Genomic DNA, 222589 nt, shown 5'->3' with positions numbered 1-222589 from the left:
ACCGATGTGGCGATCCATGCCACATCGGATGGCGGCCAGTCGTGGTCATTGTTAACGGGGGAATGGGCAGGGATTCAAGACATCAACGGTATTTCGGCGGAGGGCGACACGATCGTTGGTTTGCCTAATCAACCGGGAGAGTTTGTTGTGCTGTCCCGCTTCAGGCCGGGCGACAAAAAGACAGAAGAATTCAAGACCACTATCCGTACCGACGCTTGGAATCCTCGCTACGACGCGCGGATTCTGAACTTCGGAGCGGGCTACCTGGTGCGCCTGAATGCCGTAGATGGTTCAATTCCCCCGAGAAATTTCGGACTATTTTTTGTATCCTCCCTTGGCGATGCCACGCCGGCTAAATTGATCTGGCAATCGAACGGCGTGTCGATCGGAGCGCTTCAAACTTCGCAGACCGTTATCGCTATTCAGACCTGGGATCCCAAATCCAGGATTGTTCATGGAAATTTCGCGGAGCAAATCCATTACAGCCTGGACGCTGGGAAGACTTGGAAGGTGCAGGATGTCCCGCTGGAACTTCGGGGTGCACTGATGCGCTTGGGGGAGCGAAAAGTATGGCTGTTTACGCCGACTGCCGTGAAGTATCTAGACCTGAACTAGCGGCTCGCCGACGCTGGTCCGGCCCTGACCGCTTGAGTTTGTTGTGTGGTAAAGTTGGCAAGATTGTGATGGCGCCGTTTGAATTCAACGGCAACCTTAATCCGTTTTAGTCCCCTTGCGCGGCCGTGCATGGCCGGCCGCGCGGCAAAATCAGGAGAGTTACTATGCAGCGTCTTTTGAGCAGCACCGTAGTGGCCGTAAGTCTGCTTCTATCCGGTTCCGTGCTGGCAGCCGAGGTACATGCGCCCGTCGGTGCGCCGGATGTGGCGGTCGGCGACAGCTGGACTTACCAGTACATCGACGTCTGGAAAAAGCAGCCGGGCAATCTGAATCGCATGGAAGTGACGGCCGTCGATGACAGCGGTATCCAGGTGGACATCAAGCGTGCCGCCAGCGGTGCCTTGGTCTCGCAACAGCGCTTCAGCCGCGACATGAATCCTGTCGACCGCGGCAAGATGCACTTCGCCCCGGCATTCGTGCGCTACGCTTTCCCGCTTGAACCGGGCAAGGAGTGGAGCAGCGAGGCGACCGGCGATAATCCTACGGTGGGCAAGCGCTGGCGCTACCAGGTTAAAGGCAAGGCCGTGGGCTGGGAAAAGATCAAAGTGCAGGCCGGCGAGTTTGATGCGATGAAGATTGTTGTGACCGCGTACTATCAAGGGCGGGAAGTCGGTACCACGAGCGGCAGCGGAAAGCTGACCGAGACGCTGTGGTATGTCCCCGCCGTCAACAATTTCGTCAAGCTGGAATATCAGGACACTGATTGGATGGGCCGCACCTTTAACCGCGACGAATGGGAGCTGGCGGCGTACACCAATAAAATGGGTGCGACGAATTGAAGGGAATCATCGGTATGCTGGCGCTAACCAGCACCTGCAAGACCAGATATTGACGGCGGGGGCGCGGCAGCGGGTATACTGCACTGGTATCAGGTCGGAATTATCAGGAGCCCAGCCTTTTGGTTGGGCTTTGTGCTTTACGTGGGAGAATGACATGGCAAAAAAGAAAGAAGAACTCGATCCGGAAACCCTGGAACTGATTCAGTGGTGCATCGAGGTGGAAGGCTTCCTTGTGAAGGGCGGCGCTACGGTGGAACAGGCGCAGGACCATATCGAAGAACAGGTCGAATGGTTCACGGACCTGTTCTATGACGGCTTGACGCCGGAAGAAGCGGCCAAGGAAGCGCTGGCCTAAGGCGGTTTCGCGTCGTCCCGGCGCGGTTTCGTCGCAAAATATTTGCATGGCAGGCGCCCGTAGGGCGAAAATGCTTGCCATGCAAACAATCCCTCGTCATTCCCAGTTCTCCCTGCGCCACCTTGCCGTCGACGGCATGTATGTCGCGGCTTTCAACGTCCTGTGCGCAGTCCTGATCACCTATGTGTTCGGCGGCGGGCGCCAGTTCGGGCGCAATCTCCTGACTTCGATGTGCATCGGCACTGCCACCTGGCTGCTGATCGATGTTGCGAGGTTCATGTTCCGGCGGCAGAAAAATTTCAATTGGCTTTTTTTCTTGCCGGTGATGGCGGTCGGCGTGTTCTCCGGCGTATTTCTCGGTTCGCAATTGGCGGCATGGCTGTTGGGCATCGAAACCGACATCCTGCGCTATTTTGGCGGGGAGCGCGGCATCAGCGCCTTGCTGTTCACCGTGTTTGCCACCGGCGCTGCGACCTTATTCTTCGCCAGCCGCGAAAGGCTGTCGAAGGCGCGTGCCGAGGCCGCCATGGAAAAGGCGCGTGCCGAGGCAGTCGAACGGCAGGCGCTGCAAGCGCAATTGCAATTGCTGCAGGCGCAGATCGAGCCGCATATGCTATTCAACACGCTGGCCAATCTACAGGGCCTGATTGCGCTGGATCCTAGCCGTGCGCAAACCATGCTGGACCAGCTGATCATCTACCTACGCGCCACGTTGAGCGCGGCACGCGCCGAGCGCACAACCCTTGGGCAGGAATTTGCGCTGCTGGAGGCCTATCTCGGCCTGATGTCGGTACGCATGGGCGCGCGGCTGAGCTTTGCATTGGAGCTGCCGGATGCGCTGCGCAACACCGAATTGCCGCCCATGCTCCTGCAGCCGCTGGTTGAGAATGCGATCGCCCACGGCGTGGAGCCGAATGTGAATGGCGGCCATATCCAGGTGGCTGCGCGTGCGCTGGATGGCGGCCTGGAATTGCTGGTCTCCGATTCCGGGCGCGGACTCGACGCCGGTCCGGGCAAACCGGGCACTGGCCTGGGCCTGGCCAATGTCCGCGAGCGCATTGCCGCCCTGTACGGCGAACACGCCTCCCTCTCCCTTGAAGCGGCGCCGCAGGGCGCTACCGCACGCATTTATTTGCCATGATTACTGCACTGATTGCCGAAGACGAACCAATCCTGGCCGCGACCCTGACGGCGGCATTGCGCCGCCAATGGCCTGAACTTTCCATCGTGGCGACTTGCGCCAACGGCATCGAGGCCTTGGCGCAGGCTGCCGCCTTGCAGCCGCAGGTGCTGTTCCTCGACATCAAAATGCCCGGCAAGTCGGGGCTGGATGTCGCCGAAGAACTGGTTGATGCGTGGGCCGGACCGGCGCCGTTCCCGCAGGTCGTTTTTGTGACCGCGTACGACGAATACGCGGTGCAGGCATTCGAGCGGGAGGCGGCGGACTATGTGCTGAAGCCGGTGAGCGACGAGCGCCTGGCGCGCACCGTGGCGCGCCTGCGCCAGCGTTTGCAGGATCAGCCGGCCGCTGGCGGGCTGGAAGGCCTGGCGGCGCAGCTGCGGGCGCTCGGCGTGCCGATGGCCGCGCAGCGCTTAAGCGTGATCCGCGCCGCGGTCGGCAACCAGGTGCGCATGGTGCCGGTGGCGGACGTGGTGTATTTCGAAGCCGCCGACAAGTATGTGAATGTGGTGACGGCCGAAAGCGAAGTGCTGATCCGCATGAGCCTCAAGGAGCTGATGCCGCAGCTCGACGCGCAGCAGTTCTGGCAGGTGCATCGCGGCACCATCGTCAATTCTTCCTGTGTGCTGAGCGCCTTGCGCGAAGAGGGCGGCAAGATGTCGCTATCCTTGCGCGGACGTCCCGAGAGGCTGCGTGTTTCGCCACTGTATGCGCACCTGTTCCGCCAGATGTGATTCAGAACCCGCGCTGGAGGCTGGCCAGGGCGACGTTGCGGGCATAGCGGCCGGCCGGCCCGGCAAAATGGCGATAGCTGGCGCTGAGCACCCAGGGGCCGGTTTTCCAGCTGCCCGATAGGGTGCCAATCCGGCTGCCTGCCTGGGGCTGCCACAGCATGTCGGCCGATACTTCCACATCGTCGAAATACTGCGAGGCGCGCAGCAGCTGGTTGCCTTGCTGCCTGGGCGGGGCGCTGCGGTCGGTCCACGCTTCGCCCAGCACGGAGAACTTGCTTTCCGTGGTCCAGGTGAAGCCCGCCAATGCCTTGCCGCCATGCTGCGGATGCTGCTGCCACAGCAGTGACGCGTGCAGTTCGAGAGCGTCGCTGGCGACCTGCGAGAATGAGAGGCCGGCCTCGATGCCGTTGCGCCGGGAGAGGCGCAGTACGCCGTATTCGTCGCGCGCCCCGCGCTGCCTGTATTGGCGGACAGCGATGGCCTCGTCGTGGCGCTGATCGCTGGCGCTGGCGGCGCTTCCCCGGCCCGGGTTGGCCCAGACGACGGTGGTGGCGCTGTCGGCGTTAAAGTGTTCCCACGCCAGCATGGGGATGCCGTCCAGTGCCAGCGGATTCAATGCGCGCCGGTCTTCGCGTTGGACCACGTCGAGCGGGCGGAAGGCGTAGCCGACGTCCCAGCTCATGACTTTTTTGCCCGCGCTCAGGAAGCCGCCCGCCAGCGGGCTGTCGTAGGAAAGTTCGTTGAGGCGCAGGCGCACGTTGCCGCCATCAACGCGCGTTGCCGTCAGCACGGCGCGCAGCGGGCCATCTTGCCAGCGCAGCTCCCCCGCCTGCAGCGATTGGCTGCCGAGCTGGGCGCGGATATTGGCGACCAGGTCGCCCGCCAAGGCCACGCCGGGTGCCGCCGCGATGCCGGCCAGGATCGCGGCGCCAAGCAGCTTAAGGCGCAGCATCCGAGCGGTCCAGGTACATCGGGTTGAACAACTCGTCGCCGAACTGGCGCGGCTTGCTGGCGAGCGTGGTCACCACCGTTTCGCGCCCGGTATTGATCTCGTCCACCAGCACCATGCGGCCAGGCGCGAAGCGCGCCTGTTTGAGGCGTTTGTTGGAGCTGGCATACAGGTCGGCATGCACCGGGTGATGGTCGGATTTGGCAAGCTGCAGTACCACGCGCTGGTAGCTGAGCGTTTTGCGGGTGGCGGCAAGTTCCAGCTCGATGCAGGCCACGCCGTCCACTTCCACTTCGCGCGACACGCTGCCTTTGTAGTCGCCCGACCAGGTCATTGTCGCGATGTCGCCGGTCGAGGCGTCGCCGAGCAGTTTTTGCAGCGGCGTGATGCGGATGGGACGTGCGCTGCCGGGCAGCTGCATCCAGAAATCGTCGCCGGACATCAGCACCTTCTGGCCCGCTTCGCCGGGAGAGCGGAACAGGATCAGGGCCTTGCCGCCCGGGCGGACCAGCACCTGGTAGCGCTTTTCCTTATCCTGCTTGCCGTCCTTGAAGGTCTGCACCAGCGTGTCCACCTGCGAGGAGGCGTCGCGCAGGCGGAAAGAATCGGCCTTGCGCAGGATTGCATCGATGTCCTGCGCCGCGGCGCCGCCGCATGCCACCGCTAGGGCGGCGGAGATCAAGGTTTTAAACATGGGCGAGTGCCTCCACAACAGATTGATTGGCGGCCTTGCGGCTGACGAACAGCGAGGCCAGGGCTGCGAGCAATGTGACGGCCAGTGCGGCGCAGGCGTACATGGCGGGCGAGACTTCGACGACCAGCGGGTAGCCGCTGGTGCGTCCGGGCGGCGGCGGCATCTGGATGCCAAGTACCAGCAAGGCCATCGCCACGCCGGCTGCAACGGCCATGCCGAGCAGGGCGCCGCCGCCGCCCAGTACCAGGCCTTCCAGCGTGAACAGACGGGCGACTTCGCCCGGCGAGGTGCCCATGGCGCGCAGGGTGCCGATTTCGCGGGTGCGCTCCAGCACTGCCATCGAGAGGGTGTTGGTGATGGCGAACAGGATGATCACCAGCACGATCACACCGAGGAAGCCGAAGATGCGGTTGTACAGGCCTTTGACGCTTTGGTAGAACAGGGCCTGTTCGAGCCAGGTGCGCACTTCGAGCCTGCCGGCGTATTGCTTGCGCCAGGCCGCGCCCAGCGCCTCGCTCTGATCGAGGTCGTCAAGGTAGACGCTTAGGTAGCTGACCTTGTCGGAGACCAGCAGCTCCTGCGCAGTCGCCAGGTCGACCATGGCGAGGCGTTTATCGATGTCGGCGATGCCGCTGCTGACGACACCCGTCACGGTGACGTCGATGGCATTCAGGCTGCCGGCGGTGGTAGTGGACATCAGGGTGAGCGAGCTGCCGGGTTTGGCGTTGAGGATATGGGCCAGCCCTTTGCCGATGACGATGCCGGGGCGGTGCGGCACCGCGGCGCCGCCGTCGGCCTCCAGCAGCGTTCCTTCCTCCACTTTCATGAAGGGGCCTTTGACCAGGAATTCCTGGCGCGCGTCGACGCCGGTGCCGAGAAAGATTTCGCTCTTGTCGCCGTTGCTCACCAGACCGGAGAACTGCAGCCGCGGCAGCACGCGGTTGACTTGCGGATGCGCCAGCAGTGCGCGGGTCAGTTCGGCGCGGCCCGACAGGCCGTGTTCCAGTGGCATATTGTCGTTGCCCTCGAACTGGCCTGGTGCGGCCAGCACGAGGTGGCCGGTGTCGCGCGCGCTGGCCTGGGCCAGCGATGCATAGGTGTGCAGGGCGAAACCGCCGCCCAGCAGTGCCGCCGCCGTTCCGGTGGCGGCGATCGCCACGGTGACCAGCGAACGGCGGCGGTTGCGCATGGTGTTGCGGCAGGCCAGGGACAGCCATTTGAAATCAATGCGCATGGCAAGCTCCTTTCAATACGCCGTCGTCCAGCATCAGCGCGCGGTCGCAATGCGGCAGCACGCGCTCGTCATGGGTGGCGACGAGGAACGTGGTGCCGTCGTCGTGCGCCAGGGCGCGCATTAGGGCGATGATCTGGGCCGCGGTCTGCGCATCCAGGTTGGCGGTGGGTTCGTCGGCGATCACCAGGCGCGGGCGCTTGACGATGGCGCGGGCGATGGCGACACGTTGGCGCTGGCCGCCGGACAGCTGGTCCGGCCTGTGGGCGCCCAGTTCGGCCAGGCCGACGCGTGCCAGGGCTTCCGTCACCCGCTGGCGGCGTTCGGCGGCCGGAATGCCGAGCAGGTAGAGCGGGTAGTCGATATTGTCGTGCGCCGTCATCACCGGTACCAGGTTGAAGCCCTGGAAGACGAAGCCGATAGCCTGGCGTCGCAAGCTGGTACGGCGCGCTTCGTCGCCGCGCGGCAGCGGCTCGCCGTCGAACAGCAGTTCTCCCTCATCGGCCGTGTCCAGCAAGCCGCACAGATTGAGCAGGGTGCTTTTGCCGCTGCCAGACGGGCCGGTGACGGCGGGGATCTCGCCGCGCACCAGCGCCAGGTCGACCGCTTGCAGGGCGCGGATCACGTTGCTTCCCAGCGTGTAGGATTTGCTGGCGCCCTGCAGGGACAGGAGGGGTTCGGCGGCTCTCATTGGCCCAGCTCCTTCAGGCGGGCCGCTGCCTTGGCAACCGGCGGCGTCGCCGCCTGTGTGGCGACCACCTGGCGCAGGTAGCCGATTTCGTCGGCGCCGCGTTTTTCCTCGGCTGCCACGCGCGCGGCGGCGGAAAACACGCTCGCGCGCAGTGGGGCTGGCGCCTGCGCCAGCGCTTGCGAATCCAGCGCCCCTTGCAGTGCGCGTTTGCCCATGGCGCGGCGGTGCATGAAGTCGGGCAGGGCGAGCAGGGTGTTGGCGGCCACCATGCGGGTGACAATGCTGGCCGGTTCGCCATTTACCAGCAGAGTGTCATGTTCCGGCGCCAGCAGCGATACGGCTTTCTCCACCATGTCTGCCCCTTTTTCGGCGAACTTCATTTTCTCCCAGGGCATGCTGGCGTCGCGGCCGCGCATGGCGATGCCGGCGCCCTGGTAAGCCAGGTAGACCGGGTTGCCTGGCTGGCTGCCGGCCAGCTTTTCGAACGCGTCGATCGATGCATCGCGCGCCGAGGCATCGCCGGCGGAACCGCTGATGAATTGCTGGCGCGCGGCGGCGTAGCTTGCGCCGTCGTTGCCGGGGGCGGGGGCGGCGTAGGCGCTGCCGCAGGCAAAGGCGAAGGCAGAGGCGAAGGAAAAGGAGAGGATGGAAGGTTTCATGGTGTGCTCCGTAGTCGTTGTTGATGCTGCGAGACTACGGAGCCGGCGCCGTGGGCGCCACCGCGATGCGACGAAACCCGGTTCCGGCGGCGCGAAACCGGGTGGGGAACTCTAAGCCACGTGATAGACCATTGACGCGCCGCCGACCGCCGTGCCCTGTTCATTCAGCTGCGCCACGTTGATCTGGTATTGCGCCGCCGCCTGCGCATCGGCCGGAATGCGGGTCTGCAGGGCCAGCGGATACATCATGGCCGGCGCTTTCTCCATGGTGACCCTGACCACCGATTGCCGGATCTCGACGTAGCGCTTGCCGTTGCGCAGGACGACGTCGCCGCCTTCCACCTTGACATCGCCGAGGCTGCGCTGTGGCGGACAGTCGAAGTGCGAGCCCTTGGCCAGCGTCAGGATGCCGCAGCAGCAGCCAAAGCGGGTCTTGACGCGGGTGTCGTCCAGGAAGACCAGGCCGCAGTCTTTGCCCATGTCGTCGCCGCCTTGCGTCGGGCCGGGCATCGGGTCAACCTGGTGTTCAAAATCGATGGCCGGGAAGGCGGAGCCCTCCTCGTCCAGCGACAGGGTGAGCGGCATCGTGGCCGGCAGGTGGCTGCGGTCGATCAACAGCGTCATGCGGGTCTCGCGGTTGTAGCGGCTGCCCGCCACGAACGGGAAGGCGGCGCTGGCGTTGGGCAGGACATCGATCACCGACAGGTTGCGCTGTGCCAGGTTGTTGAGGCGCGCGCTGATCGGATCGCTTGTCAAGGGCGCCGTGGCGAAGGCGTAATCGTTGTCCGAATTGACCACGGCCAGCAGGCAGGGGTGCCAGGGATGGTTGGCCACCCAGCCGTACAGGTCTTCCGTCTGCGACGCTTCGATGCGGAACTTGGCCAGCACCGTGCCGCCGGCCGGCACGCTGGCAAAACTGGTGGTGATGCCGGTTGGGCTGACGTGCATGGCGTCCACCTGGTTCCAGTCGGGCGGGTAGACGAACTGCAGCCCGACGTAGGGCGTGATGCGGGTGCTGACCGTGACGTTGCGCGCGTCGCGCGCGCCCTTGTTGGTGACGCGCACGTAAATATAGTTGGCCTGGCCGCGCTCCACGTTCTTCGATTGCAAGGGGTCGCTGGGCACGAAGACGTTGTCGTCGTTGATGCGCACCACGATGTCCGAGAAGTCCCAGAAATTGCCGCCGGTGAAAGGCTCGGCGCCGTTGTCGGCGGGGGCATCCTTGATCATCACGTCCGCTTCGTCCAGTGCGCGGAACACGTTGATGCGGCCGTAGCCCATTTCCTGGTTCCAGCTGCCGTTGGCCTTGCCTGCGGTATCGGCATAGGCGACCGCGCCGACCTTTTGCGCCGTGCGCTCGATATGGGCGCGCACCTGCAGGTTGTCCAGCGTTGGATAGACGCTGCGGATCAGGCCCGCCAGGCCGGCCACGTGCGGCGTGGCGGAGGACGTGCCATTGAAGACCAGGTCGTAATCGCCGGAGTTGTAGCCGTCGCCACCATGGATGTCGGTGGTGGGGATATGCACGCCTGGCGAGACCACGGAGATCTGCGGCCCGAAGTTCGAGCCCCAGGGTTCGCCGTCCGGGCTCATCGGCGTCTTGCGGTTGTCGATTTCGTCGGAGGCGCCGACCGCGATCACCAGCGCGTTGGTGGCCGGGTAGGTGATCGGGCCGTTGTAATTGTGGGTGGCCACGCACATCACCAGGTCGTTGTTGAAGGCCGCCTGGATGGCCGGATCGATGATGGCCGTACTCCAGCCATTCCAGCCGAAGCTCATGCTGATCACGCTGGCGCCGTTGGCGGAGGCGTAGTTGATGCCGTTGGCCACTTCGACATCGGTCCAGGCGTCGAAGGCCACCGGCAGGATGCGCGCGTCGCCCGCCACGCCGGTGACGCCGGTGCCATTGTTATAGGTGGCGGCCACGATGCCGGCGCAGGCCGTGCCATGGTTGCCGGTGGGCGAGCCGTCGCCGCTCATGGTGCCAAGGTTGATGCCGGGCGCCGAGAAGCGCAGGTCGGGGTGGCTCAGGTCGCAGCCTTCATCGAGTACGCAGATGACCGTGGTGGCAGCACCGGTCGTGATGTCCCAGCCGGTGGTGCCGGCGCCGCCCGCTTCGATACGCGTCATATCCCATTGCTGCGGGAACAGGGTATCGTTGGGCGCGATCGACGTCGGTGTCAGCAGGGGCATGGTCTCGAACTGGAAATCGGCGATGGGGGCGTTGGGCATCTGGCGCAGGCGCTCGCGCAGCTGGTAGGCGTTGATGTCCTTGACATTCGAAATCTGGAAGTAGCGGTGGCCGTTCAGGTAGCGCGATTTCTCCAGCACTTCCTGGATCACCGGCTCGGCCGCCCCCTTGCTGCCCAGGCCCTCCGGCAGTTGGGCGGCCGTGTCGCGTGGCTGGCGCAGCTTGATCACGGCCACATGGGGCAGGGGCGACATCAGGGCGCGGCGGCCGCGCTGGCCAGCCTGGCGGTAGACCGGCCCAATCCAGTCCAATCCGAGCGGGGCGCCGGCTTCCTCGATCCTGGCCAAGGCGCCGTCGTCCAGCGGGCGGCGCGAGCGCACGAAGTAGCGCGTCCTGGTGTGGTTGACGCGCTCACCGGGCACCATGCCTTCGTCCACCTCGTCTTCCAGGTACAGCTCCAGGCTATGCAGGAATTGTTCGACAACGCTGCGTTCTTTCGGCTGTTTCAGCGCAATGAGCAGGCGGGTGTTATCCAGCGCCAGTGCGGCGCCGGAAGCATGGCTCATTTCTTGCGGAAAGTTCTTCATCATGAGGTCTCCTAGGGTTCGGAAATCCCCTTTTGTTGCGGGGATCAGGCCAGTCTAGGAGGCTTTATTGATCGGGCTTTGACCTGCATCTATCATGTGGCATAAACCAACCGGAGCCAGCCATGAAAATCTGCACCGCCGTCGTCGCCGCGTCCGCTTTTTTTGCTGCCCAGCCTGCCGTTGCGCTGGACCAGTCCGCTTCCGTCAAAGTCACCAGGCTGCTGCAAGCGAGCAGCAGCTGGAATGGGGCTGCGCTGGCCTATCCGGGCGGGCAGGCGGAGATCACGTCCTTGCTGATCGAGATCGCGCCCGGCGGCGAAACGGGCTGGCACCTGCACCCGGTGGCATCGTTCGGCTACATCCTGGAGGGCGAACTGGAAGTGAGCCTGAAGGACGGCTCGGTCAAGCGCCTCGCGGCGGGCCAGGCGCTGGCGGAGGTGGTGAATACCCTGCATAACGGCCGCAATGTGGGCAAGGGACCGCTCAAGCTGGTGGTGTTTTACGCAGGCGCGACTGGTAGCACACTGACGGTCAAGGAATAGTGGCGCAATCTTATAGTGGGTATATAATGCGCGCTATTTTGCGGCGCCAGACCGCAACCAGTGGGGAGAATAGGGGACATCCATCAAACCGCCCACAAGGAAATATAATGATGAAGTTGTCGAAGATGCACGTGCTGGTAAGCCTGGCCATTGTGCAAATGACTGCCATGGCCCAGGAGGCCGCCCAGGCCCCAGCCGGCCAGATGGAAGTCGTGACCGTTACCGCCCAGCGCCGCGCTGAAAACATCCGCGACGTGCCGGTGTCCGTGTCCGCGATCAAGGCTGAAAAACTGGACATCCTGCTGTCCGGCGGCCAGGATATCCGCGTGCTGGCGGGCAAGACCCCGTCGCTGAACGTGGAGTCGTCGACCGGCCGCGTCTTCCCGCGCTTCTACATCCGTGGCTACGGCAATGCCGACTTCGCCGTGTTCGCTTCGCAGCCAGTTTCCCTGATTTACGACGACGTGGTGCAGGAGAACCCGATCCTGAAGGGTTACCCGATGTTCGACCTGGCCAATGTGGAAGTGCTGCGCGGCCCGCAAGGCACCCTGTTCGGCCGTAACACCCCGGCCGGCGTGGTCAAGTTCGAATCGGCCAAGCCAAGCCTGCGCGGTGTGGAAGGCTTCTACAACGTCTCCTACGCAACGAATAACACGGTCAACCTGGAAGCCGCCGCCAACGTGCCGCTGTCGAAAGAGTGGGCCCTGCGCGTGTCGACCCTGCGCCAGCACCGCGACGACTACGTCGATAACACCTTCACCGGTCAAAAAGACGCGATGGAAGGCTACAACGAGCACGCCGAGCGCGTGCAAGTGCTGTACCAGCCGAACGGCACGTTCAACACCCTGTTCAATGTGCACCAGCGTAAGACAACCGGCAGCTCGCGCCTGTTCCGCGCCAACATCATCAAGAAGGGCACCAACACCTTCGTTGACGGCTTCGATCCGGAGAAAATCGCGATCAACGGCCAGGAAGGCCAGGAGCTGAAGACCCAGGGCGCCAACATGCGCATGAGCTGGGATCTGGGCGCGCACAAGCTGTACTCGATCACCGGTTACGAAACCGTGGCCAAGTACAACTCGCGCGGCGACATCGACGGCGGCAACCCGGCCGACTTCCCGGCCGTGCCATTCCAGGTTGAAACCGCAGCCTTCGTGCCGGACATCAAGCAGTACTCGCAGGAGTTCCGCGTCGAATCCAAATACACCGGCCCGATGAACTGGCAGGCCGGCGTCTACTACTTCGACGAGAAGGCAGTGGCCGGCCAGGATAACTTCAATGTTGCCGGCACCCGCACCACGCGTGTGAAATCGCAGCAGAAGAACGAGGCCTGGGCCCTGTTCGGCTCCGTGAACTACGCCGTGAGCGACGCCTTCACCCTGCGCGGCGGCCTGCGCTACACCGAAGACAAGAAGGACTTCGACACCCTGGAAACCATCGGCACCACCCTGGTGGGTCCGAAGTCGGTCTCCGAGTCCAAGGACAAGGTCAACTGGGACCTGAGCGGCACCTATAAGCTGAGCAACGATGTCAGCGCCTATGCCCGCTACGCCACCGGCTTCCGCGCGCCATCGATCGCCGCCGCCTCGACTTCGGTGCCGATCACCGTGGCCGACGCTGAAACCATCACCTCGATCGAAGCCGGCGTGAAGGCCGACCTGTGGAACCGCCGCGCACGCGCCACCCTGAGCGTGTACGACTACGATGTGAAGAACCAGCAGCTGACCGTGGTCGGCGGCAATTCCAACGTCACCAAGCTGGTCAACGCTGCCAAGACCAAGGGCCGCGGTATCGAAGGCGAAATCGAAGGCTTCATCACCAACGACTTCAAGGTATCGGCCAGCGCGTCGTACAACTTCACCGAGATCCGCGATCCTTCGCTGTCCGTGAACAAGTGCGCCCAGTGCACCGTGCAGGATCCGATCAACGCCTCCGGCCGCGTGGTCATCGACGGCAACGCACTGCCGCAGGCGCCGAAATGGATCGTCAACTTGAACGCCCGCTACAACTACCCGCTGGCGGAAGGCAACCTGTTCGTGGTGACCGACTGGTCCTACCGCTCGAAAGTCAACTTCTTCCTGTACGAAGCAGTTGAATTCACCGGCGCGCCGATGACCGAAGGCGGCCTGCGCGTGGGCTACAACTGGTCCGGCGGCAAATACGAAGTCGCAGCCTTCGCACGCAATATCACCGACCAGCGCCGCATCACCGGCGCCATCGACTTCAACAACCTGACCGGTTTCGTCAACGAGCCGCGCCAGTTTGGCGTGCAGTTCAAGGGCTCGTTCTGATCCCGGGCTGAAGCCGGCGCGCCAGCGCGCGGCTTCACCATCCAAAGCGGCCTGCGGGCCGCTTTTTTCATTTTTGGTGACAATTGAATATATTTCCTTATGGAAAATTCGGGATAATGGCCGGTTTGCTTTTGTAGAGAGTTTCAAATGCGTTCCCTGATCCGCCTGTTATCCATCGCCATCTTGGGCTTTACTGGCTTTGCCGGCACTGCCTACAGCGCTGCCCCAGCCATACGAGAGACTGTGCTGCCGCCTGTACTGAAGGGGCGGCCATGCTGGAATCTGAAGGTTAGCAAGGACTGCCCGATGGGTGCCATCATGGTCACACTCGGCCTTTCGCTCGAAGATATGTGGTACGAAAAACGTTTCAAAGACCTTGACGAGGTAATGCGGGCATTGTGTTCGCGCGATACGCGTTTGCCGGATGGTCAACCGGAAATGTTGGTGTTCGAATCCACTTTTAGCCGTTTGACCAGTGAGAAGCGGGACTGGCGCAAGATTGGCGCGAAGCTGATCGAATGGCGCAGTCAATCCCGTGATTCGGCCGCGCAGGCATTCGCCGAAATTATGTATTGGCGGTCATATGCATGGCATGGCCGCGGTGGTAACTATGCCAACAAGGTGCCGCCGGAAGCGTGGGAGTTGTTCCATGAGCGCATGGGCAAGGCTTTCGAACGGCTGGAAGAAAGCAAAGCATTGGCGGGAAACTGTCCGTTGTGGCATAGCTTGAAGCTGAAAACCCTGATCGAAGCGGGCGCGCCGCGTGCCAAAGTCGAATCTGTCTATGCCGAAGCGGTGAAGGCATTCCCGGCGTCACAGCAGATCCATTTTGCGATGTCGTTCTCGATGGACCGCAAGTGGGGGGGCAAACCAGGTGATTTCGATCGATTTGCGCGCCGTGCACTTAACCTGTCAAAGGGAAGCGAAGGCAACACAATCTATGCACGGCTGTTCTGGTATGACGACTGCGATTGTGACGAAGCGATTACCTTTGGCCGGGCTGGAGACCCTGACTGGAAATTGATGAAGGCCGGCTTTGAAGATCTCCTGCAGCGCTATCCGGACCAGGTGTATAACCGTAACAAGTTCGCATCGTTTGCATGCCGTGCCAACGACCCTGCGACTTACATCAAATTGCGGCAGGAACTGGGCGACAATATCGTTGACCACTTGTGGCAAAGCTCTTGGAATGTCGATGTCTGCGACCGCCGGATGGGGAAGAAATCCTGATTCGCTACCAACCCGGCAAAAAACTATTTGCAGGGACTAGGCAAACTTCAAATAGGCCGATATAATGCGGCCTCTTTTCCCTGGTAGCTCAGTCGGTAGAGCGACGGACTGTTAATCCGCAGGTCCCTGGTTCGAGTCCAGGTCGGGGAGCCAGAATAAAGAAAAGCCCAGCCTTCACGGTTGGGCTTTTCGCATTGGAGGGCAGCACATATGGAAAACAAAGACCAGCGGTATCTGGTTCAGCAGAATAAGATCAACGATCCGTCCAAACCACCAGTTTTCGCCAGGGTCATGCGCAGCAAAGAGGGCGCCTTTGAGGGCGTCTCCTTTATCAAGAACAAGGACAAAGCGACCGTCATGACAATTGCCGAGGCGCAGGAGGCGGTTGCATGGGCCACAAAGAAGAAGTCGGCGGCCCATGAGTATGCGACCAAGATTATCTGCCTAGGCCAATAGTGGTGCCAAGGGAGCGCCGACGATGCCAAAGCCTCATTTTTGTGAGGCTTTGAGCGGCACTCCTTAGTTCGCCACGTGTTCCTGCGTCCAGCTTGCGCCGCCGTCCTTGCTCACGTAAATGCGATTGATGATGTCGACATAGAGAATAAACTGTTTGGTGGCCAGCATTTGGCTGGCCATCACAGGCGTTTCCTTGACGACGGTTTGCCAGCTTGCGCCGCCGTCGCTACTCTTCTTAAGGTTGGTCGAGCCTGCCATCATGCCGTTCGCAGCGCAAAGCATATAGCCATCCTGCGGGTTGATGAAGTCAATCGAAACGACACGGGAGTACAGTCCGGCGCAGCTGCCTGGCACTTCCTTCCAGGTTGAGCCGAAATCAGTCGATGTAAATGGCGTGATCCGATGGCCGCCACTTGCCAGCAAGATCTGATTGTCGACCGCTTTGACATCGCGATACCACCCGCCGGTCACAACGGTTTGCCAGGTTCGCGCGCTCAAATCGAGGATCTGCAATGCCTGATCGGGGACGACAACAATGTACTTGTTCCCATGGATCGTAGCCACGTTTTGAACGCTGGCGTGGACGGTAAATAATTGCGGGTTATTCACTGCAAAGCGCTTCAATTCGGCCCATGATCCGGATGCCGGGTCGCGGGTGCTTCTCAGGACAAATTCGTTTTTCTCCAGGCTCAGCACCAGCAACTCCCCAAGGTGCTCCTGAATATTCAGAATCAGACTGGCGCGGATCGGAAACGGCATGCGTTGCCAGCTTGTGCCGCCATCAGCGGTCATGTAGAGCTGACCTTCCTCGCCACCGACAAAGATGTTCTTTCGGTCGCGTGCATGTACGGCCGTTAGTTCGCGTGCATCGCCAACGTTAATGTGCAGCCACTTGCCGGAGGGCTCACGCAGAAGCAATTGCCCGAGGTTGCTGGCGGCAATGAGTTCTCCACCGGGAAGCTCTCGGACGCTGTTTAAAGCATAGGTGCTGGCTTTGGCCAGATTGAGTCGCGCAACAGGATCGCTGGTCGTTTTCCATGTGTCGAGCGCTTGCGTCGCCGAGAGGTTATCGGCAATCGCCTGCATGATGCCGGTCGTTGCGCTGCCCACGCCGCTTACCAGGGGCGAATTGCTGGCCACATGCAATGATGTGCTGCCAAGGGCATTCTCCTTGCCGAGTGCGGATCCTTCGAAAGAGATCTGATTAGTTTGGCTTTCCTTGCTCAACAAGGGGAATTCCTCGGCAAGCATCGACGTCAGCCCATCGTCTTTGCCGCTCCGTATCACGGCATAGCCATTGTTGCCGGTCGATTGGTAAATGATGCTGCCGAGGTTTGTGACCTGGCCTGCTTTCACTTGGAACGCAAGACCCTGTCGCCCAAGGTCTGCACGTTTGATGGCAAAGAACAGTTCTTCTAGCTCATATTTTCCTTCCGGCAGGAAGCCGCTGAAGACCTGGGTGCTGCGGCGCCCCTCAGACGCCGACAATAGCAACTGGAATTGGGTTCCGTTTGAATCGCGGACATATAGGTTGGCCCATTGGTTTGCAAGGCCTAGTTGGGAACTGATCGTCGGCGTGTTGGTAACGACGCGAACAAGCGCCAGGCCATTGTTCGCGGGGAAATTCGAGGTGCGCGGGTCGACGACCTGGCCTGGGCCAGCGCAAGCGGTAAGCGTAAGGGCAACCGCTGAGAGCAATACTCTAAAAAATATCTGGCGCATGGACTTATTAATTTTTTGACAGGGTTTGCATTATTCGTCTGGAGTGTGATTCCGTCAACTAAATTGCCGCGCCGCGCCGCACTGCGGTGACTTCTTCCAGTACACAAGCTTGTTATGAAATTGTTATAAGATTCGGGCTTTTGCGCATGCCTATGCCGTCCCTTCTTTGCCGTGCCCATAATGCGCGCAGTCTGCTCGCGACCCTGCTTTTCAGCAGCTGCGTTGCCTCCGCTTTGGCGCAGGCGCCAGTCTCTCCACTCGAGCAATCGCTCCTTGATAAGCGATACAGCGACTTCCAGCCGGAAGCCGCGCGCGCTGCCGCTGGCGGCGATGCTGAAGCCCTATTCCTGCTTGGTAAATCGTATGCCCAAGGCCTGGGCGTGGAAAAAGACCAGGAACTGGCGCGCAGCTATTACAGAAAGGCGGAGGCGCGCGGTTCGGTACGCGCCACGCATAATTTGGGTGTGCTGGCTCTGGATGCCGGCGACCGCAAAGCAGCCATCGAACAGTTCCAGAAGGCCCTCGATAAGGGTTTGAAAATGCCCACTCTTTACAACCTGGGGCGGGCCTACGAACCGGCCGATCCGGACAAAAGCGAGGAGGTCGCCGAACGCGTGATCCAAGCCCGCAAATCCGGCGACTACTACGCCAAAGCATTTGAAGTTGCGGGCAAGGCGAGCGATGTCGACGCCGCCAGCAGGCAGTATTTGCGAGCCTATGCCTGGCAAACAGGGATCCCGACCGACTCCGACTCCGACTCCGACTCCGACTCGGATGAAAAGGGCGATCCTCTGATCACGCATGAGCTGGTGCTGACCTGGTTGAACAAAGCCAAGGAGCAGGATACGCCAGCGGCGTGGAGCAATTACGGTGCGCTGATGTACATCGACGGCAATTACGACGAGGCGCGGCCCGCATTTGAAAAGGCAGCGAAACGGGATATCCCCGCGGCGCACCGCTATCTCGGAAAAATGGATGAACGCGAGTCCGGCATGGAGCAGGAGCGCGCCGCGTCAGCCCTGGCGCATTATGAGCGGGCGCTGGAGCTCGGCCTGACGGCGGCGCGCGGTGATGTGTACCGGATGTTGATGGAGCAAATGAACAGCGAGTGGAATGCCGATGTACTGGAACGCGGCACCAAGCGCTTGCAGGAGTTGTATCAGGATGGAGTGAATGATCGGGGGCGCCTCGACCGCCTCCTGAACCACTACAAGTGGCGCCGTTTCGTGGCACAGCAAGCGAAACGCACCCGTCCCGTGCCCAAGCTGCCCATCTATCTGAACGCATGCCAGCTCGATCCGCGCACTGCCGATGGCGAGCGATACAAGCTACCCAATGGCGCCCAATGGAGTCTGGAGCTTCACGATGCCGAGTTTTGGCATGATATGCAGGCCGACGTGGACATCGACGCATCTGGTTGCGCGAAACTGTCCGAGCCTTTTTCGCCCAAACTACGCTCAGCGCTCGAGCGGGGAGAGGTGGTCAGCCTGACCTTCAAGTCGCATAAAATTCCGCTGGACTGGCGCGTCGAGAAAACGCGCATCGTCCTGGTGCCGTATCCAGGCAACTTGCAGTTCGACTGAATTCGCGTAGCCGCCCGTTTTGGCTCTACAATTCCACTACCCTTCATCCTATGGACGTGGACCAATGCGCGGCTTTCTTTGCGGTGTGTTGCTTGCTTCGCTTGCCGCCAGTGCCGCAGCGCAGGGTACGGCGCTGGTGTATGGCCGGATCAACCTGGTGTTGGCCGGGCATGCCGGTTATGGGCCGGAGCATGGCCACAGCGCCACAGAGAACAGCCTGTCGAGCAAGCTTGGCATCAAGGGCCGCGAGGCGTTGACGGATACGCTGGCGGCCACGTATGTGATCGAGACCGGTATTGGGGCCGACACGGGCGGCGGCAGCCTGGGCAACCGTGAAACCAGCGTCGGGCTGGCCGGCAACTGGGGCCAGTTGCGGATTGGTTACATGCTGGCGCCGTTCGATGACTTCCATAATATCGCCGGCCCTGGCTATTTCAACAATCTTTCCAACGACAATATCAACGGCTTCTGGGCCAACGGCTACAGCAATCTGCTGGGGGCGGGCAGCAAGCCCTGCGACGGGGCGGTGCCGGGCACCGACGACAACAATAACTTCTCGTTCGACGGCCGGCTGGCCAACTCGCTGCGCTATGACGGTCCGGTCCTGCGCGGCTGGCAGTTTTCGACGCATATGGCGCTGGGCGAGTCGGGGTGCGGTACGCGCGTCTGGTCGAGCAAGCTGCATTACACCGCCAATGGATGGAATGGCGGCCTGGCCTTCCAGACGCACCGCAACTTGCGCGGGCCGGGGCTGTCCGATCATGCCGTTCTGCTGACCGCATCCTACCGCTTCAATCCGAATTATTACCTGGCCGGCTACCTGCAGCACCTGCGCTATGCGAACCCGGGGCGGGTGAGCCTCAGGCAGGAGGCGGCGGGTATTCTGGGCCGCTACCTGAGCGGGCCGCACATCATGGAGCTGGCGATGTATCGGGCAGGCGGCGGGCGCGGAATGCAGACCCCCACTTTCTCCGGCATCTTTGTCGGCAGCGATGCGCGCGCTTACCTCTACTCGTTGACTTACCACTATGGCCTGTCAGTGCGTACCGATCTGTGGGCGCAAGTCGAGCAATTGCGCAATGGCGCGCAGTCGGGATATGACTTCGGCAATACCGGCAAGGCGGGCGCTGAGGGCACCATGGGGCGCCATCCAATCGCTTTCCTGCTAGGATTGCGGCATGATTTTTAGCTTGCTATTCATGGCCCTGGTGGCGGTGGGGCCCATAGCCGCGGAAGCGGCTGGGCCGCCACTGCAGATCGTCTATCCGCGCCCCGAGTCCGAGCATGACAGCCGTTACCAGTACGACTGGGAGGTGCTGCGCACCGCCCTGGAGAAGACGCGTCCCACTTTCGGGCCATACGAGCTGCGCCAGGCTAGCCAGTACATGTCGCCGGCGCGAGTCACGGCCGAAGCGGCGGCGGCAGGCCCCATCAATCTATTTGTGCGCGCCACCTCGGTACAGCTGGAGCAGCAGTTTCGCCCGATACGGATTCCCGTCGACCGCGGCCTGATCGGCTATCGCCTGCTTCTGGTGCGCCAGGACGAGGTGCCCCTGTTTGCCGAGGTCAGTACCCTCGACCAGTTGCGCCATTTCAGCATAGGGCAGGGTAAGGGCTGGGTCGACGTCGGCATCCTGCAGTCTGCCGGCTTCAAGGTAGTGGAAGGGAATAACTACGATGGCCTGTTCTCGATGCTGGCAGTCAGGCGTTTCGACGCGTTTTCGCGTTCGGTGGATGAAGCCTTGCGCGAGTACGATGAGCGGCACCAGCAATTCAGTATCGAAGTCGAGCCGGGTATCGCGCTCTACTACCCCTTGGCGCGCTATTTTTTTACGCGCCGCGATGTGGATGGAGAAATGCTGGCGCGCCGCTTGGAGGCCGGCTTGGAAACCATGGTGCATGACGGCTCGCTGCAAGCGCTCTTCATGGAATACAAAGGGCCGCTGATCAAGCGTTCCGGTCTTGCGCAGCGCCGCCTGTTCCGCATTCCCAACCCAGCCTTGCCGCCGCAAACGCCGCTGGCGCGCAGCGAATTGTGGTATCGGCCGCAGGAGCCGGCCGGCAAAAAATAGAATGCGCGAATCGGCGCAGTTGCATCAGCAATGCTGATCGAGCCATTGGCCCACCAGCGGCCACAATATCTTTTCCTGATGCGATTTGAAGAATCCGAAGTGGCCGATGCGCTCTTGGTTGAAGGCTTGTGGGCTCAGCACGCGATAGTCGACCTTGGCGCCCGTGTAGGCGTCATGCAGCAGGCGGGAGCCGGATTCGAGCAGGAGTTCATCGTCCGTGAAGGTGAGGCCGAGCACCGGGAAAGTGGCGCTGGCATAGGCTGCGCGCGCACCGGGTTCGCCCGACAGCAGGTAGTCCGGCGTAAGGCACCAGCGGCGCCATTGCAGCATGGCGCCGCGCGGGATGTCCCCTAGGATGCCGAGGCGCTCGCCCGGGAAGTAGCCGAGAAGTTTGCAGGTCAATGGTGTCAGCACATGCCACAGCAGCGGCGCCATGCGCTGGATGCGCGGCTGGTTGTGGCGCGTGGCGCCGCTGCCGACAGCGACATTGATCAAGCCTGCCACCTTGCTGAACGACGGCAGCAGCGGGGCGGTCTGGCCGCCCATGCTATGGCCAAGCAGGAACAGGGGCAGGCCGGGGGACTGTGCGGTGGCATGCTGCACGACGGCTTCGAAGTCGAGCGTAATCCAGACGGTGATGTCGGCCTCGCAGCGGCGCAGTGAGCCTTGGCGCGACTCGCCCATGCCGCGATAGTCGAAGGTCCAGACCCGGTAACCCAGTCCCGCCAGGAAAGCTGCAAAAGCCCGGTAGAAGCCCTGGGGGATCGCCATGCCGGGAGCGATGACCACCTGGGCGCGCGGATCGCTCGACGGCTCGTGGCGGTAGGCGACCAGCTGCTGGCCGTCCTTCGTTTGCAGTGTAAGGCGGGTGCTGCTCATTCTTTTGCTCCTGCGTGTTGCACGCCGGTGTGGTTCGGATTGGTGGCGAGCGTGCGCCAGGCGGCGCTGCTCAATTCATCGATGACGCTGAGCGGGTCGAAGGAGAGCCTTCCGCTCAGCCAGTTGCGCGCCAGTTCCTGCGATGGGCCAAGCAGCAGCGGGCCGTAAAGCTCGGTCGGCATGCGGCGTAGTACTCCCTGCTTGAACCAGGGTTTCAGCTTTTCGAATACGTCCTTGAAATGCGCGCCGGTGCGCTGGCGGATGGCGTCGTTATGCTCGGCGCTCACAGCCTGGCGGCGCGCGAACAGGAAGCGCGCCATATCGGGTTGCTCGACGATCCAGTGCAGGTGGGTGCTGACGATGGAGTGCACGGCAAATTCGGCGTTGCCGGCCTGCGCCAGGTTGGCCTTGATGCGGGCCCAGTAATCATCCAGCCCCTGCTCGAAAAGGGCGGCGGCGATCCCTTCCTTGTTGCCGAAGTGGTGGTAAATGCTGCCCACCGACGCCTGGCAGCGCTGGCGGATGTCGTCGATCGACGCGGCTTCGATGCCTTTTTCGGAGAAAACGGCGAGGGCGGCGGACAGGATGGCGGATTTACGGTCAACTTGGCTCATGACTAGAATATTGTTCTAGAATTTTATTCTAGTCAAGCAGTCCTGGAACGCTGCCCTGATCAGGGCCTCATGAGCGCGGGGACGAGCAATCCGGTCAGCAGTTTTTCGCTGAAAGGTTGGGCATCGCGCACCTGGACGGCTGGAATGATTTGCTTGCCAGCCCACCGCCCGCCATCGAGATAGAGCTGGCCGAGCTTCATCAAATCCACGCTGCGTAGCTGCAGCCCGCCGCCCGTCATGGCCGTGCCCTTGGTCTGGAACTGCCATTTCATCAGGTACATGCGGTCTTCGTTGCCGCGCAAAAGCTGGTTCTCGTCATCGCATTCGAGCAGGGAACTCATGGTCAAAAAATCTTCGACCGTTGATCTTGTTCTTGTGCGGGTCGGCATATGCCGTCGGTTGCAGGTCGGGAAAGCAGGGGAGCACTGGCGTATCGGCGCGCAGGAGATTCCGCTCGACGGCGAGGCCAGCCAGCATGCCGGTGATCGTCTTGCTGACCGAGCGCGTGTTGCGCAGGCCATCGGCACCGTCTTTGTCGACGTAGTGTTCGTAAACGAGCTTGCCATGCTGGGCCGCGACGACGCTCGTGACTTGCTTGAACTCTCCCGCATTGATGGCGGTGGTGACGGCATCCAGTTCACTTGCGTGGACGGTGCTGCAGAGGGGCAGAAGAAGAGGCGTATATCGCGAGACGCGTGCACTTCTGTTTCGCTGGCTTTTATGTCTTCTCCCATGCAATTCGATGCTGGAAGATCTGAGCAAATCGCCATAGCGGAGTTACACTGGCGTACAAGGAGGAGGCGCCATGAAAGCTTGGATTCTGGCCGTGACCGCGGCTATCACCTTGGCAGGATGCAGCACACCGCAACAACCCCAACATCCCCCACAAGCGCACCAGCAACAGCCTTTCATCTGCCGGACGGTGGAATCGGGCCTGGGCCAGCCGCTGCCCGACAACGACAAGGGAATCGGGCATCCGGTACGCGACGATGCCGGCAAGTTGGTGGGCTATAGCAGCCAATGTGCGATCAAGCCGCGCATCCAGCTCTTCTACTTCACCGGCACCGGCTTCAAGCCCTTCGATCCCGAGAGCGGCTACAAGCTGCCGCCGCCAGACATGAAAATGACCTTGGTGAATGGGGCGACGATTCCCTTCGTGGTGCGGGTGGAGGTGGGCACCATCAACCGCTTCGTCTATACGATTGCGATGCTGGAGCTGGCGCCCTGGAACCATAAGCTGGTCTACTGGATGCGCGGCGGCGTCGGCATCGGCCATCAGCAGGGGCTTGCCATGTGGTTCAACGATGCGCTGAACGGCTCTGAAAAATTGCTGATGCCGAAGCTGCTGGCGGAAGGCTATGCCATTGCCAGTTCATCCGGCAACGAGAGCGGGGTGCACTACAATATGCGCCTGGCGGAGGAAACCGCGGCGCAGACCAAGGCGTACTTCACCGCGACCTACGGCAAGCCCGTTTATACGATAGGCATCGGCGGCTCGGGCGGCGCGGTGCAGCAATATATGTTTGCGCAAAACCGTCCCGGCCTGTTTGACGCCGGCATTCCGGTGCAGTCTTATCCGGACATGATCACGCAGTCGATCCCGATTGCCGATTGCCCCTTGCTGGGGCAGTACTTCCGCGAGGAGGTGGAGCGCGACCCGGCTTCGCCGTGGGCGACCTGGAGCCGGCAGTCGCTGGTGCAAGGCATGAATGCCAGCGATACCGCGAAAAATCCGATTACCGGAAAAACCGGTTCGACAGAGTGCATCAACGGCTGGCGCTTTGCCATGCCGACGACCCTGAATCCTTACTTCCGCGATAGCAAATTTGATAAGGCGATTGCGTTCTACGGCTATGCGCCGGAGATTTTCGCCAAGGTGAAATGGACGCACTGGAATGACCTGGAGGATATTTACGGTACCGATGCCGAAGGCTACGCGCCCATTCCGATCGATAATGTGGGCGTGCAGTACGGGCTCTCAGCGCTGGCGGCGGGCAAGCTCGACGCCGACGAATTCCTGCGCTTGAACGCCTGCGCGGGAAGCTGGAAGGAGCAGCGCGAGTTCGTGCCGTATAAGCCGGACAGCGATCCTTTCGATTCGGCCAATATGCACCGCAGCGCCACCTGCCGCGATCCGGCGGGCACGCCCGCGCCGCGGCGCGAAGGCGAGCAGCGCGCCATTCGGGCGGCCTGGGATTCGGGCCACGTCTTCAGCGGCAAGCAGCTTGGCATTCCGATGATCGACCTGCGGCCCTATCGTGAGGCGGAACTGGACATGCACAATGCGCGGCAGGCGTTCTCGGTGCGTGCGCGTCTGTTGGCCGCCAATCCGGGCGAAGCGAAGCGGCAGGTGATCTGGTTCGCACGGCCGGATACGGATTTGCCGGGGCAGGTGATGAAGGCGCTGTGGGTGCTGGACAAATACCTGTCCAGCGGCAGCGCTCCGCCCGAATTCGCCGATCGTTGCGTGGACAGCGCTGGCACGGTGATCGGCTCCGGCCCGGAGGTGTGGGCCGGTGTGCTCGACGGCGGCAAGCCGGGCGCCTGCACCCTGGCTTTCCCGATCCATAGCAGCCCGCGCATGGTGGCCGGGGAGTCGATCCGGGGCGATACCTTCAAATGCAGGCTGAAACCGGTGAGCGCCGCAATTGCGGATGGTACGTACGGGCCGTCAGTGCGCTTCAGCGATGCACAAAAAGCATGGCTCGCACGAATCTTCCCGCAGGGCGTCTGCGATTACAATAACGGCTTATGAAGATCCCGCCACTGAAATATCTCGTTCCCGGCACATTAGCTGGGCTGCTGCTCGCCTACACCGGCATCGGCTTCCTGGCCGTGCCGGCGATCGTGAAGTCGCAGGCGGCCAAGCAAGCCGCGGAAAAACTGCATCGCCAGCTGAGCATCGAAGACGTCTCGTTCAATCCATTCACGCTCGCCGCTTCGGTGCAGGGCCTGAAAATCATGGAGCCGGACGGCAGTACGGCTTTCGCCAGTTTCGACCGGCTGGGGCTGGACCTGTCCTGGCAATCGCTTACGCGCATGGCGCCGGTGGTGCAGGAAGTGCGCCTGACCAAGCCGTATGTGCACTTGGTGCGCAACGCCGATAACCGCTACAACATCGACGACATCCTGCAGCTGGCCGCGAGCCAGCCGCCTTCGCCCGAGCCGGCGCGCTTTTCGGTCAATAACATCCAGCTGGAGGGCGGCAGCCTGTCGTTCGAGGACAAGCCGGCCGGCGTGACGCACAAAGTGCAGGAGTTGAAACTGGGCCTGCCGTTCGTCTCTTCGCTGCCGGCGGATGTGACGATTTTCGTGGAGCCGCTATTCAGCGCCAACATCAATGGCGCGCCACTGCTCCTGAAGGGCAAGGCGCGGCCATTTGCGGAGCCGAAGGATTATGCGCTGGACCTGAAACTCGATAAAGTCGACGTGACCAATTACCTGGGCTACCTGCCGTTCAAGCCGGGCTTCAAGCTGCCGTCGGCGCACCTGGAGGCCCAGCTCAAGCTGACCGTGGTGCAGCCGAAAGACAAGCCGGCTTCGCTGGTGCTGGGCGGCGAGGCAAGTCTGTCCGGCGTGCAGCTGCAGCAGATGGATGGCAAGCAGGTCGCCAAGCTCGATGCCTTGAAGGTGAAGCTGGGCAAACTGGACTTGCTGGGGCGCCGCTACGAGATCGCGCGGGTGGCCGTTGACGGCCTGGTGCTGGACATCAGCCGCAGCAAGGACGGGGTGCTGAACCTGGACCAGTTGGTGCCGGCCGCCGCGCCTGACGCTGCGGCCCCGGCCAAGCCGGCTGCACCATCCATAGGCCCGGTCGTGCTGCTGAAGGAGCTCGCGGTCAACGACGCGTCCCTGCGCTATGCCGACGAGACTCCGCACGGCAACCTGCGCGCGGACCTGGCGAAATTTAGCGTACAAGTACAGGACATTGCCTTTGATGGCGGCAAGCGTACGCTGGAAATTGCGTCCGTGACTTCCGGCAGTGCCGAGATCGACGTCCATCAGGGCAAGATTACCCCAGCCGCACCGGCTGCCAAGCCGGGGGCCAAACCATCGGACGAGACGCCGATGCAGATCAAGGTGGGCAAGCTGGAAATCAGCGAATGGGCAGCTCGCCTACAGGAGGACTTCCGCGCCGAGCCGACCATCTTCAAGCTGTCGCCGCTGGCGTTGACCGTGGAAGGGTACTCCAACGAGCCCGGTGCGAGTGCCAGGGTAGCCCTGAAAACCGCCGTCAATAAAGGCGAGCTGGAAATCAAGGGCCAGTTGGCCCCGTCGCCGTTGAAGGCCGACCTGGCGCTCGATGTCAAGAACTTCGACCTGCTGCCGTTGCAGCCCTATGTGACCGATTATGTGAACTTGCGCCTGTTGCAGGCGGCCATTTCGAGCAAGGCGCAACTGCGCCTTGAAACGGGCAAGGACGGCGCCGTTGCGGGTGGCTTCAAAGGCGATGTCAGTGTGGATCACCTGTCCACAGTCGACAAATCCAGCGCGAACGATTTCCTGAGCTGGAAGTCGCTGGCCTTTGGCGGCGTGGACGTGAATTTCAAGCCGTTCACGCTGAATATCGACAAGGTGGCGCTGGACGATTTCTTCGCCCGCGTCATTCTCGACCCGAACGGCCGCCTCAACGTGCAGGACGTGATGCGCAGCAAAGGCGAGGAGGGCAAGAGCCTGACCGAAGCCGGGGCGCGCGCGCAGGCAGTCAAGGATGCCAGGGCGAATGCAAAAGAAATGGCGCAGGCGGCGCCGCCTGCAGCCGCCGCGCCGGCGCCGGCGCCGGCAGCCAAAGCTGCGGCCGAACCGCTGCCGCCGATCCGCATCGGCAAGGTGCTGCTGTCCGGTGGACGTGTGCGATTCACCGATAACTTCATCAAGCCAAACTATACGGCCAACCTGAAGGAGCTGGGCGGCGCGGTCAACGGCCTGTCGTCCGACCCGGCGCGCAGCGCGACCGTGGACTTGCGCGGCAATGTCAACAGCGCCCCGCTGCTGATTGCCGGCCGCGTGCATCCTTTGAAGCAGGAGCTTTCGCTCGACCTGCGCTCCGAGGTGCGCGGGATGGAGCTGTCGCAGCTCTCGGCATACTCGGATAAGTATGTGGGCTACGGCATCGAAAAGGGCAAGATGACCTTTGAGGTGGCCTACCAGCTGGAAAACCGCCAGCTGAAGGCCGAGAACCGTCTGGTGCTGGACCAGCTGACCTTCGGCAAGGAGAGCACCAACCCCGATGCGACCAAATTGCCGGTGAACCTGGCGGTGGCCTTGCTCAGCGACCGTAACGGCGTGATCGACATCAATGTGCCGATCGGCGGTTCGCTCGACGACCCGGAATTCTCCCTGGGCGGCGTGATTCTCAAGGTGATCGGCAACGCCATTGCCAAGACCGTTACCGCTCCCTTCGCGCTGATCGGTTCCCTGTTCGGCGGCGGCGAGGAATTGTCGATGCTGGAGTTCGATACGGGCCGCGCGGCCTTGCTGCCTGCATCCGAGGGCAAGCTGAAATCGCTGGCCAAGGCGTTGACCGAACGTCCCGGTCTGAAGCTGGACATCACGGGCCGCTTCGACGAGGCAGCGGAACTGGAGGCGCTCAAGCATGCCGCCCTGGAGCGCAAGCTGCGCCAGATCAAAACGCGCGACCTGCAAGCGCACGGTGCAGCGTTGCCGCAAGGCGGCGTGGTGGTGGCGCAAGAGGAGCGCGCCGGCCTGCTGGAGCGGGCTTACAAGGATGAAACCTTCCCCAAGCCGCGCAATGCGCTGGGCTTTAACAAGTCGCTGCCGGCGGAGGAAATGGAAAAGCTCATGCTGGCCAACATCACAATGGACCAGGACGACTTCATCACCCTCGGCAATCGCCGCGCACAAGCGGTCAAGGATTGGCTGGTGGGCCAGGGACAAATACCGGCGGAGCGCATCTTCCTGGTAGCGCCGATGGCGGGCGCTTCCGGCCGCGTCGAATTCGCCTTGCACTAGGAGCGGTACATGCCGATGCTGGAATTGGGTAGTGCGCAGCTGAACTACGAATTGATCGAAGGCGATTCCAGCAAACCGCTGCTGGTGTTCCTGCATGAAGGCCTGGGCAGCATCGCCATGTGGAAGGGCTTTCCGCAGCGGCTGTGCGCGGCCACCGGCTGCGCGGGGCTGGCGTATGACCGCCAGGGCTACGGCTTGTCGTCGCCGCACGCCAGTACGCGCACGATCCATTATCTGCACCAGGCTGCGCTGGTCGAATTGGCGACCGTCATGCAGTGCCTGGCGCCGGGCCGCGAGCATATCGTGGTGGGGCATTCGGACGGCGGCAGCATTGCCCTGATCTACGCCGCCGGAAGGCCACAGGGCTTGCGCGGCGTGGTCAGCGCCGCCGCCCACGTATTCGTGGAGGATATGACGATCGAAGGGATCCACGCCGTGCTGGCGGCCCACAGCCCGGCCAAGTTGCGCGCCTTGTCGCGCTATCACGGCGGGAAGGCGGAACTGGCGTTTTCCTCATGGGCCGATACCTGGCTGGCGCCTTGGTTCCGCCAGTGGAATATCGAATACCTGCTGCCGGCGATCGAGTGCCCGGTGCTGGCCATGCAGGGCAGCGATGATCAATACGGTTCCGGCGCGCAGCTCGATGCGATTGAGCGCGGCGCGCCGGCTGCGCACCAGTTGCTGCTGCGTGCTTGCGGCCACAGTCCCCATATCGAACAGCCGGATGCCACAGTGCAGGCAATGGCTGCGTTCATCATTCCTTTGGCTGGGTAGGCGAAGGCTTCTGCGGATTCGCATGCTTGAGCATCGCGGCGAGCAGGGTGACATCGTCATCGTTTTCCACCGCGGCGGGGGCATGCTGTCCCCGTGGCGCAACGGCCGGTTTGGCCATACGGGGCCGCGATGTTCTCGGCGCAGGCAGGGCGGCAGGCCCGATGCGGCTTGACGTCGAAGGATTCGCTGCCACCGGCGCGGCTGGCGTCGCTGCGGCATTCACAATCGTTGCAGCTTGCTGCGGCGCGACTTCCGTGAACGCCGGAGGCGCAGCCGTTGCTGGCATTTTCGGCGGTGCGGGCGTTGCGACACGGTCGTCCTGCAAGCAAATCCAGACCACGGCGACCGTGGCCAATAAAGCGCCGGCGGCGGCAGCGTGGGATCGTTGCAAATTGCGCCACGCGGGCCATTGCCGGCCTGGCACGGGGATAGCGCCGCCGTTCGCCAGCCTCGCAAGGATTCGATGGCTGTCATCTCTCGGCACGGAGCCGGCAAACAAGTCTGGCCGCATCAGTCCTCCCAAAGCTTGATTTCGCTCGACCCAGCCGATTCCCGGCCGGCATACGATGCAAGTGTCGCGCGCCGCATGCGCATTCGTATTGATGGAACGCACCATGCTGCCATTTATCGTAGCGAGCGTCTTCGTGGCCGCCAGTGGCGCCGGGTGGCTGTTGCTATTTCCGCCTAAGCGCAAGCCCAACCCGCGCCAGCGCAGAATGCTGCTGGCTGCCGCCGCGACGGGGCTGCTGGCAGCCGCTCCGCCTTTGCTGGTGCGCCTGTTGCGGCCACGCCAGATGGTCCCCGCCTTCGACGACAAGGTTCACATCGAGGACCCGCAGATCGCGGCTTTGCTGCAAGGCGAGCAACTCGCTCCCCCGCCGCCCTTGCCGCCGCTGGCTTTCTCCGCAGCGGAAGTGGAGCTGCAGCGGCCGATGCTGGCACAGGCAGACCGCGATTGGCAGCGGCTGGACAAGGACTTCGCGCAGCGCCTGCTGGCCGTTTTCAATGTGATGCGCGAACGCCACGGTTACGAGATGGCGCTGCTGGAGGGCTATCGCAGTCCGGAGCGGCAAGACCGGCTGGCCGCAGCCGGCAGCCATGTGAGCAATGCGCGCGCTTTCCAAAGCTTCCACCAGTATGGGCTGGCCGCCGACTGTGCATTCATCCGCGACGGGAAGCTGGTGATCAGCGAGCGCGATCCCTGGGCCATGCGCGGCTACCAGCTGTATGGCGAAGCCGCCGAATCGGTGGGCATGGTGTGGGGCGGACGATGGAGCATGATGGACTTCGGGCACACGGAATTGCGTGCGCGCGACACCAGGGCTTGAGGCGGCTCAAGGGACGCCGCACGGCTTGGTGGCAACATCGGCCAACCTGCCTTCCTTTTCAGGCCCATCATGCTGCAAAAAATCTGGCAACTTCTCAGCGACAGGCGCATCCTGAATATACTGGCCTTCGTCCTTCTTGCCGGCCTGTTCTTCCTCGGCGCAGAGCTGCTTCAACTCGCCCTGATCTGGGCGCTGGCCGGCATCGCGGCGCTTGCACTGCTGGCGTTGGCGGCATGGTGTGTTCGCCGCTACCTTGCGCACCGGCGCCTGTCCGAACCTGCGCCGCCGGAGGATGCGCGGGCGCAGGCGGACCTGGATGCGGTTCGCGGCGCGCTGCTGGACGCTATCGGCACCATCAGGAACTCGCGCATTGGGCGCGCCACCGGGACCCGCGCAATTTACGAGTTGCCCTGGTATATGGTGATCGGCAATCCAGCGGCAGGAAAGAGCAGCGCCATCACCCAGTCCGGACTGCAGTTCCCGTTCGCCGATCCCAAGGCGATCCACGGCGTAGGCGGCACGCGTCATTGCGACTGGTTCTTTGCGGCGGAAGGTATCCTGCTCGATACCGCCGGCCGCTACGCAGTGCAAGCCGCCGACCGCGAAGAATGGCAGGGCTTTCTTGGCCTGTTGAAGAAGCATCGGCCGCGAGCCCCCATCAACGGGATCATCATCGCAGTCAGTGTCGCGGAGCTGGGCGGCGGCGATACGGAAGCGGTGCTGCAACTGGCGCGCAGCCTGCGCCAGCGCGTGCAGGACCTGATCGAAAAGCTGGAAGTCTTCGCGCCGGTATATGTGATGTTTACCAAGGCCGACCTGGTGGCCGGCTTTTCCGAGTTTTTCGCCGATGCGGAGGCGGCCGAGCGGGAGCGGCCGTGGGGCGCGACCATGCCGTTCAGGCAGAAGGCCGGTTGCCGCGACATGCTGGCATTTTTCGAGCAAAGCTTCGATGAACTGTGCGAAGGCTTGCGCGCAATGGCCGTTTCCAGCATGACCTTGCGCCGCCGGGAGCTGGTTGCCGCCGCACTGCAGACGTTCCCATCGGAGTTTGCCGCCCTGCGAGCACCGCTGAAGGCTTTCCTCTCCACGCTGTTCGAGGACAATCCCTTCCAGTTCCGCCCTGTCTTCCGGGGCTACTACTTCACCAGCGCGCTGCAGGAAGGGCAGCCGGTATGCGCCCAGTCGCTGCGGGTTGCGCAGCGCTTTGGCCTGGCGCGGCCGGTTGAACCAACGCCGTGTGCCAAACTGCAGGGAGGATACTTCCTGCCCCGGCTTTTCCGCGAGGTGATTTTTGCCGATAAAGACCTGGTCTCCCAATATGCCACGCGCCGGCAGCGCTTGTTGCGCAATGGCGGCTTTGCCGTCGCGGTCCTGTTTTTCGGCGCCGTGCTGGGCGCCTGGACCTGGTCTTATTCCGGCAACGCGCAGCTGGTTGCGAATGCCACGGCGGACCTGGACAAGGCGGTCAAGTTGCAGGCCCAAAGGCCGGATCTCCAATCGCGCCTGGAAGCGCTGCAGCTGCTGCAGGAGCGCATCGAGCAACTCGACAAGCTTCAGCGCGACCTGTCCTGGTTGCTGGGCCTGGGCCTGTACCAGGGGGACGCGCTGGGCCGCAAGCTGCGCAGCGAGTATTTCAAGGGCATGGCCGAAATCCTGCTCAAACCGGTTTCGGCCAGCATCGAGACCCAACTGTTCGCGCTGGGTCGGAATGAGGCCGGCAATGTCGAGGACTCCTACAACGCGTTGAAGGCCTACCTGATGCTGGCCGACAAATCGCATGCGGAGACCGGCCACCTGGGCGACCAGCTGACGCGCCATTGGCGCGGCTGGCTGGAAACCAACCGCGGCGCCATGCCGCGCGAGGAATTGCTGCGCAGTGCGGAAGGCCTGCTGGCGTTCCATCTCTCGCAAGTGAATGATCCGGGCTGGCCGCGCATCGAAGCGAAGCTCGCCCTGGTCGATGCTGCGCGCGAGCGGCTGCGGCAGGTGGTGCGCGGCATGAGCGCGCGCGAACGTGTCTACGCCGAGATCAAGGCGCGCGCCAGCACCCGTTACTCGGTGATCACGGTGGCGCGCATCGTCGGAGAGCAGGACAAGGCGCTGGTACAAGGCAGCCATGCCGTTTCAGGCGCGTTCACACGGGAAGCGTGGGAGGGTTACGTCCGACCGGCCATTCGTGACGCAGCCAATAGCGCGCTGCAATCGAGCGACTGGGTGCTGAAAACGGCGGAACGCACCGACCTGACGCTGGAAGGCAGTCCTGAGCAGGTGCAGAAGGCGCTGACCGACAGCTACAAGACGGAATACAGCAAGGAATGGCAAGCCTTCCTGCAGGGCGTGGCAATTGCGGGCATGCCGGACTTTCCGCGTACCGTCGACGCGATGAACCGGCTCGGCGACCCGGCGGTGTCGCCCTTGCTTAAGGTCTGGAGCGAGGTGGCGGCGCAGACAGCCTGGGATAATCCTGGTTTGCCAGAGGGCGGCCTGCAGCAGGCGGCGCCAGGCGTGGCGCAATGGTTCAAGGCCAGGCTGTTTGAACGGGCTCCGGCGGCGACGGCGGTAGCGGCGTCGCTGCCGCAGGCCGGCGTGTTGGGGCGCGATTTCGCCCCGCTGGCGAGCCTGCTGGCGAACCGGGACAAGGACGGATCGCTGATGCGGACCTATCTTGAACACCTGTCCAGGCTGCGGGCGCGGCTCAATGGCATCCGGAACCAGGGCGACCCCGGCCCGGGGGCGAAGCAGCTGATGCAGCAAACGCTGGAGGGCGCAGGTTCGGAGCTTTCCGATGCGCTGCGCTACGTGGACGAACAGATGATGGCGGGGCTGGGCGACGGGCAGAAGCTGGCCGTCCGGCCCTTGCTTGTCAGGCCCTTGATTCAGGTCTTTGCCGGGCTGATTGCGCCGACCGAAGTGGAAATCAACAAGACCTGGCAGGCGCAGGTCCATGAGCCGTTCACCCGTACGCTGGCGGCCAAGTTCCCCTTCGCACCGGCCGGCAGCGCGGAAGCCAGCCAGGCCGAAATCGGCCAGGTGTTCGGGCCGGAAGGCGCTATCGCAAAGTTTGTCGCAGGCTCGCTCGGTGCTCTGGTGGTGCGGCGCGGCGATGCGCTGGCGCCGCGCACCTGGGCCGACATGGGCATCGGCATTGCGCCGCAAACCCTGCAGCGCTTCCCTGCCTGGATGGCGCCTGTGGCGGCGGGCGGCGTTGCGGCGGCGACGCAGACGGTATTCCAGCTGCTGCCGCATGCCGCTAGCGGCCTGGCGGAGTATTCACTGGAAGTCGATGGCCAGTTGCTGCGCTTCCGCAACGGGGTAGCACAATGGACGAATATGGTTTACCCGGGACCGCAGGGCAGCAGCGGGGTGCGCATCAGCGGCGTCACGCCGGACGGGAAGGCGGTGGAGCTGTTCAGCGAAAGCGGCGCGGCGGGATTGCGCCGCATGATCGATTCGGCGGCCAGGACGCGCAAGGAGGAGGGCGTGCACGAGCTGCGCTGGAGCGGCGGCGGCGTATCTGTCACGGTGGACCTGCGCATCACCAGTGCGCCCGGCAGTGCGGCGGGAGACGGCGGCTTTCGCGGCATGCGCCTGCCGGAAACGGTGGCCGGCAAAGGAGGCCTGCCATGACCGCTTCATCGCAGCGTATCGCCTATTTCGGCAAGCTGCCAGATTGGGGTGATTTCGTGCGCTCGCCGGGCGACCAGGTGCTGGTGGAGCTGATGGACCAGTGGCTGGCCGGCGTGATGCAGCGCTTGTCGGGCAATCCGCGCTGGCGCCAGCATTACGATGCGTGTCCGCCGCTCGACTTCGCCTTTGCGGGAACGCGCTCGCGCCAGGTGGTGAGCGGTCACCTGCTCGCCAGCCGCGACCAGTCGGCGCGCCGCTTTCCGTTCGCCTGCATGGCGGTGCACCAGGTGGCGAAGCCGCGCGATTTCCTGCCGTTCAGCCCTTTGGCGCTGGCCCCCGCATGGTCGGCACTGGCGCAGACGGCTGCAGCCGCCGCGCGGGTCCCGGACGAAGGCATGCTTCCTGCGCCAGCGCCCGATATGGAGCTGGCGCAGGAAGCATTGGAAGCATTCCTCTCCGGTGCCTGCCTGGCGAGCCTGGAAGCCTGCCTGGCGCCGCGTCCAGGCGAAATGCCGATGCGGCGCCTGATGCTGGCACTGGGCCTGCTGTTGTCGCCGCTGCGCCTACGCGGCGCTCCCGTGCCGTCGCGCTGCCTGGCCTTGCCGCTTCCGCTGGAGGCGTCGATGCGGCCGCAGGTGGCCGCGTTCTGGATGACGCTTGCCGCACCGCTGCTGGCGCAGCAGGATCTCGAAATCGCCATGTTCCTGGCGCCGCTGGCGGGGCAGCCGGCGCTGGTGCTTGGGCTCGACGGCGCCAACCCGGCCAGCCTGCACGGTGTCATCGACCCCGAGGCGGGACAAGAAGGGATGGTGATGCTGGGCGACTGTGCATGGGTGGAAGGTGCGCTGCAGGGCGCCGCGCCGCTGCTGCGCCTGGCCGCCTGCCTCGAACAGGGGCAATTGGGTCTGCCCACAGCCATACAACTGTTCCAGGAAACCTTCTCCTGAAAGGAGCCTTCCATGCGCCTGTTCGCCCTGTGCATTGCATTCGCCTGCGCGTACGCCGCGGCGCAGCCCTTGCCGGTGACCATCTCCGGCACCGTTCCCGATGAAGCCACCAGGGCGGCGATCCTGCAGCGCGCCCGCGCACTATACGGTCCTGCGCGGGTGGTCGACCAACTGGCGGTCGGCAACGTCGTAGCGCCACCCAACTGGAGCGCGCATATGCAAAAGCTCCTCTCGGAGCCGTTAAAGCAGGTCACCCAGGGCCAGTTGACCGTGGAGGGCAACCGTGTCGGCATCCGCGGCGACGTCGCCAACGAAGCCTTGCGCCAGGAGGTGGCCAGCGAGCTGGCCAACAGCCTTAACCCGACCTACACGGTCAGCAACGGCCTGCGCGTCAACGCCCCGGCGCAAAAACTGCTCGATACTGCGCTGGCGCGCCGCATCATCGAATTCGAGAGCGGGCAGGCGGTGATACGGCCGTCGGGACTGCAGATTCTCGATGAAATGGCGGCCGCCATGGTGCAGATCGGCGGGCGCAAGGTGGAAGTGATCGGCCACACGGACAACACCGGTTCGCGCGAAGCAAACCTGGCGCTAAGCCTGGCGCGCGCAGGCGCGGTGCGCAGCTACCTGTCGGCCAAGGGCATTGCGGCGGCCAGCATCTCCGTGGCGGGCGCCGGCCCGGACCAGCCGTTGGCGGACAATGCAAGCCCGGAAGGGCGGGCCCGCAACCGGCGCATCGAGTTCCGCGTCGCCGACTGACGCGGATCAAGGCAAGGTAACGTTCAGCGATGCAGGACGCGGCGGCTGTTTGACAATGTCCTGGTAGACTGCCAGCGTCGCGGCGGTGGAACTGCCCAAGGTGAAACGCATGGCGCCGAACGATATCAGCGCCGCCAGGGCGAACACGCCGCCGGCAATCCATAACGGCGCGTCGCTTTGCAGCTTGTGGCTGATGTTGTCCGGTCGCGCCGCGCGGGGCGCGAAGCCCTTGTCCTTGCCGCGCAGGTGCGCAATCTCGTCGCCCAGCCGCGCCGCCAGGTAGGACAGACGGTCGGCGCCATCCAGCGCGTAGCGGCCTTTGAAACCAAGCAGCAGGCACATATGGAAAACCTGCAGCGACTGCAGTCGTTCGCCGCCCTTCAGCCGCAGCTGTTCGAGTTTGTCGAAGAAATGCTCGCCGGCCAGTTGGTCGCCGAACAGGAGCAGCTGCAGCGGCCTGCGTTCCCAGGCGTCACGCAGCGGGAACTGGGAGGCCAGTATGGTTTCGTCCAGCGCGGCGCAAAAGGCGTATTTCGCCGCCTCGATGTCTTCGGCCGCGATGCGCAAGCCATGCGCCTCGGCGCTGAAGCCGTCGAGGAAAGTGCGGATGGCGGCGGCGAATTCCGCCTCAGCGGGCGGTGCGCAGCCGTGGCGCAGCAGGGACAGCATATGGAAGCCCTCGTGCATCAGGTCCACCAGAGCCGGGACGCGTTGTGGCGGTGGCGCCGCCCGCCGTTCGACGAAATGGCTCATGCTGTCACCACCAGGAGTTCCAGCCGCAATTCCTTGATCCCTGCCGGCACATAGATCGAAATGGACTGCGCCTTGAGCATCTGTTCGTACAGGACGCCGCGATTTTCCAGTGCGAAGTAGCAGGTGCCCGGCCGCACCGGAATGGCGGACGGCACCTGGGCTGCGTGCACCAGTTTCACACCCGGCATGGCGGACAGTACGCATTGCTCGACGTCGTCGGGAGCGCCGGCCTTGACGCGCAGCGGAACCGCGTCAACCAGTTCCAGCGCCGGCATGGCGGCCGCCAAGGCGAGATAGAGCGTGGCGCCGGCGCCGATTTTGCCGGAATCGAGCTTGCCGATATGGTAGCCGGGCTTTTCCTCGCGCAGCGCGACGGCAAAGTAGCGCGCCGAGATGACCGTATCGAGCAGCTCCCGGATCAGGCCATCGAGCTGCAGGAAGGCGGGGCCGGGCGCGGCATGCTCGTAGGCCGGCAGGCTGCCCAGATGGACCGTGCGCGAATACGTCATCAGGCCTCCCGCCAGCGCGAGCATGGCCTGGTACAGGCGTTCCGGATGGAGCGCGGGATGGCGCAGGAAGTGCAGCAAGGCCGCTGCCGAAGTGGATACGGTATGCAGCAGCCAGAATGAGGACACGTCGCCGCCGCGAAATTCGATGACGTTGCGGCTTGGCTCCCGCATATGCCCTTGCAGCGCGTTGACCTTGGCCTGCAGCGCGTCCATCAACTGGTCCAGCAGAAGCTTCAGGCGCGGCGTCGCGCCGATCGACAGCGATGGCGGCATGAAAGCGGGATCGAATTCGAATTGGCCCGACACTGTGCGCCGCAGGCGCAGCAAGGGGAAGCTGTCGTAGGCGCCGCGCGGCTCCAGGTCGGAGACCAGGCGCACCTGCCTGCGCAGGTAAGTCAGGCCGGCCGGCAGGGCGTCGCTGAACAGGTCCGCCGTTTCGCGTTCCGCGTGCTGGAAGCGGTCGCACTCCTGCGCCGGGAGCGCGGCGTGATAGGTCAACTCCTGCACCTCGGCCGGCAACGCTCCGAGTTCGATTGCCTGTGGCAGCGGGTCGCTGGCCGGCGCATCGAATAATTCCCCTCCGGGGAAGATGGCGCGCAAGCCAAGCAGGCGCAGTTTTCCGTTCGCCAGCGCCGCCGTATCCCATTCGGCCGACTGCACGCCCCACAGCATCGGCTGCGCAGCCAGTACGGTCGCGTGCATTCGTGCTTCGTGATAGCGGTCCTGCTGCTGGAAGTGCTGCGGGCGCAGGAACAGACCTTCGCTCCAGAGGATCTTCGCGGGTAATGTCATGCCGGCCTCCTTGGTTGAAGACTCCATTAAAACTGGCGCGGTGCGGCCTGCGTTTGCGCGCGCTCAAACAGCGGCGCTGCGATATCGGCGTGCTTTGAGACAACGCAATGGCGCGCCGGCGCTTCGATCCAATAATGGCCTTCACTTTGCGGAAGGAGGCAATGATGCGCAGATCCCTGACTGCGGTAATGCTTGGCGCTGCCATGCTGGCCGGCTGCGCCATTGACGAGCCGTCGCAACGCGGCGACAGGGCCGGCATGCAATCGCTGGAAAACATGCTGGCCGATGCCGACCGGGCCGCGGCCGCAGGGCAGCATGAAAAATCCCATGCGGCGCTGAAAGCTGCGGCGGCGAGCTACCCGGCAGAAAAGGCGCCCTGGCTGCAAATGGCGCAGATGCGCTTCGACCGCGGTCATTACAGCGAGGCCATTGTGCAGGCGCAGGAAGCGCTGCAGCGCGACCCGGCCGACAAGCAGGCGCTCAGCATCATCGCGGTCGGCGGCTTGCGCTTGTCGACCCGTTCGCTGGCCGAGTTGAACCAGCAAAGCAGCCTTGGCGGGTCGGTGCGCAGCGAAGCGCAGGAACTGGCGCGCATGCTGCGCAACACCCTCGGCGAGGACGTGCTGGTGCCGGCAGCGGGCGCGTCCCGCCAGGCCAGGAAGTCCGCGCCTCCGATCCGCCTGCCGGCGCCGCGCAGCGCCCCCAGTTCCTCAACCGCCGCCGATCCATTTGGGGCACTCAAATAAGGAGCAAAGCAATGGCTAACCGTGACAGCGTGCAGAAACGCCTGAGCAAGGTTCGTCCGCCGCGGGTGCAGATGACCTATGACGTCGAAGTCGGTGACGATATGGAAAACAAGGAGTTGCCGTTTGTGGTGGGCGTGCTGGGCGATTTTGGCGGCAACCCGGCCGTGCCGCAGAAGCGTTTGAAGGAGCGCAGTTTCGTCAACATCGACAGCAGCAACTTCGACGAGGTGCTCGCCGGCGTGGATCCCGTCCTGAATTTCCAGGTGCCCAACCGCTTGGGCGGCGAGGGCGAATTCCCGGTCGAACTGCGGTTCCAGTCGATGCAGGACTTTCGCCCGGAAGCCATCGTGCGCCAGGTCGAGCCGCTTGGAAAGCTGTTGGAAGCGCGCGGCAAGCTGGCAGACCTGCGCAACAAGCTGGCCGGTAATGACCGGCTGGAGGACCTGTTGACGGACGTGCTGACAAACACCGAGCAGCTGGCGGCCATTGCGCCCAAGGAGAATTGATATGAGCGCGCAACTGAAAACGGCCGCCGCGGTTGTCGAGGACGAGTGCGACCTGCTGGACCGCATTGTCGAACAAAGCAAGGTCGCCAAGTCAGGCAGCGAGCATGCGCGGGCCCGCGACATTATCGGCGAACTGGCGCGCCAGGTGATGGAGGGAACGGTGCACATGTCGCACAATCTTTCGGCAACCATCGACGCGCGGGTGGCGCAGCTGGACCGGATGATCTCGGAGCAGCTCAGCGCCATCATGCATACGCCAGCGTTCCAGAAGCTGGAGCGAAGCTGGACCGGACTGCACTACCTGGTGCGCAGCACGGCCACAGGCCCTGCGCTGAAGATCCGCATGCTGAATGGGTCCAAGCGAGAACTGGTGCGCGATTTCCAAAGCGCGCTGGAATTCGACCAGAGCAGCATATTCAAGAAAGTCTACGAAGAGGAGTTCGGCACTTTCGGCGGTTCACCCTATGCGGCGCTGCTGGGAGACTTCGAGATTTCGCGCCAGCCGGAGGATATCTATTTCGTCGAGCAGATGTCGCACCTGGCCGCGGCGGCGCACGCCCCGTTCATCGCCGCGGCGTCGCCGGAGCTGTTCGGGCTGGAGGACTACGGCGACCTGGGCAAACCGCGCGACCTGGCCAAGGTGTTCGACACCGTGGAATATGCCAAATGGAAGGCCTTCCGTGAATCGGAGGATGCGCGCTATGTCGGCCTGACATTGCCGCGTTTTCTCGGACGTCTGCCCTTCAACCCGGTGGACGGCAGCACGGTGGATGGATTCAACTTCGTGGAAGACGTGGATGGCCGCGACCACCATAAATACCTGTGGTGCAATGCCGCCTATGCCTTCGGCGCACGCCTGACCAAGGCGCACGAGGAATTCGGCTGGTGCGCCGCGATTCGCGGTGTGGAGGGCGGCGGCCTGGTGGACGACCTGCCGACCCATACCTTCAAGACCGACGAAGGCGAGGTGGCGCTGAAATGCCCGACCGAGGTAGCGATCACCGACCGCCGCGAGAAGGAGTTGAGCGATCTGGGATTCATCTCCCTGGTGCATTGCAAGAACACGGCCTATGCCGCGTTCTTTGGTGCGCAGTCGGCGCAAAAGACCGCGCGCTACAGCTCCGATGCGGCGAACGCCAATGCCGTGCTGTCGTCGCAGTTGCAGTACATCTTCGCCGTCTCGCGCATTGCGCACTATATGAAGGCCATGATGCGCGACAAGATCGGCAGCTTTGCCGCCGCCTCCAACGTCGAGGATTTCCTGAACCGCTGGCTGATGAAGTATGTTCTGCTGGACGATAACGCCAGCCAGGAGCAGAAAGCGCAGTTCCCGCTGCGCGAAGCCTCGGTGCAGGTGAGCGAGGTGCCCGGGCGTCCCGGCGTGTTCCGTGCCGTCAGCTTCCTGCGGCCCCACTTCCAGCTCGACGAGCTCACAGTTTCCCTCCGCCTCGTGGCGGAGCTGCCGCAAACCACCAACTGAAAAGGAGTATTGCGATGGCAATTGACGTCTACCTGCATATCGATGGCATCAAGGGTGAGTCGGCCGACGACCGCCACAAAGACTGGATCGAATGCAAATCGGTCAGCTGGTCGGTGGAACAGCCGCGCTCCGCCACGTCCTCCACCGGCGGCGGCCATACGGCTGAACGGTGCGAACACCGCGACGTGGTGATCACCAAGCTGGCCGACCTGGCCTCGCCGATCCTGCTGCAAACCTGCGCGGCCGGACGCACTATTCCCAAGGCCCGGCTCGAATTCATGCGCGCCGATGCGCAGGGCGAGCGGGTCAAGTACTTCGAAATCGAACTGGATAATGTGTTGATCGGGTCGGTATCCCCGTCGGTGCGCGAGGGCGACATCCTGACCGAGGAGGTCGGAATCAAGTTCTCGAAAGTGCGCTGGAAGTACACGCAGCAGCGCGTTGCGGGCGGAATCGGCGGCAACACGTCCGGCGGATGGGACCTGGCCACCAACCGCATCGCCTGATTTTGGAGGGAGTTGCGGCTGCGGTGCGCAAGCGCTGCAGCCGTTTTTTTCGGAGGCGAGGCATGGACGGATGCAGGCCGGGGTTGCTGGACCGCCTGCTGGGAAACCACCCCGGCGGACGATTCCTGTCGCAGGAGCAGCTGAAGGACGGCGTGGCGCGCGACCTTGAACTCCTGCTCAATACGCGCACGGCGATTCCAGCGCTGCATCTGCAGGCCTACCCCGAGTGCGCGCGCTCCATTCTCAATTTCGGACTGGCCGACTTTGCTGGCCTGTCGCACAGCAGCGGCGACGACCGCTTGCGCATATGCAGCAGCGTGCGCCTGGCGGTCGAGCGGCATGAACCGCGGCTGTGCAATGTGCAGGTGACGCTGGCCGAGCGCGGCGGCGCCGTCAATCGCATCGATATCGTCATCACCGGCATGCTGAGGGGAGCGGATGAAGCGGTGAGCTTCAGCGCCGCCTTGCAGCCTTCATCGCTGCACTATTCCATCAAGCGCGGAGCCATCGCATGAGTATTCAACTGAAAACCCTGATTGGAAAATTGAACGGCGTTTGCCGAAGCGCCGTCACCCGGGCCGCCAATATTGCCATCGGCATGGGGCATGGCGAAGTCGATGCGGAGCATGTGCTGCTTGCTTTGCTGGAGCAGCCGGAATGCGACCTGCTGGCGATCGCGCGGCGCTGCGAGGTCAGTGCGACCGCGCTGGAGGCCGACTTGCGGCGCGAACTGGCCGGGGTCCGCATCGCGTCCACGCGCGTTCCGGTCTTTTCCCGGCGCATGCAACTGATGCTCGAACAGGCATGGCTGATTGCCTCGCTGGCCTTGCCGCAACCGGACCAGGTACGCAGCTGCCATCTGCTGCTTGCGCTCCTGACCGAGCCGGAGCTGGCGCAGCAGGCCGCCCGCATTTCCGGCCTGTTCGCCCGTTTTCCGCTGGATGGCTTGAAACACCGCATGGAAAAGTATGTCGCCGGCTCGATCGAAGCGGCTGTCCCGGCGCCGCTCGGCAACGCGGCTTCCGCGCCGGCCGGCCAGGACCCTGCGCCAGCGCTGGCGCAGTACACCGTCAATCTTTGCAAGCTGGCGCGGGAGGGCAAGCTCGATCCCGTGATCGGCCGCACTGCGGAAGTCCGGCAGCTGATGGACGTCCTGCTGCGCCGCCGCCAGAATAATCCGATCCTGACGGGCGAGGCTGGCGTCGGCAAGACCGCCGTGGTGGAGGGGCTGGCCCTGCGCATTGCAGCCGGCGAGGTGCCGCCGCCGCTGAAGAATGTGGCTCTGCACGCGCTGGATCTGGCGCTGCTGCAAGCCGGCGCCAGCGTACGGGGCGAGTTCGAAGCGCGCCTGAAAAACGTGATCGACGAGGTGCGTCGCAGCCCGCATCCGGTCGTGCTCTTCATCGACGAGGCCCACACGATGATCGGCGCGGGCGGCGCAGCCGGGCAGGGCGACGCCGCGAACCTGCTCAAGCCGGCGCTGGCGCGCGGCGAGCTGCGCACCATTGCCGCCACCACCTGGAGCGAATACAAGCGCTATTTTGAGAAGGACGCGGCCCTGGCGCGCCGTTTCCAGGTGGTCAAGATCGAAGAGCCGGATGAAGATACCGCGGCGTCCATGCTGCGCGCCATGGTGCCGCTGATGGAAGCGCATTTCGGCGTGCGTATCCGCGACGACGCCGTGACGGCTGCGGTGCAGTTCTCGCATCGCTACGTCAACAGCCGCCAGCTGCCGGACAAGGCGGTGGGCGTGCTCGATACCGCCTGCGCCCGCGTGGCGCTGGGACAGTGCGCTTTGCCGGCGCTGCTGGAGGATGCCGCCTGCCAGATCGAACGGCTCTCGGCGCGGATCGCGGCATTGGAGCGCGACGCGGCCACTGGCGAAGGCCTGCCGGGCAGCGGCCCATCGCCATTGCCGGCCTTGCGCGACGAGCGCGGCAGCCTGCAGGCCTGGCATGCGGAATTGGCGGCGCGCCATGAGCGCGAGCGCGATCTTTGCCAGCGCGTTGTGGCGCTGCGGCAGGAGGGCGAAGCCGCGGCCGCAGCCTCGGCCCAGGCGCAATTGCATGCCTTGCAGCGCGAATCGCCCATGGTGCCGCTGGAGGTTGACCGGCACGCCGTCGCAGGCGTGGTGGCGGGATGGACCGGCATTCCGGTCGGCCGCATGCTGCGCGACGAGATCCGCACCGTGCAGCAGCTCAAGCCCGCGCTTGAGTCGCGCGTGCTGGGGCAGGGGCACGCGGTCGACGCCATTGTGCAGCGCATGCGCACCGCCCGTGCCGGCCTGGATGAACCGCGCAAGCCAAAGGGCGTCTTCCTGCTTAGCGGGCCTTCCGGCGTGGGCAAGACGGAAACCGCGCTGGCCCTGGCCGACCTGCTGTATGGCGGCGAGCGCAAGCTGGTGACCATCAATATGAGCGAATACCAGGAGCCGCACAGCGTGGCGGGGCTGAAAGGATCGCCGCCCGGCTACGTGGGGTATGGCGAGGGCGGCGTGTTGACCGAAGCGGTGCGGCGCTGCCCCTATTGCGTGGTGCTGCTCGACGAGGCCGACAAAGCCCACCCGGACGTGCTGGAACTGTTCTACCAGGTGTTCGACCGCGGCGTCCTGGAGGATGCGGAAGGGCAGCCGGTGGACTTCAGCAACACGGTCATTATCCTGACGTCGAATCTGGGCTCGGGCGCCATCATGCAGGCTTGCCTGAACCGCGGCGACGCCCCTTTGCCCGCGCCGGAGGAACTCGACGCCTTGGTGCGGCCGCAGCTGTCCCGGCACTTCAAGCCCGCCTTCCTCGGGCGCCTGCACGTGGTGCCGTACTACCCGCTGTCGGACGATGCGCTGCGCCAGGTCATCGCGTTGAAACTGGGGCGCATCGGGCAGCGCGTCAGCGAAAACCACCACGCGGAATTCTGCTGGGACGACGGCTTGGTGCAGGCCGTCCTGGCGCGCTGCACCGAGACCGACTCGGGGGCGCGCAATATCGACGCCATCCTGCACGGCCGCCTGCTGCCGGGCGTCGCCGACCTGCTGCTGGCGCGCATGGCGGAAGGCATGCCGGTGGCGCGGGTCAAAGTGGGCGTCACGCGCCAGGGCCAGTTCCGGATCAGTACCCGATAGGAGGGCTTATGTTCACCAATGAAGACCTGCTGGTGCCGCTCGGCGCCAGCCAGCCGTGCGGGGAAGACGTCTCCTTCGACGCCTGCATGGACGCCATTGCCGCCGCGCGGCGTCAGGACGATCCGACCCTGGCGCAGGGCGAATGGGCCACGCCGCTGCATAGCGCGGACTGGACCCTGGTGGCCAACCGCTGCGCCGAATTGCTGCGCACCCGCAGCAAGGACTTGCGCCTGGCAGTTTGGCTGGCGGAGGCGCGGGCGCATACGCATCGCCTGCGCGGACTGGGCGATGGCTTCCTGCTGCTGGCGGGCTTGTGCGAGCGCTATTGGGAACATGTGCATCCCTTGCCGGAGGGCGGCGAGCATGAGCTTCGCAGCGGCAACCTGGCATGGCTCCTGGGCCGCACACCGGCGCTGGTGAAAGAGTTCCCTGCCGAGGGCGACGCGCAAGCCCGCCTGCAGGACGCGCGGCATTGCCTGGCCGCGCTGCTGCAGCTGCAGTCCGCGGTGGATGCCCGGCTCGGGGCCGATGGCCCGGCATTCGGCGCTGCGCGCGAAGCTGTGCAAGGGGCGGTGCACGCCGCCGCGCAAGACGCCGCGCAAGACGCGCCCGAAGCGGGCGCCGTTACGGAGGCCTGCGACGCGCCCATTCCTGCTGTCCGGCCGGGGATGCCGCAGTCGCGCGAGCACGCGCTGGCGCAACTGCGCCTGGTCGCGGAATTTTTCCGCCGCAGCGAGCCGCACAGTCCGGTCGCCTACCTGGCGGAAAAAGCCGCCAAGTGGGGCGAATTGCCGCTTCACGAATGGCTGCGCGCCGTGGTCAAGGATACTGCGCTCATCGCCCAGCTGGAAGAATTGCTGGACGCGCCGCCGCGGGGCTAGGCTTGGTGTATGATCCGCGGCATGAACCCCATGCCGCGGCGCCAGATGTGCGCCACCTGCCTGCGCCCGGCCGCCACATGCATCTGCCGTTGGGCGGCGCCGGTGGCGAGCCCGGTCGACATCCTGATCCTGCAGCATCCGATGGAAGTGGCGAATGCCAAGGGCAGCGCGCGCCTGCTGCATCTATGCCTTCCGGGCAGCCGCATGGCAGTCGGCGAGCGCTTCGAGGAAGGGGCGCTGGACGCGCTGCTCGGCGCGCACGGCCGGCAGCCGCTGCTGCTCTATCCCGACACGCCGGGCGACCGCTCGCTCGGCATCGCGCCGCCACCGGCCTGCGGCGACACGCTGGCGCCGGCCCGGTTGCAGCTGGTCGTGCTGGATGCGACCTGGCGCAAGAGCCGCAAGATGCTGTACCTGAATCCGGCGCTGCAAGCCTTGCCGCGCCTGCCCCTGCGCGGCACGCCGCCGTCGCACTACCTGATCCGCAAGGCGCACGCGCCGGACCAGCTCTCGACGCTGGAGGCGACCTGCTACGCGCTGGCGCAGCTGGAAGGCGACGCCCAGCGCTACGACCGCGTGCTCGCCGCCTTCGACGGCTTCGTCGCGCAGCAGCAAGGGCAGGCCGCGCGCGGCGGCGCCGCTAGCTGAGCAGCTTCAAGCCCGGCGGCAGGGCGTCGCCCAGCATGCGCTGCGCGCTGGCCTGGTCGAGCTGGACCACCTCGCGCACCATGGCGGGCCAGCTTGGCGGGGCGCCGGCGGCTTCCAGGCGGCGCACGACTTCGGCGCGCAAGGCATCGTCGATATCGCGCGAACGGTCGCCCGTCAAGCGCGCCAGGTGGGCAGCGGCGAAGCCCGCCGGTTCGACTTTTTTCCAGTCCAGCAGCATCACCGCCTGCAGCCATTGCTGCACCGTTTCGACCGGCGCCACATCATGCGCGCTGCCGTGGAAGGGACGGCGCGCGCCGACCCGGCCCAGCGCCCACAGGTAGCGGGTTTGCGCCGCCAGGTGTTTCGCCTTCGGCAGTTCGCCCACCATCCAGTTGCCGATTTCCGCCTTGTAGGCCGAGGGAATGCGCTCCAGCGATGCGCCCAGGCGCAGCATGTCTTCCTCGCTGCCGTTGACCAGGGTGACGGGACGGCGTCCCCGCTCGCTGGCATCGGCCTGCAGGTTGAAGGCGAAATCGTCCAGCAGCCGCAGTTGCGCCTGCGGCGGCAGGCCGCCCGAGACGCGGCGCCACAATGTCCACCATTCAACGCGGGCCTGGCTGTCCTGATGGTGCTGTAAGCCGCTCTCGAACATCGCCCACAACTGCGCGATGCGCCATTCGTCGAGCGCATGGCCGAAGCCCGGGCGCAGGCAGTAGCCGGCCAGGTTCAACCAGGCGCGCTCGTGTTCCGGCGAGCGCCGGCGGCCCTTGGCGCGCTCGAGCAGGGCGTCGAACAGGCGGCGCAGCAGCGGCGTGGCCCAGCGTTCACGGCTGCCCAGCAGGTGCTCGAGCTGGCTGCGCAGCTGGCGCACTTCCTTGACGTCCACCTGCAGGGCGCGGCTGCCGAAGATGCGGTCGATCTTCTCCAGCGCGTCCGGCAGGCGCGCCGGCAACGGCGCTTCGGCGGCGTTGTCGTCGTCGCTGTCGGCCTCCCCGTGTTCGCGCAGCTGGAATTCCAGCTGCCAGCGCTGGCTGCCCGACATGCAATGCACCTCGAGCGTGCCCACTTCGGTCAGCGCGGCGGCCAACTGCACCGTGATCTCCTTGCGCGCGCCGGCATCGCCGCTGTCGCGCAGCACGGTGGCGATGGCCGGCAGCGCCGTCAGTTCCTCCGGCGCGAGGTCGGCGATATCGCCCGCCTGCGGCGGCACCGCGTCGGCCAGGGTGGTGGCGATGTGAAAGCGCACCGGCCGCCCCAGGCGAAGGGCGAAGCTGCGTTCCTCGAGGCGCACTTCGTGGCCGCTGGCGGCGCCGCGCGGCAGCAGGCAGACGGCGCGGCGCGTCACCCCGGGGGCGCTGGCGTGATCGAGCAGCAGCCAGTAGCTGCGCGGCGAACCGCCAGCGATGGCCGGCGCCAGCCCTTGCCGGCCCAGCGCATAGGCGACGCCGCCGCGCGCCACCGCGACATCGGGATCGTCGTTATGCAGGACGCGCACCGGCTGGCCGCGCCAGGTGGACAGCGTCTCGGCCAGGCGCTCGGCCAGCCTGGCGGCGCGGAACACGCCGCCGTTCAGCAGCAGGGTGTCGGGGACGGGCAGGCGGCCGTCATCCGCCTGCCCAAGTGCCGCCCGCGCCGCCGCCGCGTGCTGGCGCAGGAAGCTGGCCAGGTGGCGCGTGACGGCGGGATCGCTGGCGTAGGGCAGGCCGAATTCGACGATGCCGCCGCGCCGCGACTGCGCGTCCTGCTGCGCTTCGTTGCGCGGGAAAAAGCCGTCCAGCACGATGCGTTCGACATCGTCCCGCTGCAGGGCGATGGAACGGGTGGCGCCCACCAGGCGCGAGCCGGCGCCGAGCAGGGTCACCGGGACCTGCTCTGGCGCGTCGGCCGCCAGCAAGGCCTCCTTCGCGGCGCGGCAGCGTTCTGTCAGCTGCGCCAGGCGCACCGCCGACAGGCGCTGCGCAGGCTGGGTGTCGCCGGCGCCCAGGCGCTGCTCGGCCAGGTGGGCCAGCGCCAGGTCCATATTGTCGCCGCCGAGAATCAGGTGATTGCCGACGCCGATACGCGTCAGCAGCGGTTCGCCGTCGACCATCTCCACCTTGACCAGGGTGAAGTCGGTGGTGCCGCCGCCGACGTCGGCAACCAGCACCAGGCGCGCCTCGCCCAGCTCCTGCGCCAGCGACGCGCGGTGGCGGTACAGCCAGTCGTACAGCGCGGCCTGCGGCTCTTCCAGCAGGCGCAGGCTGGGCAGGCCCGCCATGCGCGCCGCCTCCAGCGTCAGGGCGCGCGCGCCTTCGTCGAAGGAGGCGGGAATGGTCAGTACGACTTGCTGCCGCTCCAGCGGCGCCGAAGGAAAGCGGGTATTCCAGGCCGCCCGCAGATGCGCGAGATAGCTGGCGCTGGCGGCAACGGGCGACACGCGCGGCACCTCGTCCGCAGCGCCCCACGGCAGCACCGGCGCCATGCGATCGACGCCGGTATGCGAAAGCCAGCTCTTGGCGCTGGCCACCAGGCGTCCCGGCACCTGGCCGCCCAGCTTGCGCGCAAGGCGGCCGATGACGGCGCCCGGCGGCGCGTCGGCCAGCGCCGGTTCCGGCCAGGGCAGCTGCAATTCGCCGTCGGCAAATTCGCCGGCGGCGGGGTGATAGCGGGACGAGGGCAGCAGCGCGGCGCTGCCGATCTCGCCGGGCGCGGTGAGCTGCTCGACATCGAACAGCCGCACCTCGCCGTCCGGGGCCGCATAAGCGAGCACCGAATTGGTGGTGCCCAGGTCGATGCTGACCAGGTATTGCGTCATTGGCCCTCGCCGGAACCGCGCACGTCGAATTCGACCTGCCAGCGCTGGCCATCCTGTGCCACCGCCAGCAGTTCCAGCGTGCCCGCTTCGCTGGCATAGGCGTGCAGACGCACCTGCACCACCTGGCCCACGGCACGGCCGTCCGGCGACAGCGTGGCCTGGATTTCATTGAGCTCCACCAGTTCGTCCGGCCCCCAGAAATCCAGCACGGCGCCGATCGGGTCCTGGCGGCGCACGGAAGAACCGAAGAAGCGGAAGTGCACCGGTTCGCCCACCACCAGGCCGAATTCCTGGCCCGGCAATTCGAGCTCGCTGCCTTCCTCCATGCCGAATGGCGCCACGCACAGGGCCTGGATCGGCGGCTCCATGCCGGGGATGGCCGGCATCGACGACTCCACCGCCACGTAATAGGAACGGGCCGTGCCGCCGCGAATGCGCACGCCGGCGCCGCGGCGCACATAGCTGTAGTAGGCCGCGCCGCGGGCCACGGCCAGGTCCAGGTCGGCGCCGCCCAGCATGCGGGCCGGTTCGGCGCCTTCCATGGCCAGCCAGTCGTTGATGGTCTCCATCACGCGGCCGGCCAGGAGCTCGGACTTGAACACGCCGCCATTGAACAGCACAGCGCTTGGATGCAGGAAGGTATGCGCCGGATCGGCCGTAAAGCCTGCCAGTTCCGCCGTGGCCCCGACCTGGCGCGCCAGGAAGGCCGCCAGGTGCCTGGTGATCGCCGCGTCCTGGGCGTAGGGCAGGCCAAGCTGGGTCAGGCCGGCGCGGGCGCGCACGGCCGGACGCGCGGCCGCATCGACTTTCGGGAAGAAGCCGTCGGTGATGAAGGCCGACACTTCGGCGCGGGTCAGTTCGGTGCGGATGGAACCGCCGATCAGCTTCGAGCCGCGGCTGGGCACCACGATCGGCCAGGTCTCGGCCTGCGCATTGGCCAGCAGGGCTTCCTTGGCGGCGCGGCAGCCATAAGTCAGCGCGCGCATTTGCCAGGCGTCGAGCTGGGTGCCGCTGGCGGCCAGCTTGCGCGCCACCAGGTGGGCCAGCGCCAGGTCCATATTGTCGCCGCCCAGCAGGATATGGTCGCCCACGGCCACGCGGTGCGGTTCCAGCTTGCCGTCGCGCTCGAGGATGGCGATCAGCGAAAAGTCGCTGGTGCCGCCGCCCACGTCAACCACCAGGATGATGTCGCCGGGCTTGACTTCCTTGCGCCAGCGGCCGTCGCTGTTCTGGATCCAGCTGTACAGGGCAGCTTGCGGTTCCTCCAGCAACGTCATGGCGTCGTAGCCGGCCGCGCGCGCCGCTTCGGCCGTCAGTTCGCGCGCCGCCGGGTCGAACGAGGCGGGGATCGTGACGGTCACGGCTTGCTGTGCGAACGGCGCTTCCGGATGGGCGTGGTCCCATGCCGCGCGCAGGTGTTTCAGGTAGCGGGTCGACGCTTCCAGCGGCGAGACGCGCGACACTTCTTCCGGCGCCTCATGCGGCAGGATGGCGGCGCGGCGGTCCACGCCGGGGTGGCACAGCCAGCTCTTGGCGCTGGACACCAGGCGGATCGGCGTGGTGGCGCCGCGGCTGCGCGCCATTTCGCCCGTCACGGCGGGCTGGCCTTCCGCGGCGGCCCAGGGCAGGGCCAGTTCGCCGGCCGCCAGCTCGTCCGGGTGCGGCAGGTAGAGGAAGCTTGGCAGCAGCGGCAGTTCTTCCACCGTGCCCGGCGCGGTCAGCTGGGGCACGCCGAGCACGCCGTGCGCGGTCTTCTCGCCGTCGCTGCCGGCCAGTTCGACATAGGACAGTGCGCTGTGGGTGGTGCCAAGGTCGATACCGATGGCGTAACGGGGATCGCTCACAGTTCCACCTCGGCCGGAGCCAGCACCGTGGCGTCATGCGCTTCCGCCAGCTTCGGCAGGCGCACGCTGGCGGCGCGCCAGCCGCGATGGCTCAAGGTGCCGGTGAACGGCGCCTTGCCGACCACATTGCCGGTCAGGCGCACGGCGGCGGCGTCGAAGCCTTCCGGCAGCGTGACGCGGCTGCCTTCGGCTTCCGCGCGGATGGCGTCGACGGTGAAGTGCTCGCGCAGCACCTTGGCGCAGCCTTCGTGCACCACGCGGGCGGCGGCGCCGATGTCGGCGTCCGAATAAGCGGACAGGTTTTCCTGGGTGAAGTCGATCAGGCGGGCTTCGCGCTGGAACAGCGAAAGCAGCTGCAAGGCCGCATCCGGCGTGGCTTCGCGCAGGGGCGCGGGGGCCGGGGCCGGGGCTGGCGTAGGCATCGCAGCGGCAACCGGTGCCGCTGCAACGGGGCCGAGGCCGTCGTCGCGCACGCGCGCAGCGAATTCCGCATCGCCCAGGGTTTTGAAAAAGGCGCCAATGGCGAGGGAAATCCTGCTCCCAAAGGAGGGCAGATTCGTAGATTTGCTCATGTTATTGCTCTTTGAATGTCGGGGGGGATCCCGGAGAAGTGCGCATGATACCAGCTTGGCTTGCAGGGCTGGCGCAGGGGGTTTAGAATACTGTATAAATACACAGTGTTTTAGATCGGGGCGCAGCATGCAGGAGCATGAACCAGAGGGGCAGGTGATGCTGCCGCCGCCATCGCTGAAGGCGAAAAAAGGCCGCGGCGCAGTATCAAACATGCAAGGAAGGTATGAGGTGCAGGCGCGCGAAGCGTTTGACGACGGCTGGGCGCCCGATCCGGACGATGCGGCGGCGGAGCTGCGTCCTCCGCGCACCATTGTCACGGAGGAAACGGCCAAAACCATCCTGACGCGCAACCAGTCGCCCGACATTCCGTTCAGCGTTTCGCTGAACCCGTACCGGGGATGCGAGCATGGCTGCATCTATTGCTTTGCGCGCCCGTCGCACAGCTATCTTGGCCTGTCGCCGGGACTGGATTTCGAAACCCGGCTGTTCGCCAAGGTGAATGCGGCCGAGCTGCTGCGCGCTGAATTGTCCAAGCCCGGCTATCAGGTCGAATCGCTGGCGCTGGGCGTGAATACGGACGCCTACCAGCCCTGCGAACGCGAATACCAGCTGACGCGGCGCGTGCTGGAAGTGCTGGCCGAGTGCAATCACCCGGTCGGCCTGATCACCAAGTCCTCGCTGATCGAACGCGATATCGACCTCCTGGCGCCAATGGCCGAACGCAATCTGGCCGCCGCCTCGGTCACCATCACGACCTTGGACAGCAAGATTGCCCGCACCCTGGAACCGCGCGCTGCCGCGCCAGCGCGCCGCCTGCGCACGATCGAAACGCTGGCCAGGGCCGGCATCCCGGTGGGCGTCAGCATTGCGCCCATCATTCCCTTTGTTACCGAACCGGATATCGAGAAAGTCATGGCCGCTGCGCGCGATGCGGGCGCCGTGATGGCGACCTATGTGGTGCTGCGCCTGCCGTGGGAAGTCAGCCCCTTGTTCAAGGAGTGGCTGGAAGCGCATTTCCCCGACCGCGCGGCGCGCGTGATGAACCGCGTGCGCGATATGCGGGGCGGCAAGGAATATGACGCCGAGTTCGGCTCGCGCATGCGCGGGGAGGGCGTGTGGGCCGATCTGATCCAGCAGCGCATTGAAAAAGGCATTACCCGCTTCGGCTTCCACGGCCGCCATAGCAAGTTCCGCTCACTCGACTGCACCCAGTTCAAGCGGCCTGACTACCTTCCTCCCTCCGGCGCCCGTGCCCGTGCTGCGGCGAAAGCGGGGCAGATGGATTTGTTTTAGGGGAGGATTGGGCACCATGGTGCTCCTTCCTGGCCCCTCGGAGAGAAGTGCTGAAATGGGCATTTCGAGGTGCTGAAAACTGCTGAAATCGGGCGATTTTGAACGTTTTGTGCAGACACAGCAGGGGATTTCAGCATGTGCACTAGTATGTCCGTGGCGATTCCTGTGAGCACTTTGCGTAACTTGCTTGAGTATCTGACCGAGCAAGGCAGTGAGCTTGACCCTGCCGACGTGGCCGACCGTGCGATCCGCGAATGGCTGGAACGCCAGCGTGGGCCGGCAAAGCGCCGGGCGCCCTTGGGATATTGGTGGAAAACTGTGTTTCTGCCTGATGGTTCCCGCCTGCGAATTTCCAGTCGATATTGTGTGCATTTTGCGACGGTCGTTGGCGACGAAATCATCTATAACAGCTTAAGCGTATCGCCAAACCAGTTTGCTACGGCAAGTCTTGGGACCGTGCGCAATGCATGGGAAGCCATTTATGTTCAGCTTCCAGGAGAAAGGGATTGGAAACCGGCGGTCAGGCTTCGCTACGCGGCGGCCGCGCAGGCGCAACGCCTGGACAATCGTGAGGCCGAAGCCAGGGCTCGAGAAACCGCTGAAACGAGGTGCTGAAAAGCGTCTTTTTGGGTGCTGAAATCTGCTGAATTTGGACGATTTTGAGGGTTTTCTGCGAACACAACAGGAGATTTCAGCACCTCCCTCCGAGCGACTGGGAAGGCACGCATGATTGGCCGTATAGCGTCGCTGATAATCCCCTCAAATCCGCTTAAGGTGGGCCTCGATAGCGTGCACATGCTCGTCGTGGTGGCCCATCTCGCGCAAGGCGGCGGCCAGGCGCAGCAGGTACTCGCGGTTGGGACCACTGGGCCCGCAGGCCGACGCGATGTGGCGGGCGATTTCCTCGACCGGCGCTTCGCCCAGCCAGGCCGCGTTGTCCGCAGCGGCAATATAGATCAAGCCCTCTTCGACGCCGCCCGCATCGAAATGGATGTCGATGGCCACGCGCAGGTAGCCATTCTTTTCGCGATGATCCAGGTGTGCAAATTCCTCCGGCGTGACGAGGTAGGCCATGCCATGGCACACCGCGCCCGCCGAGGGAATCAGGGTGGCGACCCGGCCCGGCGCCTCTGGCGTGCCGCGATGGTCGTGCGACCCTTGCCAGAAGCGGCGCGACCAGCCGTGGATATGCGCGGGCCTGCGCTCGATGAATGGAAAGTCCGCCTTGTAAATCAGCGAGCCATAGCCGAACAGCCACACCTGGTGGTGGCCGTCGAACTTGTCCATTGCCTGGTTGGCTTCAATCGTATTGTGCGACATGCCGCAAATTATAGGGAATACTCGCCCAGCACGCTGATGAAGCGCTCGGCGGCGGGCGAGGGCGTGCGCGAAGTCTTGGTGTAGATGAAGAATTTGCGCTTTAGCTCCGGCTCGACCAGCGGACGCATTTCCAGGCCATACAAGCGCACCATCGGCTCGGCATACGGCAGGCAGGCCGTGATGCCCAGTCCCGCCGCCACCATGGCCAGCGCCGTTGTCATGAAGGTCACCTCGTTGTACGGCGCCAGCGTGGTCATATCGCGCAGCAGGCGTTCGGTGAACTGGCCCTGCAAAGCGATGAAGGGATGCCGGTTGACTTCCGCCCACGCCACCTTGCGGCGCGCGGCCAGCGCATGCCCGGCCGGGAAGACCACAACAAAAGGCATTTCGAACAGCAGCTGCGCATCCACCTCCGGCGTCAGGTCGCGCTCCGGCCCGATGCCGACATCGACTTCGCCGCTCACGACGCGCGCCGCCACATTATCGACCGGGCAGTCGACCAGTTGCACCTGCACGTCCGGATAGGAAGCGCGGAAGGCGCCGATCACCTGCGGCAGCAGGGTGCACGCCATCATCTGCGGCGCCGCCACGCGCACAATGCCTTTTTTCAGGGCTTTGCGGCTGGCGATATCGGCCATCGCACCGTCCAGATCCTGCAGCATCTTGTCGAACAAGGGGTACAGCTCGCGTCCCACCTCGGACAGCTGCACGCGGCGCGTATTGCGTTCGACCACTTTCACGCCCAGCAATTGCTCCAGTTCCTTGATCTGCCCCGACAAGGCGGACTGGGTGACATGCAGCAGTTCGGCGGCGGCGGTAAAGCTGCCGCTGCGGGCCACGGCGACCAGGGCGCGCATCTGGCGGACAGTTGGACTCATCAGGAAAACTAATAAATTGACGTGAAAATATCGTTTGTATGATAGCTGAAACAAGAGTTTAATGGCGGGATACATAGGAGCCCGCCATGAAAATCAAGCAAATCCACCACGTTGCCTACCGCTGCAAGGACGCCAAGGAGACCGTCGAGTGGTACGTCAAGCACCTGAACATGAACTTCGTGCTGGCCATCGCGGAGGATGAAGTGCCTTCGACCAAGGCCCCAGACCCGTACATGCACGTCTTCCTGGACGCCGGCCAGGGCAATATCCTGGCCTTCTTCGAGCTGCCGACGCAAAAGGAGATGGGGCGCGATGAAAACACCCCGGCCTGGGTACAGCACCTGGCGCTGGAAGTGGCCTCGATGGACGAACTGCTGGCCGCCAAGGAGCGCCTGGCCGCCGCCGGCATCGAGGTGCTGGGCCCCGTCAACCACACCATCTTCAAGTCGATCTACTTCTTCGACCCGAACGGCCACCGCCTGGAACTGGCGGCCAACACCGGCACCCCGGAAATGATGCAGAAGCTGGACGACGTGAAGTGGGACATGCTGGAAGAATGGTCTAAAACGAAAAAAGCGCCCAAGCACGCAGCCTGGATGCACGCGCCGCAGAATTAAGCTCCAAGATTAAGGAAACACATGAAACTCGCCACCTTGAAAGACGGCAGCCGCGATGGCCGCCTGGTCGTCGTTAGCCGCGACCTGAAATCCTGCCAGCCGGTTCCCGCCATCGCCGCCACCTTGCAGGACGCGCTGGACAACTGGGACGTCGCCGCACCGCAGATGAAACAGATCTACGCCCTGCTGAACCAGGGCAGCGCGTCCGGCGCCCAGCCGTTCGACGAAAGCCTGTGCCACTCGCCGCTGCCGCGCGCCTACCAGTGGGCCGACGGCTCCGCCTACATCAATCACGTGGAGCTGGTGCGCAAGGCGCGCAATGCCGAAGTGCCGGCATCGTTCTACACCGACCCGCTGATGTACCAGGGCGGTTCGGACAGCTTCGTCGGCCCGCGCGACGCCATTTACGCGCTGGACGAAGCTTGGGGCATCGACTTGGAAGCGGAAGTGGCCGTCATCACCGGCGATGTGAAGATGGGTGCCAGCGAAGACGAGGCGGCCAAGGCGATCCGCCTGGTCATGCTGGTCAACGATGTTTCGCTGCGCAACCTGATCCCGAACGAGCTGGCAAAGGGCTTCGGCTTCTTCAACTCCAAGCCGGCCAGCGCCTTCTCGCCGGTGGCCGTCACGCCGGAAGAACTGGGCAAGGCCTGGGAAGACAGCAAGCTGCACCTGCCGTTGCTGGTGCAGATCAACCGCCAGCCGTTCGGCAAGCCCAATGCCGGCGAAGACATGACCTTCAACTTCGGCCAGCTGGTGGCCCATGCCGCCAGGACGCGCGAACTGTGCGCCGGCACCATCATCGGTTCGGGCACCGTGTCGAACAAGCAGGGCAGCCTGCACGGCTCGAGCATCGCCAACGGCGGCGTGGGCTACTGCTGCCTGGCCGAAGTGCGCATGTATGAAACCATCGAAAGCGGCAAGCCGCAGACCGGCTTCCTGCAATTCGGCGACACCGTGCGCATCGAGATGCATGACGCGCAAGGCAAGACCATCTTCGGCGCCATCGACCAGACCGTACGCAACTACGAGGAACGGGCATGAAGCTCTACACCTATTTCCGCAGTTCGGCCGCCTACCGCGTCCGCATTGCGCTGAACCTCAAAGGCCTGGCCTATGAGGCGGTGCCGGTGCACCTGCTGCGCGACGGCGGCGAGCAGCTGGCGCCCGCCTACCGCGAGGTCAACCCGGCCGCCCTGCTGCCGGCGCTGGAAGACGACGGCATCGTGCTGACGCAGTCGCTGGCCATTATCGAGTACCTGGAAGAAGCGCATCCGATGGCGCCGCTGCTGCCGCAGGACGCGGTGGGCCGCGCCCGGGTGCGCGCGCTGGCGCAGACCATCGCCTGCGACACCCATCCGCTGATGAATTTGCGCGTGCTCAAGTACCTGAAAGGCCCGATGGGCCTGAGCGAAGAGCAGAAGATGGCGTGGTACCACCACTGGATGGGCGAGGGCATGAAGGCGCTGGAAGCGCACCTGGAGCGCGACGGCGACGCCGGCCGCTTCTGCTACGGCGACACCCCGACCATCGCCGACTGCTGCCTGGTGCCGCAGGTATACAACGCGCAGCGTTTCGACATCGACCTGGCGCCGTACCCGAACGTTGCGCGCATCGCCGCCAACTGCGCCGACCTCCCGGCATTCAAGGCAGCGCACCCTGCGTCCCAGCCGGATACGGAATAGATCCGTCCCGCGGCTGCCGCACACCGGGGTCCGACCCTTGGGTCGTACCCCGCCTTACCGGTTTAAAACTGCACCACCCGGTTGCGGCCCTCCTTCTTGGCCCGGTACAGCGCCTTGTCCGAGCGCACCAGCAAAGAAGAGGGCGTATCGGGCGCGCCGTAAGGATCGGCCGCCGCCACGCCGATGCTGATGGTCAGCGCCACCTCGTCCCCCAGCTCCGTCCTGACCCGCAACTGGGCCGCCTGTTCGCGCAAGCGCTCCGCCACATAGGCCGCAACAGCGACCGGCGTCTCCGGCAGCAGCAGCACGAACTCCTCCCCGCCGAAACGCGCCACCGAATCCACCGCGCGCAAATTGGCCGTCAGCAGCGTCGCGGTCTGGACAATCGCCTGGTCGCCCACCTCGTGGCCGTGGCTATCGTTGATGCGCTTGAAGTGGTCGATATCGATCATCAGCAGCGACAGGGGATGACGGAAGCGGCGCGCGCGCTCGAGCTCTTGCGCGATCTGCTCCGTCATCTTGCGCCGGTTGGCGATGCCGGTCAGCGGATCGGTGCTGGCCTGCTCCTGCAGCTTGCGGTTGGCCTGCAGCAGCTCCAGCGTGCGCTGCAGCACGCGGTCTTCCAGGCCATTGCGTTCGGACGCCAGGTCCGCCATGGCGCGCCGGCGCGCGCGCAGCGACAGCACCAGCGCCGTAATCAGCGCCCCTTCGAGCAAAATCAGGGCGCCCACGGAAATGATTTGCCAGCGGTACAGTTCCCACACATTGTGCGGACGGTTCAGCATCACCGCATCGTGCGGGATATTGCGCAGGCCGGCCTGGCGCGCCGTCGGGTAGTCGAAGTAATAGCCTTGCAGCTGGCCGGCCAGGGCCGGCTGGCCAAGCAGCAGGCGCGCCATCACGCGTCCGACGGCCTCGCCGCTGACCACATAGCCGCCCACCACGCCCGGTATGACCAGCGATTCGGAATGGGTAAACAGCGGCGCCCTGGTGGCGCTGGCAATCTGCCGTGCGAGATCTTGCGGCTGGATGCGCGTCCAGCCTTCGCCGCGTATGGAGGACAGCATGAAAATGGCGCTGCCCTGGTCCAGCACTGCCGCGCGCTGGCGCAGCTCGGTCACGCTGCCGTCGTCCCAGATCTCGAAGCGGATCCCGGGAAAACGCGGGGTGATCTTGCGGATGCGCTCGAGCCACATCTGCCCGCGCATCGTCTGGTCGCCGATGACGACGATATGGCGGACGTCCGGGTCGACCAGCGGAATCACGCCGATGGCACGCTCGAAGTCCGAGCTCACTTCGTATCCCATGCCATCGCGCGGCATCCATTGGTCGCGGCCATGGTTCACATAGTGGCGCGGAACGCCCGGGAACAGCTCGGGATGGCTGGAAAGGAAACGCGCCGCCACGAAATTCTCGGTCACGATGGCGTCGAACTTGACGTCGGCGTACTTGGTCTCGAGGTAGGGCGCCATGCCCTCCTGCAGCTTCTCTTCGCCGACCCGGTTGGCGTCGAAACGCTCTTCGAAGATCGCCGGCGTCGTCCCCTGGCTGCTGCGCTCAAGTTCGTCGTACATGCCCTTGTGCACCAGTCTTTGCCAGGCCGAGGAGGAGTCCGCCCCGAGGGAGTACAGCACCAGGACGCGCCGCTCGTCCGCCGCGGCATGGCCGAAGGCGCACACGAGCCATAAGGCAAGGGCCAGGCGCGGGAATGTTCGGCGGTGCAGGATGGGCGGCATAGGGGTGCAAAGTGTAGCACGCCTCTGCGCAATATTATTTACCAGAGGGAAACTTTCGTGGTGTTCTTGCAACGGCGTCAGGCGGCGCGCAGGGCATCGACGATGGTCAGGCGCGCGGCCCGGAAGGCGGGCAGGAAGCCGCCGACCAGGCCCATGGCCAGGGCGAACAGCAGGGTCTTGACGGCGATCGCGGGGCTCAGTTTGAAGCCGAATGCCAGTTCCGAGAACGACTGGAAGTTGGTGGTGGAAAACGACAGGAACTGCATGAAGGCGGCGCAGCCCAGGCCCGCCACGCCGCCCACCAGCGCCAGCAGCATCGCCTCGGCCAGGAAGGCTGCCAGGATAGCGCTGCGCTGGAAGCCCAGCGCGCGCAGCGTGCCGATTTCGCCGACGCGGTTGGCGACCGAGGCGTACATGGTGATGGCGGCGCCAATGGTGGCCCCCAGCGAGAAGACGATCGACAGGATCAGGCCCAGGTAGCTGATGAAGTTGGACAGGGCCTTGGACTGGTCGGCATAGAACTGCCGTTCGCGCTTGGCCTGCACCGTCAGGCGCTGGTCTGCCTCCAGGTCCCCGCGCAGGCGCTCGAAGCTGCCGGCGTCGGCCAGGCGCACGATCAGCGAGGAATAGGCGCCGCGCCGGAACGCCTGCATCAGCTGCTCGGCGTCGCCCCAGATTTCCGAGTCGAAGCCGCTGCCGCCGGCGTCGAACAGGCCCACCACGGTCCACTCGCGCTGGCCGAAACGCAGCGTTTCGCCGATGCCTGCGCCCGCGAAGCGGCGCGCGATGCTGGCGCCGGCAATGATTTCCGAGGCGCCGGGGCGGAACATGCGGCCGGCCGCCAGCTTCACCTGCGGGCGCATGGCCAGTCCGGTCGGCGTGATGCCGCGGATGACCACATTGGACGGCTTGTCCGAGCCGCGCTTGTGCAGGGAAATCAGCACCACGGTCTCCTTCGACACCAGCGGATTGCCGTCGCTCCCCATCGCGATGGCGGGATGGCTGCCGATGATGGCCGCCTGGCGCCGGTCGACGCCGCTTTGCACCTCGGTCTCGGCCGAGCGCCTGATGATGACGGCGTTATCCTGCTCGCCGGTGCTGACCAGCGTGGTGCGCAAGCCTTCGTCGAGCATCAGCACGGTGGCGAACACGAACACCACCAGGGCCAGGCCGCCGGCCGTCAGCACCGTGGTCAGGCGGCGCGTCCATAGATTGCGGAAGATGTAGGAAAGCGGAATGGTCATGCGTTTAGCCGATGCTGCGCAGGCCCTCCACGATATTGACGCGGGTCGCGCGCAGTGTGGGCGCGATCGCCGCCACCAGGCCGACCGCTAGCGCCGCCAGCACCTGTTGCAGCACCGTCAGCGGTGCAACCTGGAACACGGGGAACATGGTGCCCATGGCCTTGGCGAAGCCCGCCGCCAGCGGGAACAGCAGCAGCACGCCCAGCACGCAGCCGGCCGCCGCCAGCAGCAGCGATTCGCCGAAAATCAGCGCCGCCAGAAAACCGGGGCCGAAGCCGAGCACTTTCAGCGTGGCGTATTCCGCCAGCCGTTCGCGCGCGGCCATGGCCATGGTGTTGGCCATCACCGCCATGATGATGACGATGACCACGAAGGAGACGATGCGCACCGCCACCACGATCGCCTCCGACATCGACACAAAGCCCAGCTGGAAGGCTTTTTCCGTCTCGGTCAGGGTCTCGGCCAGCGAATTGCGGAACTGGCTGTCGATCTGGCCCGAGACCAGGGCCGCGTTCTCGGGCTGCTTGATCTGCACCACGTACACGCCGACCTGGTTGGCGCGGCGCGGCGCGATCTTCTTGATGCTCTCGTTCACATAGTCCCAGTGGAAGAACATGGTGGCGGTGTTGGTGGTCTCCTTCCTGCCGTCGTAGATGGCGCGCACCACGAATTCCCATTGGCCGGGATAGATGGTGCCCTTGATCGGGATGATGTCGCCCACCTTGAAGCCGTACTGGTCGGCCAGTTTGCGGCCGATGAGCGCGCCCTTGCGGTCGCGCAGGAAGGCGGCGCGGTCGGCCTCGGGCATGAGGTAGTCGCTGTAGATATCCAGGTAGCTGGCGCCGGAGATGGCGAACTGCGCGAAGAAATTCTTGGGGTCCTGGTAGACGCCGCCGAACCAGTTGGCGTAAGCCACCCGCTGCACGCCCTCCGTGGCGCGGATGCGCGCTTCGTAGGACAGGGGCAGGGGAAACACCAGCGAGGTGGCGTTGCGCGTCACCAGCGAGGTATTGGCCGCCCCTTCGGCGCCGGCGTACCAGGCATCGACCACCGTCTGCAGGAAGCCGAACGAGATGGTGGCGACCATCAGCCCCAGCACGGTCAGGATGGAGCGCAGTCTGTGGCGCCGGGCGTTGCGGCTGATCAGGCGCAGCAGGACCATGTCAGGCGGGCGCGCCGAGCAGCTCGCCTTTTTCCAGGTGCACCAGCCTGCGCGCCTGCTGTGCGGCGTGGGCGTCGTGGGTCACCATGATGATGGTTTTGCCCAGTTCGCGGTTCAGCTGGTTCAGCAACTCCAGCACATCGGCGGCCGATTGCTTGTCCAGGTCCCCGGTCGGCTCGTCGGCCACGATCAGGCGCGGGTCGGTGACGATGGCGCGGGCGATCGCCACGCGCTGCTGCTGGCCGCCCGACAGTTCGCTGGGCAGGTGGTCCATGCGGTCGGCCAGGCCCACCATGGACAGCGTCAGCGCCACCCGCTCGCGCCGTTCGCGGCGGCCCAGGGAGGTCAGCATCAGCGGCAATTCCACGTTCTCGAAGGCGCTCAGCACCGGCATCAGGTTATAGAACTGGAAGATGAAGCCCACATTGCCGGCGCGCCAGCCGGCCAGCGCCGCTTCCGACATGGCGGCGATATCGAGGCCGTCGACGCGCAGCACGCCGCGATCGGGCTTGTCGATGCCGGCGATCAGGTTGAGCAGGGTGCTCTTGCCGGAACCGGATGGCCCCATCAGCGCGAGGAAGTCGCCGGCCGCGATGTCCAGCGTGATCCCGCTCAGCACCGGCACCCGCTGGCCGCCGCGCCGGTAGGATTTGCTCAGGCCCTCGATGCGGACCAGCGGGCTCATTTCGCCGCCACGGCCACCGCGCCGCCGTCTTTCAGCTTGTCCGAGGGCTGCAGCACCAGCTGCTCGCCCGGCTTGACGCCCTGGATTTCCACCAGCTCGCCCAGCTTGCGGCCGGTGCGCACCGGCTGCAGCCTGGCATGGCCGCCGGCGACCACGAACACCACCGTTTTGCCGCCGCGCTGCACGATGGCGCCCGGCTGCACCGCGGTCACCGCCTTGCGCTGCGCTTCCGGCACGGCCTTGGACAGGAACGCCACTTTCGCGCTCATATCGGGCAGCACGCGCGGGTCGCGTTCGTGGAAGCGCACCTTGACCAGCAGGGTGGCCTTGCTGCGGTCCAGCGTCGGCACCATGCGCGACACCGTGCCGGCCAGGCGCAGGCCGGGGAAGGCGTCGAGCTGGATTTCCACCGGCTGCTCGTTGTGGATGCTGGCCAGGCTGGACTCGGAAACGTCGGCTTCCACTTCCAGCGTGTCCATGTCGGCGATGGTCACCACCGCGCCCTTGCTGTCGGCGGCGGAAGAGAAGGGCGTGATATTGTCGCCCACATTGGCATTTCTGGTCAGGATCACGCCGTCGAAGGGGGCGCGGATGTCGGTCTGGTCGACCGCCACGCGGGCGGCCCGGGCGCCGGCTTCGGCGGCGCCGATGGCGGCGCGCTGCGCCGACACGGCCGCCGTGGCCTTGTTCAGGCGCGCCTGCGCCGCGTCGACGCTGGCGGCGGCGATGAACTGCTGCGCCAGCAATTCCTGCGCGCGCGTCAAGGCCTGCCGGGCGTCGGCCTGCTCGGCCAGCCCCTGCTCCAGGTTGGCGCGCGCCACCTTGACATTGGCCTCGGCCTGGCCGAGCGTGGCGCTGACATCGCGGCTTTCCAGCCGCGCCACCGTCTGGCCGGCCTTGACGCGGCTGCCTTCCAGCACGCCGAGCCATTCGAGGCGGCCGGTGGCTTTGGACGACAGCGCGGCCTTGCGCTGGGCCACCACATAGCCGGTGGCATTCAACAGGGTGTATTCCTGGGAGGGCCAGGCCTGCGCCACGGTGACGGTTTCCACGGGCGTGTTGCCGGCGCCGCGGCTGGCGAACAGGCCGGCGGCGGCCAGCGCCGCGGCCCCCGCCGCCAGCCATGTCCCGCGCCTGGGACGGCGCAGCGGCGCCGTCGCGCCGCGTTCAATCTTCAGCTTGGAGAGGTCGGGAGCGCTCATGCGGCCAGTCTACACCCGCTAATCGACCAGCAGCGAGTAGAGCTGGGCCGGCGTGATCGGCTTGACCAGGTGGGCGGCGAATCCGGCGGCGCGCGAGCGGGCCTGGTCGGCCTGCTGGCCGTAGCCGCTCAAGGCCACCAGGCGCGTGTTGCCGAAGCCCGGCTTGCGCCGCAATTCGATGGCCAGCTCATAGCCGTCCATGCCGGGCAGGCCGATGTCGAGGATGGCCAGGTCGGGCACAAAGCTGGCGCTGGCGCGCAGCGCGCTGGCCGGATCGGCCACGGCGTGCACTTCATGGCCGCTGACTTCCAGCAGGGCGCGCAGGCCTTGCAGCACGTCCTGGTTGTCGTCCACCAGCAGCACGCGGCGCCGCGCGACAGCCGACAGGTGGCCCGGCGCCGCACCCGGCGCGGGCGCGGCGGCCTCCGGCTGCCCGGCCAGCGGCACGCGAACGGTGAATTCGCTGCCGCTGCCGGGACCGGCGCTGAATGCTGCGATCTCGCCGCCATGCAGCTGCACCAGGCTGCGTGCGATCGACAGGCCCAGCCCCAGTCCGCCGCGCGAGCGGTCCAGCGATTGCGGGGCCTGCACGAATTTGTCGAACAGGTGCGGCAGCATGTCGGCGCCGATGCCGATGCCGCTATCGCGCACGCTGATGACGGCCTGGCCGTTGTCGCTTGCCGCACGCACGACGATCTCGCCGCCCGGGTTGGAGTATTTGGCGGCATTGGTCAGCAGGTTGACCAGTATCTGCACGAAGCGCATCGGGTCGGCATGCAGCGCCATCCCGCTCGCTGGCACCGCGAGCTGCAGGCTTTGCCGGCGCTCCTCCAGCAGGCCGCCCACTGTCTCCAGCGCTTGCGCAAACAGCTGCTCCAGTTCGATCCGCTCCAGCCGCAGGGCGATCTTGCCCTGGGCGATGCGCGCCACATCCAGCAGGTCGTCCACCAGCCGCACCAGGTGGTGGGCCTGGCGCTCGATGGCGGCATGCTCGCGCGCCAGCCCGCCCAGTCCCTTGAGGCGCATCAGCTCGAGCGCGATCAGGATTGGCGACAGCGGATTGCGCAGCTCATGGCCCACCATGGCCAGGAAATCGTCCTTGGTGCGGTTGGCCAGCTCCGCGTCGCGCCGCGCGCGCACCAGTTCCGTCACCTCGAAGGCCACAATGGCGACACGGTCCACTGCCCCGCGCGCGTTGCGCACCGGCTGGTGCACGTAATCGAAATAGCACTCCTGCAGGCCGCCTTCGCGCTTCAGCATGACGCGGCGCGCCTTGCCGGTCACCGGCTCGCCGCTGGCCAGGGCGTGCTCCATTTCTTCCACCATGCCCTGGCCTTCCAGTTCGGGAAAGGCGCGCCGCATCGGCAGGCCGATCAGCTGGCGTTGCCAGCTCAGCTCCATGAAGCGGTCGTTGGCCACCTCGAAACTCAGGTCCGGCCCGCGCACGATGGCGATCGCGGCTGGCGCCTGCTGGAAGGTGTCGGCCATGCGCGCCATATGGGCGCGTTCGGCCTGGCGGATGCGCGAGCGCATCAGCTGCGAGTCGACCCGCGTCAGCAGCTCGCGCGAGGAGAACGGCTTGACCAGATAGTCGTCGGCGCCGGCGTTGACGCCTTCGATGCGCGCCTCCTCGCCGGCGCGGGCCGACAGCAGCAGGACCGGCACGTCGTGCATGACGTGATCGGCGCGCATGGCGGCGATCAGGCCGAAACCGTCCAGCTCGGGCATCATCACGTCCGAGACCACCAGGTCCGGCAGCGCATGCGCCATGGCCGCCAGCGCTTCGCGCCCGTTGGCGGCGGTGGCGACCTGCCAGCGCTGGCGCAGCAGGCGCGCCAGGTAGTCGCGCATGTCGGCATTGTCGTCGACCACCAGCACGTGCGCACCGAGGGTCAGGATACTGTCGTCAGGAGCCAGGTCGAGGAAGGGCTCCGCGTCGCTCTCTTCCGGCAGCCAGCGCTGGGCTTCCTGCAGGAAGGCTGCGCGCACTTCGGCGCTGCCGCCCCGGGACGCGATGCTCAACTGCTCGTCGCGCAGGTGGCCATGGCCGAGCGGCAGCGTGAGGGTGAAGGTGCTGCCGGCGCCCAAGGTGCTCTCGACCCAGATGCGGCCGTGCAGCAGCTCCACCAGGTCGCGCACCAGCGCCAGGCCGATGCCGGAGCCTTCATGGGTGCGCGAGCGCGCGCCTTCCACGCGGCGGAAGCGCTCGAAGATATGCTGCTGCTGGTCGCCCGAAATGCCGACGCCCGTGTCGGCCACCGACAGCACAGCCGCCGCGCCCTGCTGGCGCAGCGTCACCGTGATGCCGCCCTCAAAAGTGAATTTGAAGGCGTTGGACAGCAGGTTCAGGACGATCTTTTCAAACAAAGCGATATCAACCCAGGCGCTGGCATCGAGTTCGCTGCAATCGACGCGCAACTCCAGTCCCGCGCCTTCGACGACGGAGCGGAAGCCGCTGGCCAGGTCGCGGGTGAGGGCGGCCAGGTCGACCCGGGTATAGCTGGCGTGCATGCGGCCCGCCTGCACGCGGGAAAAGTCGAGCAGGGTGTTGACCAGCTTTTGCAGGCGCAGCGCGTTGCGCTGGGCCAGCTGCAGGCGCGCATGGTGTACGCCGGGCAGGCGGTTGCCGCTGTCGCCCAGCGCTTCCTCGATCGGGCCGAGCAGCAGCGTGAGCGGGGTGCGGAATTCGTGGCTCACATTGCTGAAGAAAGCGGTCTTGGCGCGGTCCAGCTCCGCCAGCGCCTCGGCGCGCTGGCGCTGTTCGGCGGCGGCGCTGGCGTTTTGCACGGCGGCGGAAAGCTGGCCGGCCAACAGTTCGCAAAAGGTGCGGTATTCGGTATCGAGCTGGCGCGCCGGGCTGATGCCCAGCACCAGTACGCCGTCGGTAATGGGCAGGGCCAGCGCCACGCGCACCGTCTGCCCGGCCAGTCCTAACGGCAGGCCGGGTATGCCCGCCGTGGCGATCGCCACCGGCTCGGCGCTGGCCAGCACTTGCGCCACCGGCCAGAGCGCGAGATCGCAGGCCGCGTCTTCCACGTGCGCCGTCTGCTGCAGGTGCACCGTATCGCCGATGCGCTTGAACAGCAGGGCGAAGGGAATGTCGTCCCGGTTGGCGCCAATGGTGTGCATGGCGGTGGCGCAGGCGCTGGCCACGTCCTGTTCGCGCAAGGCGCTGGCCGACAGCTCCGACAGCGCCGCCAGCCGGCGCGCGTTCAAGCGCGTGGCGGTGGTGTCGGTGGAAGGGCAGAACAGGCCGCCCACGTCGCCCGCTTCGTCGAAGATCGGGCTATAGGAAAAGGAATACCAGACTTCCTCCACCCAGTCGCCGCGGTTCATGAACAGCTGCACCGCGTCCACAAAGCTCGGCTCGGCGCGCTGGAAGACCTTGTCCGCCAAGGGGCCGCAGAATTGCCAGATCTCGTTCCAGACTTCCGCTGCGGGACGGCCCAGCGCCCACGGGTGCTTGGCCGCGCCCAGCACGTCGATATAAGCGTCGTTATAGAGGAAGGTGGCTTGCGGACCCCAGCCTATCCAAATCGGGTGGCTGGAATTGAGCATCAAGTTGACCGTGGTGCGCAGGCTTTGCGGCCACGCGTCAAGCCGCCCGAGCGGTGTGGCGGACCAGTCGAAGGTTGCGATCTGCCGGCCCAGGGCGCCAGGGGAAGCGAGGAATTGCAGGCTTTCCTGTTTGATAGTCACTTGGGTCTCTATCTAGTATTTTGAGCAATTTAGCACTGTACGAAACTTGTACGTCGCACACAAGGGCGGCGGCCGGCCGCCGCGTTTGACAGCAAGTTGCAAGCAACGGATACTGGAATGATGACGACGCCGCCTTTCCCTATCCGCAAGGAATGCCCGCCGGGCGCCTGCGATTGCAAGCGCGAGTTACTCCTGGACGACCCGCAGGCGGACTTGCGTGTGCTGCGCCTGACCAAGGAAGAGGAGAAGCGCCTGCTGGAACGTATCGAAGCCATCGCCAGCTATGTTGAATTGATGCGGGTCAGCGCGCGTCTGCAGGAACAGCTTGGCGTCGCGGTGCGGATCCAGCCCGGCCCGCATGAAGTACGCACGGTGCGCGGCTTCCAGATCGAGCTGGGCAACCGGCCCGGCCTGTGCCGCAAGACGCGCCAGGCGGTGCCGGCGGCGATCCGCAAATGCCTGGACCGCCACCCCGACATTGCTTTTGCGATCTTGAATGCCCACGATTTGTTTGCCGAGCAGTAAAATACTTTACTACCTATCAAATCGAAAGCTTTAGATGCACCGCATTTTCCTGCGCATGCTTGGCACAACCATCCTGACTGTCGGCCTGTTCCAGGCGCCGGCCTTGGCGCAGGAGGCATCGCCGCGCGCACGCCTTGGGCAACTGTGGGAAAACTCTTATCTTGCCGCCAACGCCACGCTGGCGGAATTGCAGAAACTTAAACCGCAGGTCGCGAAATGGCCGCCGCACGAGCAGGCCGTCTATTTTTCTCTGCTGAGCAAAGTGACGCGGGAGACCGACGGCGCCGCCGCCATGAAAGCGGTCGACGAAGAAGAGCGTATCGGCAAGGAACTGGGCGACGACTCGGTCATTGCCAACAGCCTGCTCGATCGCGCCTTTGTGCACACCTCGCAAGGCGAAGAAGAGGAGGCGACCCGGAAGCTGGAGCAGGCGCGCCAGCTCGCCGAGCAGACCACCGATCCCGCCATCCAGGCCAAGGTCACCATCGCCGTCGGCAACGATGAAATCCGCCATGGGAATGGCCGGAAAGGACTGGAGTATATCGACCGCGCCGTGGCGTTGGCGGATACCTCCGGGCAGGTCGTGATCCAGTTCATGGCCTTGCGCGCCCGGGCGTATGCACTGAGCGGCCTGGCCGGCGAAGGCCAGCGCGCATTGAAGGCGGTCGAGCAGTTGAAGGCCAAGGCCGCCGCCATTCCGTTGGAAGGCGCGCTGACCCGCGCCCGCTATGCCGAATGGCAGATTGCCGAGGAAGCGGGGCAGATCGCGCGCTCGCGCGAAGCCTTGATCGAAGTGGTCGCCTGGCTGCAGAAGCACCACATGGACGAGATGGTGCCGGAGATGCAGGTGGTCCTGGCCGATATGAGCCTGAAGAGCCACGATTACCAGGAAGCCTTGGCGCTCAGCCGGGAATCGAAGAAGGCCGGCGTGGCCGCGGGCAATGCCGAAATCGCGGAAATTTCCCAGTTCAACGAGGGGATCGCCCTGCTTTACCTGGGCCAGCTCGATGCCGGGCGGGACGCGATCGAGGCGGTCAATATCGAGATGATGGATGCCGATGCCTTGCTCGAATATGCGCGGGCGCTGGAATACGTGGGCCTGAAGGAGCTGGCCCTGCAGGTCTACGCGCGCGCGACGCGCAAATCGCTGGATGCCAGCAATGCCAAGGCCCAGCTTCAGAAAAAACGCCGCGAGGACGAGGAGCGTTTGCGCGAAAAGGACGAAAGCGCCAAGGAACAGCGCTTCCTGGGGAAACTGCGGGTTGCCTGGTCGCTGGTCGCCGTGCTGGCCGCGGTCGCCCTGGCCGCAGTGGTGTTCCTGATCCGCCGTTTGCGCGCCGCCAACATCCGGCTGAAGAATTCCGATACCGCCGCTGGCTAGCATGTTAAATCTGCCTCTCGGAATAATCCATCCACCGGGAGGCAGCGATGCGCAACAGCGGATACGCCGCCGGCCGGCGACGGGCCGGATTTCGTCAAATCGCTGAATATCGACCACGCGCTGGACGGCGAGGTAATGCTGGCCTTGCGGCCGGCTATATGCGCAACGTCGTGGAAACCACCCCGCGTCACGGCGGCTTGAGGGGGAAAGCCATGAAGACCTTTGCCATCTTACTGCTGTTGGCCGGCGCGGCCGGAGTGGCCGAAATCACGCTGCCGGATGAAACGGCGGCCTATAAACCCACGCTCTGCCAGAGCCACCAGCTGGTGCTGAACAACTGCCTGCTTTGCCATTTGGCGCAGTACGCCCAAGTGCAGCCCCGGTCTTCCCCGCGCAGCTATTGGGAAGCCACGGTGAAGAAGATGAAAAAACCTTTCGGCGCCCAGTTTGCCGACGAGGATATCCCGGCCATGGTGGCTTACCTGGCCAAGGTCTACGGCGCGGAAAAGCCCAAGCCGTAGACCGCGGCCGCCGGCGGCGATACAATCTCGCCTTTGCCCAACGCCGACAGCCGCCATGACAATCCCCAGCCCCATCCTGCAAGCGCTCGACCGTGCCCACCCGTCGTGGCAGCCGGTGCTGGAGCGGGGGCTGCAAGCCATCGCGGCGGCCAACCCTGCCTACCTGGCCGAACTGGCTGCCGACAGCTATCTGCCGACCGAGCTGCGCTTGTTTGCCGCCTTCCAGCAGCCTCTCGACCAGGTGCGCTATGTGCTGGTGGGCGAGGGCCCGTATCCGCGCGCGGAGAGCGCAACCGGCGTCTGTTTCATGGACGGCGCCGTGCAAGGGCTGTGGTCGGAAGAAGAGGGCGGCGGCCTGTCGAAGCCTGTCAACAAGGCCACTTCACTGCGTAATTTCATGAAAATGCTGCTGGTGGCGGATGGCCAGCTGGCGCAAGGCAATACCGCTGGCGAGGCGCTGGCAGCCTGCTCGACCCGTGCCAAGGCCGGCGCTGCCATCCAGACCCTGGCGGAAATGCAGGAACGCCTGCACGGCCATGGCTTCCTGCTGCTGAATGCGTCCCTGGTGTTCCGCGCGCACGTTGCTCCCGTGAAAGATGCCAAGGCCTGGCTGCCCTTCTTCGATACGGTGATGCAGGCGCTGGCCGCGCGCCAGCCAAAACTCATTCTTTGGGGGAAAATTGCCGAACAGCTCAACAAGCTGGCCAGCGTGCAGGCGCTGCCGCAAATCGTGGCGGAGCATCCTTACAACCTGTCCTTTATTGACAATAAGGAAATGCAGGCCCTGTTCGGCCCGATGGCGTTGCTGAAGAGGTAAGCCGGGAGCGCAAGCTCCCTCGGGCGCTTTGGGGCGCGTCCGGCAAGGTCTGCGCAAGTCTGTTATACTTGACTAAATCGTTCAAGTAATCAGGAATGCATCTGTGAGAACAGAACGATATTTTAACTGAGTTGAACCGAGGTTGTGATGCGTCTGACTACCAAAGGCCGTTTTGCAGTGACTGCGATGATTGACCTGGCCATGCGCCAAGGCAAGGGTCCTGTGACGCTGTCCGGGATCAGCCAGCGCCAGTCGATTTCCCTGTCCTATCTCGAACAATTGTTCGGCAAGCTGCGCCGCCACGAAATCGTGGAATCGATCCGCGGCCCTGGCGGCGGCTACAGCCTGGCCCGCAAGGCGGACAAGGTCACGGTCGCCGACATCATTATTGCTGTCGATGAACCACTCGATGCAACCCAGTGCGGCGGCAAGGAGAATTGCCACGGCGCGGATCACGCGAACGGCACCCGCTGCATGACCCACGAATTGTGGGCCACCCTGAATGAAAAGATGGTCGATTACCTGGATTCCGTATCGCTGCAGGACCTGGTGGACCAGCAAAAAGCCAAAGCCGCGGCAGAGCAGCCAGTCCATGTGCACCGCAACAGCAACCAAGCAGCCCTCGGTTAACCGAATTGGAGTAATTTAGATGAACGCCCCCGAAAAGAACGTCGCCCAGGTAGCACCGGTAGAATTCAAGACCGCACCGCACTTCCCGATCTATATGGACTATTCGGCCACCACGCCGATCGATCCACGCGTTGCGGACAAGATGATCCCATACCTGCGCGAACAGTTCGGCAACCCGGCATCGCGCAGCCATATGTACGGCTGGACCGCGGAAGCAGCGGTGGAAGAAGCGCGCGGCCACGTGGCCGCCCTGGTCAATGCCGACTCGCGCGAAATCATCTGGACCTCCGGCGCCACCGAATCGAACAACCTGGCCCTGAAAGGCGCGGCCAACTTCTACAAGTCCAAGGGCAAGCACATCATCACGGTCAAGACCGAGCACAAATCCGTGCTGGACACCGTGCGCGAGCTGGAGCGCCAAGGCTTCGACGCCACCTACCTGGATACCCAGGACAATGGCCTGATCACCATCGAACAGCTGGAAGCGGCCGTGCGCCCGGACACGATCCTGATCTCGGTCATGATGGTGAATAACGAAATCGGCGTGATCCAGCCGATCAAGGAAATCGCCGCCTTCTGCCGCAAGAAGGGCATCATCTTCCACTGCGATGCCGCGCAAGCGACCGGCAAGGTGGCGATCGACCTGCAGGACCTGAAGGTCGACCTGATGACCTTCACCGCGCATAAGACCTACGGCCCGAAAGGCGTGGGCGCCCTGTACGTCTGCCGCAAGCCGCGCGTGCGCATCGAAGCGCAGATGCACGGCGGCGGCCATGAGCGCGGCCTGCGCTCGGGCACCTTGCCGACCCACCAGATCGTGGCGATGGGCGAAGCCTTCCGCCTGGCGAAAGTGGAAATGGAGTCCGAAATCGCCCGCATCCGCGCGCTGCGCGACCGTCTGGCCAAGGGCCTGCAGGAAATCGAGGAAACCTACGTCAACGGCGACATGGACCACCGCGTGCCGCACAACCTGAACGTGAGCTTCAACTTCGTCGAAGGCGAGTCCCTGATCATGGCGGTGAAAGACCTGGCCGTGTCATCCGGTTCCGCCTGCACCTCGGCTTCGCTGGAGCCGTCCTATGTGCTGCGCGCCCTGGGCCGCAGCGACGAACTGGCGCACAGCTCGATCCGTTTCACCATCGGCCGCTTCACCACCGAGAAAGACGTCGATTTCGCGATCGAACTGCTGAAAGGCAAAGTGGGCAAGCTGCGCGAACTGTCCCCGCTGTGGGAAATGTACAAGGATGGCGTGGACCTCTCCACCATCCAGTGGGCGGCGCACTAAGCGCACAGCAGAATTCTTAGATTACAGGAGCATCAAAATGGCATACTCGGAAAAAGTCCTCGACCACTACGAAAACCCGCGCAACGTCGGTTCCTTTGAAAAGGGCGACGAGACCGTCGGTACCGGCATGGTCGGCGCGCCGGCCTGCGGCGACGTGATGAAGCTGCAGATCAAGGTCGGCGCGGACGGCAAGATCGAAGACGCGAAATTCAAGACCTACGGCTGCGGTTCGGCAATCGCCTCTAGCTCGCTGGTGACCGAATGGGTGAAGGGCAAGTCGCTCGACGAAGCGCTGGCCATCAAGAACACCCAGATCGCGGAAGAACTGGCACTGCCGCCAGTGAAGATCCACTGCTCGATCCTGGCGGAAGACGCCATCAAGGCAGCTGTGAACGACTACAAGGCAAAACACGGCGCCTAATCAGCGCTCGGAGGAAGTATGGCAATCACCCTGACCGAAAAAGCAGCCAAGCATATCAACCGCTACATCGAGCGTCGCGGCAAGGGCATTGGCCTGCGCTTTGGCGTACGCACGACCGGCTGCTCCGGTCTGGCCTACAAGCTGGAATACGTGGACGAAGTGACTCCGGAAGATTCCGTATTCGAATCGCACGGCGTGAAGGTCTTCGTTGATCCGAAAAGCCTACCCTACATCGACGGCACGGAACTGGACTTCGCCCGCGAAGGTCTGAACGAAGGCTTCAAGTTCAACAATCCGAACGAGAAGGATGCATGCGGCTGCGGCGAAAGCTTCCGCATTTGATATCGTGCAGAACCACTTCGAACTTTTCCAGCTTCCCCAGCAGTACGCCGTTGATGCAGGCGCCCTGGACAGCGCGTACCGCGAAGTCCAGAGCCGCGTCCATCCCGACAAATTCGTCAACGCCACCGATGCCGAAAAGCGCGTGGCCATGCAATGGTCGACGCGCTCCAACGAGGCCTACCAGACCCTGAAGAATCCGCAGAAGCGCGCGCAGTACCTGTGCGAGCTCAATGGCGTCGATTTGAAGATGGAATCCAACACGGCCATGCCGATGGAGTTCCTGATGCAGCAGATGGAGTGGCGCGAAGAGCTGTCCGAAGCGCGCGCCGGCAAGGATGCCGAGCTGCTGGACAAGCTGGACGGCCAACTGCGCGCCGCGCGCAAGGGCCAGCTGGCGGAGATCGAACAGCATTGCAACGCCGCTGACTATCACGCCGTCGCGCAGGGTGTGCGCGCGCTGATGTTCATCGAAAAATTTGGCGAAGAAGTGCGCTTCGCTTACGACGCCATCGAGGCGTAAAAGAATAAGACAGGTTTCACCATGGCTCTTTTGCAGATTTCCGAACCGGGCATGTCGACCGCCCCGCACCAGCACCGTCTGGCAGTGGGTATCGACCTCGGCACCACCAATTCGCTGGTAGCGACCGTCCGCAGCAGCATTCCAGAAGTGCTGAACGACGAAGAAGGCCACCCGCTGCTGCCCTCCGTGGTGCGATACCTGCCAAACGGCCATGCCAATATCGGCTACAAGGCGCAAGCCCACCAGACCACCGATCCGAAGAACACCATCGTCTCGGTCAAGCGTTTCATGGGCCGCGGCCTGAAAGACATCGCTTACGCCGAGAACCTGCCTTACGATTTCGTCGATGCGCCCGGCATGGTGCAGCTGAAGACCGTGGCCGGCGTGAAGTCTCCGGTGGAAGTATCGGCGCAGATCCTGGCGACGCTGCGCCAGCGCGCCGAAGACTCCCTGGGCGACGACCTGGTCGGCGCCGTGATCACCGTGCCAGCTTACTTTGACGAAGCGCAGCGCCAGGCCACCAAGGATGCCGCGCAACTGGCCGGCATCAATGTGCTGCGCCTGCTCTCCGAGCCGACCGCCGCGGCCATCGCCTACGGTCTGGATAATGGCTCGGAAGGCATCTTCGCCGTGTACGACCTGGGCGGCGGCACCTTCGACATCTCGATTCTCAAACTGTCCAAGGGCGTGTTTGAAGTGCTGGCCACCGGCGGCGACTCCGCGCTGGGCGGGGACGATTTCGACCATCGCCTGTTCTGCTGGGTGCACGAGCAGGAAAAACTGGCGCCGCTGTCCGATGAAGACACCGCAACCTTGATGGTAAAGGCGCGCGAAGCGAAAGAGCTGCTGTCGACCAAACCGGAAGTGACCATCGACGCCGTGCTGCGCTCGGGCGAAGAAGTCCACCAGCGCATCACCCCCGAAATCTTCGCCGACATCACCAAGCACCTGGTCGCCAAGACCATGAACGCGGTGAAGAAGGCCCTGCGCGACGCCAATTTGGACGCCGACGACATCGACGGCGTGGTCATGGTGGGCGGCGCCACCCGCATGCCGCACGTGCAGCGCGCGGTGGGCGAGTACTTCCACACCATCCCGCACGCCAATATCGACCCGGACAAGGTGGTGGCGTTGGGCGCCGCCATCCAAGCCAACCTGCTGGCCGGCAACCGCGCCGCAGGCGACGACTGGCTGCTGCTGGACGTGATCCCGCTGTCGCTGGGTATTGAAACCATGGGTGGCCTGGTCGAAAAGATCATCCCCCGCAACTCCACCATTCCATGCGCCCGCGCGCAGGAGTTCACCACCTTCAAGGACGGCCAGACCGCGCTGGCGGTGCACGTGCTGCAAGGCGAGCGCGAACTGGTGAGCGATTGCCGTTCGCTGGCGCGCTTCGAGCTGCGCGGCATCCCGCCGATGGCCGCGGGCGCGGCGCGTATCCGCATCACCTATCAGGTGGACGCGGACGGCCTGCTGTCGGTTTCGGCGCGCGAGCTGCGCTCCAATGTGGAGGCATCGATCACCGTCAAGCCGTCCTACGGCCTGGGCGACGACGACGTGGCGCGCATGCTGTCCGAATCGCATACCGAAGCGGAAGCCGACATGAAAGCCCGCGCCTTGCGCGAAGAGCAGGTGGAAGCCGAACGCATCATGCTGGCCACCCAGTCCGCGCTGGACGAGGACGGTGCGCTGCTGACCGAGGGCGAGCTGGCCGCGATTCAGGCCTTGATGGCCGCCACGCTGGACGCGCTGGTGAAGTCCGGCAGCGGCGAAGCCGACCACTACGCGGTGAAAGCCGCCTACGAAGCCCTGGCCCAGGGTACCGAAGAATTCGCATCGCGCCGCATGGACCGCAGCGTGCGCAGCGCACTGGCCGGCAAGACGCTGGACCAGGTTGTTTAATTGACTGAGGAATAGAAGTGCCACAAATCGTCATCCTGCCGCACGCCAAGCTCTGCCCCGAAGGCGCCGTGATCGAAACCGAAGCAGGGAAGTCCGTTTGCGACGTCCTGCTGGAGAACGACATCCACATCGAACACGCCTGCGAGAAATCCTGCGCCTGCACCACCTGCCACGTGCTGGTGCGTGAAGGCTTGAACTCGCTGAACGAAGCGACCGACACCGAAGAAGACCTGCTGGACAAGGCCTGGGGCCTGGAAGCATGTTCGCGCCTGTCCTGCCAGTCCATCGTCGCGGACGAAGACCTGGTCATCGAAATTCCGAAGTACACGATCAACCACGCCAGCGAAGGCGGCCACTGAGCCGAGGTGCAGCATGCTGAAATGGAGTGATGTCACGGCGATCGCCGAAGCCCTGTACGACAAGTTCCCGGACGTCGATCCGGCCACTGTACGATTTGTCGACCTGCACAACTGGATCGTCGACCTGGACGGATTCGACGACGACCATAAGCGCGGCGGCGAAAAAGTGCTGGAAGCGATCCAGCAGGCGTGGATCGATGAAGCGCAGTAAGCCCGCAGCAGGAGCGCTGCCTGCCACCGTCACCGACATCCCTGAAGTCAAGCCCGGCCAATCGGTCGCGCTGCTGCAGGAGCTGCACATCCTGACCCGCGACGGCAAGCTGAATCAGGACAGCCGCCGCAAGCTGAAACAGGTCTACCACCTCTACCAGTTCATCGAACCGCTGCTGAACGACGTCCGCTCGACCAAGGGCGCGGTATCGCTGGTCGACCACGGGGCAGGGAAGTCCTACCTTGGCTTCATCATCTACGACCTGTTCTTCAAGGCGCTGGGCGACGACTCGCACATCTACGGCATCGAGACCCGCGAAGAACTGGTGGCGCGTTCGGAAGAACTGGCGCGCAAGTTCGGCTTCCCGGGCATGAGCTTCCTGCCCCTGTCGGTGGCCGAATCGACCACCTCCGACAAGCTGCCGGAGCAGATCGACATCGTCACGGCGCTGCACGCCTGCAATACTGCCACCGACGACGCCATCGACTTCGCGCTGAAGAAGAAGGCCAAGCACATCGTGCTGGTGCCATGCTGTCAGGCCGAAGTGGCGTCCGTGCTGCGCAAGAACAAAGGCTCGTCGCTGGGCAAGAACGTGCTCACCGAATTGTGGCGCCATCCGATCCACACCCGTGAATTCGGCAGCCAGATCACCAACGTGCTACGCTGCCTGCAACTGGAGTCGCACGGCTACCAGGTCACCGTCACGGAACTCGTAGGCTGGGAGCACTCGATGAAGAATGAGCTGATCGTCGCCACATACAAGAACCTGCCGCGCCGCAAGCCTGCCGAGCGCCTGAAGGAAGTGCTGTCCACCGTCGGCCTTGATGAAATGGGCGGGCGCTTCTACACCGGCGCGCCGGCCGCCGCGGCTTCCGACGCCGGGGTGGCGCCGTGAGCAACGGCTATCCCGCCGGCGCTGGCGCGGGTTCGCCCGCAGCCAACGACGGCGAGCGCTGGATCGACCTGCGCAGCGATACCGTTACGCACCCAGGCCTGGAAATGCGCGAAGCCATGTTCGCCGCGCAGGTTGGCGACGACGTCTACGGCGACGACCCCACGGTCAACGCATTGCAGGCGTATGCCGCGGAGCTCTTTGGCTACGAAGCCGCCCTGTTCGCGCCAAGCGGCACGCAAACCAACCTGATTGCCCTGCTGGCCCATTGCGGCAGGGGAGACGAATACCTGGTCGGCCAGGAAGCGCACACTTACAAATACGAAGGCGGGGGCGCAGCGGTCCTGGGCAGTATCCAGCCGCAGCCGATCGTCAACCAGGCGGATGGCAGCATCGCCCTGCACGACATCGAAGCCGCCATCAAGCCAGACGACTTCCACTTCGCCCGCACCAGGCTCCTGGCGCTGGAGAACACCATCGGCGGCAAGGTGCTGCCGCAGCAATACGTGCAACAGGCGACCAGCCTGGCGCATGCGCGCGGCCTGGCCACCCACCTCGACGGCGCCCGCATCTGCAATGCCGCCGTAAGGCAAGGCAGCTCCCTGAAAGACGCGGTGAAAGGGTTTGACAGCGTCTCGGTCTGCCTGAGCAAAGGCCTCGGCGCACCGGTCGGCTCCATCCTGTGCGGCAGCCGTGAGCTGATCGAACAAGGCAAGCGCTGGCGCAAAATGCTGGGCGGCGGCATGCGCCAGGCCGGCGTAATTGCCGCCGCGGGCCTGTATGCCCTGCAGAATAACGTGCAGCGCCTGGCCGAAGACCACGCCAATGCCAGCTGGCTGGCCAACGAATTGTCGAAAATCGGCGTGCTGCAAGTGAGCGTGCCGCAAACGAACATCCTGTTTGTCGCCATGCCGCGCGAAGCCTGCGACGGCCTGAATGCCGCGCTGGCAGCCGAACGCATACGTGTTTCGATGGCCCCGAACCTGCGCCTCGTAACCCACCTGGACGTATCGCGCGCCGACCTGGAACATGTCGCCGCCGTATTCGCCCACTACTTCAAGCAATAATGAATAACGAAGACAACACCACCCGCCTCGCCAAACGCGTAGCGGATATGGTTCCGTGCTCGCGCCGTGAAGCGGAAAACTATATCGAAGGCGCCTACGTCACGGTCGACGGCGAGATCGTCGAAGAGCCGGGTGCCCGCGTCGCACCGGAACAGCAGGTCGCGCTCGCGCCCGATGCAACTCTGCTCGATATTGCGCCAGTCACCATCCTGCTCAACAAGCCTGCCGGCGCCGACCCGCTGGCCTGCCTGCTGCCTGAAGCGCGCAGCAAGGAGGCCCAACGCATCCGCTTCCTCAGGCGCCACCTGCGCAACCTGACCGCCTGCCTGGCGCTGGACAAGCAAGCCAGCGGCCTGTTCGTCTTCACGCAGGACTTTCGCGTGGCGCGCAAGCTGGTGGACGAGGGGGCAACGGTCGAACAGGAACTGATCGTCGACGTAGAAGGCGAGATCGCCGACAACGGCCTGACGCTGCTCAATCAAGGGGCCGGAAAAGTCAGCTGGCAGAACGAAAACCGCCTGCGCTTCGCCATCAAGCCGCCGAAACCGGCGCTGGTCGTCAAACTGTGCGCCGACGTCGGGCTGAAAGCGACCGCCGTCAAGCGCCAGCGCATCGGCCGCATCTCCATGTCCGGCCTGCAAACGGGCGAATGGCGCTACCTGCAAGGCTACGAGCGCTTCTAACGTAAGGCCAACACGACCAACAGGGCCAACAGCCCAGTCCGTGGCAACCTTGGGGTCAGGCTCTTTGATTGCCAAATTTGGCAATCAAAGAGCCTGACCCCAAGGTTGCCACGGACGCTAGCGTAGGGCGGCGGCGAGGCGCTGCGTGACGCGTTGCACTGTCGGCGCGATCAGCATCACGGCGATGAAGGCTGCCGGCCAGGCGGCCAGGAATGCGCGCCCCCAGCGCGCCGTATATTCAGGGTGGAAGCCGATATTCAGCCAGGTGATCCAGCCGCTCATGATGACCGTCATCATGAACGACATCAGGGCCGCAAAAATCATCCGGGTACGCAGGTCAGGCATGGCTTTCTCCAGCAAAGTGGTTGATGGCTCAAGCGTAGTCAATTGCGCTGGAGTACACTAGAGACGTAATTTCAATCTCTAATTCCAAAAATGGAATCATGCTTGACGACCTTGCCCTGTTTATCGCCATCGTCGAAGCCGGTAGCCTGAATGCCGCGGCGGCGAAGGAAGGCTTGCCTACCGCCACCGTCACCCGCCGCCTGCAGAAGCTGGAGTCGGCGCTGGGCTATCGTCTCCTGCACCGCAGTGCGCGCCGTACCCAGCCCACCGCGGAGGGCTTGCAGTATTACGAGCAATGCCGCCCGCTGGTGCAGTCGCTGCGCCAGGCCACGCTGCGGCTCGATGCCACGCTGGGCGCCATCGAGGGCACCATCCGCGTGCTGGCGCCGGTGAATTTTGCCAGCGAGATCCTGGCCCCGGCATGGGCCAGTTTCCTTGATCAATACCCGAAGGTGAAGCTGGAACTTGATTTGTCCAACGAGGTCCAGGATCTGGTGGGCAGCGGCGCCGACCTGGCGATCCGGATTGGTGCGATGGCCGATTCCACGCTCACGCAGCGCAAGCTGGGGAACGTGCGGCTGGTGCTGGCTGCGTCGCCGGCCTATCTGGCACGGCACGGCGTGCCGCGCAATGCGGTGGAGCTGGCTGGCCATTCCACCATCGCCACGCTGCCGCTGCGCGAATGGCATTTGCAGGATCCCGTCAGCGGTGCGCAGTCCGTGCTGCATCCCGACCCGAGGGTGCGCGTGAACGAAGTCCGCCTGGCGGTGATGATGGCGGAAGCTGGCCTTGGTATCGTCCTGGCGCCGGAACTGCAATGCCACGCCAGTCTTGAGGCGGGGGCGCTGGTGCGGCTGCTGCCGGGCTGGACGTCGCGCGAGCGCAGCGTCTATGCGGTCTGGTCGCAGCAGCGCTACCTGCCGGCGCGGGTGCGTGCCTTGCTCGAACACTTGGCGGCTTTCACGGCCCAACATCCTTTATTGATCGGAGATATATGATGCGTGGCTGTGTCTTGCTGATGTTGCTGGCGTTGACGTCATGGCGCGCCTTCGCTGCGGATACCGGCTGTCCGGCCAAGGATGGCCTGGAGGCATGGTCCCCTTCCTGCTTTACGGTTAAGGGGAATGTACGATCGCTCAAGCCGCAATACCTGCGCAAGCTCAAATTCAAGAAATCCGGCAAGGCGGTTCTTTTGATCGAAGATCCGCGCGAAGTGCTGGCGCTTGACCGGCGCGGGCGCGTGGTCGTGCCGGGCATTTACCACACCGGAGATTTCGACTACCCGTCCGCGCGGCGTGGCGTGGGCCGTTTCGCCGAAAACGGCAGGTGCGGCTATTTCCAATCCGGCTCATTCAAGATTCTTGTGCCGGCAGAATATGATCAATGCCAGACGTTTTTCCAGAACGGGGCACTCTCCTGTAAAGAGTGCCTACGCTATTGCACTAAGATGGATTGCCAGGACTCCAGGCTGGTTGGCGGGCAAGGATTTTGGTTCGATGCCCGGGGGCGCTTATTGAAAAGCTTCTCCTTGCCCGTCCTGGACCAGGTATGCAGCCATGGTATCGAGAAGCTGATAGAGGAGGGACAATATCGCTTCCTGAGGTGCAAACTCGGCCCGAACGATCCGTTCCAGATGTGATCGAAGCCCGGCGATTTTCAGGCAAGGACAAAGGCTTGCTATGATTGGCGGTATGGACAACGATTTCTGCCTTGTGCGGCGCTGCCTGATTCCCGCCGATGCGTTCATCCTGTGCGGTTGCCTGCGGGCGGCGGGGCTGAATGCCACGGTCATGGACGACCAGCATATGCAGGCGGCCCTTCTGCTGGCACCGGCCATAGGCGGGGCGCGGGTGATGGTGCCTGCGGCGGAGCTGCCGCAGGCGCTGGAAGTGCTCGATGCATTCGAGCGCGGCGAACTGGCGCTGGACGATGACGCCGATGTGGGAGGCGCCCGCGTCTATGAGTTCACGCCTCGCAAGTAAATACGATCGCCTGCATACCGCCTTCGATGGCGCCGCTGCCGTACTTTTCCGTCAGCGCCGCAATCGCGGCATCGGTGGCTTCCTGCAGGCGAGCGGGGTCGCGCGCCTCGATATCGGCCCGCAAGGGAGAACCCTGGCATAGCGCCGTCGCGGTCAAGGCCGCGGAATCGGCGCGGCTGGTGGCCTTTACCACTTCATGCGTGACGCCGCTGCTCCAGCCGCCGCGCTTGAGTTCATCGAGTATCACGTCGACATCGTGCCAGCCGTAGGGCACCCGTGCCAGGAAGCGCGGCGGGTCGTCGGGGAATACCTTTGCCAGCGCGTGGTTGATGGTGGCCGAAAAATCATTGTGGCTGATGCCGCCCCACACGCTAAAGTAATAACGGCCGCCCGGTTTCAGCACGCGGCGCGCCTCGCTAAAGCCGCGCGCCTTATCGGGGAAGAACATGATCCCGAATTGGCAGATCACGGCGTCGAAGCTGGCATCGGGAAAAGGCAGTTGCTGGCCGTCGGCTTCGCGCCATTCCACGTGCGGTGAATGGACCGCTTTGCGCGCCTGTTCCAGCATGGCCGAATTAAGGTCGGTGGCGAGGATGTGGGCGCCCGGGATTTCCTGAATGAGCCGGCGCGTTACGGCGCCGGTACCGGCGGCGATTTCCAGCACTCGCTGCGGTTTGTTCCGCGCCGCGCGGCGCGCCATGTCAATGGCATAAGGGGCGAAGAGAAGCGGCACCATGGCGCGCTCGTACGTCTCGGGGATTGACCCGGTGAAGCTGCTGTCCTTGTTCATGGTTTCCTCCTGTGTCCAATCCAGTATAGGCGCACCTGCAGCGGCGCGTTAGCTGCGTTGCAAGTTTGCTCCGCAACGTTGGCGGCACGCTACCGTTGCCCGAATGCCTGTGATTATTCGTGAGAATTTGGCGCCAGCCATGGTACTATTGTTCTCGCAGGAAATTACCCTAGACAACGATCAACTCGCGGGCCGAAGGCGATGCCTTCCAAACCAGTCCGCGCCGAACGTAAAGCCATGAAATCCGTATTCACCTTGATGTGTTGTGTTGCTGTTGCCGCGTTTGCGCCTGCCAGCCAGGCGGCGGGGCGCTCCGCGTCCATGCAGGTTTCCTTGACCATTGTCGAGTCTTGCAATGTGGAAGTGACTGCGCGCCAGCAAAGCGTGCAATGCGCATACGCCGCTCCTTACGCCATCAGCAAAGCGGCCCCCCAGGCTGCGCAGCCGCAATCCAGTGCGGATTCGAATGGCGACAGCAAGGTCGTCACGATCACTTTCTAAAAAATTACGGTAGCAGTCACGGTATCCTGGTAGTCTCCCGGCGTCGGCGTTGTCTGCGCCGGCACCATCCCATAGATCGTCACGCTGGTTGCGGCACCGGTTCCCGTGCCGGAGTACTTTGTGCTTGCTCCGCTGCCATCCCCCCAGATCGCGCCGTCCAGCGTTTGCGAAAGATTGTAGCTGATGCGCTCCGTACCGCTGGCCGGCTTCATCCTGCGCGCGGCGACATTATTGGCGACGCTGCCGCCGTTCAGCGTGATCTGGTAGTCATTGTTTTTCGTGCAGCGCACCGATAACGAGCCGGTCGCGCGCTTCGGTCCGTTGAGGATTCCCGTGGATCCAAAATTCACCGGCGTTGCCGCAATCGTGCAATCGTTGATGACCGTGGCGCTGGCCTGGAACGTGAAACTGCTGCTTCCGCCGGTGGTGCAGGCTGGCTGCACCAGGTTGTAAAAGGCGTAATTGATGGTCGCGTAGCCGGTGAAGCTGGAACTGTACACCGTGCTGTTGTTGCCGCTGGTGGGCACGCTGGCGAGGCTGGCCCCGGCAGGTATCTTGCCGTACACGGTGAACGACTGGTTGATGGTGCCGCCGGTCACCAGGTTGGTGGTCGTCAAGACAGTGGTCAGCGGCGTCGGCGTGGACGGCGTGCCGGGCCCGCCGAAGATGGACGCCGCCGCATAACTGGTGTCGCGGTACAGGTTATATTGCAGGATCGTGCCAAGCGTGCGTGGCGTGGTGCCGCTTGAGTTGCTGCCCGTTCCCAGGTTGACGCACACCACTGCGTTGGGAAACAGCAGCAAAAAGGGGAATGTGGGGGAAAACAGCGTCCAGGTACAGCTGATCGTGCCGGTCGCACTGGCGTAGATATCGCTGCCGGTGATGGGGCTGACTGAGCCGAAGCTGACATTGTTCAGCGTTGCGCTGCAGGTATCGGCTTGCGCGCTGCCTGCGGCGCACAGCATGATGGCCAGCCAGCGCTTCATGGTGGCCCCGCGGTGCGCGCGCAGGGCAGGGGGCCTATTCTCGTGATGGGCTTGTCCTGCATGGGGCGGTAGTGGAAGCTGGCGCGGCACAAGGTTTCGCCGTTCCCGGCCTCGATGCGGTTTTCGTCGCGCAAGCCGTCAATAAAGACAACGCCGTCGTATCCCACGATGGTGGTGGCGCCGCTTTCGATATGCCGTACGGGCGTACCCGGCGGCAGAAAGCTTCCCGCCGCATCGGTCAACACGATGCTGGCTGCCTGGTAGCGCGACATCGGGAAGCGCAGCAGCAAGCCGCTCAAGCTGCGCGGCGCCACCGTTGCTTCGGAATTGCCGACATTGACGTCGGCCGCAATCTGGGTGACATCCAGCGCGATGCGGTTTCCCGCATAGGGGCTGAGGTTGGGCACCAGCAGGTAGCCGCCGCTGTCCGTCCTGCCCAGCATGCGGTTTTCATGCATGACGGTGACGCCTTCCAGTCCGGTCGAGACCAGCGCAAAACCGGCGCCGACCGACCGTGCGGCGGCCAGGGTGCCATCCATCCCGACGATCGCACCGGCCAGTTCCAGCGCCATATTGTCCGCCTGCCCGCTGCGTTGAAAGATGGCGCTGGCTTGCCCATAGCGGCCCAGGTATTGCACCTGCGCCTGGCGATACGTGGTGTTGCCGATCCCTCCTTGCTGCAGGGACCATCCGGCGCCGCCATCGAAATCCGGCGGGCGCACCAGGCTGAATGCGCGCTGGCGCGTGCCGTTCTGGCGGCCGGCGCTGACGCTTGCCGAAGTGCGTTCGCCAAAACTGGTGGACAGGCTGAAAGACAAGGCCTTGTTGCCGCGCTCTTTGTAGTCCTTGAAACCGGACACGGTGAGGAACAGGCTGCGCCAGAGGTAGCTGGACCAGGAGAGGGAAGCGATACGCGCCGGCCGTGCCTGGGGCGTGTCGTAAGCGATATAGCTGGCCGATGCGCTGCTGCCTGCGCCAAGCGCCACGGTCAGCGACGCCCGGTCGGTGCGGCGCGGCGGCAGGGCGCCATCGATCCGGGCCAGGTCGCGCAATGTCGCTGTTGCGCGCAGGGTTTGCAGGTCGACGCTGAAGCGGCGGCTGAGGTACTGGTAGCCAAGCCCGCCTTGCCTGCCGCCCCCATTGCTGGCCGCCATGCTGGCATTCAGCACGCCGGCCCCCCCCAGGGCCAGCAGCGCGCTGCCGCCCGACAGCGTGGTGCCGGGGCCCGCCTCCGCGTGCCCCTCCAGCGTCAGGCTATTGTTCAAGCCATACCGGACCGAGGCACTGGCCAAAGGCGGGCTGCGATAGGAAAAAGAGCGGTTGGCATACGCGCGGCGCATGAACCCTGCTTCCAGCGCATACTCGCTCAATCCCGCGGACAGCATGCGGGTGTCGACATAGAGCGGCACGTCGAGCACGCTGCTGCGGCCCAATTCGTCGCGCGTGACGACGGTGGCCTGGCCGGCCCCGCTGAAACCGGCCACGCGGTTGACCACATACGGCCCGGCCGGCACATTGGCGCCAAATTGCTGGATGCCGTTGATATAGACGCTCAGGGCGGAGGGCACCACGGCGCTGCCGGCAACGGCCGCCATCGGATAGGTCAGCAGGTCCGGCCGCAAGTCGAAACTCTTGCGCCACTGGATGCCGCCGATACGCACCGGGCGGCTCCAGGGCAGGGCTGCCGTGATGGCGTCGCCCAGCTTCAGCGACTCCAGCGTGCCGGGATCGGACCAGCTCCAGGATGTTTCGTAGCGCATATACTTGCGCGCCTGCTTGCCTGCGCTGAGCAGACCGGTGCTGCTGAACACGCCCAGCTCATTGAAGAATCGCAGTTCGTTGAACGCAAGCAGGGAGCGCTGCGGACGCAGCTGGCCAACCGCGTCGTAGTTCAAGACGAATCCCGGCGTGGCGCGCTGCTGCGGCGGCGCGGCGCCGGGGCGCGCGTTGAGCCGCACAGGCTCGCGCAGCGCGTCATCCAGGCGCAAGGCGACACTCTGGCGTGCGCGGTCGTATTGATAATGCAGGCCGGGCAAACTGGATAATTCAACATCTTCTTCGTCGCCGCGCAGGCCGAAGATGCGCAGGTCAAGCCCGAGCAGGCGCAGGTTGGCCGCCGTCGTACGCAGACCGCGCGGGCTTTCGCGAAAGCGCAGCACCTGTCCGGTTGCTTCACCGTTCAAGCTCACCTCCAGGAACAGATCGGCCTGCGCGGCGGCGGACGCGGCATGCAGGACCGCTGCCAAGCCCAATAAGGCGTTGGCGCAGGGGTTCACCGAGCGGCCCGCACCGCGATGGATTGCGGCTTGCCGTTGACTTGCGCGTCGATCCGCACGTCCGCGGCCAGCGGCGTTTCGGGCGGCAGCGGCAGTAGCCACTCGCGTGTGCGTCCTGGCAGCACATAGCCGAACAGGCCTTTGCTGATTTCATGCTCGGCCCCCGCGGGTGCGACGAATTTCACGCTGCCTATCTGGGCGTGCATGCCGCCGCTATTGGCGATGGCAAGCATCCAGCCTGGTTCGCGGCGGAACAGGCGCCATTCCAGCTGCGCGGGGCCGGGCTCGCGCTCCGGCAGCATGAATAGTGGAATCGAATAGCGCAAGCGGAAGTCGACTCCGCCAGCCTGCGCTTGCCCTTCGCGCGTGATTTCATCGATCAACAGACGGTAGGTCTGCTCCGCCGGCGCCGATGCGCCCAGGCGGATCACCCTGATCAATTGGGTTTCACCTGGCGCGACCTGCACCAGGGGCGGGCTGGCGGCGACCTCCTGGGCTGGTTCCAGCACGTCTTCGCTGCCGCGCTGGTCCCACTTGAATACGCGCACCTGGCCGTACACCGGCTCTTCGCCGGCATTGCGCAGATGAAGGACGGTAGCCGTCTGCTCGCCGCGCAGGACCAGGGAAACCGGCGAAATCTGCAAACTGGCCGCGACAGCGCTGCCAGAGGCGATCAAGGCCAGGAGAAACGGCGCCAGGTATTCCATTCAGAAATAGACCGTCGCTGTGATGGTCGAACGGTAGGTATCCGGAATCGGCGTGGATTGCGCCGGCACCTGCCCGTACACGGTCAACGATTGCGCCGCGCCGTTGCCAACCCCGCCCACGGTGTTGGTGCCCTGGGTATCGCCCCAAAGCGTGGCGCCGGCCGTCTGGAACAGGTTGAAGGAGATGGTGGCTGTGTTGCCGCCCGTGCCCGCCATGAAACGGGTGGTCCCCGAAGAGCCGCTGCCGGTGCCTGCATTCAGACCGACGTTGTATGGCGTAGTGTTGGTGCAGGTGACGCTGAGCGAAGTATTCACATTGACCGCTGCGCTCAGCACGCCTTGCGTCTGGCCGAAATCCAGCGGCGAAGCCGCGATGACGCAATTGGCGACAATTTTCATCGACACGTCGAACGTGGCGGTGCCGGTACCGTTGCTGTAGGTTGCCGCATGGATGGGGGTGAAGCTGTCCAGGACAAGGATGATGCCGGCGACGCTCATCTTTACACGCAACATGATTCCTCCAGAATTGGGGATCGTCACGGTTGATACGGCGGTTTCAGGGGCGCACGAACCAGGACCAGGGCATAAATCGCGTGCTGCCAGTCTCGTTTTGGGAAGGCAGTACGGAATCGAGTATATCTAAGTGGCAAATGGCCCGGTTTTGCTGGAGGCGGTGGGGGCTTTGCTGGCGGCGGGAATCGCCAAAATGCTACACAAGTGCAGTTTTTCAGGCTGCTTTTTGCTGGTTTTTTTCCGGCTTTGGCAGCTGCACCAGGCGCGTGCCGGCGATGCGGTCATGCAGGAACTGGCGGTCCTTGTCGAGGAAGGCGGTCAACGACCAGAGCAGGGCGCTGGCCAGCAGGGTGTACAGTTTGTGCTTATTGCTGAGGTCGCCGTAGTAAGCCACCAGGATGCCGGGCAATATCCATAACCAGCAAAGGAGATAGCGCAGCGCGGCGGTGCGGATCGGCAGGTGCTGCCTCCCGGGCTGCTCCAGCCTGATGCGCCAGGTTTGCATGGCCAGGGTCTGGCCCTTGCGTGTCCATTGGTGGATGAAGTAGGCGCCGAGGATCAGGAAGGCCAGGAATTGCCGCATATGCTCGGCCAGCGGGGTATGGCTGGCTTTGGCGGCGATTTCAAATACAAAGAAAGGCAGGAACAGCACGGCAAACGCCAGCAGGATTTCATAAACCATCGAAATCAGGCGGCGCTTGACGGTCGGCACAGCGTTATTTGATTGCATTCGGAGCGGTGGTTGGCGTGCCGGACGCGGCAGGTGGAACCGCGCTACCGGTCGCATCGGCGCTCGCGGCCGGTGCCGGGGCGGCGGCCGGCGCCGCAGGAGCTGCGGCAGGGGCGGTCGCTACGGCCGGAGCGGCAGTGCCAGCGCTTTGCGCGCTGCCCGGCGGTACGACAGCCGGCGCCCCTTGCGGCAGGCCGATCGGCGCTGGCGGCACCGTGCCGGGCGGGACGGTACCCGGCGCTGGCACGAGTCCGTGGCCCTGGGCCTTGACGGGCGCCGGGGTTTTCACGGCGCTCTGGGCCAGGCTAGGCGTCTTGGCGACCTGGTTTTTCTTGTTGGCAGCCGCTTCGGCCAAGGCCTTTTTGGCTTCTTCCGGCAAATTCTGGTACTGCTCCCACTCGGCGGCACGCTGACCGGCCGGCGGGGCTTTCTTTTGTGCGCGGGCAAAGTTCTCGCGCACGGCCTTGCGTTCGGCCGGGCTCAGCGACACCCATTCGCGCATGCGTTCCTGCACGCGCGCCTTTTCGTCGGGGCTCATTTTCGCCAGACGGTTGCTGATGGAAATCCATTTCTGCTTACGCACCGGCCCCAGCTCTTCCCAGGTCGCCTCGAGCGGCGCCAGGGCTTGCTGTTCGGCTGGTTTCAGGTCGGACCAGTGCGGCTTTTCACCGACCGGTTTATCGGAAACATCTGCGGTAGCCGAGGCCGATGGAGCCGGCGCGGGCGGTGAAGCAGGACGGCTCACCACCCAGACGACGGCAGCGATCGCCACGCCAAGCAGCGCGATTGCTCCAGCAAGCCATTTTTTGCTACCACTAACACTCGCCATACTTATTGCTCGCGAGTTTCCAGGTAGGCACCAAAGCCCTGGTCAAGGTAGGCGGACAGCGGCAGTTCGTCGGACAGCACGGCGGCGTCCATTTCCGCCAGTTCCTGGACAGTCTGCTGCTGTTCGTACTGGTACACGCCGACCATGCCTCCCATCGCCAGCAGCAGCGGCAGGGCCACGCTGACGCGGTTGAACCAGGCGAACTGGTTGGCAAAGAAGCCGCTGGCGCCACCTGCCAGGGCAGCGGCGGTGCGGGTCACGCGCACGCGCGCCGGGGCATCGGCTTTCTTGCGCGCCAGCGCAGCCATGCGGGCTGCGGCCAGGCGATCTGTCGTCGAGGCAGGCAGATCGTCGAGCTTTTCATTGAGCGCGCGCCGCACGCTGTATGCAAAGTTGGTGTCTTCGGTGTTCATAACTTAATTCCCTTGGCTTTGAGCGATTCAGCGAGAGTGTGAGTTGCTCGTGAGCAATGCGTTTTGACGCTTCCTTCGGAACATCCCATCGCTTCGGCAGTTTCCGCCACGTCCATATCCTGCCAGTAACGCATGAGGAAGGCTTCTCGTTGACGCGCAGGCAGTTTTTGCACTTCATCTTCAATAAGTTGCAAGATTTGTGCCCGTTCCACCTGGTCTGCACTGGACTCGGCCGCCTGGGAACCCTGCTCAGCCTCGTAGGATTCCAGTATATCAAAGTCCTCATGCTCTTCCTGGCCGGGGCCCAGGCCTGAAAACAGGCTGACCCAGGTGTTGCGGACTTTTTCTCGGCGGAAATAATCAAGTATGGTGGTCTGCAGGATGCGCTGGAACAGGGCCGGCAATTCTGCCGCCGGCTTGTCGCCGTATTTCTCGGCCAGTTTGATCATGGCATCCTGGACGATGTCCAGCGCGGATTCATCCTTGCGAACGGCGTATACCGCTTGTTTGAAGGCGCGGCGCTCGACGCTCTCGAGGAAATCCGATAATTCTTTGTCTGTGGCCATGCGTCGAAAAAGAGGGCTGCGCTATGCGTTTGTCTGAACAATCCGGCATTCTAACAAAAAAAGCAGAATATGCTTGACCGAAATGGTGCAACGCAGTAACGTTAGGGACGCTTTGCACACCGCGAAGCTCCCCGGTAGTTCAGGACAGGCACACAAAGCCGTTCGGAAAAACCAGCTTTCTATTGTCAGCAGTTTGCTCTAACCCGTGCCACAAGCGCGAGAGGTAGGCAGGAACCGCTGCAAAACTCCGGCCAAACGAGTTGCGTTTAGCACCGGCTTGTACTCCAGCTACGCATGGGGGAAGGGTCAGTGTGACCGCAGAAAGAAGGGAAGCTGAGAGTCGTGCACGGTGACGCCCACTTCGCTAGGCAAGAGCATCCGATCAATCTCCTATGGACCTTGAAAGGAATGTTTCATGAATACCGAAGCTCCCATCACGGGCGCCGAAATCGTTGTACGCTGCCTCGCTGAGGAAGGCGTAGAACACGTTTTCGGATATCCCGGCGGCGCCGTCCTGTATATCTACGACGCCATCTTCAAGCAAGACAAATTCCAGCACATCCTCGTTCGCCATGAGCAGGCCGCGATCCATGCCGCCGATGCGTATTCGCGCAGCTCGAACAAAGTCGGCGTGGCGCTGGTCACTTCCGGACCCGGCGTCACCAACGCGGTGACCGGCCTGTCCACCGCTTATATGGATTCCGTTCCGATGGTGGTGATTTCCGGCCAGGTGCCGAGCCACGCCATCGGCCAGGATGCCTTCCAGGAATGCGACACCGTCGGCATCACCCGCCCGGTGGTCAAGCACAACTTCCTGGTCAAGGACGTGAAAGACCTGGCGGAAACCATCAAGAAAGCCTTTTATATCGCCAAGACCGGCCGTCCAGGCCCGGTGCTGGTCGATATTCCAAAAGACATTTCGATGCACAAGCACGTGTACTCGTATCCGAAGGATATCGAGATGCGCTCCTACCGCCCGGTGGACAAAGGGCACGCCGGCCAGATCCGCAAGGCGCTGCAGCTGCTCTTGTCGGCCGAGCGCCCGATGATCTACACGGGCGGCGGCGTGATCCTGGCGCACGCATCGAATGAACTGAATAAACTGGTTGAAAAGCTCGGCTTCCCGGTCACCAACACCCTGATGGGCCTGGGCGGTTCGCGCGCTTCCGATCCATGCTTCGTCGGCATGCCCGGCATGCACGGCACCTACGAAGCCAACCTGGCGATGCAGAACTGCGACGTGCTGATTGCCATCGGCGCCCGCTTCGACGACCGCGTGATCGGCAACCCGAAGCACTTCAGCCAGAACCCGCGCAAGATCATCCATATCGACATCGACCCGTCGTCGATCTCGAAGCGCGTCAAAGTGGACATCCCGATCGTCGGCAATGTGAAAGACGTGCTGGTTGAACTGTTGTCGCAGCTGGAGGCGACCGAGCAGCGCCCGAACGCCGCCGCGCTGAAGGACTGGTGGAAGCAGATCAATGAATGGCGCGGGCGCGACTGCCTGAAGTACGCCACCTCCGACCTGGTCATCAAGCCGCAACAAGTGGTGGAATCGCTGTACGAGCTCACCAAGGGCGACGCCTTCATCACCTCCGACGTGGGCCAGCACCAGATGTGGGCCGCGCAGTACTACCGCTTCGACAAGCCGCGCCGCTGGATCAATTCCGGCGGCCTGGGCACCATGGGTGTCGGCCTGCCGTATGCCATGGGTGTGCAGATGGCCAATCCCGATGCGACCGTCGCCTGCATCACCGGCGAAGGCTCGATCCAGATGAATATCCAGGAACTGGCGACCTGCAAACAGTACCGCCTGACGCCGAAGATCATCCTGTTGAACAACCGCTTCCTGGGCATGGTTCGCCAGTGGCAGCAGATCGACTACGGTTCGCGTTATTCCGAGTCCTATATGGATTCGCTGCCGGACTTCGAAAAGCTGGCCGAGGCCTACGGCCACGTCGGCATGCGCATCGAAAAGCCGGGCGACGTCGAAGGCGCGCTGAAAGAAGCGTTTGGCATGAAAGACCGGCTGGTCTTCATGAACTTCATTACCGACCAGAGTGAGAACGTGTGGCCGATGGTGAAGGCTGGCAAAGGCCTCTCCGAAATGCTGCTTGGCTCGGAGGACCTGTAATCATGCGACACATTATCTCTGTACTGCTCGAAAACGAAGCGGGTGCCTTGTCCCGCGTGGTGGGCCTGTTCTCCGCGCGCGGCTACAACATCGAAACGCTGACCGTCGCGCCGACCGAAGACGCGACCCTGTCGCGCATGACCATCGTGACCACCGGTTCCGACGACATCATCGAACAGATCACCAAGCACCTGAACCGTCTGATTGAGGTGGTGAAGGTGGTGGACCTGACCGAAGGCCAGCACATCGAGCGCGAGCTGATGCTGATCAAGGTGCGCGCTGTCGGCAAGGAGCGCGAAGAGATGAAGCGCACCGCCGACATTTTCCGCGGCCGCATCATCGACGTCACCGAAAAGACCTACACCATTGAGCTGACGGGCGCCAAGAGCAAATTGGACGCCTTCATCGACGCGATCGACCGCGCTTCGATCCTGGAGACCGTCCGTACCGGCGGCTCGGGCATCGGCCGCGGCGAACGCATCCTCAAAGTTTAAATCATCGAATCGAACTCATACCCAAGGAATGACCATGAAAGTTTTCTACGACAAAGACGCTGACCTCTCCCTCATCAAAGGCAAGAACGTTGCCATCATCGGCTACGGCTCGCAGGGCCACGCGCACGCGCAGAACCTGACCGATTCCGGCGTGAACGTGACCGTCGGCCTGCGCCGCGGCGGCGCATCCTGGAACAAGGTGGAGAAGGCCGGCCTGAAAGTCGCTGAAGTGAATGAGGCTGTGAAGAACGCCGACGTCGTCATGATCCTGCTGCCGGACGAGAACATCGCGCAGGTGTACAAGGAAAACGTCGAACCGAACATCAAGCAGGGCGCCGTGCTGGCCTTCGCCCACGGCTTCAACGTGCACTACGGCCAGGTTGTGCCGCGCGCCGACCTGGACGTGATCATGATCGCACCGAAGGCTCCTGGCCACACCGTGCGCGGTACCTACAGCCAGGGTGGCGGCGTGCCGCACCTGATCGCTGTGTACCAGGATAAATCCGGCTCCGCCCGCGACATCGCGCTGTCGTACGCATCGGCCAACGGCGGCGGCAAGGCCGGCATCATCGAAACCAACTTCCGCGAAGAGACCGAGACCGACCTGTTCGGCGAACAGGCCGTGCTGTGCGGCGGCGCCGTGGAACTGATCAAAGCCGGCTTCGAAACCCTGGTGGAAGCAGGCTACGCGCCGGAGATGGCTTATTTCGAGTGTCTGCACGAGCTGAAGCTGATCGTGGATCTGATCTACGAAGGCGGCATCGCCAACATGAACTATTCGATCTCCAACAACGCGGAATACGGCGAATACGTGACCGGCCCGAAAGTGGTGACCTCCGCCACCAAGGATGCGATGCGCCAGTGCCTGAAGGACATCCAGACCGGCGAATACGCCAAGAGCTTCATCCTCGAGAACAAGGCTGGAGCACCGACGCTGATTTCGCGCCGCCGCCTGACTTCCGAGCATCAGATCGAAGAAGTGGGCGCCAAGCTGCGCGCCATGATGCCTTGGATTGCCAAGAACAAGCTGGTGGATCAATCCAAGAACTGATTGTCCCGAGAAGCAACTTCAACGGCCCTGCGGGGCCGTTTTTTTATATGCGACGCCCAGAACCGGTAAACCAGTGTCAGACCCGCGGGGTCTGACACTGAGACGCACGCGCCGCAGAAGGTGTCTGACCCTGCGGGTCTGACACCGGTTTGCCGGTTTTACTTCAGAGCCTCGGTAAGCACGCGGCCTTCGGCGCCGGCTGGTGGGCGTACGTTCAGCAGGTAGGCGAGGGTGGGGGCGATGTCCACTACTTCAGCATACTGGCCGTAGTGGCCGGATTTGACCCACGGCTTGCCCATTACGATCAGCGGCACGTTGGTGTCGTACGCATACGGCGCGCCGTGCGTGGTGCCTTTGCCGGTGGCGAAGCCGAAGATCCAGTGCGGCTTGGCCACCACCATCAGGTCGCCCGAAATCTGGCGGTTCCAGGCCCGGCGCATCAGGGTGGCGATACGGGTTCCGCCAACCGCGCCGCTTTCCATCTGGGTCCGGGTGAATACGTCCGCCATGCCCGGTTGCGACAGCAGGAAGCGCGCGGCGGCGTTCTCCACCTCTTCACGTTTCAAGCCCTTGCTTTCAATTTGGGCGTAGTCCAGGTGAATGTTCGGGATCGACGATGCCGATACGCCTTTGCTCAGGCCGAATCTGGTGGACAAGTGAGCGTTCAGGTCATCCACCAGTTTCTTGCCGTCGATGCGCTTGACGTCGGCTTTCTGCACCTCGTTCGCAAATTCCGGGGTGTTCGGGAAGCCGTGGTCGGCGGTCAGCACGACCAGCACATTGTCCATGCCGATACGCTTGTCGATGTAGCTGAAGAAGTTGGACAGCATGCGGTCCAATCGCATCAGGTGGTCGTGCGAGACTTTGCTCTCCGGCCCGAATTCGTGGTTTGCCAGGTCATGCGCGGAGAAACTGACGCCCAGCAGGTCCGGCACGCCGGCCGGGTTCTTGCCCAGGTTCTCGCCTTCGATTGCCGCCTGGGCGAATTCCACAGTCAGTTCGTCGAGGAATGGCGATGCTTTCAGGCGCTTGTAGTAGGCGGCATCGGTCTGGCCCGATTCACTCGAGAGTTGCAGGTTCGGCGCGTCGCCGTAATCGCCCGCGTAGGCCGAATCGGCCAGCAGCGGCTTCCATTTCACGCCGTAGTAGCGCTCCTGCGGCTTGCCGGCCTGGTATTTCTGCACCCATTGCGGGTGCTCTTTCATATAGAAGGTGGAGGAGGCGAAGTTGCCGCTTTCCTCCATATACATGTAGGCGGTGCCGGTCTTGCCGCCCAAAAGGATCGCGCCGCGGTCCTTGCCGGAGACAGTGATCACCTTGGATTTCTGGCCGGTCGCATAACGCAGCTGATCGCCCAGCGTGTCGACACGCAGGTTGGCGGGCGATGTGCCGTCATGCGGGTCGGTCTTTTCGTTGCCGACGTATTTGAAATTCTGGTCTTCCGTGCAGTACATGCTGCCGCCATCGGCAGGATTGACCCAGTTGTTGCCAATAATGCCGTGCTGGTATGGGTAAGCGCCGCTCAGGATGGCGGCGTGGCCGACGGCGGTCACGGTGATGCCGTGCGCCTGGTGCGCGTTGCTGAACCATGCGCCTTGTTCCAGCAGGCGGCGGAAGCCGCCCTGGCCGAACTGCTGCGCGTAGCGCGTCACTTGCTCCTGCGGCAGGCCGTCAACGGCCATGACGAGGACGAGTTTTGGTTGTGCTGGCTGTTTGGCAGGCGCAGCGTCAGCGCCAAACGAGGCCGCCAGGGCCAGTGCGGGAATCAGGTACTTTGCCATTTTCCTTGTTCATGTGTGGAGTGGACGACATGTGATCATGCCATAGGTGGATGTCAGGTAGATGACACTTTTGCATCCGCATCGGTTACATTCGAGCTCTTATTATTATTTGCAAGGGAATTGCATGTTCAAGCACCTGGTTCTTGTGGCGGCACTCGGCTCTACCCATGCGGCGTTCGCCCAGAAAATGCCTACCGACGATGCCCTCGTCACGGTGAGCGTGGTTGGCAGCGTTGTCGTGCCTAACGACGAAGCTCAACTGGTCTTCGGCTATGAGGAGCAAGGCAAGGACAAGGCAGCACTGGCATCCAGTGTTAATCAGCGCTTGAAGCAGGGCGTCGCGGCCTTGAAGAAGGCTAGTCCCAATGCCAGGCTGGCGCTGGATAGCTATCACACGTATGCGGTGTATGAGGACGCGAACGTTGCGGATGTCCATAAGCGCAATCCCCTGCAAACCGGCTGGCGGGTCAGCCAGCAGGTCCGGCTCGTGACAAGCGACCTGGCCAACCTTCCGGCCACCGTTGCCTCGGCACAGAAGATATTGCTGCTCAAGGATCTGAGGTTTGGCCTGAGCGACGAGGCAACGAAGAAGTCGGAGCAGCGCCGCGTGGAAGCCGCGTACCAGAACCTGGAAGAGCGCGTTGCCTTCATCGCGGGCGCGATGCGGCGCCCGGTCGGCGACGCCAAGCTCGAGTCGCTCGATTTCTCCGAACCGAATATGCAGAGGGTGGAAGTCACCGGCAGCAGAAACCGTCGCGAGGACCTGGTCGAAGTGGAGGAGCCAAGCCTGCAGCCGGGTGAAACCAGGCTGGATCTGCGGGCCACCGCAAAGGTGCGCTTCAAGTAATGGCCTGTTACAAATGCTGACGAACAGTGACAGACCTGCAGTGTGAATTCAGTTAAAGTGCGTCCATCGTAATCAAGGAGAACAACAATGACCGTCCTGAATGCTGTTGCCGCTGCCGCTCTGGTGCTGGGCACCCAGGCTGCCATCGCGCAGACCGTACCAACCGCCGGCGCTACCGTCATCGTGCCTGCCTACGGTGAAGTCACCGCGCCGAACGACCAGGCCGTGGCCGTGCTGGCGATCGAAGAGCAGGACAAGGACAAGACGGCCGCCGCCTCGCGTGTGAACCAGAAAATCAAGCAAGGCCTGGAGATCCTGAAGAAGGAAGACCCGCAAGCCAAGCTGAAGACCCAGGGCTATTACACCTATCCGGTCTATCCGGAAGACCGTCCGCTGCCGCCTGGTGCCGCCGCCAAGCCGCGCCTGCCGACTTCCTGGCGCGTTGGCCAGTTCGTGCAGATGACCACCACCAATATCGAAGCGCTGCCGAAGACGGTCGCCTCGGCGCAGAAGGTGCTGACCCTGAACGGCCTGTCCTTCGGCCTGAGCCCGGCCGCCACCCGCAAGCTGGATGACGCCCGCATTGCTGCCACCTACAAGAACCTGAACGAGCGCATCGCGTCGATCGCCTCGGCCATGGGCCGTCCGCTGACCGACGCCGTGCTGGATACCATCGACTATGAAGGTTCCGGCAATTACGCGGGCGGTCCAGCTGGCGCCGCTCCGGCCATGATGCGCATGTCGGCCAAGGCTGAGATGGACCAGTCTGTGGCCGAGCCGAGCTTCGAGCCTGGCGAAACCACGCTGGAAATGCGTGTAGTGGGCAAGGTCAAGTTCAAGTAAGCCAAAGTTGCCACTTCCATACTGGGTGTCCTCTATAATAGGGGCCACCCTAGTATAGAAATGGAAGAGTATGGCCAAATTCCCCCGCCGCCGGCCTAAGAATGCCGCCGGCAAGCAATCCCTGTTCAGCCGCTTCGCCCGCCGCAAGGGGGCCGACGGCGTCGACAGGCCGCGTTCCCGCGGCATCTATCTGCTACCCAACGCATTCACCACCGGCGCGCTGTTCTGCGGTTTCTTCGCCATTGTCATGGCCATGAACCAGCGTTTCGAGCACGCTGCCTGGGCTATTTTCGTCGCCATGCTGCTGGATGGACTGGATGGCCGCGTTGCCCGCCTGACCAATACCCAGAGCGAATTCGGTGCCCAGTACGACTCCCTGTCGGATATGGTGTCCTTCGGCGCCGCCCCGGCCCTGGTGATCTACGAATTCGCGCTGCGTGGCCTGGGTAAGCTGGGCTGGATCGCAGCCTTTGTCTATTGCGCAGGCGCTGCCCTGCGCCTGGCCCGCTTCAATACGAATATCGAAGTGGTCGACAAGCGCTACTTCCAGGGCCTGCCGTCGCCGGCCGCCGCTTCCCTGATCGCCGGCTTCGTCATGCTGCTGTCCGACCTGGACGTGGACGGCGTGCTGTACCCGTGGCAGGGCTGGGTGCTGGCGGCTTTCGCCGGCTTGAGCATGGTGTCGAACGTGCCGTTCTACAGCTTCAAGGACATCAACTTCCGCAAGTCGGTGCCATTCCTGGCGGTGTTCCTGATCGCCTTGTTCCTGGCCCTGATTTCGCTGGACCCGCCGAAAGTGCTGTTTGGCCTGTTCGTGGCCTACGGCGTATCGGGCTATGTGATCTACCTGACCCGCCTGGCCAAGGGCAATCCGGTCAAGCTGATCGAAAAAACGACAACGCCGGAAGATAAGGCTTAACGCCGCAAGGGGCGGCGATTCAGAAGGAGCGATTCCATGAATAACCGCCTCATCATCTTCGACACCACTCTGCGCGACGGCGAGCAATCGCCGGGCGCTTCCATGACCCGCGAAGAAAAGGTGCGCATCGCCAGGCAGCTGGAAAAGCTGCGGGTCGACGTGATCGAGGCGGGTTTCGCCGCGGCCTCGCAAGGCGATTTCGAATCCATACGCGCCATTGCGACGGCGGTGCGCGAGCCGATTATATGTTCGCTGGCACGGGCCAATGACCGCGACCTGGCCCGCGCCGCAGAAGCGCTGGAACCGGCCGCGCGAAAACGCATCCACACCTTTATCGCCACGTCGCCGCTGCACATGAAGGTGAAGCTCCGCATGGAGCCGGAGCAGGTGCTGGAGCAAGCCAGGCTGGCGATCCGCTTCGCCAGCAAATTCACCGACGATATTGAGTTCAGCCCCGAAGACGGCAGCCGTTCGGAAGATGATTTCCTTTGCCGCGTGCTGGAAAACGTAATTGCCGAGGGCGCCACCACCATCAATTTCCCGGACACCGTAGGCTATGCCGTGCCCGAGCTCTATGGCGAGACGATCCGTCGCCTGCGCGAACGCATCCCCAATTCCGACAAGGCGGTATGGTCGGTCCATTGCCACAACGATCTTGGCCTGGCAGTTGCCAATTCGCTGGCCGGAGTCATGATCGGCGGCGCGCGGCAGGTGGAATGCACCATCAATGGCCTGGGCGAACGGGCCGGTAATACCGCGCTGGAGGAAGTCGTAATGGCACTGCGCACGCGGGCTGGCTACTTCAATCTGGATTGCGGCATCGATACGACCCAGATCGTGCCTGCGTCAAAAATGGTATCGCAGATTACCGGCTTCAGCGTGCAGCCGAACAAGGCGGTGGTGGGCGCCAACGCCTTCGCGCACGCATCGGGCATCCACCAGGACGGCATCCTGAAAGCGCGCGAGACTTACGAGATCATGCGGGCAGAGGATGTGGGGTGGACGGCCAACAAAATCGTACTGGGCAAGCTGTCGGGCCGCAACGCCTTCAAACAGCGCTTGCAGGAGCTGGGCATTGAACTCGATTCCGAGGCCGAGGTGAACGCCGCGTTCTCGCGCTTCAAGGAATTGGCCGACCGTAAATCTGAGATCTTCGACGAAGACATCATGGCCCTGGTGAGCGACGAGGAAGCTGCGGCCGGCGGCGAACATTATCGCTTTGTCTCGCTGGCGCAGCGCTCCGAGACCGGCGAATTGCCGCATGCTCGGGTGGTGTTTTCAATCGATGGCGTCGAGCACGCGGCCGAAGGCACCGGCGACGGCCCGGTGGACGCCATGGTCAACGCCATCGAAAGCAAGGCGCAAAGCGGCGCGGAGCTGGTGCTGTTCGCCATCAGCGGCATCAGTCCCGGCACCCAGTCGCAAGGTGAGGCGACAATGCGCCTGGCGCATTCCGGCCGCATCGTCAACGGCGTCGGCGCCGACCCGGATATCGTGGTCGCCTCGGCCAAGGCCTATCTCGCCGGCCTCAATAAGCTCCATTCGAAAATCGAGCGGCTCAATCCGCAGGTCTGAATACTTCGGAAGAATTCGAGTATCGCTGCGACCGTTAAGGGCTGCGCCAGCAATATGTGAATCCGCCGTTGAACCTGAGCGTGAATGCGATGGCCTTTTCCTGTCCGGTCTTTTGTGACCGTCGCCCTGAAATGTTATATTGCCAGATTGCCATATCTACGATGCCTGTCTGGAAAGTCGAACATGCCTCTGCTACCACGTCCATGCCTTGCGCTCACTTTGTTTTCATTAGCGCTTTCGTCGATAGTTGTTCCATCAGTTGCCCAAGCTTGCAAGGACCGAACGTATCCTGAAACGTTCCCTGCTGCGGAGCTTAATCGCTTTGAGCACGTTTATGTTGTTCATGTAGAGCGAGTGATCCAAGACGTGACGTCTGCCGATAGTCGATATGCGAAGCCCTTCATCTTCGACGGTAAAGTCTTACGCGCCGTTAAAGGCTCCAAGAAGCCTGGCGAAACGATTCTGGGGGCGACAACTTCCGACGAAGAAGCCCTAGCGCGCTGCCCCATTTCCTTGAAAGCGGGGAAAACTTACCTGTTGATGCTTAACGGAAGCGAACCAAATTACGCATTACCTCGCTACGGATCGCTCTATGTTTCGGAAGACCAGGTCGAGTTCAAGAAGTACTTGTCCGATTTGACTGAAAAAGCACAATAGCCGGCGCAAATGGCAAAGCGACTGCATCGTTACCATTGGCGATGAAGGAAGCGGCGGGACCGTTGCGGCAAGCGTGGCCATTGTCGACGATGGTGGGAGTTGAAAACGATCATTTCCGGGCTGTCGGCCGATTCAGGGCGATGCAGCTTTCCTCTTCGACCTCGCACTTTGGCGTTCGGAGCGCTGGCATTTATATAACTGGACTTATGTTCTCATGGCATTGATTGCGGATCTTGAACCCTGTTGGTACCTTCCACTCGAGTGTGAAGACCTGCTCGCTGTTGGATGGCTAAGCCCAAATACTGGATTTGTCCATTACGTTGCGGCACATCGATATCTGCCACCACAGATTTTTATTGACGCTGTTTTGGCCTGCCCCGCAATGAACAGCATGGATTATAAGCGCGCTCTCCTTGCTAACGGCGGGCGAAGTCTGGTCAAAGCGGGTATGTTGGATGCATATGAAAATACTATTTATCGTGAGCCTGCTCGTACCGGTCCTGGGAATGCTATGGATGCCGGCGTGGCTCGTAGCACGCTGGCTCTCAAGGGGCGGTGACACTCTCGCATTGCGGCGGCTCAGTGTCATTTTCCCGGGGCAGCTGATTTCGGTGGTAGTGCTTTTATTTTTGGCGGACGCACTTGGATTGCGAAACCCTGCAGGGCTGGTTGTCGCAATAGCATTTGGCATCAGTCTTTCAGGCGCAGGGATTTTGTTCTTACGCCGAGTTCACAAGGATCCGACCAGATGAATACGGCCCTATCCGAGCACAAACATTGGAACAATCTGCACAATCAATGAAACACCTGAAGGAATATCTGATAGATGGCAACTGAACCAGTCACGTTATTTGCCCAGGAAAGCAACCCGGGGCGTGTAGTCGAAGTGCTGCGCAATTTGAACGCGAAATTCAAAGTAGTTGGAACTGACGATGCCTGGAGCGAAATCGTAGTTACGACCGGTGGATGGCTAAAGAAGAAGCTTCTGAGAATCACGCACGATCCGGATTACTATTCCGGCCAAGGATGGAAGCTCCAGATGGACGGTATGCGCGGCTATTTCTCGCGTTTCCCGATTGCGCCGGAACAGACGAAGGTGCTGGCGCTGACTGAAAATTTCGGTTTCGCCCTGGGGACGGTCTGCGAGCCGGATGCCGGACCGGGGGACGAACGATACGAGGTTTTGACGGCAATCGCGGAGGCACTCGATGCCGTATGGTTTACGCCTTCCGCAATGCGCGATTCTAATGGAAGGGTTCTGTATGGCGCCACCGCATCAGAGGTCGATCCTTTGGCCAGATGGCCTCAATATACGCCAACCCTGACAGGGCCGGGGACCGAGAAGGACAAGCCGCTGGAATTGAAGCGACGCGTTTTCGACGAACTTACATCACTTGGCTTTCAGCCAGCAAACTCTTTACTCCTGCCCGACTTGGACCTCACTTTGCGGGATGCCCAATCGCTCTGCATGCGCCTTATGGCATTGCAGGCAGTGTTTGCCTGGGTCGCGGCGCCTGAGCACATGGCGCCGACGGCGGCCCTGCAAAGCTATATCGAGCGTAATGCTCTACGCTCGGCGATGACGGAGCATGAGCTTGAAATGATCGACTTGCCGCGCAAGGAGTCGCAAGCGATGCATGGGAACACTGTCGGTTGGCGGCTGGAGAATATGTGGGCGCTGGCTTGGATCGTGGGTTTTGCAAAGACGCCGACATTGGATGCCTGTCAGATTTCTGATGAGGTGATCGAGGCGATGTTATTTGATTTTCTGCCTGATTGGGACCGCAATATCGCCGAATTCTCTGCAGGTGTAGCGCTGCGCTCGATCGATGATGTCATCTTCATGGAGTACAAGTTCTATTGTGCCCATAACGCAGTCAGAAGTGCGCAAATGGGAGGCGCAACGGTGCCGGTAGATTTCGATCCGATCTCCCACGGCGGTGCAGTTCACGAGCGCCGGCACGCGCTCACTTGGGCTTTGGCTCAGGGCGACGATTGGGACGAAACTGATCTGAGCACCTGATTATCGCAATCAGTGCGCCAACCGGATTGCGACGATTGGCCTGGCGTCCTACGAATGCAATTTACTTGACGCGCTGCTTTTCGAGCTTACGCGCGAGGGTGCGGCGGTGCATGCCCAGGCGGCGGGCGGCTTCGGAAATATTGAAGCCCGTCTCCGCCAGCACCTGGTGGATATGCTCCCATTCCAGCGTCTTGATGGAAGTCGAACGGTTGGTCAGCTCAACTTCGGCCACACCAGCCACGTGCTGGAAGGCGGCTTCGATATCGTCGGTATTGGAGGGTTTGGCGAGATACTGGCAGGCGCCCAGCTTGATCGCTTCGACAGCGGTCACAATGCTGGCGAAGCCCGTCAGCACCACGATCAGCATGTCCGGCGAATGCGCGTTCAGGGCCTGCACGCAGGCCAGGCCGGACGTGTTGCCGTCCAGCTTAAGGTCGACCACCGCATGGGTGGGCGTATGCGATCCCAGCAGGGTGCCGACTTCTTCCAGGCTGGACGCGCGCAGCACGGTATAGCCGCGCCGTTCGAACGAGCGTGAAAGGGTGCGGGCGAACGCGGGGTCGTCTTCCACGATTAACAATAAGCGTTCTGTGGTCATCCTGTATTTCCTATTCGACGACGATGGCCGACAGTGGCAAGCGTATTTCTACAACCGCGCCTTGCTCGAGATTGCGCGCTTCGACCGTGCCGCCCAGTGTGCGGATGACGTTCACGACCAGGAACAGCCCCAGGCCGCTGCCTGGCCGTCCCTTGCTTGACTGGTATGGCTTGCCGAATTGCGCCAGCATGGCCGGTGCAAATCCGGGCCCGCGGTCGCTCACCGCCAATTTCAGCACATCGCCTTCGGTTGACGTCACCAGGCCCACCCACAGCGGGGAGGCTTCCAGGGCGTTGTCCAGCAGATTGAAGATGGTCTGTTTCAGCGCGGACTCGAAGACGACGGGAATGTCGTTGGGCAGCTGGTCTTCGTAGCTGAAGGCGACCACCGGACGGTTATTGCGCCATTCCACCAGCATTTCGCCGAGGAAGCCGCGCAGCATGGTCTTGGCGGACGATTCGCCGCGCAGTTCACCGGCCGACAGCAGGATGCCGGTAACGATGGTTTTGCAGCGCTGGAGCTGGGTCTGCATTTCGCTGATTTCCTCCTGCAGCACCGCATTCCCGGTAAATTCCGGCATGCGCAGCCAGTCGCCCAGCAGGACGGACATGGTGGCCATCGGCGTGCCCAGTTCATGGGCGGCGCCGGAGGCCAGAAGTCCCATGCGCACAATATGTTCTTCTTCAGCGGCGCGCTGGCGCATATTGGCCAGGCGTGCATCGCGTTCGCGCAGGTTGCCGGTGATGTGCTTGATCAGGATCACCAGCAGGCCGGCATTCAGCAGGAAGCAGATCAGGGTGCCGATGACGTACAGGCGGGCGAAATCGTCCTGGTTTTCCAGCAGGAGGGGGAGGGGCCGGGAGAACAGGGCCAGGCCCGCCAGGCAGGCGCCGGTGATCACGACGATGGTCCAGGTGGCCCAGGCGTCGAGCAATACCGCCGACAGGATTACCTGCAGCAGGTAGAGGAAGGCAAACGGATTGGTGGTGCCGCCGCTGAAATGCAGCTGCGCCGTCAGCGTCGCGACATCGACCAGCAGCGCCAGGAACATCTCGTTGTTGGTGACGATTGGGTTTTCCTGCCAGCGCAGATGGCTGCCGATGTTGAATGCGATCAGGCAGGCCAGCACCGACAGCATCTGCGGCATGGGCAGGTGGATGCCCAGGCCAAGGGTCACCACGGAGATGGTCGTGATCTGACCCAGTACCGCGATCCAGCGCAGCCGGATCAGGTACAGCATGTTTTTATGGCCGGCCGGGTCGCTGGCGCCTGTCGCGATGCTCAGCGACCTCATTCCACCCCAGTCTGCCGTTTTTTCCGTGTGATTTGCCATGTGCGTCCGATGATCATCAACGCTAGAGCATACCAAGTCAATGCGTATACCAGGTGATTATCACGGAAAGCGATCACGGTCAGGCCGCCGATGGGTTGTCCCGCTTCCTGGGCGGGGGCGGCATCGGCGTCGATGAAGTAGGGGGCGACTTGCGTCAGACCGCCGGCGGCGGCGATGGCCTGCACGTCGCGCGAATACCAGCGCTGGCCGGCGGCGTCGTTCTTGCGCACGACGCTTCCGCCCGGTTCGCTGATGCGCAGCAAACCTGTCACCAGCGCGGCTTGGGGCGCGGCCGACGGGGTCTGGCGGGTGGGAATAAAGCCTCGGTTGACGAGGATGGTGTCGCCTGCGGCGGTCTTCAGGGGCGTCATCACCCAGAAGCCCAGCCCATAATTGGTGGAAGCCTGCACCAGGGTGCTGCGATCATGCAGCAGGGTGCCGGCAACTTGAACGTGCCGGTATTCGGCATTTTCGGCCGTGATGGACGGCCATTCCGCGCGCCCGGGGGCGGCGGCAGGCGCCGCATGCGCCCGCGCATTCACACGGGCGATGAGCGCCTGTTTCCATTGCATGCGATACAGCTGCCAGGTGCCAAGCGCGAGAAACAATGCGCTGGCGATGGTGATCCCGGCGGCCCACAACAGGCGCGCCCGCGGAGAGGCGGGGCGCGCTTCGATCATGGCATGTCGTGCATTTGCTGGACGGCGGAACCGGCAGCAGGGCCCATGGACGGCATCATGTTGTGGTTGAGGTGGTACATGACCCAGATCGAACCAGTCAGCACAATCGCCACCAGGATGATGGTGAAGATCAGTGCCAGCAAGCTCCAGCCGCCTTCCGAACGGGTGTTCATGTGCAGGAAGTAGATCATGTGCACGACGATCTGCACCACGGCGAAGCCGAGGATGACGAAAGCGGTCGTGCTCGAGTCCTTGATCACGTGGCCCATGACGAGCCAGAACGGGATCGCGGTCAGGATGACGGACAGGATGAAACCGATTGCGTAGGTTTTCAGGCTGCCGTGGTCATGGCCGCCGTGGCCATGATCGTGGCCGTGGCCGTGGTCGTGGTGTGCGCTCATGGCAGGACTCCCATCAGGTAGACAAAGGTGAAGACGCCGATCCAGATCACGTCCAGGAAGTGCCAGAACATCGACAGGCACATCAGGCGGCGGGTATTGGCTTCGGTCAGGCCATGGCGGTTCAGCTGGAACATCAGGGTCACCAGCCACACGATACCGAAGGTCACGTGCAGGCCGTGGGTACCGACCAGGGCGAAGAACGAGGTCAGGAAGGCGCTGCGCTGCGGGCCGGCGCCTTCATGGATCAGGTGTGCGAACTCGGTCAGCTCCAGGCCCAGGAAGCCCAGGCCGAACAGGCCGGTGACGCCGAGCCAGATCAGGGTGGTGCCCAGCTTGCCGCGCTGCGACGCCAGCATGGCGAAGCCGTAGGTGATCGACGACAGCAGCAGGAAACCGGTGTTCAGGCCCACCAGCGGCAGGTCGAACAGCTCGGCGCCGGAGGGGCCGCCGGCGAAGTTACGGCCCAGCACCGCGTAGGCGATGAACAGGACAGCGAACAGCAGGCAGTCGCTCATCAGGTAGAGCCAGAACCCCAGCAGGGTGCCGTTCTCCGGATGGTGGTCGCGGACGTGGAACATGTCGTCCTGGGCCGCGTGCGCGGCCGGTGCAGCGGCTGCTGCTTGGTCGAGTACGAGATCAGACATGGGCAAGTGCCTCCAGGTTGCGGGTGCGCTCGGCTTCGGTCACAACGACGTCTTCGGCCGGAATGTAGTAATCGCGCTTGTAATTGAAGGTATGGATGATGGACGCTGCCACGGTCGCTACGAAACCGAGGACGGCGAACACCCACATATGCCAGACCAGGGCGAATCCGGTCGCGGCGCTCAGGCCGGCGATGATGAAGCCGGCAGCCGTGTTCTTCGGCATGTGGATGGACAGGAAGCCTTCCAGCGGACGCGCGTAGTTGCGGCGCTTCATGTCGGTCCAGGTGTCGTTGTCATGCACACGCGGGGTGAAGGCGAAGTTGTAGTCAGGCGGTGGCGACGAGGTCGACCATTCCAGGGTACGGCCATCCCACGGGTCGCCGGTCACATCGCGCAGTTGCGCGCGGCGGCGGTAGGACACGTAGAACTGCACCAGCATCGAGCCGATACCGGCGGCGATCAGGACGGCGCCCAGCGCGGCGACCTGGAACCAGATCTGCAGCGAAGGATCTTCGAAGTGGCTCATGCGGCGGGTCACGCCCATCAGGCCCAGCACGTACAGCGGCATGAAGGCCAGGTAGAAGCCGATTACCCAGCACCAGAAGGAGACTTTGCCCCAGAACACGTCCAGCTTATAGCCGAAGGCTTTCGGGAACCAGTAGTTAATCGCAGCGAACACGCCGAACACCACGCCGCCGATGATCACGTTGTGGAAGTGGGCGATCAGGAACAGGCTGTTGTGCAGCACGAAGTCGGCTGGCGGAACGGCCAGCAGCACGCCGGTCATGCCACCGATAACGAAGGTGATCATGAAGGCGATGGTCCACATCATCGGCAGCTCGAAGCGGATGCGGCCGCGGTACATGGTGAACAGCCAGTTGAAGATCTTGGCGCCGGTCGGGATCGAAATGATCATCGTCGTGATGCCGAAGAACGAGTTCACGCTGGCGCCGGAGCCCATGGTGAAGAAGTGGTGCAGCCATACCAGGTAGGACAGCACGGTGATCACGACGGTCGCGTACACCATGGAGGTGTAGCCGAACAGGCGCTTGCCGGAGAAGGTCGAGACGATTTCCGAGAACACGCCGAACACCGGCAGCACCAGGATGTACACCTCAGGGTGGCCCCAGATCCAGATCAGGTTCACGTACAGCATGGCGTCGCCGCCCATGTCGTTGGTGAAGAAGTGGGTACCGAAGGTGCGGTCCAGCGACAGCATGCCCAGCACGGCGGTCAGCACAGGGAAGGTCACCACGATCAGCACGTTGGTGCACAGGGAAGTCCAGGTGAAGACAGGCATCTTCATCAGGGACATGCCAGGCGCGCGCATCTTGACGATGGTGGCGATCAGGTTGACCCCTGATAGCAATGTCCCGACACCGGCCACCTGCAATGACCAGATATAGTAGTCCACGCCGACATCAGGACTGGCCAGGATGCCCGACAGGGGAGGGTAGGCCAGCCAGCCGGTGCGCGCGTATTCGCCCACGAACAGCGAGACCATGGTCAGGCCGCCGCCGAATGCGGTCATCCAGAAGCTGAAGTTGTTCAGGAACGGGAAAGCCACGTCGCGTGCGCCGATCTGCAGCGGCACCACGTAGTTCATCAGGCCGGTCACGAACGGCATCGCCACGAAGAAGATCATGATGACGCCGTGCGCCGTGAAGATCTGGTCGTAGTGGTGCGGTGGCAGGTAGCCCATATGGTCGCCGAAAGCGACGGCTTGCTGCATACGCATCATCAGCGCGTCGGCAAAGCCGCGCAGCAGCATGACGAGGCCCAGCACCATGTACATGATGCCGATTTTCTTGTGGTCGATGCTGGTGACCCAGTCACGCCACAGCGGGCCCCACAGGCGGAATTTGGTCATGGCGCCCAGCACGGCCATGCCGCCCAGTACGACCATGGAGAAGGTGGCGACCAGGATGGGCTCGTGATACGGGATCGCTTCCAGGCTTAGCCGGCCCAACAGCCCTTGGGCCAAGGAGGTTTGGTTTTCCATATTCAGTTCTTACGGGAAGTAGATTCGAGGGCGAGCGCGTCGTTCGGCGTGCAGATGCGCGCTTCCATTGCCTTCTGCGCGACCGCATTGCGGACACGCACGGCGTCGGCCGCCATGGTCTGCGCGGCGCAGGTCGAACCCGGTTCGACGCAGCGGTTGATGATCGCGGTGTACAGCTCGGATTCAACGGAACCGTAACGGCGCACCGGCTCGCGCTCGCTTGGCTTGGCCAGCGTCATGTAGTCGGCCCGGTCCAGCTTACCGCCGCCGGCCTTGGTCTTGGCGACCCAGGCGTCGAAGTCGGAAGTCGACATGCCGTAGTACTTGAAGCGCATGTGGGAGAAGCCCGCACCGCTGTAGTTGGCCGAGAAGCCCTCGTACTGGCCCGGCTTGTTCAGCACGGCGTTCAGCGTGGTGTCCATGCCCGGCATGGCATAGATCTGGCCGGCCAGTGCAGGGATGTAGAACGAGTTCATCACGCTCGAGGCGGTGATCTTGAAGCGGATCGGGGTGTCGACCGGGGTCACCAGCTCATTGACGGTGGCAATGCCCTGTTCCGGGTAGATGAACAGCCATTTCCAGTCCAGCGCCACCACTTGCACTTCCAGCGGCTTGTGGTCGGCGGCCAGCGGACGCTTCTCATCGATGCGGCTGAGCGGACGGTAGGGGTCCAGCAGGTGGGTGCTGATCCAGGTCAGCAGGCCGAGCACGATGATGATCATCAGCGGCGCACCCCAGATGACCAGTTCGAGCATGGTCGAATGGTCCCAATCCGGGGTGTAGGTGGCTTTAGTGTTGTTTTTTCGGTAACGCCAGGCGAACAGCACCGTGAGTGCGATCACCGGCACGATAATGAGCAGCATGAGCAGCGTCGAGACAGTCACAAGATGTGCCTGTTGCGAGGCGACATCGCCTGCTGGGTTCATCACAATGGTATTGCAACCGCTGAGGCAGACGGCCGCGAGGAGGAGAAGTATGATAGGCATGCGCAAGAAACAATGTCCCAAATCAAGAATCTTGCCACTCTAAAGAAACTGGACAGCGCGCGCGATTGGACATATTGTCCTACCTGTAGGTCACATAACAGTTATAGATAGCAGTTATAACTCGCGAAAAAGAGCGAGAAGAGGAGATAGAAACATGCAGAGCATGACCGCTTCCCCCTACGGCATTCATCATCAATCGGCCGATCCGGCCGGCCAGCACATTGCCCCCGGCGAAATCGCGGTCGGCGTGGTGATTGGCCGCGCTTCCGAGTATTTCGATTTCTTTGTCTACGCCATCGCCTCGGTGCTGGTGTTCCCTTCGGTGTTCTTCCCCTTTGCATCCCATCTCGACGGGATGTTGTACTCCTTCCTGATCTTCTCTTTTGCCTTCCTGGCAAGGCCGCTGGGCACCATCACCTTCATGGCGATCCAGACGCGTTTTGGGCGCGAAGCCAAGCTGACGGCGGCGCTGGTCCTGCTGGGCGCCTCGACGGCGGGCATGGCTTTCCTGCCCACCTTTGCCCAGGGCGGGCTGGGCGCGCTGGCCCTGTTGGCCATGCTGCGCTTCGGGCAGGGCATTGCGCTGGGCGGCTCCTGGGATGGCTTGCCGTCGCTGCTGGCCCTGAATGCTCCGCCGAACAAGCGCGGCTGGTATGCGATGCTGGGCCAGCTGGGGGCGCCAACCGGCTTCATCGTGGCGGCCGGCCTGTTCTCCTTCCTGCTGGCCAACCTGTCGTCGGTCGACTTCCTGGATTGGGGCTGGCGCTATCCGTTCTATGTGGCGTTTGCCATCAACGTGGTGGCCCTGTTTGCACGCCTGCGCCTGGTGTCGACCAATGAATATGCCCGCCTGCTGGAAGAGCGTGAGCTGCAGCCGACCGATGTTGGCGAGCTGTTCAAGTCGCAGGGCCGTAATGTGGTGATCGGCGCCCTGGCTGCGCTGGCCAGCTATGCGCTGTTCCACCTGGTCACGGTGTTCCCGCTGTCCTGGATCACGCTGTATTCGGAGCGCTCGGTCAGCGAATTCCTGGTAATCCAGATTGTGGGAGCGATCATTGCCGCGGCCTGCATCGTCGCCTCGGGCTGGATCGCCGACCGCGTTGGGCGACGCCGCACGCTGGGTACGCTGGCGATCATGATTGGCGTGTTCAGCGGCTTCGTGCCGCTGCTGATGCAGGGCGGGGATGTGGGGCAGACTGTCTTCATCCTGTTGGGCTTTGCTTTGCTGGGCCTGTCCTACGGGCAGGCGGCGGGCGCGGTGACAGCTAACTTCGAGTCGCGCTTCCGCTATAGCGGGGCGGCACTGACGTCGGACCTGGCTTGGCTGGTGGGGGCGGCTTTTGCACCGCTGGTTGCGCTGGGGCTGTCGGCGCACTTCGGGCTGGCGTATGTCAGCCTGTACCTGCTGTCGGGCGCCGCTGGCTCGCTGGCCGCGCTCAGCTTGAATCGGGCGCTGGAAATCAAGGATTAGCCGGGCGTGGGCGGGGCTGACCCTCGGGGCGGACCCTGGGTTACCGGTTGCTTGCTTTTCGGATAACTCATGTGAAACCGGTAAACCGGTGTCCGACCCGCAGGGTCAGACACCGTCTGTTCGTCGGGCGCGGGGAAAACTTGTGTTTCCGCCAGGTCAGCGGAAAATCCTTTTATAGGCGGCGGTGGATTTTTGCCCCGTTTTCCGGTTATACTCCCGTGTCTGGCCGTCCGGCTGGACTTTTTAATTAACGTAATTCACGATGTCCCGGGTCGCAAGACTCAGCTCATCGCATGTGAAAGGTAAGAAAATGACCGTTGAAAACATCAACAAGTCGGCCATCATCGCTGACAACGCCCGTGGCCAAAACGATACCGGCTCCCCAGAAGTGCAAGTTGCTCTGCTGACCGCCCGTATCAACGAACTGAACGGCCACTTCAAGGCACACTCCAAGGATCACCACTCCCGCCGTGGCCTGATCATGATGGTTAACCGTCGTAAGTCCCTGCTGGCTTACCTGAAGAACAAAGACGCAACCCGTTACCGCGACCTGATCGCTAAACTCGGTCTGCGTAAGTAATTCTTGCGTTACCAGGTTTAAACGAGAAATGCCTGCGCCAGTTCGCTGCCGCAGGCATTTTGACATTTTGAACCGTTAGTTTTTTTGCAGTAAGGCGGCCATTGGCCGTCTGTGGTGAGGTGCTACGACAGCTCCTGAAAATCTGTCGGCTAAAGAGAAAGAGGGATAAACCCATGTTTAACAAAGTAACGAAGACCTTCCAGTACGGCCAACACACCGTGACGCTGGAAACCGGCGAAATCGCTCGCCAGGCATCCGGCGCGGTAATGGTATCGATGGACGACACCGTCGTACTGGCAACCGTGGTGGCGCGTAAAGACGCAAAACCAGGCCAGGACTTCTTCCCGCTGACCGTCGACTACCTCGAGAAGACCTACGCAGCAGGCAAAATCCCAGGCGGCTTCTTCAAGCGCGAAGGCCGTCCATCCGAGAAGGAAACCCTGACTTCCCGCCTGATCGACCGTCCAATCCGTCCTCTGTTCCCAGAGGGCTACATGAACGAAGTCCAGGTGATCATCCACGTGCTGTCCGTGAATCCTGAGATCGATCCGGACATCGCTTCCATGATCGGCGCTTCCGCCGCCCTGTGCGTTTCCGGCGTGCCGTTCAACGGCCCGATCGGCGCAGCGCGCGTCGGCTACAAGAACGGCCAGTACATCCTGAATCCGACCGCATCCCAGCTGAAAGACTCCCAGATGGACCTGGTGGTTGCCGGTACCGAATCGGCCGTGCTGATGGTGGAATCCGAAGCGCAGCAGCTGTCCGAAGAAGTCATGTTGGGCGCCGTGGTCTATGGCCACGAACAAATGAAAGCAGTCATCGACGCGATCCATGAACTGGTGCGCGACGGTGGCAAGCCAGAGCAAGTGTGGACTGCACCTGCCAAGAACGAAGCCCTGATCGGCCGCGTTGCCCACTTCGCCGAAGCGAAGATCAACGCCGCTTACCAGACCAAGGACAAGCAAGCCCGCACCGACAAGCTGCGCGCCATGTCCGCTGAAGTGATGGCCGATCTGGCTGCCGAAGCCGCCGCCCACGGCGCCGAGGCTCCTGACGCGGTAGAAGTCGGCAACATCCTGTTCGATATGGAAGCGAAAGTAGTGCGCTCCCAGATCCTGCAAGGCGAGCCACGTATCGACGGCCGCGACACCAAGACCGTGCGTCCGATCTCGATCCGCTCTTCCGTGCTGCCACGCACCCACGGTTCCGCCCTGTTCACCCGCGGCGAAACCCAGGCACTGGTCGTAGCGACCCTGGGCACCGCCCGCGATTCGCAGAAGATCGATGCGCTGATGGGCGAGTACACCGACGACTTCATGCTGCACTACAACATGCCTCCGTTCGCCACCGGCGAAACCGGCCGTGTTGGTACGCCTAAGCGCCGCGAAATCGGCCACGGCCGCCTGGCCAAGCGCGCACTGATCGCAGCCCTGCCTTCGCCGGAAGAGTTCTCCTACTCGGTGCGCCTGGTATCGGAAATCACCGAATCCAACGGCTCCTCGTCGATGGCTTCCGTCTGCGGCGGCTGCCTGGCACTGATGGACGCCGGCGTGCCGATGAAAGCACACGTTGCCGGTATCGCCATGGGCCTGATCAAGGAAGGCGGCCGCTTCGCCGTTCTGTCCGACATCCTTGGCGACGAAGACCACCTGGGCGACATGGACTTCAAGGTAGCTGGTACCGCCAACGGCATTACCGCGCTGCAGATGGACATCAAGATCCAGGGCATCACCAAGGAAATCATGCAGGTTGCACTGGCACAGGCTAAAGAAGGCCGCCAGCACATCCTGGGCGAAATGCAGAAGGCCATGCCGACTGTGAAGACCGAGCTGTCCGACTTCGCTCCACGCCTGATCACCATCAAGATCAACCCTGAGAAGATCCGCGACGTGATCGGCAAGGGCGGCGCCGTGATCCGCGCGCTGACCGAAGAAACCGGCACCCAGATCGACATCAGCGACGACGGCATCGTCACCATCGCTTCCGTCGACGCCGCAGCCGGCCAGGAAGCCAAGCGCCGTATCGAAGAACTGACCGCTTCCGTGGAAGTGGGCAAGTGCTACGACGGCACCGTGCTGAAGCTGCTGGACTTCGGCGCCATCGTCCAGGTTATGCCTGGCAAGGACGGCCTGCTGCACATCTCTCAGATCGCCAACGAGCGTGTGAACGCTGTTGCCGACTATCTGAAAGAAGGCCAGCAAGTGCGCGTGAAGGTCCTCGAGACCGACGAGCGCGGCCGCCTGAAACTGTCGATGAAAGCCGCCGCTGAAGAAGCTGCCGCCGCCGCACAGTAATCAGCGTTAGCCCGGAACAAAACCGCCATTGCGCAAGCTTGGCGGTTTTGTCTTTAAGGGCGCACTTCACAATATTTCAAAGGAAGCAAAATATGATCATCTGGGGATCGAAAGGCGAGGCAGTGGTACTTGATGCGCATGAGCACAAGCATTGCCCTACCTGTGAAAAAGAGCGGAAGTTCCTGCTTCAGCTGCAGTACAAGGTCAGCCACATCTGGTACATCTTCAAATGGGTCTCCTCGAAGCAGTACGTGCGGGTGTGCGAAATTTGCCTCCGCGGCGACAGGCTGGTTGCCAAGTCGGTCGAGGAGCGTTTCGGAAAACCGCCTATTCCATTCATGTCCCGTTGGAGCTGGGTGTTCCTGGCAGCGCTGGTCGCCGGTATTGGCGTCTTCGGTTCCATCGAAAGTTCGAACCGCAGCAGCCAGGTGCAGATGTTTGCCGCGGCTCCGGCAAAAAACGATATCTATGTCCTCAATATCTCGAGCCTGATGAAGGCGCCCGAGTCCTCTTATATGTACGGGGTGCTGCGGGTCAAGAGCGTCGATGGCAATAACATCGAATTCGATGCGCCGCGCGTCACCTACAATAAAGTGACCGGAGCAACGAAGGATGTGGATGGTGGAAAGGTCGCGCGGCCGGACTATTTCGACGGCTCGCTGGTTCTCTCCAAGGCCGACATCACGCGCCTGCAGAACGAAGGCGCGATCCACTCGATCGAACGTAACTGAACGAGTGTCACGATCCAAGCCGCCATAGCGCAAAGCATGGCGGTTTTTTTTCCTTGGTGTTGTTGGGCTGTATAAAAATACAGTATAAAATTGGCCCGAACAAACCACCTTGGATTCGACATGCCCGCACTGGACGCCTACCTCACAAAACATTTCCTGACATTGGAGGGCATGGCCGCCGCATGCCAGCTTCCGCTCAATGATTTTCGTGGCCTGGTGCAGGATCGCCTCGTCCCCGGGCCGTCTTATGTTGTGACGGGCATGTCGCGCGTGAAGTCCTTCGTCTTTGGCGACATGCCGGCCGGCTTCGCCCAGGATGGGGAGTACTTCCACCCAGCGACGGCGGCATGGGTGATACGGGCGCAGGCCGTCATTGCAGATGTCGGGCGCGAGCGTGCCCACGAGGTGTTGAAGCTTCAATTCGATCGGAATATCCGATCAGCGCTGGCTGTCTTGAACGCAAGTACCTGGCACATGGCGGATAGCTTTACCGATGATGGCGCGGTGCTGGAAGAAGGGATGCGCAAGCGCCTGGATTCGATGTGGACGCATTTTCTGGCGGGGACATTCGGCCTGTGCGTGGCCAATCCGGTTTCCGAGCAGGCGATCGCCCAAAAGGAGGTGCTGCAGGAAAAACTCACTGCGTTAAGCGGCAATGGCGCCCGCGCTGATTTTTCTCCCGATGAAGCGGCAGGCCTGCTCGAACTGATCGACGCTTTTGCGCAGAGTGCGATGCCGTTTTCACCGGTTGAATATCCTTTGAGCAGCCGCAAACGATTGGTCGATGATTTGTCCGTCCGGCTGAAGGCAATCGCCGCCAGGTGAAAATTGGAGAGCTTTAACTGGCTTCGGGGAAGTTATGATGCGGGCGCATCGTCTGAAGTGAATCCAAGGAAGTGAAATGCAGTCATTAAGAAGCGCCTTTGCGGCGCTCGCAATTTTTCTATGCCTGCCAGGCGCTCATGCCGGCATCAAGGAGTCGACGGACAAACTGCTTGCAACACAGGATGAGGCGAATATCGACTTTATCCGCAAGGAGGTGCTGGACGAAAGCGCCAACATGGTTGCCCGCGCCGATAAGTTTCTTGCCGTTTTCCAGCCCGAGCAGTCCCTTGTTGTCCGCACCAGGTTTACCACCTATGTGCTGGCGCGCAGGGGGGAGGTCCACGCTGCTTTGAGCGTTACCAATGCGGTGGACAACTATCGGGAGTTTTCACCCGAAACCTGGCGGGAAGTGTTCAGTATCTTTGCCAAGCGCAAGCAACCGAAGCCGACTACCAGCTACCAGGACAGGTATTTTGAGGGGCTGAGCAGATGGCCGCGGGGCTATGCCGGAGTGGTTCATGTCATCGACGGTGGGACCAGCCGCGACTACCTGTTGGCGACAGAAGATATGTTTGTCCACCATAATGCCAGTCTATCCAGAAGGCTTTTCTGCGCGACTATCATGGCGGGCATGCAATGCATCGTTGGTGACACCAGCGAAGACGGCTGGGTACCAACGCTGCTGGAGAAGCTGATGACTACGATGCCAACCGCCCCTGCTTTCGCGCGCGACATGGCTTTATGCAAAGCGGCCATGGAATCCCAATACGAGGCGGCGCTTGAAATGATCAGGCGGGGCGCGAACGTCAATGCGCAGCTGAATACCGGCAAGACATGTATTCCAGCCCACGCCAATCCAGCTTACCTGAAACAGCGGCGCTGGATGGAAGAGCAGGGCGGGGATCTCTCCAAACCCGATATCTTTGGCGACGTGACCGACTTCGAGCCGTGGAATCGGTAAAAAACTCCGCAACGTGCGCGGAAGTCCACGGTTTCTACGTCGACCGCAACGTTTGGCCTGCGGATTTGGCTGCGGAGTACGCGATTGCCGCTTGCTCCTTCGTGCACGTTGCCGCAAAGGCGACAGCATCTGAATAATGCGAGACCCGGAAGCAATATGGAGGCGTTAAGGCTGTCAGCAAAAGTGATGCAGGAAGCAGGGGGCGCGTTGCCTTTCTCTGTTTATTCGTCCGTTGAGGAGCAGAGGATCGTCAACGTGCCGATCATCAAGCCGATGCTGATCTGCGTGCTCGGTGGCAGCAAGAGGCTTGGCAGCCGCGGCGAGATCGAATGCCCGGCGGGGAGTTTCATCCTCCTGTCCAACCGCCCCGGCATCAATATGCGGAACATTCCCGGCGATGTTGAATACACGGCACTGATTGTCGAATTCGAGTATGAAGATTTCAACTGCCTGCCGCCCAGGAAGGGCAGGTCGGAGTCCTTCGTCCAGGGCGATATCAATCCTGCGATCGAGAGGTCCTTGCAGCAGTTCGTCGAATGGTCCGCGTTTGCGCCACCTGCGATGTGGGGCGTGCGCCGGCAGGAGATCCTACAGCTGCTTTATCACTTGGGGTACGAGCAGGTAAGTGAGGTGATCGAACCGCCCAGCCTTAGCCACAAGTTGCATGGCCTTGTCTGCGCAGACTTCAGCGTGGATCACAATGTGGATGTCCTGGCATCGACCTTGGCCCTCAGCGAGTCCACGCTTCGGCGCAAGCTGGCCGCGGAAGGGACTACACTGCAGGCGATCAAGGACCGGGCAAGACTGGGATTCGGCCTGCACCTTGTGCAAACGACTCTCGATCCCATTGGGCGCATTGCGGAACGGTGCGGCTATCAATCGCAATCGCGTTTTACCGACAAGTTCAAGCAACTCTTCGGCGTTACTCCTACTGAACTTCGTCGAACACGAATGAGCGATTCGGGCGAAAAGTTGGCGGAACAGGGCCTAAACCGATTCAGTGCCGTTGCCTAAGATATGCGCTCCAAACTACAGGAGCTCATATGCGACACCTTATTCTTGCAGCACTGATGGCCAGCAATTGCGCAATGGCCGGTTCGCTGACTTTGACCAGTACCGATATCGCCGACGGTAAGTTCATGGGCAAGGCCCAGGAATTCCTGGGCTTTGGCTGCAGTGGCGGCAACCAGTCCCCGCAACTGTCCTGGTCCGGTGCGCCGGAAGGCACCAAGGCTTTTGCCATCCTCGTGCACGATGCCGACGCGCCGACCGGCAGCGGTTGGTGGCACTGGCAGCTTGTCAATATCCCGAGGGAGGTGAGCTCCCTTCCGGCGGGGGCCATGGCGCCGGCAGGCAGCCAGGCGATGAACAATGACTACGGGGCCAAGGGCTTTGGCGGAGCTTGCCCACCGCCGAAGCACGGCGTACATCACTACCGCTTCACAGTGCATGCGTTGTCGCAAAAACTCGAGCTTCCCGAAAACGCATCGGGTGCTCTGACGGGGTATATGGTGAACGCCCATTCGCTTGGCTCCAGCACTATCGAGGCATTGTACCGACGCGATTAAGATACCAAGTGCGACAGGTGGCTTTCTTCAGAAAGAGCCAGGCATCGCCACTGACCTGCACTCAGCGCATGCGGCAAGCGATCGATACGCCCCGCGGACTCGCCCTATACTGCCAGCGGATGGCGACGGTGGAACCAGTCTTTGCCAACGTGCGCTTCAACAAACGGCTCTATCGCTTCACCTTACGCGGACGGCACAAGGTGAGCACGCAGTGGCAGCTTTACTGCCTGGTGCACAACATCGAGAAGCTGGCACGCAGCGGTTATGCGGTCTGATACGGGCGAATAGAGGCCTATTTCCAGCCTTTTCTTGCCCGACAGGCAGCGTATGCGGCAAACTATCGGGATGTTAAAGAATTCAGCCGAGTTGCTGATGAAGATTCCGGAAGGTGGCGCAAATCCGCGTCGCAACGGGACTTTTATACAGCCTCAGCGGACACCCTATGGCTTCCGCTGAGCACACACGTTAGCGAACCCATGAAAGCATCGTACTACTTTACTTTCGAAGAGGACTGGCGACGTGCACCGGTTGCCTTTTGGGTGCACGTTCCCGTGCCTGGAACGGAAAAAGATTGTTCTCCTCCGGCGCCGGAGGCCATTCCCCATAAGGGCTACTTGTTCTTGCACATTGAATTTGAGTCGTACGAGCTTCAGTTCAGCTCGCCTGCTCAGCTGGATCACTTCATCGAGGTGTTGGCCTCAAAGCCTTTGCCGACGTCTCATCAACTGTCCCTGCGGCGAGGCCTGCCTGTGGGTCCAAATAGTCATTGGCTTAGTCGTCTGCCTGCCGCCCTTAAAGCTCCGCGCAAGCGTGAAAAACTGGTACAGGAATTGCGTTCGATTATGAGGGAGACCGCTGGCCAAGGCGCTAACAATGCATTCCAGCCGATGCCTTCGGCGCGGCTGAATTAACACGTTGGCCATCGCTGTGAGCATGATGCACGCTTCGCCCTATTCGCTTGGCTTCAAGCCCCACTGCTCGCCATTACTGGCTATTGGTGGCGTTTGCGTTGCTGGCGGCGCGACCACGTCGGGCAAGATCAAGTCACTGCGCTATGCTGCCGTTTATGCGGGCGTATTCGCGGATGCTCAATCGGTTGGCCATTCGTTGCGAGCTCACGCGCGCGGCCAACACTACATTCAAGCCGACAGCTACGGCGCTGCGCGCCTCCGCCGTCGGTTAGCACCATTTTGGGTCACATGAAGAATCTTACGACGCTATCTTTTTTGTTCCTATTCGCGGCGAATGCTCTCGCACAGAGTTCGGAGCCGCACAATTTCAAACCAGAAGCCGGCTATGTGCCGGATGCAATGACGGCAATTCGGATCGCAATATCGGTTTGGACTCCGATTTACGGCGAAAAGAAAATTGCTTCTGAAGCACCTTATCGCGCGGTGCTAGTAGATGGGTTTTGGATTGTGGAAGGCACGGCACCAAAGGGGTATAAGGGTGGCGTTGCAGTCGCGGAGATCTCCAAGAACGATGCCACCGTTCGTCGGATTACCCATGGTAAGTAATTGCCCATCTATTTCATCAACCGGGCCTACGCATCGCTACGCGCTGCTGCTCATGCCGGTTACGACCAATGATGATGGGCAGCCTAGATGAAAGTACGATAAGTATCGAAGAAGATGAAGGCGGTGCTGCCGTAGTCTCGTTTGATGGTGTCGAGGTCTCAGCGATGGATTGCCTTGGATATGGGAAGCCGAATCAGTTCTATGCGGGTCAACTTTTTGACCTCGCTTTACTTGTCTGCTTGACGATGATGGTCAGATTGATTGGGACTCGCTGTTTGATGGGGATCCTTACGCGGGCAGCAAAAAGTGAGCACGCAATGGCAGCTATGCTGCCTGGTGCGCAGCATCGAGAAGCTGGCGCGAAGCGGCTATGCCTTCTGACAGGTTGATTAGAGGGCTATCTCCAGCCTTTTCTTGCCTGAAAGGCGGTGATTGCGGCAAACTGGCAGGATGTTTAAGAAATCAACTGCGTTGCTGATGAAGATTCCGGAAGATGGCGTGAAGCCGTGTCGCAAAGGGATTTTTATGCAGCCTCGTTAGACCTCGAACATGCCAAAAATCTGGACCGAGATTGCAGACCCCAACCGACATACTGATTTCATGTCGGATTGGAGCATTGGTGGAAGGCGGGCAGCGCCGCCTTCTGACAACCTGCGGCGTCGAAACGTTCTCTTGATAGAGGTCTGCCAGTTTACGTTCCAGTTCCATTCACTAGAACAATTGAATGAAGCGATCGATTTCTTCTCAAAGACGGTACATCCATCGAGCCGAATTAGCGGCGTCGAACTTGAACATTATTGGCAGCCTTGGTCGCAGCGGCTCCCGAAGGGCATGACTTCTCGAAGTCGTCGGGTGCGTGTGCTGGCGGCTCTGCGAAAGGCCGCTTCAGGAGTTTCGGTCAAATGCATTCCTTTAACACTAGCTCTATAACCTTTAGCTCAACTGAACGCGCTGACGCGTCAGTTGGCACCACTTTATAGATCCGGGAAGTCCTGGCGATCTTGATGGTCCATGCACGCGCAGCCTTGTTGTGATTGGTCCTGTTCTGAACGCCAGGCGCCATTCCAACATTAGAATTCCATGAAACGATTATTTGGTTTGATTTCGCTTGCTGGCTTTACGGCAGCTCTAATTGTGCACGTTCTTGCGTTGACCGGCGTGGATGTCTCCGAGCATTTTCCGGCGGTTTGGGGGCTGCACGGGGGCATTTTTCTGGTGTTTATTCCTTTTGTTTTCTTCAGCCGGAAGACACTTGGGCCGAAGCCTACATTTGCAGAAATTCGAAATGCGTTTCCGATGTGGGTTGTCGTGCTAGGCTGCGGCATCTTCGCGTACGCGTTGCTTAACTTTGCGCTCACCATGGTAGGAAGCGAAGTAGGCAATCCATCCATTGTTGACGGCAAATATGTACTCGTCAGTCATGGAAAGCATGTCCGAGAGCTTACCGCACTAGAATATTCAGCGTTCAAGGCGAACGAGATACGGGGCTTCTCTGGGCATTGGCTGGCGTTCTACTTTATGCCATTCGCCTATTTTATGTTCGGCAGAGATTCCAGCACCATTCCAGCAGATGCCTGGCGGCGCCGCTGAATAGACGCGTTTGGCTCCCCGCATCGTGTACCTGGACGAAGAAGAATTCGCGGAAGTAATCACCTACCTCAATAAGGACAAGGAGGCGCTATCGCCTGTGCATCGAGTCGCGCTTGGGACAGCCCTGATCGCCCCAATCAAGCTAAATGTAGACGACTCTTCTGGCGAGTTCGTTGTCGCGGTTGCGGCCTTCGGCGGCAATTTGCTGTATTGGTCCGACATTGAAGAAAGCTGGAAGTTTGCGAACGTTGGTAACCAGGGAAAAATGTCCACTCGTGGATGCGATCAATTTGAGCTTTGTCACGTTATGATTCACCTCGTTCGTGGTTCATGTGCGGTCTGACCCATTAATTGACCGGACGGCTTCCGCGCTGCGCGTTTCAGCGCTGGTTATCATGCACTAGCACCTCGTGCTTTTAATCGATTCGCCACAGCATATGTGGCGGTTGTCGCCATCGGCGAATTGGCGGCATGTCAAATACGTTGAGGGTGGAGGCCACAACATGCACGAAATACAAAGCTGGTGTTTCTATGAGCCGGCCTAAAGATAACTTCCCGTGGACGCCTAACCGCGACACCGAATCCGTACCTTAGGAATATGAAAGAGAAATCGAGAATACTTTTGGTGGTGGCAGAGCTTCAGTTTCTGTGCGCGCTCGTTCTGCCGGCGTTCGAAATCGTTATATTCGGTAAACCATCTGTTTGGGATGGCTGGCAAGCTGCAGGGGTAGCTATGGCCTTGGTTAGCGATGCTGCAAAGGATCCAACGCTTCTTCCTCTCGCTTTTGCAGGGCTTGGGAATGCCGTTTTCGTTATTGCGCCGTGGCTCTTATCGACTGGTAGGTTTGGGCGAAAGGTGTTACGTGCGTACGGCTGCGCAGTCGTGGTCGCTTTTGTCTTGGCGCTTTGGGCGCCATTTTCAGAAATTGCTGGATCCCCAACGCTCTTAATTGGGTATTTTGTCTGGCTCTCGGCCTATGTCGCGCTCTTTGGGGGCGTCGTTCTGCGCCTCGAAAGTAGGGGTGTTTTTTGGCAAGGAACGAGGCGATTATGCCTAATTTCTACTTCCTGCGGACGCCTCGATGGCGACGCTTCCTGAGAAGTTCACACGCGACGCACAACCCTTCGTTCGAGCGGACGAGCGTACGTGCCTCGCTCAATTCAATCGTTATTCATCCTCATGAACAGCTTCGCTAGTCTTTCTAGAATTGACGATTGCTCCGTAGCGATGGACGGTGGTTCTCTGGGGATTGCTCTCTCGGATGAAACGGGCACGATCAGTCATTTCATGCTTAATCGCTCTCTTGCTGCCGTTGGTGGTCCGACGTTCAATCAGGTATCGGATGCCGATGGTCCGCTAAACGAAGTTGCCCAAGTTTCACTGTTGGCGGCATTAACGATAATTCTTGCCAGGACAGATCCTTCCAGTCCATGCTTCGATCTGCTCAATGAATTCGCCGGCAACCTTGGAGGCCCATCGAATGCGTAACCCTGCAGGCTGCAGCACTGCCTCCGCGCTGACCTCGCCACGACCATGCCAAAAATCTGGACCGAATTTGCAGACCCCAACCGACATACCGATTTCATGTCGGATTGGAGCATTGGTGGAAGGCGGGGCACATTTGATTGAAAGGGGGCGGCAGAGCGAGCGGCATCTGCGTTACGTGATGGCGCACTTTTAGTTGAACAGCTCATTTCGCCGAACTTGGCAAACAACGAGGACGGGCTGACGCCCGCCCGTTATTTTTGACGCGGGACTCCACTACGATGGAAGAATCGATCACGCTAAACCTTCCTTACGACCTGGGCGTATCTGAATGGACGATGGTGATGGAGGTATATCGCACTATGGACTGATGGATTGACGACCAAGGCTCATGGTTTGGTTCACTGGAAAGCGATCAGTTCATTACGACTTCGGTTGAACCAGGTGGGCTACTGGTGGCGGGGAAGATTGATAGCCGGCTCTTTCGGGGTTGGGTGACCAAGCTTTGCGCAAAGTTGTCTCTCGCTCTAAATCGCGAGGTCTACGATGCAGAAGTTTGATTCGCCGTTTCCGCCCCTTTACAATATTCCTATGGACGCCTACTGCGCCGCTCGATCGACACGTTAGCTTACGCACATGCGCGCACTCACACTCATCGCAGTCTTACTGGCCTGCACCGGCCAAGCCACTGCTTGCACGTGGGATCCTTCATTTGTTTCGCCATCGGCCAAGGCCTTATCGCCAGACCAGTTCCGGGGCATTGGCAAGGCTATGTCAGTTCATTCCATCATCTCCCAGCTTGGCCCGGCTGCTCGAGACGTGGGTTCGGGGCTATACGTGTTGCAGTGGGATGTAACGGACGGTCGCGTCTTTTTTGTTTAAACTGCCAGCCTGTGTGATAAGCCCATAAACGTTGGCTTCCTTCGCGCGGGGTCTGACAATTCCTTCAAGCCGAAGCCACTTCGTGGCCCGAATTAATTGAGGTCGCTGCACAAGCCAAAGCTGGGCTCTATCGCTCCGGTTGGCGTGAAAAACAAAATTAGAGAATTCGTTCATTTGATGGTCACGAGTGCAGCCTAAAAAATCAATTCATCGAGCGCCTGACGGCGTTGTTAATCTTTCACGTAAGAGTCTATGAAGCGTCGTGCAATAATTCTATTGGCATCGGTGTTCGCGAACGTCGCGTTTCTACTGTTCGATATCTATCCTGAGCTGGTGACCTTTGCGCAGATCGAACCTGCTGGCACCGCCCTCGGTGACATCGTTGGTGCCGCAGCTGCTGGTCGAGCGCAAGTCCTTGGCTTGCTGAATGCAACACATAATTTTCTGTTCGTACTAGCGGTCTTGAATGTCGCAATTGTTTGGTGGGCACTCAAGAGTGCGAAGCCCTAACGCTGTAGGCCAATAGACTGTCTCCACACTGCGCGCATCGGCATCCGGTTGCCTGAAAACCTGATGCCTCACAAAGCGAGGAAATTTGGCCATCTTGAACGGAGCGACAAATATGTTTGGGATTTTTTGACATGCCTAAGCAAAAGTTCTCAGCGAAGCTGATGAATGACACCAAGTGGCGAGAAGTGCTGACGCTCGTCGCGCGACTCTCAATTCAATTTGAGTTCTCCTACGTCGGAGCAAAAACCTTTCAGATCGGTTCAATTTCTTCGCTCGAACTCTTGGGCGAGCATGGCATCGCGGACCCTGGGATTGGTGGTAGCGGTCCTGCCGCCTACAAGGACATTTTGGCCATTCGAGTGTTTCGTTTTGCAAAAAAGCGTAACCCGCTCACTGGCTCAGTCTCAGCCGATGAGGCACTTAGCGAGGAGTTCCTGAGGCTTACTGGATCGTTAGGTCAGCTCCCGATCGAGGTGCAATCAGAGTTTATCTACGTCCATGGCTATGGTCGCTGACCGGATCCTCAACTCATCCGCCAGGGGAGACTCTTGCATTTGCTGCTAAGGTGCTGACGTTATTGATCACTTTCCCGTTATTGGCTCATTGATGAAGACGACTTCGAGATTTATAGACCGCAGATGCCCGCGGAAAGATCAATGCTGCGCACGTGGATAAGGGCCACCCCGCGCAATTCCTGACGACTCATGCTATCAGCTACACGCTGGAACGGATACGTGGATATATCTCAATTTACTTGGAACCGCTGCTCATGAATCAGATTCAACGCCTGAAGTCTTTGTTCTTCCTCATCCTGATAAGTATTTCGCTACAGGGATGCGTGGCTCTTTTTAAATACGGAGAGCAGACCACTCAAACAGAGATGCCGAGCGTATTGGCGACCGCCAAATCTCCATCGGCATTGACCTCAGAGCCGCCTGTCATTTCCGCCGCAGCAGATAAGCAGAACGGTCGCTGGGTTGCGACTCCCTCCAGCAGCTGGATGCGAGATAACTGGGGCAACCCTACGCGCTTGAAGATAATTTCCGATAAACCGAAAGCGGAACTGTGGACTTACGAATTCGAGAAAATTTGGGGCGGGGTGATGCCGGTGCTCGTTGTTCTGCCGATCCCTCTTCGCGCCCCAACAGGCAGGGAAAAGATTGAGTTTCTGCTGGAAGAAGATCGAGTTATTCGCGCGACAGTCACCAGAGCCAAGGACCAATACGGAGGGGCATTTTTGTTTTCACCGGACGGCCCATTTGTCAAATCCCTCGAATAGCATGCGTGCCGCATAAAAAGCGGATAAAGGGTAGTTTCGCCCAAACGGATCTCATTCGTTGGCCGCCATCGCTGGAAATGCGCGAGGCGGGCGCGCTCCCAGAGTCTGTCCCGGCAGGATGCGTCTTATTTGGTGCGGGACACCGTAATTGTCGTATTTTGCAGGTCTATGCCCAGGATCTGCAGGGAGCCGAAATGAAGGCTGTCGTTTGGATTGCAGCGAATATTTCGTAGATCGACTTCGCCGATTGTGGCTGGCAATGGCACTCTATATGAGCCGTCGCCGGCCGCAGTCCAAGTGGGCATATTGTTACCGAAATCAACGTCCCGGATTTCGATATCAGTGGTAAGCAGGTTCAGTGCGCGCAGGTATCCGATGATCGGACTTCGTGCTGCGCGCGGCGGCAAAGCCGTGTGCAGGGACCCAGTGCCGGGCGTCGTTGCGTCAGCCGGCATGCGCCATGGCAGAGGGCGCGTGACCGCGCGCAACTCTCCGTCGTTCAAAGCCTGCAAGGCAGGATGCACCGGCGGCAAAGACTGTTCGTCGGCCTGCGCTGCGCCTAGAAAAGCCAGCAATACGGCGGTTGTCAATCTGGCGTAATTCATCGCAGCTGCTCCCGCATATCAAGGATGCCGCGCGCGTGGCGAGCCGCGATCCATTCCTCGTTGGTTGCTTCGACCGCCACGATCGGTCCGGTGCCGCGGCTGATCACAGCAGCGTTTCCCCTGTTGGCTGTCTCGTCGAGCGCAACGCCGAGGAAGCCAAGCGCTGCGCACACGCGGCTACGGATTTCGGCATTGTGCTCGCCAATGCCGGCCGTGAACACCAGCATGTCCAGCCCGCCCAGCACGGCGCACAGCGCACCGATTTCGCGCACGATGCGGCGCACATACAGCGCCAGGGCATCACGGGCGCGTGGCGCGCGCGCCTCCTGCTCGAGCAAGACGCGCGGGTCGGCGGAAATGCCCGACACGCCAAGCAGGCCCGATTCGTGATACAGCATATGGCCGACTTCATGTGTGCTCAGTCCTTCAATATCCATCAGATAGAGCAGGGCGCCGGGATCCAGTGCGCCGCAGCGGGTGCCCATCATCAAGCCATCCAGGGCGGAGAAGCCCATGGTGGTGGCGACGCTGGACAGGCCCTGCATCGCGCACAGGCTTGCGCCGCTGCCCAGGTGAGCGGCGATGACGCGGCCTTGTGCCGCGGCGCCGTGGCGGACGACCAAGGCGTGCGATAGATATTCGTAAGACAGGCCGTGGAAGCCGTAGCGCCGCAGGCCGCGCTCCCAGGCTGCGTAAGGCAGCGGCAGCATTTGTTCGACCACTGGCAGGGTGTGGTGGAAGGCGGTGTCGAAGCAGGCGACCTGCGGCAATCCGGGCCGGCTGGCGAGCAGGGTTTCGACGGCTTCCAGCGCGAAGGGCTGGTGTAACGGCGCCAGCGGAATATACCCGCGCAGGTCCGCCAGCACGTGGGCGTCCAGCGGCACCGGTGCGCTGTATTTCAAGCCGCCGTGCACCACCCGGTGCGCGATGGCCGCCAGCGCCTCACCGCTCTGCTCCAGGCGCTGGTCCAATCGCGCGAGAATCGCGCCCAGCGCCGCGTGATAGGGCTGGTCGCCGCCCGCCGGCAGGGTGTGGGGCGCGGCGCCAGAGACTTCCAGTATCTGCCCGGCACCGGTCACACCGTCGATTTTTCCCTGCCACAGCGCCTTGTCGCCCAGGCGGGATTCTTCGGCATCGAACAACGCGAACTTGATGCTCGATGAACCGCAATTCAGTACCAGAATGCGCTTGCTCATGGTGGACTTGCCTCGTATTGGCGTGCCAGTAGCAGGGCCACGGCGCACGACGCCAGCCGGGTTGCGCGGCTGTCGGCGCGGCTGGTCAGGATGATCGGCAGGCGAGCGCCCAGCACCACGCCGGCGCTGTTTGCATCGCCCAGGTATTCCAGCTGCTTGGCCAGCATATTGCCGCTTTCGAGGTCGGGCACAACCAGCACGTCGGCTTGCCCGGCGACCTGCGAGACGATGCCCTTGATGCGCGCGGCCGCGGGCGAGACGGCGTTGTCGAAGGCCAGTGGACCGTCCAGCAAGGCGCCGCTGATCTGGCCGCGGTCGGCCATCTTGCACAGGATTGCCGCGTCCAGGGTGGCAGGCATGTGGGGATTGACCGTTTCCACCGCCGCCAGGATGGCGACGCGCGGCGTGGCGACGCCGATGGCATGCGCCAGGTCGATCGCATTGCGAATGATGTCGGCTTTTTCCTCCAGCGTCGGCGCGATATTGATGGCGGCATCGGTGACGATGAACGGGCGCGGGTAGGCCGGGGTCTGCATCACGAAGCAGTGACTGATGCGGCGCTTGGTGCGTAATGCGGCGCAGGCGACCACGGCGCCCATCAGTTCGTCGGTGTGTAGGCTGCCTTTCATCAACAGTGCTGCTTCCCCCTGGACGGCCAGTTCGACTGCGCGCGCCGCTGCCGCATGGCTGTGCGGCACGTCTTCGATGCGGCAGCCGCCGAGGTCCAGCCCGGCCTGTTCTGCCACGGCCAGCAGCTTGGCATGCGGCGCCACCAGGATCGGCGTAATCAGGCCGGCGGCTTTCGCATCGAGCGCCGCACCCAGACTGGCCTCGTCGCAGGGATGCACGACAGCCGTGGCGAGCGGGCCAATGCCGCGCGCATGCGCCAGCAAGGCCTGCATTTCACCGCCGCCCGGCATCAGGCGCACCTCCGGCAGCGTGGCGCGCGGGCGAACAATCGCTTCGGTGGGAGCAATGACGTCAGCCTCGCCGGTGATGACGATCACGCCCTCCTGGTTGACGCACTGGCAGGCCAGCTTGAGGCGCTTGCGTGCCTGGTCGCGGGCCGTGACGGTGACGCTGGTGGTGAGCGTGTCGCCCAAGCGCACCGGTGCGGTGAATTTCAGGGTCTGGCCCAGGTAGACGGTGCCGGGGCCGGGCAGGCGCGTGCCCAGCACGGCCGAAATCAGGGCGCCGCCGAACATGCCTTGCGCAATCACGCTATGAAAGCGCGTGTTGGCGGCAAATTCCTGGTCCAGGTGCTGCGGGTTGGCGTCTCCCGACAGTACTGCAAATAGCTGGATGTCGGCGGCGGTAAGGGTGCGCACCAGCGTTTCCGTATCGCCCACGGCGATGTCGTCGAATACGCGGTTGCGGATGGTGCTCAAGTCGTCGGGCAGCATGGTGGAACTCCAAATATTCGAAAATTGTTCTGGCCATCTGCGCGATAGTAGCGCGGAAGCGGTGCAGCGAATTCATAAACAGGGTGGCGCCGATGGCGGCAACAGTCAGGAGCTGCAGCTGGCATCAGATTCTGCACCAGGGCGGACATGCTCTCGCATGGCGCGCACTTACTGGTCCAGCTGTTCATCGGCCGCGTACCGGGCGAGGGGGCTTTCTGGCATGGTCGGATCCAAAGTCTGTGGGCCGGGACGCGGCGCCGCGCTTGCGAAAAGTGCATATTGCCAAGGCCTCACTTTAGGGAGTGGACTGCTGGATTTCCATGACCTGGATCAAAATGCGCACGAACGTTCTAACTCAATGCGAGGAGCACGGCGTCGGAGGCTTGTCAGGGCCGGACCTGGCTGGTGGCCTGGTCATCAAACTGAAATATTGGCTGGGTAGGATAGGTGCGGAATGCTTTTGGGAGCCCCGATGTTTTTTATCCGCTACAACTGGGCCTTGCCGCTCAGAGCACAATTCGCAGTTTGCATGGCGCTGATTGTTGGCCTGTGCTGGGCGCACAGCTCGAACGGGCAAGCGGAAACGTTCGCAGCGCTGCACCACAATCGTTGCCTGCAGCAGCGTGGGGCGTCGGCGCCCAGGGAATGCGCTACACGCACGATTCAACTGGCCTCACATCTGCACGGAACGGAATTTGGCGAGCAGGTGGCTGAACTACTGCGCTGAAGCGGCTTCGTATCGTCGCTCAAGGTGCGAAACGCACTACTCGCGCCCCGCGCCAATGGAGTTGGCATCCCACCCTCAATGCGCTTTACAGCCCCGGGCAGGAGATTCGTCCAGCTGTGATTTTTCGCCGTGATAAAATTTGGCAGAACGTTAATTTGGCGTTCGCTATACGGTTAGCCATCTTCGGGCCATGAATCACAAAGGACAATGAATGGGACAAACCCTGGGAAGCCAAGCATTTGGATCTTGGTACGACATTCTGTATTGGGCGCTTTTCTCGGGCGTTTTTTTCTATCTCGCTGCTGCGAGTTCAAGCTGGCCGCTGGCTACAAGGAGCAAGATGCCTTCCTTCCTTGCGAATCGGAAAATTTGCATTGGCCTGGGAGTCGCATTCGCCATTGTAGCGGTTGGAAAGCTTTTTCGACTTTGGTAATTCGTTCCTGCCAACCCATCAACCGGCACGTCGCTTTGATTAGCGCTGATAAATACTTAATTGATGAAGATGTAAATCCTTGTCCGAGATGACATTCCGCTCGGCTTCGCCATGGTGGCAGTTGCGCACGCATCGCTCGCCGGCTATCTGAAGTTTCAAGTTTCCCCGGAAGTGAAAGAGTGGCGTTCCGGCCCTTTCTTCAAGGCGGTCTGTAAAGCCAAGCAAAAGGAGCTTGAGAACGCCAAGCTTGTTTCGGGCCACGTAGTCCTCATAGAGTCTGCGCTTGGCAACCAGGAAGTCGCCATCGTTTTCAAGCCGAGGGCGGAGTGGCCTAAGATGTTCAGGTTCTTAAGGCTTTGCCGCGATGCGCCCCCGGTATCAAAAGAGGGAACCAAGGAAGTCTGATGCTTTCGTACTAACTGGCTTGGCGGTGCTGTACGGAGCCTCGTGGCACCTAAGCGGGCAACGCAACACTTCATTCGCCTGACACGTTCAGCCCGCTCCTTGTCATGCTGTTTGGCGTGAGCCTTACGAGCTAGCGAGCTTAAGAACACGCTTTTCTTCTCTGGTACCGTCAATTTCAAAGCTCGGTCATTCTGTGATGCCGGTCAACTCAACATCAGCCCCTATGCAAACACTACTTGCGTTTCTATTTTTAATTACCGTTGCTCCATTGACCTCTGCAAAATGCGTAATGCAGCGAATAGCTTTCACTGGTGTTGTTCTTGATTCAAAAGGCAGCGCCGTGTCCAATGCTTTGGTCGGAGTATCCTGGATCCAGCAGTCCGCGCCGGCAGGCCCTGCTATGGCTGCGACTGATCGCAACGGGAGATACGAGATACAGATCTGGTTCGAACCTTACTCCGGTGAGTCGCTGTCCGCGGGGGACAAGTGCGATGCAGTACTTAGCCAAGCCTCTCTGGCCGCCCATGCACGGAACAAACACTCTCTGCCAGTGCTTGTTCCTGTTGGAAAAGCTTCGCGAGTCGATGTTCCGGCCCTCAAGATTGAGTAAGCGATCCGCCGCGACTGAACCGGATTTTTTCTTTTTTGGCGATAGGTCAGCTGGATATGCCAAAGTGTGCGAGGTCGAATCACAATCGACCCGAAATTACTACTGAGTATTACTTTGTACAAATCCTTTCACACGCCTCAGAGATGTCTGCCTGGCGTAAAATTTTCATTAGGCGCGTTGGCCATTGACCTTGTCGCGGAGATGCATCGTGGTTGATACCTTGAATTTGAAACGACCAGAAATCTGGATCGTGTGCGCGATCACGGCAGGGGCTGGGAGCGTCTATTTACTCCCCGTTTCCTGGGTCATGCCAACATTTCTTGCTGCGATTGCGGCAACTCTCCTTTTCGGCATCCTCGCGCGGTTGGGTAAAAAAGACGATCGGCCCGTCAATCCTGCTCTCGATATTGCGATGAGCCTGGTAGGCTTGCCTGCCCGGCCGTTCCAAAAGATTCCGCCGGGTCCGGTGTTGCAATGCTTCTTAGCGCTGGCGGCGTTTACAATCAGCCAGGCCGTGGTAGTGGTGGTGCGCGCGTACATTTAAACATTTGCATACCTCGCGGACTATGCGCCACGAACTGACACTGGTCGTTCACTCTCCCTCGCTCAATACTGGCTCGCGTCTGGTAGAGTGTGAGAATTCGCGTATTTTTCATGGGCTCGGATGCTATCCTTCCGGGCGCGTGAAATCAGTTCAGTAGCGCGCATTGTCTTGAGATCATCACCGCACCCGTCACCCCGATGACGCACCCATTGAGAGAAACAGTCAAGCGCTGCTTCTACCCGTTTGCGAAGGCGCAGTTTATGACTTTGCCACTTGCCACCGTCTCGCCAGAAATGCAGGAATTTGTGCTCAAGTCCGTTCAGGCTTCGGGAGGGAAGGTAGTCGGCTGATCTGCATCCGACTGGATAGAGCTTTACAAGGAGTACGTTTCTTGATGCGACCGCTGATCCATGTTGCTGTTTTCGCGCGAAAGGTCACCGCCGCTGTCTGCGTGGCCATCGCCTTTTGGGGAATCGGATACAGGATGTTCATTGGACTTACGCCAGTCTGGCTTGACCTTGCCACCGCCATTTTGGTCCCGTCGGCCCTCCTTGTTTTGTTGGCTCTTGGCCAGACAGCGAGCCAGGCATGATGGAGTCAAGTCCATTCCCGCATGATTTCTTGGGACTCGCGTTGATCGATGCGCCGCTCGATGCTGTCGTCGCCGACGCACAGCAGTGGTTGACGGCATCCGTGAAATCGCAAGTTCCATTTGAAGTGCAGGATATGCGGCCTTATGCCAATCGGACCGAGGGTTCATACGGCTATTTCTGGTCCCCGCTCGGTAAGCCCGATGGCACGACATTGATTGCCAATGTGAGCATCGTGCACAATCTTGCGCGCCGTTTCAAACACCGTGTCTTGGAGGTTCGGGTATCGCCCGTCGCCGATGAATGGCCTATCTGCGAGATGCAACTGAGCGAAGGCGGTTGCGATAGGCGGTTTATCCGGGCCTTTCGCGGCGATACAAGATGGGAGTTCTATGAGAGGGGATAGCCGCTTCCCTTCGAAATCCTGTCACAGTACAAGAAGCATCGTATTCAAGATCGTTTTACGCCAGATATGCTGCGTGAATACTGCCTGGCGCTCGGATGGAACCTCGATCCGAAAATGCTGCTCGCGTCGATGAAACCTGCAATCAGCTTGATCCGTGCGGTGACAGTGGAACCGCCCACGCCGTGTCCCGTTTGTGGCCGTCCGCTTAAGTCGCGAGGGGCCAGGCAATGCCTGCATTGCGGCGCTGACTGGCATGCTGAGGCTTGAATCCGATTCGACATTCTGGCGCAATGCCACAACTTCCTTATTTGCTGACGATGGTCGCCCGCTCAATTGTCTACTTCGGATGCCTTATCTCGCGAGCGATATCGGCGGGGAGCCTGCTCCAAAAAGGTGTAGGTTCGACGAGAGGGAAACGGTATTTCATGGAGAGCGCGGTTGCATTCCTCGCCCCCATCGTCCTATTTGTCGGTTATATTGCGTGGTCACTGACACAGTCAACTTATTGAAGCGGTACGTTCGCTGAATACACTGAATGGAATACCGCTGCGTCGCCGATATTGCCGGTCCATGGCTTCAGCCGGACTTTGAGTCGGGCCTCATTGCTCGATGTCGAGAGAATTGGTCCATTCCGGTCGGGCAGATTTCGAACTATGTGCTGGCCACGTTCATCAGGCAGGAAATCGCCTGGGTGATCACAATACCCGAGGCTCGGAGGCGCATTGCCGCCGGATTTTTCGATGACTCCGAGTCCTACGATAACGAGCTTTTTATTGCAGTTTCCGAGGCCTTGATCATTTCTTTTGTGCGCTATCCGCCCAATGACCCGACGGCGCCCATCGACGGTAACGATAAACCAGCAGCGCAAGCTTAGTTCTTATGTACAGATTCTTCGTCATGCTGGCGGTGGCAGTCCTGGCACCACGCAGTGCTATCGCGGAGGACCGGGACTGGGCGTTTATTCAATCCGTTGGTGGCTTGGCAGCCGGCGCACCGGTATTGACGCAGGATGGCGTAGTTCTTCCGATCCGTGCGGATGTCAGTGGGCTGCAGTCGATCACGACAAAGCCGACCATCCTCAACTCGGCGGAAATATGTCAGTCCGTGCGATCCACAGTCGCGGAAAACTCGATCTATCTGACCATCGCGACGGGGTTTGCGCGTAGGAATCGCTCCTCGCAATGCCCTGCCGCGATTCTGGGCAAGGTCAGACCGGGCCGATATACCTTGTTCTATCGCGGTCCGGACGGAGCTGCCTTGAGGCTGTCGGAGATCGTGATCGCCGGGCGGCTGATGAACCGCGATTGTTCGTGTAGCGGAAACCTTACTGTTCTGTGAGAATTCGCGCATTTTGCAAACGGGCAAGAATGTTATCCTGTGCGGTGGAAGGGATGAGCGCTGCCTGGATTTCTACAGTGACTTTGCCGCGCCAAGCTTCGCCAAACCTGACGGAAAGCGTTTTGCGGAAGAGGCGACGGAGCACCGATCGGACGCACAACCGGATGAACAGTGCTGTTTATCGCCATTCCGCAGCCACTTCGCCAATGGTGCGATCAAGTCGCCGACTATGGGGTGACAAAATGAAATTATGCTGGGCCGACGAAATCGATGTTTAAATCACTGTTTACTGTACTTCTTTTCATTGCTTGTTTCCCTGCATCGGCAGTAGAGTTTACCCTTGTGACAGCAAAGGGGTATGTCCGCTTTGCAGTTCCCGATGAGTGGATTGTTCTCAACATGAACACCAAACCGCCAGTCTCGGTGGCGGCCTTCCAGGTGCCAAATCCAGCCGATGAAGGGACTCCGCATTCGACCAATGTGGCCCTCACCCTGTTTCATGTCGAAACGGAACGCGGACGAGCGGCGGTTTCCTCGGTAGGAAAGGCGTATAGCCCGAAACCTCCTGTTGTCAGTACGCTTGAGGGGTGGACGATTTATACGCAAGAGGCTAAGCAGGAAGGAACCACTTATTCGATCATCGACGCAAAGAAGCCATGTGCTGATGTCGTTGTCGCCTTACGTTTTGCCTGGCCACATCTCTCGTCCGATCCACGTGGTTACGATAAATCCACGAGCATTGCCTTTGAAGCGCTCAGGCATTCCGTTACATCTGGCTTGGGAACGCCAGAGCCAAGAGCTGGTGAGGTTGTGCGGCGGCAGGCGCAGTGACGCTTTAGCCCGAGCAGGTGTGGGCTCATGAATAAGTCACCGCCTCACTTGCAACCGCCTGAACTGCGTTCAGCGTTGCATACGCTGGTGGCTCACTTTGAGCTTCTGTAAGCTCTGATAGATCAATTCAATAATTATGTTCTCCGCTGACTCCATTTACGTCCAGCTCTTCTCCGATCGATTCGTCGTGAAAAACGTCGATTCTGATCAGTCATTGGTTGTTGAAAGAAATACCGAATTTGCTTCGCCACGCATGCTCATTGCCGACTTCACGATGGCCGAGTACCAACTTAAGGCAGCAATAAAGTCACTTCGACGCGGATTTTTGCCGCCGCAAGTACTTATCCACCCAATGGAACAAATTGAAGGCGGAGTGACGCAGGTCGAGTACCGCATATTCTATGAACTGGCTCTCGGTACTGGCGCATCGAAAGCGGGAATTCATGTTGGCCAGCCCTTGTCCGGTGATTCGGTAGGGCGAGCGATTCGTGAATACCGCCTTTGACGATTCGGAATTTCTGTTAGGGGAAATAAGAGCACAATGCCCGAACAGACAATCAACTTCCAGCCATTTGAACCGTAATGACTACCCGCCGCATATTCACCCACGAACAATGCCTTATCGAATTTGCACGCGAGCTAAAGAAGGAAGCGCGTGACAACTTTCGTGCATGGTCGCATATGAACGCCGTGGAGGCCGAATCGAGACGGCGTGCTTACAACGTTGTGTTCCATCTTCTGAAAAGAAAGGCTGAGCAGCATGGCATCCCGCTGGCGGATCTTGGCCTCGTAGATTTTGAACTTCCGCAGGAATCTCTGTGACCGGTCTTTGCACGCGAAAGCAGCGGGCATAGCATCGATCCCGTCGATTCAGGGCCCTTGAGTGAAGCTTATATTAGCGCAAATCGATGAGGCGACGCTTACCGGACTTGGCAGGAATGCGTGGGCCATGCTTGTGAACGGCGACTTTGCTGGCTTTGCTGAACGCTTTGGGTATGCGGTCTCATTTCCTCCGGGATAGACGTGGCTGTGTAGTTCATTGTGCCGAATGAAGGCGGTTTGATCGCCGCAGTTGATTGCTCCATCCCGATTTCAGGTGAGGAATTCATCAATCTGGCGTTGATTTTTTCAGGTCGTGGAGCAGAGAAGCTTGTCACGCCTGAAGATAATTTTGGGCCTGCAGGATAAGAACGGAAATGCAGGAAAATGGGCCGCAGGAATTGGGCGACGGGGACCACTATTTAGCACCTTGGTCCTGATCCCGCTGCGACGTTGGTTCATTAATTTAGACGATAGAGATCGCATCATGCGCGAAGCCGCAAATCTCCCAGCTATGCGTTCGGCCATTGCCACTTCGGTTGCCGGGCATCTGACACGTTTATTCGTCACTCTTCTTGTCGTCCAATTTGGTATGGCGACTTTTGCTGGCGCTGCGGACCAGGACGCGGCGGAACGTCGTGCATGCGATTCTGTGATTGCCGTTGCGACGGTTCTCAATCTCGCGCACCAAACGTCCGGCCAGTACCATTGCGAATCGGTCAATGAGTTCTCTGACAATGCCTACTTCATCGTAAATCTCAAATACTGGTCGCCAACGGTACCGAAGGATTTTGTGGGAAGTAACCTTGTGGGTTGGTTTGCAGTGAGGAAGTCCGATCTGGCGGTGTACGAGGTGAATGCGGACGGCGATCCGGGGATACGAATTGAGGCTTCTCGCAAAGCGCGAAAGCCCGGCCATGTAGTCCGTCGGCATAGTCAATTCAAGACGGTGGCCCATGAATTTTGCGCGTAACCAGATTGCATGAACCCTTCGATACGGGATTTGGTCGGGGCGGTTTTCTCTCATGTTTGGCTTTCAGATTTTTCGATTTTTCACCGTAAACTGGGCGCTCTAAATGGGCGTCGATGGCCTTAGCCAGAATATCTATGCATCCCTTCTTACTCACGGTTACCCCTGCTGAATTAGCGTTCATCTCAAGTTTTGATGGCCTCCAAGACGAAGCGAAGCACTATGCCGCGCTAAATGAACTGATCTTTGAGCGCAATGGACAATTTGAGGCCAATGAGTTCTGGTTTCCACTTGAAGTGGTGGAGTTAGGCGCCAACTCCATCAAGCTTGGCCATGAACGAGAGTTTGTTATTTGTTGTTTGCTTGTGCTATCTGCCATCGACTCTGGGCATTGCTTCTCCCACGACAGGGAGAGCAAGTATTCAGCGATTGAGCCGCTGCTTACTGAGCTTCCTTGTGAATATGCGGACCTGTTGCTCGAGGCCTATGCGAGCAAGAATTGAAGCTTTGGTCGAGTGGTCTGCATATTTGCTATGAATTGAACATGAGCGCATTGCCTGGTGGGTATGAAGTCTGCATGCGCGACCATTCCGGAAGATGCGGTGCCTGAACCCGCCCGCCAGCCGTTCCTCCCAACTGCTTTCCGGAGCTTCGATGGAAACCAGATAAAAGGCATCGGTGCTGTCGTTACCGATGGTGATGTAATGGACAATAATGGGGGTGCCTTCCTTGTCGAGCTTTTTGCACACGATGTTCATATCGATTGCGTTTCCGGAAACCACTCCGGCACGGAGAATCTCACCGGTTGCGCGCAATCGGTCAGCCGCAAGAACGAGCCCACTGCAACTGGTCGTCGAGCCAATCACTATACCAGTCGATGAAAGACATGGGCGATCCGTCGGATTTTTTCAGTGGCGCCACCCCCCATTGTCAGCCCGCATATCTCGCCACATGGTCCCGTCCAGTGGGCCTGAAACCACAAGCCAGTCGCGTAGCGCACAACCTTCGTGGCAAATAGGTATAGCTCCTTGCATGATGGCCGGGCCCCAGTACTTTTCTTCGAGCTTGTCGTTCCATGCCTCGTACTGCTGCTCCCATTCCTCATCTGACATTTTGTCGCCAGGGGAGGGCTGTTCCGACCAGAAAGCAGCAGGAAGGTTCCAGGCCTCAGTATGCGGGAACGGCTGGCCAAGGTCTCCTATCAAGCCGCCGCACTCCCAGGAATTGAGGTCATAACCATCGTCATGCTCGCCCAGGGGGAAGATGCCGTAGAAGGGACCTGCACCGCCATTGCCTATAGAAGTAATGAACCATCGATATTCCAACGGTACCGTGAAGCCATACTTCTCTTCAATTTGTCGCACTTCACTTTCCGAAAGCGCGGGATTCGGCTCCATTTGATCGCAAAGATTCTTCTGGCGCTATTTGTCGCCGGCGTGCTGGCCGTAACAGCAGCATGGGCCTATCTATTGACGACAATCTGTTCGAACCCGCGCACGCCTGTGCCAGCGACGGGGCACGTCATTTCCTATAACTGCCATGGGATGACGGTCTTCATTTCGCCGATGCAGGACAATATGCTCCATTGGCTTATCCCGATCGGATTGCTGTTCATTGTCCTGATGCTGCTTGCCGTTGCGGCAGCCCTGCTGACGGCTCCCAATGTGCGGATCAATGTGCAGGTTCAAGTTACGGATACGTCGGATAAACCAAATCAGTGAAGTGCCGGAGATCGTTAATGGTCGACCGGACGTGTTACTTTTGGTGAGATTATCCTTGCTGTCTGCAAGTTAATATGCCGAAGCTTTGCCCGGCGCGGTTGCGGGCCCGCCATCACGAGGAGGAAGAATGGACGACGAAGAGATTTACGGCATCGATAAAGAGCATGGTCATCCGCGCGCCCTTGAAATAATTCCCGATGACTTCTTTTGGGACTGCGGCGACGACCTGGCTCCATTCGGCTCCGACGAGGGCGATATGGCACTGGCCGAATATCGTGACTGGCGTAAGGCGAATCCTGCTACGCCGCTAGAAGCCTGCCTGATATGGACCATCGAATCGGTCGCGGAGATTGGTGCGGCTGAATACAGCGATGCGATCTTCAATGAAGCCACCGTGCGACAGCAGATCGACGATCCCGAATTCGACGATCAACACTACATTTACACCACGGACGTTTCCGTGATCGCCACGGTCTTCGGCCAGCTTGCGGACGAAGGCACGATCGACGCATCCGCCAAACCGTACGCTGAACGCGCTCTTAAGCGCCAGATAGTGTGGGCCGGCCTGCAACCCGGCTGGGAGTATGCCGGTGATTACATCGCCAATCTGAAGCGTCTCGAAACGGCGCTGGCGGAGGCATGATGGAAGAACCATTTGCTGGCGTTGATCTCGGGGCTTTTGGGTGGATTCCGATTACGCGCGACGCGAATATATTGGCGTCTCTCCCACCGACGCAGAGGTTGCGCGCATCGAGAGGGAGCTCGGCTATAAGCTGCCGAAAGCATATATCGCCTTGTCGCGCGTGCAGAACGGCGGCATCCCGACGCGCTCTAATCACCGAACCAGCGAAAGCACCACGTGGGCGCATGACCATGTCGCCATTTCCGGCATCTATTCCATTGGCTCGGATAAGAGGTATTCCTTATGCGGCGAAATGAATAGCGATTTCTGGCAAGAGGAATGGGGCTATCCGGCGATTGGCATTTATTTTGCCGATTGCCCCTCGGCCGGGCACGACATGCTCTGTCTCGACTATCGGGAGTGCGGCCCGGAGGGCGAACCGCAAGTGGTTCATATTGACCAGGAATGGGACTACAAGATCACCGTTGTTGCAAAGGACTTCGAGACGTTTATCCGGGGACTTGAAGACGACGACGCATTTGAGATCTGACGAATAGCAGAACCAAGCCGCGTGCGCGGGCGAAATCGCGCAGGCGGGATCACATCCTCCTTCAGCAAACATGTTCAAAGAACGACACGCAACAAACGTAGATCTGGGCGGCCTTTTGTCCGTCCTTGGCAAACATCTTTATTCAACCCCGCTGGTCGCGATTCGGGAACTGATCCAGAACGCACACGACTCGATCACGCGGCGACGCATCGAATGCGCTGATTGGCGCGAGGCCGGGTGTCTGAGGCTCGATAGCGGCAGGGAGATAGGTGTGCTGCGTATTACGGACAATGGCTCCGGCCTGTCCGAGCAGGAAATTCACGCTTTCCTTGCCACCATCGGCGCCGGCTACACACGCATTTTGCGTGCGCAAAGCGACGCCTTGATCGGCATGTTCGGACTTGGGTTCCTGTCCGCCTTCGTGGTGGCTGAGCAGGTGACGGTGACCACCACCTCCTACCAGGACCCGGGCAAGACCTGGCGCTACCAGTCGCAAAATGGCGAATCCTATACGGTTGAAGCGGTAGCAAATGACGGCGTGGTCGGCACTTGTGTTGAGTTGAAACTGCGGGAGGAATTCCGCTACCTGGCCAGCGCCAAGACCATCGAGCGCCTGCTAGGCCACTACTGCGCCTTGCTGCCGGAACCAGTGTATTGCGGCGAGGTCCGCATCAATGAAATCGCTCCGCCTTGGCGGCCGGTGGAGGGCAACGTCGTTGAACACCCGGTGCAGCAGCGCAAGCGCAACCTGGCCTTCGCCACCCGTTTTGAGCAGCAGTTCGAGCCGATTTGCACCATACCGGTCAAGTCGAGCGACAGCGATGTACGCGGCATGCTCTGGGTCCAGGACGGCGGCACCTATAGCAGCAGCGACAACCGCAACCTGCACGTTTTTGTGCGCGGCATGCTGCTCGACGATGATGCGCGCGACTTGCTGCCACGCTGGGCCGGCTTCATTGGCGGTGTGATCGAATCGCAGGAACTGACCCCTACAGCCAGCCGCGAAGACCTGCAGCGCGACGCCCACTACGGGCGAGCGCAGGCGGACCTGCTCGATTCTCTCGTCAAGGGGCTGGCCGATATCGCCGCCAGCCAGCCGGCCGTCTGGCGCCGGATCCTGAGCCGCCACAACGAAGCGCTGATGGCGGCGGCTTTGTGCAGCGACGAGCTGTTCGCGCTGCTGATCGACGCCGTGCGCATCCCAACTTCGCGCGGCGACTTGCAGCTGTCCGAACTGCAGGGCCATGGTCCGATTCATGTCAGCCTGGGCGACAGCGGTGGCTTTGAAGACATGGTTTGCCGCGCCATGCAGATCCCGGTCGTGAAGGGGAATCGCTATGCCGTGCATAGCTTCCTGCGCCGCTGGACGCAACTGCGCGGCGGGAAGTTGATCGAGATCGGCACCGAGAAAGGCAACCGCCAGCTATTTTCCGAAGCCGAGCTGCCGGCGGAGCAGGCGGAGTGGCTCAAGCAGCGCCTGTGCGACGGCGAGTTGCTGGTGCCGGCCCGCTTCATGCCCGCGCATCTGCCGCTGGTGGTGGTGCCCGACCGCGACGCGGAACTGAAGGAAAGGCTGGAATCGGACGAGTCGGACCAGCGCATTGCGCAATCGGCGCTGCTGCTGGTGCGCCAGTTCACGAGCAAGATCAACGCCGACGTCAAAGCGCGGCTCTATGTCAACCTGGATAACCCCGCGATCGCCTGCCTGTTGAATGCGTATCGCGGGCAGGGGGAAACGGACGGGATCCGTCATGCGATGACGCTGTTGCGCTCGATGAAGATCGTTATGCTGGCAGGCGACTCCAGCAAGCTCCCCGCGGCGCAAGGCTTGACCGGTGCGCTGCGCGATATCGGCACACTGGTGGAAGTGCTGGTGCAGCGCCCCGCAACAGCAAACTGAAAAGGAATTACATGGATATCTGGAAGTGGGTCCACGACACAGCAAGTCAGCTGCGGAAGGAAGGCAATGACCGCTTGGCGGACCTGGTTTACGACCTGCCGACCAATGCAAGCAAGGGCCGCATGGAACTGGCCACGGCCGCTTTGCCTGAGGCCCTGGCGGCGGCCAAGGCGGCGGGGCTTCCGTGGCTGGAGGTGTATTTCCGCCACTGGATCATCAATCCGCGCGTCTGCACCTGGAAGGAAGGCGAGTCGGCCCTGAAGGAAACGGTCGAACTGTTCGACCTGGCGCATCGCCCGGAAACCAGCAGCTGCCCGCAAAGCGTTTGCACCACGCAGGACATCGCCTGCTGCTATGCGAACGTGGATGGCCCCGGATATGCGGGCGACCGCCTCGCCGTCTGCAATGAGACGCTGTCCCGCATTGATAGCAGCTGGAGCTGCTTCCGCTGCATCAGTGCCGAGAAGCTGAATGCCTTGGTCGACGCTTCGCAGCCGAAGGAGGCCCTTGCGTTTGCCGACCAGCAGCTGCCTTTCCTGCAGGAGAGCCGGGCTGACCAGTCGGTGGACTGGCTCATGCCGGTGGCGCGCGCGCAGCTGGCGGCAGGGGAGTTCGAGGCCGCATTGGCCAACATCGACTACATCAACGCCAAGAACTTCAGCAGCGATAACCCCGCGAAGAACTATGCCCGCGCCAGCTTGCGTTTCCGACTGCTGGCCCAGCTTGGCCGCATTGAGGAGGCATGGTCGTCGCTTCCACCGGAAGAGAAGGGCGAAGAATTCGGTGAGAATCTCGATCTCTCCCTCGGCCTTGAGATCCTGCAGCAGGCAGATCCTTCCCGTAACGATTACCGCCTGGGTCGCCGCACCGCGGCAGCCCTGAGCCGCTACAGTGCCAATGGCGCTCACCGCCTGGTGCTGCAAGCCCTGGAGCCGCATGTCCGCATGGCTGCCGCTCGCGGAGCACGCTGGACCGCTTTGCAGGCCTTGAAACTGGCCCGTCCGCACCTCGCGAAATTGAAACAACCCTTGGGGGCGCCGGACGCTTTCGCCAAACTGGAAGCGCTGGTCGCGGCCATGCCGCGTGCGCGCGCGCTGCCTGTGCCGCCGGAGCAATTGGCCGCCTACATTATCGACAGCGCTGACGACAACGCGGAGCTGGCGGTTGAAATGCTCCTGGCGGGCCTGGCCAGCCGGCCGGCCGACGCCGATATGGCGGCAATGGCATCGCGTGCGATGCGCGCCTGCGGCAGTCCCGACGCGGCCATGAACTTCCTCTGGACATTCATGCGCGCCAACCGCAGTTCCGACGAAGTCTGCGCGGAACTGCAATCGCGCCTGGTGGAAGCGCGCGACGAAGCTGGACTCCATGCGCTGGTTGACATCCTGCGCGAGGTTGATCCGAGCCGGGCGCACTGGTGCCTGGCGCGGTTCGCCTTTGTCAATGAACGTTGGGCCGAGGTTGGCGTGCATGTCGAACGCGTACTGAAGCTGGTGCCGGATGCCGGTCCTCCGCGTGCCATGTGGGCCGACGCCGCAATGCGCGCCGGCGATTACGAGAAGGCGCTTGACCTGCTCGAGGTAATGGTCGGGAATGAGAGCGAACCTGGCAGCGCCCATTGGGATGCCCTGGTCGCGGCGACTGCCGTGCGCCGCTGGGGGCTGGTGCGGGTCCTGGCTCACGCCTTGGGCATGAAGTTGATGCCGGGCGAGGGGCCGATCGAAGAGGATTGGGGTTGGGTGCGCCTGCAGTTCGTGGAAAACGGCGAGACGCTGCAACGCTATGCCCGCAGGACGGGGCCAGCAACCGCGCGTATCGCCTCGTTGTCGGGAACACGTTTCCGGCAGCGCCTGGATAGCCTACTAGTTTTCGATCCCACGCCATTGGAAAAAGCGCCGGAAGATGCAGAGGAAGCGAAGGGCTTCGTGCATTTGTTCAGGGTCGTTACGACGTTGGAGGAAAGCCCCTTCGGCGTGAGCTATCTGGTGGATGGCGCCAAACCCCGGGACGAGGCTTTTGCGGCCATGACGAACGCGTTCGAAGCGCGCGGCTGGAAATGGTCGGTGGGCAGTGAGGACAGCTACACCGTCGTCGACTCGGAAACGGAGCAGGAGCATCCCGGAATATTCTTCTTCCTGGCGACGCCTGTTGGGACGGCGGCAGCGGCCATCGATGAGGCCCTGCGCGAACTGACCGCCGGCTTTGAGCATGCCCTGTGCTGGATTGGCCTGGCGACGGAAGCAAATGCAAACGTCGGCCATCACGAGGCGCTGATGGTGCGCTATGAACTGTAAGCTCGAGGTGACCGGCGTCAGGGATTAGCGTCCGCTGCAAAGTGGGTTGATAATGTTAAGATTTGCAAAAAATTAACTTCACCACTTTCAACCCTGTTTTAGCCATGCCAAACGACTCACTGAATGAACTGACGAACCAGCATAAGTATTTTGTCGCGATGTACCACGGAACTTTCGGGAGCGAACTGCAAGCGGTGGCCGCCGCGATACCATCCGGGGCGGTTGATCGGGGCGAATTTGAAACGGCCGATGGTTCCAAACTAATGGCGTTCAAGTCGCCGTCGAAGACGACCGATACCATGGGGCTGGAGGTTCTGATACTTGAGCGGGCGGCGTCGGACACTGTTCGCCTCTGGCTCAGCGCTACTGATCTTTCGCGAACCAAGCAAAGCGAAGCAGACGACGACGTGGAGAACTTCAAGGAAGTCGGCGGCGGGGCTTTCCGTGTCTTCGAGCGCAAAGAGGCGCCCGCGGCTTCCCTTAAAACGTCGATTGACGCCTGATTTAAAAAGGAGTTCGAATGAATCGTTTGTTATTGCCACTTTTCCTGGTTCTTTTTGCGTCTGTCGGGCATGCCGAAGACGATCCCTTCGCCGAGTTGAAGAAAGGGCAGCCAAAAGATGTCGCCGCCCTGGTTGAGCGAATTGCCATTTGTACGCACTTGGGTGGAGAAGAGCCCTACGACGATGAACGAGCTCGCGAACTTGCCGAGACAGGAAAACAGTATCGCTGCGGCAGGCTCGATGCCGATGAAGCTGCGCTGAACAAGCGCCACAAGGGTAATGCCGCGGTAAAAAAAGCGCTTCAGAAAGCGCACGATTGGTAAATGATCCCGGAGACCTCGATGGCTTACGAACTACACATAACGAAGGCGGCTGAATGGTCGCGAAGTTCGCAGAATCCGATCACTGAAGCCGAGTGGACGGCTGCCGTCGCGGCTGATGGTCAAATGCGGATGGATGCGGTAGCAACTGCGGAGAACCCTCTTACGCATGAAACTATCGAGGTGCGCAATCCCTTCATGGCATCCTGGATTGATCCCAATTCCAATTCGAAGCATTATTTCTACTACTCGCGTGGCAAGGTCACGGTCAAGAATCCAAGTGAGGATGTCATCAACAAGATGAAGGCGCTGGCCGCAATGCTTGGTGCCCGGGTCGTTGGGGATGAAGGCGAGTCGTATTGAACGAATCCTCGCAATCGGGAAAGACATTAACCTTAGCTCGAGTTCGACAATGATTCTTGCAAATTACCTTGGTCTGAATTTGAAAAGCGATGAAGTCATCGAGCTGCTGGATAGTCTGGACATGCAGGTGGTGTATGACTTTGACCGCCTGCATGAAAATACTCCCGATAGCTATAGTTCCTCATCGAAGTCGACCGGTTTTGAATTGCGCTTTAATGAGACCCAGGTGCTTGAGACTATTTGGTGCTATATGCAGCCTCGCCATGGCTTCACGCAGATAGATTCGGGCTCGGTTGGCGTCCCGGTCTACGCGTCATTTGAGATGGCGCAATCGGCCGCCAGGGAGTTGAGGATCAAGACTTCTGAGCCGAGGGAAGGAAAGGCCTGGATTCGCCTGGAGCTGGAAAATGTCTGGCATCACTATGAGTTCGACGACCAGGGGCTCGCGCTGATCACACTCATGCTGCCATGGGAGAAATGAGTTTATGCATCGCCCATTCTTTGTAAATGCCGAACAGCTTGATGCCCGTGCGCTCCTGGGAGAATGGCAATGGCTTGTGCCGGCGACTGAAACGCCATTGTTCCTTACCGCGATGGGGGACTGGGTTTTCGGCGCCTCTGACGGAAGCCTGTGGTTGCTTTCCATGCTCGAGGGGGCGTACACGAAAATTGCCGAAGATTCCGGTGAATTCAATCGCCTGAACAAGTCGCAGGAGTGGATCGAAGAGACATTCCTTTCTGGCTGGTTCGAAATCGGAGCCGGAAACGGTATCCAACCCGGGCAGGACGAGTGCCTTGGGTGGAAGCTACACCCCTCACTGGGCGGACAGTTTGCAGCCACAAACCTCAAGGTGTTTTCGATGGCGGTCTATCAAAGCCTGATGGGCCAATTGCATTGCCAGCTTCAACGCGGACCAGCGGACGCACACGGTCGCATTAGGGAGCAGGCTATGCAAGAACATAACGCGCGCCAGCCATAAGGTGACCTGATGCTTGTCGAAGCGCAGCTGACAATTAATGGAACAAAAGCGGAGACCTGGGCCGCTGTCGCCGATATCGAGCATGCCGCGCAAATCGTCAGCGGTATCGAGAAAATCGAAATCATTGAGAAGCCGCCAACTGGACTGGTTGGTCTTCGCTGGCGCGAGACACGCATTCTGTTTGGCGAGCCTGCCACTGTGGAAAAGTGGGTTACCGAGGCGGCCGAGAACGAGTTCTATAGGACCAGGGCAGAAGACAAGGGCTTCGTTTTCCTGACCACCATCCGATTGGAGGAGGGCAGTGGCGGCACTCGCGTAAGCAGTTCGCACGATTCCCTGCCGCAGACCTTGGCTGCAAGGCTTCAGGCCATTCCAATGGCGCTATTTTTCAAGGGCGCGATCAGGAAGGCAATCATGCAGGATCTTGCCGATATCAAGGCGGCGGTGGAAAGACCATGACTATTAGGTATGCTGCTGCGCGCACTTTTGCTGAGCGTGTATTGAAGGTGAATCACGCTGGCGAGAACGGCGCCGTGCATATTTATGCGGGACAGCTCTTGTTTGCGCGGTTGACTGCGCCTGGCATGGTGGGTGAGTTGCGCGAATTCAAAGCTCATGAAGAATCCCATCGCGAGATTTTCGCTGCCGAACTTGAGCGGAGAGGCGTCCGGCGTTGCCGAAGCTTTGTCCTGTGTGGAATTGGCGGCTATACGCTTGGGGTCATCACTGGCCTTTTTGGACGTAAGGCCATCGCCGCCACAACAGCGGCAGTGGAGCGGGTAGTGTTGGCGCACTTGCGTGGGCAGTTGCAGGTGCTGGAGGATACCGACCCTGCCGCGGCAGCGGCGGTGTCACGGATTGTGGTGGATGAGCAGGAGCACCATGACCGTTCGCTAGCCCACCTGTCGAAAGGGCGGTTCTGGCCCGCGCTGCTCGATCCAGTGGTGGCGGTTTCCACTGAATCAGTGATCTGGCTCGGTATGCGGTTATGATTGCGAAGAACACTGGAGGGGGGGCGAAATGGGGACTGCATTCTGGATCAAGCGTTTCCTGGCCGTGCTGGCCGGCGCTTTTGCGATCATCTGTGCGGCGCAGATGTTGAAGGGGCATGACTTTGAGTACTCGGCCATGCAGGGTGCAATATGGGCAGTGATTAGTGCGGCAGTGTTTACGTTGGCACGGTACCGGCAGGCGCGAAGAGGGCAGCACTGCGCTCTGTGCAAAGATACGCCCGAGATGAGGGAAAATCCATGAAGACCATGTGGGGCGCGATCCTTCTTGCGGCGCTGGCGCTATCTGCGCAGGCGCAAACGCCGCCCGCATATGATGCGGAGCTGGCGAAGTCACTGGGCGGCAATGAGAATGGCATGCGCCGCTACGTATTCGTGGTGCTGCGCACCGGCCCGAACAAAGTACCTGCCGGGACCGAGCGCACCGAGATGTTCAATGGGCATATGGCGAATATCCAGCGCCTGGCCAATGAGCGCAAGCTTGCCTATGCCGGCCCATTGGATGGCGTGGACGGCGCGCGCGGCATTTTCATCTTCGCTGTCGATAGTATTGAGGAGGCGAAAGCGCTGGTCGCCACCGACCCTGTCATCATCAAAGGCGAAATGGTGGCGGAATACCACACTCATTTCGGTTCGGCGGGCCTGATGATGGTGAACCTGGTCCATTCCCAGATCACCAAGCCGCTTCTGCGCCCGTAAAAAGAGGCCGCCAGCTTACACATGGCTGGCGGCCCAGACGTGCCCGCGGCTAGCGCGTCATTAGGGAGGCGTATGCCATCTGGTCCGGCATATCCTCATCATGGTAAGCGATGCTTCCGCTGACATAGCCCTGGCTCGAGATGACGATGTTCACCAGCATGGTCTTGTCGACCGACTCGAACATGTTCTCGCCCGTTGCCACGATTTCTCTTTCAATTTTCATGGCGGACCTTTCCTAGCGTAATGCAAATTCCACCAGCACCGGCAAGGCGCCAGTACTGCGACTGCTAGCGACATAGGCTACCTTGCCGGTGATCTGGCCATCCCACGTGTATTTGATGTGGACCGAAAGCTTGCCGTCCACGGCGTCAAATTTGCGCAGGCCGGTGGAGATCAGCTCATGCCGGGGCAATGAGCCGACCTGGCCGAACATCCTGCTCCCCTGTTTGGAGAGGAGCAGCGTCATACCATTGGCGAGCTGGTAGTCGCCAACGAATTCAAGGATCTCGTCGTTCCCAAGGTACAGGGGATTGACGTCCTTCTGGGCCGGCACCACGACGGTTTCGACCGGAGTTTGGCTGTGCGCGGAAATGCTGATTGCGAATATGCCCAAACCGCAGGCAAGCAATAGCCGTTTCACGATAGCCTCCCCTAATTTAGCGGGCTGCGAACTGAATAGTGACGAGTTGTGGCGCTAAACCTGCAACGGCGGGCATTTCGTCTACATAGCTCAATTGGCCACTTACGGAATCATCCTGGGCAAACGCGAGCTCCATCACCATTTTGCCGTCCAGGGCCTGGAACTTGTCGGTCCCGGCGCTGGTGATTTCATGCTCGGATTGTTCGTCGACCCTGGCAAACAGTCGCGTTGCCCTGCGTACCAGGTAGAGGGTCTTGCCATTGGAAAGGTCGTAAGCACCTTTGTATTTGGCGAATTCGTCCGGCGACATATACGTTCTGTGAACCTGTTTCAGGGCCGGGATCAGCACTTTTTGTTCGTCGGTGCTTTGTGCGAATGCCGTAAGGGCGAACGCAAGCAGGCTGCCGACAGCCACCAACCGTTTCATGATTGCCTCCATTTCAGGGATGGCCAGGTCTCTGGAATTGCCTGGCTCTTTCAATATAATGCCCGAGCCTCCGGGCTGCCAGTCCTATCGCCGCCCGCTGTGAGCCGGGGGCGCAGGCTGCCGATCGCATTCAGCGTGATGCTATAGAGAGGGTGGCATGAACGGGCTCCAGGCCGGACATGCGGGGCAAGTAGTTCAGTTCACCTGTGGCGGTATCGTCATCGATCCAGACGATGCGCATGTCAAGGCTGCCGTCGGCGGTACTGAATTTACCGTCGCCGTGCCACAGGATTTCCTGCCTTTGTTGACGGCCAACTTGCGCGTAGAGGTGGACTGCGCCGCGCGTCAAGGTGAGGGTCTGGCCGTTGGACAGGGCGTAGGAGCCCTGATATGTGTAGAACTCTTGCGGTGAGATGGGCTTGCGTTCCAATTGCATTTGCATTTGCTTTTGCGCGGGCACAACCACCGATTGGTCAGCGCCGGTGCCGCTTTGTGCTGCTGCGCTGGCAGCAAGCACAAAGAGCCCGGCGGCAGCGAAGTATCGCTTCATAACTGCCTCCATTCGTGGACCAAGCGTGCCAGTTCGAAATTGTTATCTGGCACTTTTCAATATAGCCCTGGTCCGCGCCGGCGGAATTCCATTATTTTGATGATTCCGCCGCCACCGATACCTTGCGCATATCCCCGCTCAGGGACGGTAGGTCACGCGATACACCTTGTGCGCGTGGTCGTCGGAAACCAGTATCGAGCCGTCGGGCATGACGGCCACATCGACCGGCCGGCCGCTGACTTCTTCGTTCTGCAGGAAGCCGTCGATGAAGGCGGTATCGCTGACCAGCTTGTTGCCGTAGAGGGTGACCAGACGCACCTGGTAGCCGATCTTGCTGCTGCGGTTCCAGGAGCCGTGTTCGGCGATCAGCAGCTGGTTGCGGTACTGCTCCGGGAACTGGGTGCCGGTGTAGAAGGCCAAGCCGAGCGGGGCCACGTGCGGTCCCAGCGCCGCGACCGGCGCGACATAAGCATCGCAGCTCTTGCCTTTGCCGAATTGCGGGTCGGGCAACACGCCGCCGTGGCAGTAAGGGAAACCGAAATGCATGCCCGGCTTGGGCGCCACATTCAGTTCGCAGGCCGGCATATTGTCGCCCATCTCGTCGCGGCCGTTATCGGTGAACCACATTTCCTTGGTGAGCGGGTGCCAGGTGAAGCCGACCGTGTTGCGCACGCCGCGCGCGAACAGTTCCCAGTTGCTGCCGTCGGGGTTCATGCGCCAGATCTTGGAATAGGCTTCATTTTCTTTATCGCAAACATTGCAGGGCGCACCGATCGGAATGTAGAGTTTGCCGTCCGGGCCGGCCTTGATGTATTTCGCGCCATGCCAGGATTCCTTGGGCAGGTCGTCCTTGATGACCGTGTAGGCGGGTTTGCTGGCGTAAGTCTTTTCGATGTTGTCGAATTTGAGGATGCGCGAGATTTCGCCCACGTACAGGGCGCCGTTCAGCAGGGCCACGCCGTTGGGATTGTTCAGGCCCTCGGCGACGGTCACCACTTTCTCGGCCACGCCGTCCTTGTTGGCGTCGACCAGGGCATAGACCTTGCCGGCCTTTTGTGAACCGACAAAGACCAGGCCGCTGTCGCTGACGGCCAGTTCGCGCGCACCGTCCACCTTGTCGGCATACACGGCGATCTGGAAACCCTTGGGCAGTTTCAGCGAGGACAGGCCGCTTGCGGCAGCCGTGCCGGCGGCAGCCTGGCGGGCCGCGGTGTTGGCGGGCATCAGGTATTCGGCCAACTGGTTGATCTGTATGCTGCTCAATTGCTTGTCCCAGGCCGGCATCCCCTTGTCCGGCACGCCTTTGCCGATTACGCGCGCCAGGTTGACCTTGGTCGGCTGGCCGTGCAGCCAGGTATTGTCGGCCAGGCTGGGACCGGCGGCCCCTTCCAGGTCCTTGCCATGACATACGGCACAGTTGGCCTGGTAGAGCTTGTGGGCGGCGGCCAGATCGGCCGGAGCACTGAAGGCGGTGGAGGAGAGCAGGGTGGCGGCAAACGCCAGAAGGGCCAGCGTCGAAGGTCGTGTATTCATAAGTTTCTCTTAGGAATGACGGGAGGGCAGGGGAATTATCCGCCTGTTCCCTGTTTTTTGCATTTCGTCGCATGGGGCGCGACGGGGGCGGGGCCCGCCGATATGATGAAACCATCGAAAAACAGTCATGTCAGGGGGAAGCAAAATGAAAATCGCTCAACATATGGAAGCCATCTTCGTCGCCATCCTATTAGTCCTTGGCGCAGCCAATCTGGCAATTTCTGCGGCCAACAGCGTGCTGCCCGAGCTGCCTTTTGTCCATGCCGCAGCCAAGCTGTAATAATGCGCCGATGACTTATCAAGGATCCATGATGAAGAAACCATTCCAGATCGGCTTGCTGTTCACCGTATTCTGTATGTTCCTGGGCCTGGCCCGCGCCGACGACACGACCACCGAGAGCCGGGTCATCGATGCCCGCGTGGTGCGCGTCAAGCTCGACGGCGTGATCGACCTCAAGCTGCGCCGCGGCGATACGCCGACGCTGAGTATCACCACCGACAAGCGCTATGTCAACAAAGTGACGGCAGTCCAGACCGGCGACACGCTCTACCTCGACACGGAAAGCCGCGGCGTAAAACTGAGCCGCTCCGCCGTGCGGGTCGAGCTGGTGCTGCCGCAGCTGCGCGAACTGGTGTCGGAAGGCGTCGGCACCTCGGAGGTGAGCGGCTTTAGCGGCGAAAACATCGACCTGACACTGGACGGGGCCGGCAGCATGAAAGTGGTGTGCGATTACAAGAAGCTGAAAGCCAACCTGGGCGGCGTCGGCAGCATGCACGTGTGGGTGACGGAGAATGAAAACGTCGACCTCGACCTGCAGGGCGCGGGCTATATCACGATCGGCGGCCGCAGCAAGAACCTGACGGCGACGCTGGGCGGGCTGGGCGGCTTGAATGCGCAGCAGTTCAAGGCCGACGATGTGAACCTGGAATTGAGCGGCCTGGGCAACGCGACCATCAACGCATCCAACAATGCCAACCTGAACCTGAGCGGGCTGGGCTCCGTCACCGTGTACGGCAAGCCGACCAACCGCAACGTCAGTGTGGACGGGCTGGGCAAGGTGAGCTGGAAGTAAGAGACATTCTGCAGTGCATAAAAAAGAGATAAATCCAAGCACCATGAAAAAACTACGAGGCGTGTTATTCGCGTTCGGCATCGCGCTGGGGCTGCAGTCCGGCGCCCATGCCGGTTTCGCGGAAGGGGCCACGGCGTATAACAACAAGAATTATGCGCTGGCCTACAAAGAGATCCTGCCGCTTGCCAAGGCCGGCAATACGGACGCCGAGCACTTGCTCGGCCTGATGTATTACATGGGCCGCGGCGTGCCGCAGGACTATAAGCTGGCGCTGGCCTGGCACCGCAAGGCCGCGAGCAAGGGCAAGGCCGATGCGCAGTATGTGGTCGGGGCCATGTATTACACCGGCAATGCGGTCCTGCAGGACCATAAGGAGGCAGTGACCTGGTTCCGCAAGGCGGCGGAGCAGGGGCACCCGGATGCGCAGCAGGTGCTGGGACTGATGTACCGGTATCACATCGGCGGAATGCCGCAGGATAATGTGCTGGCCTATATGCTGTGGAACCTGGCGGCGGCGGGCGGCTCGTCCAACGCGGCCGAGCAGCGCTCTTCCGTGGCGCGCGGGATGTCGCCGGAGCAGATCGAGGAAGGGCAGACGCTATCGTCATCCTGGCGGCGCGGGACGCCGCTGCCGCGCTCGTCGCGCACTGGCGGCGGCTGAAAACCGGTAAACCTGGGTCAGGCAGAAGGCAAGGTTCGAGGCCTTTGACTTTCGGCGAAAATCACCACCGCCCACTGCGCACCACAAAACCCCGAGCAGACGGGGTCAGACCCTCGGGTCTGACCCCGGTTTGCCGGTTTTAGGGTAAAATCGCCCCCGTCATTGGGGAGTAGCCTCTCCTTCCTCCCGGAAGCAGGCATATGTCAACACACTTGGCCCACAGGCCATGGCATATGCGGTCCCATACTTGGCAAGACCTTTGACCACAACGCCGCCGATTTAGGCCGGGGGCGTGTTGTGGTCATTCGTCCGTGCCCGGCCTGGAAACACATTATGGATTCCCTCCTCGTATCAACCGGCGTTGTCGCACTGGCCGAAATCGGCGACAAGACCCAATTACTGGCCTTCCTGCTGGCCGCCCGCTTCAAAAAGCCGCTGCCCATCATCGCCGGCATCTTCATCGCCACCATCTTCAACCACGGCCTGGCTGGCGCCCTGGGCGCCTGGATCACCTCCATGCTCACACCCGAAGTGCTGCGCTGGGTGCTTGGCGTGTCCTTCATCGGCATGGCCGCCTGGACCCTGGTGCCGGACCAGATCGAAGACGACGAAACCACGGTCGCCAGCCGCTTCGGCGTCTTCGGCGCCACGCTGGTGACCTTCTTCCTGGCCGAGATGGGCGACAAGACCCAGGTCGCCACGGTGGCCCTGGCGGCCCACTATCCCGATCCGCTGATGGTGGTCGCTGGCACCACGCTGGGCATGCTGATCGCCGACGTGCCGGCCGTCTTCGCCGGCGACAAGCTGGCGGCGAAGATCCCGCTCAAGCTGGTGCACGGCATCGCCGCCGCCATGTTCGCCGTGCTGGGGCTGGCGACCCTGTTTGGCATGGGCGCCCGCTTCGGCCTGTAAGCGCTACAATCGCCTCTTTCCCAGAGAGGTGATGCCATGATGCGTGCGATCGAAATCCCGAAACCCGGCGCGGCCGACGTGCTGCGCTTGTGCGAGCGTCCGCTGCCGGTGGCAGGGCAGGGCGAGCTGCGCATCCGCGTGCATGCGGCCGGTATCAACCGGCCGGACGTGTTCCAGCGCATGGGCAGCTACGCGCCGCCGCCGGGCGCCACCGATATCCCAGGCCTGGAAGTGGCGGGCGAGATCGTGGACGGCGACCTGGCCGCCAGCGGCTTCAAGGTCGGCGACATGGTGTGCGCCCTGGTCCAGGGCGGCGGCTACGCGGAGTATGTGACGGCGCCGGTCGAGCAATGCCTGCCGGTGCCGCGCGGCCTGTCGCCGCTGGAGGCCGCTTCGCTGCCGGAGACTTTCTTCACCGTCTGGAGCAATGTGTTCGACCGCGCCGGACTTGGCAAGGGCGAGACCCTGCTGGTGCAGGGCGGCACCTCGGGCATCGGCGTGACGGCTATCCAGCTGGCGCGGGCGCTGGGGCATCGCGTGTTCGCCACGGCGGGCAGCGACGACAAGGCGCGGGCCTGCGAAAAGCTCGGTGCGGCGCGCGGCATCAATTACCGCACCGAGGACTTTGCTGCCGTGGTGCGCGAGCTGACCGGCGATACCGGCGTCGACGTGATCCTGGACATGGTGGGCGGCGATTACCTGCCGCGCGAAATCAGCTGCCTGGCCGATGACGGCCGCATCGCCATCATCGCGCTGCTGGGCGGCGCCAAAGGTACGCTGGACATGGGGCAGGTGCTGAGGCGCCGCCTGACCATCACCGGCTCGACGCTGCGCCCACGGTCGGTGGCCTTCAAAGCGGCCATCGCCCGCCAGTTGCGCGAAAAAGTATGGCCGCTGATCGAAGCGGGCGACATCAAGCCGGTCATTTACGAGAGCTTCCCGCTGGAGCAGGCGGCCCAGGCCCACGCGCTAATGGAGAGCAGCAGCCACGTGGGCAAGATCATGCTGCAGGTGCTTTAAGGCTTCTTCCCTGAGCCGCGTTGAAATATGAGGACTAGCAAGGCGACGCCCCAACAATAGGCGAAGACGCCGGTCAATAGCACTGCGGCCAGGGCGGCCATGATCCCCCAGCCCCAGCCTCTTGCCCCCGGCTCCACTACGGTGAGGGCTGCAACAATGATGGCCGCCAAGGCAATCGGCAGCGCGAGAAAAAGGGCGATCAGGCCGCGTCCAGGAGGCTGCCGCACATTGGAATGCTGGTTCACGTATGGGGTTTCCTCATTAAGATTTGCGGCAGGCCTTGCTGCCAGCGGCAATGCCAGGGCATGCCGAAGAAGCCTCCCAATAGCTTGTTTTTCATCAGGTGCTCTAAGACTTCTTTTTCTTCTTGGCGCCGCGGTGCAAAAGGAAAGCGCCAATGGCGCCGCCCCAGAACAAGTAGAAGACGCCTGACAAGAGCCCTACCGCAATGAGCGCCAGGATGGCGTTGTCCCCGCTTCCTGATCCCCTGGTGACGGATGAGAAGATGGTATAGAGAAGCACCGCCAGGATAACCGGCACCGCAAGCAGGGGAACGACCATGCGGCGCGCCAATGGTGGGCGTTGATCGGCAGGGATGGATAGCTTGCGCAAGCGGCGCCAGATGAGTACCGGCCAGCCGAGCAAGAGGGCGGTGACGGCATTCTCAAAGCTCTTCGTCAGGCAGCCGGCCAGGATCGACAACGCCACAGCTTCGCAAAACGCCAGCAGGGTCCCTGCGCTAATGCGGGCCGCTTTTTTCAGATAGTTACGGCCTGTCTTATTCGCCTGGGTGCTATTGGTAGATACGTCCTGTGATAAGGGCAATGGCTGCGGCGTCGCGCTGCCGCGAACGGTTGCCGGTTTAGCCAGGCGGCGCCAGGCCAGTGCCGGCCACGCGATCAGGAGCACCTTTGCCCCGGCGTCGTCGCTTCGGAATAGCCATGAGCACACTACGCCCAGCAGCAAGGCCTGGAGAAATCCCATCCCGATACCCAAAATAACGCGGGAAAATGTCTTCACGCTGTTTTAGTTGAAGGTGACCGCGATGAGTGCCCCGAGCCAGCTGGTGCACACGATGGTGGCGCCGATGATACACATCAGCACCCAGACCAACCCGCCGCTGTAGTCGTGTGGGATAGGGACAATGAGGAACATGATGCCGGTCGCGGCGACGGGCAGCAGGAGTTGCCAGGTGACCAGGCGGCGCTGCTGCGCGCGCTTTTGCGGGGCGTGACGCCACTCCATGCATTGTCTGGCCAGCACGGGCCAGGCCACAAACAGGACGCCGGCTGCCACGATCAGCTGGACTTCATTAAACTCCGGCGCGACGGTCAGCGACAGCGCCGCGGCCACGACAGCCAGCGGCAATGCCAGGCCCAAAGCGTAAAAGATATCAAAAATATTATTTTTCATAGGGCGCGGAGTCTAGCGTTTGACCCGTCTTTACGGCGCACGCTACAATAACGGGTTATTAAAAATTAAGCTACTATGCGCCGCAAACTCGTCATCGGTAACTGGAAAATGAACGGCAGCCGTGCCGCCAACGCTACCCTGTTGGCCGGTATCAAGGCTGGTCTGGGTGATGCGAAGGCCGATACCGCGGTCTGCGTCCCAGCTCCGTATCTGGCACAATGCCAGTCTGAACTCGCCGGCAGCACCATCGCCTGGGGTTCTCAGGATGTGTCCGCCCATGCGGCGGGTGCTTACACTGGCGAAGTCTCGGCCGCCATGTTGCAGGATTTCGGCAGCAAATTCGCCATCGTCGGTCACTCCGAGCGCCGCTCTTATCATCAAGAGAGCAGCGCCCTGGTAGCGCAGAAGGCGCTGGCCGCTCTAAATGCCGGCCTGGTTCCGGTGGTGTGCGTAGGCGAGACGCTGGCAGAGCGCGAAGCCGGCAAGACCGCCGATGTGGTTGGCGAACAACTGGATGCTGTGCTGGAAGTGCTCGATGCCAGCCTGCTGGCAAAGATTGTGCTGGCGTACGAGCCCGTCTGGGCCATCGGCACCGGCAAGACTGCCACCCCGGAAATGGCGCAGGAAGTGCATGCACTGCTGCGCGCCCGAGTGGCAAGCAAGGATGCGGCTGCGGCCGCCGGCATGCAGATTCTGTATGGCGGCAGCATGAAGCCGGAAAACGCCAAGGAGTTGCTGGCCCAGCCTGATATCGACGGCGGCCTGATTGGCGGTGCAGCACTGAAGGCGGCGGATTTCCTCGCCATCATCGCTGCCGCGTAAGTTGTAATTTCTTTAAATTAAAATTGGAATAGCATGGACACTTTGTTCAAACTGGTCATCGTATTGCAGGTCCTGTCGGCAGTTGCCATCGTAGGCCTGGTATTGCTGCAGCATGGTAAGGGCGCCGACATGGGCGCGGCTTTCGGTTCCGGCGCCTCCGGCAGCCTGTTCGGCGCTTCGGGCTCCTCGAACTTCCTGTCCAAATCGACCGCCCTGGCAGCGGCGGTCTTCTTCGCAGCCACCCTGGGCCTGTCGGTCCTGGCAAGCAAGGGTAATATGTCGGCTGGTGCCGGCGTGATGGAAAATGTCAAGGCGCCGGTGCCGGCTGCCGTGGAAGGCGCTGCGGCGATTCCTTCGGCTGCTTCCGCGCCGGCCGCCGCGCCTGCGCCAGTAGAAGCAACCCCGGCCCCGGTTGAGGCTCCAGTCGCCTCCGCTCCTGCTGCGTCGGCCCCTGCCGCAGCGGCGCCGGCTGCTTCGCCAGCGAAGTAAAACTGGCAACTTTAAACTTTTTGCTGTTTTTCTTCTTGATTTTGCGCAATGTGCATTAACAAAGCGGTGATCACAGTGTAGAATAGCGGCCTATTGCCGACGTGGTGAAATTGGTAGACACGCTATCTTGAGGGGGTAGTGGCGCAAGCTGTACGAGTTCGAGTCTCGTCGTCGGCACCAAAAAAGATCAAAAGCCAGCAGGTCGTTTGAATCGAAGATTCAGTGGCTTAGCTGGTTTTTTTACGAGGATGTGTCGTTTGATCCTGGTCTCAGTAGTAAGTGATTGGGGTCGAGCGTATTTCAACTAAGCTGCTTACCCATCGTGAACCTCGAAAATTACTTCCCCGTCCTGTTGTTCCTTCTCGTCGGCATTGGTGTCGGCGTAGTCCCGCAAGTGCTGGGCCATATCCTTGGTCCGAACAAGCCTGATGCGGCCAAGCTCTCTCCATTCGAGTGCGGCTTCGAAGCTTTCGAAGATGCGCGCATGAAATTCGACGTGCGTTACTACCTCGTCGCAATTCTGTTCATTCTGTTCGACCTTGAAACTGCGTTCTTCTTCCCATGGGGTGTCTCCATGCGTGAACTGGGCTGGCAGGGTTACGTGACGATGATGGTGTTCATCGCCGAATTCGTGGTCGGTTTTTGGTATATCTGGAAGAAAGGTGCCCTTGATTGGGAATAAGCCATGTCTATTGAAGGCGTATTTAACGAAGGCTTCATCACCACTACCTTTGATACGGTAATCAACTGGGCGCGTACGGGTTCCATGTACCCGATGACGTTCGGTCTGGCTTGCTGTGCGGTGGAGATGATGCATGCTGGTGCTGCCCGTTACGACCTGGAGCGTTTCGGTTTCATGTTCCGTCCATCCCCGCGTCAATCCGACGTGATGATCGTGGCCGGCACCCTGTGCAACAAGATGGCCCCTGCGCTGCGCAAGGTCTATGACCAGATGCCTGATCCGCGCTGGGTGATCTCCATGGGCTCCTGCGCCAATGGCGGCGGCTACTACCACTACTCGTACTCCGTGGTGCGCGGTTGCGACCGTATCGTGCCGGTTGACGTGTACGTGCCGGGCTGCCCGCCGACTGCGGAAGCACTGCTGTACGGCATCCTGCAGCTGCATAACAAGATCAAGAAGACCAACACGATCGCGCGCTAAGACCACATGAATACACATCTGCAAACACTGGTCTCCGCCCTCGAGCAAAAGCTGGGCGAGCGGGCCTCCGTCGTCGTCGCGCTGGGCGAGGTGACGATTACAGTCAAATCTGGGGACTACTTCCAGGTAATGCAAGAGCTGCGCGACGACGCAGCTTTGCGTTTTGATACGCTGATCGACCTGTGCGGCGTTGACTACTCGACCTACGGTGAGGGCACCTGGGACGGCCTGCGCTTCGCGGCCGTGACCCATCTGCTGTCGGTGCAAAAGAACTGGCGCCTGCGCGTCCGCGCGTTCGCGCCGGACGACGAGATGCCGATCCTGGCCTCCGTGACCCCGATCTGGCGCGCCGCCAACTGGTTCGAGCGCGAAGCGTTCGACCTGTACGGCATCATCTTTGACGGCCACGACGACCTGCGCCGCATCCTGACCGACTACGGTTTCATCGGCCACCCATTCCGCAAGGACTTCCCAGTGTCGGGCTACGTTGAAATGCGCTATGACCAGGAGCAGAAGCGCGTTGTCTACCAGCCTGTGACCATCGAGCCGCGCGAAAACGTGCCGCGCGTGATCCGCGAAGAAAACTACGGGAAGTAAAAATGGCTGAAATTAAGAATTACACACTGAACTTTGGTCCGCAGCACCCGGCAGCGCACGGCGTGCTGCGTCTGGTGCTGGAGCTGGACGGTGAAGTGATCCAGCGCGCCGACCCGCACATCGGCCTGCTGCACCGCGCGACCGAAAAGCTGGCCGAGCAGAAGACCTACCTGCAATCCGTGCCGTACATGGACCGTCTGGACTATGTGTCCATGATGTCCAACGAGCACGCCTACGTGATGGCGATCGAGAAGCTGCTGGGCCTGGACGTCCCGGTGCGCGCGCAGTACATCCGCGTGATGTTCGACGAAATCACCCGCCTGCTGAACCACCTGCTGTGGCTGGGCGCGCACGCGCTGGACGTGGGCGCCATGGGCCCGTTCCTGTACGCTTTCCGCGACCGCGAAGACCTGATGGACTGCTACGAAGCCGTTTCCGGCGCCCGTATGCACGCGGCTTACTACCGTCCGGGCGGCGTCTACCGCGACCTGCCGGATTCCATGCCGCAGTACAAGGCATCGCTGATCCGCAACGCCAAAGCGCTGGCCGAGCGTAACGAGAACCGCCAGGGTTCGCTGCTGGACTTCGTGGAAGACTTCACCAAGCGCTTCCCGACCTATGTCGACGAATACGAAACCCTGCTGACCGACAACCGTATCTGGAAACAGCGTACCGTCGGCGTCGGCGTGGTCTCGCCGGAAGATGCAATGGCCATGGGCTTCACCGGCGCCATGCTGCGCGGCTCGGGCATCGCCTGGGACGTGCGCAAGAAGCAGCCGTACGAAGTGTATGACAAGATGGACTTCGACATCCCGATCGGCACCAACGGCGATTGCTACGACCGCTACCTGGTGCGTGTGGAAGAGATGCGCCAGTCGAACAAGATCATCAAGCAGTGCGTTGCCTGGCTGAAAGCCAATCCGGGTCCGGTCATGACCAGCAACCGCAAGGTGGCTCCGCCGAACCGCGTGGACATGAAGACCAATATGGAATCGCTGATCCACCACTTCAAGCTGTTCACCGAAGGCTTCCACGTGCCGCCGGGCGAAGCGTACAGCGCGGTGGAGCACCCGAAAGGCGAATTCGGCATCTACCTGATTTCCGATGGCGCCAACAAGCCATACCGTATGAAGATCCGCGCACCGGGCTTTGCCCACCTGCAGGGTCTGGACGAAATGTCGCGCGGCCACATGATCGCCGACGCCGTGACCATCATCGGTACCCAGGACATCGTTTTCGGTGAAATCGACCGCTAAGGGCAAGAAATGCTGTTATCCCAAGAATGCTATAAAAAAATCGACCGCGAGTTGGCCAAGTATCCGGCCGACCAGCGCCAGTCGGCCGTGATGGCCGCGCTGGCCCACGCCCAGGTTGAACTGGGCTGGCTGTCGCCAGAAACCATGAAGGAAATCGCCGACTACATCCGCATGCCGGCCATCGCCGTGCAGGAAGTGGCGACCTTCTACAATATGTACAACCTGAAGCCGGTCGGCAAGCACAAGATCACCGTGTGCACCAACCTGCCATGCGCACTGTCGGGCGGCGTGAAAGCTGCCGAGCACCTGAAGCAGAAGCTGGGCATCGACTTCCGCGGCACCACCGACGACGGTGAGTTCACGCTGATGGAAGGGGAGTGTATGGGCGCCTGCGGCGACGCGCCGGTACTGCTGGTGAACAACCACCGCATGTGCAGCTTCATGAGCAACGATAAGATCGACTCCCTGGTGGAGGAACTGAAGAAATGACCTCCCTGCACGACCGTCACATCAATCCGCTGATCCTGAAGGATCTGAACGGCGACAACTGGCACCTGGCCGACTACGTCAAACGCGGTGGTTACTCCGCGCTGCGCCGCATCATCGAAGAGAAGATCGCGCCGGAAGCGATCATCGCCGACCTGAAGACCTCCGGCCTGCGCGGCCGCGGCGGCGCCGGTTTCCCGACCGGCCTGAAATGGTCCTTCATGCCGCGCCAGTTCCCCGGCCAGAAATACCTCGTCTGCAACACCGACGAAGGCGAACCGGGCACGTTCAAGGACCGCGACATCATCCGCTACAACCCGCATTCGCTGATCGAGGGCATGGCCATCGGCGCGTACGCGATGGGCATCACCGTGGGCTACAACTATATCCACGGCGAGATCTTCCAGGATTACCTGCGCTTTGAAGAAGCGCTGGAAGAGGCGCGCGCCGCCGGTTTCCTGGGCGACAAGATCATGGGTTCGGACTTCAGCTTCCAGCTGCACGCCCACCATGGCTACGGTGCCTACATCTGCGGCGAAGAAACCGCGCTGCTGGAATCGCTGGAAGGCAAAAAAGGCCAGCCGCGCTTCAAGCCGCCGTTCCCGGCCTCGTTCGGCCTGTACGGCAAGCCGACCACCATCAACAACACCGAGACGTTCGCCGCCGTGCCGTTCATCCTGAATATCGGCGCTGAAAACTACCTCGGCCTGGGCAAGCCTAACAACGGCGGCACCAAGATCTTCTCGATCTCGGGCGACGTTGAGCGTCCGGGCAACTACGAAGTTCCGCTGGGCACGCCGTTCGCCAAGCTGATGGAGCTGGCCGGCGGTATGCGCGGCGGCAAGAAGATCAAGGCCGTGATCCCTGGCGGTTCGTCCGCTCCGGTGATCCGCGGCGAGATCATGATGCAGACCGACCTCGATTACGACTCGATCGCCAAAGCCGGCTCCATGCTCGGTTCGGGCGCCGTGATCGTGATGGACGAGACGCGCTGCATGGTGAAGGCCCTGGAACGCCTGTCCTACTTCTACTTTGAAGAGTCGTGCGGCCAGTGCACCCCGTGCCGTGAAGGCACCGGCTGGATGTACCGCATGATCCACCGTATCGAAAACGGCCAGGGCCGTCCTTCGGACCTGGACATGCTGAATTCCATCGCCGACAACATCCAGGGCCGCACCATCTGCGCGCTGGGCGATGCCGCCGCGATGCCGGTACGCGCCTTCGTCAAGCAGTTCCGCGAAGAATTTGAATATCACGTCGAACACAAGCACTGTCTGGTGCCTGTTTCGGCTTACTAAGCTGCGATTATCATGGTTGAAATCGAAATTGACGGCAAAAAGGTAGAAGTCCCTGCGGGTAGCATGGTGATGGACGCCGCCAACAAGCTGGGCACCTACATCCCGCACTTCTGCTATCACAAGAAATTGTCGATCGCTGCGAACTGCCGTATGTGCCTGGTCGAAGTGGAGAAGGCGCCGAAGCCTTTGCCAGCATGCGCCACGCCGGTATCGGCGGGCATGATTGTGAAGTCCGCCTCCGACAAGGCTGTGCAGGCCCAGAAGTCGGTGATGGAATTCCTGCTGATTAACCACCCGCTGGATTGCCCAATCTGCGACCAGGGCGGTGAGTGCCAGCTGCAGGACTTGGCCGTAGGCTACGGCAAGATGGAATCCCGCTACGAGGAAGAAAAGCGCGTGGTGCCGCCGAAGGCCGGCAGCGCGCTGGTGGCGATGGAAGAAATGTCGCGTTGCATCCACTGCACCCGTTGCGTGCGTTTCGGCCAGGAAGTGGCCGGCGTGATGGAACTGGGCATGCTGGGCCGCGGCGAGCATTCCGAGATCACCACCTTCGTCGGCGAAGCGGTGAGCTCCGAAATGTCGGGCAATATGATCGACCTGTGCCCGGTCGGCGCGCTGACCTCGCGTCCATTCCGCTACAGCGCCCGTACCTGGGAACTGTCGCGCCGCAAATCGGTCTCCCCGCACGACTCGACCGGCGCTAACCTGATTGTGCAGGTGAAGCAGGGCTCCGTGAAGCGCGTGCTGCCGCTGGAAAACGAAGCGGTCAACGAGTGCTGGATTTCCGACAAGGACCGCTATTCCTACGAAGCGCTGGAAAGCGCCGAGCGCCTGACCAAGCCGATGCTCAAGCAGGGCAACGAGTGGAAAGAAGTGGAATGGCAAGTCGCGCTGGAATACGTGGCGCACGGCCTGAAGAACATCAAGCATGAACACGGCGCCGATGCGCTGGCTGCCTACGGCACCGCGCACTCCACCGTGGAAGAACTGGCCCTGCTGAAGAAGCTGATGCACGGCGTCGGTTCCGAGCACGTCGACTTCCGCCTGCGCCAGTCCGACTTCGCCCTGGACGGCGAAGTGAAGCCATGGCTGGGCATGCCGATTGCCGAACTGAGCGCGCTGCAGCGCGTGTTCGTGATCGGTTCCTTCCTGCGCAAGGACCACCCGCTGTTCGCGACCCGCATCCGCGCGGCCGTGAAAGCCGGCGGCCAGCTGTCCGTGCTGCATGGTTCGAACGACGCAAACCTGATCAACACCGCCAACAAGCTCATCGCCGCGCCGTCCGACTGGCTGGCCGCGCTGTCGGGCGTGGTTGCCGCCGTCGCCAAGGCGAAGGGCGTTACCGCGCCTGCGGGCTTCGAGTCCGTGGCCGCATCGGCCGACGCCGAAGCCGTGGCCGCGTCGCTGCTGGGCGGTGAGCGCAAGGCCGTCTTCCTGGGCAACGCCGCTGTGGCCCACCCTGAAGCGTCCAAACTGCACGCTGCCGCGCAGTGGATCGCCGAACAGACCGGCGCCAAGCTCGGTTACCTGACCGAAGCAGCCAACACCGTTGGCGGCTACCTGGTCGGCGCCACCGCGAAAAACGCCGCGCCAGCCTTCTCGGTACAGAAAAAAGCCTACGTGCTGCTGAACGCCGAACCGGAACTGGACGCTGCCAATCCGCAAGCGGCCAAGAGCGCGCTGAGCGCCGCCGAAATGGTGGTGGTGATGTCGGCCTTCAAGCACGGCATGGACTACGCCGACGTGCTGCTGCCGGTCGCGCCGTTCGCCGAGACGTCCGGCTCCTTCGTCAACGCCGAAGGCCGCCTGCAGTCGTTCAACGGCACCGTCAAGCCGATGGGCGAAGCCCGTCCGGCGTGGAAGGTGCTGCGCGTCCTGGGCAACATCCTGGGCCTGGGCGGCTTCGACTATGAAACCTCGGAATCGATCCGCGACGAGCTGTTCGAAAAAGGCGTGAGCGACCTGTCGGCCAAGCTGTCGAACGTGTCGCGCAAGGCCGCTGTTGCCGCCGCCGCTGGCGCAGCGACAGGCCTGCAGCGACTCGCCGACGTGCCGATCTACTTCGCCGACGCCATGGCGCGCCGTTCCGGTCCGCTGCTGGCGACCGTCGACGGCGCTGCGCCGAAAGCACACCTGTCCACTGCCGCTGCGCAGCAGATCGGCGTGAAGGCCGGCGACAAGGTCGAAGTGAAGCAGGGCTCCGGCTTTGCGATCCTGGAAGCCATCATCGACGCCGGCCTGCCAGCGAACGTGGTGCGCGTGTCCGCCGCGCATGCATCGACCTCGATGCTGGGCGCGATGTTCGGTGAGATCACCGTTGCTAAAGCAGGGGAGGGCAAGTAATGGCTCTGCCAGAAATGATTGAAAGCATTAAAGCTGTTGGCGCCGCCAACCTGGGCGCCGCCTGGCCGTTCTTCTGGACCATGGCCAAGATCCTGTGCGTGACCTTGCCCCTGATGGGCCTGGTCGCCTACCTGACCTTGTGGGAACGTAAGCTGCTGGGCTGGATCCAGATCCGTATCGGCCCGAACCGCGTGGGCCCGAACGGCCTGCTGCAGCCGATCGCCGACGCGCTGAAGCTGCTGTTCAAAGAGATCATCGTCCCGACCAAGTCGAACAAGTCCCTGTTCTTCATCGGTCCGGTGATGACCATCATGCCGGCGCTGGCTTGCTGGGCCGTGGTGCCGTTCGCTTCGGGCGCCGCCCTGGCCGACGTCAACGCCGGCCTGCTGCTGATCATGGCGATCGCCTCGATGGAGGTGTACGGCATCATCATCGCCGGCTGGTCCGCCAACTCGAAGTACTCCTTCATGGGCGCGATGCGCGCATCGGCCCAGATGGTGTCCTACGAAATCGCGATGGGCTTCTGCCTGGTGATCGTGCTGATGGTGTCCGGTTCGCTGAACCTGTCCGAGATCGTGGCCGGCCAGCAGAAGGGCCTCATGGTTTCGCACGGCTTCAACCTGCTGTCCTGGAACTGGCTGCCGCTGCTGCCGATCTTCGTGGTCTACCTGGTGTCCGGCCTGGCTGAATGTAACCGTCACCCGTTCGACGTGGTGGAAGGCGAGTCCGAAATCGTCGGCGGCCACATGGTCGAATACGGCGGCATGGCTTACGCGATGTTCTTCCTGGCGGAATATGCCAACATGATCCTGATCGGCCTGCTGGCATCGATCATGTTCCTGGGCGGCTGGTCTGCCCCGTTCGCCGTGCTGGAATTCGGCGGCGCGTTCGGCGGCTTCTTCTGGTTGTTCGTCAAGACCTTCGTCATCGTATCGCTGTTCATCTGGACGCGCGGCACCTTCCCGCGTTACCGCTATGACCAGATCATGCGTTTGGGCTGGAAAGTGTTCATCCCACTGACCCTGGTGTACCTGGTGTTCGTGGCGACCTGGATGCAGACCTCCTGGAATATTTGGAAGTAAGAGAGCGAATACAGAATGGACCGATTGAAAGATTTCTTCGGCAGCTTCTTGCTGACCGAACTGTTCAAGGGGATGGCGCTGACGGGCAAATACATGTTTGCCAAGAAGATCACCGTCCAGTTCCCTGAAGAGAAAACCCCGATCTCGCCGCGTTTCCGCGGCCTGCACGCCCTGCGCCGCTACCCGAACGGCGAAGAGCGCTGCATCGCCTGCAAACTGTGCGAAGCAGTTTGCCCGGCGATGGCGATCACCATCGAGTCGGAGCAGCGTGACGACGGCAGCCGCCGCACCACCCGCTACGACATCGACCTGACCAAGTGCATCTTCTGCGGCTTCTGCGAAGAATCCTGCCCGGTGGACTCGATCGTCGAGACGCATGTACTGGAATACCACGGCGAAAAACGCGGTGACCTGTACTACACCAAGGAAATGCTGCTGGCCGTGGGCGACCGCTACGAAGCGGAAATCGCGGCCAACCGCGCGGCCGACGCCAAGTACCGCTGATCGCCGAGGATAAATAATGACCTTTACCACTATCCTGTTCTACGTCTTCGCTGCCATCCTGGTGCTGGCATCGCTGCGCGTCATCACGGCCCGCAACCCGGTGCATGCGGCACTGTACCTGGTGCTGGCCTTCTTCCAGGCGGCCGGCATCTGGATGCTGCTCAAAGCCGAGTTCCTGTCCATCGTGCTGGTGCTGGTGTACGTCGGCGCCGTCATGGTCCTGTTCCTGTTCGTCGTGATGATGATCGACATCGACCTCGACAAGTTGCGCGCCGGCTTTTGGAACTACCTGCCGGTGGCCTCCATCATCGGCGGCGTGATCGTGCTGGAAATGGCGGCCGTGATCTGGCGCTCCTTCCCTGCGACCGGCGCCGTGGTGCCGGAAGCGGCCAACAGCATCGGCCAGACCAAGGCCCTGGGCCTGAAGATCTATACAGAGTACATCTACGCGTTTGAAATCGCGGCCGTGGTGCTGCTGGTGGCCATCGTTGCCGCCGTGGCCCTGACGCTGCGCAAGCGCAAAGACACCAAGGCTATCGACCCGGGCGTAGCCGTCCGCGTCAAGCGTAACGACCGCCTGAAGATCGTGAAGATGGACGCAGTCGTCCACGCTCCGGTCGCAGCCGCGGAAACGAAGGAGGCACCATGACTTTATCCCTGGCTCACTACCTGGTCCTGGGCGCGATCCTGTTCGCGATCTCGATCGTCGGTATTTTCCTGAACCGCAAGAACGTCATCGTCCTGCTGATGGCCATCGAACTGATGCTGCTGGCGGTGAACATGAACTTCATCGCGTTCTCGCACTACCTGGGCGACGCGGCCGGGCAGATCTTTGTCTTCTTCATCCTGACCGTGGCCGCCGCCGAATCGGCGATCGGCCTGGCGATCCTGGTGGTGATGTTCCGTAACCTGGACACCATCAACGTGGAAGACCTGGATAGCCTCAAAGGCTGAGTTAATAACCTCGAATAATACGCATAAGGTAAATCATGACGGGGCAACTTAACCCAACCCTCCTTCTGGCCGTACCGCTGGCGCCGCTGGCAGGTTCCGCAATCGCGGGCCTGCTGGGCACCAAGTTCTTCGGCAATGTCATTGGCCGCAAGGTGGCGCATAGCGCGACCATCCTGGGCGTGCTGGTCGCTTTCCTGATCTCCTTCCAGACCCTGCTGCAGGTGATGGACGGCGCAACGTACAACGGCGACCTGTATCGCTGGATGACCGTGGGCAGCGTCAAGCTGGCCGTCGGCTTCCAGATCGATTCGCTGACCGCGATGATGATGAACGTGGTGACGTTCGTCTCGCTGATGGTGCACATCTACACCATCGGCTATATGGCGGAAGACGAAGGCTACAACCGCTTCTTCTCCTACATCTCGCTGTTCACCTTCTCCATGCTGATGCTGGTGATGTCGAACAACTTCCTGCAGCTGTTCTTCGGCTGGGAAGCTGTGGGCCTGGTGTCCTACCTGCTGATCGGCTTCTGGTATACCCGCCCGACCGCGATCTTCGCCAATATGAAGGCCTTCCTGGTCAACCGCGTGGGCGACTTCGGCTTCATCCTGGGCATTGGCCTGATCCTGGCTTACACCGGTTCCATGGACTACCAGGAAGTGTTCGCCAAGAAGGAAGCGCTGATCAACGGTACCCTGCCGGGCACCGACTGGGCGCTGATCTCCGTGGCCTGTATCTGCCTGTTCATCGGCGCGATGGGCAAGTCGGCGCAGTTCCCGCTGCACGTCTGGCTGCCTGACTCGATGGAAGGCCCGACCCCGATCTCCGCGCTGATTCACGCGGCAACCATGGTTACCGCCGGTATCTTCATGGTGACCCGCATGTCGCCGCTGTTCGAAATGTCGGACGCCGCACTGTCCTTCATCCTGGTGATCGGTTCGATTACCGCGCTGTTCATGGGCTTCATGGGCATCATCCAGAACGACATCAAGCGCGTCGTGGCCTACTCGACCCTGTCGCAGCTGGGCTACATGACCGTGGCGCTGGGCTGCTCGGCGTACTCCGTGGCCGTGTTCCACCTGATGACCCACGCCTTCTTCAAGGCACTGCTGTTCCTGGGCGCCGGCGCCGTCATCATGGCGATGCACCACGACCAGGACATCCGCAATATGGGCGGTCTGAAGAAGTACCTGAAAGTGATCTGGATTACCTCGCTGCTGGGTTCCCTGGCGCTGATCGGTACCCCGTTCTTCTCCGGCTTCTACTCCAAGGATTCGATCATCGAAGCCGTGGCTGCGACCCATATCGCCGGTTCCGGCTTTGCTTACTTCGCCGTGATCTGCGGCGTGTTCGTGACCGCGTTCTACTCCTTCCGCATGTACTTCCTGGTCTTCCATGGCCCGGAAAACTTCGGCAAGGAACACCACCATGCGCATGATGCGCACCACGCCGACGAAGGCGAAGAGGACGACCACGGCCACCACGGCCTGGCGCCAGGCGAGAAGCCGCATTCGCCGGGCCTGGTGGTGACCCTGCCGCTGATCCTGCTGGCCATCCCGTCCGTCGTCATCGGCGCGATCGCGATCGAACCAATGCTGTTTGGCGGCTTCTTCAAGGATGTCATCTTCGTCGGTGAAAACCACCACGCGATGCACGAACTGGCCGAAGAGTTCCACGGCGCCGTCGCCATGGGCCGGCACTCGTTCACCTCGCTGCCATTCATCCTGGCTGCACTGGGTGTGATCGCGGCCTACGTCTGCTACATGGTCAAGCCTGCGATCCCGGCCTGGTTCTACAGCAAGTTCAAGTTCCTGCACACCCTGCTGGACAACAAGTACTACATGGACAAGTTCAATGAGGCAGTCTTTGCCCGCGGCGCACGCCTGCTGGGCGAGGGCCTGTGGGCGGCGGGCGACCGCGCCATCATCGATGGCCTGCTGGTGAACGGTTCGGCGAAAGTGGTGGGCTGGTTCTCCAGCATCACCCGCGTGTTGCAGACCGGCTACATCTATCACTACGCCTTCGTGATGATCCTCGGTATCCTGGGCTTCCTGGTGTACTTCCTGCCGTTTTGGCACGCTTAACAGCTGACGCAAAAGAGATAACAAATGCAGTCAACGATTAATACTCTACCTCCTTACCTCAGTCTGTCGATCTGGGTGCCGATCCTGTTCGGCATGATCGTGCTGGCCATCGGCCGCGATACGCGCGCCGGCATGGTACGCGTGCTGTCGCTGGTAGGCGCCCTGGTATCCCTGGTGCCGACCATCCCGCTGATCACGCAGTTCGACAAGGCCGCCCACGGCATGCAGTTCGTGGAGAAGTCGGCGTGGATCGACCGCTTCAACATCTTCTACTCGCTGGGCATTGACGGCCTGTCGATGTGGTTCATCCCGCTGACCGCCTTCATCACCGTCATCGTGGTGATTTCGGCGTGGGAAGTGATCACCGAACGCGTGGCGCAGTACATGGGCGCGTTCCTGATCCTGTCGGGCCTGATGATCGGCGTGTTCTCCGCCACCGACGGCCTGCTGTTCTACTTCTTCTTCGAAGCGACCCTGATCCCGATGTACATCATCATCGGCGTGTGGGGTGGTGCCAACCGCATCTACGCAGCGTTCAAGTTCTTCCTGTACACCTTCTTCGGCTCGCTGCTGACGCTGGTTGCCATCATCTACCTGTACAACAAGTCCGGTAGCTTCGATATCCTGGCATGGCACAAGCTGCCGTTGACCATGGGCGAACAGGTGGCGATCTTCTTCGCCTTCTTCATGGCTTTCGCCGTGAAGGTGCCGATGTTCCCGGTCCACACCTGGCTGCCGGACGTGCACGTGGAAGCGCCGACCGGCGGTTCCGCCGTGCTGGCCGCGATCATGCTGAAGCTGGGCGCTTACGGCTTCCTGCGGTTCTCGCTGCCGATCGCTCCCGACGCTTCGCACCATCTGGCGCCGATGGTCATCGTGCTGTCCTTGATCGCCGTGATCTACATCGGCCTGGTGGCCCTGGTGCAGAAAGACATGAAGAAACTGGTGGCGTATTCGTCCATCGCGCACATGGGCTTCGTGACCCTGGGCTTCTTCATGTTCAATGAAATGGCAGTGCAGGGCGGTATCGTGCAGATGGTGTCGCACGGCTTCATCTCCGGCGCAATGTTCCTGTGCATCGGCGTACTGTACGACCGCATGCACTCGCGCCAGATCGCCGACTACGGTGGCGTCGTGAACAAGATGCCGAAGTTCGCAGCGCTGTTCATCCTGTTCTCCATGGCCAACTGCGGCCTGCCGGCTACCTCCGGCTTCGTCGGCGAGTTCATGGTGATCCTGGGCGCGGTGCAGTTCAACTTCGTGACCGGCATCCTGGCCGCCACCGCCCTGATCTTCGGCGCCGCCTATTCCCTGTGGATGGCCAAGCGCGTGATCTTCGGCGCCATCACCAACAAGCATGTGGAAGAGCTGACCGACGTTAACAATCGCGAGTTCCTGATGCTGGGCATCCTGGCGATCGCAGTGCTGGTGATGGGCCTGTACCCGGCGCCATTCACCGACGTGATGCAGGTTTCCGTGGCTGACCTGTTGGCGCATGCCGCTCAAAGCAAGCTGCCAGTCGTGGCCCCTTGATTGCAAATAGGACCAAGTTTTCATGAATACCACTAACCTGATCCCGATGTACGCAGAAGTCTTTCTGCTGATCGCTGCTTCGGCGATCCTGCTGATCGACATGTTCCTCGACGAGGGCAAGCGCGCGATCACCTATGTGCTGACGCTGGCCGCCCTGGCGGGCGCCGCCGCCTTCAGCTTCGCCGACTACAGCGCCGGCAGCACCGTCTACGCGTTCTCGAACATGTTCCTGAACGACCCGATCGGCAACCTGCTCAAGCTGTTCTCCTACCTGACCGTGGGGATGACGCTGGTGTATGCGCGCCAGTACGCCACGGACCGCGGCATGTTGGGCGGCAACCTGGGCGGCGAGTTCTACGTCCTGGCGCTGTTCTCCCTGCTGGGCCAGATGGTGATGATCTCGGCCAATAACTTCCTGACCATCTACCTGGGCCTGGAACTGATGTCGCTGTCGCTGTACGCCCTGGTGGCCCTGCGCCGCGACGACGTCCGCGCGACCGAAGCGGCGATGAAGTACTTTATCCTGGGCGCGCTGGCGTCCGGCTTCCTGCTGTACGGCATGTCCATGCTGTACGGCGCGACCGGCACCCTGGACATCTCCGCCGTGGCCCACAAGATCGGCACCGGCACCGTCGACAAGTCGATCCTGACCTTCGGCCTGGTGTTCGTGGTGGCCGGCCTGGCCTTCAAGCTGGGCGCCGTACCGTTCCACATGTGGGTACCGGACGTCTACCAGGGCGCGCCGACCGGCGTGACCCTGCTGCTGGGCGGCGCACCGAAGCTGGCGACTTTCGCCATCTGCGTGCGCCTGCTGGTGGAAGGCATGCGTCCTGCCGCGGAAGACTGGCAGCAGATGCTGATGATCCTGGCCGTGCTGTCGCTGGCCATCGGCAACCTGACCGCGATCGCGCAGACCAACTTGAAGCGCATGCTGGCTTACTCCACCATCGCGCAGATGGGCTTCGTGCTGCTTGGCCTGATGGCCGGCGTGGTGGGCCATTCGACCGCCAACGGCGCCGCCGCCTACTCGGCTGCGATGTACTACTCGATCACCTATGTGCTGACCACCGTCGGTTCCTTCGGCCTGATCATGGCGCTGGCGCGCAAGGGCTTCGAGGCGGAAGAAATCGACGACTTCAAGGGCCTGTCCAAGCGTTCGCCTGGCTATGCGCTGCTGATGTCGGTGCTGATGTTCTCGCTGGCCGGCGTACCGCCGATGATGGGCTTTGCCGCCAAGTTCGCGGTACTGCAGTCCGTTCTGGCGACCGGCAATGTGTGGCTGACCGTGTTTGCCGTGATGTTCTCGCTGGTCGGCGCGTTCTACTACATCCGCATCGTCAAGGTGATGTGGTTCGACGATGCGGCAGATACGACGCCGCTGGCTTTGAGCTTCGACAAGGGCATCGTCCTGGCGCTGAACGGCGTGGCCGTGGTGGCGCTGGGCATGGTCCCGGGCCCGCTGCTGAACGCCTGCCTGAACGCCATGCAGAAGACCCTGCTCTACTGATCCTGCATGGATGTCAATGCATCTTCCTGGCTGGTCATCCTGCTCGCAGTGATGGCCGCCAACCTGCCATTCGTGAACGAGAAGGCGTTTTGCCTGGTTCCGCTCAAGACCGCACGCAAGCCATTTGCGATGCGGTTGGCGGAACTGGCCGTGCTGTATGCCGCCATCGGCGGCATCGGCATGGCCCTCGAATCGCGCATCGGCACCGTATTTCCACAGACCTGGGAGTTCTACTGGGTCGCGGCTTTCGCCTTCCTGGTATTTGCATTCCCTGGCTTCGTGGTACGCTACCTGCGTAAACACCGTTAAAAACCGGTAGGGCGGGGGCAGACCCCGGTCTGCTGCAGCCATGGGTATTCCCGCCGGCCGCAAGAGTGCTGGGGGTCTGCCCCCGCCTTGCCGGATTCAAGAAAAGACATGGATAAGCACCTAAAAGAAACTCGAATCGAGGGCGGTCTCGCCTATGACGGCGGCTTCCTCAAAGTCCACCGCGACACGGTCAGCCTGCCGGACGGCAAGCACACCAAGCGCGAATACATCAAACATCCCGGTGCGGTCGTGATCCTGCCCGTTCTGGACGACGGCCGCGTGCTGCTGGAACGCCAGTACCGCTATCCCCTGGACCGCGTCTTCATCGAACTCCCGGCCGGCAAGATCGACCCGGGCGAGGAGCCGCTGGCCTGCGCCATCCGCGAGCTGGAAGAGGAAACCGGTTACGCCGCCGCCGACTGGCAATTCGTCAGCACCATCCACAACGCGATCGCCTACTCGGACGAACACCTGGACATCTACCTGGCGCGCGGCCTGAGCGCCGGCGAAGTGAAGCTGGACGACGGCGAATTCATCGAAACCATCACCGCCACGGTGGACGAGATGCTGGAATGGGTCCGTACCGGCAAGATCACCGATGTGAAGACGGTGATCGGCACCTTCTGGCTGGACAAACTGCGCTCCGGCGCCTGGAAGCTGGACTGAGGCCATGGGCGCGCCCTGCCGCCTGTTGCTGGTAAGCGCCCTGGCGGCGGACCAGGGGCAGGCGGCGCAGGCGCAGCGCACGCCGTTCCAGATCCGCTGCGAAGACACGATCAGCAAGACGGTCTCGGTACTGTCGGCGCGCCAGAGCGGCTATACGGTCAATACCCAGCTCTCCTACAAGCAGCTGTCGGCGATGCGGACCGAGAAAATGCCGGCCAACGGCTATGTGCTGGGATTGACCCGCACCGAATCGCGCGTGCAGATCGGCCTGGACGGCCCGATGCTGACCGATCCGGCCAGTGGCTACGAATGCGTGGCGCCGCAGATCAAGGTGCAGCTGACCTATGCGCCCGTGCGCATCTACGTCGGCAGCGAATTCCCGCCGGGGACCTGCGGCTACGCGGAAATCCTGTCCCACGAGCTGCGGCATATGAATGCCTATATGGACCACCTGGTGAAGGTGGAGGAAGTGGTACGCAGCGCCCTGGCGCGGCGTTTCGAAGCCAAGCCGCTCTATGCCCCGGCCGGTACGGCGCGCTCGGCGCTGGAGCATGAGATCGACAGCGGCTGGATGCCTTATATTAAAGCTGAAATGTCCAGAGTGGAGGTGCAGCAAGCCCTCATCGATTCGCCCGCCGAATATGCCCGCCTGAGCAAAGCTTGCAACGGCGAGATCCAGAACATTTTGAGGAAGACGCGCAGCAGAAAATGAAAAAATACTTTGCACTGATTCCCGCCGCCGGTGTCGGCGCGCGCATGGCTGCGGCCACGCCCAAGCAGTATTTGTCGATCAGCGGCGTGCCGATGCTGCAGCACACGCTGGACGCCTTCCATCACAGCGATTTGATCGAGCACACCTATGTGGTGGTCAGTCCCGACGACGCATACATCGATTCCATCACGCCCGAGCGCGGCGCGACGGTATTGCGCTGCGGCGGCGCGACCCGCATGGAATCGATCCTGAACGGTTTGCGCGCGATGCGTGCCGACCTCGGCGACGACGATATGGTGCTGGTGCATGATGCCGCGCGGCCAGGCCTGACGCCGGCGCTGATCGCCAAGCTGATTGCCGCCGTTGGCGAGCATGAAGGCGGCGGCCTGCTTGCGCTGCCTGTGGTGGACACGGTAAAGTCCACGCGTTCGGGCGCGGTGCAGACCGTTCCGCGCGACGGTCTTTGGCTGGCGCAGACGCCGCAGATGTTTTCCTATGCCTTGCTGGTGCGCGCGCTGGCGCTGGCGCCGGACCCGAATGCGATCACCGATGACGCCAGCGCGGTGGAAATGCTGGGCTTCTCGCCGATGCTGGTGGAAGGCCATCCGCGCAACCTGAAGGTGACGCTGCCGGCCGATATCGCGGTCGCAGAAATGTATTTAGAACAGGATTCACAATGACGCAACTTCCATTCCGAATCGGCCAGGGCTATGACTCGCATCGCCTGGCCGAAGGCCGCAAGCTGATACTGGGCGGGGTCGAGATCCCGCACGAGCGCGGCCTGCTCGGACATTCCGATGCCGATGCGCTGCTGCACGCCATCACCGACGCCATCCTGGGCGCGGCGGCGCTGGGCGACATCGGCAAGCATTTCCCGGATACGGCGGAAGAATTCCGCGGCGCCGATTCGCGTGTACTGCTGCGCGAGGCGGCCAAGCGCGTGCGCGCCACCGGCTACGACATCGGCAATGTGGATTGCACCATCATCGCCCAGCGTCCGAAAATGGCGCCGCATATCGCCACCATGGCGGCCAATATCGCCGCCGACCTTGGCGTGCCGTCCGGACACGTGAATGTGAAGGCCAAGACCAACGAGAAGCTCGGCTACCTGGGGCGCGAAGAAGGCATCAACGCCGAAGCCGTGGCGCTGCTGGTGCTGCGCCAGGGCGCTTAAGTCCATGACGTCACGCTTGCCCCCGCTCGAGGCCTCGCGCACACTGCCGCCTGACGAAGCCGCCCGGCTTGCGAAAGCCGAAGCGCGCGCCCGCCGCGATGCGGAAGTGCGCGGCGTCGCGTCGATGCAGGAAATGCGCGACGCGATCCGGCAGGCTTCGCGCAAGCTGCCGGCGATGACGGAAGTGCCGCGCTTGCGCATGCCCAGCGCCGCCGAGTTCCGCACCCGTGCCCGCGCAGGACTGCCGTTCCTGATTCCGGGCGCAATCGCAAAGTGGCCGATCAGTGCGCTGGGCCCTGAAGTGCTGCGTGAGCGCTTCGGGGCTGTGCATGTGCGAGCACGCGTGGGCGATTACATCGGCACCGCCTTTGCTCCTGACCGCGCCATGCTGGACACCACCATGCGCGAATACCTCGACCTTGCGGAAGCGGCCGAAGGATTGCCGCCGTATCTCGGCAACCTTGAGCTGCGCGAGTTGAACAGCATGTGTCACTGGCCAACGTATTTTGAGAAGATGGGACCGCCGCGCTTCTGGATCGGCCCGGCCGGAACGGTCACACCGCTGCACAGCGACTTTGACGACAATATCTTCGCGCAGGTGTGGGGCAGCAAGCGGATTTTCCTCGCGCCGCCGCACCATGATGAATTCCTGTATACGCGCGAAGCCAACCCGGTGCTGTTCGGCAGCCCCTTCGATCCGGAGGCACCGGACTTCGAGCGCTATCCGCTAGCCCGCCAGGCCGCAACAATCGAGCTTATCGTCCAGCCGGGCGACATGCTCTACGTCCCCGCCGGCTGGTATCACCAGGTGCGGGCGTTGACGTTTTCGCTGTCGTCGAACCGCTGGGCGCGCGGCAAGCCGTTTGTGTTGCACGAGAAGTGACTTGCCGCCACGCGGTACCCGGATGGAGGCGGATCAGGTAACATGGTGGAATGACAAGAGACACTTTTGATTACCGCGACGTGGCGGTCGAATCGGTGCAAGAGGGCGGGCAGGTTGTTGTGCGCCCGGTGAATGGGCAGGCGTTCAGCCCGGAGATGCGGGTGCAATGTTCGCGCCAGCTGCGCGACACGGCAGTTTATCCGCTCGGCACCAGCTTTCTGGTGCTGGCGAAAATGACGGACCGGCTGGGTGGCGAGCCCTATCTGTACGTCTTCCATGGCGATCCGGTCAAGGTGCTGGCGCCTGCGCAGCTGGAGACTTTCCTGAACGACCGCCGCCGCTTGCGAATCTAGGAGACGCTTCATGAATCACGCCTTGTTCGCTGCCTTGCTCACTGTCCCCGTGCCGGCCTTCGCGCAGGCGGTCGATCCCCAGCCCGATGAGTTGCTGCAAATCGCCTTCCCGACATGGAGTGACGAGGAGGGCGGGCGCGTGCAGTCGATCCCAGGTAACGCGGTGACGCGCGGATGGGATAGGAAGCAAGGGAAGAGAAGCGTGATCGTCGTACCAAAACAGACCGTGCGCGTGGCGCCGGACCGTATCGTGCTTTTGGCCACGCTGACCCCGGCAGGCGATGGTGGCGCACCCCAAGTGGCGCATGGCACGCCGCTCGGTCTGGCCGCCTATACCTTCAAGCCCGGCAAGGATGGCTGGAAGGTGGTCAAACGGCAGGAGCCGTTCGACCTGAAGGGGTTCGAGGGCCAGGCGCAGATCAGTGTGACGCCGCTGTCCGCGACGGCCCAAGCTGTGCACGTGGCGTGGGGCAGTTGCTGGCAAGGCCACTGCGTGGACCTGTTCGCCCTGTACGCCCTCGGCGCGGATGGCGTGAAGGCGCAGCCGCTACTGCAGCAAAAGATCAAAGGTGGGAATGTTTACGCGCGTCATGACTGCGTTGACCGGCTTGGCGCCATCTTGCCAGGCATGTCGCAGCCGGATGGGCGCGAAGAGCAGGCGCCTCCTGGCCAGTGTTATGCCATCGAAGGCCGCTGGGATATCATCGGCGCCGGTACAGCGCGCAATGCCGCACCCGGCGCGCTGACGCTGCGCTTTACGGGCGCAGTGAGCAAGGCGGGCAAGCAGGGCAACGCCCCCGCGCAGCGCGTCGACCAGACCATGAAATTCGAATTCCGTGGCGGGCGCTATGTGCCCGTTTCCGGCAGCAACCCCGTTCCAGACGCATAAACAAGGAGACCTGGATTGATCAAGATTCGAGAAATTGACCATATTGTGCTGCGCGTCGTCGATGCCGAGCGCATGATCCGCTTTTATACCGAAGTACTGGGCTGCACGATCGAGCGCCGGCAGGACGAGATCGGCCTGATTCAGCTGCGGGCCGGCAGCTCGCTGGTGGACCTGGTGCCGGTCGATAAGAAGCTGGGCAGGATGGGCGGGGCCGCGCCGGGCAAGGAGGGCCGCAATGTCGACCATTTCTGCTTCCGCGTCGATCCGTTCGACGAGGCGGCGATCCGCGCCCACCTGAGCGCACACGACGTGCAGAATGGCCCGTCGGAGCCGCGCTACGGCGCGGAAGGCGAGGGGCCGTCGATCTACGTCAACGACCCGGAAGGCAACACCGTCGAACTGCGCGGCGCGCCTTACGCACATTAATCGTCGTCGTCCTCGTCGTCTTTCTTGAGCTTCGAGGACTGGCGCGCCGCATCTGCCGCCGCCTTCAGCTTGGCGGCGTCGCCGATGAATTCATCGACGCTGTGGTCCTTGCTCTGGCGTACCTCCGGCGGCAGCATCACGGACATATACAGTTCGTCGCGCAGGCGGCCTGCCGCCTCGTAATTGCGCATCAGGATCAGGCCCGATCCCAGCACCACGAACACCGCGCAGGATGTAATGAAGGCGCGCGGCTTGTGCGGCTTGATGGTGCGCAGGTGGTTGTAGATCATCGCCACCAGGATCAGCATGACAACGTGGTTGCCATAGCGCGTGAATACTTCGGCCGACCAGGCGTAGGCCAGCACGCTGCTCAAGGCTTTCCACGCACCGGATGCCACCAGGCCGCTGCCCAGAATGAACAGGTGGCGTCCCAGCCGCGCGTGTCCGCCGAACAGGCGGTTGGCCAGCGCCCAGACGCCGCTCCAGACCGTGCCCACGCCGACGCCGGTCGCGATCACCAGCAGGTAGCGGATGGCCTGGAAATTACCAGTATCGGACAGTGCTTCGGTCACGCCGACAAACAGGGCGATCAGGGCCAGGCCGGCCAGCGCCGGGGCGCCGCCTTCCCAGGCATGCATGGTGGTGTCGGCGACTTCGGCCTCCACCGGGAAGGCCGCGTCGCGCACGCGCAGGCGAGTGTGGCCCAGGCGAAGCACCGTGGTGCCGTTGATCGGCACGGAGCCCTGGCGTTTGCCATGGACGACGATGCCGTTCTGGCTGCCCAGGTCGCGCATCACGAGCGCACCGTCTTCGGCCAGCTCCACCACCGCATGGGTCGGCGCTGTATGGGCGTCGTCCAGGATGAAATCGTTGTTGTAGCCGCGGCCGATGGTGATCGGCAGCTTGTCGACACGGTGCCGGTGCAGTACGTCGCCGTTGCGCGCCAGGGTCTCGATGAAGAAAGGGCCGTTCATTTCTTGCCCTCGCGCGCCAGCGATTCAAGGAAGGCGCGCGAGGCGCGCATGCCGTTTTCATACGACACGCCGCGTGCATCGAGCCGGCTTTGCAGGTTCATCTTGCCTTCGTCGGTACTGGAGGTCAGCAGGGCGAAGTCATACAGGCCGTCGAACTTGCGGTAGGCGCGCACGCACATCACGGCGCGCATCGGCAGAGTGCTGTTCTTGACGAATTGTTCGGTGCACATCGGGCCGGTCAGGCGTTTGTCCTTGTGGCTGCCGAAGTTCTCGTTCTTGAAGGAGTTGCTGGACAAGACCGCGAAGCGGACTTCATCGAGCCCGGTGCTCTTCATGTACTGGTGCTGGATCTGCACCTGGCCGGTCTGCAGTGAACTGGAGACGAACAGGGACGACTCCATCGCGCAGTTGGTCACTTCCACCGAGAACGAATCGCGGTCATTGGAGCGCCCCCAGCAGCGCATCTGCTCCGATTCGCGCACCGGCACGGAATAGGGGCCCATGGCTTTGGCGGTCAGCGGCTTGGCCAGCAGCTGGTCGATCATGGCCTTCTGGTGCACCAGCAGCTGCTGGGCGACGACGGCGGTGAAATCCTTGGGTGGCTTGGCGTCCGGCTCGACGCGCTTCAGCAGCTCCTGGGCATAGCGCGCGGGCACCAGGAACGATACCAGTTCGCCATCCAGGCGCTTGGAGACATTGATGCCGGCCACCTCGCCGTTCACGGTGACGCTCGGGCCGCCGCTCATGCCGGCGTTGATCGGGCCGGTGAACATCAGCTGCTCGTAGAAGCTGCGCGCGATCACGCCGTTGAAGGAGCCTTCCGAAATGGCGAAGCCCAGGTCGAGCGGATTGCCCAGCGAGTACAGGTACTGGCCCTGGGTCAGGGCGGCCGGCTTGTCCAGCTTGAAGTAGCCGGTGCCGTAGCGGTTCACACGCACCACGGCCAGGTCGTGCAGCACGTCCACCGCCAGCAGCTCGATGTTGCCGCGCTGGCCGGCGGTATCGACCCATTCGCCGGTGTAGGTATCCGGGTCGAGCGCGAACTGCGAGACGACGTGGTAGTTGGTCAGCACCAGGTTGGACGTGCCGACCAGGAAGCCGGAGCCGACCGACGACTGGGTGCGGCCGGTTTTCAACAGCGAGCGCACCTGCAGCAGGTCGGCCTTGGCGGCGGAATAGAGTTTTTGCGCGGTGCTCGAGGGTGTCGGCAGCGCCACTGCGTCTGGCGCTGCGGCCGCAGCCTGCTGGGCGGAGGCTGCGCTGCAGCCCCAGGTCAACGTCAGTATTAATGCCAGTTTAGTGAATTTCATCTAATCGTTCGACTCGGGGGCTCGGGGCAGTGTCCGGGTTACAGTTCGCCGTCTTCGGCGGCGGGTGGGGCGACGGGCGTCATCATATGCCCCAGCTTGGCCGCCTTGGTGTTCAGGTAGTGCTGGTTGAAGGCGTTGCGGTTGACCAGCAGCGGCACGCGCTCGGCCACTTCGACGCCGAGGGCGCCCATGGCCGCGATCTTGCGCGGATTATTGGTCATCAGCTTCAGGCGCTTGACGCCGAATTGCTTCAGCATCGGCTCGACCAGGGCGTAGTTGCGCTGGTCCGGCTTGAAGCCCAGTTGTTCGTTGGCTTGCACGGTGTCGGCGCCTTGCTCCTGCAGGCGGTAGGCGCGCATCTTGTTGATCAAGCCGATGCCGCGGCCTTCCTGGCGCAGGTAGAGCAGCACGCCGCGGCCTTCTTCGGCGATGCGTTTCAGCGCGCCCTCGAGCTGGGCGCCGCAATCGCAGCGCTGGGAGAACAGCACGTCGCCCGTCAGGCACTCGGAATGGACGCGGGCCAGCACGGGCTCGCCATTGCCGATATCGCCCAGCACCATGGCCAGGTGCTCTTTGCCGGTCGCGTGTTCGACGAAGGCATGCAGCGTGAACTGTGCCCACGGCGTCGGCAAGGCGCACGAAGTGACGTAGTCCAGATCTTCTTTTACCGGTTGTTCTGCTGCGGGCTGCATGATGCTCTTTCAATCTTTATATTGTGGAACCCTGCAATCATAACAAAAACCCGGTAAATCGGGGCCTGACCCTGCGGGGCAGACCCCGGCGTACCGGTTCAAGGCAGGTCGAACAGCAAAACCTCGACATTATCCGCCCCGGACAAGCGCACCGCCGCCTCGCCGGTGAGCTTGGCCGCGTCGCCGCCTTGCAGGGCGGTGCCGTTGACGCTCAGCGCGCCGCGGATCACATGGACATAGGCCTGCCGCCCGGCAGCCAGCGTATGCACCACATCCTCCCCGCCGTTCAGGATGGCGGCGTAGATCAAGGCATCCTGATGCACCAGCACCGACCCATCGCGCCCGTCCGGCGAGGCGATCAGGCGCAGGCCGCCCGCCTTGCTCTCCGGCGTGAAGTGCTTTTCCTCGTACCCTGGCGCGATGCCGTCCTGGGAAGGCTGGATCCAGATTTGCAGGAAATGCACGCCTTCGCGGTTCGAGTGGTTGTACTCGGAGTGGCGCACGCCGGTACCCGCCGTCATGCGCTGCACGTCGCCGTAATGCAGCACCGAGCCATTGCCCATGCTGTCCTTGTGCTCCAGCGCGCCGCTCAGCACATAGGAAATGATTTCCATGTCGCGGTGGCCGTGGGTGCCGAAGCCCTGGCCCGGCGCCACCTTGTCCTCGTTAATCACCAGCAGCGGCCCGAAACCGACGTGTTTCGGGTCGTAGTAGTGGCCGAAGGAGAAGCTGTGGCGGGAATCCAGCCAGCCGAAATTGGCGGTGCCGCGGTCTTCAGATTTGCGAATTTGTAACATGATTGCCTCCTTGTGCGATAATTTCGATCAGATGTTTCATAGTATATGGGCCGTTGATCGCGCTAAAAAGCGAATAATTTGCCTTCTTATGATCGAAAATTTCGAATGCTCAGAATAAGCCTCGATGCTTTGCAGATTGTCGACGCGATCGACCGTGGCGGCTCGTTTGCCGCGGCAGCGCGCGAACTGTTCCGCGTGCCATCCACGATTTCCTACACGGTGGGCAAGCTCGAAGAGGAACTCGGCGTGCTGGTTTTCGAGCGCGTCGGGCCTCGGGTGGAACTGACCGCCGCCGGGCGCGAGCTGCTGAAAGAGGGCCGCTACCTGCTCAAGGCGGCCGGCGACCTGGAGCAGCGCGTCCGGCGCGTGGCCTCGGGCTGGGAAACCGAGCTGGCGATCGGCGTCGACTCCATGTTCGGCGCGGCCGTGCTGGCGGAGGACGTGCGCGCCTTCTACGAGGTGACCCAGCAAACCCGCCTGCGCCTGGTGCAGGAAACGCTGGGCGGCAGCTGGGAAGCCTTACTGGAGCGGCGGGTTGATCTCGTGGTCGGCGCCCCGGGCGATGGGCCGGCGGGCGGCGGCTACGTGTCGCAGCCAATCGGGCAGCTCAACTGGGTGTTCGCGGTGGCGCCGCAGCATCCGCTGGCACCGGTGCCAGGACGCTTGGGCCGCAATGATTTACAGCGCCACCGCGCGATTGCCACAGCCGACAGTGCGCGCCTGCTGGCGCCGCGCACGGTTGGCCTGGTGCTGGGGCAGGACACGCTGACGGTGCCGACCATGCAGGCCAAGTTCGACTACCAGCTTGCCGGCCTGGGTTTCGGTTTCCTGCCCGAGCGCTGCGCGCGCCAGGCGATTGCCGCCGGCCTGCTGGTGGAAAAAGAGGTGGAAGAGCCGAAACCCGAAGAAACATTCTATCTGGCCTGGCGTAGCGGGGAATCCGGCGCGGCCCTGCGCTGGTGGCAGCAGCGCATGGGTGAACCCGGCCTGTTCGAGCGCCTGTGCCGCCATTTGCCAATTGTTGCGCCTGATCAATAAAGTCGCCGATGCCGTGGCTTTCAAGTTGACGTCGGCCAACCATATCGGACACCATAAGCGTTCGCGCTCTTCCATTTGGCACGCATGTCCAACCCCGCAACCCTTGTATTTTTGAAGCTTCTGGCCAACCGCCAGGGCAAACCCGGCGGCTACCTGTTCAGTGGCGGCGGCGCAGCCTTGCCTGCCGAGCTGGGCCGGCTGGCCGGCAAGCTGCCGTGCTTCTATCCGGCGGCCACGCCTGCACAGTGCGCGGCATCGCTGGCCGAGCTGGGTTTTTCAGCCATGCCGGACGGCGTACTGCAACGTGCAGACGCGGCATTCGATGTGCTGCTGGACGCTCGGGTCGAATGGATCGAAGGCGACTGGCCGCTGCAGGCGCCGCCCCGGTCCGATGGCGCACAGGCCGCATCGCGCGCCATGGCGCTGCAGCTGGTGCAACTGGTGACCAACGACGCCGCCACCCTCGAAATCGAAGAGGTCCTGCGGCGCGACCCGACCCTGTCTTACCACTTGCTCAAGCTGGTCAATTCGCTTGCCATGGGCGTGGGACGCAAGGTGACGAGCTTCAGCCAGGCGATCCTGATCCTGGGGCGCCAGCAATTGCGGCGCTGGCTGAACCTGATGCTGTTCGCCGCGCGCAGCGACGATGTGCGCTCGCCGATGCTGCTGGCGCGCGTTGCCGTGCGGGCGCGCGCCATGGAATTGCTGGCGCAGGCGGCAGGGCAGGGCAAGCAGGTGCAGGAGCAAGCCTTCATGGCCGGCATGTTCTCGCTGCTGGGCGTGCTGTTCGGCGTGTCGCTGGACGCGCTGCTGGCGCCGCTGAAGCTGGGTGATGCGACGCAGCAGGCCTTGCTGTCCCGTTCCGGCGATCTGGGCGAGCTGCTCTCCACGCTGGAGGCGGCCGAGCGCGGCGACCTGGCGGCCGTGGCGGCGGGGCTGGAAACGCTGCAAGTATCAGCGCTGGACTTTAACCGCCTGGTGGCGGAAGCTAATCTGTGGATGCTGGACATTACCACGCAAGTAGGCGCCCATGGATAAGGACCGGATCGCACATTGCCTGGCACTGAGCGGGCTGGCGCGCAGCCAGCAGGGCGAAGCGCAGGCCGCCACGCTGACGGAGCTGGAAGCGGCGCTGCGGGGCTTGCAGCCGGTGCCGCCGGCGCCCATCCCGGCGGCGCAACTGATGCTCGACCAGGCCGGCTACCTGACGGCCTGGAGTGACGGCGCGGAACAGTTGTTCGGCTATCGCGCCGGCGAAGCGCTGGGCCAGCACGTGCTGTTCCTGTACGCGGAGGAAGACGACGACGGCGGCGTCGATGAAATGGTATTGGATGCCGACCATGCGGCGGTCGACGTGCGGCGCCGGAAGAAGTCCGGTGAAGTGATCCGCGTGCGGCTGAATATCACCCTGCTGCGCGACGCGGCCGGCCAGCCGAGCGGGATGCGGGTCCTGATCTCGCCCACGGTGGAGGGCTTGACGCAGCAGGAGAAGACCCGGCTGCATGCCCGCATCATCGAGGAAGGCGAGCAAGGGGTGCTGATCACCGACGCGCAGGAACGCATCGTCTCGGTCAACCACGCCTTCACCCGCATGACCGGCTACTCCGCGCTGGAGACGCTGGGCAAGACGCCTGCCATGCTGCGCTCCGGCGCGCCCGGTTCGGATTTCCCGGAACGGGTCAACGCCGCCGCCCAGGGGGCGGAGCCGTGGCGCGGCGAGATCCTGGGGCGGCGCAAGAGCGGGGAGCTGGTGCCGCAGGCGGTCACGGTCAGCGCCGTGCGCGGCGAAGACGGCGCCGTCAGCCACACTTTCTCGCTGTTCTCCGATATCAGCGTGCACAAGGATGCCGAAGCGCGCATGCAGCGCCTGGCCAATTACGATGCCCTGACCGGCTTGCCGAATCTGGGCCTGCTGCTGCAGCTGCTGGGGCAGGCCATGACCGAAGCGCGCCGCAAGCAGGAGCACGGCGCGTTGCTGGTGCTCGAGGTCAACCGCCTTGGCGCCATCAGCGATACGCTGGGGCACGAAGTCAGCAATTCCGTGTTGATTGAAGCAGGGCGCATATTCCGCATGGTGCTGCGCGACGAAGATATCCTGGCGCGCCTGGACGGCGGCAAATTCGCGGCGGCGCTGCCGCAAATCGAGAAGCGCGAGCACGCGGCGATCGTGGCGCAAAAGCTGATCGCGGCACTGGAAGCGCCGCTCAAGGTCGGCGGGCACAGCCTGCAGGTCAGCGCCCATGTGGGCGTAGCGGTCTATCCGGAAGACGCGCAGGAGGCATCGGAACTGGTGCGCGGGGCCGATGCGGCGATGTCGCGCGTGATGCCGGGCCAGGCGCCGGCGCTGCTGTTCTACAGCGAAGAAATGAATCAGCGCGCCAAAGAGCATTTGCGCATCGAGAACGAATTGCGGCTGGCCCTGGCGAACGAGGAGCTGCTGCTGTACTACCAGCCCAAGGTCAGCCTGCGCAGCGGGCGCATTGTGGGCGCGGAAGCGCTGCTGCGCTGGCGCCACCCGGTGCGCGGACTGGTGTCGCCGGGCGTGTTCATCCCGGTGGCGGAAGAGACCGGGCTGATCCTCGAACTGGGCAACTGGGTGCTGGAAGAAGCCTGCCGCCAGATCGCCGTCTGGCGCGACGCCAACCTGATGATGCCGCCGATCGCCGTCAACCTGTCGGCGCGCCAGTTCGACAGCAAGCTGCCGGAACATCTGGCCGCCGTGATGGCGCGCCACCAGGTGCTGCCGGAACAGCTGATGCTGGAGATTACGGAAAGCCTGCTGGTCGGCGGGGCCGAGAATGTGATCGCCATCATGAACCAGCTGGTGGCGATGGGGCTGTCGCTGGCGCTGGACGATTTCGGCACTGGCTATTCCAGCCTGGCCTACCTGAAAAAATTCCCGATCAGTACGCTGAAAATCGATCGCGCCTTCGTGGTCGGTCTGCCGTTCGAGGAAAACGACTGCGCCATTGCGCGCGCCATCGTGACCATGGCCAAGCAGTTGCGGCAGGAAATCGTGGCCGAGGGCGTGGAAACCACGGAGCAGATGAGTTTCCTGCGCGAGCTGGGGTGCGACCAGCTGCAGGGCTACCTGTTCAGCCAACCGGTCGGGGCGGCGGACTTCGAACGCATGCTGCGGGACAGCAAACGCCTGGCGGTGACTGGACGGCAAGCGACGCTGGCTCTATAAAATTGTTCATTCCTGGATCTTTGTTGGAGCCAGGACGCGGCGCACACTCTCCCTGACGACATCGAAAGGGATTGCCATGCTGGACTTCTACTACGTCGCGACACCCCAAGGGCAGCAACTGCTGATGTTCCTGGAGGAGACCGGTTTGCCGTTCCGGCGCATCCCCCATGCCGGGGCGCTGGCCATGGTCGACCACTGGCCGGCCGACGGCGGCGAAGCGCAGGCTTTGCAGGAGGCGGGGGCGATGCTGCTCTACCTGGCGGAGAAACCGGAGTTCGGCCTGCCCGCCACGATGCGCGGCCGGGTTGAAGCGCGGCAGTGGCTCTTCTGGCAGAAGTCATTTGAATGCCAGGGCCGGCAAACAGCGGAGCTGTTCGGCACACTCGACAGGCAGCTCGCAGGCCAGCCCTATCTATGCGGCGAGGCGTATTCGGTGGCCGACATTGCCTGCTTCCCGTGGGTCAGCGCGCGCGGCACGGCGCTGGCGGCCCATCCCCATCTGGCGCGCTGGTTCCATGCGGTGAGCCAGCGCCGCGCCACCCAGCTTGCCTATGGGCGAGAAATGTCCCCATTCCTTCCTGACCCCACGAGGGATATTTCGCTGACGGCGCTGGCGGAGGTGCTGCCATGAGGCGGGCGGATGCGGCGAGCATGCTGGCGGTGGCGGCGATCTGGGGCGCGTCCTACCTGTTCATTCGCGTCGGGGCGCCGGAGTTTGGCGCGGCGGCGATGGGCGGGGTGCGCGCGGTGGCGGCAGCCGCCTTGCTGTTGCCCTTGCTGGTGTGGCGCGGCCAGCTGGGCGCCTTGCGCCAGCATTGGCGCGGCATCGGCTTTGTCGGCGTGACCAACGCGGCGCTGCCATTCCTGCTGTTTAATTTCGCGGCCCTGACCATCCCGGCGGGCCTGTCGTCGATCCTGAGCGCGACAACTCCTTTGTTTGCCGCCCTGATCGGCGCCATCTGGCTGGGCGAACGGATGACGGTGGCACGCATGGCCGGGCTGTCGCTGGGGTTTGGCGGCGTAGTGCTGCTGGTGGCGGGCAAACTGCACTTCTTGCCCCAGCATGACATGCTGCGCACGGCGCTGGCCTCGCTGGCATGTTTGGCGGCGACCCTGCTGTATGGGATCTCCGGCAACTTCAGCAAGCGCCACCTGTCCGCCGCGCCGCCGCTTGCCGTGGCGGCCGGCAGCCAGATGGTGGCGGCGCTGCTGCTGGCGGGCCCGGCATTGGCGCTGTGGCCGGCGCAGGCGCCGTCGGCCAAGGCCTGGGGCGCGGTGCTGGCGCTGGCGGCGCTGTGCACGACCTTTGCTTACGTGCTGTTCTTCGGCTTGATTGCGCGGCTGGGGGCGAGCAAGGCGATGAGCGCGCTGTTCATGATCCCGGCCTTCGGCGTGCTGTGGGGCTGCCTGTTCCTGGGGGAGACGTTCTCGCTGCAGATGGGAGTAAGCTGCCTGGTGATCCTCGCGGGGTGCGCGCTGACCACCGGGCTGCTGGAACCGTCGCGCTGGACGGTTCCGTTCACGACGCGGCGCGCTTAGCGCTTGTCGTCGTTTTTGTGGCTCTGGCGGCCTGCTTCGGCATGCTGTTCCGGCGTGCCGCCGCGGGTGCCGCCACCGGTGCTTTGACGGTTGTCGGAGTCGGATGAACCCGACTGGCGGTTGCCGTCATTCTTGTGGCTCATGCTGCCGGCCTTGCGCGCTTCTTCCGAAGTGAATTCGTGCGCATTGCCGGATGCATGGGCTGCCTTGCCGCCTTCGCTGGCGATCTCGCGCTGGCGTTCCGGATCCATCGAAGCGAAGCCACGGTTGCTGGTGTCGCCGCTCTGGCGGTTGCCGCCTTCATTGCCCGACTGTTTGGAGTCGCTGCGGTTGTCCTTGTCTTGCTTATTCGATGCCATGATCATCTCCCATTTCAGTTTGAAGGAGTGCTCATGGTAGGCAGGACAGAGCAGGCAATTAATCAGAACACGCGAGAAGACTTTGTAGGAGAATGGCTCATTGAAAAGTAACACTTTCATGAGGACGCCATCCACCGTCCATGGTATCTTCGGGTCGCCGGACAATATGAAGTTCCATTCGTCGATGACCCTGTTTGCCCAGGCGACAGCCGGCGAAGCATTGTTCCGCGATTGCCTCGACAAATATTTTGGCGGCGTGCCCGACCAGGCCACGCTCGACCTACTGGATAAGGAAAGATAATGACCCGTACCATCCTCGACGACGCCCACCTGCACCCCGCCATCCGTGAGCGCATCGCGAAGAACCATGCCGATATCGTGGCCGAAGTGCAGTCTGCGCTGGCCGCCAACCGTGTGGTCGTGGTGGGCATGCGCGGCAATCCTTTCCCGAAGAAGGCTCGCCGCATGCTGGCCGAAAAGGGCACGCAGCATACCTATCTTGAATATGGCAGCTATTTCAGCCAGTGGCGCCGCCGCACCGCGCTCAAAATGTGGAGCGGCTGGCCGACCTTCCCGATGATCTTCATCGACGGCGTCTTGATCGGCGGCTATTCCGACCTGGAACGCCTGGTCGAGACGGGCGAGTTCACTACCCTGGTGGCGCCACGCCTGCCGGCATGATGGAAGCGCTGCCGCTGCGCCTGAATCCGGGCGACGACTTGCGCGGCGCCGTGGAGCAGGCGCTGCTCGATAACGGCGCCACGGCCGGCTATCTGCTTCAGGGGATCGGCAGCCTGAGCGTGGCGCAGATCCGCTATGCGGGACTGGCGCAGCCGACCGAGTTGCTGGGCGACCTGGAAATCCTGACGGTGGCCGGTTCGGTGGCGCCGGAGGGCGCCCACCTGCACATGATGGTGTCCGATGCGCGCGGCCGGGTGTTCGGCGGCCATGTGGGGCGCGGCTGCATCGTGCGCACCACGGCTGAATTGCTGCTGGCGATCTTGCCCGCGCACCGTTTCGCGCGGGGCTACGACCCCGTTACCGGCTTTGCGGAGCTGGAAGTTCGGATTGCGCCCGGCTAGCTCGCCGCCGCGCCACGCCTTCACTGGCCTCGGGACATCCCTTGCGCCATGCCGCCACATATGGCGCGCCCATCCCGCCGCGCCTTGTCTTCCGCGAAATCTTCTGCGGCAAAGACGATCCCGCCGTTGAGCCCCATTCCAAGACGCTGTTCATCACCTGCCTTGCGGGAGGATGGCATGTGTCTGTTTATGGTCACGGACCAGGGCCAGTCCATGCGGTTGCCTGCACAAACTCCGCTATACTGCCGAGACATCTTTCAAGATGAAACTAAGTCGTTTGTCCTTGATTATTAAGCAAAATTTGGATTTTTTCCATGTCTCGGGATTCAATGTGGGCGAGGGCCGCCGCCATGCCGGCCAAGGGTTTTACGCTGATCGAATTAATTGTCGTAATGGTCATTCTCGGCATTTTAGCGGCGGTGGCGTTTCCAAAAATGGTGGACTACGGGTCGTCGGCCCGCTCTGCGTCGATCCAGGCGCTGGGCGGGACGGTCAAGACCTACCTGAATTCGGTACGCGCCCTGACGGCGGTCCGGGGCATGGGGACGGCGGGCGGCCCCGCCAACATCACCTTCGTCGATATGAATGGCACCCAGGTGCGCATCTGGAGCGGTTACCCGGACCGCTGGTGCGACGGCGTCGGCCTGGCGCTGCACGACTCGAAGATCCCGAGCGGCGGCTGCTACCTGTCCGCCAGCGCCGTGCCATCCACCGATTACACCTTCTACGGCTACGGCAACAGCCAGATTCCCGGCGGCGACGCGGGATGGCGGATCGAGAAGGCGCCCACGCCGAGCCAATGTTCGGTCCAGTACACGTATAACGGTTCGGGCATTCCGGTCGTCAAGGTCAACACCGGCGGCTGCTGAGGACGTCAATTCCGGCGCGGGCGCAGCGGTTCGAGCAGGCCGCGCAGGTTGTTGTGGTCGATCTCGTACATCAATGCCAGCAGCGCGCCCAGCTCCCCTTTCGGAAAGCCTTCGCGCGCCATCCAGCCCAGGTAGTGACCCGGCAAATCGGCCAGCTTGCGGCCCTTGTACTTCCCGTAGGGCATATCGCGCGCCACTAGCATTGCCAGGTATTCCGGGTTCATCTTGTTAAAGTGCTTTCACAGGGATGCAGATTTCGCAGGTGAAGTCGGCCTCGGTCTGTGTCGCCAGGCTTTCGTAACGCTCGAAGCAGGGGCGTTCGTCGCACTGCAGGCCGCTGGACGGCAGCCACTCCTTCATCAGGCGGTTCCATACCGGGCCGATATCGCGCGGCGAGCCGGTATAGCGGGTGACAGCGTAGCGTCCGCCGGGCAGGTTGGCCACGCTGAATTGTCCGCCTGGCTCCAGGCCCGCCGGGATTTCGACGCAAGCATCGTAGCGGCATTTGTCGGCCGGCGTCAGGCTCGGGTCGTCGTGCCCGATACCGTAGCAGGTGGCTTCGGCCAGGCCGTTGCCGAGCATCCAGGGCATGACCGACTGCGCCCAGAACTGGCCGACAGCCGGGCCGTATGGACCGATGTGGCGGCGGTAGGCGACGCGGGCCGGTTGCAGTTCCATGACTTTGACATCCATGATTGTTTCTCCGTAAGGGGGGTGGGAGACGTCATGTTCGCCGTTCGCGCCGCCGCGGGCCTGACCGTTCTTGCTGTTCGCCTGATCGAAATTGCTATTTTCCGCCCGCAGCGCGGCGAGGAAGGCGGCCGTGCGCTCCGGCGTCTTGTTGCGCCATTCGGTGGGGGTGCTGCCGAAGCGGCTCTTGAAGGCGCGGGCAAAGGCTTCGCCCGAGCCGAAGCCGGTCGACAGGGCCACCTCGAGTACCACGCCGCCGGCGGCCAGCTTGTGCGCGGCCGCTTCCAGCCGGCGCCGGCGCACATAGTCGCCGATGGTCTCGCCCATCCAGCCGGCGAAGATGCGGTGGAAATGGTAGCGCGAGAAGTTGGCGATGTCGGCCAGGGCCGGCAGGTCGAGCTGCGCGTCCAGGTTGCGGTCGATGTGGTCGAGCACACGGTTCATGCGGCGCTCGTATTCGCTGCGCGGATCGTTCATTTGACGGGGTAGATGCGGTCGAGGCTGCCGGGGCCGAAGTATTTTTCGTACTCCCTGGCGGCGTAGGAATCCATCATGCCGGAGATGTAGTCGACCACCAGCCGTTCGCGCGAGTCCTTCACGCTGCGGATGGCCGGCGGCAGCAGGATGCCGCCCCGGTTGTAGCTGTCGTCGGTCAGGACTTCGAACAGGCCGCGGATGATCTTTTCGCCGCGCTTCTCATACAGCTGCACGTCCTTCTTGCGCAGGATGGCGCGCCACAGCAGGCTTTTCAGGCCGCGCGCCAGCAGGCCCTTGGTGCGGTAGCCCAGTTCGGGGCCGTGCTTGCCTTCAACCACGGCAATGTCGCGGCACAGTTCATGGACAATCTGCGATGTCAGCTCCTTGCGCAGCACGATGGAATATTCTTCCGAGCTTTCCTGCATATCGCATTTCAGCGCTTCTTCGTGCGCATGGTTGGCGATGCTGGCGAATTGCTCGTAGGCGGCGGAATAATCTTTGCTGATCTTGAATTCGTGGACGATCTCGCCCCAGGTGATGATGCCGAAGCTCAGCGCGTCTTCCACGTCGTGGGCGGCATAGGCGATTTCGTCGGCCAGGTCCATGATCTGGGCGTCGATGCTTTTGCGCAGGGAAATGCCGTGCGCAGCCAGCTGCGTGCTCAGAAATTCGTGGTCCTCGTCGTACAGGAACTTCTTCGGGTTGTCGGTGCGGCGCTGGAAGTACTTGGTGATGCCGAGCAGGGAGCGCACGGTCAGGTTCAGGCCCGCGTAGGCGTGGTGCTTTTTCTCCAGCGTGCGCAAGGTGCGGAAGGCTTGCGCATTGCCTTCGAAACCGCCCTGGCCGGCCACCAGTTCATCCAGGATTTTTTCGCCGTAGTGGCCGAAGGGCGGGTTGCCGATGTCGTGGGCCAGCGAGCAGGTTTCCGATACCACGCTGCGTTCGAGCCCCAGGTCGGCGGCGATGGAACGGGCGATCTGCGCCACTTCCAGGCTGTGGGTCAGGCGGTTGCGGTTGAAGCGGTTGGCGTCCACGCCGAGCAGCTGCATCTTGCCCTGCAGGCGGCGGAACGAGGCGGAGTAGAGCACGCGGGCGTAGTCGCGCATGCATTCTTCGCGGCCCTCGCCGCGGCCGTCGGCCTGGGCATGCACCCGGTATTCGAGCGGCAGCACCAGCGCTTCCTGGGCGCGGGCGAAATCGATGGTGTTTTTGTCGTACATTGGCTTTTCCTTGGTTTGCAGGCGATTCTAAGGCGCTTCTGCATTCAGGTGTATATTGCAGCCCAATTTGTTTCATCGCTGGATAATAAAATGTCACCTGTTTCGCTTTTTCTCGTCGTGCTGGCCTATTTCGGCCTGCTGCTCGGCGTGGCCTGGGCCACGTCCCGCAACGCCAACAACGACAGCTTTTTCATCGGGAACAAGTCGTCGAACTGGATGCTGGTGGCCTTCGGCATGGTGGGCACCACGCTGAGCGGCGTGACGTTCATCAGCGTCCCGGGCGCGGTGGGGCGCGACGGCTTCGGCTATATGCAGATCATGCTCGGCTACGTGCTGGGCTACCTGGCCGTGGCCAATGTGCTGCTGCCGCTGTACTACCGCCTGCAACTGACGTCGATCTACCACTACCTCGATGTGCGCCTGGGCCGCCGTGCCTACCAGAGCGGGGCGGCCTTCTTCCTGCTGTCGCGCACCCTGGGCGCCACCGCGCGCCTGTACCTGGTGGTGAATATCCTGCAGGCGACCATCCTGGACAGCCTGGGCGTGCCGTTCTGGCTCACCAGCGTGGTGATCCTGGCCATGATCCTGCTGTATACATATGAGGGCGGGGTGAAGACCATCGTCTGGACCGACACCCTGCAAACCACGGGCATGCTGGTTGGCCTGGTGGCCTGCACGGTGTTCCTCTTGCACGAGATGAACCTGGGCGTGCTGGAAAGCCTGGACAGGATGCGTTCGAGCGGACTGGCGCGCGTGTTCATCACCGACGCCGACAGTCCGGCCAATGTCTGGAAGCAGGTGGTGGCGGGCGCCTTCATCGTGCTGACCATGACCGGCATGGACCAGGAAATGATGCAGAAGAATATCTCGGTCAAGACGCTGGGCGATGCGCAGAAAAACATGCTGGCGCTGAACCTCATCCTGGCCGGCGTGCTGACCCTGTTCCTCTTCCTCGGCGGGCTGCTGTACCTGTACGCACCGCAGGTCGGCGTGGCGGCCAGCGGCGACAAGATCTTCCCGGCCGTGGCCATGGGCCATTTGCCGGCCGTGCTGCAGCTGGTATTCATGATTGCGCTGATCAGCGCACTGTTCCCCAGCGCCGACGGTGCGATCACGGCGCTGACGTCGTCATTCTGCATCGATATCCTGGGCCTGAAGCGGCGCCAGGACCTGGACGACGGCGCGCAGCTGCGCATCCGCCACCGCGTGCACCTGGCGTTCTGCGCCCTGTTCCTGCTGATGGTGATGGTGTTCAAATGGATCGACAGCGCCAGCATGATCGGCGTGATTCTCAAGCTGGCCGGCTATACCTACGGTCCGCTGCTTGGCCTGTTCGCGTTCGGCCTGCTGAGCAAGCGGACCGTCAACGACCGGCTGGTGCCGTGGGTGGCGTTGGCCGGTCCGCTGCTGTGCGCCCTGGCCGATTTCAACCAGCAATGGCTGTTCGGCAGCTACCGCGTCGGCCTGGAACTGCTGGTCGTCAACGGCCTGCTGGTGATGGCCGGGCTCTACCTGATTTCTTCACCGTATAAGGCGAATGTCGCTTATAGTGTGAGGTAGTTTCAATTTTTGCACTAGGAGTAAAGATGTCCCGCTCTGTTTTCTCTTATATCCGCAGCGGTTTTGCCTGGTTCTGGCGGACCGTGGACAACGGCCGCCGCGCCACCATGAACTTCCTGTTCCTGCTGGTGGTCGTGCTGCTGATTGCCGCCATCTTCGGCGGCGGCGCCAAGCCCCTGGGCGACAAGACCATGCTGGTGCTGAACCTGGAAGGCGCGCTGGTGGAGCAGGCGTCCGGCAACAGCCGCGATGCGCTGATGGCAGGCTTGTCCGGCGGCGAAGTGCACAAGGCGGTGCAGCTGCGCGACGTGCTGAACGTGCTCGACGCCGCCGCCAAGGATCCGCAGATCAGCGGCGCCGTGCTCATACTCGATGAAATGCAGGGCGGCGGCCAGGCCATGCTGCGCGAAATCGGCGCGGCGGTGGACCGCTTCAAAGCCAGCGGCAAGAAGGTGGTGGCCTGGGGTTCCAGCTACAACCAGCGCCAGTACCAGGTTGCCGTGCACGCCGACGAAATCTACCTGCACCCGATGGGCGCCGTGTTCCTGGACGGCTTCGGCAAGTACCGCAATTACTACCGCGATGCGCTGGACAAGGTGGGTGTGACCGTGAACCTGATGAAAGTCGGCACCTACAAGAGCTTCGCCGAACCGTACATCGCCAACGGCCCGTCGCCGGCGGCGGCCGAAGCCGATGCCTTCCTGTACCAGGACCTGTGGACGCGCTACACCGCGCAGGTCGAACAGTTGCGCAAGATGCCGGAAGGCGCGCTGATGAAGGCGATCGACAACCTGCCGGCGCTGGTGGCCGGGGCCAAGGGCGACCTGGGCAAGGTGGCGCTGGACGTCAAGCTGGTCGACGGCCTGAAGACCAAGGATGAACTGCGCGAGATGATGAGCAAGCGCGGCGTGAACGACCCGGCGGCCAAGTCCTTCCGCCAGGTGAGCTACCACGACTACCTGGCGCGGGTATTCCCCAAGCTGACCGGCGATGCGATCGGCGTGGTGATGGCCGTCGGCGAAATCAGCGACGGCGATGCGCCGGCCGGCCAGATCGGCGGCGCGTCGACGGCGCGCCTGGTGCGCATGGCGCGCGAGGACAGCTCGATCAAGGCGGTGGTGCTGCGCGTCGATTCGCCCGGCGGCAGCGCTTTCGGCTCGGAGCTGATTCGCCGCGAGCTGGAGCTGACCCGCGCTGCGGGCAAGCCGGTCATCGTTTCGATGGGTAACGTGGCCGCTTCCGGCGGCTACTGGATTTCCATGGCGTCGGACGAAGTCATGGCCGATCCGGCCACCATTACCGGTTCGATCGGCGTGTTCGCACTGTTCCCGACCGTGGACAAGGTGATCGACAAGCTGGGCATCCATACCGCCGGCCAGACCACCACCTGGCTGGGCGATGCCGGCAATCCGATGCGGCCGATGGACCCGCGCTTCGGCCAACTGATCCAGGGCGCCATCGGCCACACCTACGAGGAATTCACCACCAAGGCGGCCAAGGCGCGCAATACCACGCCGGACAAGATCGATGCCGTGGGCCAGGGCCGCGTATGGACCGGCGCCCAGGCGCAGGAACGCGGCCTGGTCGACACCCTGGGCGGTTACAAGGATGCGCTGAAGGCCGCGGCACGGCGCGCCAAGCTGTCCGGCGAGCCGCGCGTGGTCTACATCGAGCGGGAAGCGTCGCGCGTGGACAAGGTGCTGGAGTTCTTCGGCGCCTCCAGCGCCAAGGCCGCCATGGCCAAGGCTTACGGCGAGCAGACGCGCAGCGCGCTGCTGCCGGCCGGCGTACCGGCGGGCGTGGCGAGCGAGGTGGTGCAGGATCTGGGCTGGCTGAACGAGATGACGGCCCAGCGCAAGCCCTTCATGGCGCTGACCCATTGCCTCTGCAGTTCACCGGACTGATTTGTAGCAGCTTTGTAAGCAGTTATGACGAGAAAAAAGCCGCCGGCCCGTCCGGCGGCTTTTCTTTTGGGGCCGCCGCATGTCTGCGCCGCATGTCTGAATTGTTTCGCATGTTTCGTGTCTAACGTATTTGGCGGAAACCCCTGTGCTAGAGTCGATTCGAACGTCTACCACAGAAAGGGTCGCCCGATGGAGGCTCCGACAACACCTAATTCCGCTGTGAAACCAGCCACCGGCCGGCGTTCGCGATGGACCGGCGCCGTCGCCGCCATGGCCGCCATGCTGGCCTTGGGCGGACTGGCCTGGTACCTGACGCAGCGCGGCCCGGCGGACGGCGGGCAGGGCGCAGCAGCGGCAAAGGGCGCCGGTGGCCGGGGCGGGCGCGGCCCGGCTGCCACGGTCGGCGTGGCGACCGCGGAAACGGCGGATTTACCCGTCACCCTGGATGCGCTGGGGACGGTGACCGCAGCCGCCACCACGACCGTGCGGCCCCAGGTGAGCGGCATCCTGCAGCAAGTGCTCTTCAAGGAAGGCCAGATGGTGAAGGCCGGGCAGGTGCTGGCGCAGATCGACCCGCGCCAGTTCGAACTGCAGCTGATGCAGGCCAGCGGCCAGCGCGAGCGCGACGAAGCGCAGCTGGAAAACGCGCGCCTGACGCTGGAACGCTATCGCACGCTGCTGTCGCAGGACTCGATTGCGCGGCAGGATGTCGATACGCAGGCGGCGCTGGTCAAGCAGTTGCAGGGCACGGTCACGACCGACCGCGCCAACGAAGGCACGGCGCGCCTTAACCTCGGGTATACCAAGGTGCTGGCGCCGATCAGCGGGCGGGTCGGCTTGCGCGTGGTCGACGTCGGCAACCTGGTCGGATCGAACGATGCGGCGGGCATCGCCGTGATCACGCAGCTGGCGCCGATCGACGTGGCTTTCGCGGTGCCGCAGGACCGGGTGCCGGAACTGGCGCCGCGTACCGGCGCCCGCATGGCGGCCCAGGCCTACGACCGCACGCGCAGCAGCGTGCTGGACAAAGGGGAGTTCTTCGCCCTGGACAACCAGGTCGACACGCAGACCGGTACGGTGATGGCGAAGGCGCGCTTTGCCAACGCCGGCGCATCGCTGTTCCCCAGCCAGTTCGTCAACCTGCGCCTGGAACTGCGCACCATCAAGGATGCCGTGGTGGTGCCCGTGACGGCCTTGCGCCACGGCGCTTCCGGCGATTATGTGTATGTGCTGCAGGACGGGCAGACGGCGTCGCTGCGGCCCGTCAAGCGCGGACTCGCCACGGTCGACAAGGTGCAGATCGAGAGCGGCCTGGCAGCGGGCGAGCAGGTGATCACCGAGGGCGCGGACCGCATCAAGGACGGCGCACGGGTGACGCTGCCGACGCAGCGGCCAGGCGCCGAGGGCGAGCACCGGGGCCGCGAGGGACGGGCGGGACGGCATCGCGCGGATGGCGCAGCGTCGGCGTCGGCGTCCGGCGCAGCGGAACACGGCCGGCGCCGCCGCGACGACGCCGGCGGCGCAGCGCGATGAGCCCCTCCGCGCCATTCATCCGGCGGCCGGTGGCGACGGCGCTGTTCATGCTGGCCATCGTGCTGGCGGGGCTGCTTGGCTACCGTTTCCTGCCGCTGTCGGCGCTGCCGCAGGTCGATTTTCCGACAATCCAGGTGCGCACCCTGTATCCCGGCGCCAGTCCGGAGGTCATGGGCCGCACCGTGACCGCGCCGCTGGAACGGCAGTTCGGGCAGATGGCGGGGCTGCAGCGCATGAGCTCCACCAGTGCCGCCGGGGTCTCCATCATCACGCTGCAATTCAGCCTGGGGCAGACGCTCGACGTGGCGGAGCAGGAGGTGCAGGCCGCCATCAATGCCGGCAGCTCGCTGTTGCCGACCGACCTGCCGGCGCCGCCGGTGTACGCCAAGGTCAACCCGGCCGATGCGCCGGTGCTGACGCTGGCGATCACCTCCAGCAGCATGCCGCTGACGGAAGTGCAGAACATCGTCAATACGCGCCTTGCCCTGAAAATCAGCCAGGTCAACGGTGTCGGGCTGGTGAACCTGAGCGGCGGCCAGCGGCCTGCCGTGCGCATCCAGGCCGATACCCAGGCCCTGGCCAGCTACGGCCTTGGGCTGGACACGCTGCGCAGCGCGATCACGGCGGCCAATGCCAACAGCGCCAAGGGCAGTTTCGATGGCCCGGCGCGCGCCTTCACCATCAACGCCAATGACCAGTTGCTGGCGGCCGGCGACTACCGCCAGTTGATCGTCTCCTACCGCAACGGCGCGCCGGTGCGGCTGCAGGACGTGGCGCGCGTGGTCGACAGCGCGGAAAACGTCAAGCTCGGCGCCTGGGCCGGGATGACACCCGCCATCATTCTCGATGTGCAGCGCCAGCCGGGCGCCAATGTGATCGCCACGGTGGACGCGATCAAGGCGCGCCTGCCCGAACTGCAGGCCAGCCTGCCTGGCGCCATCGAGGTGAGCATCCTGAGCGACCGTACCCACGGCATCCGCGCTTCGGTCATGCACGTGGAAATGGAGCTGCTGCTGGCCGTGGTGCTGGTGGTGCTGGTGATCTTCGCCTTCCTGCGCAGTCCGCGCGCCACGCTGATCGCCAGCCTGGCGGTACCGATCTCGCTGGTGGGCAGCTTCGGCGTGATGTACCTGCTGGGCTACAGCCTGAACAACCTCAGCCTGATGGCGCTCACCATCGCCACCGGCTTCGTGGTGGACGACGCCATCGTGATGATCGAGAACATTGCGCGCCATATCGAGCATGGCGCGAGCCCGATGGATGCCGCTCTCAAAGGGGCGCAGCAGATCGGCTTCACCATCATTTCCCTGACGGTGTCGCTGATTGCCGTGCTGATCCCGCTGCTGTTCATGGGCGACGTGGTGGGGCGCCTGTTCCGCGAGTTCGCGGTCACGCTGGCCATCACCATCCTGATTTCCGCCGTCGTGTCGCTGACGCTGGTGCCGATGATGTCCGGCCGCTGGCTGCTTGCGCACAAGGAGCACGGGACGTCCCTGTTCGAGCGCCTGGTCAAGCGCTATGACGGCAGCCTGCAGTGGGTGCTGGAGCGCCAGGGCCTGACCTTGCTGGTGGCGCTGGGCACGCTGCTGCTGACGGTGTTGCTGTACCTGTGGATCCCCAAAGGCCTGTTCCCGACCCAGGACACGGGCCAGCTGCAGGCGCGCATCGAGGCCGCCCAGACGGTTTCCTACGAACGCATGGCGCAGCTGCAGCGGCAGGCGGCGCGCGCCATGCTGGAGGACCCGGCGGTGGCGTCCCTCAGTTCCGTGGTGGGCGTCGATGCCGGCAACAACACCATGCTGCATACCGGCCGCATGCTGGTCAACCTGAAGCCGGAGCGCGACAAGCTGCAGGTGGTCATGGATCGCTTGCGCGAGCGCGTGGCGCAGGTGCCCGGTGTTACGCCGTACCTGCAGCCGACGCAGGACTTGACCATCGACGCGGAAAGCGGCCCAACCCAGTACCGCGTGTCGCTGGAGGGCGCCGACAACGCCACGGTGGCCGAATGGGCCGGCAAGCTGGCCGAGCGGATGGTCTCCAAGGCGCGCCTGCGCAACGTGGTGTCCGACGTGAACGCGACCGGTGCGGGGGCCTATGTCAGCATCGACCGCGATACGGCGTCGCGCCTGTCGATTACCGCGGCCGCGGTGGACGACGCGCTGTACAGCGCCTTCGGCCAGCGCATCGTCTCGACGATTTTCACGGAAACCAACCAGTACCGCGTCATCCTGGAGGCCGGGCAGGACCGCATGGATACGCCGCAAGCGCTGGGCAACCTGCCGCTGCGCACCGGCAGCGGCAGGGCGACGCCGCTATCGGCCATCGCCAGCGTGCAGGAGCGTCCGGCGCCGCTGCAGGTAACCCATGTCGCGCAATACCCGGCCACCACCATCGGCTTCGATGCGGCGCCGGGCGTGGCCCTGGGCCAGGCGGTCGATGCGATCCGCGACGCGGCTGGGGAAATCGGCCTGCCGCCGTCGGTCAGCCTGACCTTCCTCGGCGCGGCGGGCGCCTACCAGGCTTCGCTCAGCAACCAGCTCTGGCTGATCCTGGCGGCGGTGGTGTGCGTGTATATCGTGCTGGGCGTGCTGTACGAAAGCTATATCCACCCGCTGACCATCCTGTCCACGCTGCCCTCGGCGGGCGTGGGGGCGCTGCTGGCGCTGATGCTGACAGGGCAGGAACTGGGCGTGATCGGCATCATCGGCATCATCCTGCTGATCGGTATCGTGAAGAAGAACGCGATCATGATGATCGACTTCGCCATCGAGGCCGAGCGCGAGCAGCGCATGGCGCCGCGCGATGCGATCCACCAGGCGGCGCTGCTGCGCCTGCGCCCCATCCTGATGACGACGCTGGCGGCCCTGTTCGCGGCGATCCCGCTGATGCTCGGCTGGGGCGAGGGGGCTGAACTGCGCCGGCCGCTGGGGCTGTCGATCTTCGGTGGCCTGATCGTCAGCCAGCTGCTCACGCTGTACACCACGCCGGTGATCTACCTCGCTTTCGACCGCCTGGCGCAGCGCCGGCGCGCCGGGCGTGAGGAGCTTGCATGAACCTGTCCGAACCCTTTGTCCGCCGCCCCATCGCCACGGTGCTGTTGACGATCGGGCTGGCGCTGGCCGGCATCGCGGCGTTCTTCGTGCTGCCCGTGTCGCCGCTGCCGCAGGTGGACTTCCCTTCGATTTCGGTCAGCGCCAGCCTGCCCGGCGCCAGTCCGGACACCATGGCCAGCAGCGTGGCCACGCCGCTGGAGCGCCGCCTGGCGGTGATCGCCGGCGTGAACGAAGTGACCTCCACCTCGGGCAGCGGCGCGACGCGCGTCAACCTGCAGTTTGAGCTGAACCGCAAGATCGATGCGGCGGCGCGCGAGGTGCAGGCGGCGATCAATGCCTCGCGCGCCGACCTGCCGGCGACCCTGCGCAGCAATCCCACCTACCGCAAGGCCAATCCTTCCGATGCCCCGGTCATTATCCTGGCGCTGACATCGTCCACGCGTAGCCCGGGGCAGGTGTACGAGGCGGTGTCGAATATCGTGCAGCAGAAGCTTGCGCAAGTAAAAGGCGTCGGCGACGTGGAGATCGGCGGCGGTTCGCTGCCGGCGGTGCGGGTGGAACTGCTGCCGTTCGCGCTGAACCGCTACGGCGTGTCGTCGGAAGACGTGCGGGCGGCGATCCAGGCCACCAACGCCAACCGCCCGAAAGGGGCGATCGAGGTGGCGGGGCGGCGCCTGCAGATCTACTCGGCCGCGTCGAACGCCAGCGGCGGGCGCAGCGCGGCGGACTATCGCGACCTGGTGGTGGCCTGGCGCGACGGCGCGGCCATCCGCCTGGACGATGTGGCGCAAGTGACCGACGGCGCGGAAAACCGCAACACGCTGGGCCTGTTCAACGGCGACCCGGCCGTGATTGTGCTGGTGACGCGGCAGCCGGGGGCGAATGTGATCGAGACGGTGGATGCGGTACGGGCATTGCTGCCCCAGTTGCAGGCGCAGCTGCCGCAGGACGTGAAGCTGCAGGTGGCGTCCGACAGCACCAATTCGATCCGCTCCTCGCTGCTCGAAATCGAATGGACGCTGCTGATATCCATTGTGCTGGTGGTGCTGGTGGTCAGCGCCTTCCTGCGCAGCGCCCGCGCGACCGTGATTCCGGCGATCGCGACGGTGGTGTCGCTGCTGGGCACCTTCGGCGTGATGTACTTCCTGGGCTTCAGCCTGAATAACCTCAGCCTGATGGCGCTGACGGTGGCCACCGGCTTCGTGGTGGACGACGCCATCGTGGTGCTGGAGAACACGGCGCGCCATATGGAGCAGGGCATGGAACGCTTCGCGGCGGCGCTGCAAGGCGCGAAGGAAGTCGGCTTCACGGTGCTCTCCATCAGCGTGTCGCTGGTGGCGGTGTTCATTCCCTTGCTGTTCATGGGCGGCCAGGTGGGGCGGCTGTTCCGCGAGTTCGCCGTCACCTTGTCGGCGGCGGTGATGATTTCGCTGGCGATCTCGCTGACCACGACGCCGATGCTGTGCGCCTGGCTGCTGCGTCCGGAGGCGGTGCGGCAGCGTCCGCCAGGCCGCCTGGCGCGCCTGTGCGAGCGCGGCTTCAAGGCCATCCTGCGCAGGTACGAGACGTCGCTGGACTGGGCGCTGTCGAGCGCCTGGCTGGTGATGCTGCTCCTGGCGTTCGTGGTCGGCTTGAGCGTCTATGTGTACGCCGCGGCGCCCAAGGGCTTCTTCCCGCAGCAGGATACGGGGCAGATCAACGGCGGCATCCGGGCCGACCAGAGCATTTCGTTCCAGGCCATGCAGGGCAAGCTGCGCGCGCTGGTCGATATCATCCGCGCCGATCCGGCGGTGGCCACGGTGGTGGGCTTTACCGGCGGTTCGCGCGCCGGCGGCGGCTTCATGTTCGTCAGCCTGAAGCCGGTCGCCGAACGGGATGCGACGGGCCAGCAGGTGATTTCCCGCCTGCGTCCCAGGCTGGCGCGCGTGACCGGCGTGTCGCTGTTTCTGAACACCGTGCAGGATTTGCGCATGGGCGGGCGGCAAAGCAATTCGACCTACCAGTACACGCTGAAAAGCGATAACCGCACGGATTTGAAGCGCTGGGCGTCGCGCCTGGCCGACGAGATGAAGCGGCAGAAGGCGCTGGTCGACGTGGACACCGACCAGGCCGACAACGGCGTGGAAACCTTCGTCTCGGCCGACCAGGACATGGTATCGCGCATGGGCCTCACCATGCGGGATGTCGACAATGCGCTGTACAACGCTTTCGGGCAGCGCCAGGTGGCGACAATCTACGATGAACTGAACCAGTACAAGGTGGTCATGGAGGTGGCTCCCGAATATGCGCGCAGTCCGGAGGCGCTGGCCGATGTCTATGTGGCGCGCAAGGCTAGCGCAGGCTCGCCGGAGGGCGGATCGGTGGTGGGGGCGGGCATGCGCGACCCTTCCGGCGGTTCGGCCCTCAGTCCCAAGGCGCAGGCGATGGTGCCGCTGGCGGCGCTGGCCACGTTCGCCGAGCGTTCCACGCCGGCATCCGTGAACCACCAGGATGGCGAACTGGCGACCACGGTCTCGTTCAACCTGGCCGACGGCGCCAGCCTGGGCCAGGCGCAGCAGGCGGTCAAGGATGCGGAGAATGCGATCGGCATGCCGAATAATGTGCGCGGCAGCTTCCAGGGCACGGCCCGTACGGCGCAGGAGACCAACGCACAGCAGCCGTTCCTGATCGCCGCCGCGCTGGTGGTGATCTACATCGTCCTCGGCATGCTGTACGAAAGCCTGCTGCATCCGCTGACCGTGCTCTCGACGCTGCCCTCGGCCGGCGTGGGCGCGGTGCTGGCCCTGCTGTTGTTCCGCATGGAGTTCTCGCTGATCGCCCTGATCGGGGTCTTCCTGCTGATCGGCATCGTGAAAAAGAACGCCATCCTGATCATCGACTTTGCCCTGGAGGCGCAGCGCACGCGCGGGCTCGATGCGCGCGGGGCGGTGCGGGAAGCCTGCCTGCTGCGCTTTCGCCCCATCCTGATGACGACCATGGCCGCGGCGCTGGGCGCGCTGCCGCTGGCGATAGGCTTCGGCGAAGGATCGGAGCTGCGCCAGCCGCTCGGTATCGCTATCATCGGCGGCCTGGTCGCCAGCCAGCTGCTCACTTTACTGACCACGCCGGTGGTCTATCTTCTGCTCGACAGGATGCGCCTGCGTGGCGCGAAGGCCACACCATGAAAATAATTCTCGGCGCGCTTACCCTTGCCCTGGCCGGCTGCGCCACCGGCCCGGCGTATCAGCCGCCCAGCGCACCGCTGCCGGCCGGATTCAAGGAGGCGCAAGGCTGGCAGCCGGCCGCGCCGGCCGACCTGCTGGACAAGGGGCCCTGGTGGGAGCTGTTCGGCGACGCAACCCTGAATGCCCTGGCGCCGCAGGTCGAGGTGAACAACCAGAACGTGGCGGCGGCGCAGGCGCGCTACGCCCAGGCGCGCGCGATCGTGGCCGAACAGCGCGCGGCGCTGTTCCCGGTGGTGACGCTGGACGCCAGCGCCAACCGCAGCGGCGGGGGCGGGCAGCAGCGCACCGGCAACCAGTACCGGGTCAATATCGGCGCCAGCTGGGAGCCCGACGTCTGGGGCCGCCTTGCCGCGGGCGTCGGCGGGGCCCGGGCCGGGGCCGAGGCCAGTGCCGCCGACCTGGCCGCGGCCAGGCTGGCGGCGCAAGGCGAGCTGGCCGCCAACTATTTCGCCCTGCGCCTGGTGGACGCCCAGCTTGCCCTGTTGGGCGAAACGGTGCAAGGCTACCAGCGCGTGCTGCAGATCACGCAGAACCGGGTCAGCGCCGGGGTGGCGCCCAGTTCGGACCTGCTGCAGGCCCGGACCCAGTGGGCCAATGCCAGCGCCGACCTGCTCAGCGCGCAGCGCCAACGGGCCCAGCTCGAGCATGCCATTGCTGTTTTATTGGGCAAGGCGCCGGCCGGCTTTGCGCTGGCAGCGGGCCCCTGGGGGCTGCAGGCGCCGGAGATCCCGGCCGGCCTTCCCGCCACGCTGCTGGAACGGCGGCCGGATATCGCCGCCGCCGAACGCCGGGTGGCCGCCGCCAACGCGCAGATCGGCCTGGCCCGCAGCGCCTATTTCCCGAGCCTGAGCCTGGGCGGCAATGACGGCGTGGCGGGCAGCCAGGCGGGCGGCTTGTTCAGTGCATCCCACACCCTGTGGTCGCTCGGCCTGTCGGCGGCGCAGGCGCTCTTCAACGCCGGCGCCACCGGGGCCCGGGTCGACCAGGCCGGCGCCGCGCGCGACCTGACGGTCGCCAACTACCGCCAGGCCGTGCTGGAAGCGCTGGCCGACGTGGAAAACCAACTGGCAGCCAGCAAGGTGCTGGCGCAGCAGCAAGCCTTGCGCGAGACGTCGGCCGCCGCCGCCAGCCAGGTCGAGCAGCAGATGCTGAACCGCTACCGCGCCGGCCAGATCGGCTACAGCGAGGTGGTGACGGCCCAGGTGACGGCGCTGAACGCCCGGCGCGCGCTGCTGCAGGCCCAGGCCGACCGCCAGACGACCGCGGTGGCCCTGGTGCAGGCGCTGGGGGGCGGCTGGCGCAAACCGTAAGCGACCGGTGGTTTGCCATTTTCTTGCCACACTGGCATGATGGCGGGATGACTAACCCTTTAGTGTCACTTGATTCGGAATCCAGCGAAGCGCTGCGGCACCGCCAGGCGGTGCAGATCGTGGGCATGGGTGCTTCGGCCGGCGGGCTCGATGCGATTTCCGAGTTCCTCGCCTCCATGCCGTCCCGCACCGGGATGGCGTTCATCGTTTTGCAGCACCAGGATCCATCGCGGCGCGGGCTGCTGCCCGAGCTGCTGCGCCGTATCACCGCCATGGAAGTGTGCGAAATCGCCGAGTCGATCGAAGTCCGGCCGGACCATGTCTATGTGGCGCCGCCTAATTTCGACCTGGCTTTTTCCAGCGGCAAATTGATGGCAGTCGAGACTTCCGAGGCGCACGGACGCTATCCGATCGATTCCTTCTTCCGCACCCTGGCGGCCGAAAAAGGCCAGGCCGCTGCCGGCGTGGTGTTTTCCGGCATGGGCACCGACGGCACCGCCGGCTTGCGCGCGATCCAGGAAGCGGGCGGGGTAACACTGGCGCAGGAACCCAATTCCGCCAAGTTCGATTCCATGCCGCGCAGCGCCATCGCGGCCGGCGTGGCCGATTTCGTGGCCACGCCGGGCGCCATGCCGATGTGGCTATGCCAAGTGCGTTCGGTGCCGCACGGCGGCGCCCATGGCGCGGCGCGCGCCCGGCGCCAGGCCTTGCGTGAGCTGATGTCGCTGTTGCAGCGCCATACCGGCAACAACTTCACCGAATACAAGATGAGCACCGTGCTGCGCCGCATCGAGCGCCGCATGAAGCTGCACCAGCTCGATTCGATGGAAAGCTATGTGGCCTACCTGCGCGACAACGCCGGGGAAGTGCAGCTGCTGTTCCGCGAAATGCTGATCGGGGTGACCAGCTTCTTCCGCGATCCGAGCGTGTGGGAGCACCTGTGCAGCGAAACCATCCCGGCCCTGCTGGCGGCGAACCCGGACGGCGCGGCCTTCAAGGCCTGGGTGCCGGCCTGCTCGACCGGCGAGGAGGCCTATACCCTGGCCATGGTGTTCGACGAAGCGGTGGCGCGCTGCAACGAACAGCCGGGCAAATACTCGCTGCAGATCTTCGCCACCGACTTGCACGGCGACGCGATCGACAAGGCGCGCCAGGGCATGTTCGGGCGCGGCGTGGAAGACTCGGTGGCGCAGGAGCGGATGCAGCGCTATTTCGTCGCCGATGGTTCCGGCTACCGGATCCGCAAGGAGCTGCGCAATATGATCATCTTCGCGCAGCAGAACATCATTTCCGATCCGCCGTTCACCAAACTCGATATTCTTAGCTGCCGCAATCTGCTAATCTATTTCAACCCGAAATTGCAGGAGCAGTTGATACCGCTGTTCCACTACGCATTGAAACCGGAAGGTTTGCTGGTGTTGGGAAGCGCGGATACGCCAGGCAGCTATAACGAGTTGTTTACCCCGGTTCCAGGTTGCGGGCGCATTTACCGCCGGCTCGACGCGAGCACCCAGCGCGTGGCGAATTATTTCCCGACCAAGATCGCGAAAACCGCGCAACCAAGTTCCATCGAAGTGACCACCATGACCATGAACGGCAATATCCAGACACAAGTAGAACACCTGCTGCTGAAAGCGCATACGCCAGCCGCAGTCATGATCAATAGCGACGGCGATATTCTCTACATCCACGGCCGTACCGGCACCTTCCTCGAGCCGGCCGCCGGCCGCGCGAACTGGAATATCCACGCCATGGCACGCGACGGCCTGCGCTACGAGCTGGCAGACCTGATCGAGCGTGCCAACCGCAGCGAATCGACGGAAACCGTGCGCGAACTGCTGTTCAAGGACGGCACCGCCTCGCTGCTGGTCGACATGACGGCCGAAGTGCTGCGCGAAGACAGCATGCCCGGCCATAACCTGCTGGTGACCTTCCATGCCGCGCCGATGCCGGCCCGCAAGCGCGGCAGCCGTGGCGCCGACCCCCGTCCGCAGGAGCTGGAGCAGCAGCTGACCATGGCGCGCCTGGAATTGCAGGCCGTGCGCGAAGAGATGCAAACCTCGCGCGAGGAGCTGAAGGCGGCCAACGAGGAACTGCAGTCGACCAATGAGGAACTGCAGTCGACCAACGAGGAACTGACCACCTCGAAGGAGGAAATGCAGTCGCTGAACGAGGAGCTGTACACCGTCAATGCGGAGCTGCAGTCGAAGGTGGACGACCTGTCCCTGGTCAACAGCGACATGAAGAACCTGTTGAACAGCACCGATATCGCCGTCATCTTTCTCGACAGCGCGATGAATATCCGGCGCTACACCAACCAGGCCACGCAGCTGTACAAGCTGATCGCGACGGACCTGAACCGTCCCTTGAGCGATATCGCCAACGACCTGGTGTACCCGGACATGGAAGACGATGCGGCCGAGGTGCTGCGCTCCCTGGTGTTCTGCGAGCGCCAGATCCCGACCCGCGACGGACGCTGGTTCATGGTGCGCATCATGCCTTACCGCACCGTCAACAATGTGATCGATGGCCTGGTGCTGACCTTTGTCAATGTCACCGAACTGAAACTGCTGGAAGCGCGTTTAACGCCTGAAGGAGGCAGCATCAAATGACCCGTACCGACGCCCTGCGCCAATGGCATGAGCTGCAAGTCAGCCAGCTGGAACTTGAAGTTCAGAGTGCCGCCCTGGCGGAGCTGGAGCGTCAGAAACGGGAGGTCGAACAGGGCCTGCTGCGCTACGCCGGCCTGTTCGACCAGGCGCCGGTGTGCTATCTGGCGCTGGCGCGCGACGGCATGATCGCCGGCGCCAACCGCGCGGCGGCGTCCCTGTTTGCGCTACCGCTGCAGGAGCTGCCGGGACGGCCGGTGACGCACTTCCTGGCGCCGCCCTACCAGCCGGCGCTGCGCCGGATGCTGGCCGAGCTGCGCGCCGACGAGGCCAGCGTGGCCATGGAGGCGCAGCTGTGCGATAGCGCCGGCGGCGGCCGGGTGCGCATCGAGGCCAACCTCGATCACACCGGTGAAGCCATCCGCATGGTGGTGAGCGACCTCGACGTCGGCTTGCAGCAGGACGCGGCGCTGCGGCGCACCTTCGCCGTGCTGGACAACCTGGGCGAAGGCGTGGCGGTGGCCGACGCCAACGGCGCCATCGTCGCCGTCAATCCCGCCTTTTCCGCCATCAGCGGCTATCCCGAAGCGAAAGCCATCGGCAGCGGTCTGGCGCTCCTGTGCGGGCTGGAGGCGGTGCGCGCCGTGCAGGAGCGCGGCAGCTGGCAGGGCGAACTGGCAGGGCGCCGGCCCGACGGCGGCGATTTCCAGGCCACGCTGTCGCTGCGCACCCTGGCCGGGCCGGAAGGCGCCGCGGCCGGGACGGTGGCCGTGCTGTCCGACATCAGCCGCCGCAAGCAGGCCGAATCGGCGCTGCAGGACCTGCACCGCAACCTGGAGTCGCGCGTGGTGCAGCGCACCGCCGAACTGCTGCACGCCAACGGCCAGCTGCGCCAGCTGTCGGCCCACATGGCGGCGGTCAAGGAAGAAGAACGCAAGCGCATCGCGCGCGAAATCCACGACGAACTGGGACAGAACCTGCTGGCGCTGAAGCTCGACATCGTGCAGCTGAACGAGCGCATGGGCGGGCGCCGGACGCGCTTTGCGCGGCGCGTGGCGGCGGCGCTGGACAATATCGACGCCACGCTGCGCAGTGTGCGCGGCATCATGAACGAATTGCGCCCCTCGGTGCTGGACCTGGGCCTGGCGGCGGCGCTGGAATGGCTGGTCAACGATTTCCGCCACCGCAGCAGCCTGCATTACGAACTGGAGCTGCCCGGCGAAGCGCAGCTGGCCGCCATCGGCAGCGACTTGAGCCTGGTGCTGTTCCGCATCGTGCAGGAGGCCCTGGTCAATGTGCTGCGCCACTCGCGCGCCAGCCAGGTGGCGGTGCGCCTGTGGGTGGAGGAGGGCGTGACCCTGCTGGAGGTGGAGGACAACGGCATCGGCATCGCGCCCTCCTGCCGCGAGCGCCCCGGCTCTTTCGGCCTGATCGGCATGCAGGAGCGGGCCGACGCCCTGCGCGGCAGCTTCACCCTGAACGAATACGAACCCGGCGCCGGATGCTGCGTCACCGTGCGCCTGCCATTAGTAAGTAGCCAATAGCCCTAAGTTCGCAGAACGCATATACTGCCGTTGCTTTATACGTTCAGGGGACTATTTTGACTAAAAAAATCGCACTTTCGGCCGCTTTGCTGGCCGCATTCGCTCCTGCCATGGCCGACGAGGGCCAGTGGCAGCCGCACCAGCTGCCGCAACTGAAGGCGGAACTCCAGCGCATCGGCATCACCATCCCGGCCGAGCGCCTGGCCGACCTGTCCAAGCACCCGATGAGCGCCATCGTGTCGCTGGACGGCTGCTCGGCATCCTTCGTGTCCCCTGACGGCCTGGTGGTCACCAACCACCACTGCGCCTACGGCGCCATCCAGCGCAATGCCACCGCTGACAAGAACTACATCGCCAACGGCTTCCTGGCCAAGACCCGCGCCGAAGAACTGCCGGGCGGCCCGACCACCCGCGTCTACGTGACCGACAAGCTGGAAAACGTGACCGCGCGCGTCAACGGCGGCCTGGACCAGCTGTCGGGCAAGGCGCGCCACGAAGAGGTGAAGTCGCGCATCAAGGCCCTGATCGCCGAATGCGAAAGCGACAAGATCTACCGCTGCTCCGTGCCGGCCTTCCACCGCGGCGCCGAGTATTACCGCATCCGCCAGATGATGATCAAGGACGTGCGCCTGGTGTACGCGCCGCCTGAATCGATCGGCAACTACGGCGGCGACATCGACAACTACGAATGGCCGCGCCATACCGGCGACTATTCCTTCCTGCGCGCGTATGTGGGCAAGGACGGCCGCCCGGCCGATCCGTCGCCGGACAACGTGCCGTATCAATCGAAGGATTTCCTGGTGGTGTCGGCCGAAGGCTTGAAAGCCGGCGATCCGATCCTGCTGGCCGGCTACCCGGGACGCACCAGCCGCTACAAGCTGCCGGTCGAGATCCGCTACGCGCGCGACCTGAGCTATCCGGCCATGGTGGCCGACTACCAGGCCGACCTGGACACCATTGCCGCCGCCACCAAAGGCAACGGCAGCGACGTGGTGCGCTACGCCAGCGTGGTCAAGTCGATCAACAACCGCATGAAGAAAACCCAGGGCCTGCTGGACGGCTTCGCACGCAAGGACATCGCTGCGATCAAGGATGGGCAGGACGCCGAGTTCCGCTCCTGGTACGGCAAGCAGCCCAACGCCGCAGCCCCGATGCTGGCCGAGCTCGATGCGGCGATCGCCACCGAAATGGCCGTCAGCGACGAGGAATTCGCCTACGGCGTGGCGACCTACAGCGACCTGCTGAAGAGCGCACGCACGCTGTACCGCCTGGCGCTGGAAAAGCAGAAGCCGGACGCCCAGCGCGAATCGGGCTTCCAGGAGCGCGACGTGGCCAATATCAAGGCCCGCCTGAGCCGCCTGGAGCAGTCGCTGGTGGCTTCGGTCGACCAGGCGCGCTACGCGGCGGGCCTGCAGCGCTATGCCAAACTGCCGGCCAAGTCGCATGTGCAGGGACTGGACGCGCTGCTGCCGTCCGTGGCCGGCGTGCCGGCGATGTACCAGCAAAGCAAGCTGGCCGACACCGCGGTGCGCCTGGCGTGGATGGACAAGGCGCCGGCCGATTTCGAGAAGTCGGATGACCCGTTCATCCAGCTGGCGGTGCGCATGCACGGCGCGGCCATCGCGCTGGAAGACCGCCGCAAGGAAATCGACGGCAACCTGGAGAAGATCATTCCGCAGTACATGGGCGCCGTGATCGCCTGGAAGAAGTCGCAGGGCAAGCCGGTCTACCCGGACGCCAACTCCACCCTGCGCGTCACCTACGGCACCGTGTCGGCCTACTCGCCGCGCGACGGCGTAAGCAAGGGCCCGTTCACCACGGTGGAAGGCATCGCCGAGAAGCACACCGGCAAGGAGCCGTTCGACGCCCCGCCGGCGCTGCTGGAAGCCGTGAAAGCCAAGCGCTACGGCCAGTTCAAGGATCCGGTGCTGGGCACCGTGCCGGTCGACTTCCTGTCCTCGGCCGACACCACCGGCGGCAATTCCGGTTCGGCCATCGTCAACAAGCGCGGCGAACTGGTGGGCCTGAACTTCGACTCCACCTACGAGTCCATCACCAAGGACTGGTACTTCGACCGCGACATCACGCGAGCCATCCACCTGGACGTGCGCTACATGCTGTGGGTGATGAAGGAAGTCGACCACGCCGACAACCTGCTGCAGGAAATGACGATCAAGTATCCTAAGCAGAAGTAATACGAATCGGGCCGTAACCCTCATGCCGTTCAGTTAAGACTGAGCGGCATTTTTCTTATGGCGGGCCTGCGAGCGTGGCATAATCGCACGTTACCCGCACCATGCTCCCATGAACGAAACCATTTCCCTGTTTGGCCTGGCCACCACCACTCCGCTGGAGTTGGTGTCATTTGCGTTGTCGGTGCTGACCGTGTGGTTGAATATCCGCCAGAACCACTGGGCCTGGCTGTTCGCCATCCTGTCCTCGGCCATGTACGGCGTCGTGTTTTTCGGCGCCAAACTGTATGGCGACATGGCGCTGCAGGGCGTGTTCATGGCGGTGTCGTTCTGGGGCTGGTACCAGTGGCTGCGCGGCGATGCCGGCAAAGCCCTGGCGGTGTCGTCCCTGACGCTGCGCGGTCGCATCTTGTCCGGCGCGGCCTGGCTGGCGGGCTTCGCCATCCTGGCCTGGTTCCTGCGGAATTTCACCGATACCGATGTGCCGAACGTCGACGCCTTCCTGACCGCCGGCAGCCTGGTGGGCCAGGCCCTGCTGTCGCGCAAGAAGATCGAGAACTGGCACGTGTGGATCATCGTCGACGTGCTGTACATCCCGCTGTATTTGCACAAGGGGCTGATGCCGACGGCCGTCCTGTATGGCATGTTCGTGGCCATGGCGGTGGCCGGCCTGCTGGCCTGGCAGAGCAGCAGCGCGCAGCCGGAAGAGGCGGTCGTCTGGAAATGAAGCAGCCTTACCGCGTCGCCATTCTCGGCGCCGCATCGTCCGGCAAGACCACGCTGGCGCAAGCGCTGTCGCAGCGCTACGGCCAGCCGTGGGTGCCGGAATACCTGCGCGAGTTCTGCGACGCGCGCCAGGACGTGCCGGTGTCGGCCGACCAGTTCCACATCGCCACGACGCAGGTGGCGCGCGAGGAAGCGCTGGCGGCGCACGGCGGCCGTTTCCTCTTCTGCGACACGACGCCGCTGATGACGGCGGTGTACAGCATCCATTATTTCGGCGGCATCGACGAGCAGCTCGAAAGCCTCGCGGCGTCGCGCCGATACGACATAACCCTGGTGTGCAAGCCTGAATTTGCATGGATACCTGACGGACTTCACCACGAAGAGGAAGACGTCAGCGGTATGATTGATTCCATCCTGCTCGGCGAGCTGGCACGGCGCGGCATACCTTATGCGCGCATTTCGGGCGCGCTTGAAGCGCGCCTGCAACAGGTGGAGCAACTACTGGGAGTCTAGTCGATGAGAAAACTGCTCGCGCTGGCCGTCTTGCTTCCGCAAATCGCGCTCGCCGAAACGGGCTACTACATGGTCACCACCTACGATGTGGCGGGCCAGGCATCGATCGACTACAAATACTGGAATGCCCATTTCAAGAACGGCGGCACGGTGGCCAGCCCGGAGATCGGCTTCGGCTATGGCGTGACGCCGCGCTGGTACACCGAGCTCTCGACACAGTGGGTCCAGTCCAACGGCCGCCACACGCGCAATACCGGCATCGAGTGGCAGAACGATTTCCTCCTGACGCAGGGGCAGTACGAGGTGGATGTGGCGCTGCACACGCTGGTGGAACGCTCGCGGCGGCGCGAGGATGGATATGCGCTCGAGATCGGCCCCGTGCTGCAGGCGCAGCTCTGGCGCACGCAGCTGAACTTCAACCTGTTCTTCCAGCGCGAGATGGACAACGGCGAGGACAATGAAACCGAGCTTGCCTACCAGTGGCAGATCAAGCAGCGCTGGAAGAGCTGGTTCTCGCCCGGCCTGCAGGGCTTTGGCGAAGTGGGGAAGTGGAACGACTGGCTGCCTTCGAAAAAGCAGTCGCACCGGGCAGGGCCGGCGTTCTTCGGGCAGGCAGGCCACATCAAATACGAAGCGGCCTACCTGTTCGGCAGGAATTCGGGGCGCGCGGCAAATTCCTTCTCGATGCGCGCCCAGTACCTGTTTTAGAAGTCGACCTGGGCCGACAAATGGAAGGTGCGCGGGGCGCCTGGGAACAGGTAGCCGTCCAGATCCGGCGTCACATCACGCCAGTAAAACTTGTCGAATGCGTTCTTCACCTGCGCGCGCAGGATCACCGAAGAGCCGGCCATGCGCAGGGCGTAGGATCCGCCCAGGTTGAACACATGGTAGGACGGCACGCTGACCGTGTTTTCCTTGTCGAAGGCCTTCTTGCCCGCGAACTGCCAGTTGGCAGTCAGCTTCAGTCCAGGCACTGCGCTCACGGCGTAGTCTGCCCAAACGGTCGACTTGAAATTCGGCACGTTGGGCACGCGCTTGCCGTCCACGGCCGCCAGGCCGGTACCTTCCTGTTCGGTATGGATGGCCGCCAGCGATGCCCCCAGCAGCAGGGCGCGCGTTACCTTGCCCTGGGCGCTGAATTCCAGGCCGCGGTGGCGCTCCTGGCCATCGCGTACGAACGTGTTGGAAAAATCGGTGAATTCCAGGCCCTGTTCGATCTGGTACAGCGCGGTCGTCAGCGAAATGCCGTTGAACTCGGCCTTGGCGCCGACTTCAATTTCCTTTGACTTGCCCGGCGCCAGCGCGGTTTTGCTGTTGGCGGCCTTCTTCGGCGCCACGCCGCCATGCTGCAGGCCTTGGGCGTAGGAGGCGTAATAAGACAGCTTGTCAGTCGGGCTGTAGACGAGCGACGCATTGGGCAGCCAGAAATTGTCGCGGGTCGGCGCCGCAACCGCCTGCGAGCGGCGTACGGAGGCATAGCGCGCACCGGCGTGCAGTGCCAGCTCATTGGTCAGGCCGATAATGTCCTGCAGGTAGGCTGCGCGCTCATGATCGGTGCGGCGTTCGGACACAGGGCCCACTTCGCCGGAGCTCATCGGCACCGCGACCGGATGGTAGATATTGCTCACGCCTGCGAAGTCGTACACGTCGTTGCCCCAGCGCTCATGGTTGCTGAAGAAGGACAGGCCGGCCGTCAGCTCGTGGCGGATCGCGCCGGTGGCGAAGCGGCCGTTCAACTGCGCCTTGGCCGACAGCGGTTTCTTTTCTTCGCCCAGGCTGCGGTAGTCGTACACATCGTAGTCGCCGTTGGCGCAGAAGCCCGGCCACAGGTTTTCGCTGCCGCAGCCGTAAGGGAAGGCGGTGTAGTCGTCGCGTTTGAAATGGTGCTGGTTGGCGCTGAAGGTGGCTTTCCACTCCTGCGCGAGCTGGTACTGGAAGTTCAGGCCGATGTTGCTGGTCGTCGTTTCCACCGGCTTGGCCCATGGCTGGTCGTTGAGGAAGGTGGCGGCGTCCACCACCGGCAGGCTGGTCCCGCCGATCAGCTGGAAGCCCGGCGCGGACTTCTGCGATTTCTTCTGGTAGTCGGCATCGATCTGCAGCAGGGCCTGGGGGCTGATGCGGAAGTCGACGGCGCCGGAGACAAAGCTGCGGTGGCCGTCGGCACCTTTGATGATGGAGCGCATGCGCTCGCCGGCGGCGTTGATGCGGTAGCCGAAGCGGCGGTCTTCGAAGCGGCCGCCCAGGTCCACGGTGCCCAGTACGGAGCCGCGTTCGCTCACTTCCAGCAGTACCGAGCGCAGATTGCTGTCGGTCGGGCGCTTGGTCACATAGTTGACGATGCCGCCCGGTGCGGCAACGCCCATCTGCAGGCCGGCCAGGCCGCGCAGCACTTCGATGTTTTCCTTGTTTTCCAGCGGGATCTGGGTGTCGCCGGAAATCGCGTGGCCGTCCTTGCGGTAGGAGTTTGCATTATCGAGCTTGAAGCCGCGGATCGAGAACTGCTCCGCGTAGCCGACGGCGTTGTAGGCGTCGCCGATGCTGGCGTCGAATTTCGCCGCGTCGGTGGTGCTGCGGATGTTCAGGTCCTGCATCTGCTCGCGGGTCAGCACGCCGACCGAGGCGGGGGTCTGCAGCAAAGGCTGTTCGCTGAAGCCGGCGAGCGAGGAGCGCTCGGCGGCGGCGCGGTTGGCGGTGATGACCACTTCGGTCATTTTCTGCTCCTGCGCGAAAGCGGCAGGGGCGAAGGCGGAAGCGACGGCCAGTGCGGCCAGAGTGAGGCGGGTATGGTTCATGAATGTGCTCTTGCTGTGCGTATGCGCCGGCGGGAGAGCACGCGAAGCCCGGGTGGGGCTTCATCCATCTGCGCTTTCCTTCGCTGGCATTATCCAGATCAGGTTCGGAGGGTATTTCTCACCCCGCGCACATGCGCGAGGACCCCTAGCGAGGCGGTATTGTACTACAGGCTTAGTTGCAGGGCCTTGCGCACGTCGGCAGGCGTGATGTCGTGGCGCTCACCCAGTCCAGTCATGCCGGCCGTTTCCAGCGCGGCCACGACGGCGTCGATCGCTTCCGGGCCCAGGCCGTAGCCGGACAGGCGGGTCGGCACGCCCATTTGCTCGAAGAAGGCGCGCGTGTTGCCGATGGCGGCGTCGATGCGTTCCTCGTCCGTGGCCCGGTCGCCCCGCAGGCCCCAGACGCGCTCGGCGTACTGCAGCAGTTTGCCGCGCTTGGCGTCGCGGCGGATCTGCAGGATGCCCGGCAGGACAATCGCCAGCGTCTGCGCGTGGTCCAGCCCGAACAGGGCGGTCAGTTCGTGGCCGACGCCGTGGGTGGCCCAGTCCTGCGGCACGCCGACGCCGATCAGGCCGTTCAGGGCCATGGTGGCGGTCCACATGATATTGGCGCGCGCCGCCACGTCGTCCGGCCGCGCCAGCACTTGCGGGCCCAGTTCCAGCAGGGTTTGCAGCAAGCCTTCGGCAAAGCGGTCCTGCACCGGCGCGTCGGCCGGATAGGTCAGGTATTGCTCGGTGGTGTGGACAAAGGCGTCGACCACGCCGTTGCCGACCTGGCGCAGCGGCAGCGTCAGGGTCTTGGCAGGATCGAGCACGGAGAAGCGCGGATACACATGGGGGCTCATGAAGCCGCGCTTTTCCTGGGTTTCCGCGCGGCTGATCACGCTGGCGCTATTCATCTCCGAGCCGGTGGCCGGCAAGGTCAGCACGGCGCCGAAAGGCATGGCCGCCTGCACGGCCTTGCCGCCGATTTTCAGGATGTCCCAGGCGTCGCCTTGGTACATCGCAGCGGCGGCAACGAATTTTGTGCCGTCGACAACAGAGCCGCCGCCGACCGCCAGCAGGAAGTCGATCCGCTCGCGCTGGATCAGCTCCACCGCTTTCATCAGCGTTGTGAATTGCGGATTGGCTTCGATGCCGGCGAATTCCAGCACGGTGTGGCCGGCCAGGGCGGCACGCACCTCATCGTACGTGCCGTTCGTCTTGATGCTGCCGCCGCCGTAGAGCATCAGCACGCGGGCGTCGGCGGGAATATGTTTTGCCAAGGAGGCAATCTGGCCCACGCCGAAGATGACGCGGGTAGGATTGTGGAATTCAAAGTTTTGCATAGTGCCCGGCATTATCGCGTAAATCGGGCCCAGCCGTGCGACACCCCGCGGCAGCGGTTGCTACACTTGAGAAATCCACGCCGCAGGCTGAAAATGCGTGAACCCGCATGCCTAAGGAGAGTGAGATGACACAAGAACACGTGGTCGAGCCGCGCGATTACCTGAATGCCCAGGTGCTGGATATGCACCGGGCGTTGACGTCGCTGAGTGAAAAAATCGAGATGCTGGATCTGCAAAACCAGCGCATCGAAACCTGCACCGATCCCGAGCTGAAGCTGGTCATGGCCAGCCATCGCGATGCCACGCGCAAGCAGATCGCGATGCTGCTCGAATGGGTGCGCCGGCGCGACCCGAAGCTGGACAAGGAAATGAAGGAAGCGCTGTTCAAGGCAGGTCCGATCGCGGCGCAGTTTCATTACGAGTAGCTACGGAAAGGAAGTCGATGAGGTTGCAGCCGTACCGGGAGGGCAGCTGGTTTGCCATTCCGCTCAGAAATGGCGGGTATGCCACTGGCATGGTGGCGCGCCTGTCGCCCCAGGGCAAGGTCATGCTGGCCTACCTGTTCGGGCCGACCCAATGGACGCTGCCGACCTTGGCGGACGTGCAGCAGTTGTCGGCGAACGATGCGCTGAAGGTGATCCGCACCGGCGACATCGCGGTGGCCAATGGCCGCTGGCCGGTGATCGGCAATATGCTGGGCTTCCAGCGCGGCGACTGGCCGGTGCCGATGTTCATCCGCCGCGCCGATGCGCTGCGGCGCGCCTGGCAGGCGACGTATGGCGACGATCCGGCCAAGCCGGAACGCGAAGTGTCCGTGCCATACGATACAGAGGGCTTGGAGAGCGATTCGCTGTACGGCTACGGCTCGGCGGAGCTGCTCATGACCAAAATGCTGGAATAGGGGGATTCCCCATGTACACGGGCGGCTGTTTTTGCGGTGCGGTGCGCTATGAGGCGGGTGGGCCGGCCTTGCACTGCACCTGGTGCCATTGTTCCATGTGCCGCCGCTTGTGCGGGGCGCCCGGGGTGGCCTGGTTCAGCGTGCCCCTGGCGCAATTCCGCTATGTGCGGGGCCAGCCCGCGGTGTTTCACTCGAGTCCCGGCGTGAGGCGCGAGCTGTGCGGCCTGTGCGGGACGCAGCTGAGTTTTGCGGATGAGCGAACGCCATGGGAAATGGATGTGACCACCTGCAGCCTGGATGACCCCGAAGCCTTGCCGCCCCAAGACCATACCTTTGCCGATTACCGGCTGCATTGGGAACATATTGGCGATGAATTGCCCCGGTATCGGCGGACGCGGGGGGATGGGCTGCTGGAGCGTGCCTAGAACCGGGAAGTATGGGTTGGAATGATCAACATCAAAGACGCACAACCGAAACCGATAGCCGTGCCGCAGACGGGGTCAGACCCTTGAGCCTGACCCCGGTTTACCGGCTTTAGCAAGCTGCCGCCCGCGCCAGCAACAACTGCTTCTCCTGCTCATTCTGCGTCAAGGCCGCGGCCCGCTCGAATTCCGTGCGCGCCTCCGCCATCCGCGCCAGCTTGAACAGGAAATCGCCCCGCACACTCGGCAGCAGGTGGTACTGCTTCAGCGCCGGCTCATCGACCAGCTGGTCCACCAGCTCCAGGCCAACCTCCGGCCCATACGCCATGGAAAGCGCCACGGCACGGTTCAATTCCACGACGGGCGAGGGCGCCCGGGTCGCCAGCGCCAAATACAGGTCCGCAATCTGCTGCCAGTCCGTATCCTCGGCGCGGCGCGCGCGCGCGTGGCAGGAGGCGATGGCCGCCTGCAGCAGGTAGGGCCCCGGTACGCGGCCGAGGCGCTGCGCGCGTTCCAGCGCCGCCAGCCCGCGCCGGATCAGCAACTGGTCCCAGCGTGTGCGGTCCTGCTCCAGCAGCAGCACCGGCTTGCCTTGCGCGTCGGTGCGGGCGCGCAAGCGGGACGACTGGATTTCCATCAGCGCCACCAGTCCATGCACCTCCGGCTCGCCCGGCGCCAGTTCGGCCAGGATGCGCCCCAGACGCAGCGCTTCGTTGCACAGGGCGGGGCGCATCAAGTCGGTGCCCGCGCTGGCGGAATAGCCTTCGTTGTAGACCAGGTAGATCACTTGCAGCACGGCGCCCAGGCGCTCCTCCAGCTCGGCGCCGCGCGGCACGTCGAACGGCACCTTGGCCTCGCCCAGGGTGCGTTTTGCGCGCACGATGCGCTGCGCCACCGTGGTTTCCGAGGCGAGGAAGGCGCGTGCGATTTCGTCGGTGGTGAGGCCGCCCAGCAGGCGCAGGGTCAGGGCCACGCGCGCCTCCATGGTCAGCACCGGGTGGCAGGAGATGAAGATCAGGCGCAGCAGGTCGTCGCCGATATTGTCGTCCAGCTCGCGTTCCAGGTCGGGCGCGGCGTCCTGCAGCAAGCCTTCAATTTCGTAAGTCAGTTCGGGTTCTTTTTCCCGCACCAGTTTCTGGTGGCGCAGGTAGTCGAGCGCCTTGTTCTTGGCCGCCTGCATCAGCCAGGCGGCCGGGCGGTCGGGCGTGCCGTTTTCCGGCCAGGTTTCCAGCGCGCTGACCAGCGCGTCCTGCGCCATTTCCTCGGCCAGCGCCACGTCGCGCAGCATGCGCGTCAGGACGGCGATGATCTTCGCTTCTTCAATGCGCCAGACGGCGTCGATGGCGCGGTGGATGCTGTTGTCGTTCATGCCGCCACTTTACCACCATGGCCGGCATCGCGTGATACACTCGACAACTTTTACAATAATGACACGTCCGATGAAGAAGAGCGTAGCGACCATCCGGGATGTGGCGGCCGCCGCAGGCGTCTCCACCGCCACGGTTTCCAAGTTCGTCAACGCTACGCAGCGCTTCTCGCCGGCCGTCGAGGCCCGCATTTCCAGCGTGATCGAGGAACTGGGCTACCGCTCCAACCCGATGGCGCAGTCGATGATCACCGGCCGCACCAAGGCCATCGGCCTGTCGGTGCTCGATATCACGAATCCCCATTACGCCAGCGTGGTGAAAGGCGCCAACCGCGTGGCGCAGGACCATGGCTACACCTTGCTCCTGGTCGACACCGAGGAAACCCCGGAGCGCGAACGCCAGTTGCTGGAAGCCTTGAGCCGCCGGGTGGATGGCATGATCGTCTACTCGCGCACCCCGGAGGAAGAGCTGGGATGGCTGCTGGCCCTGGATCGTCCCGCGGTATTTTTCGGCCGCCCGGACCTGATCAAGCTGCCCGCCGTGGCCAGCGACGACCAGCTGGGGGCGTACATGGTCACGCGCCATTTGCTGTCGCAAGGCCACCAGCGTTACGCCTATATGGGATTCTCCAATTCGCGCCGCGACCGCGAGCGCATGGCGGGCGTGCGCGAGGCCCTCGATGCGCAGGGACTGGAGCTGAATGTGTTCGATGCCGAAGCGCCGACGGCCGCGGCCGGAGAGAAGCTGTGTTCCGCGATCCTGCTGGGCCGCCAGCCGCCCGATGCCCTGGTTTGCTTCAACGACCTGCTGGCGCTGGGCTTCATGAAAGCCGCGCAGGTGCTGGGCTTCCGCGTGCCGGAAGATATCTCCGTGGTCGGCTTCGACAATATCCAGTTCGGCAGTTTCGCCTCGCCGGCGCTCACCAGCGTGGACCTGCACAGCGAGCATATGGGGGCGGCGGCGATGCGGAAACTGATCGCCACCATCGAGGGCAACCAAGCCGAAGCGCTGACGGTGATCAACGCGCAGCTGGTGCTGCGCGCTTCCACCGCGGCGCGCGCTTAGAGGCCGTTCAAAACGGCCATGGCGATGTGGCAGCTGCTTGCCGTGCAGGCGCACTGCCTTCGTCGCTGCGCCTAGCCACGCCCATGTTGAAACGGCCTCTTAGAGCGCGACCTTGCGCAGCTCCACTTCCATATCGCCCGGGTGAGGGTAGGGATAGGACTTGACCCAGGCAATCGCCGCGTCGCGCGTCGCCACGTCGAGCGCCCAATAGCCGGCGATCAGTTCCTTCACTTCGGCGAAGGGACCGTCGGTGATCAAGGGCTTGCCGCCGCTGAATTGGACGCGCGCGCCGCGCGCGGTGGACTTCAGCCCCTCGCCGGACAGCGCAATCCCGGCCGCGATGCCGGCGTTGTTGGCGCGGTTCATGATGTCGATCACCACGGTGGGCGGTTCGAGATCCTGCTCCGCCACCGGGTCCGAGCGCAGCAGGATGGCCCAGGCGCCATGCTGCGGCGCCTTGCCGGTGTCGAAGCCGACGCAGCCGCCGGGACAGCCGGCTTCGCGCACTTCGACCGTGGCGCTGCCTTCGGCATCGGCCGAGGGCCAGCGCGCCGCCAGTTCGCTGGCGGCGCGGCGGTCTTCCGCCTCGATGAAGGTGAAGCCGGCCACGCTGACGTCGGCGAACGGGCCTTCCTCGTACAGCCATTGCCCGTCGCGGCGGCGCATGCGCAGGCCGCCGTCGGCGCTGGGACGCAGCCACTTGGCCCCCGGCACGGCCTGCACCAGTTCAGCGGACGGGAAGCTGTCCAGTTCCGACGTGGCGTCGGCCTTGCGGATGACCATGTACTGCATCTCACTCTCCTTTAAACAGGCGCTGCGATTTTGCTGGCGATACGCGCTTCCTGTTCACGCAGTTCGGGCGTGAATTCGGCGCCGAAATCCTCGGCCTCGAAGACCTGGCGGATTTCAATATCGGAGTCGCTTTCCATCGGATTGGGGCAGCGCTTGACCCATTCGATGGCTTCGGCCAGCGACTTTACCTGAATCAGCCAGAAGCCGGCGATCAGTTCCTTGGTTTCCGAGAACGGGCCGTCGACCACGGTGCGCTGGCTGCCCGAGAAATGCACGCGGGCGCCGCGCGAGCTGGGGTGCAAGCCTTCGCCGGCCAGCAGCACGCCGGCGTTGACCAGTTCTTCGTTGAACTTGCCCATCGCTTCAAGCAGTTCGGTTTTGGGCATCTTGCCGGCCTCGGATTCCGGGGTGGCTTTTACGATGAGCATGAATCGCATGGTGGCTGTTCCTTTCCTCACGCTTTGGCGCAGTCGGGCGCGTTGCTCATCATTTCCTTCATGCCCTGTTCCATCTGTTCGGGCGTCAGGTCGCGCTTGTGGGTGGCGACGGACCAGGAATGGCCGAACGGATCGATCAGCACGCCGTAGCGGTCGCCCCAGAACATGTCGGCCGGCGGCATCTTGGCCGTGGCGCCGGCCTTGACGGCCTGGGCGTAGGTCGCGTCCACGTCGGGCACATACAGATGGATCGTGACCGGCGTGCCATTCAGTTTCTTGGGACCGAAGCAGCCATGGTCGGGGAAATCGTCGACCAGCATGATGACGGAGTCGCCAATCTGGATCTGGGCGTGCATGATGCGGCCGTCCGGCGCCGGCATGCGGGAATTTTCGACGGCATTGAACGCTTTCTTGTAGAAATCAATGGCGGCGGCGGCGCCCTCGCAAACGAGGTGAGGGGTGATCGTGCGCATACCTTCTGGGATCGCTTTGACAGTCATGGTCATTCTCCATTCGTAGTTGAGGAAAGAGGACGCTATCTGCGGCCTCCATATTCCCACGACGAACGGCGCGGCGCCAGATCGACACGATTACAAAATTTTTTATCCCGGCCATTTCCGGTCGAGGCAAGGCCTGGAAGCGGCAAGCCCGATGGCTGGGCAGGCGGTTTTAAAGCGCCCGCAAGGTGATCGTAAATTTGAGCCCGCCACCTTCCCGGTTGGCAACCTCCAGCTCAGCCTCATGGCGTGACAGCACGCGGTCGACAATCGCCAGCCCCAGGCCCGCCCCATTGGCCTGCCCGCGCGCCGTATCGAGCCGGGTAAACGGCTTCAGCAGCTGCGCAATCTGGTCCTCTGGCACGCCGACGCCATGGTCCTGCACCTCCACCACCACCCGCTTGGCGGTATGCATGCCGCGCACGCTGCATTTGATATCGATCTCGGCCAGGTCGGAACCGGGCGTCTTGCCGTAGCGCCGCGCGTTTTCCACCAGGTTGGCGATTACGCGCTTGAGGTCGGTGGCATTGCCCAGCACATGGGCGTGTTCCGGCAGCTCCGCCGTCACCGTCACATCGGCGTGCCGGCCCGCTTCATGCGCGCAGTCCGATAGCAGCTCAGCCATATTCACATTGATGAAGCTGGCCGCTTCAGTCGGCTTGGCGTAGTCCAGGAACTGGGCAATGATGGCATCCATCTGCGCAATATCGGACTGCATGCCTTCGCGCGCCTCCTGCGACAGGTTGGCCATTTCCACTTCCAGCTGCATGCGCGCCAGCGGGGTGCGCAGGTCGTGCGAAATGCCGGCCAGGATCACGGCGCGGTCCGATTCGACCTGCTGCAGGTCGTCCACCATCTGGTTGAAGGAGCGGTTGGCCTGGCGCACTTCCTGCGGGCCGACTTCGGGCAGCGGTTCGGGCCGGCGGCCCTGGGCGATTTCGCGGGCGGCGGCGGTCAGGCGTTGCAGCGGCAGGTTGATCAGACTGGAAATCAGGGCCGCGCCCAGCAGGGACACCACGGATACCACGCCGGCCCAGCCCAGCCACTCAACCGGGCCCTGCAGGCGCTCGCGCTCGAGCATCAGCCAGTAGCGGTCATCGGCGATCTTGAAGCTGACCCAGTAGCCGGGCACGCCGTTCACTTCCGAGGAAAAGCGGGTGTCCGGGCCCAGCTTGGCCTTGACCAGGCTCTGGATATCGGCCATCAGCCCGGTGTTCGGCGCCGCGGCAACCTCGTCGTCGTCTTCCATGGTGAAGACGCGGATGCCTTCGTTCGACACCAGCTCGAACAGCAGCTCGCGCCGCAGGTCGGTGGCGGAGTGGGTCAGGGCGGCACGCGTGATGGTGACCACCGACACCACCTGGGCGGCGGTCTGCTGCGCCAGCGGTTCGCGCTGGACGTAGTTGACCATGCCGAACCAGGCGGACATGGAGAGCGTGGTCAGCACGCTCAGCAACAGGAAGGTGCGCCAGAACAGGCCGCTGGTCAGCGACGCCGGGCGCGGCAGGCGGAATGTCATCGGCGGTGCGGAATCAGCGTGGCTGGCCCTCAGGGATGAAGACATAGCCCAGGCCCCACACGGTCTGGATGTACAGCGGGCTGGACGGGTCCGGCTCGATCAGCTTGCGCAGGCGGGAAATCTGCACGTCCAGGCTGCGGTCGAACACCTCGTACTCGCGGCCGCGCGCCAGTTCCATCAGCTTTTCGCGCGACAGCGGCTGGCGCGCATGGCGCGCAAACACTTTCAGCACCGAGAATTCGCCGGTGGTCAGGGGCACGGTCTCGCCGTTCTTTTTCAGGGTGCGGGTGCCCAGGTCCAGCACGAACTGGCCGAACTCGAACGATTGCGGATGTTCCGACGGCGCACCCGGGATTTCGTCGGGCTGCTTGCGGCGCAGCACGGCGCCGATGCGGGCCACCAGCTCGCGCGGATTGAAGGGCTTGGGCAGGTAGTCGTCGGCGCCCATTTCCAGGCCGACGATGCGGTCCACGTCCTCGCCCTTGGCGGTCAGCATGATGATCGGGGTCTGGTCGCCGGCGCCGCGCAGGCGGCGGCAGATCGACAGGCCGTCTTCGCCGGGCAGCATCAGGTCCAGCACCAGCAGGTCGTAGCGCTCGCGCAGCCACAGCTTGTTCATGGCGGTGGCGTTTTCGGCGGTGACGACGTTGAAGCCTTGCTCGGTCAGGTAGCGGCGCAACAGGTCGCGCAGGCGGACGTCGTCGTCCACCACCATGATCTTGGCCTGGTGGCCCGACTGGCCGCCGGCGGCCGCTGGAGGGGTAGTGGTGGTATTCATAGGGGAGTGTGAGCTTGTTGAATTGTCAGATGCATGTCGCTATGGTAACGTCATATTCAGCGCCGGCGCCATACCGGTGAAAACTCATTACAAATTCTTACAAACTTTACCCCGCCGCACTTACTATCGATAGTGGGAGCGCATACACTGCGGGCATGGATACGGCTAGTACGACGAGGACCGCGATGAAACTTGGTGCAAAAATGGGATTGGGCAAAGCGGCTGCGGCAGCATTGTGCGCCAGCCTGTGCTGCACCCTGGCGGCCAGCGCGCAGGCGCAGTCGGAACGGCAGAACATTCAGCCGCAGCCAAGGGAAGCGCGGCGCGACAACCGCTGGGCCGAAGAGCGGGACGCGCGCCAGTATGAAGCCCGCGAAGCGCGCCAGGAAGAACGGCGCCGCATGGAAGAATACCGCGATAACGGCGACGCCTCGCGCCGCATGGGCCGCATGACCCCCGACGAACGCCGCGACCTGCGCCGCCAGATCAATGAGGCGGGCCAACAGGTCTATTCCCTGCCGCCGCGGCGCTGAAGTGTGACATTTACGTAACGCCAAGCAAGCGCCTGGCGCCAAAAGCCTCCGAAATTTGATGTTTTGCGTGTAATATTGATTGCCCGCAAGACAATGTGCCCGGGCGCGCCCATACTCAGGGCACTGGAGGAGGAGCTTTGTCCCACACCGCATTACAGGATGACACCGGCACGCTGCCGGCCGGCGTGGTCCGGCGACCCGATGGCGTCTTTCTCGACGCGCGCCTGCTGGCGCCCGAACTGACCGCCGCGGTCGATGCCCTGTTCCGCGGCGGCCTGGTGCTGCGCGGCCTGGATTACCCGGTGCTGGCGCGCGCCCTGTACGGCGTGGGGCCGGAGCTGGCGCCCAGCGCCGACCTGCTGCTGCGCGTGGCCGAGCGGCTGGAGCCGTTCCCGGCCCTGCGCAAGTCCCTGTACCGCAACGTCAAGCTGCGCGACGGCGAGGCCGAATACTTCTTTGAACCGATTTTCCTGCCGGCCGAGGAGTTGCCGGACGGCACCTTGCTGCCCGAGCGCCAGGCCCAGCTCGACTTCGACGAGTTCGTCGCCGATATGTGGCAAAAGAATGTGCGTTTCGGCCTGCAGGTGGCGGCCATCCGCGCCGCCCTGGCCGCGCCCAAGGGCGAGCGGGTGGCCGCCGCGCTCGAGCTGGAGCCGACCCCGGCGCAGGATGCGCGCGTGGTGGAGCTGGCTGCCGAACTGCACCGCAGCGACGCGCCGCGCCAGCGCGCCGACGGCACGGTCGACCTGACCAGCTTCCAGAACCGCTTCCCGCAGATCAAGCAGGGCATGCGCCTGCTGCAAAAGCTGCCCGGCGTGCCGGGCGCGCCGGGCCGCAATATCGCTGGCCAGCCGCTGGCCGCGCTGGCGCCCAAGGACGTTGATTTCGCCCGCTTTGCCGGCGAGGGTACCCTGATCGCGCGCGAGCCGGACGGCGAGTTCCTGGTGGCGGCGCGCGAAGGCTTCCTGAATGTGGACCCGAAGAGCGGTCAGGTGGCGCTGAGCGACAAGATCATCAGCCGCGAAGGGGTGTCGGGGCGCACCACCGGCAACCTGGAGCTGATGGGCGCTTTCGAGGAATTTGGCGACGTGCAGGAGCTGCGCG

235 protein-coding genes, 2 tRNA genes and 2 riboswitches (2 of these 239 only partly in view) are annotated in these 222589 nt (G+C 62.8%); of the genes, 165 read left to right on the top strand and 72 right to left on the bottom strand.

Features of this window, described 5'->3' with window-relative positions:
* The 5 genes from H597_RS0124430 to H597_RS0124410 all read left to right on the top strand — a co-directional run.
* Positions 1-615, top strand: partial view of a hypothetical protein gene (locus H597_RS0124430; protein WP_028104413.1) — the end only. 630 nt of this gene lie to the left of the window's left edge; the window shows 615 of its 1245 coding nt (coding positions 631-1245); its start codon lies off the left edge, out of view; the stop codon is at positions 613-615.
* Between the two features lie 164 nt (positions 616-779).
* Entirely contained in the window at positions 780-1454 is a 675-nt protein-coding gene (locus H597_RS32375; RefSeq protein ID WP_035375078.1) for a hypothetical protein, read from the top strand.
* 154 nt (positions 1455-1608) lie between these two features.
* Complete coding sequence (locus H597_RS0124420; RefSeq protein WP_028104412.1) at positions 1609-1809, top strand: hypothetical protein; 201 nt, start codon at positions 1609-1611, stop codon at positions 1807-1809.
* A gap of 79 nt (positions 1810-1888) precedes the next feature.
* On the top strand, positions 1889-2950 hold the full coding sequence (locus tag H597_RS0124415) for a sensor histidine kinase (protein WP_028104411.1): 1062 nt from the start codon (positions 1889-1891) through the stop codon (positions 2948-2950).
* A complete protein-coding gene (locus tag H597_RS0124410) occupies positions 2947-3723 on the top strand; it encodes a LytR/AlgR family response regulator transcription factor (protein ID WP_028104410.1) in 777 nt (258 codons plus the stop codon). Before H597_RS0124415 ends, H597_RS0124410 begins: the two co-directional genes overlap by 4 nt.
* A 1-nt stretch (position 3724) precedes the next feature.
* Here H597_RS0124410 and H597_RS0124405 read toward each other — a convergent pair whose 3' ends face one another.
* From H597_RS0124405 to H597_RS33555, 6 genes are all read right to left on the bottom strand, one after another.
* Entirely contained in the window at positions 3725-4675 is a 951-nt protein-coding gene (locus H597_RS0124405) for a hypothetical protein (RefSeq protein WP_028104409.1), read from the bottom strand.
* On the bottom strand, positions 4662-5366 hold the full coding sequence (locus H597_RS0124400; protein WP_028104408.1) for an outer membrane lipoprotein-sorting protein: 705 nt from the start codon (positions 5364-5366) through the stop codon (positions 4662-4664). Before H597_RS0124400 ends, H597_RS0124405 begins: the two co-directional genes overlap by 14 nt.
* The gene (locus H597_RS0124395; protein ID WP_035375076.1) at positions 5359-6600 is read right to left on the bottom strand and encodes an ABC transporter permease; all 1242 of its coding nucleotides are present in this window, start codon (positions 6598-6600) and stop codon (positions 5359-5361) included. The genes H597_RS0124400 and H597_RS0124395 overlap by 8 nt, the downstream gene beginning before the upstream one ends.
* Entirely contained in the window at positions 6590-7288 is a 699-nt protein-coding gene (locus H597_RS0124390) for an ABC transporter ATP-binding protein (protein ID WP_028104406.1), read from the bottom strand. The genes H597_RS0124395 and H597_RS0124390 overlap by 11 nt, the downstream gene beginning before the upstream one ends.
* Positions 7285-7947, bottom strand: coding sequence for a hypothetical protein (locus tag H597_RS35170; RefSeq protein WP_028104405.1), 663 nt, complete (start codon positions 7945-7947; stop codon positions 7285-7287). Before H597_RS35170 ends, H597_RS0124390 begins: the two co-directional genes overlap by 4 nt.
* 111 nt (positions 7948-8058) lie before the next feature.
* On the bottom strand, positions 8059-10728 hold the full coding sequence (locus tag H597_RS33555) for a S8 family serine peptidase (RefSeq protein WP_051294078.1): 2670 nt from the start codon (positions 10726-10728) through the stop codon (positions 8059-8061).
* A gap of 119 nt (positions 10729-10847) precedes the next feature.
* Between H597_RS33555 and H597_RS0124375 the strand changes: the two genes are divergently transcribed.
* From H597_RS0124375 to H597_RS0124355, 5 genes are all read left to right on the top strand, one after another.
* Positions 10848-11267 carry a cupin domain-containing protein gene (locus H597_RS0124375; RefSeq protein ID WP_028104404.1) on the top strand — a complete coding sequence of 140 codons (420 nt, stop codon included), beginning with the start codon at positions 10848-10850 and terminating at the stop codon, positions 11265-11267.
* A gap of 107 nt (positions 11268-11374) precedes the next feature.
* Positions 11375-13558, top strand: coding sequence for a TonB-dependent receptor (locus H597_RS0124370; protein ID WP_083941261.1), 2184 nt, complete (start codon positions 11375-11377; stop codon positions 13556-13558).
* Between the two features lie 147 nt (positions 13559-13705).
* A complete protein-coding gene (locus H597_RS0124365; protein ID WP_154668269.1) occupies positions 13706-14788 on the top strand; it encodes a DUF4034 domain-containing protein in 1083 nt (360 codons plus the stop codon).
* A gap of 77 nt (positions 14789-14865) precedes the next feature.
* Positions 14866-14941, top strand: a tRNA-Asn gene (locus H597_RS0124360).
* 57 nt (positions 14942-14998) lie between these two features.
* A complete protein-coding gene (locus H597_RS0124355) occupies positions 14999-15244 on the top strand; it encodes a hypothetical protein (protein ID WP_028104401.1) in 246 nt (81 codons plus the stop codon).
* 63 nt (positions 15245-15307) lie between these two features.
* Here H597_RS0124355 and H597_RS0124350 read toward each other — a convergent pair whose 3' ends face one another.
* Positions 15308-16966 carry a sialidase family protein gene (locus H597_RS0124350; RefSeq protein ID WP_028104400.1) on the bottom strand — a complete coding sequence of 553 codons (1659 nt, stop codon included), beginning with the start codon at positions 16964-16966 and terminating at the stop codon, positions 15308-15310.
* Positions 16967-17118: 152 nt separating this feature from the next.
* Here H597_RS0124350 and H597_RS0124345 point away from each other — a divergent pair, with 152 nt between their 5' ends.
* From H597_RS0124345 to H597_RS0124335, 3 genes are all read left to right on the top strand, one after another.
* Positions 17119-18549 carry an SEL1-like repeat protein gene (locus tag H597_RS0124345; RefSeq protein ID WP_028104399.1) on the top strand — a complete coding sequence of 477 codons (1431 nt, stop codon included), beginning with the start codon at positions 17119-17121 and terminating at the stop codon, positions 18547-18549.
* A 64-nt stretch (positions 18550-18613) separates the two neighbouring features.
* A complete protein-coding gene (locus H597_RS0124340; protein WP_028104398.1) occupies positions 18614-19738 on the top strand; it encodes a porin in 1125 nt (374 codons plus the stop codon).
* Entirely contained in the window at positions 19728-20621 is an 894-nt protein-coding gene (locus H597_RS0124335; protein ID WP_035375074.1) for a transporter substrate-binding domain-containing protein, read from the top strand. The genes H597_RS0124340 and H597_RS0124335 overlap by 11 nt, the downstream gene beginning before the upstream one ends.
* A 24-nt stretch (positions 20622-20645) precedes the next feature.
* Here H597_RS0124335 and H597_RS32365 read toward each other — a convergent pair whose 3' ends face one another.
* From H597_RS32365 to H597_RS36005, 4 genes are read right to left on the bottom strand one after another with little or no spacing between them, the layout of a single operon-like run.
* Positions 20646-21500, bottom strand: a complete 855-nt coding sequence (locus tag H597_RS32365; RefSeq protein WP_035375073.1) for an alpha/beta hydrolase family protein — start codon at positions 21498-21500, stop codon at positions 20646-20648.
* Complete coding sequence (locus tag H597_RS32360) at positions 21497-22114, bottom strand: TetR/AcrR family transcriptional regulator (RefSeq protein WP_051294076.1); 618 nt, start codon at positions 22112-22114, stop codon at positions 21497-21499. The genes H597_RS32365 and H597_RS32360 overlap by 4 nt, the downstream gene beginning before the upstream one ends.
* 59 nt (positions 22115-22173) lie before the next feature.
* Positions 22174-22455: a hypothetical protein gene (locus tag H597_RS36010; RefSeq protein WP_028104396.1), complete on the bottom strand. Its 282-nt coding sequence runs from the start codon at positions 22453-22455 to the stop codon at positions 22174-22176.
* Positions 22430-22876 (bottom strand): serine hydrolase, encoded by a 447-nt coding sequence (locus H597_RS36005; RefSeq protein WP_028104395.1) that lies wholly within the window; start codon positions 22874-22876, stop codon positions 22430-22432. The genes H597_RS36010 and H597_RS36005 overlap by 26 nt, the downstream gene beginning before the upstream one ends.
* A gap of 43 nt (positions 22877-22919) precedes the next feature.
* Here H597_RS36005 and H597_RS32350 point away from each other — a divergent pair, with 43 nt between their 5' ends.
* From H597_RS32350 to H597_RS0124300, 3 genes are read left to right on the top strand one after another with little or no spacing between them, the layout of a single operon-like run.
* A complete protein-coding gene (locus H597_RS32350) occupies positions 22920-24869 on the top strand; it encodes a DUF6351 family protein (protein WP_154668268.1) in 1950 nt (649 codons plus the stop codon).
* Positions 24866-28087 carry a DUF748 domain-containing protein gene (locus H597_RS32345; protein ID WP_051294074.1) on the top strand — a complete coding sequence of 1074 codons (3222 nt, stop codon included), beginning with the start codon at positions 24866-24868 and terminating at the stop codon, positions 28085-28087. The genes H597_RS32350 and H597_RS32345 overlap by 4 nt, the downstream gene beginning before the upstream one ends.
* 9 nt (positions 28088-28096) lie before the next feature.
* Positions 28097-28861 carry an alpha/beta fold hydrolase gene (locus H597_RS0124300; RefSeq protein ID WP_028104394.1) on the top strand — a complete coding sequence of 255 codons (765 nt, stop codon included), beginning with the start codon at positions 28097-28099 and terminating at the stop codon, positions 28859-28861.
* Here the strand turns inward: H597_RS0124300 and H597_RS35165 are convergent.
* Positions 28842-29477: a hypothetical protein gene (locus H597_RS35165; RefSeq protein WP_154668267.1), complete on the bottom strand. Its 636-nt coding sequence runs from the start codon at positions 29475-29477 to the stop codon at positions 28842-28844. The genes H597_RS0124300 and H597_RS35165 overlap by 20 nt on opposite strands.
* On the opposite strand from H597_RS35165, the gene H597_RS32340 reads away from it, so the two are divergent.
* The 4 genes from H597_RS32340 to H597_RS0124275 all read left to right on the top strand — a co-directional run bounded on the left by H597_RS32340 (position 29476) and on the right by H597_RS0124275 (position 35522).
* Positions 29476-30189 carry a M15 family metallopeptidase gene (locus tag H597_RS32340; RefSeq protein ID WP_035375168.1) on the top strand — a complete coding sequence of 238 codons (714 nt, stop codon included), beginning with the start codon at positions 29476-29478 and terminating at the stop codon, positions 30187-30189. The two genes, H597_RS35165 and H597_RS32340, sit on opposite strands and share 2 nt — an antisense overlap.
* Before the next feature lie 69 nt (positions 30190-30258).
* Positions 30259-33816: a type VI secretion system membrane subunit TssM gene (gene tssM / locus H597_RS32335; protein WP_154668266.1), complete on the top strand. Its 3558-nt coding sequence runs from the start codon at positions 30259-30261 to the stop codon at positions 33814-33816.
* Positions 33813-34763 (top strand): type VI secretion system-associated protein TagF, encoded by a 951-nt coding sequence (gene tagF, locus H597_RS0124280; RefSeq protein WP_028104393.1) that lies wholly within the window; start codon positions 33813-33815, stop codon positions 34761-34763. Before tssM ends, tagF begins: the two co-directional genes overlap by 4 nt.
* Before the next feature lie 12 nt (positions 34764-34775).
* Complete coding sequence (locus tag H597_RS0124275; RefSeq protein WP_028104392.1) at positions 34776-35522, top strand: OmpA family protein; 747 nt, start codon at positions 34776-34778, stop codon at positions 35520-35522.
* A 6-nt stretch (positions 35523-35528) separates the two neighbouring features.
* Here H597_RS0124275 and icmH read toward each other — a convergent pair whose 3' ends face one another.
* Entirely contained in the window at positions 35529-36275 is a 747-nt protein-coding gene (icmH, locus tag H597_RS0124270) for a type IVB secretion system protein IcmH/DotU (RefSeq protein WP_028104391.1), read from the bottom strand.
* Positions 36272-37576 carry a type VI secretion system baseplate subunit TssK gene (tssK, locus tag H597_RS0124265; RefSeq protein ID WP_028104390.1) on the bottom strand — a complete coding sequence of 435 codons (1305 nt, stop codon included), beginning with the start codon at positions 37574-37576 and terminating at the stop codon, positions 36272-36274. The genes icmH and tssK overlap by 4 nt, the downstream gene beginning before the upstream one ends.
* A 161-nt stretch (positions 37577-37737) precedes the next feature.
* Here tssK and H597_RS0124260 point away from each other — a divergent pair, with 161 nt between their 5' ends.
* From H597_RS0124260 to H597_RS0124225, 8 genes are all read left to right on the top strand, one after another.
* Complete coding sequence (locus H597_RS0124260) at positions 37738-38322, top strand: hypothetical protein (RefSeq protein ID WP_028104389.1); 585 nt, start codon at positions 37738-37740, stop codon at positions 38320-38322.
* 11 nt (positions 38323-38333) lie between these two features.
* Positions 38334-38828: a type VI secretion system contractile sheath small subunit gene (gene tssB / locus H597_RS0124255; RefSeq protein WP_028104388.1), complete on the top strand. Its 495-nt coding sequence runs from the start codon at positions 38334-38336 to the stop codon at positions 38826-38828.
* 1 nt (position 38829) lies between these two features.
* Positions 38830-40308 (top strand): type VI secretion system contractile sheath large subunit, encoded by a 1479-nt coding sequence (gene tssC, locus H597_RS0124250; RefSeq protein ID WP_028104387.1) that lies wholly within the window; start codon positions 38830-38832, stop codon positions 40306-40308.
* A 14-nt stretch (positions 40309-40322) separates the two neighbouring features.
* On the top strand, positions 40323-40814 hold the full coding sequence (locus tag H597_RS0124245) for an Hcp family type VI secretion system effector (RefSeq protein WP_028104386.1): 492 nt from the start codon (positions 40323-40325) through the stop codon (positions 40812-40814).
* Positions 40815-40876: 62 nt separating this feature from the next.
* Positions 40877-41329, top strand: a complete 453-nt coding sequence (tssE, locus tag H597_RS0124240; RefSeq protein WP_028104385.1) for a type VI secretion system baseplate subunit TssE — start codon at positions 40877-40879, stop codon at positions 41327-41329.
* Positions 41326-43932 carry a type VI secretion system ATPase TssH gene (tssH, locus tag H597_RS0124235; protein ID WP_028104384.1) on the top strand — a complete coding sequence of 869 codons (2607 nt, stop codon included), beginning with the start codon at positions 41326-41328 and terminating at the stop codon, positions 43930-43932. The genes tssE and tssH overlap by 4 nt, the downstream gene beginning before the upstream one ends.
* A gap of 8 nt (positions 43933-43940) precedes the next feature.
* Complete coding sequence (locus tag H597_RS0124230) at positions 43941-44813, top strand: type VI secretion system protein TssA (RefSeq protein WP_051294073.1); 873 nt, start codon at positions 43941-43943, stop codon at positions 44811-44813.
* A gap of 21 nt (positions 44814-44834) precedes the next feature.
* Complete coding sequence (locus H597_RS0124225) at positions 44835-45461, top strand: tRNA-uridine aminocarboxypropyltransferase (protein WP_028104382.1); 627 nt, start codon at positions 44835-44837, stop codon at positions 45459-45461.
* Here H597_RS0124225 and H597_RS0124220 read toward each other — a convergent pair.
* Genes H597_RS0124220 through H597_RS0124210 form a run of 3 tightly spaced genes read right to left on the bottom strand, consistent with a single transcriptional unit; the run spans position 45454 to position 50671 of the window.
* On the bottom strand, positions 45454-48255 hold the full coding sequence (locus tag H597_RS0124220; RefSeq protein ID WP_028104381.1) for an Hsp70 family protein: 2802 nt from the start codon (positions 48253-48255) through the stop codon (positions 45454-45456). The genes H597_RS0124225 and H597_RS0124220 overlap by 8 nt on opposite strands.
* The gene (locus tag H597_RS0124215; protein WP_028104380.1) at positions 48252-50099 is read right to left on the bottom strand and encodes an Hsp70 family protein; all 1848 of its coding nucleotides are present in this window, start codon (positions 50097-50099) and stop codon (positions 48252-48254) included. The genes H597_RS0124220 and H597_RS0124215 overlap by 4 nt, the downstream gene beginning before the upstream one ends.
* Positions 50096-50671: a DUF2760 domain-containing protein gene (locus H597_RS0124210; protein WP_028104379.1), complete on the bottom strand. Its 576-nt coding sequence runs from the start codon at positions 50669-50671 to the stop codon at positions 50096-50098. The genes H597_RS0124215 and H597_RS0124210 overlap by 4 nt, the downstream gene beginning before the upstream one ends.
* 127 nt (positions 50672-50798) lie before the next feature.
* Here H597_RS0124210 and H597_RS0124205 point away from each other — a divergent pair, with 127 nt between their 5' ends.
* Positions 50799-51965 carry a PA0069 family radical SAM protein gene (locus H597_RS0124205; protein ID WP_229632238.1) on the top strand — a complete coding sequence of 389 codons (1167 nt, stop codon included), beginning with the start codon at positions 50799-50801 and terminating at the stop codon, positions 51963-51965.
* A 165-nt stretch (positions 51966-52130) separates the two neighbouring features.
* A complete protein-coding gene (locus tag H597_RS35160; protein WP_154668265.1) occupies positions 52131-52580 on the top strand; it encodes a hypothetical protein in 450 nt (149 codons plus the stop codon).
* A gap of 144 nt (positions 52581-52724) precedes the next feature.
* On the opposite strand, the gene H597_RS0124200 is transcribed toward H597_RS35160, so the two are convergent.
* Together H597_RS0124200 and H597_RS0124195 are read right to left on the bottom strand one after the other, a co-directional pair.
* Positions 52725-53285, bottom strand: a complete 561-nt coding sequence (locus H597_RS0124200; protein WP_028104377.1) for a gamma-glutamylcyclotransferase — start codon at positions 53283-53285, stop codon at positions 52725-52727.
* A gap of 8 nt (positions 53286-53293) precedes the next feature.
* Positions 53294-54163: a LysR family transcriptional regulator gene (locus tag H597_RS0124195; RefSeq protein ID WP_028104376.1), complete on the bottom strand. Its 870-nt coding sequence runs from the start codon at positions 54161-54163 to the stop codon at positions 53294-53296.
* Between the two features lie 86 nt (positions 54164-54249).
* On the opposite strand from H597_RS0124195, the gene H597_RS0124190 reads away from it, so the two are divergent.
* Genes H597_RS0124190 through maiA form a run of 3 tightly spaced genes read left to right on the top strand, consistent with a single transcriptional unit; the run spans position 54250 to position 56465 of the window.
* The gene (locus H597_RS0124190; protein ID WP_028104375.1) at positions 54250-54780 is read left to right on the top strand and encodes a VOC family protein; all 531 of its coding nucleotides are present in this window, start codon (positions 54250-54252) and stop codon (positions 54778-54780) included.
* Between the two features lie 21 nt (positions 54781-54801).
* Positions 54802-55824 carry a fumarylacetoacetate hydrolase family protein gene (locus H597_RS0124185; protein WP_028104374.1) on the top strand — a complete coding sequence of 341 codons (1023 nt, stop codon included), beginning with the start codon at positions 54802-54804 and terminating at the stop codon, positions 55822-55824.
* Positions 55821-56465: a maleylacetoacetate isomerase gene (gene maiA / locus H597_RS0124180; protein WP_028104373.1), complete on the top strand. Its 645-nt coding sequence runs from the start codon at positions 55821-55823 to the stop codon at positions 56463-56465. Before H597_RS0124185 ends, maiA begins: the two co-directional genes overlap by 4 nt.
* Positions 56466-56527: 62 nt before the next feature.
* Here the strand turns inward: maiA and H597_RS32330 are convergent, their stop codons facing one another.
* From H597_RS32330 to H597_RS0124150, 6 genes are all read right to left on the bottom strand, one after another.
* Positions 56528-58201, bottom strand: coding sequence for a GGDEF domain-containing protein (locus H597_RS32330; RefSeq protein ID WP_083941260.1), 1674 nt, complete (start codon positions 58199-58201; stop codon positions 56528-56530).
* Positions 58202-58278: 77 nt separating this feature from the next.
* Positions 58279-59445 (bottom strand): ABC transporter permease, encoded by a 1167-nt coding sequence (locus tag H597_RS0124170; RefSeq protein ID WP_028104372.1) that lies wholly within the window; start codon positions 59443-59445, stop codon positions 58279-58281.
* A 4-nt stretch (positions 59446-59449) separates the two neighbouring features.
* Positions 59450-60607 carry an ABC transporter permease gene (locus tag H597_RS0124165; RefSeq protein ID WP_028104371.1) on the bottom strand — a complete coding sequence of 386 codons (1158 nt, stop codon included), beginning with the start codon at positions 60605-60607 and terminating at the stop codon, positions 59450-59452.
* Position 60608: 1 nt separating this feature from the next.
* Positions 60609-61292, bottom strand: a complete 684-nt coding sequence (locus H597_RS0124160) for an ABC transporter ATP-binding protein (RefSeq protein ID WP_028104370.1) — start codon at positions 61290-61292, stop codon at positions 60609-60611.
* Positions 61289-62494, bottom strand: a complete 1206-nt coding sequence (locus tag H597_RS0124155) for an efflux RND transporter periplasmic adaptor subunit (RefSeq protein WP_028104369.1) — start codon at positions 62492-62494, stop codon at positions 61289-61291. The genes H597_RS0124160 and H597_RS0124155 overlap by 4 nt, the downstream gene beginning before the upstream one ends.
* Before the next feature lie 18 nt (positions 62495-62512).
* Positions 62513-66193, bottom strand: a complete 3681-nt coding sequence (locus tag H597_RS0124150) for an ATP-binding protein (protein ID WP_028104368.1) — start codon at positions 66191-66193, stop codon at positions 62513-62515.
* Positions 66194-66313: 120 nt separating this feature from the next.
* Between H597_RS0124150 and H597_RS0124145 the strand changes: the two genes are divergently transcribed.
* The 15 genes from H597_RS0124145 to H597_RS0124075 all read left to right on the top strand — a co-directional run bounded on the left by H597_RS0124145 (position 66314) and on the right by H597_RS0124075 (position 77749).
* Positions 66314-66718: a hypothetical protein gene (locus H597_RS0124145; RefSeq protein WP_028104367.1), complete on the top strand. Its 405-nt coding sequence runs from the start codon at positions 66314-66316 to the stop codon at positions 66716-66718.
* Positions 66719-66752: 34 nt separating this feature from the next.
* On the top strand, positions 66753-68099 hold the full coding sequence (locus H597_RS0124140; RefSeq protein WP_028104366.1) for a hypothetical protein: 1347 nt from the start codon (positions 66753-66755) through the stop codon (positions 68097-68099).
* Between the two features lie 212 nt (positions 68100-68311).
* Entirely contained in the window at positions 68312-68620 is a 309-nt protein-coding gene (sorB, locus tag H597_RS0124135) for a SorB family sulfite dehydrogenase c-type cytochrome subunit (protein ID WP_028104365.1), read from the top strand.
* 55 nt (positions 68621-68675) lie between these two features.
* Positions 68676-69437, top strand: coding sequence for a uracil-DNA glycosylase family protein (locus H597_RS0124130; RefSeq protein WP_028104364.1), 762 nt, complete (start codon positions 68676-68678; stop codon positions 69435-69437).
* 147 nt (positions 69438-69584) lie between these two features.
* Complete coding sequence (gene iscR, locus H597_RS0124125; protein WP_028104363.1) at positions 69585-70067, top strand: Fe-S cluster assembly transcriptional regulator IscR; 483 nt, start codon at positions 69585-69587, stop codon at positions 70065-70067.
* Positions 70068-70086: 19 nt separating this feature from the next.
* A complete protein-coding gene (locus H597_RS0124120; protein ID WP_035375070.1) occupies positions 70087-71352 on the top strand; it encodes an IscS subfamily cysteine desulfurase in 1266 nt (421 codons plus the stop codon).
* Between the two features lie 37 nt (positions 71353-71389).
* Positions 71390-71773 carry a Fe-S cluster assembly scaffold IscU gene (gene iscU / locus H597_RS0124115; protein WP_028104361.1) on the top strand — a complete coding sequence of 128 codons (384 nt, stop codon included), beginning with the start codon at positions 71390-71392 and terminating at the stop codon, positions 71771-71773.
* A gap of 18 nt (positions 71774-71791) precedes the next feature.
* Complete coding sequence (gene iscA, locus H597_RS0124110; protein ID WP_028104360.1) at positions 71792-72115, top strand: iron-sulfur cluster assembly protein IscA; 324 nt, start codon at positions 71792-71794, stop codon at positions 72113-72115.
* Between the two features lie 4 nt (positions 72116-72119).
* Positions 72120-72635, top strand: coding sequence for a Fe-S protein assembly co-chaperone HscB (hscB, locus tag H597_RS0124105; RefSeq protein ID WP_028104359.1), 516 nt, complete (start codon positions 72120-72122; stop codon positions 72633-72635).
* 21 nt (positions 72636-72656) lie between these two features.
* Positions 72657-74537 (top strand): Fe-S protein assembly chaperone HscA, encoded by a 1881-nt coding sequence (gene hscA / locus H597_RS0124100; RefSeq protein WP_028104358.1) that lies wholly within the window; start codon positions 72657-72659, stop codon positions 74535-74537.
* A gap of 17 nt (positions 74538-74554) precedes the next feature.
* Positions 74555-74896 (top strand): ISC system 2Fe-2S type ferredoxin, encoded by a 342-nt coding sequence (gene fdx / locus H597_RS0124095; protein WP_028104357.1) that lies wholly within the window; start codon positions 74555-74557, stop codon positions 74894-74896.
* 16 nt (positions 74897-74912) lie between these two features.
* Complete coding sequence (gene iscX, locus H597_RS0124090) at positions 74913-75107, top strand: Fe-S cluster assembly protein IscX (RefSeq protein ID WP_028104356.1); 195 nt, start codon at positions 74913-74915, stop codon at positions 75105-75107.
* Positions 75094-76002: a class I SAM-dependent methyltransferase gene (locus H597_RS0124085; protein ID WP_035375068.1), complete on the top strand. Its 909-nt coding sequence runs from the start codon at positions 75094-75096 to the stop codon at positions 76000-76002. The genes iscX and H597_RS0124085 overlap by 14 nt, the downstream gene beginning before the upstream one ends.
* A gap of 68 nt (positions 76003-76070) precedes the next feature.
* A complete protein-coding gene (gene ltaE / locus H597_RS0124080) occupies positions 76071-77066 on the top strand; it encodes a low-specificity L-threonine aldolase (RefSeq protein ID WP_028104354.1) in 996 nt (331 codons plus the stop codon).
* Positions 77066-77749 carry an RNA pseudouridine synthase gene (locus H597_RS0124075; RefSeq protein WP_028104353.1) on the top strand — a complete coding sequence of 228 codons (684 nt, stop codon included), beginning with the start codon at positions 77066-77068 and terminating at the stop codon, positions 77747-77749. Before ltaE ends, H597_RS0124075 begins: the two co-directional genes overlap by 1 nt.
* Positions 77750-77866: 117 nt before the next feature.
* Here H597_RS0124075 and H597_RS0124070 read toward each other — a convergent pair whose 3' ends face one another.
* Complete coding sequence (locus H597_RS0124070; protein WP_028104352.1) at positions 77867-78094, bottom strand: DUF2798 domain-containing protein; 228 nt, start codon at positions 78092-78094, stop codon at positions 77867-77869.
* A gap of 98 nt (positions 78095-78192) precedes the next feature.
* Here H597_RS0124070 and H597_RS0124065 point away from each other — a divergent pair, with 98 nt between their 5' ends.
* Genes H597_RS0124065 through H597_RS32325 form a run of 3 tightly spaced genes read left to right on the top strand, consistent with a single transcriptional unit; the run spans position 78193 to position 80076 of the window.
* A complete protein-coding gene (locus tag H597_RS0124065) occupies positions 78193-79092 on the top strand; it encodes a LysR family transcriptional regulator (RefSeq protein ID WP_028104351.1) in 900 nt (299 codons plus the stop codon).
* A 14-nt stretch (positions 79093-79106) separates the two neighbouring features.
* Positions 79107-79733 (top strand): hypothetical protein, encoded by a 627-nt coding sequence (locus H597_RS0124060; RefSeq protein WP_154668264.1) that lies wholly within the window; start codon positions 79107-79109, stop codon positions 79731-79733.
* 52 nt (positions 79734-79785) lie between these two features.
* Entirely contained in the window at positions 79786-80076 is a 291-nt protein-coding gene (locus H597_RS32325; protein WP_051294098.1) for a hypothetical protein, read from the top strand.
* On the opposite strand, the gene H597_RS0124050 is transcribed toward H597_RS32325, so the two are convergent.
* Positions 80060-80866 carry a class I SAM-dependent methyltransferase gene (locus H597_RS0124050; RefSeq protein WP_028104349.1) on the bottom strand — a complete coding sequence of 269 codons (807 nt, stop codon included), beginning with the start codon at positions 80864-80866 and terminating at the stop codon, positions 80060-80062. The two genes, H597_RS32325 and H597_RS0124050, sit on opposite strands and share 17 nt — an antisense overlap.
* Before the next feature lie 237 nt (positions 80867-81103).
* Here H597_RS0124050 and H597_RS0124045 point away from each other — a divergent pair, with 237 nt between their 5' ends.
* Positions 81104-81367 carry a hypothetical protein gene (locus tag H597_RS0124045; protein WP_154668263.1) on the top strand — a complete coding sequence of 88 codons (264 nt, stop codon included), beginning with the start codon at positions 81104-81106 and terminating at the stop codon, positions 81365-81367.
* Here H597_RS0124045 and H597_RS0124040 read toward each other — a convergent pair.
* The 8 genes from H597_RS0124040 to H597_RS0124005 form a co-directional block, all read right to left on the bottom strand.
* On the bottom strand, positions 81364-82353 hold the full coding sequence (locus H597_RS0124040) for a Csu type fimbrial protein (RefSeq protein WP_051294070.1): 990 nt from the start codon (positions 82351-82353) through the stop codon (positions 81364-81366). The two genes, H597_RS0124045 and H597_RS0124040, sit on opposite strands and share 4 nt — an antisense overlap.
* Complete coding sequence (locus H597_RS32320; RefSeq protein ID WP_051294069.1) at positions 82350-84629, bottom strand: fimbria/pilus outer membrane usher protein; 2280 nt, start codon at positions 84627-84629, stop codon at positions 82350-82352. The genes H597_RS0124040 and H597_RS32320 overlap by 4 nt, the downstream gene beginning before the upstream one ends.
* The gene (locus tag H597_RS0124030; protein ID WP_028104347.1) at positions 84626-85336 is read right to left on the bottom strand and encodes a fimbrial biogenesis chaperone; all 711 of its coding nucleotides are present in this window, start codon (positions 85334-85336) and stop codon (positions 84626-84628) included. The genes H597_RS32320 and H597_RS0124030 overlap by 4 nt, the downstream gene beginning before the upstream one ends.
* Positions 85337-85834, bottom strand: coding sequence for a Csu type fimbrial protein (locus tag H597_RS0124025; RefSeq protein WP_051294068.1), 498 nt, complete (start codon positions 85832-85834; stop codon positions 85337-85339).
* Positions 85835-86063: 229 nt separating this feature from the next.
* A complete protein-coding gene (locus H597_RS0124020) occupies positions 86064-86579 on the bottom strand; it encodes an RDD family protein (protein WP_028104345.1) in 516 nt (171 codons plus the stop codon).
* Positions 86566-87408, bottom strand: coding sequence for a DUF3106 domain-containing protein (locus H597_RS32315; RefSeq protein ID WP_083941259.1), 843 nt, complete (start codon positions 87406-87408; stop codon positions 86566-86568). Before H597_RS32315 ends, H597_RS0124020 begins: the two co-directional genes overlap by 14 nt.
* Positions 87409-87410: 2 nt before the next feature.
* Entirely contained in the window at positions 87411-87821 is a 411-nt protein-coding gene (locus H597_RS0124010; protein ID WP_028104344.1) for a DUF3619 family protein, read from the bottom strand.
* Positions 87818-88387 carry an RNA polymerase sigma factor gene (locus H597_RS0124005; RefSeq protein ID WP_028104343.1) on the bottom strand — a complete coding sequence of 190 codons (570 nt, stop codon included), beginning with the start codon at positions 88385-88387 and terminating at the stop codon, positions 87818-87820. The genes H597_RS0124010 and H597_RS0124005 overlap by 4 nt, the downstream gene beginning before the upstream one ends.
* A 415-nt stretch (positions 88388-88802) precedes the next feature.
* Here H597_RS0124005 and H597_RS0124000 point away from each other — a divergent pair, with 415 nt between their 5' ends.
* From H597_RS0124000 to ilvC, 3 genes are read left to right on the top strand one after another with little or no spacing between them, the layout of a single operon-like run.
* Positions 88803-90524 carry an acetolactate synthase 3 catalytic subunit gene (locus tag H597_RS0124000; protein WP_028104342.1) on the top strand — a complete coding sequence of 574 codons (1722 nt, stop codon included), beginning with the start codon at positions 88803-88805 and terminating at the stop codon, positions 90522-90524.
* Between the two features lie 2 nt (positions 90525-90526).
* The gene (gene ilvN, locus H597_RS0123995; RefSeq protein ID WP_028104341.1) at positions 90527-91018 is read left to right on the top strand and encodes an acetolactate synthase small subunit; all 492 of its coding nucleotides are present in this window, start codon (positions 90527-90529) and stop codon (positions 91016-91018) included.
* A 34-nt stretch (positions 91019-91052) separates the two neighbouring features.
* Positions 91053-92069 carry a ketol-acid reductoisomerase gene (ilvC, locus tag H597_RS0123990; protein ID WP_028104340.1) on the top strand — a complete coding sequence of 339 codons (1017 nt, stop codon included), beginning with the start codon at positions 91053-91055 and terminating at the stop codon, positions 92067-92069.
* A gap of 158 nt (positions 92070-92227) precedes the next feature.
* Here ilvC and H597_RS0123985 read toward each other — a convergent pair whose 3' ends face one another.
* A complete protein-coding gene (locus H597_RS0123985) occupies positions 92228-93850 on the bottom strand; it encodes an alkaline phosphatase family protein (RefSeq protein ID WP_028104339.1) in 1623 nt (540 codons plus the stop codon).
* Between the two features lie 124 nt (positions 93851-93974).
* Between H597_RS0123985 and H597_RS0123980 the strand changes: the two genes are divergently transcribed.
* From H597_RS0123980 to H597_RS0123955, 7 genes are all read left to right on the top strand, one after another.
* Positions 93975-94697, top strand: a complete 723-nt coding sequence (locus H597_RS0123980) for an SIMPL domain-containing protein (RefSeq protein ID WP_051294066.1) — start codon at positions 93975-93977, stop codon at positions 94695-94697.
* Positions 94698-94784: 87 nt separating this feature from the next.
* Entirely contained in the window at positions 94785-95540 is a 756-nt protein-coding gene (locus H597_RS0123975; RefSeq protein WP_028104337.1) for an SIMPL domain-containing protein, read from the top strand.
* Positions 95541-95610: 70 nt separating this feature from the next.
* Positions 95611-96459: a CDP-diacylglycerol--serine O-phosphatidyltransferase gene (pssA, locus tag H597_RS0123970; RefSeq protein WP_028104336.1), complete on the top strand. Its 849-nt coding sequence runs from the start codon at positions 95611-95613 to the stop codon at positions 96457-96459.
* A 36-nt stretch (positions 96460-96495) separates the two neighbouring features.
* Complete coding sequence (locus H597_RS0123965; protein ID WP_028104335.1) at positions 96496-98034, top strand: 2-isopropylmalate synthase; 1539 nt, start codon at positions 96496-96498, stop codon at positions 98032-98034.
* A gap of 183 nt (positions 98035-98217) precedes the next feature.
* Positions 98218-98691, top strand: a complete 474-nt coding sequence (locus tag H597_RS35155) for a hypothetical protein (protein ID WP_154668262.1) — start codon at positions 98218-98220, stop codon at positions 98689-98691.
* Positions 98692-98905: 214 nt separating this feature from the next.
* On the top strand, positions 98906-99250 hold the full coding sequence (locus H597_RS35150) for a hypothetical protein (RefSeq protein WP_154668261.1): 345 nt from the start codon (positions 98906-98908) through the stop codon (positions 99248-99250).
* A gap of 267 nt (positions 99251-99517) precedes the next feature.
* Positions 99518-100714 (top strand): DUF4272 domain-containing protein, encoded by a 1197-nt coding sequence (locus H597_RS0123955; RefSeq protein WP_028104333.1) that lies wholly within the window; start codon positions 99518-99520, stop codon positions 100712-100714.
* Positions 100715-100775: 61 nt separating this feature from the next.
* On the opposite strand, the gene H597_RS0123950 is transcribed toward H597_RS0123955, so the two are convergent.
* From H597_RS0123950 to cyoA, 7 genes are read right to left on the bottom strand one after another with little or no spacing between them, the layout of a single operon-like run.
* Positions 100776-101312, bottom strand: a complete 537-nt coding sequence (locus tag H597_RS0123950; RefSeq protein WP_028104332.1) for a response regulator transcription factor — start codon at positions 101310-101312, stop codon at positions 100776-100778.
* A 10-nt stretch (positions 101313-101322) separates the two neighbouring features.
* Positions 101323-102606, bottom strand: a complete 1284-nt coding sequence (locus H597_RS0123945; RefSeq protein ID WP_229632237.1) for an ATP-binding protein — start codon at positions 102604-102606, stop codon at positions 101323-101325.
* Positions 102603-103325, bottom strand: coding sequence for an SURF1 family protein (locus H597_RS0123940; RefSeq protein WP_028104330.1), 723 nt, complete (start codon positions 103323-103325; stop codon positions 102603-102605). Before H597_RS0123940 ends, H597_RS0123945 begins: the two co-directional genes overlap by 4 nt.
* Entirely contained in the window at positions 103322-103726 is a 405-nt protein-coding gene (gene cyoD, locus H597_RS32310; RefSeq protein WP_035375064.1) for a cytochrome o ubiquinol oxidase subunit IV, read from the bottom strand. The genes H597_RS0123940 and cyoD overlap by 4 nt, the downstream gene beginning before the upstream one ends.
* On the bottom strand, positions 103723-104370 hold the full coding sequence (gene cyoC / locus H597_RS0123930; RefSeq protein ID WP_028104329.1) for a cytochrome o ubiquinol oxidase subunit III: 648 nt from the start codon (positions 104368-104370) through the stop codon (positions 103723-103725). The genes cyoD and cyoC overlap by 4 nt, the downstream gene beginning before the upstream one ends.
* Positions 104363-106372 carry a cytochrome o ubiquinol oxidase subunit I gene (gene cyoB / locus H597_RS0123925; protein ID WP_028104328.1) on the bottom strand — a complete coding sequence of 670 codons (2010 nt, stop codon included), beginning with the start codon at positions 106370-106372 and terminating at the stop codon, positions 104363-104365. The genes cyoC and cyoB overlap by 8 nt, the downstream gene beginning before the upstream one ends.
* Positions 106373-106374: 2 nt before the next feature.
* The gene (gene cyoA, locus H597_RS32305; protein WP_035375063.1) at positions 106375-107298 is read right to left on the bottom strand and encodes a ubiquinol oxidase subunit II; all 924 of its coding nucleotides are present in this window, start codon (positions 107296-107298) and stop codon (positions 106375-106377) included.
* Between the two features lie 223 nt (positions 107299-107521).
* Here cyoA and H597_RS0123915 point away from each other — a divergent pair, with 223 nt between their 5' ends.
* The 19 genes from H597_RS0123915 (at position 107522) to H597_RS0123840 (ending at position 123052) form a co-directional block, all read left to right on the top strand.
* Positions 107522-108829, top strand: a complete 1308-nt coding sequence (locus H597_RS0123915; protein WP_051294097.1) for an MFS transporter — start codon at positions 107522-107524, stop codon at positions 108827-108829.
* Positions 108830-109139: 310 nt separating this feature from the next.
* Positions 109140-109409 (top strand): 30S ribosomal protein S15, encoded by a 270-nt coding sequence (gene rpsO / locus H597_RS0123910; protein WP_028104326.1) that lies wholly within the window; start codon positions 109140-109142, stop codon positions 109407-109409.
* Positions 109410-109582: 173 nt separating this feature from the next.
* Positions 109583-111703: a polyribonucleotide nucleotidyltransferase gene (gene pnp, locus H597_RS0123905; protein WP_028104325.1), complete on the top strand. Its 2121-nt coding sequence runs from the start codon at positions 109583-109585 to the stop codon at positions 111701-111703.
* A 92-nt stretch (positions 111704-111795) separates the two neighbouring features.
* A complete protein-coding gene (locus H597_RS0123900) occupies positions 111796-112434 on the top strand; it encodes a hypothetical protein (RefSeq protein WP_028104324.1) in 639 nt (212 codons plus the stop codon).
* 120 nt (positions 112435-112554) lie between these two features.
* The gene (locus H597_RS0123895) at positions 112555-113259 is read left to right on the top strand and encodes a DUF6058 family natural product biosynthesis protein (protein ID WP_028104323.1); all 705 of its coding nucleotides are present in this window, start codon (positions 112555-112557) and stop codon (positions 113257-113259) included.
* Positions 113260-113335: 76 nt separating this feature from the next.
* Positions 113336-114220 carry a hypothetical protein gene (locus tag H597_RS0123890; protein ID WP_028104322.1) on the top strand — a complete coding sequence of 295 codons (885 nt, stop codon included), beginning with the start codon at positions 113336-113338 and terminating at the stop codon, positions 114218-114220.
* Between the two features lie 156 nt (positions 114221-114376).
* Complete coding sequence (locus H597_RS32300; RefSeq protein ID WP_051294064.1) at positions 114377-115234, top strand: helix-turn-helix transcriptional regulator; 858 nt, start codon at positions 114377-114379, stop codon at positions 115232-115234.
* A gap of 29 nt (positions 115235-115263) precedes the next feature.
* Positions 115264-115788 (top strand): YbhB/YbcL family Raf kinase inhibitor-like protein, encoded by a 525-nt coding sequence (locus H597_RS0123880; RefSeq protein WP_028104321.1) that lies wholly within the window; start codon positions 115264-115266, stop codon positions 115786-115788.
* Between the two features lie 68 nt (positions 115789-115856).
* The gene (locus H597_RS0123875; protein ID WP_211232081.1) at positions 115857-116063 is read left to right on the top strand and encodes a transposase; all 207 of its coding nucleotides are present in this window, start codon (positions 115857-115859) and stop codon (positions 116061-116063) included.
* Between the two features lie 201 nt (positions 116064-116264).
* The gene (locus H597_RS35145; RefSeq protein WP_154668260.1) at positions 116265-116699 is read left to right on the top strand and encodes a hypothetical protein; all 435 of its coding nucleotides are present in this window, start codon (positions 116265-116267) and stop codon (positions 116697-116699) included.
* Between the two features lie 288 nt (positions 116700-116987).
* Positions 116988-117305 (top strand): NTF2 fold immunity protein, encoded by a 318-nt coding sequence (locus H597_RS34360; RefSeq protein ID WP_083941256.1) that lies wholly within the window; start codon positions 116988-116990, stop codon positions 117303-117305.
* Between the two features lie 549 nt (positions 117306-117854).
* Positions 117855-118235, top strand: a complete 381-nt coding sequence (locus H597_RS35415; RefSeq protein WP_161630639.1) for a hypothetical protein — start codon at positions 117855-117857, stop codon at positions 118233-118235.
* A gap of 150 nt (positions 118236-118385) precedes the next feature.
* Positions 118386-118895 carry a hypothetical protein gene (locus tag H597_RS0123860; RefSeq protein ID WP_154668259.1) on the top strand — a complete coding sequence of 170 codons (510 nt, stop codon included), beginning with the start codon at positions 118386-118388 and terminating at the stop codon, positions 118893-118895.
* A 25-nt stretch (positions 118896-118920) separates the two neighbouring features.
* A complete protein-coding gene (locus tag H597_RS0123855) occupies positions 118921-119238 on the top strand; it encodes a hypothetical protein (protein WP_154668258.1) in 318 nt (105 codons plus the stop codon).
* Between the two features lie 255 nt (positions 119239-119493).
* On the top strand, positions 119494-119994 hold the full coding sequence (locus H597_RS35140; protein ID WP_154668257.1) for a hypothetical protein: 501 nt from the start codon (positions 119494-119496) through the stop codon (positions 119992-119994).
* 81 nt (positions 119995-120075) lie between these two features.
* Positions 120076-120384 (top strand): hypothetical protein, encoded by a 309-nt coding sequence (locus H597_RS35135; protein ID WP_154668256.1) that lies wholly within the window; start codon positions 120076-120078, stop codon positions 120382-120384.
* 1131 nt (positions 120385-121515) lie between these two features.
* Complete coding sequence (locus tag H597_RS0123850; RefSeq protein ID WP_154668255.1) at positions 121516-121773, top strand: hypothetical protein; 258 nt, start codon at positions 121516-121518, stop codon at positions 121771-121773.
* Between the two features lie 131 nt (positions 121774-121904).
* The gene (locus tag H597_RS0123845) at positions 121905-122288 is read left to right on the top strand and encodes a hypothetical protein (RefSeq protein ID WP_154668254.1); all 384 of its coding nucleotides are present in this window, start codon (positions 121905-121907) and stop codon (positions 122286-122288) included.
* A gap of 254 nt (positions 122289-122542) precedes the next feature.
* Positions 122543-123052, top strand: coding sequence for a hypothetical protein (locus tag H597_RS0123840; protein WP_154668253.1), 510 nt, complete (start codon positions 122543-122545; stop codon positions 123050-123052).
* A 125-nt stretch (positions 123053-123177) separates the two neighbouring features.
* Here H597_RS0123840 and H597_RS33540 read toward each other — a convergent pair whose 3' ends face one another.
* From H597_RS33540 to H597_RS0123825, 3 genes are read right to left on the bottom strand one after another with little or no spacing between them, the layout of a single operon-like run.
* Positions 123178-123657, bottom strand: coding sequence for a hypothetical protein (locus H597_RS33540; RefSeq protein ID WP_051294063.1), 480 nt, complete (start codon positions 123655-123657; stop codon positions 123178-123180).
* Positions 123654-124853: an acetate/propionate family kinase gene (locus tag H597_RS0123830; protein ID WP_028104312.1), complete on the bottom strand. Its 1200-nt coding sequence runs from the start codon at positions 124851-124853 to the stop codon at positions 123654-123656. Before H597_RS0123830 ends, H597_RS33540 begins: the two co-directional genes overlap by 4 nt.
* Positions 124850-126256, bottom strand: a complete 1407-nt coding sequence (locus H597_RS0123825; protein ID WP_051294062.1) for a bifunctional enoyl-CoA hydratase/phosphate acetyltransferase — start codon at positions 126254-126256, stop codon at positions 124850-124852. Before H597_RS0123825 ends, H597_RS0123830 begins: the two co-directional genes overlap by 4 nt.
* Before the next feature lie 472 nt (positions 126257-126728).
* Here H597_RS0123825 and H597_RS0123820 point away from each other — a divergent pair, with 472 nt between their 5' ends.
* The 12 genes from H597_RS0123820 to H597_RS35120 all read left to right on the top strand — a co-directional run bounded on the left by H597_RS0123820 (position 126729) and on the right by H597_RS35120 (position 134810).
* Positions 126729-126983 carry a hypothetical protein gene (locus H597_RS0123820; protein ID WP_154668252.1) on the top strand — a complete coding sequence of 85 codons (255 nt, stop codon included), beginning with the start codon at positions 126729-126731 and terminating at the stop codon, positions 126981-126983.
* A gap of 544 nt (positions 126984-127527) precedes the next feature.
* Positions 127528-127821: a hypothetical protein gene (locus H597_RS32290; protein WP_211232080.1), complete on the top strand. Its 294-nt coding sequence runs from the start codon at positions 127528-127530 to the stop codon at positions 127819-127821.
* An 818-nt stretch (positions 127822-128639) separates the two neighbouring features.
* Positions 128640-128975 (top strand): hypothetical protein, encoded by a 336-nt coding sequence (locus H597_RS0123810; RefSeq protein ID WP_154668251.1) that lies wholly within the window; start codon positions 128640-128642, stop codon positions 128973-128975.
* 588 nt (positions 128976-129563) lie between these two features.
* A complete protein-coding gene (locus H597_RS0123795; protein ID WP_154668250.1) occupies positions 129564-129971 on the top strand; it encodes a hypothetical protein in 408 nt (135 codons plus the stop codon).
* A 535-nt stretch (positions 129972-130506) separates the two neighbouring features.
* A complete protein-coding gene (locus tag H597_RS0123790) occupies positions 130507-130845 on the top strand; it encodes a hypothetical protein (protein WP_028104306.1) in 339 nt (112 codons plus the stop codon).
* Positions 130846-130850: 5 nt separating this feature from the next.
* On the top strand, positions 130851-131309 hold the full coding sequence (locus H597_RS0123785; RefSeq protein WP_028104305.1) for a hypothetical protein: 459 nt from the start codon (positions 130851-130853) through the stop codon (positions 131307-131309).
* Positions 131310-131579: 270 nt separating this feature from the next.
* Entirely contained in the window at positions 131580-132140 is a 561-nt protein-coding gene (locus H597_RS35130; RefSeq protein ID WP_154668249.1) for a hypothetical protein, read from the top strand.
* Positions 132141-132327: 187 nt separating this feature from the next.
* Positions 132328-132645, top strand: a complete 318-nt coding sequence (locus H597_RS32285; RefSeq protein ID WP_229632236.1) for a hypothetical protein — start codon at positions 132328-132330, stop codon at positions 132643-132645.
* Between the two features lie 77 nt (positions 132646-132722).
* Positions 132723-132962, top strand: coding sequence for a hypothetical protein (locus H597_RS0123775; RefSeq protein WP_028104304.1), 240 nt, complete (start codon positions 132723-132725; stop codon positions 132960-132962).
* A gap of 328 nt (positions 132963-133290) precedes the next feature.
* Positions 133291-133932, top strand: a complete 642-nt coding sequence (locus tag H597_RS35125) for a hypothetical protein (RefSeq protein ID WP_154668248.1) — start codon at positions 133291-133293, stop codon at positions 133930-133932.
* Positions 133933-134066: 134 nt separating this feature from the next.
* Complete coding sequence (locus H597_RS32280) at positions 134067-134432, top strand: hypothetical protein (protein WP_051294060.1); 366 nt, start codon at positions 134067-134069, stop codon at positions 134430-134432.
* A gap of 57 nt (positions 134433-134489) precedes the next feature.
* Complete coding sequence (locus tag H597_RS35120) at positions 134490-134810, top strand: hypothetical protein (RefSeq protein ID WP_154668247.1); 321 nt, start codon at positions 134490-134492, stop codon at positions 134808-134810.
* Positions 134811-134837: 27 nt separating this feature from the next.
* Here H597_RS35120 and H597_RS35115 read toward each other — a convergent pair whose 3' ends face one another.
* Complete coding sequence (locus H597_RS35115) at positions 134838-135326, bottom strand: SMI1/KNR4 family protein (RefSeq protein ID WP_154668246.1); 489 nt, start codon at positions 135324-135326, stop codon at positions 134838-134840.
* Here H597_RS35115 and H597_RS35110 point away from each other — a divergent pair, their 5' ends adjacent.
* The 14 genes from H597_RS35110 to H597_RS0123690 all read left to right on the top strand — a co-directional run bounded on the left by H597_RS35110 (position 135327) and on the right by H597_RS0123690 (position 144891).
* A complete protein-coding gene (locus H597_RS35110; protein ID WP_154668245.1) occupies positions 135327-135650 on the top strand; it encodes a hypothetical protein in 324 nt (107 codons plus the stop codon). It abuts the gene before it with no gap.
* A 127-nt stretch (positions 135651-135777) separates the two neighbouring features.
* Positions 135778-136293, top strand: coding sequence for a hypothetical protein (locus tag H597_RS32275; protein ID WP_035375060.1), 516 nt, complete (start codon positions 135778-135780; stop codon positions 136291-136293).
* Between the two features lie 40 nt (positions 136294-136333).
* A complete protein-coding gene (locus tag H597_RS32270; protein WP_051294059.1) occupies positions 136334-136822 on the top strand; it encodes an SMI1/KNR4 family protein in 489 nt (162 codons plus the stop codon).
* Positions 136823-136892: 70 nt separating this feature from the next.
* The gene (locus tag H597_RS0123740; protein WP_028104300.1) at positions 136893-138722 is read left to right on the top strand and encodes an ATP-binding protein; all 1830 of its coding nucleotides are present in this window, start codon (positions 136893-136895) and stop codon (positions 138720-138722) included.
* Between the two features lie 11 nt (positions 138723-138733).
* Positions 138734-141016 carry an ATP-binding protein gene (locus H597_RS0123735; RefSeq protein WP_028104299.1) on the top strand — a complete coding sequence of 761 codons (2283 nt, stop codon included), beginning with the start codon at positions 138734-138736 and terminating at the stop codon, positions 141014-141016.
* 62 nt (positions 141017-141078) lie between these two features.
* Positions 141079-141519 carry a hypothetical protein gene (locus tag H597_RS0123730; protein ID WP_028104298.1) on the top strand — a complete coding sequence of 147 codons (441 nt, stop codon included), beginning with the start codon at positions 141079-141081 and terminating at the stop codon, positions 141517-141519.
* A gap of 17 nt (positions 141520-141536) precedes the next feature.
* Positions 141537-141842: a hypothetical protein gene (locus tag H597_RS35105; RefSeq protein WP_154668244.1), complete on the top strand. Its 306-nt coding sequence runs from the start codon at positions 141537-141539 to the stop codon at positions 141840-141842.
* An 18-nt stretch (positions 141843-141860) separates the two neighbouring features.
* A complete protein-coding gene (locus H597_RS32265) occupies positions 141861-142202 on the top strand; it encodes a hypothetical protein (protein WP_154668243.1) in 342 nt (113 codons plus the stop codon).
* A gap of 49 nt (positions 142203-142251) precedes the next feature.
* Complete coding sequence (locus H597_RS0123715) at positions 142252-142683, top strand: hypothetical protein (protein ID WP_028104296.1); 432 nt, start codon at positions 142252-142254, stop codon at positions 142681-142683.
* 4 nt (positions 142684-142687) lie between these two features.
* Positions 142688-143182: a T6SS immunity protein Tdi1 domain-containing protein gene (locus H597_RS32260; protein WP_211232078.1), complete on the top strand. Its 495-nt coding sequence runs from the start codon at positions 142688-142690 to the stop codon at positions 143180-143182.
* A gap of 9 nt (positions 143183-143191) precedes the next feature.
* Entirely contained in the window at positions 143192-143641 is a 450-nt protein-coding gene (locus H597_RS0123705) for an SRPBCC family protein (RefSeq protein WP_028104295.1), read from the top strand.
* Positions 143638-144174 carry a demethoxyubiquinone hydroxylase family protein gene (locus tag H597_RS0123700; protein ID WP_051294058.1) on the top strand — a complete coding sequence of 179 codons (537 nt, stop codon included), beginning with the start codon at positions 143638-143640 and terminating at the stop codon, positions 144172-144174. The genes H597_RS0123705 and H597_RS0123700 overlap by 4 nt, the downstream gene beginning before the upstream one ends.
* Positions 144175-144202: 28 nt before the next feature.
* A complete protein-coding gene (locus H597_RS0123695; RefSeq protein WP_028104293.1) occupies positions 144203-144436 on the top strand; it encodes a hypothetical protein in 234 nt (77 codons plus the stop codon).
* The gene (locus tag H597_RS0123690) at positions 144433-144891 is read left to right on the top strand and encodes a YciI family protein (RefSeq protein WP_028104292.1); all 459 of its coding nucleotides are present in this window, start codon (positions 144433-144435) and stop codon (positions 144889-144891) included. Before H597_RS0123695 ends, H597_RS0123690 begins: the two co-directional genes overlap by 4 nt.
* Positions 144892-144940: 49 nt before the next feature.
* Here the strand turns inward: H597_RS0123690 and H597_RS35100 are convergent, their stop codons facing one another.
* The 5 genes from H597_RS35100 to H597_RS0123665 all read right to left on the bottom strand — a co-directional run bounded on the left by H597_RS35100 (position 144941) and on the right by H597_RS0123665 (position 148041).
* Positions 144941-145114 carry a hypothetical protein gene (locus tag H597_RS35100; RefSeq protein WP_154668242.1) on the bottom strand — a complete coding sequence of 58 codons (174 nt, stop codon included), beginning with the start codon at positions 145112-145114 and terminating at the stop codon, positions 144941-144943.
* Between the two features lie 12 nt (positions 145115-145126).
* Positions 145127-145531, bottom strand: coding sequence for a hypothetical protein (locus H597_RS0123680; protein WP_154668241.1), 405 nt, complete (start codon positions 145529-145531; stop codon positions 145127-145129).
* 16 nt (positions 145532-145547) lie between these two features.
* The gene (locus H597_RS0123675; RefSeq protein ID WP_154668240.1) at positions 145548-145958 is read right to left on the bottom strand and encodes a hypothetical protein; all 411 of its coding nucleotides are present in this window, start codon (positions 145956-145958) and stop codon (positions 145548-145550) included.
* A gap of 130 nt (positions 145959-146088) precedes the next feature.
* A complete protein-coding gene (locus H597_RS32255) occupies positions 146089-146508 on the bottom strand; it encodes a hypothetical protein (protein WP_035375057.1) in 420 nt (139 codons plus the stop codon).
* 138 nt (positions 146509-146646) lie between these two features.
* On the bottom strand, positions 146647-148041 hold the full coding sequence (locus H597_RS0123665; RefSeq protein ID WP_083941255.1) for a DUF7133 domain-containing protein: 1395 nt from the start codon (positions 148039-148041) through the stop codon (positions 146647-146649).
* 145 nt (positions 148042-148186) lie between these two features.
* On the opposite strand from H597_RS0123665, the gene H597_RS36140 reads away from it, so the two are divergent.
* From H597_RS36140 to H597_RS0123640, 5 genes are all read left to right on the top strand, one after another.
* Positions 148187-148321, top strand: a complete 135-nt coding sequence (locus tag H597_RS36140; protein WP_267871894.1) for a hypothetical protein — start codon at positions 148187-148189, stop codon at positions 148319-148321.
* 28 nt (positions 148322-148349) lie between these two features.
* Complete coding sequence (locus tag H597_RS0123655) at positions 148350-149114, top strand: GIN domain-containing protein (protein ID WP_307580894.1); 765 nt, start codon at positions 148350-148352, stop codon at positions 149112-149114.
* A gap of 43 nt (positions 149115-149157) precedes the next feature.
* Entirely contained in the window at positions 149158-149775 is a 618-nt protein-coding gene (locus tag H597_RS0123650) for a tetratricopeptide repeat protein (protein WP_028104287.1), read from the top strand.
* Between the two features lie 152 nt (positions 149776-149927).
* Positions 149928-150103, top strand: a riboswitch (yybP-ykoY riboswitch).
* A 5-nt stretch (positions 150104-150108) separates the two neighbouring features.
* On the top strand, positions 150109-150687 hold the full coding sequence (locus H597_RS0123645) for a TMEM165/GDT1 family protein (RefSeq protein WP_028104286.1): 579 nt from the start codon (positions 150109-150111) through the stop codon (positions 150685-150687).
* Between the two features lie 39 nt (positions 150688-150726).
* Positions 150727-151707, top strand: coding sequence for an NAD(P)H-quinone oxidoreductase (locus tag H597_RS0123640; protein ID WP_028104285.1), 981 nt, complete (start codon positions 150727-150729; stop codon positions 151705-151707).
* On the opposite strand, the gene H597_RS0123635 is transcribed toward H597_RS0123640, so the two are convergent.
* From H597_RS0123635 to H597_RS0123625, 3 genes are all read right to left on the bottom strand, one after another.
* Positions 151704-151952, bottom strand: a complete 249-nt coding sequence (locus H597_RS0123635; RefSeq protein WP_028104284.1) for a hypothetical protein — start codon at positions 151950-151952, stop codon at positions 151704-151706. The two genes, H597_RS0123640 and H597_RS0123635, sit on opposite strands and share 4 nt — an antisense overlap.
* A gap of 103 nt (positions 151953-152055) precedes the next feature.
* Positions 152056-152727 carry a hypothetical protein gene (locus tag H597_RS0123630; protein ID WP_154668239.1) on the bottom strand — a complete coding sequence of 224 codons (672 nt, stop codon included), beginning with the start codon at positions 152725-152727 and terminating at the stop codon, positions 152056-152058.
* Positions 152728-152733: 6 nt separating this feature from the next.
* Positions 152734-153120 carry a hypothetical protein gene (locus tag H597_RS0123625; RefSeq protein WP_028104282.1) on the bottom strand — a complete coding sequence of 129 codons (387 nt, stop codon included), beginning with the start codon at positions 153118-153120 and terminating at the stop codon, positions 152734-152736.
* A 75-nt stretch (positions 153121-153195) separates the two neighbouring features.
* On the opposite strand from H597_RS0123625, the gene tpiA reads away from it, so the two are divergent.
* The 26 genes from tpiA (at position 153196) to H597_RS0123495 (ending at position 174649) form a co-directional block, all read left to right on the top strand.
* Positions 153196-153942 (top strand): triose-phosphate isomerase, encoded by a 747-nt coding sequence (gene tpiA, locus H597_RS0123620; protein WP_028104281.1) that lies wholly within the window; start codon positions 153196-153198, stop codon positions 153940-153942.
* 33 nt (positions 153943-153975) lie between these two features.
* Positions 153976-154431 (top strand): preprotein translocase subunit SecG, encoded by a 456-nt coding sequence (gene secG, locus H597_RS0123615; protein WP_028104280.1) that lies wholly within the window; start codon positions 153976-153978, stop codon positions 154429-154431.
* 95 nt (positions 154432-154526) lie between these two features.
* Positions 154527-154611, top strand: a tRNA-Leu gene (locus tag H597_RS0123610).
* 142 nt (positions 154612-154753) lie between these two features.
* Positions 154754-155113: an NADH-quinone oxidoreductase subunit A gene (locus tag H597_RS0123605; RefSeq protein ID WP_028104279.1), complete on the top strand. Its 360-nt coding sequence runs from the start codon at positions 154754-154756 to the stop codon at positions 155111-155113.
* A gap of 3 nt (positions 155114-155116) precedes the next feature.
* Entirely contained in the window at positions 155117-155593 is a 477-nt protein-coding gene (locus tag H597_RS0123600; protein WP_028104278.1) for a NuoB/complex I 20 kDa subunit family protein, read from the top strand.
* 6 nt (positions 155594-155599) lie between these two features.
* The gene (locus H597_RS0123595) at positions 155600-156190 is read left to right on the top strand and encodes an NADH-quinone oxidoreductase subunit C (RefSeq protein WP_028104277.1); all 591 of its coding nucleotides are present in this window, start codon (positions 155600-155602) and stop codon (positions 156188-156190) included.
* A 2-nt stretch (positions 156191-156192) separates the two neighbouring features.
* Complete coding sequence (locus tag H597_RS0123590; protein ID WP_028104276.1) at positions 156193-157446, top strand: NADH-quinone oxidoreductase subunit D; 1254 nt, start codon at positions 156193-156195, stop codon at positions 157444-157446.
* A 9-nt stretch (positions 157447-157455) separates the two neighbouring features.
* Positions 157456-157935 (top strand): NADH-quinone oxidoreductase subunit NuoE, encoded by a 480-nt coding sequence (gene nuoE / locus H597_RS0123585; protein ID WP_028104275.1) that lies wholly within the window; start codon positions 157456-157458, stop codon positions 157933-157935.
* Positions 157932-159230: an NADH-quinone oxidoreductase subunit NuoF gene (gene nuoF / locus H597_RS0123580; RefSeq protein WP_028104274.1), complete on the top strand. Its 1299-nt coding sequence runs from the start codon at positions 157932-157934 to the stop codon at positions 159228-159230. The genes nuoE and nuoF overlap by 4 nt, the downstream gene beginning before the upstream one ends.
* 12 nt (positions 159231-159242) lie before the next feature.
* On the top strand, positions 159243-161573 hold the full coding sequence (gene nuoG, locus H597_RS0123575) for an NADH-quinone oxidoreductase subunit NuoG (RefSeq protein WP_028104273.1): 2331 nt from the start codon (positions 159243-159245) through the stop codon (positions 161571-161573).
* Positions 161573-162655: an NADH-quinone oxidoreductase subunit NuoH gene (nuoH, locus tag H597_RS0123570; RefSeq protein WP_028104272.1), complete on the top strand. Its 1083-nt coding sequence runs from the start codon at positions 161573-161575 to the stop codon at positions 162653-162655. Before nuoG ends, nuoH begins: the two co-directional genes overlap by 1 nt.
* A 15-nt stretch (positions 162656-162670) precedes the next feature.
* The gene (gene nuoI / locus H597_RS0123565) at positions 162671-163159 is read left to right on the top strand and encodes an NADH-quinone oxidoreductase subunit NuoI (RefSeq protein ID WP_028104271.1); all 489 of its coding nucleotides are present in this window, start codon (positions 162671-162673) and stop codon (positions 163157-163159) included.
* A gap of 16 nt (positions 163160-163175) precedes the next feature.
* A complete protein-coding gene (locus tag H597_RS0123560; protein ID WP_028104270.1) occupies positions 163176-163808 on the top strand; it encodes an NADH-quinone oxidoreductase subunit J in 633 nt (210 codons plus the stop codon).
* Positions 163805-164113 carry an NADH-quinone oxidoreductase subunit NuoK gene (gene nuoK, locus H597_RS0123555; protein WP_028104269.1) on the top strand — a complete coding sequence of 103 codons (309 nt, stop codon included), beginning with the start codon at positions 163805-163807 and terminating at the stop codon, positions 164111-164113. Before H597_RS0123560 ends, nuoK begins: the two co-directional genes overlap by 4 nt.
* A gap of 35 nt (positions 164114-164148) precedes the next feature.
* Positions 164149-166197, top strand: coding sequence for an NADH-quinone oxidoreductase subunit L (nuoL, locus tag H597_RS0123550; protein ID WP_028104268.1), 2049 nt, complete (start codon positions 164149-164151; stop codon positions 166195-166197).
* Between the two features lie 24 nt (positions 166198-166221).
* Positions 166222-167730, top strand: coding sequence for an NADH-quinone oxidoreductase subunit M (locus tag H597_RS0123545; protein ID WP_028104267.1), 1509 nt, complete (start codon positions 166222-166224; stop codon positions 167728-167730).
* A 22-nt stretch (positions 167731-167752) separates the two neighbouring features.
* Entirely contained in the window at positions 167753-169237 is a 1485-nt protein-coding gene (gene nuoN, locus H597_RS0123540) for an NADH-quinone oxidoreductase subunit NuoN (protein WP_028104266.1), read from the top strand.
* Between the two features lie 6 nt (positions 169238-169243).
* The gene (locus tag H597_RS0123535; protein WP_028104265.1) at positions 169244-169546 is read left to right on the top strand and encodes a DUF2818 family protein; all 303 of its coding nucleotides are present in this window, start codon (positions 169244-169246) and stop codon (positions 169544-169546) included.
* 108 nt (positions 169547-169654) lie between these two features.
* Positions 169655-170212: an NUDIX domain-containing protein gene (locus H597_RS0123530; protein WP_028104264.1), complete on the top strand. Its 558-nt coding sequence runs from the start codon at positions 169655-169657 to the stop codon at positions 170210-170212.
* A gap of 4 nt (positions 170213-170216) precedes the next feature.
* Positions 170217-170924 carry a hypothetical protein gene (locus H597_RS0123525; RefSeq protein WP_028104263.1) on the top strand — a complete coding sequence of 236 codons (708 nt, stop codon included), beginning with the start codon at positions 170217-170219 and terminating at the stop codon, positions 170922-170924.
* Positions 170921-171604, top strand: a complete 684-nt coding sequence (gene ispD, locus H597_RS0123520; RefSeq protein WP_028104262.1) for a 2-C-methyl-D-erythritol 4-phosphate cytidylyltransferase — start codon at positions 170921-170923, stop codon at positions 171602-171604. Before H597_RS0123525 ends, ispD begins: the two co-directional genes overlap by 4 nt.
* A complete protein-coding gene (ispF, locus tag H597_RS0123515; RefSeq protein ID WP_028104261.1) occupies positions 171601-172098 on the top strand; it encodes a 2-C-methyl-D-erythritol 2,4-cyclodiphosphate synthase in 498 nt (165 codons plus the stop codon). Before ispD ends, ispF begins: the two co-directional genes overlap by 4 nt.
* 4 nt (positions 172099-172102) lie before the next feature.
* Positions 172103-172981, top strand: a complete 879-nt coding sequence (locus H597_RS0123510) for a cupin-like domain-containing protein (protein WP_028104260.1) — start codon at positions 172103-172105, stop codon at positions 172979-172981.
* Positions 172982-173031: 50 nt separating this feature from the next.
* The gene (locus tag H597_RS0123505; protein WP_028104259.1) at positions 173032-173334 is read left to right on the top strand and encodes a hypothetical protein; all 303 of its coding nucleotides are present in this window, start codon (positions 173032-173034) and stop codon (positions 173332-173334) included.
* A gap of 10 nt (positions 173335-173344) precedes the next feature.
* Positions 173345-174223, top strand: coding sequence for a hypothetical protein (locus tag H597_RS0123500; protein ID WP_028104258.1), 879 nt, complete (start codon positions 173345-173347; stop codon positions 174221-174223).
* Positions 174224-174238: 15 nt separating this feature from the next.
* Positions 174239-174649, top strand: coding sequence for a VOC family protein (locus tag H597_RS0123495; protein WP_028104257.1), 411 nt, complete (start codon positions 174239-174241; stop codon positions 174647-174649).
* Here the strand turns inward: H597_RS0123495 and H597_RS0123490 are convergent.
* The 4 genes from H597_RS0123490 to H597_RS0123475 all read right to left on the bottom strand — a co-directional run bounded on the left by H597_RS0123490 (position 174646) and on the right by H597_RS0123475 (position 178422).
* Positions 174646-175623, bottom strand: coding sequence for an FHA domain-containing protein (locus H597_RS0123490; protein ID WP_028104256.1), 978 nt, complete (start codon positions 175621-175623; stop codon positions 174646-174648). The two genes, H597_RS0123495 and H597_RS0123490, sit on opposite strands and share 4 nt — an antisense overlap.
* Complete coding sequence (locus tag H597_RS32245; protein ID WP_051294057.1) at positions 175620-176933, bottom strand: S1 family peptidase; 1314 nt, start codon at positions 176931-176933, stop codon at positions 175620-175622. Before H597_RS32245 ends, H597_RS0123490 begins: the two co-directional genes overlap by 4 nt.
* A gap of 38 nt (positions 176934-176971) precedes the next feature.
* The gene (gene ribA, locus H597_RS0123480; protein WP_028104255.1) at positions 176972-177625 is read right to left on the bottom strand and encodes a GTP cyclohydrolase II; all 654 of its coding nucleotides are present in this window, start codon (positions 177623-177625) and stop codon (positions 176972-176974) included.
* Between the two features lie 98 nt (positions 177626-177723).
* Positions 177724-178422 carry a pirin family protein gene (locus H597_RS0123475; protein WP_028104254.1) on the bottom strand — a complete coding sequence of 233 codons (699 nt, stop codon included), beginning with the start codon at positions 178420-178422 and terminating at the stop codon, positions 177724-177726.
* 105 nt (positions 178423-178527) lie between these two features.
* Between H597_RS0123475 and H597_RS0123470 the strand changes: the two genes are divergently transcribed.
* The 5 genes from H597_RS0123470 to H597_RS0123450 all read left to right on the top strand — a co-directional run bounded on the left by H597_RS0123470 (position 178528) and on the right by H597_RS0123450 (position 184189).
* Positions 178528-179460: a LysR substrate-binding domain-containing protein gene (locus tag H597_RS0123470; protein ID WP_028104253.1), complete on the top strand. Its 933-nt coding sequence runs from the start codon at positions 178528-178530 to the stop codon at positions 179458-179460.
* 84 nt (positions 179461-179544) lie between these two features.
* On the top strand, positions 179545-180498 hold the full coding sequence (locus tag H597_RS32240; protein ID WP_051294056.1) for an EAL and HDOD domain-containing protein: 954 nt from the start codon (positions 179545-179547) through the stop codon (positions 180496-180498).
* Positions 180491-182650: a putative bifunctional diguanylate cyclase/phosphodiesterase gene (locus H597_RS0123460; protein WP_028104252.1), complete on the top strand. Its 2160-nt coding sequence runs from the start codon at positions 180491-180493 to the stop codon at positions 182648-182650. Before H597_RS32240 ends, H597_RS0123460 begins: the two co-directional genes overlap by 8 nt.
* A gap of 76 nt (positions 182651-182726) precedes the next feature.
* Entirely contained in the window at positions 182727-183281 is a 555-nt protein-coding gene (locus H597_RS32235) for a glutathione binding-like protein (protein WP_051294055.1), read from the top strand.
* The gene (locus H597_RS0123450; RefSeq protein WP_028104251.1) at positions 183278-184189 is read left to right on the top strand and encodes a DMT family transporter; all 912 of its coding nucleotides are present in this window, start codon (positions 183278-183280) and stop codon (positions 184187-184189) included. The genes H597_RS32235 and H597_RS0123450 overlap by 4 nt, the downstream gene beginning before the upstream one ends.
* On the opposite strand, the gene H597_RS0123445 is transcribed toward H597_RS0123450, so the two are convergent.
* Positions 184186-184548 (bottom strand): KGG domain-containing protein, encoded by a 363-nt coding sequence (locus H597_RS0123445; RefSeq protein WP_028104250.1) that lies wholly within the window; start codon positions 184546-184548, stop codon positions 184186-184188. The two genes, H597_RS0123450 and H597_RS0123445, sit on opposite strands and share 4 nt — an antisense overlap.
* A 118-nt stretch (positions 184549-184666) precedes the next feature.
* On the opposite strand from H597_RS0123445, the gene H597_RS32230 reads away from it, so the two are divergent.
* The 3 genes from H597_RS32230 to H597_RS0123430 are packed head-to-tail and all read left to right on the top strand — an operon-like array spanning position 184667 to position 185630.
* The gene (locus H597_RS32230) at positions 184667-184849 is read left to right on the top strand and encodes a DUF1810 family protein (RefSeq protein WP_051294054.1); all 183 of its coding nucleotides are present in this window, start codon (positions 184667-184669) and stop codon (positions 184847-184849) included.
* Positions 184849-185229 carry a glutaredoxin gene (locus H597_RS0123435; RefSeq protein ID WP_028104249.1) on the top strand — a complete coding sequence of 127 codons (381 nt, stop codon included), beginning with the start codon at positions 184849-184851 and terminating at the stop codon, positions 185227-185229. Before H597_RS32230 ends, H597_RS0123435 begins: the two co-directional genes overlap by 1 nt.
* Positions 185229-185630: a PPC domain-containing DNA-binding protein gene (locus H597_RS0123430; protein ID WP_028104248.1), complete on the top strand. Its 402-nt coding sequence runs from the start codon at positions 185229-185231 to the stop codon at positions 185628-185630. Before H597_RS0123435 ends, H597_RS0123430 begins: the two co-directional genes overlap by 1 nt.
* A 20-nt stretch (positions 185631-185650) precedes the next feature.
* On the opposite strand, the gene H597_RS0123425 is transcribed toward H597_RS0123430, so the two are convergent.
* Positions 185651-185845, bottom strand: coding sequence for a hypothetical protein (locus H597_RS0123425; protein WP_028104247.1), 195 nt, complete (start codon positions 185843-185845; stop codon positions 185651-185653).
* 99 nt (positions 185846-185944) lie between these two features.
* Here H597_RS0123425 and H597_RS36185 point away from each other — a divergent pair, with 99 nt between their 5' ends.
* Complete coding sequence (locus H597_RS36185) at positions 185945-186499, top strand: type II secretion system protein (RefSeq protein WP_083941254.1); 555 nt, start codon at positions 185945-185947, stop codon at positions 186497-186499.
* A gap of 5 nt (positions 186500-186504) precedes the next feature.
* Here the strand turns inward: H597_RS36185 and H597_RS0123415 are convergent, their stop codons facing one another.
* From H597_RS0123415 to dgt, 3 genes are read right to left on the bottom strand one after another with little or no spacing between them, the layout of a single operon-like run.
* A complete protein-coding gene (locus H597_RS0123415) occupies positions 186505-186723 on the bottom strand; it encodes a DUF3820 family protein (protein WP_028104246.1) in 219 nt (72 codons plus the stop codon).
* Positions 186724-186727: 4 nt separating this feature from the next.
* Positions 186728-187666 (bottom strand): AraC family transcriptional regulator, encoded by a 939-nt coding sequence (locus tag H597_RS0123410; RefSeq protein WP_028104245.1) that lies wholly within the window; start codon positions 187664-187666, stop codon positions 186728-186730.
* On the bottom strand, positions 187663-188886 hold the full coding sequence (gene dgt, locus H597_RS0123405; protein WP_028104244.1) for a dGTP triphosphohydrolase: 1224 nt from the start codon (positions 188884-188886) through the stop codon (positions 187663-187665). The genes H597_RS0123410 and dgt overlap by 4 nt, the downstream gene beginning before the upstream one ends.
* A gap of 90 nt (positions 188887-188976) precedes the next feature.
* On the opposite strand from dgt, the gene H597_RS0123400 reads away from it, so the two are divergent.
* The 12 genes from H597_RS0123400 (at position 188977) to H597_RS0123345 (ending at position 209762) form a co-directional block, all read left to right on the top strand.
* A complete protein-coding gene (locus tag H597_RS0123400) occupies positions 188977-190446 on the top strand; it encodes a sodium:solute symporter (protein WP_028104243.1) in 1470 nt (489 codons plus the stop codon).
* Positions 190447-190472: 26 nt separating this feature from the next.
* Complete coding sequence (gene sppA, locus H597_RS0123395; RefSeq protein ID WP_028104242.1) at positions 190473-192350, top strand: signal peptide peptidase SppA; 1878 nt, start codon at positions 190473-190475, stop codon at positions 192348-192350.
* Between the two features lie 189 nt (positions 192351-192539).
* A complete protein-coding gene (locus tag H597_RS0123390) occupies positions 192540-193883 on the top strand; it encodes an efflux RND transporter periplasmic adaptor subunit (protein ID WP_028104241.1) in 1344 nt (447 codons plus the stop codon).
* Entirely contained in the window at positions 193880-196936 is a 3057-nt protein-coding gene (locus tag H597_RS0123385; protein WP_028104240.1) for an efflux RND transporter permease subunit, read from the top strand. The genes H597_RS0123390 and H597_RS0123385 overlap by 4 nt, the downstream gene beginning before the upstream one ends.
* Entirely contained in the window at positions 196933-200100 is a 3168-nt protein-coding gene (locus H597_RS0123380; protein ID WP_028104239.1) for an efflux RND transporter permease subunit, read from the top strand. Before H597_RS0123385 ends, H597_RS0123380 begins: the two co-directional genes overlap by 4 nt.
* Positions 200097-201470, top strand: a complete 1374-nt coding sequence (locus H597_RS0123375) for an efflux transporter outer membrane subunit (protein WP_035375048.1) — start codon at positions 200097-200099, stop codon at positions 201468-201470. The genes H597_RS0123380 and H597_RS0123375 overlap by 4 nt, the downstream gene beginning before the upstream one ends.
* A 47-nt stretch (positions 201471-201517) precedes the next feature.
* Positions 201518-204082 (top strand): chemotaxis protein CheB, encoded by a 2565-nt coding sequence (locus H597_RS0123370; protein ID WP_083941253.1) that lies wholly within the window; start codon positions 201518-201520, stop codon positions 204080-204082.
* Complete coding sequence (locus tag H597_RS33530) at positions 204079-205623, top strand: PAS domain-containing sensor histidine kinase (RefSeq protein WP_051294052.1); 1545 nt, start codon at positions 204079-204081, stop codon at positions 205621-205623. The genes H597_RS0123370 and H597_RS33530 overlap by 4 nt, the downstream gene beginning before the upstream one ends.
* Positions 205624-205679: 56 nt before the next feature.
* Positions 205680-207818, top strand: a complete 2139-nt coding sequence (locus H597_RS0123360) for a S46 family peptidase (RefSeq protein WP_028104236.1) — start codon at positions 205680-205682, stop codon at positions 207816-207818.
* A 109-nt stretch (positions 207819-207927) separates the two neighbouring features.
* Positions 207928-208542 carry a nicotinamide riboside transporter PnuC gene (pnuC, locus tag H597_RS0123355; RefSeq protein ID WP_028104235.1) on the top strand — a complete coding sequence of 205 codons (615 nt, stop codon included), beginning with the start codon at positions 207928-207930 and terminating at the stop codon, positions 208540-208542.
* Positions 208539-209054 carry an AAA family ATPase gene (locus H597_RS0123350; protein WP_028104234.1) on the top strand — a complete coding sequence of 172 codons (516 nt, stop codon included), beginning with the start codon at positions 208539-208541 and terminating at the stop codon, positions 209052-209054. The genes pnuC and H597_RS0123350 overlap by 4 nt, the downstream gene beginning before the upstream one ends.
* 3 nt (positions 209055-209057) lie before the next feature.
* The gene (locus tag H597_RS0123345) at positions 209058-209762 is read left to right on the top strand and encodes a hypothetical protein (protein ID WP_028104233.1); all 705 of its coding nucleotides are present in this window, start codon (positions 209058-209060) and stop codon (positions 209760-209762) included.
* Here the strand turns inward: H597_RS0123345 and H597_RS0123340 are convergent.
* Complete coding sequence (locus H597_RS0123340) at positions 209759-211846, bottom strand: TonB-dependent siderophore receptor (protein ID WP_028104232.1); 2088 nt, start codon at positions 211844-211846, stop codon at positions 209759-209761. The two genes, H597_RS0123345 and H597_RS0123340, sit on opposite strands and share 4 nt — an antisense overlap.
* 58 nt (positions 211847-211904) lie before the next feature.
* Positions 211905-212003: riboswitch (TPP riboswitch) on the bottom strand.
* Positions 212004-212010: 7 nt separating this feature from the next.
* A complete protein-coding gene (locus H597_RS0123335; protein ID WP_028104231.1) occupies positions 212011-213174 on the bottom strand; it encodes an iron-containing alcohol dehydrogenase in 1164 nt (387 codons plus the stop codon).
* 125 nt (positions 213175-213299) lie between these two features.
* Between H597_RS0123335 and H597_RS0123330 the strand changes: the two genes are divergently transcribed.
* Genes H597_RS0123330 through H597_RS0123320 form a run of 3 tightly spaced genes read left to right on the top strand, consistent with a single transcriptional unit; the run spans position 213300 to position 214500 of the window.
* Positions 213300-213599: a ferritin family protein gene (locus H597_RS0123330; RefSeq protein ID WP_028104230.1), complete on the top strand. Its 300-nt coding sequence runs from the start codon at positions 213300-213302 to the stop codon at positions 213597-213599.
* Positions 213600-213616: 17 nt separating this feature from the next.
* The gene (locus H597_RS0123325) at positions 213617-214075 is read left to right on the top strand and encodes an Imm26 family immunity protein (RefSeq protein ID WP_028104229.1); all 459 of its coding nucleotides are present in this window, start codon (positions 213617-213619) and stop codon (positions 214073-214075) included.
* An 11-nt stretch (positions 214076-214086) separates the two neighbouring features.
* Complete coding sequence (locus H597_RS0123320; protein WP_028104228.1) at positions 214087-214500, top strand: GFA family protein; 414 nt, start codon at positions 214087-214089, stop codon at positions 214498-214500.
* A 109-nt stretch (positions 214501-214609) separates the two neighbouring features.
* Here the strand turns inward: H597_RS0123320 and H597_RS0123315 are convergent, their stop codons facing one another.
* Entirely contained in the window at positions 214610-215866 is a 1257-nt protein-coding gene (locus H597_RS0123315) for an RNA polymerase sigma factor (RefSeq protein WP_028104227.1), read from the bottom strand.
* A 70-nt stretch (positions 215867-215936) separates the two neighbouring features.
* On the opposite strand from H597_RS0123315, the gene H597_RS0123310 reads away from it, so the two are divergent.
* Positions 215937-216929 carry a LacI family DNA-binding transcriptional regulator gene (locus tag H597_RS0123310; protein ID WP_028104226.1) on the top strand — a complete coding sequence of 331 codons (993 nt, stop codon included), beginning with the start codon at positions 215937-215939 and terminating at the stop codon, positions 216927-216929.
* A gap of 99 nt (positions 216930-217028) precedes the next feature.
* Here the strand turns inward: H597_RS0123310 and H597_RS32215 are convergent, their stop codons facing one another.
* From H597_RS32215 to ompR, 5 genes are all read right to left on the bottom strand, one after another.
* Positions 217029-217721, bottom strand: coding sequence for a YciI family protein (locus H597_RS32215; RefSeq protein ID WP_083941252.1), 693 nt, complete (start codon positions 217719-217721; stop codon positions 217029-217031).
* An 11-nt stretch (positions 217722-217732) separates the two neighbouring features.
* Entirely contained in the window at positions 217733-218158 is a 426-nt protein-coding gene (locus H597_RS0123300; RefSeq protein WP_028104225.1) for a YciI family protein, read from the bottom strand.
* A 17-nt stretch (positions 218159-218175) separates the two neighbouring features.
* Complete coding sequence (locus tag H597_RS0123295; protein WP_028104224.1) at positions 218176-218664, bottom strand: VOC family protein; 489 nt, start codon at positions 218662-218664, stop codon at positions 218176-218178.
* Between the two features lie 163 nt (positions 218665-218827).
* Complete coding sequence (locus H597_RS0123290) at positions 218828-220174, bottom strand: sensor histidine kinase family protein (protein WP_028104223.1); 1347 nt, start codon at positions 220172-220174, stop codon at positions 218828-218830.
* A 13-nt stretch (positions 220175-220187) separates the two neighbouring features.
* Positions 220188-220952, bottom strand: a complete 765-nt coding sequence (gene ompR / locus H597_RS0123285) for an osmolarity response regulator transcription factor OmpR (protein WP_028104222.1) — start codon at positions 220950-220952, stop codon at positions 220188-220190.
* Positions 220953-221155: 203 nt separating this feature from the next.
* Here ompR and H597_RS35535 point away from each other — a divergent pair, with 203 nt between their 5' ends.
* Entirely contained in the window at positions 221156-221485 is a 330-nt protein-coding gene (locus H597_RS35535; protein WP_051294051.1) for a hypothetical protein, read from the top strand.
* 137 nt (positions 221486-221622) lie between these two features.
* Positions 221623-222589: the 5' portion of a flagellar assembly protein A gene (locus tag H597_RS32205; RefSeq protein ID WP_051294050.1), read on the top strand. 923 nt of this gene lie beyond the right edge of the window; only the first 967 of its 1890 coding nucleotides appear in the window; the start codon lies at positions 221623-221625; the stop codon falls past the right edge of the window.

The sequence above is a fragment of the Pseudoduganella violaceinigra DSM 15887 genome (assembly GCF_000425385.1).
Classification (GTDB): domain Bacteria; phylum Pseudomonadota; class Gammaproteobacteria; order Burkholderiales; family Burkholderiaceae_D; genus Rugamonas; species Rugamonas violaceinigra.
Note: the sequence above shows the minus strand (reverse complement) of the source record. Positions and strands in the feature narration are given on the sequence as shown.

Excerpts from the sequence above, each read along its gene's own strand:
- tagF (WP_028104393.1), top strand. The coding sequence starts at position 33,813 with ATGACCGCTTCATCGCAGCGTATCGCCTATTTCGGCAAGCTGCCAGAT.
- H597_RS36140 (WP_267871894.1), top strand. The coding sequence starts at position 148,187 with ATGAAAATCGCTCAACATATGGAAGCCATCTTCGTCGCCATCCTATTA.
- H597_RS0124010 (WP_028104344.1), bottom strand. The coding sequence starts at position 87,821 with ATGAACACCGAAGACACCAACTTTGCATACAGCGTGCGGCGCGCGCTC.
- pssA (WP_028104336.1), top strand. The coding sequence starts at position 95,611 with ATGGCCAAATTCCCCCGCCGCCGGCCTAAGAATGCCGCCGGCAAGCAA.
- H597_RS0123300 (WP_028104225.1), bottom strand. The coding sequence starts at position 218,158 with ATGCGATTCATGCTCATCGTAAAAGCCACCCCGGAATCCGAGGCCGGC.
- H597_RS32325 (WP_051294098.1), top strand. The coding sequence starts at position 79,786 with ATGGACAACGATTTCTGCCTTGTGCGGCGCTGCCTGATTCCCGCCGAT.
- H597_RS32280 (WP_051294060.1), top strand. The coding sequence starts at position 134,067 with ATGCATCCCTTCTTACTCACGGTTACCCCTGCTGAATTAGCGTTCATC.
- H597_RS0124300 (WP_028104394.1), top strand. The coding sequence starts at position 28,097 with ATGCCGATGCTGGAATTGGGTAGTGCGCAGCTGAACTACGAATTGATC.
- H597_RS32315 (WP_083941259.1), bottom strand. The coding sequence starts at position 87,408 with ATGGCGAGTGTTAGTGGTAGCAAAAAATGGCTTGCTGGAGCAATCGCG.
- H597_RS0124045 (WP_154668263.1), top strand. The coding sequence starts at position 81,104 with ATGAAATCCGTATTCACCTTGATGTGTTGTGTTGCTGTTGCCGCGTTT.
- H597_RS0124070 (WP_028104352.1), bottom strand. The coding sequence starts at position 78,094 with ATGCCTGACCTGCGTACCCGGATGATTTTTGCGGCCCTGATGTCGTTC.
- H597_RS0123345 (WP_028104233.1), top strand. The coding sequence starts at position 209,058 with ATGAGAAAACTGCTCGCGCTGGCCGTCTTGCTTCCGCAAATCGCGCTC.
- H597_RS32330 (WP_083941260.1), bottom strand. The coding sequence starts at position 58,201 with ATGCCGCCCATCCTGCACCGCCGAACATTCCCGCGCCTGGCCCTTGCC.
- H597_RS0123340 (WP_028104232.1), bottom strand. The coding sequence starts at position 211,846 with ATGAACCATACCCGCCTCACTCTGGCCGCACTGGCCGTCGCTTCCGCC.
- cyoD (WP_035375064.1), bottom strand. The coding sequence starts at position 103,726 with ATGAGCGCACACCACGACCACGGCCACGGCCACGATCATGGCCACGGC.
- H597_RS0123545 (WP_028104267.1), top strand. The coding sequence starts at position 166,222 with ATGCAGTCAACGATTAATACTCTACCTCCTTACCTCAGTCTGTCGATC.
- H597_RS0123850 (WP_154668255.1), top strand. The coding sequence starts at position 121,516 with ATGAAGCGTCGTGCAATAATTCTATTGGCATCGGTGTTCGCGAACGTC.
- H597_RS35130 (WP_154668249.1), top strand. The coding sequence starts at position 131,580 with ATGTTTAAATCACTGTTTACTGTACTTCTTTTCATTGCTTGTTTCCCT.
- H597_RS0124030 (WP_028104347.1), bottom strand. The coding sequence starts at position 85,336 with ATGGAATACCTGGCGCCGTTTCTCCTGGCCTTGATCGCCTCTGGCAGC.
- icmH (WP_028104391.1), bottom strand. The coding sequence starts at position 36,275 with ATGAGCCATTTCGTCGAACGGCGGGCGGCGCCACCGCCACAACGCGTC.
- H597_RS0124065 (WP_028104351.1), top strand. The coding sequence starts at position 78,193 with ATGCTTGACGACCTTGCCCTGTTTATCGCCATCGTCGAAGCCGGTAGC.
- H597_RS0124345 (WP_028104399.1), top strand. The coding sequence starts at position 17,119 with ATGCCGTCCCTTCTTTGCCGTGCCCATAATGCGCGCAGTCTGCTCGCG.
- H597_RS32375 (WP_035375078.1), top strand. The coding sequence starts at position 780 with ATGCAGCGTCTTTTGAGCAGCACCGTAGTGGCCGTAAGTCTGCTTCTA.
- H597_RS0124040 (WP_051294070.1), bottom strand. The coding sequence starts at position 82,353 with ATGAAGCGCTGGCTGGCCATCATGCTGTGCGCCGCAGGCAGCGCGCAA.
- H597_RS0123510 (WP_028104260.1), top strand. The coding sequence starts at position 172,103 with ATGACGTCACGCTTGCCCCCGCTCGAGGCCTCGCGCACACTGCCGCCT.
- H597_RS32345 (WP_051294074.1), top strand. The coding sequence starts at position 24,866 with ATGAAGATCCCGCCACTGAAATATCTCGTTCCCGGCACATTAGCTGGG.
- H597_RS0123430 (WP_028104248.1), top strand. The coding sequence starts at position 185,229 with ATGGAAGCGCTGCCGCTGCGCCTGAATCCGGGCGACGACTTGCGCGGC.
- H597_RS0123460 (WP_028104252.1), top strand. The coding sequence starts at position 180,491 with ATGGATAAGGACCGGATCGCACATTGCCTGGCACTGAGCGGGCTGGCG.
- H597_RS0123475 (WP_028104254.1), bottom strand. The coding sequence starts at position 178,422 with ATGTTACAAATTCGCAAATCTGAAGACCGCGGCACCGCCAATTTCGGC.
- H597_RS0124185 (WP_028104374.1), top strand. The coding sequence starts at position 54,802 with ATGAAACTCGCCACCTTGAAAGACGGCAGCCGCGATGGCCGCCTGGTC.
- H597_RS0124210 (WP_028104379.1), bottom strand. The coding sequence starts at position 50,671 with ATGAGCAAATCTACGAATCTGCCCTCCTTTGGGAGCAGGATTTCCCTC.
- H597_RS0123310 (WP_028104226.1), top strand. The coding sequence starts at position 215,937 with ATGAAGAAGAGCGTAGCGACCATCCGGGATGTGGCGGCCGCCGCAGGC.
- H597_RS0123400 (WP_028104243.1), top strand. The coding sequence starts at position 188,977 with ATGTCACCTGTTTCGCTTTTTCTCGTCGTGCTGGCCTATTTCGGCCTG.
- H597_RS36010 (WP_028104396.1), bottom strand. The coding sequence starts at position 22,455 with ATGAGTTCCCTGCTCGAATGCGATGACGAGAACCAGCTTTTGCGCGGC.
- H597_RS32365 (WP_035375073.1), bottom strand. The coding sequence starts at position 21,500 with ATGAGCAGCACCCGCCTTACACTGCAAACGAAGGACGGCCAGCAGCTG.
- H597_RS0123705 (WP_028104295.1), top strand. The coding sequence starts at position 143,192 with ATGCTTGTCGAAGCGCAGCTGACAATTAATGGAACAAAAGCGGAGACC.
- H597_RS32215 (WP_083941252.1), bottom strand. The coding sequence starts at position 217,721 with ATGCAGTACATGGTCATCCGCAAGGCCGACGCCACGTCGGAACTGGAC.
- H597_RS32260 (WP_211232078.1), top strand. The coding sequence starts at position 142,688 with ATGCATCGCCCATTCTTTGTAAATGCCGAACAGCTTGATGCCCGTGCG.
- H597_RS0124195 (WP_028104376.1), bottom strand. The coding sequence starts at position 54,163 with ATGAGTCCAACTGTCCGCCAGATGCGCGCCCTGGTCGCCGTGGCCCGC.
- H597_RS35535 (WP_051294051.1), top strand. The coding sequence starts at position 221,156 with ATGGGATTGGGCAAAGCGGCTGCGGCAGCATTGTGCGCCAGCCTGTGC.
- H597_RS0124075 (WP_028104353.1), top strand. The coding sequence starts at position 77,066 with ATGAATAACGAAGACAACACCACCCGCCTCGCCAAACGCGTAGCGGAT.
- secG (WP_028104280.1), top strand. The coding sequence starts at position 153,976 with ATGGACACTTTGTTCAAACTGGTCATCGTATTGCAGGTCCTGTCGGCA.
- H597_RS0123600 (WP_028104278.1), top strand. The coding sequence starts at position 155,117 with ATGTCTATTGAAGGCGTATTTAACGAAGGCTTCATCACCACTACCTTT.
- nuoI (WP_028104271.1), top strand. The coding sequence starts at position 162,671 with ATGGACCGATTGAAAGATTTCTTCGGCAGCTTCTTGCTGACCGAACTG.
- H597_RS32290 (WP_211232080.1), top strand. The coding sequence starts at position 127,528 with ATGGTGGCAGTTGCGCACGCATCGCTCGCCGGCTATCTGAAGTTTCAA.
- H597_RS0124370 (WP_083941261.1), top strand. The coding sequence starts at position 11,375 with ATGATGAAGTTGTCGAAGATGCACGTGCTGGTAAGCCTGGCCATTGTG.
- H597_RS35170 (WP_028104405.1), bottom strand. The coding sequence starts at position 7,947 with ATGAAACCTTCCATCCTCTCCTTTTCCTTCGCCTCTGCCTTCGCCTTT.
- H597_RS0124190 (WP_028104375.1), top strand. The coding sequence starts at position 54,250 with ATGAAAATCAAGCAAATCCACCACGTTGCCTACCGCTGCAAGGACGCC.
- H597_RS33540 (WP_051294063.1), bottom strand. The coding sequence starts at position 123,657 with ATGAATTACGCCAGATTGACAACCGCCGTATTGCTGGCTTTTCTAGGC.
- H597_RS0124390 (WP_028104406.1), bottom strand. The coding sequence starts at position 7,288 with ATGAGAGCCGCCGAACCCCTCCTGTCCCTGCAGGGCGCCAGCAAATCC.
- H597_RS0123380 (WP_028104239.1), top strand. The coding sequence starts at position 196,933 with ATGAACCTGTCCGAACCCTTTGTCCGCCGCCCCATCGCCACGGTGCTG.
- H597_RS0124130 (WP_028104364.1), top strand. The coding sequence starts at position 68,676 with ATGACAATCCCCAGCCCCATCCTGCAAGCGCTCGACCGTGCCCACCCG.
- iscU (WP_028104361.1), top strand. The coding sequence starts at position 71,390 with ATGGCATACTCGGAAAAAGTCCTCGACCACTACGAAAACCCGCGCAAC.
- tpiA (WP_028104281.1), top strand. The coding sequence starts at position 153,196 with ATGCGCCGCAAACTCGTCATCGGTAACTGGAAAATGAACGGCAGCCGT.
- H597_RS0123775 (WP_028104304.1), top strand. The coding sequence starts at position 132,723 with ATGACTACCCGCCGCATATTCACCCACGAACAATGCCTTATCGAATTT.
- H597_RS0124420 (WP_028104412.1), top strand. The coding sequence starts at position 1,609 with ATGGCAAAAAAGAAAGAAGAACTCGATCCGGAAACCCTGGAACTGATT.
- H597_RS0123785 (WP_028104305.1), top strand. The coding sequence starts at position 130,851 with ATGTACAGATTCTTCGTCATGCTGGCGGTGGCAGTCCTGGCACCACGC.
- H597_RS0123415 (WP_028104246.1), bottom strand. The coding sequence starts at position 186,723 with ATGAACCCGGAATACCTGGCAATGCTAGTGGCGCGCGATATGCCCTAC.
- H597_RS0124375 (WP_028104404.1), top strand. The coding sequence starts at position 10,848 with ATGAAAATCTGCACCGCCGTCGTCGCCGCGTCCGCTTTTTTTGCTGCC.
- H597_RS0123715 (WP_028104296.1), top strand. The coding sequence starts at position 142,252 with ATGATTCTTGCAAATTACCTTGGTCTGAATTTGAAAAGCGATGAAGTC.
- H597_RS0124000 (WP_028104342.1), top strand. The coding sequence starts at position 88,803 with ATGAATACCGAAGCTCCCATCACGGGCGCCGAAATCGTTGTACGCTGC.
- ribA (WP_028104255.1), bottom strand. The coding sequence starts at position 177,625 with ATGCAGCCCGCAGCAGAACAACCGGTAAAAGAAGATCTGGACTACGTC.
- H597_RS33530 (WP_051294052.1), top strand. The coding sequence starts at position 204,079 with ATGACCCGTACCGACGCCCTGCGCCAATGGCATGAGCTGCAAGTCAGC.
- H597_RS0123505 (WP_028104259.1), top strand. The coding sequence starts at position 173,032 with ATGACAAGAGACACTTTTGATTACCGCGACGTGGCGGTCGAATCGGTG.
- H597_RS0124005 (WP_028104343.1), bottom strand. The coding sequence starts at position 88,387 with ATGGCCACAGACAAAGAATTATCGGATTTCCTCGAGAGCGTCGAGCGC.
- nuoF (WP_028104274.1), top strand. The coding sequence starts at position 157,932 with ATGACCTCCCTGCACGACCGTCACATCAATCCGCTGATCCTGAAGGAT.
- H597_RS35150 (WP_154668261.1), top strand. The coding sequence starts at position 98,906 with ATGGCATTGATTGCGGATCTTGAACCCTGTTGGTACCTTCCACTCGAG.
- H597_RS0124275 (WP_028104392.1), top strand. The coding sequence starts at position 34,776 with ATGCGCCTGTTCGCCCTGTGCATTGCATTCGCCTGCGCGTACGCCGCG.
- H597_RS0123845 (WP_154668254.1), top strand. The coding sequence starts at position 121,905 with ATGCCTAAGCAAAAGTTCTCAGCGAAGCTGATGAATGACACCAAGTGG.
- nuoL (WP_028104268.1), top strand. The coding sequence starts at position 164,149 with ATGACGGGGCAACTTAACCCAACCCTCCTTCTGGCCGTACCGCTGGCG.
- H597_RS0123975 (WP_028104337.1), top strand. The coding sequence starts at position 94,785 with ATGACCGTCCTGAATGCTGTTGCCGCTGCCGCTCTGGTGCTGGGCACC.
- H597_RS0123965 (WP_028104335.1), top strand. The coding sequence starts at position 96,496 with ATGAATAACCGCCTCATCATCTTCGACACCACTCTGCGCGACGGCGAG.
- H597_RS0123470 (WP_028104253.1), top strand. The coding sequence starts at position 178,528 with ATGCTCAGAATAAGCCTCGATGCTTTGCAGATTGTCGACGCGATCGAC.
- H597_RS0123595 (WP_028104277.1), top strand. The coding sequence starts at position 155,600 with ATGAATACACATCTGCAAACACTGGTCTCCGCCCTCGAGCAAAAGCTG.
- H597_RS0124245 (WP_028104386.1), top strand. The coding sequence starts at position 40,323 with ATGGCAATTGACGTCTACCTGCATATCGATGGCATCAAGGGTGAGTCG.
- H597_RS0124205 (WP_229632238.1), top strand. The coding sequence starts at position 50,799 with ATGCAGGAGCATGAACCAGAGGGGCAGGTGATGCTGCCGCCGCCATCG.
- sppA (WP_028104242.1), top strand. The coding sequence starts at position 190,473 with ATGTCCCGCTCTGTTTTCTCTTATATCCGCAGCGGTTTTGCCTGGTTC.
- H597_RS0124415 (WP_028104411.1), top strand. The coding sequence starts at position 1,889 with ATGCAAACAATCCCTCGTCATTCCCAGTTCTCCCTGCGCCACCTTGCC.
- H597_RS0123740 (WP_028104300.1), top strand. The coding sequence starts at position 136,893 with ATGTTCAAAGAACGACACGCAACAAACGTAGATCTGGGCGGCCTTTTG.
- maiA (WP_028104373.1), top strand. The coding sequence starts at position 55,821 with ATGAAGCTCTACACCTATTTCCGCAGTTCGGCCGCCTACCGCGTCCGC.
- H597_RS0123330 (WP_028104230.1), top strand. The coding sequence starts at position 213,300 with ATGACACAAGAACACGTGGTCGAGCCGCGCGATTACCTGAATGCCCAG.
- iscA (WP_028104360.1), top strand. The coding sequence starts at position 71,792 with ATGGCAATCACCCTGACCGAAAAAGCAGCCAAGCATATCAACCGCTAC.
- cyoA (WP_035375063.1), bottom strand. The coding sequence starts at position 107,298 with ATGAACCCAGCAGGCGATGTCGCCTCGCAACAGGCACATCTTGTGACT.
- H597_RS0123820 (WP_154668252.1), top strand. The coding sequence starts at position 126,729 with ATGTTTTTTATCCGCTACAACTGGGCCTTGCCGCTCAGAGCACAATTC.
- H597_RS0124400 (WP_028104408.1), bottom strand. The coding sequence starts at position 5,366 with ATGTTTAAAACCTTGATCTCCGCCGCCCTAGCGGTGGCATGCGGCGGC.
- H597_RS0123790 (WP_028104306.1), top strand. The coding sequence starts at position 130,507 with ATGGAATACCGCTGCGTCGCCGATATTGCCGGTCCATGGCTTCAGCCG.
- tssK (WP_028104390.1), bottom strand. The coding sequence starts at position 37,576 with ATGACATTACCCGCGAAGATCCTCTGGAGCGAAGGTCTGTTCCTGCGC.
- H597_RS32350 (WP_154668268.1), top strand. The coding sequence starts at position 22,920 with ATGAAAGCTTGGATTCTGGCCGTGACCGCGGCTATCACCTTGGCAGGA.
- H597_RS35165 (WP_154668267.1), bottom strand. The coding sequence starts at position 29,477 with ATGGTGCGTTCCATCAATACGAATGCGCATGCGGCGCGCGACACTTGC.
- H597_RS0124025 (WP_051294068.1), bottom strand. The coding sequence starts at position 85,834 with ATGAGCGTCGCCGGCATCATCCTTGTCCTGGACAGCTTCACCCCCATC.
- H597_RS0123435 (WP_028104249.1), top strand. The coding sequence starts at position 184,849 with ATGACCCGTACCATCCTCGACGACGCCCACCTGCACCCCGCCATCCGT.
- H597_RS0123640 (WP_028104285.1), top strand. The coding sequence starts at position 150,727 with ATGCGTGCGATCGAAATCCCGAAACCCGGCGCGGCCGACGTGCTGCGC.
- H597_RS32230 (WP_051294054.1), top strand. The coding sequence starts at position 184,667 with ATGAGGACGCCATCCACCGTCCATGGTATCTTCGGGTCGCCGGACAAT.
- hscA (WP_028104358.1), top strand. The coding sequence starts at position 72,657 with ATGGCTCTTTTGCAGATTTCCGAACCGGGCATGTCGACCGCCCCGCAC.
- H597_RS0123955 (WP_028104333.1), top strand. The coding sequence starts at position 99,518 with ATGGCAACTGAACCAGTCACGTTATTTGCCCAGGAAAGCAACCCGGGG.
- H597_RS0123390 (WP_028104241.1), top strand. The coding sequence starts at position 192,540 with ATGGAGGCTCCGACAACACCTAATTCCGCTGTGAAACCAGCCACCGGC.
- tssC (WP_028104387.1), top strand. The coding sequence starts at position 38,830 with ATGAGCGCGCAACTGAAAACGGCCGCCGCGGTTGTCGAGGACGAGTGC.
- H597_RS0123950 (WP_028104332.1), bottom strand. The coding sequence starts at position 101,312 with ATGACCACAGAACGCTTATTGTTAATCGTGGAAGACGACCCCGCGTTC.
- H597_RS0123945 (WP_229632237.1), bottom strand. The coding sequence starts at position 102,606 with ATGAGGTCGCTGAGCATCGCGACAGGCGCCAGCGACCCGGCCGGCCAT.
- H597_RS0124355 (WP_028104401.1), top strand. The coding sequence starts at position 14,999 with ATGGAAAACAAAGACCAGCGGTATCTGGTTCAGCAGAATAAGATCAAC.
- H597_RS0124085 (WP_035375068.1), top strand. The coding sequence starts at position 75,094 with ATGAAGCGCAGTAAGCCCGCAGCAGGAGCGCTGCCTGCCACCGTCACC.
- H597_RS0123655 (WP_307580894.1), top strand. The coding sequence starts at position 148,350 with ATGATGAAGAAACCATTCCAGATCGGCTTGCTGTTCACCGTATTCTGT.
- H597_RS0124050 (WP_028104349.1), bottom strand. The coding sequence starts at position 80,866 with ATGAACAAGGACAGCAGCTTCACCGGGTCAATCCCCGAGACGTACGAG.
- nuoG (WP_028104273.1), top strand. The coding sequence starts at position 159,243 with ATGGTTGAAATCGAAATTGACGGCAAAAAGGTAGAAGTCCCTGCGGGT.
- H597_RS32235 (WP_051294055.1), top strand. The coding sequence starts at position 182,727 with ATGCTGGACTTCTACTACGTCGCGACACCCCAAGGGCAGCAACTGCTG.
- H597_RS34360 (WP_083941256.1), top strand. The coding sequence starts at position 116,988 with ATGAAGAATCTTACGACGCTATCTTTTTTGTTCCTATTCGCGGCGAAT.
- H597_RS32255 (WP_035375057.1), bottom strand. The coding sequence starts at position 146,508 with ATGAAGCGATACTTCGCTGCCGCCGGGCTCTTTGTGCTTGCTGCCAGC.
- H597_RS32240 (WP_051294056.1), top strand. The coding sequence starts at position 179,545 with ATGTCCAACCCCGCAACCCTTGTATTTTTGAAGCTTCTGGCCAACCGC.
- ilvC (WP_028104340.1), top strand. The coding sequence starts at position 91,053 with ATGAAAGTTTTCTACGACAAAGACGCTGACCTCTCCCTCATCAAAGGC.
- H597_RS0124145 (WP_028104367.1), top strand. The coding sequence starts at position 66,314 with ATGACGACGCCGCCTTTCCCTATCCGCAAGGAATGCCCGCCGGGCGCC.
- tssE (WP_028104385.1), top strand. The coding sequence starts at position 40,877 with ATGGACGGATGCAGGCCGGGGTTGCTGGACCGCCTGCTGGGAAACCAC.
- cyoB (WP_028104328.1), bottom strand. The coding sequence starts at position 106,372 with ATGGAAAACCAAACCTCCTTGGCCCAAGGGCTGTTGGGCCGGCTAAGC.
- H597_RS0124410 (WP_028104410.1), top strand. The coding sequence starts at position 2,947 with ATGATTACTGCACTGATTGCCGAAGACGAACCAATCCTGGCCGCGACC.
- H597_RS0123985 (WP_028104339.1), bottom strand. The coding sequence starts at position 93,850 with ATGGCAAAGTACCTGATTCCCGCACTGGCCCTGGCGGCCTCGTTTGGC.
- H597_RS0123375 (WP_035375048.1), top strand. The coding sequence starts at position 200,097 with ATGAAAATAATTCTCGGCGCGCTTACCCTTGCCCTGGCCGGCTGCGCC.
- H597_RS0124340 (WP_028104398.1), top strand. The coding sequence starts at position 18,614 with ATGCGCGGCTTTCTTTGCGGTGTGTTGCTTGCTTCGCTTGCCGCCAGT.
- tssH (WP_028104384.1), top strand. The coding sequence starts at position 41,326 with ATGAGTATTCAACTGAAAACCCTGATTGGAAAATTGAACGGCGTTTGC.
- H597_RS35135 (WP_154668256.1), top strand. The coding sequence starts at position 120,076 with ATGAACAGCTTCGCTAGTCTTTCTAGAATTGACGATTGCTCCGTAGCG.
- H597_RS0123940 (WP_028104330.1), bottom strand. The coding sequence starts at position 103,325 with ATGATCGAAGCGCGCCCCGCCTCTCCGCGGGCGCGCCTGTTGTGGGCC.
- H597_RS35100 (WP_154668242.1), bottom strand. The coding sequence starts at position 145,114 with ATGAAAATTGAAAGAGAAATCGTGGCAACGGGCGAGAACATGTTCGAG.
- nuoH (WP_028104272.1), top strand. The coding sequence starts at position 161,573 with ATGGCTCTGCCAGAAATGATTGAAAGCATTAAAGCTGTTGGCGCCGCC.
- H597_RS0124335 (WP_035375074.1), top strand. The coding sequence starts at position 19,728 with ATGATTTTTAGCTTGCTATTCATGGCCCTGGTGGCGGTGGGGCCCATA.
- H597_RS0123695 (WP_028104293.1), top strand. The coding sequence starts at position 144,203 with ATGGGGACTGCATTCTGGATCAAGCGTTTCCTGGCCGTGCTGGCCGGC.
- H597_RS0124140 (WP_028104366.1), top strand. The coding sequence starts at position 66,753 with ATGCACCGCATTTTCCTGCGCATGCTTGGCACAACCATCCTGACTGTC.
- H597_RS0123295 (WP_028104224.1), bottom strand. The coding sequence starts at position 218,664 with ATGACCATGACTGTCAAAGCGATCCCAGAAGGTATGCGCACGATCACC.
- H597_RS35115 (WP_154668246.1), bottom strand. The coding sequence starts at position 135,326 with ATGGAGCCGAATCCCGCGCTTTCGGAAAGTGAAGTGCGACAAATTGAA.
- H597_RS33555 (WP_051294078.1), bottom strand. The coding sequence starts at position 10,728 with ATGATGAAGAACTTTCCGCAAGAAATGAGCCATGCTTCCGGCGCCGCA.
- H597_RS0124200 (WP_028104377.1), bottom strand. The coding sequence starts at position 53,285 with ATGTCGCACAATACGATTGAAGCCAACCAGGCAATGGACAAGTTCGAC.
- tssM (WP_154668266.1), top strand. The coding sequence starts at position 30,259 with ATGCTGCAAAAAATCTGGCAACTTCTCAGCGACAGGCGCATCCTGAAT.
- H597_RS0123700 (WP_051294058.1), top strand. The coding sequence starts at position 143,638 with ATGACTATTAGGTATGCTGCTGCGCGCACTTTTGCTGAGCGTGTATTG.
- H597_RS0123840 (WP_154668253.1), top strand. The coding sequence starts at position 122,543 with ATGAATCAGATTCAACGCCTGAAGTCTTTGTTCTTCCTCATCCTGATA.
- ilvN (WP_028104341.1), top strand. The coding sequence starts at position 90,527 with ATGCGACACATTATCTCTGTACTGCTCGAAAACGAAGCGGGTGCCTTG.
- H597_RS32245 (WP_051294057.1), bottom strand. The coding sequence starts at position 176,933 with ATGAAATTCACTAAACTGGCATTAATACTGACGTTGACCTGGGGCTGC.
- H597_RS0123370 (WP_083941253.1), top strand. The coding sequence starts at position 201,518 with ATGACTAACCCTTTAGTGTCACTTGATTCGGAATCCAGCGAAGCGCTG.
- H597_RS32360 (WP_051294076.1), bottom strand. The coding sequence starts at position 22,114 with ATGAGCCAAGTTGACCGTAAATCCGCCATCCTGTCCGCCGCCCTCGCC.
- H597_RS0123335 (WP_028104231.1), bottom strand. The coding sequence starts at position 213,174 with ATGCAAAACTTTGAATTCCACAATCCTACCCGCGTCATCTTCGGCGTG.
- nuoK (WP_028104269.1), top strand. The coding sequence starts at position 163,805 with ATGACTTTATCCCTGGCTCACTACCTGGTCCTGGGCGCGATCCTGTTC.
- H597_RS0123445 (WP_028104250.1), bottom strand. The coding sequence starts at position 184,548 with ATGGCATCGAATAAGCAAGACAAGGACAACCGCAGCGACTCCAAACAG.
- iscR (WP_028104363.1), top strand. The coding sequence starts at position 69,585 with ATGCGTCTGACTACCAAAGGCCGTTTTGCAGTGACTGCGATGATTGAC.
- H597_RS0123860 (WP_154668259.1), top strand. The coding sequence starts at position 118,386 with ATGAAACGATTATTTGGTTTGATTTCGCTTGCTGGCTTTACGGCAGCT.
- H597_RS0124225 (WP_028104382.1), top strand. The coding sequence starts at position 44,835 with ATGAACCCCATGCCGCGGCGCCAGATGTGCGCCACCTGCCTGCGCCCG.
- pnp (WP_028104325.1), top strand. The coding sequence starts at position 109,583 with ATGTTTAACAAAGTAACGAAGACCTTCCAGTACGGCCAACACACCGTG.
- H597_RS0124160 (WP_028104370.1), bottom strand. The coding sequence starts at position 61,292 with ATGAGCCCGCTGGTCCGCATCGAGGGCCTGAGCAAATCCTACCGGCGC.
- nuoN (WP_028104266.1), top strand. The coding sequence starts at position 167,753 with ATGAATACCACTAACCTGATCCCGATGTACGCAGAAGTCTTTCTGCTG.
- H597_RS36185 (WP_083941254.1), top strand. The coding sequence starts at position 185,945 with ATGTCTCGGGATTCAATGTGGGCGAGGGCCGCCGCCATGCCGGCCAAG.
- H597_RS0123690 (WP_028104292.1), top strand. The coding sequence starts at position 144,433 with ATGAAGACCATGTGGGGCGCGATCCTTCTTGCGGCGCTGGCGCTATCT.
- H597_RS0123560 (WP_028104270.1), top strand. The coding sequence starts at position 163,176 with ATGACCTTTACCACTATCCTGTTCTACGTCTTCGCTGCCATCCTGGTG.
- H597_RS0123590 (WP_028104276.1), top strand. The coding sequence starts at position 156,193 with ATGGCTGAAATTAAGAATTACACACTGAACTTTGGTCCGCAGCACCCG.
- H597_RS0124170 (WP_028104372.1), bottom strand. The coding sequence starts at position 59,445 with ATGACCATTCCGCTTTCCTACATCTTCCGCAATCTATGGACGCGCCGC.
- H597_RS0124350 (WP_028104400.1), bottom strand. The coding sequence starts at position 16,966 with ATGCGCCAGATATTTTTTAGAGTATTGCTCTCAGCGGTTGCCCTTACG.
- H597_RS0123350 (WP_028104234.1), top strand. The coding sequence starts at position 208,539 with ATGAAGCAGCCTTACCGCGTCGCCATTCTCGGCGCCGCATCGTCCGGC.
- H597_RS0123895 (WP_028104323.1), top strand. The coding sequence starts at position 112,555 with ATGCCCGCACTGGACGCCTACCTCACAAAACATTTCCTGACATTGGAG.
- H597_RS0123320 (WP_028104228.1), top strand. The coding sequence starts at position 214,087 with ATGTACACGGGCGGCTGTTTTTGCGGTGCGGTGCGCTATGAGGCGGGT.
- H597_RS0124220 (WP_028104381.1), bottom strand. The coding sequence starts at position 48,255 with ATGACGCAATACCTGGTCAGCATCGACCTGGGCACCACCAATTCGGTG.
- H597_RS0123650 (WP_028104287.1), top strand. The coding sequence starts at position 149,158 with ATGAAAAAACTACGAGGCGTGTTATTCGCGTTCGGCATCGCGCTGGGG.
- H597_RS0124020 (WP_028104345.1), bottom strand. The coding sequence starts at position 86,579 with ATGCAATCAAATAACGCTGTGCCGACCGTCAAGCGCCGCCTGATTTCG.
- H597_RS0123315 (WP_028104227.1), bottom strand. The coding sequence starts at position 215,866 with ATGAACGACAACAGCATCCACCGCGCCATCGACGCCGTCTGGCGCATT.
- H597_RS0123830 (WP_028104312.1), bottom strand. The coding sequence starts at position 124,853 with ATGAGCAAGCGCATTCTGGTACTGAATTGCGGTTCATCGAGCATCAAG.
- H597_RS0123425 (WP_028104247.1), bottom strand. The coding sequence starts at position 185,845 with ATGGACTGGCCCTGGTCCGTGACCATAAACAGACACATGCCATCCTCC.
- dgt (WP_028104244.1), bottom strand. The coding sequence starts at position 188,886 with ATGTACGACAAAAACACCATCGATTTCGCCCGCGCCCAGGAAGCGCTG.
- H597_RS0123875 (WP_211232081.1), top strand. The coding sequence starts at position 115,857 with ATGCGGCAAGCGATCGATACGCCCCGCGGACTCGCCCTATACTGCCAG.
- ispD (WP_028104262.1), top strand. The coding sequence starts at position 170,921 with ATGAAAAAATACTTTGCACTGATTCCCGCCGCCGGTGTCGGCGCGCGC.
- pnuC (WP_028104235.1), top strand. The coding sequence starts at position 207,928 with ATGAACGAAACCATTTCCCTGTTTGGCCTGGCCACCACCACTCCGCTG.
- H597_RS0123500 (WP_028104258.1), top strand. The coding sequence starts at position 173,345 with ATGAATCACGCCTTGTTCGCTGCCTTGCTCACTGTCCCCGTGCCGGCC.
- H597_RS35145 (WP_154668260.1), top strand. The coding sequence starts at position 116,265 with ATGAAAGCATCGTACTACTTTACTTTCGAAGAGGACTGGCGACGTGCA.
- H597_RS0124165 (WP_028104371.1), bottom strand. The coding sequence starts at position 60,607 with ATGGTCCTGCTGCGCCTGATCAGCCGCAACGCCCGGCGCCACAGACTG.
- H597_RS0123450 (WP_028104251.1), top strand. The coding sequence starts at position 183,278 with ATGAGGCGGGCGGATGCGGCGAGCATGCTGGCGGTGGCGGCGATCTGG.
- H597_RS0123795 (WP_154668250.1), top strand. The coding sequence starts at position 129,564 with ATGATGGAGTCAAGTCCATTCCCGCATGATTTCTTGGGACTCGCGTTG.
- ompR (WP_028104222.1), bottom strand. The coding sequence starts at position 220,952 with ATGAATACCACCACTACCCCTCCAGCGGCCGCCGGCGGCCAGTCGGGC.
- H597_RS32340 (WP_035375168.1), top strand. The coding sequence starts at position 29,476 with ATGCTGCCATTTATCGTAGCGAGCGTCTTCGTGGCCGCCAGTGGCGCC.
- H597_RS35105 (WP_154668244.1), top strand. The coding sequence starts at position 141,537 with ATGAATCGTTTGTTATTGCCACTTTTCCTGGTTCTTTTTGCGTCTGTC.
- H597_RS0123880 (WP_028104321.1), top strand. The coding sequence starts at position 115,264 with ATGCGACACCTTATTCTTGCAGCACTGATGGCCAGCAATTGCGCAATG.
- H597_RS0123410 (WP_028104245.1), bottom strand. The coding sequence starts at position 187,666 with ATGAACGATCCGCGCAGCGAATACGAGCGCCGCATGAACCGTGTGCTC.
- H597_RS0123385 (WP_028104240.1), top strand. The coding sequence starts at position 193,880 with ATGAGCCCCTCCGCGCCATTCATCCGGCGGCCGGTGGCGACGGCGCTG.
- H597_RS0124405 (WP_028104409.1), bottom strand. The coding sequence starts at position 4,675 with ATGCTGCGCCTTAAGCTGCTTGGCGCCGCGATCCTGGCCGGCATCGCG.
- tssB (WP_028104388.1), top strand. The coding sequence starts at position 38,334 with ATGGCTAACCGTGACAGCGTGCAGAAACGCCTGAGCAAGGTTCGTCCG.
- H597_RS0123675 (WP_154668240.1), bottom strand. The coding sequence starts at position 145,958 with ATGAAACGGTTGGTGGCTGTCGGCAGCCTGCTTGCGTTCGCCCTTACG.
- H597_RS0123915 (WP_051294097.1), top strand. The coding sequence starts at position 107,522 with ATGACCGCTTCCCCCTACGGCATTCATCATCAATCGGCCGATCCGGCC.
- H597_RS0123535 (WP_028104265.1), top strand. The coding sequence starts at position 169,244 with ATGGATGTCAATGCATCTTCCTGGCTGGTCATCCTGCTCGCAGTGATG.
- H597_RS0123900 (WP_028104324.1), top strand. The coding sequence starts at position 111,796 with ATGATCATCTGGGGATCGAAAGGCGAGGCAGTGGTACTTGATGCGCAT.
- H597_RS32265 (WP_154668243.1), top strand. The coding sequence starts at position 141,861 with ATGGCTTACGAACTACACATAACGAAGGCGGCTGAATGGTCGCGAAGT.
- H597_RS0123290 (WP_028104223.1), bottom strand. The coding sequence starts at position 220,174 with ATGACATTCCGCCTGCCGCGCCCGGCGTCGCTGACCAGCGGCCTGTTC.
- H597_RS0124260 (WP_028104389.1), top strand. The coding sequence starts at position 37,738 with ATGATGCGCAGATCCCTGACTGCGGTAATGCTTGGCGCTGCCATGCTG.
- H597_RS0123645 (WP_028104286.1), top strand. The coding sequence starts at position 150,109 with ATGGATTCCCTCCTCGTATCAACCGGCGTTGTCGCACTGGCCGAAATC.
- H597_RS0123325 (WP_028104229.1), top strand. The coding sequence starts at position 213,617 with ATGAGGTTGCAGCCGTACCGGGAGGGCAGCTGGTTTGCCATTCCGCTC.
- H597_RS0123825 (WP_051294062.1), bottom strand. The coding sequence starts at position 126,256 with ATGCTGCCCGACGACTTGAGCACCATCCGCAACCGCGTATTCGACGAC.
- H597_RS0123490 (WP_028104256.1), bottom strand. The coding sequence starts at position 175,623 with ATGAACGGCCCTTTCTTCATCGAGACCCTGGCGCGCAACGGCGACGTA.
- H597_RS35155 (WP_154668262.1), top strand. The coding sequence starts at position 98,218 with ATGCCTCTGCTACCACGTCCATGCCTTGCGCTCACTTTGTTTTCATTA.
- rpsO (WP_028104326.1), top strand. The coding sequence starts at position 109,140 with ATGACCGTTGAAAACATCAACAAGTCGGCCATCATCGCTGACAACGCC.
- cyoC (WP_028104329.1), bottom strand. The coding sequence starts at position 104,370 with ATGTCTGATCTCGTACTCGACCAAGCAGCAGCCGCTGCACCGGCCGCG.
- H597_RS0124395 (WP_035375076.1), bottom strand. The coding sequence starts at position 6,600 with ATGCGCATTGATTTCAAATGGCTGTCCCTGGCCTGCCGCAACACCATG.
- H597_RS0123735 (WP_028104299.1), top strand. The coding sequence starts at position 138,734 with ATGGATATCTGGAAGTGGGTCCACGACACAGCAAGTCAGCTGCGGAAG.
- H597_RS0123980 (WP_051294066.1), top strand. The coding sequence starts at position 93,975 with ATGTTCAAGCACCTGGTTCTTGTGGCGGCACTCGGCTCTACCCATGCG.
- H597_RS0123530 (WP_028104264.1), top strand. The coding sequence starts at position 169,655 with ATGGATAAGCACCTAAAAGAAACTCGAATCGAGGGCGGTCTCGCCTAT.
- H597_RS0124155 (WP_028104369.1), bottom strand. The coding sequence starts at position 62,494 with ATGAGCGCTCCCGACCTCTCCAAGCTGAAGATTGAACGCGGCGCGACG.
- nuoE (WP_028104275.1), top strand. The coding sequence starts at position 157,456 with ATGCTGTTATCCCAAGAATGCTATAAAAAAATCGACCGCGAGTTGGCC.
- H597_RS35140 (WP_154668257.1), top strand. The coding sequence starts at position 119,494 with ATGAAAGAGAAATCGAGAATACTTTTGGTGGTGGCAGAGCTTCAGTTT.
- H597_RS0123525 (WP_028104263.1), top strand. The coding sequence starts at position 170,217 with ATGGGCGCGCCCTGCCGCCTGTTGCTGGTAAGCGCCCTGGCGGCGGAC.
- H597_RS0123890 (WP_028104322.1), top strand. The coding sequence starts at position 113,336 with ATGCAGTCATTAAGAAGCGCCTTTGCGGCGCTCGCAATTTTTCTATGC.
- H597_RS0124230 (WP_051294073.1), top strand. The coding sequence starts at position 43,941 with ATGTTCACCAATGAAGACCTGCTGGTGCCGCTCGGCGCCAGCCAGCCG.
- ispF (WP_028104261.1), top strand. The coding sequence starts at position 171,601 with ATGACGCAACTTCCATTCCGAATCGGCCAGGGCTATGACTCGCATCGC.
- H597_RS0124120 (WP_035375070.1), top strand. The coding sequence starts at position 70,087 with ATGAACGCCCCCGAAAAGAACGTCGCCCAGGTAGCACCGGTAGAATTC.
- H597_RS35415 (WP_161630639.1), top strand. The coding sequence starts at position 117,855 with ATGCCAAAAATCTGGACCGAGATTGCAGACCCCAACCGACATACTGAT.
- H597_RS32300 (WP_051294064.1), top strand. The coding sequence starts at position 114,377 with ATGGAGGCGTTAAGGCTGTCAGCAAAAGTGATGCAGGAAGCAGGGGGC.
- H597_RS0123665 (WP_083941255.1), bottom strand. The coding sequence starts at position 148,041 with ATGAATACACGACCTTCGACGCTGGCCCTTCTGGCGTTTGCCGCCACC.
- H597_RS0124365 (WP_154668269.1), top strand. The coding sequence starts at position 13,706 with ATGCGTTCCCTGATCCGCCTGTTATCCATCGCCATCTTGGGCTTTACT.
- H597_RS32275 (WP_035375060.1), top strand. The coding sequence starts at position 135,778 with ATGGACGACGAAGAGATTTACGGCATCGATAAAGAGCATGGTCATCCG.
- H597_RS0123625 (WP_028104282.1), bottom strand. The coding sequence starts at position 153,120 with ATGAAAAATAATATTTTTGATATCTTTTACGCTTTGGGCCTGGCATTG.
- sorB (WP_028104365.1), top strand. The coding sequence starts at position 68,312 with ATGAAGACCTTTGCCATCTTACTGCTGTTGGCCGGCGCGGCCGGAGTG.